The 178,497-nt window shown below is 70.5% G+C and carries 160 protein-coding genes, 5 tRNA genes, 6 pseudogenes and 1 riboswitch; of the genes and pseudogenes, 92 read left to right on the top strand and 79 right to left on the bottom strand.

Annotation, left to right across the window (positions count from 1 at the left end; translation table 11 throughout):
* Positions 1–384: 384 nt before the first annotated feature.
* A pseudogene (locus PV419_RS15820) lies at positions 385–807 on the bottom strand (deoxyribodipyrimidine photo-lyase); the annotation flags it as partial.
* A gap of 23 nt (positions 808–830) precedes the next feature.
* The gene (locus tag PV419_RS15815; RefSeq protein ID WP_319689037.1) at positions 831–2,363 is read right to left on the bottom strand and encodes an SDR family oxidoreductase; all 1,533 of its coding nucleotides are present in this window, start codon (positions 2,361–2,363) and stop codon (positions 831–833) included.
* A gap of 160 nt (positions 2,364–2,523) precedes the next feature.
* Here PV419_RS15815 and PV419_RS15810 point away from each other — a divergent pair, with 160 nt between their 5' ends.
* The 4 genes from PV419_RS15810 to PV419_RS15795 all read left to right on the top strand — a co-directional run bounded on the left by PV419_RS15810 (position 2,524) and on the right by PV419_RS15795 (position 4,639).
* Positions 2,524–2,880 carry a PRC-barrel domain-containing protein gene (locus tag PV419_RS15810; protein WP_319689036.1) on the top strand — a complete coding sequence of 119 codons (357 nt, stop codon included), beginning with the start codon at positions 2,524–2,526 and terminating at the stop codon, positions 2,878–2,880.
* A gap of 52 nt (positions 2,881–2,932) precedes the next feature.
* On the top strand, positions 2,933–3,100 hold the full coding sequence (locus PV419_RS15805) for a hypothetical protein (RefSeq protein ID WP_319689035.1): 168 nt from the start codon (positions 2,933–2,935) through the stop codon (positions 3,098–3,100).
* Between the two features lie 464 nt (positions 3,101–3,564).
* A complete protein-coding gene (locus PV419_RS15800) occupies positions 3,565–3,861 on the top strand; it encodes a type II toxin-antitoxin system VapB family antitoxin (RefSeq protein ID WP_003986294.1) in 297 nt (98 codons plus the stop codon).
* 127 nt (positions 3,862–3,988) lie between these two features.
* A complete protein-coding gene (locus PV419_RS15795; RefSeq protein ID WP_319689033.1) occupies positions 3,989–4,639 on the top strand; it encodes a LytR C-terminal domain-containing protein in 651 nt (216 codons plus the stop codon).
* A gap of 80 nt (positions 4,640–4,719) precedes the next feature.
* Here PV419_RS15795 and upp read toward each other — a convergent pair whose 3' ends face one another.
* On the bottom strand, positions 4,720–5,355 hold the full coding sequence (gene upp / locus PV419_RS15790; protein WP_319689032.1) for a uracil phosphoribosyltransferase: 636 nt from the start codon (positions 5,353–5,355) through the stop codon (positions 4,720–4,722).
* 292 nt (positions 5,356–5,647) lie between these two features.
* On the opposite strand from upp, the gene PV419_RS15785 reads away from it, so the two are divergent.
* From PV419_RS15785 to PV419_RS15770, 4 genes are all read left to right on the top strand, one after another.
* A complete protein-coding gene (locus tag PV419_RS15785; RefSeq protein WP_319689030.1) occupies positions 5,648–6,187 on the top strand; it encodes a hypothetical protein in 540 nt (179 codons plus the stop codon).
* A gap of 41 nt (positions 6,188–6,228) precedes the next feature.
* Positions 6,229–6,735: a tRNA adenosine(34) deaminase TadA gene (gene tadA, locus PV419_RS15780; RefSeq protein WP_319689028.1), complete on the top strand. Its 507-nt coding sequence runs from the start codon at positions 6,229–6,231 to the stop codon at positions 6,733–6,735.
* A gap of 42 nt (positions 6,736–6,777) precedes the next feature.
* Positions 6,778–6,864, top strand: a tRNA-Ser gene (locus tag PV419_RS15775).
* Between the two features lie 99 nt (positions 6,865–6,963).
* Positions 6,964–7,671, top strand: coding sequence for an RDD family protein (locus PV419_RS15770; protein WP_319689025.1), 708 nt, complete (start codon positions 6,964–6,966; stop codon positions 7,669–7,671).
* A 47-nt stretch (positions 7,672–7,718) separates the two neighbouring features.
* Here PV419_RS15770 and PV419_RS15765 read toward each other — a convergent pair whose 3' ends face one another.
* The 3 genes from PV419_RS15765 to PV419_RS15755 form a co-directional block, all read right to left on the bottom strand.
* Positions 7,719–7,943 carry a hypothetical protein gene (locus PV419_RS15765; protein ID WP_319689024.1) on the bottom strand — a complete coding sequence of 75 codons (225 nt, stop codon included), beginning with the start codon at positions 7,941–7,943 and terminating at the stop codon, positions 7,719–7,721.
* Between the two features lie 72 nt (positions 7,944–8,015).
* On the bottom strand, positions 8,016–8,291 hold the full coding sequence (locus PV419_RS15760) for a hypothetical protein (RefSeq protein WP_319689023.1): 276 nt from the start codon (positions 8,289–8,291) through the stop codon (positions 8,016–8,018).
* Positions 8,292–8,329: 38 nt separating this feature from the next.
* Complete coding sequence (locus PV419_RS15755) at positions 8,330–8,545, bottom strand: hypothetical protein (RefSeq protein WP_319689021.1); 216 nt, start codon at positions 8,543–8,545, stop codon at positions 8,330–8,332.
* Between the two features lie 80 nt (positions 8,546–8,625).
* Here PV419_RS15755 and PV419_RS15750 point away from each other — a divergent pair, with 80 nt between their 5' ends.
* Complete coding sequence (locus tag PV419_RS15750; protein WP_319689020.1) at positions 8,626–8,799, top strand: hypothetical protein; 174 nt, start codon at positions 8,626–8,628, stop codon at positions 8,797–8,799.
* Complete coding sequence (locus PV419_RS15745; RefSeq protein WP_319689019.1) at positions 8,789–9,385, top strand: MMPL family transporter; 597 nt, start codon at positions 8,789–8,791, stop codon at positions 9,383–9,385. The genes PV419_RS15750 and PV419_RS15745 overlap by 11 nt, the downstream gene beginning before the upstream one ends.
* Here PV419_RS15745 and PV419_RS15740 read toward each other — a convergent pair.
* A complete protein-coding gene (locus tag PV419_RS15740) occupies positions 9,382–10,608 on the bottom strand; it encodes an amidohydrolase family protein (protein ID WP_319689017.1) in 1,227 nt (408 codons plus the stop codon). The two genes, PV419_RS15745 and PV419_RS15740, sit on opposite strands and share 4 nt — an antisense overlap.
* A gap of 261 nt (positions 10,609–10,869) precedes the next feature.
* Between PV419_RS15740 and PV419_RS15735 the strand changes: the two genes are divergently transcribed.
* Positions 10,870–11,823, top strand: a complete 954-nt coding sequence (locus tag PV419_RS15735; protein ID WP_319689016.1) for a universal stress protein — start codon at positions 10,870–10,872, stop codon at positions 11,821–11,823.
* A gap of 96 nt (positions 11,824–11,919) precedes the next feature.
* Here the strand turns inward: PV419_RS15735 and PV419_RS15730 are convergent, their stop codons facing one another.
* The gene (locus PV419_RS15730) at positions 11,920–12,945 is read right to left on the bottom strand and encodes a 6-phosphofructokinase (RefSeq protein WP_319689103.1); all 1,026 of its coding nucleotides are present in this window, start codon (positions 12,943–12,945) and stop codon (positions 11,920–11,922) included.
* A 242-nt stretch (positions 12,946–13,187) separates the two neighbouring features.
* Between PV419_RS15730 and PV419_RS15725 the strand changes: the two genes are divergently transcribed.
* The 4 genes from PV419_RS15725 to PV419_RS15710 all read left to right on the top strand — a co-directional run bounded on the left by PV419_RS15725 (position 13,188) and on the right by PV419_RS15710 (position 16,444).
* Positions 13,188–13,352, top strand: a complete 165-nt coding sequence (locus PV419_RS15725; RefSeq protein WP_014177815.1) for a hypothetical protein — start codon at positions 13,188–13,190, stop codon at positions 13,350–13,352.
* A gap of 256 nt (positions 13,353–13,608) precedes the next feature.
* Entirely contained in the window at positions 13,609–14,442 is an 834-nt protein-coding gene (locus PV419_RS15720) for an RNA polymerase sigma factor SigF (protein ID WP_415925308.1), read from the top strand.
* Between the two features lie 188 nt (positions 14,443–14,630).
* Positions 14,631–15,461: an RNA polymerase sigma factor SigF gene (locus tag PV419_RS15715; protein WP_319689014.1), complete on the top strand. Its 831-nt coding sequence runs from the start codon at positions 14,631–14,633 to the stop codon at positions 15,459–15,461.
* Positions 15,462–15,547: 86 nt separating this feature from the next.
* A complete protein-coding gene (locus PV419_RS15710) occupies positions 15,548–16,444 on the top strand; it encodes a hypothetical protein (protein WP_319689012.1) in 897 nt (298 codons plus the stop codon).
* Here PV419_RS15710 and PV419_RS15705 read toward each other — a convergent pair.
* On the bottom strand, positions 16,441–16,653 hold the full coding sequence (locus PV419_RS15705; protein WP_319689011.1) for a hypothetical protein: 213 nt from the start codon (positions 16,651–16,653) through the stop codon (positions 16,441–16,443). The two genes, PV419_RS15710 and PV419_RS15705, sit on opposite strands and share 4 nt — an antisense overlap.
* A 216-nt stretch (positions 16,654–16,869) precedes the next feature.
* Here PV419_RS15705 and PV419_RS15700 point away from each other — a divergent pair, with 216 nt between their 5' ends.
* The 3 genes from PV419_RS15700 (at position 16,870) to PV419_RS15690 (ending at position 21,450) form a co-directional block, all read left to right on the top strand.
* Positions 16,870–17,355 (top strand): MarR family winged helix-turn-helix transcriptional regulator, encoded by a 486-nt coding sequence (locus PV419_RS15700; RefSeq protein ID WP_319689010.1) that lies wholly within the window; start codon positions 16,870–16,872, stop codon positions 17,353–17,355.
* 7 nt (positions 17,356–17,362) lie between these two features.
* The gene (locus PV419_RS15695) at positions 17,363–20,017 is read left to right on the top strand and encodes an MFS transporter (RefSeq protein WP_319689008.1); all 2,655 of its coding nucleotides are present in this window, start codon (positions 17,363–17,365) and stop codon (positions 20,015–20,017) included.
* A 572-nt stretch (positions 20,018–20,589) separates the two neighbouring features.
* Positions 20,590–21,450: a YceI family protein gene (locus PV419_RS15690; protein ID WP_319689006.1), complete on the top strand. Its 861-nt coding sequence runs from the start codon at positions 20,590–20,592 to the stop codon at positions 21,448–21,450.
* Positions 21,451–21,460: 10 nt separating this feature from the next.
* Here PV419_RS15690 and PV419_RS15685 read toward each other — a convergent pair whose 3' ends face one another.
* The 6 genes from PV419_RS15685 to PV419_RS15660 form a co-directional block, all read right to left on the bottom strand.
* Positions 21,461–22,255: a TetR/AcrR family transcriptional regulator gene (locus PV419_RS15685; protein WP_319689004.1), complete on the bottom strand. Its 795-nt coding sequence runs from the start codon at positions 22,253–22,255 to the stop codon at positions 21,461–21,463.
* Positions 22,256–22,332: 77 nt separating this feature from the next.
* Positions 22,333–23,859 carry an MFS transporter gene (locus PV419_RS15680; RefSeq protein WP_319689002.1) on the bottom strand — a complete coding sequence of 509 codons (1,527 nt, stop codon included), beginning with the start codon at positions 23,857–23,859 and terminating at the stop codon, positions 22,333–22,335.
* Positions 23,860–24,022: 163 nt separating this feature from the next.
* Positions 24,023–26,299 (bottom strand): ArnT family glycosyltransferase, encoded by a 2,277-nt coding sequence (locus tag PV419_RS15675; RefSeq protein ID WP_319689001.1) that lies wholly within the window; start codon positions 26,297–26,299, stop codon positions 24,023–24,025.
* Positions 26,296–27,666 (bottom strand): bifunctional glycosyltransferase family 2/GtrA family protein, encoded by a 1,371-nt coding sequence (locus PV419_RS15670; protein ID WP_319689000.1) that lies wholly within the window; start codon positions 27,664–27,666, stop codon positions 26,296–26,298. Before PV419_RS15670 ends, PV419_RS15675 begins: the two co-directional genes overlap by 4 nt.
* Before the next feature lie 26 nt (positions 27,667–27,692).
* Positions 27,693–29,303 (bottom strand): HAMP domain-containing sensor histidine kinase, encoded by a 1,611-nt coding sequence (locus tag PV419_RS15665; protein WP_319689099.1) that lies wholly within the window; start codon positions 29,301–29,303, stop codon positions 27,693–27,695.
* 204 nt (positions 29,304–29,507) lie between these two features.
* Positions 29,508–30,245 carry a response regulator transcription factor gene (locus PV419_RS15660; RefSeq protein ID WP_311726135.1) on the bottom strand — a complete coding sequence of 246 codons (738 nt, stop codon included), beginning with the start codon at positions 30,243–30,245 and terminating at the stop codon, positions 29,508–29,510.
* Positions 30,246–30,434: 189 nt separating this feature from the next.
* Here PV419_RS15660 and PV419_RS15655 point away from each other — a divergent pair, with 189 nt between their 5' ends.
* Together PV419_RS15655 and PV419_RS15650 are read left to right on the top strand one after the other, a co-directional pair.
* Positions 30,435–31,376, top strand: coding sequence for an LLM class F420-dependent oxidoreductase (locus tag PV419_RS15655; RefSeq protein ID WP_319688997.1), 942 nt, complete (start codon positions 30,435–30,437; stop codon positions 31,374–31,376).
* Between the two features lie 468 nt (positions 31,377–31,844).
* Entirely contained in the window at positions 31,845–32,504 is a 660-nt protein-coding gene (locus tag PV419_RS15650; protein WP_319688996.1) for a hypothetical protein, read from the top strand.
* 43 nt (positions 32,505–32,547) lie between these two features.
* Here the strand turns inward: PV419_RS15650 and PV419_RS15645 are convergent.
* Positions 32,548–32,621, bottom strand: a tRNA-Met gene (locus PV419_RS15645).
* Between the two features lie 226 nt (positions 32,622–32,847).
* Here PV419_RS15645 and PV419_RS15640 point away from each other — a divergent pair.
* The gene (locus PV419_RS15640; RefSeq protein WP_319688995.1) at positions 32,848–33,471 is read left to right on the top strand and encodes a hypothetical protein; all 624 of its coding nucleotides are present in this window, start codon (positions 32,848–32,850) and stop codon (positions 33,469–33,471) included.
* Positions 33,472–33,729: 258 nt separating this feature from the next.
* Positions 33,730–34,305, top strand: coding sequence for a hypothetical protein (locus PV419_RS15635; protein WP_319688993.1), 576 nt, complete (start codon positions 33,730–33,732; stop codon positions 34,303–34,305).
* 195 nt (positions 34,306–34,500) lie between these two features.
* On the opposite strand, the gene PV419_RS15630 is transcribed toward PV419_RS15635, so the two are convergent.
* Positions 34,501–35,259 carry a hypothetical protein gene (locus tag PV419_RS15630; RefSeq protein ID WP_319689097.1) on the bottom strand — a complete coding sequence of 253 codons (759 nt, stop codon included), beginning with the start codon at positions 35,257–35,259 and terminating at the stop codon, positions 34,501–34,503.
* A 329-nt stretch (positions 35,260–35,588) separates the two neighbouring features.
* Here PV419_RS15630 and PV419_RS15625 point away from each other — a divergent pair.
* The 3 genes and pseudogenes from PV419_RS15625 (at position 35,589) to PV419_RS15610 (ending at position 38,165) form a co-directional block, all read left to right on the top strand.
* Positions 35,589–36,220, top strand: a pseudogene (locus tag PV419_RS15625) (DUF1062 domain-containing protein).
* A gap of 835 nt (positions 36,221–37,055) precedes the next feature.
* Positions 37,056–37,298: a hypothetical protein gene (locus PV419_RS15615; protein ID WP_319688990.1), complete on the top strand. Its 243-nt coding sequence runs from the start codon at positions 37,056–37,058 to the stop codon at positions 37,296–37,298.
* A 732-nt stretch (positions 37,299–38,030) separates the two neighbouring features.
* On the top strand, positions 38,031–38,165 hold the full coding sequence (locus tag PV419_RS15610; protein WP_319688988.1) for a hypothetical protein: 135 nt from the start codon (positions 38,031–38,033) through the stop codon (positions 38,163–38,165).
* Positions 38,166–38,256: 91 nt separating this feature from the next.
* On the opposite strand, the gene PV419_RS15605 is transcribed toward PV419_RS15610, so the two are convergent.
* Positions 38,257–38,329: transfer RNA gene (locus PV419_RS15605), tRNA-Arg, on the bottom strand.
* 322 nt (positions 38,330–38,651) lie between these two features.
* Positions 38,652–38,742, bottom strand: a tRNA-Ser gene (locus PV419_RS15600).
* 206 nt (positions 38,743–38,948) lie between these two features.
* Here PV419_RS15600 and PV419_RS15595 point away from each other — a divergent pair.
* The 3 genes and pseudogenes from PV419_RS15595 to PV419_RS15580 form a co-directional block, all read left to right on the top strand.
* Positions 38,949–39,398, top strand: a complete 450-nt coding sequence (locus PV419_RS15595; protein ID WP_319688986.1) for an SSI family serine proteinase inhibitor — start codon at positions 38,949–38,951, stop codon at positions 39,396–39,398.
* A gap of 224 nt (positions 39,399–39,622) precedes the next feature.
* Positions 39,623–44,218, top strand: coding sequence for a PAS domain-containing protein (locus PV419_RS15590; RefSeq protein WP_319688984.1), 4,596 nt, complete (start codon positions 39,623–39,625; stop codon positions 44,216–44,218).
* Between the two features lie 206 nt (positions 44,219–44,424).
* Positions 44,425–45,015 (top strand): annotated as a pseudogene (locus PV419_RS15580) (hypothetical protein); the annotation flags it as partial.
* Between the two features lie 134 nt (positions 45,016–45,149).
* Here PV419_RS15580 and PV419_RS15575 read toward each other — a convergent pair.
* From PV419_RS15575 to PV419_RS15540, 8 genes are all read right to left on the bottom strand, one after another.
* Positions 45,150–46,802, bottom strand: coding sequence for a long-chain fatty acid--CoA ligase (locus tag PV419_RS15575; RefSeq protein ID WP_319688982.1), 1,653 nt, complete (start codon positions 46,800–46,802; stop codon positions 45,150–45,152).
* 139 nt (positions 46,803–46,941) lie between these two features.
* A complete protein-coding gene (locus PV419_RS15570) occupies positions 46,942–47,472 on the bottom strand; it encodes a SigE family RNA polymerase sigma factor (RefSeq protein WP_319688980.1) in 531 nt (176 codons plus the stop codon).
* Between the two features lie 162 nt (positions 47,473–47,634).
* Positions 47,635–48,513: a DUF1906 domain-containing protein gene (locus PV419_RS15565; protein WP_319688978.1), complete on the bottom strand. Its 879-nt coding sequence runs from the start codon at positions 48,511–48,513 to the stop codon at positions 47,635–47,637.
* 52 nt (positions 48,514–48,565) lie between these two features.
* Positions 48,566–49,732 carry a lipid-transfer protein gene (locus PV419_RS15560; RefSeq protein ID WP_319688976.1) on the bottom strand — a complete coding sequence of 389 codons (1,167 nt, stop codon included), beginning with the start codon at positions 49,730–49,732 and terminating at the stop codon, positions 48,566–48,568.
* A complete protein-coding gene (locus tag PV419_RS15555) occupies positions 49,729–50,166 on the bottom strand; it encodes a MaoC family dehydratase (RefSeq protein ID WP_319688975.1) in 438 nt (145 codons plus the stop codon). The genes PV419_RS15560 and PV419_RS15555 overlap by 4 nt, the downstream gene beginning before the upstream one ends.
* Positions 50,163–51,320 carry an acyl-CoA dehydrogenase family protein gene (locus PV419_RS15550; RefSeq protein ID WP_319688973.1) on the bottom strand — a complete coding sequence of 386 codons (1,158 nt, stop codon included), beginning with the start codon at positions 51,318–51,320 and terminating at the stop codon, positions 50,163–50,165. The genes PV419_RS15555 and PV419_RS15550 overlap by 4 nt, the downstream gene beginning before the upstream one ends.
* On the bottom strand, positions 51,320–52,279 hold the full coding sequence (locus tag PV419_RS15545) for a bifunctional MaoC family dehydratase N-terminal/OB-fold nucleic acid binding domain-containing protein (RefSeq protein ID WP_319689095.1): 960 nt from the start codon (positions 52,277–52,279) through the stop codon (positions 51,320–51,322). Before PV419_RS15545 ends, PV419_RS15550 begins: the two co-directional genes overlap by 1 nt.
* A 26-nt stretch (positions 52,280–52,305) precedes the next feature.
* On the bottom strand, positions 52,306–53,475 hold the full coding sequence (locus tag PV419_RS15540; protein ID WP_319688971.1) for an acyl-CoA dehydrogenase family protein: 1,170 nt from the start codon (positions 53,473–53,475) through the stop codon (positions 52,306–52,308).
* A 564-nt stretch (positions 53,476–54,039) separates the two neighbouring features.
* Between PV419_RS15540 and PV419_RS15535 the strand changes: the two genes are divergently transcribed.
* Positions 54,040–54,789, top strand: a complete 750-nt coding sequence (locus PV419_RS15535) for a hypothetical protein (RefSeq protein ID WP_319688969.1) — start codon at positions 54,040–54,042, stop codon at positions 54,787–54,789.
* Between the two features lie 19 nt (positions 54,790–54,808).
* Here PV419_RS15535 and PV419_RS15530 read toward each other — a convergent pair whose 3' ends face one another.
* The gene (locus PV419_RS15530; protein WP_319688967.1) at positions 54,809–55,135 is read right to left on the bottom strand and encodes a helix-turn-helix transcriptional regulator; all 327 of its coding nucleotides are present in this window, start codon (positions 55,133–55,135) and stop codon (positions 54,809–54,811) included.
* 341 nt (positions 55,136–55,476) lie between these two features.
* Between PV419_RS15530 and PV419_RS15525 the strand changes: the two genes are divergently transcribed.
* The 3 genes from PV419_RS15525 (at position 55,477) to PV419_RS15515 (ending at position 58,659) form a co-directional block, all read left to right on the top strand.
* Positions 55,477–55,884 (top strand): RNA polymerase sigma factor, encoded by a 408-nt coding sequence (locus tag PV419_RS15525; protein ID WP_319688965.1) that lies wholly within the window; start codon positions 55,477–55,479, stop codon positions 55,882–55,884.
* Between the two features lie 752 nt (positions 55,885–56,636).
* Complete coding sequence (locus tag PV419_RS15520) at positions 56,637–57,539, top strand: carbon-nitrogen hydrolase family protein (protein ID WP_319688963.1); 903 nt, start codon at positions 56,637–56,639, stop codon at positions 57,537–57,539.
* 367 nt (positions 57,540–57,906) lie between these two features.
* On the top strand, positions 57,907–58,659 hold the full coding sequence (locus PV419_RS15515; protein WP_319688962.1) for a hypothetical protein: 753 nt from the start codon (positions 57,907–57,909) through the stop codon (positions 58,657–58,659).
* 107 nt (positions 58,660–58,766) lie between these two features.
* Here PV419_RS15515 and PV419_RS15510 read toward each other — a convergent pair whose 3' ends face one another.
* Complete coding sequence (locus tag PV419_RS15510; protein WP_319688960.1) at positions 58,767–59,240, bottom strand: ArsI/CadI family heavy metal resistance metalloenzyme; 474 nt, start codon at positions 59,238–59,240, stop codon at positions 58,767–58,769.
* Positions 59,241–59,319: 79 nt separating this feature from the next.
* Here PV419_RS15510 and PV419_RS15505 point away from each other — a divergent pair, with 79 nt between their 5' ends.
* The 4 genes and pseudogenes from PV419_RS15505 (at position 59,320) to PV419_RS15490 (ending at position 61,765) form a co-directional block, all read left to right on the top strand.
* Positions 59,320–59,724 carry a metalloregulator ArsR/SmtB family transcription factor gene (locus tag PV419_RS15505; protein ID WP_319688959.1) on the top strand — a complete coding sequence of 135 codons (405 nt, stop codon included), beginning with the start codon at positions 59,320–59,322 and terminating at the stop codon, positions 59,722–59,724.
* Positions 59,721–60,845: an ACR3 family arsenite efflux transporter gene (gene arsB / locus PV419_RS15500; protein WP_319688958.1), complete on the top strand. Its 1,125-nt coding sequence runs from the start codon at positions 59,721–59,723 to the stop codon at positions 60,843–60,845. Before PV419_RS15505 ends, arsB begins: the two co-directional genes overlap by 4 nt.
* Positions 60,838–61,257: an arsenate reductase ArsC gene (locus tag PV419_RS15495; protein WP_319688957.1), complete on the top strand. Its 420-nt coding sequence runs from the start codon at positions 60,838–60,840 to the stop codon at positions 61,255–61,257. The genes arsB and PV419_RS15495 overlap by 8 nt, the downstream gene beginning before the upstream one ends.
* Positions 61,254–61,765: pseudogene (locus tag PV419_RS15490) on the top strand (GNAT family N-acetyltransferase). The gene PV419_RS15495 and the pseudogene PV419_RS15490 overlap by 4 nt, the downstream one beginning before the upstream one ends.
* Before the next feature lie 185 nt (positions 61,766–61,950).
* Here PV419_RS15490 and PV419_RS15485 read toward each other — a convergent pair.
* Both PV419_RS15485 and PV419_RS15480 read right to left on the bottom strand, forming a co-directional pair.
* Positions 61,951–62,037: transfer RNA gene (locus PV419_RS15485), tRNA-Ser, on the bottom strand.
* 45 nt (positions 62,038–62,082) lie between these two features.
* Complete coding sequence (locus PV419_RS15480; protein WP_319688956.1) at positions 62,083–63,690, bottom strand: S1C family serine protease; 1,608 nt, start codon at positions 63,688–63,690, stop codon at positions 62,083–62,085.
* A gap of 215 nt (positions 63,691–63,905) precedes the next feature.
* On the opposite strand from PV419_RS15480, the gene PV419_RS15475 reads away from it, so the two are divergent.
* From PV419_RS15475 to PV419_RS15465, 3 genes are all read left to right on the top strand, one after another.
* Positions 63,906–64,739, top strand: coding sequence for a glycerophosphodiester phosphodiesterase (locus PV419_RS15475; RefSeq protein ID WP_319688955.1), 834 nt, complete (start codon positions 63,906–63,908; stop codon positions 64,737–64,739).
* A 65-nt stretch (positions 64,740–64,804) separates the two neighbouring features.
* Complete coding sequence (locus PV419_RS15470) at positions 64,805–65,461, top strand: ATP-binding protein (RefSeq protein ID WP_319688954.1); 657 nt, start codon at positions 64,805–64,807, stop codon at positions 65,459–65,461.
* A gap of 168 nt (positions 65,462–65,629) precedes the next feature.
* On the top strand, positions 65,630–66,598 hold the full coding sequence (locus PV419_RS15465) for a DUF5926 family protein (protein ID WP_319688953.1): 969 nt from the start codon (positions 65,630–65,632) through the stop codon (positions 66,596–66,598).
* 559 nt (positions 66,599–67,157) lie between these two features.
* Here PV419_RS15465 and PV419_RS15460 read toward each other — a convergent pair.
* A complete protein-coding gene (locus PV419_RS15460) occupies positions 67,158–67,832 on the bottom strand; it encodes a bifunctional DNA primase/polymerase (RefSeq protein WP_319688952.1) in 675 nt (224 codons plus the stop codon).
* Positions 67,833–68,405: 573 nt separating this feature from the next.
* On the opposite strand from PV419_RS15460, the gene PV419_RS15455 reads away from it, so the two are divergent.
* From PV419_RS15455 to PV419_RS15445, 3 genes are all read left to right on the top strand, one after another.
* Positions 68,406–69,881 (top strand): PP2C family protein-serine/threonine phosphatase, encoded by a 1,476-nt coding sequence (locus tag PV419_RS15455; protein ID WP_319688951.1) that lies wholly within the window; start codon positions 68,406–68,408, stop codon positions 69,879–69,881.
* A gap of 344 nt (positions 69,882–70,225) precedes the next feature.
* On the top strand, positions 70,226–71,722 hold the full coding sequence (locus PV419_RS15450) for an aminopeptidase P family protein (protein WP_319688950.1): 1,497 nt from the start codon (positions 70,226–70,228) through the stop codon (positions 71,720–71,722).
* Between the two features lie 93 nt (positions 71,723–71,815).
* Positions 71,816–73,474, top strand: a complete 1,659-nt coding sequence (locus tag PV419_RS15445; protein ID WP_319688949.1) for a PLP-dependent aminotransferase family protein — start codon at positions 71,816–71,818, stop codon at positions 73,472–73,474.
* Here the strand turns inward: PV419_RS15445 and PV419_RS15440 are convergent.
* Positions 73,440–73,928, bottom strand: coding sequence for an ATP-binding protein (locus PV419_RS15440; protein ID WP_319688948.1), 489 nt, complete (start codon positions 73,926–73,928; stop codon positions 73,440–73,442). The genes PV419_RS15445 and PV419_RS15440 overlap by 35 nt on opposite strands.
* 201 nt (positions 73,929–74,129) lie before the next feature.
* On the opposite strand from PV419_RS15440, the gene PV419_RS15435 reads away from it, so the two are divergent.
* The 9 genes from PV419_RS15435 (at position 74,130) to PV419_RS15395 (ending at position 83,810) form a co-directional block, all read left to right on the top strand.
* Positions 74,130–74,942: a hypothetical protein gene (locus PV419_RS15435; protein ID WP_319688946.1), complete on the top strand. Its 813-nt coding sequence runs from the start codon at positions 74,130–74,132 to the stop codon at positions 74,940–74,942.
* 101 nt (positions 74,943–75,043) lie between these two features.
* A complete protein-coding gene (locus PV419_RS15430; RefSeq protein ID WP_319688943.1) occupies positions 75,044–75,802 on the top strand; it encodes a YcnI family protein in 759 nt (252 codons plus the stop codon).
* A gap of 104 nt (positions 75,803–75,906) precedes the next feature.
* Positions 75,907–76,563, top strand: coding sequence for an SCO family protein (locus tag PV419_RS15425; protein WP_319688941.1), 657 nt, complete (start codon positions 75,907–75,909; stop codon positions 76,561–76,563).
* Entirely contained in the window at positions 76,563–77,045 is a 483-nt protein-coding gene (locus tag PV419_RS15420) for a copper chaperone PCu(A)C (protein WP_319688939.1), read from the top strand. Before PV419_RS15425 ends, PV419_RS15420 begins: the two co-directional genes overlap by 1 nt.
* Positions 77,046–77,051: 6 nt before the next feature.
* The gene (locus PV419_RS15415) at positions 77,052–78,977 is read left to right on the top strand and encodes a copper resistance CopC/CopD family protein (protein ID WP_319688937.1); all 1,926 of its coding nucleotides are present in this window, start codon (positions 77,052–77,054) and stop codon (positions 78,975–78,977) included.
* Positions 78,974–80,236: an iron uptake transporter deferrochelatase/peroxidase subunit gene (gene efeB / locus PV419_RS15410; protein ID WP_319688935.1), complete on the top strand. Its 1,263-nt coding sequence runs from the start codon at positions 78,974–78,976 to the stop codon at positions 80,234–80,236. Before PV419_RS15415 ends, efeB begins: the two co-directional genes overlap by 4 nt.
* Positions 80,237–80,304: 68 nt before the next feature.
* On the top strand, positions 80,305–81,240 hold the full coding sequence (pheA, locus tag PV419_RS15405; RefSeq protein ID WP_319688933.1) for a prephenate dehydratase: 936 nt from the start codon (positions 80,305–80,307) through the stop codon (positions 81,238–81,240).
* 468 nt (positions 81,241–81,708) lie between these two features.
* Entirely contained in the window at positions 81,709–82,986 is a 1,278-nt protein-coding gene (gene serS / locus PV419_RS15400; protein WP_319688931.1) for a serine--tRNA ligase, read from the top strand.
* The gene (locus PV419_RS15395; RefSeq protein ID WP_319688930.1) at positions 82,983–83,810 is read left to right on the top strand and encodes a Cof-type HAD-IIB family hydrolase; all 828 of its coding nucleotides are present in this window, start codon (positions 82,983–82,985) and stop codon (positions 83,808–83,810) included. The genes serS and PV419_RS15395 overlap by 4 nt, the downstream gene beginning before the upstream one ends.
* Here PV419_RS15395 and PV419_RS15390 read toward each other — a convergent pair.
* Together PV419_RS15390 and PV419_RS15385 are read right to left on the bottom strand one after the other, a co-directional pair.
* Positions 83,794–84,243 (bottom strand): phospholipase, encoded by a 450-nt coding sequence (locus PV419_RS15390; protein ID WP_089507339.1) that lies wholly within the window; start codon positions 84,241–84,243, stop codon positions 83,794–83,796. The two genes, PV419_RS15395 and PV419_RS15390, sit on opposite strands and share 17 nt — an antisense overlap.
* A 214-nt stretch (positions 84,244–84,457) precedes the next feature.
* Positions 84,458–85,456: an Lrp/AsnC family transcriptional regulator gene (locus tag PV419_RS15385; RefSeq protein WP_319688926.1), complete on the bottom strand. Its 999-nt coding sequence runs from the start codon at positions 85,454–85,456 to the stop codon at positions 84,458–84,460.
* Positions 85,457–85,592: 136 nt separating this feature from the next.
* Here PV419_RS15385 and PV419_RS15380 point away from each other — a divergent pair, with 136 nt between their 5' ends.
* The gene (locus PV419_RS15380) at positions 85,593–87,143 is read left to right on the top strand and encodes an MFS transporter (protein WP_319688924.1); all 1,551 of its coding nucleotides are present in this window, start codon (positions 85,593–85,595) and stop codon (positions 87,141–87,143) included.
* Between the two features lie 107 nt (positions 87,144–87,250).
* Positions 87,251–87,493 carry a hypothetical protein gene (locus tag PV419_RS15375; RefSeq protein WP_319688922.1) on the top strand — a complete coding sequence of 81 codons (243 nt, stop codon included), beginning with the start codon at positions 87,251–87,253 and terminating at the stop codon, positions 87,491–87,493.
* Between the two features lie 42 nt (positions 87,494–87,535).
* On the opposite strand, the gene PV419_RS15370 is transcribed toward PV419_RS15375, so the two are convergent.
* From PV419_RS15370 to PV419_RS15355, 4 genes are read right to left on the bottom strand one after another with little or no spacing between them, the layout of a single operon-like run.
* A complete protein-coding gene (locus tag PV419_RS15370) occupies positions 87,536–88,264 on the bottom strand; it encodes an ABC transporter permease (RefSeq protein WP_319688920.1) in 729 nt (242 codons plus the stop codon).
* A gap of 24 nt (positions 88,265–88,288) precedes the next feature.
* The gene (locus tag PV419_RS15365) at positions 88,289–89,215 is read right to left on the bottom strand and encodes an ABC transporter ATP-binding protein (protein ID WP_319688918.1); all 927 of its coding nucleotides are present in this window, start codon (positions 89,213–89,215) and stop codon (positions 88,289–88,291) included.
* Entirely contained in the window at positions 89,212–90,111 is a 900-nt protein-coding gene (locus tag PV419_RS15360; protein ID WP_319688916.1) for an ABC transporter permease subunit, read from the bottom strand. Before PV419_RS15360 ends, PV419_RS15365 begins: the two co-directional genes overlap by 4 nt.
* Positions 90,101–91,162, bottom strand: a complete 1,062-nt coding sequence (locus tag PV419_RS15355; RefSeq protein ID WP_415925307.1) for an ABC transporter ATP-binding protein — start codon at positions 91,160–91,162, stop codon at positions 90,101–90,103. The genes PV419_RS15360 and PV419_RS15355 overlap by 11 nt, the downstream gene beginning before the upstream one ends.
* Before the next feature lie 180 nt (positions 91,163–91,342).
* Between PV419_RS15355 and PV419_RS15350 the strand changes: the two genes are divergently transcribed.
* From PV419_RS15350 to PV419_RS53275, 6 genes and pseudogenes are all read left to right on the top strand, one after another.
* Complete coding sequence (locus PV419_RS15350; protein WP_319688914.1) at positions 91,343–91,762, top strand: SseB family protein; 420 nt, start codon at positions 91,343–91,345, stop codon at positions 91,760–91,762.
* Complete coding sequence (locus PV419_RS15345) at positions 91,749–92,270, top strand: hypothetical protein (protein ID WP_319688912.1); 522 nt, start codon at positions 91,749–91,751, stop codon at positions 92,268–92,270. The genes PV419_RS15350 and PV419_RS15345 overlap by 14 nt, the downstream gene beginning before the upstream one ends.
* The gene (locus PV419_RS15340) at positions 92,270–96,703 is read left to right on the top strand and encodes a putative T7SS-secreted protein (protein ID WP_319688910.1); all 4,434 of its coding nucleotides are present in this window, start codon (positions 92,270–92,272) and stop codon (positions 96,701–96,703) included. Before PV419_RS15345 ends, PV419_RS15340 begins: the two co-directional genes overlap by 1 nt.
* A 1-nt stretch (position 96,704) precedes the next feature.
* Positions 96,705–97,025 carry a hypothetical protein gene (locus PV419_RS15335; protein ID WP_319688908.1) on the top strand — a complete coding sequence of 107 codons (321 nt, stop codon included), beginning with the start codon at positions 96,705–96,707 and terminating at the stop codon, positions 97,023–97,025.
* Between the two features lie 332 nt (positions 97,026–97,357).
* Positions 97,358–97,561 (top strand): hypothetical protein, encoded by a 204-nt coding sequence (locus PV419_RS15330; protein ID WP_319688907.1) that lies wholly within the window; start codon positions 97,358–97,360, stop codon positions 97,559–97,561.
* Positions 97,536–97,848, top strand: a pseudogene (locus PV419_RS53275) (PmbA/TldA family metallopeptidase); the annotation flags it as partial. The gene PV419_RS15330 and the pseudogene PV419_RS53275, both read left to right, overlap by 26 nt.
* A 90-nt stretch (positions 97,849–97,938) precedes the next feature.
* Here PV419_RS53275 and PV419_RS15325 read toward each other — a convergent pair.
* Complete coding sequence (locus tag PV419_RS15325) at positions 97,939–98,196, bottom strand: hypothetical protein (protein ID WP_319688906.1); 258 nt, start codon at positions 98,194–98,196, stop codon at positions 97,939–97,941.
* Positions 98,193–98,363: a hypothetical protein gene (locus tag PV419_RS15320; protein WP_319688904.1), complete on the bottom strand. Its 171-nt coding sequence runs from the start codon at positions 98,361–98,363 to the stop codon at positions 98,193–98,195. The genes PV419_RS15325 and PV419_RS15320 overlap by 4 nt, the downstream gene beginning before the upstream one ends.
* 692 nt (positions 98,364–99,055) lie before the next feature.
* Between PV419_RS15320 and PV419_RS15315 the strand changes: the two genes are divergently transcribed.
* Both PV419_RS15315 and PV419_RS15310 read left to right on the top strand, forming a co-directional pair.
* Positions 99,056–99,886 carry a helix-turn-helix transcriptional regulator gene (locus PV419_RS15315; RefSeq protein WP_319688902.1) on the top strand — a complete coding sequence of 277 codons (831 nt, stop codon included), beginning with the start codon at positions 99,056–99,058 and terminating at the stop codon, positions 99,884–99,886.
* Positions 99,883–100,095, top strand: a complete 213-nt coding sequence (locus PV419_RS15310; protein ID WP_319688900.1) for a DUF397 domain-containing protein — start codon at positions 99,883–99,885, stop codon at positions 100,093–100,095. The genes PV419_RS15315 and PV419_RS15310 overlap by 4 nt, the downstream gene beginning before the upstream one ends.
* Before the next feature lie 30 nt (positions 100,096–100,125).
* Here the strand turns inward: PV419_RS15310 and pspAB (PV419_RS15305) are convergent.
* A pseudogene (gene pspAB, locus PV419_RS15305) lies at positions 100,126–100,517 on the bottom strand (PspA-associated protein PspAB); the annotation flags it as partial.
* A gap of 30 nt (positions 100,518–100,547) precedes the next feature.
* A complete protein-coding gene (locus tag PV419_RS15300) occupies positions 100,548–101,408 on the bottom strand; it encodes a hypothetical protein (RefSeq protein WP_319688898.1) in 861 nt (286 codons plus the stop codon).
* A 557-nt stretch (positions 101,409–101,965) separates the two neighbouring features.
* Here PV419_RS15300 and PV419_RS15295 point away from each other — a divergent pair.
* Positions 101,966–102,178, top strand: coding sequence for a DUF397 domain-containing protein (locus tag PV419_RS15295; protein ID WP_319688896.1), 213 nt, complete (start codon positions 101,966–101,968; stop codon positions 102,176–102,178).
* A gap of 30 nt (positions 102,179–102,208) precedes the next feature.
* Here PV419_RS15295 and pspAB (PV419_RS15290) read toward each other — a convergent pair whose 3' ends face one another.
* The 3 genes from pspAB (PV419_RS15290) to PV419_RS15280 form a co-directional block, all read right to left on the bottom strand.
* Positions 102,209–102,799: a PspA-associated protein PspAB gene (gene pspAB / locus PV419_RS15290; RefSeq protein WP_319688894.1), complete on the bottom strand. Its 591-nt coding sequence runs from the start codon at positions 102,797–102,799 to the stop codon at positions 102,209–102,211.
* A 5-nt stretch (positions 102,800–102,804) separates the two neighbouring features.
* The gene (gene htpX / locus PV419_RS15285) at positions 102,805–103,716 is read right to left on the bottom strand and encodes a zinc metalloprotease HtpX (RefSeq protein ID WP_319688892.1); all 912 of its coding nucleotides are present in this window, start codon (positions 103,714–103,716) and stop codon (positions 102,805–102,807) included.
* Between the two features lie 175 nt (positions 103,717–103,891).
* On the bottom strand, positions 103,892–104,800 hold the full coding sequence (locus tag PV419_RS15280; RefSeq protein ID WP_319688890.1) for an LLM class flavin-dependent oxidoreductase: 909 nt from the start codon (positions 104,798–104,800) through the stop codon (positions 103,892–103,894).
* 55 nt (positions 104,801–104,855) lie between these two features.
* Here PV419_RS15280 and PV419_RS15275 point away from each other — a divergent pair, with 55 nt between their 5' ends.
* Complete coding sequence (locus tag PV419_RS15275; RefSeq protein WP_319688888.1) at positions 104,856–105,737, top strand: HAD family hydrolase; 882 nt, start codon at positions 104,856–104,858, stop codon at positions 105,735–105,737.
* A 106-nt stretch (positions 105,738–105,843) separates the two neighbouring features.
* Here PV419_RS15275 and PV419_RS15270 read toward each other — a convergent pair whose 3' ends face one another.
* The 5 genes from PV419_RS15270 to hisC form a co-directional block, all read right to left on the bottom strand.
* Positions 105,844–106,656 (bottom strand): hypothetical protein, encoded by an 813-nt coding sequence (locus PV419_RS15270; RefSeq protein WP_319688886.1) that lies wholly within the window; start codon positions 106,654–106,656, stop codon positions 105,844–105,846.
* A gap of 184 nt (positions 106,657–106,840) precedes the next feature.
* Positions 106,841–110,476 carry a thiol reductant ABC exporter subunit CydD gene (gene cydD / locus PV419_RS15265; protein ID WP_319688884.1) on the bottom strand — a complete coding sequence of 1,212 codons (3,636 nt, stop codon included), beginning with the start codon at positions 110,474–110,476 and terminating at the stop codon, positions 106,841–106,843.
* 22 nt (positions 110,477–110,498) lie between these two features.
* Positions 110,499–111,506 carry a cytochrome d ubiquinol oxidase subunit II gene (cydB, locus tag PV419_RS15260; RefSeq protein ID WP_319689091.1) on the bottom strand — a complete coding sequence of 336 codons (1,008 nt, stop codon included), beginning with the start codon at positions 111,504–111,506 and terminating at the stop codon, positions 110,499–110,501.
* 19 nt (positions 111,507–111,525) lie between these two features.
* Positions 111,526–113,121 carry a cytochrome ubiquinol oxidase subunit I gene (locus tag PV419_RS15255; protein ID WP_319688882.1) on the bottom strand — a complete coding sequence of 532 codons (1,596 nt, stop codon included), beginning with the start codon at positions 113,119–113,121 and terminating at the stop codon, positions 111,526–111,528.
* 235 nt (positions 113,122–113,356) lie between these two features.
* Positions 113,357–114,436 carry a histidinol-phosphate transaminase gene (gene hisC, locus PV419_RS15250; protein WP_319688881.1) on the bottom strand — a complete coding sequence of 360 codons (1,080 nt, stop codon included), beginning with the start codon at positions 114,434–114,436 and terminating at the stop codon, positions 113,357–113,359.
* Between the two features lie 478 nt (positions 114,437–114,914).
* On the opposite strand from hisC, the gene PV419_RS15245 reads away from it, so the two are divergent.
* The 3 genes from PV419_RS15245 to PV419_RS15235 all read left to right on the top strand — a co-directional run bounded on the left by PV419_RS15245 (position 114,915) and on the right by PV419_RS15235 (position 118,682).
* On the top strand, positions 114,915–116,015 hold the full coding sequence (locus PV419_RS15245) for a LacI family DNA-binding transcriptional regulator (protein WP_319688879.1): 1,101 nt from the start codon (positions 114,915–114,917) through the stop codon (positions 116,013–116,015).
* 216 nt (positions 116,016–116,231) lie between these two features.
* On the top strand, positions 116,232–117,491 hold the full coding sequence (locus PV419_RS15240; protein ID WP_415925306.1) for a metallophosphoesterase: 1,260 nt from the start codon (positions 116,232–116,234) through the stop codon (positions 117,489–117,491).
* 192 nt (positions 117,492–117,683) lie between these two features.
* A complete protein-coding gene (locus PV419_RS15235) occupies positions 117,684–118,682 on the top strand; it encodes a hypothetical protein (protein ID WP_319688874.1) in 999 nt (332 codons plus the stop codon).
* On the opposite strand, the gene PV419_RS15230 is transcribed toward PV419_RS15235, so the two are convergent.
* Positions 118,679–119,233 carry a TIGR03086 family metal-binding protein gene (locus tag PV419_RS15230; protein WP_319688872.1) on the bottom strand — a complete coding sequence of 185 codons (555 nt, stop codon included), beginning with the start codon at positions 119,231–119,233 and terminating at the stop codon, positions 118,679–118,681. The two genes, PV419_RS15235 and PV419_RS15230, sit on opposite strands and share 4 nt — an antisense overlap.
* 163 nt (positions 119,234–119,396) lie before the next feature.
* On the opposite strand from PV419_RS15230, the gene PV419_RS15225 reads away from it, so the two are divergent.
* Positions 119,397–120,509 carry a BRO family protein gene (locus tag PV419_RS15225; protein ID WP_319688870.1) on the top strand — a complete coding sequence of 371 codons (1,113 nt, stop codon included), beginning with the start codon at positions 119,397–119,399 and terminating at the stop codon, positions 120,507–120,509.
* A 79-nt stretch (positions 120,510–120,588) separates the two neighbouring features.
* On the opposite strand, the gene thiC is transcribed toward PV419_RS15225, so the two are convergent.
* Positions 120,589–122,349 carry a phosphomethylpyrimidine synthase ThiC gene (gene thiC, locus PV419_RS15220; protein WP_319688868.1) on the bottom strand — a complete coding sequence of 587 codons (1,761 nt, stop codon included), beginning with the start codon at positions 122,347–122,349 and terminating at the stop codon, positions 120,589–120,591.
* A riboswitch (TPP riboswitch) is annotated at positions 122,343–122,460 on the bottom strand. Its footprint overlaps the gene before it by 7 nt.
* A gap of 69 nt (positions 122,461–122,529) precedes the next feature.
* On the opposite strand from thiC, the gene PV419_RS15215 reads away from it, so the two are divergent.
* Positions 122,530–123,909 carry a YibE/F family protein gene (locus PV419_RS15215; RefSeq protein WP_319688866.1) on the top strand — a complete coding sequence of 460 codons (1,380 nt, stop codon included), beginning with the start codon at positions 122,530–122,532 and terminating at the stop codon, positions 123,907–123,909.
* Between the two features lie 68 nt (positions 123,910–123,977).
* On the opposite strand, the gene PV419_RS15210 is transcribed toward PV419_RS15215, so the two are convergent.
* The 3 genes from PV419_RS15210 to PV419_RS15200 all read right to left on the bottom strand — a co-directional run bounded on the left by PV419_RS15210 (position 123,978) and on the right by PV419_RS15200 (position 125,644).
* The gene (locus tag PV419_RS15210) at positions 123,978–124,415 is read right to left on the bottom strand and encodes an SsgA family sporulation/cell division regulator (RefSeq protein ID WP_319688864.1); all 438 of its coding nucleotides are present in this window, start codon (positions 124,413–124,415) and stop codon (positions 123,978–123,980) included.
* 530 nt (positions 124,416–124,945) lie between these two features.
* Positions 124,946–125,164, bottom strand: coding sequence for a DUF5326 family protein (locus tag PV419_RS15205; protein ID WP_319688862.1), 219 nt, complete (start codon positions 125,162–125,164; stop codon positions 124,946–124,948).
* 162 nt (positions 125,165–125,326) lie between these two features.
* The gene (locus PV419_RS15200; protein WP_319688860.1) at positions 125,327–125,644 is read right to left on the bottom strand and encodes a cupin domain-containing protein; all 318 of its coding nucleotides are present in this window, start codon (positions 125,642–125,644) and stop codon (positions 125,327–125,329) included.
* A 66-nt stretch (positions 125,645–125,710) separates the two neighbouring features.
* Here PV419_RS15200 and PV419_RS15195 point away from each other — a divergent pair, with 66 nt between their 5' ends.
* From PV419_RS15195 to PV419_RS15175, 5 genes are all read left to right on the top strand, one after another.
* Positions 125,711–126,091 (top strand): phage holin family protein, encoded by a 381-nt coding sequence (locus PV419_RS15195; RefSeq protein WP_319688858.1) that lies wholly within the window; start codon positions 125,711–125,713, stop codon positions 126,089–126,091.
* A gap of 25 nt (positions 126,092–126,116) precedes the next feature.
* Positions 126,117–126,698 carry a low molecular weight protein-tyrosine-phosphatase gene (locus PV419_RS15190; protein WP_319688856.1) on the top strand — a complete coding sequence of 194 codons (582 nt, stop codon included), beginning with the start codon at positions 126,117–126,119 and terminating at the stop codon, positions 126,696–126,698.
* The gene (locus tag PV419_RS15185; protein ID WP_319688855.1) at positions 126,695–127,924 is read left to right on the top strand and encodes a cystathionine gamma-lyase; all 1,230 of its coding nucleotides are present in this window, start codon (positions 126,695–126,697) and stop codon (positions 127,922–127,924) included. The genes PV419_RS15190 and PV419_RS15185 overlap by 4 nt, the downstream gene beginning before the upstream one ends.
* 217 nt (positions 127,925–128,141) lie before the next feature.
* Positions 128,142–129,038 (top strand): LysR family transcriptional regulator, encoded by an 897-nt coding sequence (locus PV419_RS15180; protein WP_319688854.1) that lies wholly within the window; start codon positions 128,142–128,144, stop codon positions 129,036–129,038.
* Positions 129,039–129,080: 42 nt separating this feature from the next.
* Positions 129,081–129,566, top strand: a complete 486-nt coding sequence (locus PV419_RS15175; protein ID WP_319688852.1) for an NUDIX hydrolase — start codon at positions 129,081–129,083, stop codon at positions 129,564–129,566.
* Between the two features lie 33 nt (positions 129,567–129,599).
* Here the strand turns inward: PV419_RS15175 and PV419_RS15170 are convergent, their stop codons facing one another.
* The 3 genes from PV419_RS15170 to PV419_RS15160 all read right to left on the bottom strand — a co-directional run bounded on the left by PV419_RS15170 (position 129,600) and on the right by PV419_RS15160 (position 133,210).
* A complete protein-coding gene (locus tag PV419_RS15170; RefSeq protein ID WP_319689089.1) occupies positions 129,600–130,457 on the bottom strand; it encodes a pyridoxamine 5'-phosphate oxidase family protein in 858 nt (285 codons plus the stop codon).
* 217 nt (positions 130,458–130,674) lie between these two features.
* On the bottom strand, positions 130,675–132,243 hold the full coding sequence (locus PV419_RS15165; RefSeq protein ID WP_319688850.1) for a globin domain-containing protein: 1,569 nt from the start codon (positions 132,241–132,243) through the stop codon (positions 130,675–130,677).
* Positions 132,244–132,583: 340 nt separating this feature from the next.
* Positions 132,584–133,210: an HAD-IB family phosphatase gene (locus PV419_RS15160; protein ID WP_319688848.1), complete on the bottom strand. Its 627-nt coding sequence runs from the start codon at positions 133,208–133,210 to the stop codon at positions 132,584–132,586.
* A gap of 141 nt (positions 133,211–133,351) precedes the next feature.
* On the opposite strand from PV419_RS15160, the gene PV419_RS15155 reads away from it, so the two are divergent.
* Entirely contained in the window at positions 133,352–133,936 is a 585-nt protein-coding gene (locus PV419_RS15155) for a DUF2269 family protein (protein WP_319688845.1), read from the top strand.
* 60 nt (positions 133,937–133,996) lie between these two features.
* Here the strand turns inward: PV419_RS15155 and PV419_RS15150 are convergent, their stop codons facing one another.
* Complete coding sequence (locus PV419_RS15150; RefSeq protein WP_319688843.1) at positions 133,997–135,229, bottom strand: MFS transporter; 1,233 nt, start codon at positions 135,227–135,229, stop codon at positions 133,997–133,999.
* Positions 135,230–135,370: 141 nt separating this feature from the next.
* Between PV419_RS15150 and PV419_RS15145 the strand changes: the two genes are divergently transcribed.
* Positions 135,371–135,859, top strand: a complete 489-nt coding sequence (locus tag PV419_RS15145) for a MarR family winged helix-turn-helix transcriptional regulator (protein ID WP_319688841.1) — start codon at positions 135,371–135,373, stop codon at positions 135,857–135,859.
* Between the two features lie 10 nt (positions 135,860–135,869).
* Positions 135,870–136,322 (top strand): GNAT family N-acetyltransferase, encoded by a 453-nt coding sequence (locus PV419_RS15140; protein WP_319688839.1) that lies wholly within the window; start codon positions 135,870–135,872, stop codon positions 136,320–136,322.
* Between the two features lie 41 nt (positions 136,323–136,363).
* On the opposite strand, the gene PV419_RS15135 is transcribed toward PV419_RS15140, so the two are convergent.
* Together PV419_RS15135 and PV419_RS15130 are read right to left on the bottom strand one after the other, a co-directional pair.
* The gene (locus PV419_RS15135; protein ID WP_319688837.1) at positions 136,364–137,632 is read right to left on the bottom strand and encodes an SGNH/GDSL hydrolase family protein; all 1,269 of its coding nucleotides are present in this window, start codon (positions 137,630–137,632) and stop codon (positions 136,364–136,366) included.
* Positions 137,633–137,801: 169 nt separating this feature from the next.
* On the bottom strand, positions 137,802–139,205 hold the full coding sequence (locus PV419_RS15130; protein ID WP_319688835.1) for a serine hydrolase domain-containing protein: 1,404 nt from the start codon (positions 139,203–139,205) through the stop codon (positions 137,802–137,804).
* Positions 139,206–139,515: 310 nt separating this feature from the next.
* Between PV419_RS15130 and PV419_RS15125 the strand changes: the two genes are divergently transcribed.
* A complete protein-coding gene (locus PV419_RS15125) occupies positions 139,516–140,820 on the top strand; it encodes a phosphatase PAP2 family protein (RefSeq protein ID WP_319689087.1) in 1,305 nt (434 codons plus the stop codon).
* A gap of 8 nt (positions 140,821–140,828) precedes the next feature.
* Here PV419_RS15125 and dnaB read toward each other — a convergent pair whose 3' ends face one another.
* Positions 140,829–142,301 carry a replicative DNA helicase gene (gene dnaB / locus PV419_RS15120; RefSeq protein WP_319689085.1) on the bottom strand — a complete coding sequence of 491 codons (1,473 nt, stop codon included), beginning with the start codon at positions 142,299–142,301 and terminating at the stop codon, positions 140,829–140,831.
* Between the two features lie 475 nt (positions 142,302–142,776).
* Between dnaB and PV419_RS15115 the strand changes: the two genes are divergently transcribed.
* Positions 142,777–144,117, top strand: a complete 1,341-nt coding sequence (locus PV419_RS15115; RefSeq protein ID WP_319688833.1) for an MATE family efflux transporter — start codon at positions 142,777–142,779, stop codon at positions 144,115–144,117.
* 81 nt (positions 144,118–144,198) lie between these two features.
* On the opposite strand, the gene rplI is transcribed toward PV419_RS15115, so the two are convergent.
* From rplI to rpsF, 4 genes are all read right to left on the bottom strand, one after another.
* Positions 144,199–144,645 (bottom strand): 50S ribosomal protein L9, encoded by a 447-nt coding sequence (rplI, locus tag PV419_RS15110; protein WP_319688831.1) that lies wholly within the window; start codon positions 144,643–144,645, stop codon positions 144,199–144,201.
* An 18-nt stretch (positions 144,646–144,663) separates the two neighbouring features.
* The gene (rpsR, locus tag PV419_RS15105) at positions 144,664–144,900 is read right to left on the bottom strand and encodes a 30S ribosomal protein S18 (protein ID WP_003978893.1); all 237 of its coding nucleotides are present in this window, start codon (positions 144,898–144,900) and stop codon (positions 144,664–144,666) included.
* 104 nt (positions 144,901–145,004) lie between these two features.
* Positions 145,005–145,601, bottom strand: coding sequence for a single-stranded DNA-binding protein (locus PV419_RS15100; RefSeq protein ID WP_319688828.1), 597 nt, complete (start codon positions 145,599–145,601; stop codon positions 145,005–145,007).
* A gap of 82 nt (positions 145,602–145,683) precedes the next feature.
* A complete protein-coding gene (gene rpsF, locus PV419_RS15095) occupies positions 145,684–145,974 on the bottom strand; it encodes a 30S ribosomal protein S6 (RefSeq protein WP_030827724.1) in 291 nt (96 codons plus the stop codon).
* A 230-nt stretch (positions 145,975–146,204) separates the two neighbouring features.
* Between rpsF and PV419_RS15090 the strand changes: the two genes are divergently transcribed.
* The 3 genes from PV419_RS15090 (at position 146,205) to PV419_RS15080 (ending at position 148,871) form a co-directional block, all read left to right on the top strand.
* Entirely contained in the window at positions 146,205–146,522 is a 318-nt protein-coding gene (locus tag PV419_RS15090; protein ID WP_319688826.1) for a hypothetical protein, read from the top strand.
* Positions 146,523–146,639: 117 nt separating this feature from the next.
* Positions 146,640–147,758: a lipid II:glycine glycyltransferase FemX gene (locus PV419_RS15085; RefSeq protein WP_319688824.1), complete on the top strand. Its 1,119-nt coding sequence runs from the start codon at positions 146,640–146,642 to the stop codon at positions 147,756–147,758.
* An 81-nt stretch (positions 147,759–147,839) separates the two neighbouring features.
* Entirely contained in the window at positions 147,840–148,871 is a 1,032-nt protein-coding gene (locus PV419_RS15080) for an alanine racemase (RefSeq protein WP_319688822.1), read from the top strand.
* A 115-nt stretch (positions 148,872–148,986) separates the two neighbouring features.
* On the opposite strand, the gene PV419_RS15075 is transcribed toward PV419_RS15080, so the two are convergent.
* Together PV419_RS15075 and PV419_RS15070 are read right to left on the bottom strand one after the other, a co-directional pair.
* Positions 148,987–150,471, bottom strand: coding sequence for a glycosyltransferase family 87 protein (locus tag PV419_RS15075; RefSeq protein ID WP_319688820.1), 1,485 nt, complete (start codon positions 150,469–150,471; stop codon positions 148,987–148,989).
* A gap of 234 nt (positions 150,472–150,705) precedes the next feature.
* Positions 150,706–153,402, bottom strand: a complete 2,697-nt coding sequence (locus tag PV419_RS15070; protein WP_319688817.1) for a transglycosylase domain-containing protein — start codon at positions 153,400–153,402, stop codon at positions 150,706–150,708.
* 357 nt (positions 153,403–153,759) lie between these two features.
* Here PV419_RS15070 and PV419_RS15065 point away from each other — a divergent pair, with 357 nt between their 5' ends.
* From PV419_RS15065 to PV419_RS15055, 3 genes are all read left to right on the top strand, one after another.
* Positions 153,760–154,488: a PadR family transcriptional regulator gene (locus tag PV419_RS15065; RefSeq protein ID WP_319688815.1), complete on the top strand. Its 729-nt coding sequence runs from the start codon at positions 153,760–153,762 to the stop codon at positions 154,486–154,488.
* Between the two features lie 50 nt (positions 154,489–154,538).
* The gene (locus PV419_RS15060; RefSeq protein ID WP_319688813.1) at positions 154,539–155,621 is read left to right on the top strand and encodes an inositol-3-phosphate synthase; all 1,083 of its coding nucleotides are present in this window, start codon (positions 154,539–154,541) and stop codon (positions 155,619–155,621) included.
* A gap of 134 nt (positions 155,622–155,755) precedes the next feature.
* Positions 155,756–157,087: an MFS transporter gene (locus tag PV419_RS15055; RefSeq protein ID WP_319688811.1), complete on the top strand. Its 1,332-nt coding sequence runs from the start codon at positions 155,756–155,758 to the stop codon at positions 157,085–157,087.
* A gap of 4 nt (positions 157,088–157,091) precedes the next feature.
* On the opposite strand, the gene PV419_RS15050 is transcribed toward PV419_RS15055, so the two are convergent.
* The gene (locus PV419_RS15050) at positions 157,092–158,582 is read right to left on the bottom strand and encodes a CCA tRNA nucleotidyltransferase (protein ID WP_319688809.1); all 1,491 of its coding nucleotides are present in this window, start codon (positions 158,580–158,582) and stop codon (positions 157,092–157,094) included.
* A 180-nt stretch (positions 158,583–158,762) separates the two neighbouring features.
* Between PV419_RS15050 and PV419_RS15045 the strand changes: the two genes are divergently transcribed.
* The 7 genes from PV419_RS15045 (at position 158,763) to trxA (ending at position 168,632) form a co-directional block, all read left to right on the top strand.
* Positions 158,763–161,138, top strand: coding sequence for a DUF6049 family protein (locus PV419_RS15045; protein WP_319688807.1), 2,376 nt, complete (start codon positions 158,763–158,765; stop codon positions 161,136–161,138).
* Positions 161,139–161,186: 48 nt separating this feature from the next.
* Positions 161,187–163,604, top strand: coding sequence for a murein biosynthesis integral membrane protein MurJ (gene murJ / locus PV419_RS15040; protein ID WP_319688805.1), 2,418 nt, complete (start codon positions 161,187–161,189; stop codon positions 163,602–163,604).
* Positions 163,605–163,714: 110 nt separating this feature from the next.
* Positions 163,715–165,451 (top strand): protein kinase family protein, encoded by a 1,737-nt coding sequence (locus PV419_RS15035; protein ID WP_319688803.1) that lies wholly within the window; start codon positions 163,715–163,717, stop codon positions 165,449–165,451.
* A gap of 28 nt (positions 165,452–165,479) precedes the next feature.
* Positions 165,480–166,169: an RNA polymerase sigma factor SigM gene (gene sigM, locus PV419_RS15030; RefSeq protein WP_319688801.1), complete on the top strand. Its 690-nt coding sequence runs from the start codon at positions 165,480–165,482 to the stop codon at positions 166,167–166,169.
* The gene (locus PV419_RS15025; RefSeq protein ID WP_319688799.1) at positions 166,166–167,146 is read left to right on the top strand and encodes a hypothetical protein; all 981 of its coding nucleotides are present in this window, start codon (positions 166,166–166,168) and stop codon (positions 167,144–167,146) included. The genes sigM and PV419_RS15025 overlap by 4 nt, the downstream gene beginning before the upstream one ends.
* Before the next feature lie 159 nt (positions 167,147–167,305).
* Positions 167,306–168,259: a thioredoxin-disulfide reductase gene (gene trxB / locus PV419_RS15020; protein WP_319688797.1), complete on the top strand. Its 954-nt coding sequence runs from the start codon at positions 167,306–167,308 to the stop codon at positions 168,257–168,259.
* 43 nt (positions 168,260–168,302) lie between these two features.
* Positions 168,303–168,632 (top strand): thioredoxin, encoded by a 330-nt coding sequence (gene trxA, locus PV419_RS15015; protein WP_014177959.1) that lies wholly within the window; start codon positions 168,303–168,305, stop codon positions 168,630–168,632.
* 102 nt (positions 168,633–168,734) lie between these two features.
* Here trxA and PV419_RS15010 read toward each other — a convergent pair whose 3' ends face one another.
* From PV419_RS15010 to rpmH, 9 genes are all read right to left on the bottom strand, one after another.
* The gene (locus PV419_RS15010) at positions 168,735–169,352 is read right to left on the bottom strand and encodes a GNAT family N-acetyltransferase (protein ID WP_319688795.1); all 618 of its coding nucleotides are present in this window, start codon (positions 169,350–169,352) and stop codon (positions 168,735–168,737) included.
* A gap of 308 nt (positions 169,353–169,660) precedes the next feature.
* Positions 169,661–170,791: a ParB/RepB/Spo0J family partition protein gene (locus PV419_RS15005; RefSeq protein ID WP_319688793.1), complete on the bottom strand. Its 1,131-nt coding sequence runs from the start codon at positions 170,789–170,791 to the stop codon at positions 169,661–169,663.
* Positions 170,788–171,873 (bottom strand): ParA family protein, encoded by a 1,086-nt coding sequence (locus tag PV419_RS15000; RefSeq protein ID WP_319689083.1) that lies wholly within the window; start codon positions 171,871–171,873, stop codon positions 170,788–170,790. The genes PV419_RS15005 and PV419_RS15000 overlap by 4 nt, the downstream gene beginning before the upstream one ends.
* A gap of 286 nt (positions 171,874–172,159) precedes the next feature.
* The gene (rsmG, locus tag PV419_RS14995) at positions 172,160–172,873 is read right to left on the bottom strand and encodes a 16S rRNA (guanine(527)-N(7))-methyltransferase RsmG (protein ID WP_319688791.1); all 714 of its coding nucleotides are present in this window, start codon (positions 172,871–172,873) and stop codon (positions 172,160–172,162) included.
* Between the two features lie 129 nt (positions 172,874–173,002).
* Positions 173,003–173,512 (bottom strand): protein jag, encoded by a 510-nt coding sequence (locus PV419_RS14990; protein WP_319688789.1) that lies wholly within the window; start codon positions 173,510–173,512, stop codon positions 173,003–173,005.
* 14 nt (positions 173,513–173,526) lie between these two features.
* Positions 173,527–174,675 (bottom strand): membrane protein insertase YidC, encoded by a 1,149-nt coding sequence (gene yidC, locus PV419_RS14985; protein WP_319688787.1) that lies wholly within the window; start codon positions 174,673–174,675, stop codon positions 173,527–173,529.
* 3 nt (positions 174,676–174,678) lie between these two features.
* Positions 174,679–174,996: a membrane protein insertion efficiency factor YidD gene (gene yidD / locus PV419_RS14980; protein ID WP_014177966.1), complete on the bottom strand. Its 318-nt coding sequence runs from the start codon at positions 174,994–174,996 to the stop codon at positions 174,679–174,681.
* The gene (gene rnpA, locus PV419_RS14975) at positions 174,993–175,376 is read right to left on the bottom strand and encodes a ribonuclease P protein component (protein WP_319688785.1); all 384 of its coding nucleotides are present in this window, start codon (positions 175,374–175,376) and stop codon (positions 174,993–174,995) included. The genes yidD and rnpA overlap by 4 nt, the downstream gene beginning before the upstream one ends.
* A 24-nt stretch (positions 175,377–175,400) precedes the next feature.
* Entirely contained in the window at positions 175,401–175,538 is a 138-nt protein-coding gene (gene rpmH, locus PV419_RS14970; RefSeq protein WP_003956500.1) for a 50S ribosomal protein L34, read from the bottom strand.
* A gap of 455 nt (positions 175,539–175,993) precedes the next feature.
* Here rpmH and dnaA point away from each other — a divergent pair, with 455 nt between their 5' ends.
* On the top strand, positions 175,994–177,877 hold the full coding sequence (gene dnaA / locus PV419_RS14965; protein ID WP_319688783.1) for a chromosomal replication initiator protein DnaA: 1,884 nt from the start codon (positions 175,994–175,996) through the stop codon (positions 177,875–177,877).
* Positions 177,878–178,497 lie beyond the last annotated feature (620 nt).

The raw sequence follows: 178,497 nt of genomic DNA, 5'->3' as shown, positions 1-178,497 counted from the left end.
GGGGGGGGCGGGGCCGGGGGGGGGGGGGGGGGGGGGGGGGGGGGGGGGGGCCGCCGCGCGGGGGGGGGGGGGGGCCGGCCGCCCCCGCCGGGCCCCCCCGCGCCAACGGCGGTAATACGGCGTGAACACCGCGAAGTGGTCCTTGCGACGGCCCCAGCGCGATGTGTCGTGCACTTGGCCTGCGATCCCGTGGCCCGCGCCCGATGTGCCGCCGCCCCCGCCCGCTGTTCCGCCGCCCCTGCCCGACGCATCGTGGCCCGCGCCCGATGTGCCGCTGCCCGACGCGCCACGGTCCGCGCCCCACGTCCCGCGGGCGTCGCCAGACGCGCCACGACCGCTGCCCGATGTGCCCCCGCCCGACATGCCTCTGCCGCTGCCGCGGCCGCTGCCCGAGGGGACGAGCACGCCGGGCGCGACCACCGTCACCGCGCCGTCGTGCACCCGTAGCTCTCGCCGGTCGCGGGCCAGTGCCGCTCGCAGCCGCTCCTCGCGCCGCGCCGCGTACGCGCTCGTCCCGCCCGCGATGTGTACCGCCCCGGCGCCGGTTCGCTCCGCGACCCGGCAGACCTCCTCGACCACCTCGCCGCGGCGGACCACGAGCCGTCCGCCGCGTGCCCGCAGCGCGGCGTCGAGGTCGGCGAGGCAATCGGCGAGAAAGACCGCCCTGTTGGGGACGGCGAAACCGGCATCCCGTATCCCGGAATCGATAACGAACAGCGGCACCACGCTCTCCGCCTCCCGCAGCGCGCCGTGCAGTACCGGGTTGTCGTGCACCCGCAGATCAGCGGTAAACAGGGCGACGCTCATACGCACCGGCGCTCACCACCCGCTCAGCCGGGCACGGCCGCGTGGGTCTCGGCCCTGGCGGCGACGTTCCGGGCCATGCCGTCGAAAACGAAACCGCCACAGGCCGCGCCGGTCCAGCCGCACAGCTGGCCGGTCAGTCCGTGCGGCTCGAAGACGGCGTGCTGCCGGTACACCGCGCCGCCCGCCCCGTCCTCGCCCACCGAGATCTCCAGCCAGGCCGGTCCGGGCAGCGGCAGCTCGGACCGCAGCCGCAGCCGCCGTCGCGGCTCGACCTCGACCTCCTCCACCCGCCAGTAGCGCAGCCGGTCCCCGGCCCGCAGCGGCGCCGCCTCCCGGCGGCCAAGGTGCAGGCCCACCCTGCCGACCACCGTGTCCAGCCAGCCGCGCAGCGCCCAGGCGAGCGGCAGGGACTGCCAGCGGTCCCCGCGCGCGATCCGCTCCACCGCCTGCCAGAGCTCCTCGGGCGCGGCGTCCACCACCCGCTCGCGGTGGTCGACACGGCGGCTGCCGCCCGCCCAGGGCGGGTCCGTCGGCAACGGATCGCTCGGTTCGGGCGGCGCGGCAGGCGACCGCAGTGCCAGCCGCAGCGCCTGGTCCAGGGAGAGCGGGCCGTCCGGCGGGCCGTACAGGGGGCCGTCCCGGGGCGTCGGCACGTGGCGGGCGATGTCCCCCTCCCGGCAGACCACTTCATGCCGCAGCGACTCCACCAACGGGCGGGCGAGGGCGCCCGGCACGGGCGTGACCAGGCCGACCCACAGGCTGGAGAGCCGTGGGGTGAGCACCGGCACGGGGATCACCAGCCGCCGCGGCAGCCGGGCGACGGCCGCGTACCGCCGCATCATGTCGCGGTAGGTGACCACGTCCGGCCCGCCGATGTCGAAGGCGCGGTTCACCTCGTACGGCAGCCGGGCGCAGCCCACCAGCAGCCGGAGCACATCGCGGACGGCGATCGGCTGGGTCCGGGTGCGCACCCAGCGCGGGGTGACCATCACCGGGAGCCGTTCGGTCAGATGGCGCAGCATCTCGAACGAAGCCGAACCCGATCCGATGATCACACCGGCCCGCAGTACGGCGGTGGGCACCCCCGACGCCAGCAGAACGCGGCCCACCTCGGCCCGCGAGCGAAGATGGGGCGACAGGTCGTGCTCGGGCACCCCGGACGGGGTCAGCCCGCCGAGGTAGACGATCCGCCGGACCCCCGCGGCGCGCGCCTGCTCCCCGAAGGTCCGGGCCGCCCGGCGGTCGGTCTCCTCGAAGCCGCGGCCGGTCCCCAGCGAGTGCACCAGGTAGTACGCGACGTCCACGCCCTCCATGGCCGCCCGCACGGACCGCGCGTCCATGACATCCCCGCGCGCCTGCCCCACCCGCGCCGCCCAGGGGTGCCGGCGCAGCTTGTCGGGCGAGCGGGCCAGGCAGCGCACCGTATGCCCGGCCGCCAGCAGTTCGGGCACCAGCCTGCTGCCGATGTAGCCGGTCGCTCCGGCGACCAGACAGCGCGGCAGCGGGGACGACGGGGACGATGACTGGGACGGGTCGAGGTTGCGGCGATCTGCCATGCCGGACTCCGTGACTGGGCGACTACACGGGACTCCGTGTCTGTGACCTCCCCTTGCCATGCTCCGGGCCTCCGCCGGGCGGCGCAACCGCCGGGCGCGTGGAGTGGCCGCCCGCCGAAGGCCGTCGCAGGATGAGAGCAAGCGATGTTTGGAGGGCACGGTGTTCGAGGCCGACGACATCCGGAAATGGCGCGACCACGACGTGGTGGACAGCGCCGGCCGCAAGATCGGCGCGCTGGAGTCCATCTATGTGGACACCGCCACCGACAAACCCGCCTTCGCGACGGTCACGGTCGGCATCCCGACCCGGCGGCGGCTGGTGTTCGTGCCGCTCGAGGGCTCGAAGGTGGGCCCGGGCTATCTGAAGGTCACCTATCCCAAGAACCTGGTGCGGGACGCTCCGTCCATCGGGACCGACGACGTGCTGCCCGCCACGGAGGAAGAGGCGGTCTTCAAGCACTACGAGCTGAGCTATCAGCCGGGCACCGGCGGCGAGCGGCGGCTGGCCCGCCCCTGAGCACCCCCGAGCAGTCCGACCACGCCGAGCACGGCCGAGCACGAGAGACGAGATGGCACTGTTCCTGCTGCTGCTCCTGGTGGCCGCCGCGCTGGGGATCACCGGCGCGGTCGCCAACGGGCTGCTCTACCTGCTGATCATCGGCGTGGTCGTCTTCCTCGCCGACATGGTCTTCCTCGGCTTGCGGCTGCGGCACGGCGGCAGGCGCCCGGTCCGCTGACCCGTCCGAATCCGGAACAGGACAAAACCTGCGAGGTGGGCTCCCTTCGCCGGCATTGTCCGGATCAGGTTGTGGAGGTCGCCTTCCGGTCTCCCCGACCTTCTGGCCTCTCAGCCCGACCATCTAGGACGCGTCCTCTCCGGAGCCCCAGCCAACGTCCTCCGTTCCGAAGAACCGAAGTCCTTCTTCCTGGAGAACCTGAGTTCTCTTTCCTGAACGTGTCTCCGGTCGAGCTCCCTCGCTCGCCCCGCAGGCTGTTATTTACGTTACTCCCGCACCTTCTGTGCGACTAGTCCCGCTCAAAGATTTTTTCCTGATTTGCCCATTTTTTCGCTTCTGCCCCCTCCGGGGATCCTCGGAACGGGCCCGGAGCGCAGGCGGAGTGGGCCCGGAGTGGACAACAGTCGCGCGGCACTCCCGCGCCTTGGCTGCGCCGGGTGCCGCTTGCCCGGTAGGCTTTCCGTGTGATCTTCAAGCGCATCGGAAACGGTCGGCCGTACCCCGACCACGGCCGGGAAAGCACCCGCCAGTGGGCGGATGTCGCCCCACGCCCGGTACGTCTTGACCAGCTCGTCACCACGAAGCAGCAACTCGACCTCGAGACGCTGCTCGCGGAGGACTCGACGTTCTATGGGGACCTCTTCGCCCACGTCGTGAAGTGGCAGGGCGACCTGTATCTGGAGGACGGGCTGCACCGCGCCGTGCGCGCCGCGCTCCAGCAGCGCCAGGTGCTGCACGCGCGCGTCCTGGAGCTCGGCTGACCAGCCGGCCGCACCACCGCTCGCTGCCCGCCTCCCCGACGGGCTCGTTGGCCCTTTCGGGTTGGGCTGCGCGGCAACCATTGATCATTTAGTAGGCATCGCCACTGAGCCGCACTACGCTGCGCCTATGAGCATGCTCACCCCTCCCGGCATGGGCGGAAAGTACCGCATCACGGGCAACCGATACCCGCGTATGCGCCGACCCCGAGGCCGCCGCCGACTCGTGTTCGCCGCGATGGGTACGGTCGTCGCCCTCGGCCTGGTCGGCTGGGGAACGCTCCAGCTCATCGACGTGTTCTCGGGCGGCGACGACAAGACGGTGCGCGCGGCGCGGGGCACGGCGGACTGCAAGCGCGAGCTGGCCAAGGACCACGACAAGGCCGCGCGTACGGCCCCGAAGGCACTGCCGAAGCCCGCCGAGATCACCGTCAACGTCTACAACGCCACCTCGCGCACAGGGCTGGCCAAGGACACCGCCGACGAGCTGCGGAAGCGCGGCTTCAAGATCGGAAAGGTGGGCAACGCGCCGACCGCGTACGACAAGAAGGTCAAGGCCCCTGGCATACTGCTCGGCGCCCCGGCGGCCACCAACGGGCCCTTCGACGTACTCGCCACGCAGCTCACCGGCGCCCAGGCCAAGAACGACGGGCGCTCGGGCAAGGACGTCGACCTGATCATCGGGGCCGGCTTCAAGGACCTGGTCAAGAAGAAGGACGCCGCCAAGGCACTGGCCGCCCTGGCCACACCGAAGCCGTCGTCCTCCACCCCGACCTGCTGAAGCCCCCGACCTGCTGAAGCGCACGGCCCGACCTGCTCAACGCCCCAGGCCCGCGCCGGTCAGGCCACCCGGTCCGCCGCTCAGCCGGCCGTCCCGTACATCCGGTCCCCCGCGTCGCCGAGCCCGGGGACGATGTACCCGTTCTCGTTCAGCCGCTCGTCGACCGACGCGGTGACCACCGTGACGGGCGCGCCCGCCAGCTCGCGCTCCATGGTCTCCACGCCCTCGGGCGCGGCCAGCAGACACAGGGCGGTGACATCGTCGGCGCCCCGCGCTATCAGCTCCCTGATCGCCGCGACGAGCGTCCCGCCGGTCGCCAGCATCGGGTCCAGCACATACACCTGACGGCCGGAGAGGTCCTCCGGCATCCGCGTCGCGTACGTCGACGCCTGCAGCGTCTCCTCGTCGCGGATCATGCCCAGGAAACCGACCTCCGCGGTCGGCAGCAGCCGCACCATGCCGTCCAGCATCCCCAGGCCCGCCCGCAGGATCGGCACCACCATGGGACGCGGGTGGGACAGCCGCACCCCGGTCGTCGCCGTCACCGGAGTCTCGATGTCGACCTGCTCGGTGCGCACGTCCCGGGTCGCCTCGTACGCGAGCAGGGTGACCAGCTCGTCGGCGAGCCGCCGGAAGGTGGGGGAGTCGGTGCGCCTGTCGCGCAGCGTGGTGAGTTTGTGCGCCACCAGCGGGTGGTCGACGACATGGATCCGCATGGCATCGACAGTAACCGAGCGCCGTGACACCCACGCCGCCCGGCCGCCGTTCCGGCTCCTTCCGGCCCCTGCCGGCGGTACGCCGGGGGCGGCCCGGATGCACCGGGCGGCGCCTGCGGACGTTCCGCTGGTGGGGCCCGCGGCCCGCCCGCTACCGGTCCGTTTCGGTCCGCGTGAGTTACATCTCTTTGGACAGGTGCACGACGCAGCGCGGAAGACCTCTCGCGAAGCGAAGGTTTCTGCCACGATGCCGATTGGGGCGGGGCACTGTCCCGCCCGCCCCGGCACGCCTATGACCAGTGGGAGAGTCACGGTGTACTTCGCCGCATTGCTCGCGCGCACCGCAGAAGGGTGGGAAGCGAGCGACACAGAGCTCGATGACGTGGAGACCCTGACGGATCTGATCGAACTGGCCCGTGAAGCCTCGGACGACGACACGGTGCTGGCCTTCATCGAGCACGAAGACGCGTGGTTCGGCGTCGTCCGTGTGGACGGCGAGGAGGACCCGCACATCTATGTATCGGACGCCGCCGCGGCCGCCCGCACCTCGTACGGCCAGATGCTCACCGACGAGCTGCTCGGCCGGGGCCCCGACGAGGACCTGGACAGCCTCGTCGACCTGGACGGCACCGAGGACGGTGAGCCCGACGCGAACGACGACGAGGACGCCGACCCGGACGCGCCGGTCCCGGCGGGCCCGCTCGGCGACGCCGACATCCTCGCCGACCTCGGCATGGACGAGAAGGAGCTGAAGGCCCTCGACGGGGACGCGCTCGAATCCATCGCCGACATGCTGGGCTGCAGCATGGAGGGGCTGGAGGCGGTGCGCTGACGTCTGTCGGCCCAAGCCGCGCCGTCGCCCACACTGGTGCCATGACCGATCCGCTGTCCGGCCTCGTCTCCGGTCCCGTCCCCGACCCCCTCCGCGACCCGTGGCGCGCACCGATGCGCCTGGCACTGGAAGAGGCGGCGCGGGCACCGGAGACGGGCGACGTGCCGGTCGGCGCCGTCGTGCTGGGCCCGGACGGCTCCCCCCTCGGCCACGGCCGCAACGAGCGCGAGGCCCACGGCGACCCCACTGCTCACGCCGAGATCCTCGCGCTCCGCGACGCCGCCCGCCGCCTCGGCGGCTGGCGCCTCACCGGCTGCACGCTCCTGGTCACCCTCGAGCCCTGCACGATGTGCGCGGGCGCGATCGTCCTGTCCCGCCTGGACCGCGTGGTCTACGGCGCCACCGACGACAAGGCCGGCGCCGTCGGCTCCCTCTGGGACGTGGTCCGCGACCGCCGCCTCAACCACCGCCCCGAGGTCGTCCCCGGCGTCCTCGCCGACCAGTGCGCCGCCCTCCTCACCACCTTCTTCCGCACCCCCCGCCCATAACCGATTTCGGAGCACGGCCGCCCGTCCGCTAAGCTCTCTCTCGGTAGCGTGTCCGAGCGGCCTAAGGAGCACGCCTCGAAAGCGTGTGAGGGGGCAACTCCTCCGTGGGTTCAAATCCCACCGCTACCGCTGTCAAGACGAGGGCCCCGATCTGTTCAGATCGGGGCCCTCGTCGCGCTCCGTATCAGTACACTGGGTCACCGCTACATCACGCATCTGGGGGGACCGATGTTCCGACAAACGGTTCAGACGGCCGGGGTACCTGACGAGGGGGCGGCGCCGGCCGGCGCCCCACGGACGCGCCGGCTGTGCGCCTGGGCGTTCGATTTCGCCGTCATCGTGGCCGTGGCCGTGCTGCTCGGCTGGGGCACCTTCCATCGGATCAGCGCCGAAGTGACCGACGTGACGAGCCTTGCCGGGACGAGCGCTTGGGAGGTCATCACCTCCGACGGCGACTTGGCGGGGGCGGGTCAGAGCGCCGGGGAGACGCTGTGGCGGCATGCGGTGAGGGACGTCCAACAGGCCTTCGCGGCGCTGGTCGTGTTCACCTTCGCCTACCACTTCCTCTCGCTGGCCGTGATGAGCCGCACCCCAGGGCAGGCACTGACGGCCCTGTGCGTCGTGCGGCGCCGTGGCGGCGGGCGGCCCGGGGGGAGCCGGGCCGCGGCGCGCGCCGCCGCGACCACGCTGGTCGATGTCGGCTGGTACGCGCTGGCCTGCTGCCTGCTGGTCGGAAACGCGATCGGGCTCTCGGTGCTGTGCTGGGTCGTCGCCGTGGCCTTCTTCGCCCTCAACGCGTGGCTGGCGCTGGTGGGCTCCCGGAGGTCGCTGGCCGACCGCCTGGGTGGCGTCACGGTCACCAGCACATGGCGCGTCCGCGCCGCGCTCGCCCGGATCGGCGGTGCGGTGCGGCGGCGCGGCCAGCCGGAGTATTAAACGCCGCCCCAGGAAAACCGCCGTCCCGGGAAAGGCGCGGCGTTTCCCTACGCCGCGGGCCAGTCGTCGGGGCCTCCGCCGTGCCACTCGATGAGCTGCGGGTCGTCGATGCGGGCGTCCTCCGCCATCAGGCCCGCGCGGCTCAGTACGCCGCGCAGTTCGTCGGCGCTGACGACGACCCCGACGTCCTCGCCGTCGATCACAACGCGGCGGCGCCCGTCTAGCGGCTCGTCCACCACCACGCGGGGCCGGTCCCTGGTCTTGTCCTCCATAGGTCCAGCGTCGCCATGACCGGCGCCGCTCGCACCTCGGGCCCGGCGGGCGGGTGGTCCGGGGGGTGAGGATCAGCCGTGTGGCTCAGCCTGGGGGGCCGGGTCGAAGAGTCCGGCCGAGTGGTGGACCGGGGCCAGGCGGCGGAGCGCGACGAGGAGGGCGTCGCCGAGGATGTTGCCGAGGACCACGGCTCCGGCCATGCCGTCGATGTCGGGGCGGCGGCGGACGAGGTCCAGGTCGGTCGCGGCGATGGCGTCGGCGGCGCGGGCGTAGTCGTCGAGCCGGTCGGCGAAGTCGTGCAGGCCCAGTTGGCGCTGGGCGTCCCGCTCCGTGATCAATGTGATCACCATCCTGGGCCTGGGGCTCGCGATCGACTACGCCCTGTTCAGTACGCGGCGGTCGCGGTCGTGATCTTCGCCGTCATCGGTTCGCTGACGCTGCTGCCCGCCCTGCTGCGGTTCGCCGGGCACCGCATCGACGCCGGACGGCTGCCCCTCCCGCGCCGCCTGCGCCGTACGCCCCGGACGTACGGGCCGGGCAGCGACGAGCGGGGACGCTGGTACCGGCTGGCCCACAGGGTCATGCGCCGCCCGCTGCTCACCACCGCCCTCCTCACCCTCTCCCTGCTGGGGCTCGCCGGACCGGCGCTCGGCGTCGACTGGGCGCGCCCCCTCGGACTGTGTGCTGCCCGCCGGCGCCGACGCCCGCCAGGTCACCCGGCAGTTGGCCAACCGCTTCGACCACGACCCCACCAAGGTCGTCACCGCCGTCGTCGACCTGCCGGGCGGCGCGGCGGGCCGCTCCGGACAGCTGGCCGGATACGCAGAGCGGCTCGGCGCGCCCGATGTCCCGTGAGGCCCGCGCCATGGTGGAGGAGCTGCGCGCGCAGACCCCGCCCCCGGGCGCCGAGGCGCGGTTCACCGGGATGCCCGCCTCGCGGGTGGACATCGTCGACATGATCGGCGAGCGGGCCCTGTGGATGGGGCTGCTCGTGGCCGTCGTCTCGGCCCTCGTCCTGTTCCTGGCGTTCCGCTCCCTGGCCGTCCCCCTCATCACGGTGGCCACGAGGGCCCTGTCGCTGCTCGCCGCCTTCGGAGTGATCACCTTGATCTTCCAGTACGGGGTGGGAGCCGGGCCGCTCGGCTTCGAGACGGTCGGCGCCGTGGACGCGAACTTCCCCGTGCTCATCGTCGCCATCGCCTTCGGACTGGCCATGGACTACCAGGTCTTCCTGCTCTCCCGGGTCCGCGAACGCTATCTGGCCACCGGCGACCCGGCCGAGCCCACCGCCACCGCCCTGCAGCGCACCGCCGGGACCATCACCAGCGCCGGGCTGCTGCTCGCCGTCCTCGGCCTGCTCGGCCACCGCGCCTGGCGCCGGCCGGCCCCGTCACGCGATGATCAGCAGGCCGTGGCCTCCCTCGAACCCCAGGGGCGTTAACCCACCCGGTCCTTGTCGAAGTCCAGGTCGAGCATCCGGATCGCGTTGCCCCGGAGGATCTTGTAGACGGTCTCCGGCGGCAACCCGGTCACATGCTCGGCCGCGACCCGCTTGGTATGCGGCCAGGTCGAGTCGACGTGCGGGTAGTCGGTCTCGAAGGTCGCGTTGTCCACGCCGACGGTGTCCAGCGAGGCGACGCCGTGTTTGTCGCGGAAGAAGCAGCAGAAGATCTGCCGGTAGTAGTACGTGGACGGCGGCTCCGGGATCAGGTCGCGCACCCCGCCCCAGGCCCGGTGCTCCTCCCAGACGTCGTCCGCGCGCTCCAGGGCGTACGGAATCCACCCCATCTGGCCCTCGGCGTATGCGAGCTTCAGCCGCGGGAAGCGCACCAGGACGCCGCTGAACAGGAAGTCCATCATCGACGCCATGGCGTTGTTGAAGCTCAGCGCCGCCTGGACGGCCGGCGGGGCGTCCGGGGAGGCGGCGGGCATCTGGGAGGACGAGCCGATGTGCATGCACACGACCGTGCCCGTGGCCTCGCACTCGGCGAAGAACGGGTCCCAGTAGCCGCTGTGGATGCTCGGCAGCCCCAGATACGTGGGAATCTCGCTGAACGTCACGGCGCGCACGCCACGGCCTGCGTTCCGGCGGATCTCCTGGACCGCCAGCTCCACGTCCCACAGCGGGATCAGGCACAGCGGGATCAGCCGCCCGCCGCTGTCCCCGCACCACTCCTCCACCATCCAGTCGTTGTACGCCCGGACGCACGCCAGGCCGACCTCCTTGTCCTCGGCCTCGGCGAAGGTCTGGCCGCAGAAGCGCGGGAAGGTCGGGAAGCACAGTGAGGCCTCGACATGGTTCATCTCCATGTCCGCGAGCCTGGCCTTGGGATCCCAGCAGCCGCGGCGCATCTGGTCGCGGGTGATGCCTTCGAGGGTCATCTCGTCGCGCGAGAAACCGACGGCCGCGATGATCCGCTTGTACGGGAAGAGAAGCCCCTCGTACTGCCACCAGTCGGTCGGCGGGCCGTCCGGGTCGGTGGTGATCCGGTACTTGCCGCCGACATAGGCCAGCTCGCCGATTCCGGCGGTCAGGGGCTTGGGGCCGCGGTCCCGGTACTTGGCGGGGAGCCAGGTGTCGAAGAGATGCGCGGGCTCGATCACGTGGTCGTCCACGCTGATGACCATGGGCAGCTCGGTCGCGCCATTCGTCTCGCCAGTCATGCCGTCCTCTCCCCTGGTGTCCGGCGGTCGGACCGGACATCCCACTCATCTGACGGTCCGTCAGCTGGAGAGTACGGAGTCAGGCGTCAACCAGCAAGAGAAACCCGGTCACCTTCCCTTCTCGGCCCACCATGAGCAACATGTGCCTCATATCTGGATTAAATGAGGCATCAGTCATGTGGCCCGCCCTCGGTCCGCAGCGACGGGCCCCAGCCCGCGGCGGCGGGAAGGCGACGGAAGACAACAGGAAGGAGCCCCGCGATGAACGGCGGCCCCGTAGTGGCCGGAGTCGACGGTTCCGAGCACAGTCTCGCGGCGGCGGACCGGGCCGCCCGGGAAGCGCTGGACCGGGCGGTTCCGCTGCTGCTCCTGCACGCCTCCCCACCGCTTCCGCCCCGGATCTCCCCGGTACCGGGCGCGGACGCCTGGGGACACGTCGGCGAGCAGATGATCCGGCGGGCCGCGGCGGACCTCGCCGACCGCCATCCGGGTCTGGAGGTGACCGGCGAGCATGTCGCGGCGGCCGCGGACGAGGCCCTGCTCACGGCGGCGGGGACCGCCGGGCTCATGGTCGTGGGGGCGCGCGGCTGGGGCGGCTTCGACGGGCTGGCGGTGGGGTCCGTGGCGCTGCGGGTGACGACGGCCGCCGACTGCCCCGTGCTGACGGTCCCCGAGAGGCCCGAGGCCGGGCAGGACGCGGGAGGGGAGGCCACGGGACGGGAGGCCGCGGTGGGCGAGGGAGCCGAGGCTACGGGACGGGAGGCCGCGGTGGGCGAGGGAGCCGAGGTCGTGGCCGCCCTCGACGCGCACGGCCACCTGACCGAAACCGCCGAGTTCGCCTTCCGCGCCGCCCTGGCGCACCAGGCCCGGCTGCGCGTGGTGCACGCGTGGGAGCTGCCCGCCGCGGCTCCCTCCGCGTGGATGATCGGCGTCCTCGAGGAGGACCGCGGCATGTGGGAGGACCAGGAGGGCCAGGCGGTGTCCGACGCCCTGCGGCCCTGGCGCCGGCGATATCCGCAGGTCGAGGTCCTCCCGGATGTCGTTCTGCTCAACCCCGCGCAGGCGCTGGTCAGCTCCTCCGCGCGGGCGCTGCTGCTGGTCGTCGGCCGCCGTACGGCCGACCGGGTCGCCGAGCGGCATCTGGGGCCGGTCGCCCACGCCGTACTGCACCACGCCCACTGTCCGGTCGCGGTGGTGCCGCACCCCCTCTTTTGAGGCTCGGTTCGCCTCCGGGGCGCTACAGCCCCTGTCGACGGTCGACCGTGCTCGGCCCTTCGGCTCGCTCGCCAAGGGACTGACCCAACGCCGGCATCAGCCGAAGAAGACGCCGAACTCCGCGTAGAGGGCCGGATCCACGCCCTTGGTCCCCACCGTGACCTCGGACAGCGGTACGCGCACGATGTCCGTGCCGCGCAGCGCGACCATCGTGCCGAAGTCCCGCTCGTACACCGCGTCCACCGCGCGCAGCCCGAACCGTGTCGCCAGCCAGCGGTCGAAGGCGCTGGGGGTGCCGCCGCGCTGGATGTGCCCGAGGACCGTGGTGCGGGCCTCCTTGCCGGTGCGGCCGGAGATCTCCCGCGCCAGCCACTCCCCGATGCCGGACAGCCGCACATGGCCGAACTCGTCGAGCGAGGAGTCCTTCACCACCATCTGCCCCTCCTTCGGGACCGCGCCCTCGGCCACCACGACGATCGGGGCGTACCGGATCTTGAAGCGGTTCTCCACCCATTCGCAGACCTGGTCCACGTCGAACGGCTGCTCGGGGATGAGGATGACGTTGGCGCCGCCCGCGATGCCCGAGTGCAGGGCGATCCAGCCCGCGTGCCGGCCCATGACCTCGACGACCAGCGTCCGAGTGTGCGACTCGGCGGTGGTGTGCAGGCGGTCGATGGCTTCGGTCGCGATGTTGACCGCGGTGTCGAAGCCGAAGGTGTAGTCGGTGCCGGTGACGTCGTTGTCGATGGTCTTGGGCACGCCGACGACATCGATCCCCTCGTCCGCCAGCGCCGCGCCGACCCCGAGCGTGTCCTCGCCGCCGATCGCGATGAGCGCGTCCACCCCGTGCGCCTCCAGGGTCTCCCGCACTCGGGCCACCCCGTCCTCGCTCTTGATCGGATTGGTCCGGGAGGAGCCGAGAATGGTCCCGCCGCGCGGGAGGATGCCGCGTACGGCGGGGATGTCCAGCGGCACGATCCCGCCCTCCAGGGCGCCGCGCCAGCCGTCCCGCACGCCGACGAACTCCAGGCCGCACTCCTGTACGCCCTTGCGGACGATCGCGCGGATCGCCGCATTGAGGCCCGGGCAGTCGCCACCGCCGGTCAGCACACCGACTCGCATCTGAGCCCCACGCATCTGAGCCCCTTCCGACCGCTCGCCCGATCGATGCCCTCCCTTTCCAGAATCCACCTTGATGTGCCGCTATGACCACCGTGCCCCGCGGTGCCCTCGTACGGGTACGGGGAGGGGGCAAGGCGCAGATGGAGACACGAATCGATTCGTAGGACTGATGAGACCACTGCGCCAAACGTGTGGATAGACTCACGCGACTGCACAGGGGACCGCAGGGGAGGCAGCACGGGATGGCACAGGCGAAGAAAGTCGCGCTCTACATGCTCATCGTCTTCGTGCTGTACACGATCATCAACAGCCCGGCGCGCGCGGCTGACCTGGTCCAGGTGGGTTTTGAGGGGATATCGGACGCCGCCAAGAGCGTCGGCGAGTTCATGACAGAACTGATCAACTGACCGACGGGCCCGCCCGGACACAGGCCCGCCCCGGCAGCCTCACCGGACCCGACAGCAGCAACCAGGCCCCCGGCCCACCCCGCCGGGGTCGTCGCATGCCCGCGCACGCTCCGGCGCGCACCCCTTCACTCACCCCGCCCTTCGAACACCCGGCAACCCTGCCACCAACACGTAGTAATGCGGTGCTTGCACACAGTGCACATGTCTTGTGATGCTATGACCGCTTTGCCGGGTGAGTACATCGTGAAGGGGTGGCGTGACCGTGTCAGCCCGTACCGCGCCCAGAACGCCGCCCCAGGGCGACGGCGGCAGCGACAGCGGCAGAAGCCGCGGGGCGGACGCCAGGGCGCTCACCCAGGTGCTGTTCGCCGAGCTCTCCCACCTGACGCCCGGCACCCCCGAACACACGCGGGTGCGGGACGCCCTGATCGAGGCCAATCTGCCACTCGTGCGCTACGCCGCGGCCCGGTTCCGCAGCCGCAACGAGCCGATGGAGGACGTGGTCCAGGTCGGGACGATCGGCCTGATCAACGCGATCGATCGGTTCGACCCGGAGCGCGGCGTGCAGTTCCCGACCTTCGCCATGCCGACCGTGGTCGGCGAGATCAAGCGCTACTTCCGGGACAACGTCCGCACCGTCCATGTGCCGCGCCGGCTGCATGAGCTGTGGGTGCAGGTCAACGGCGCGACCGAGGACCTGACGGTGCTGCACGGCCGGTCCCCCACCACGGCCGAGATCGCCGAACGGCTCGGGCTCGGCGAGGACGAGGTACTGGCCTGCATCGAGGCCGGGCGCTCGTACCACGCGACCTCACTGGAGGCCGCCCAGGAGGGCGACGGGCTGCCGGGGCTGGTCGACCGGCTCGGCTACGAGGATCCGGCGCTCGCCGGAGTCGAGCACCGCGATCTGGTGCGGCACCTCCTCGTCCAACTGCCCGAGCGCGAGCAGCGCATCCTTTTGCTCCGTTACTACAGCAATCTGACTCAATCTCAGATCAGCGCCGAGCTCGGCGTCTCGCAGATGCATGTCTCCCGGCTGCTCTCCCGCAGCTTCGCCAGGCTCAGATCCGCAAACCGGATCGAGTCCTAACCGGGACGAGGGACCCTTCCCTCACTCCTTCCGGGCAGTAATGTCGACATGGCGCTACAGCGTGTTGCCGACATGTGACATTCTGCTTGAACCGCGTTTGCCGCGGCCCGACCTCCGGTATTCAGGGGGAGGCTGCGTTCGACGCGACGAGCGCAGCTGGGATCCGTCCGCGACCCAAAGGGGGTGGCATGTCCGTAGAACTGGGCAGCTCGAAGGTGCTCACCAACGACGCACCGCACGTGCTCGACGACGGCGACGCCATCGACACCCGCACCCTCTCCCGCTCCCTGTTCCTGCGGCTCGCCGCGCTCGACCGGGACGGCGTGGAGCGCACCTATGTCCGTGACACCCTCATTGAGCTGAACCTCCCGCTGGTGCGCTATGCGGCGGCCCGCTTCCGCAGCCGCAACGAGCCGATGGAGGACATCGTCCAGGTCGGCACGATCGGCCTGATCAAGGCGATCGACCGGTTCGACTGCGAGCGGGGCGTGGAGTTCCCGACCTTCGCCATGCCGACCGTCGTGGGCGAGATCAAGCGCTTCTTCCGCGACACCAGTTGGTCGGTGCGGGTGCCGCGGCGGCTCCAGGAGCTGCGCCTCGCCCTCACCAAGGCCAGCGACGAGCTGTCCCAGAAGCTCGACCGCTCCCCGACGGTCCCCGAGCTCGCCACCGCGCTCGGCGTCTCGGAGGAGGACGTGGTCGACGGGCTGGCGGTGGGCAACGCCTACACCGCTTCCTCGCTTGACTCCCCGTCCCCCGAGGACGACGGCGGCGAGGGGTCGCTGGCGGACCGGCTCGGCTACGAGGACAGCGCCCTCGAGGGCGTGGAGTACCGGGAGTCGCTCAAGCCGCTGCTGGCCAAACTCCCGCCGCGCGAGCGCCAGATCATCATGCTCCGCTTCTTCGCCAACATGACGCAGTCGCAAATCGGCGAAGAGGTCGGGATCTCCCAGATGCATGTCTCGCGGCTGCTGACGCGGACTCTGGCGCAGCTGCGGGAAGGGCTCATCGCCGACTGACGCACCACTGACGCGCCGCCATCGGGCCAGTGCCCGGCTGCCGCACGACCCTGTACACCTGACGGGTCGTCAGCCACACTGGCCCGATGCGATACGCGTGGAGCCGGACAACGGGCCACCGGGGCACGGCGATCGCCTCCTCGGCGGCCGCGCTGTGCCTGGGCGCGCTGCTCAGCGGCTGCGCCGGCGGCGACGACGGATACCTCGCGGCCGAAGCGGCCGGCCCCGACGGGCCGCGGGCCACGTCCGCGCCGCCCGAGGGCGGCGTGAAGCTGGTGCCGCTCGACGGCGACGGCACGGGAGAGAACTCCGGCCGGGACGGGAAGCGGCGCCCCTCCGGGCCCGGGGGTACGGAGGCGTCCGGCGCGCCGGACGCCTCGCCCGGGCGGGACGGAACCGCCGCGCCGGGCAAGCCCGGACAGTCGCCGGAGAAGACGCCAGGGCAGGGAGGCGCCGACGACGGCGACCGGACCGGCGGGGCCCATGACGGCACCCACGGCTCAGGCGGCTCGGACGGCTCCGGGCCCGACGACGGCTCGGGCGGATCGGGCAGTACGGACGGCGGCTCGGGCGGCTCGGGCGATGGCTCGGCGCCACCTCAGTCCACGCCCGACTCGCCTTCCACCCCGAGCGGCCCCGCCGAGCTGACGGTCGGCGACCTGGTGCGCGCGGCGGCCGAAGACCGCTGGTGCGAGAAAGTGACCGTCGAGTTCCGGAACACCGGGGGCGCCCCCGTGACCTCGGGGACGATCACCTTCGCGACCCACATCATCGACGCCCTCGGCATCGACTGGGCGACGATCGCGTCGAAGCGCGACCTGCCGGCGCCGATCGAGGCGGGCGGGAAGAAGGAGAAGACCTGGGAGGTGTGCGTGGACGACTGGCGGGTACCGCTGGGCATGCACATCGAGACCCAGGATGCCTCCGTGACCTGGCCCGGGGGCCAGGCCGAGGGCCACGCCAGGGATCAGGCCGGGGGTTAGGCCAGGGCCAGCCAGGCGACCCCGGCGACGACCGCGATCGCGACGATCACGCCGACGATCACACCGATACGCGGGCCGCCGGAGGAACCGGAGGAAGCGGGAGCGGCCGCCCGCTGCTGCTGTCCGCCGTCATCGACGAAGGCCCGGAACATCTGGGTCGAGCCGGCCGGGTCGTAGTTGCCCTCAGGACCTTGGGGGTTGTTCGCCATGGCCCACGACCCTAGCGAATGAGCGCATTCCCGCACACCCCCGGGCCTCACCGTCCCACAGGCCCCACACACACCACCGGCACCACCATCCGGCCGCTTGACCGCCCCCTGGGTGAGCCTTTGCGGGCAATTTACTCAGCGCAGCCCGATTTCATTTGCCTGCAGCAACTAACTTACCTATGGTTGCCCTAAGCAACCGATAGTTCTGGAGGGGCCATGGCCGCACCGAGTCAGTACGAGGAGCTGGCACGGCAACTCAGCGCCATCGGCACCGTCAAGCGAGGACTGTCGCGCGCCCTCCCCCCCGACTGCGCGGCCGGTTCGGCCATCGTCCTGATGCTGCTCAGCCGCTACGGCGAAATGCGCATGAGCAAACTGGCCGAACTGCTCGACATCGACATGTCGGTCACGAGCCGGCATGTCGCGCACGTCGCCGAACGCGGCTGGATCGACCGGAACCCGGATCCGCAGGACCGGCGGTCGCGGCTGCTGAGCATCAACGCCAGCGGCGAGAAGCTGCTCAGCACGGTGTCCGAGCGCTATACGCAGGCACTCGCCGCCCGTCTGAGCGACTGGTCCGAGGACGACGTCGGCCGCCTCAACGAACTGCTCGCCCGGCTGCGCACGAGCTTCGGTGACACCAGGTCCCGGGTTCCCCAGCTCCTGGACGAGAGCACCACCCGTACACCAACGCAACGATAGGAACTCCATGGCAACGACCACACCGGACGACGGTGTGCGGGGACCCGCGGGGCACCCCGCCCACGCCAAGCACGGCGGCGGAGGCCACCGCGGTCACCACGGCCACGGCTCCGACTCGACGGCTCCGATGACCCACCGGCAGATCATGGAGGCGCTGTCCGGGCTGCTGCTCGGCATGTTCGTCGCGATCCTCTCCTCGACGATCGTCTCGAACGCCCTCCCGGAGATCATCGCCGACCTCCACGGCAGCCAGTCCTCGTACACCTGGGTGGTCACCGCCGCCCTGCTGTCGATGACCGCCACCACCCCGCTGTGGGGCAAGCTCTCCGACCTGTTCAGCAAGAAGCTCCTGGTCCAGATATCGCTGGTCATCTATGTGGCCGGCTCGGTGGTGGCCGGACTCTCGCAGAGCGCGGGCATGCTGATCGCCTGCCGCGTGGTGCAGGGCATCGGAGTGGGCGGTCTGTCGGCCCTCGCCCAGATCGTGATGGCCGCGATGATCTCCCCGCGCGAGCGCGGCCGCTACAGCGGCTACCTCGGCGCGACCTTCGCGGTGGCGACCGTCGGCGGCCCGCTGCTGGGTGGCGTGATCACCGACACCTCCTGGCTCGGCTGGCGCTGGTGCTTCTACGTCGGCGTGCCGTTCGCCGTCATCGCGCTGATCGTGCTGCAGAAGACCCTGAAGCTGCCGGTCGTGAAGCGTGAGGTCAAGGTCGACTGGTCCGGCGCCTTCTTCATCAGCGCCGCGGTCTCGCTGCTGCTGATCTGGGTGACCTTCGCGGGTGACAAGTACGACTGGCTCTCCTGGCAGACCTACGCGATGGTCGGCGGCTCGATCGCCCTCGGACTGATCTTCATCCTGATCGAGAGCAAGGCCAGCGAGCCGATCATCCCGCTGCGGCTGTTCCGCAACAAGACCATCGCCCTCGCGTCGTTCGCCTCGCTGTTCGTCGGTGTCGCGATGTTCGTCGGAACCGTCTTCTTCAGCCAGTACTTCCAGCTGGCGCGGGACAAGACGCCGACCATGTCCGGCGTCATGACCATCCCGATGATCGGCGGCCTGTTCGTCTCCTCGACCGTCTCGGGCCAGGTCATCACCAAGACCGGCCGCTGGAAGGCCTGGCTGGTCACCGGCGGTGTGCTGGTCACCGCGGGCCTGGGGCTGCTGGGTACCATGCGGTACGACACGCCCTACTGGCACCTGGCCATCTTCATGGCGCTCATGGGCCTGGGCATCGGCATGATGATGCAGAACCTGGTGCTGGCCACCCAGAACCAGGTGGCCCCGCAGGACCTGGGCGCGGCCAGCGCCGTCGTCACCTTCTTCCGCTCCCTGGGCGGTGCGGTCGGCGTCTCGGCGCTCGGCGCGGTGCTCGGCAACCGCGTCACCGACTACGTCAAGGACGGCCTGACCGAACTCGGCCCCAAGGGCAAGGCGCTGGCCCAGAGCGGCGCGGGCGGTGGCGGGATCCCCGACCCGGACAAGCTCCCGGAGCCGCTGCGCACCATCATGGAGAGCGCCTACGGGCACGGCATCGCGGACGTCTTCATGTACGCCTCGGGGGCCGCGCTGCTGGCCTTCCTCATCACGGTGTTCATCAAGGAGGTCCCGCTGAAGACCCGGTCGGGTACCCAGGCAGCCGCTGCCTCGGATTCCTCTGGTTCCTCCGATTCCTCCGACGAGGCGGCCGAAGCCGCCCAGACCGCGGCCCCGGCGGACCAGGACCTGGTCCCGGCCTCCGCGGCCGCCATGGAGCAGCTCGAGCCCGCGCTCGTGGGCGCGCCGGCCGTCGACTCGTCCGACACCGCGTCGGGGTACGCCCTGGCGGACGCGGCCGCCACACAGCGGCTCGCCGCCTACGCCTCCGCCGGAGACGGCGGCGCGGACTACCGCCACCGGCAGGGTGTGCACGGTTTCGTACGGAACGCCGACCGCAGCGCGGTGCCGCGCGCCGCGGTCACGCTGATCTCGCTGAACGGGCGGCAGCTGGGCCGTTCGGTGGCGCACGTGGACGGCTCGTACGCCCTGGACGCGCCGGGCTCCGGCACCTACGTCCTGATAGCGGCCGCCGACGGCCACCAGCCGCAGGCGTCCACCGTCGTGGTCGGCGATGAACCGCTCGCCTTCGACGTCGTACTGACGGCGACCAGCGGCCTGGCGGGCACCGTACGCGGCGCCGCCGACGGGCAGCCGGTCGAGGCGGCGATGGTCGTGGTCACCGACGTCCGCGGCGAGGTGCTGGCCACCGGGAAAACCGGTCAGCACGGCGACTTCAGCTTCGAGGAGCTGGTCCCCGGGACCTTCACGGTCGCGGTGAACGCCGCCGGCTTCCGGCCCGCCGCGCTGCCCGTCGAGGTCGGCGCCCAGGGCCTGACCCGGGTCGAGATCGCGCTGCAGGCCGGTGCGCGGGTGCAGGGCGTGGTGCGGGCCGGGGCCGACCGGCGGCCGCTGCCGGACGCGCGGGTCACGCTGGTGGACGCGGCCGGGAACGTGGTGGCCACCGCGACGACCGGGGAGGACGGGGCGTACGCCTTCACCGACCTGGACGCGGGCGACTACACGGTCATCGCGAGCGGCTACCCGCCGGTCGCGGGCGCGCTGGCGGTCCAGGGACAGGGGGTCGACGGACACGACGTCGAGCTCGCCCACCCCGCCGACTGAGGGGCCTGACGGGCCCGACGGACCCCGGGGCCGGGACGGCGCCGAAGCGTCGGGCCCGAAACCCGGATCCTGGCGGACGGTGTATAGCAGGTGGAGAGCGAGCGTCTCGGATGAGCTCAGGTTTTCCTGGGCGGGTCTGAGTTTGCAGGTCTGCCCGAAAAGCGTCCTGTGGTGCGGTGCAGGGGGTTGGACTCCTGCGGGGGCCGTGTCCGGTCGCCGCTGGATGCGGCGGCGGTGCTCATCGTCTGCGGTGCCTGCCGCCTGTGGCGCCCCTGGCTGGGGCGATTCGGTGGCTGGAGCAGCCGCCCCGCCGGACGCTTGCCGCCCGGTGTGGACCCGGGCGGGGCGGGGACCCCGCGTCGCTGCCTGGGCACGGGGCGGATTCTCCATGGCCCGCCTCCCTGCGGCGGACCGTTCTCCCCATACAACGAGGACCTGGGGGCCAGGACACGGCCGAACTCCCGATCATCGGATCAGAGGGCACACAGCCAAAAACGCACAGCACAATCCCACACAGCACAGACGAGACAGCCCCGACAGAAACGGGAGCGGGAGCGAGAGCGAGAGGCGGCATGACGACCACTGCAGCAGGAACAGGCGGGAGCGCGGGCGGAGGGCTGCGCGCCCTGATCCGTACGCGCGACGGCTGGGCGGTGCAGCACGCCGTCCTGACGGTTACGGATATGACGGGCGCTCAGGTGCTGCGCGCCCAGGCCGACGAGGACGGTGCGGTGCGCACCCATGAGCCGCTCGCGCCCGGGCCGTACACGGTCATCGCCATTGCCGTGGGCTATGCCCCCGCCGCCTCGACCGCGATCGTCACGGCCTCGGGGCGCGCCGAGGTCGGGACGGTGGTGCTGGCGCGGCAGGGCGGGGTGGAGCTGCCGCCGCCCGGCGCGTGGACGATCGACCCGGCGCACTCGACGGTGGGGGCCGTCGCGCAGCACCTGGGCATCTCCAGCGTCCATGGCCGGTTCACGGAGTTCAGCGGGCGCATCGACATCGCCGAGGACATCGAGAAGTCCAGCGTCGAGGCGGTCATACAGGCCGCGAGCATCGACACGGGAAACGGCATGCGGGACGGCCATCTGAAGTCGGCCGACTTCCTGGACGTGGAGCGCTTCCCGGTCCTGACGTACCAGAGCACGGGGCTGTCCCCGGCCGGTGCCGACCGCTGGACGGTGCACGGCAAGCTGTCCCTGCACGGCGTGGTCCGGGAGGTCGACCTGGACCTGACGTATCTGGGGACGGGCCCCGACCCGTGGGGCGGGGTGCGGGCCGCCTTCCGGGCGACGGCGCAGCTGCGGCGCGAGGACTTCGCGATGAACTACAACCAGGTGGTCGCGGCGGGCATCGCCGCCATCGGCACGACCTTGCGGGTGGAGCTGGCCGTACAAGCAATTCAAGGGGGCCAGGCTGTACAGGGCGCCTGAGACCGCATATTCACCCCTCGCGGCCTCTGTCGCGGAGGGCCTCGATGCCGGCGATCGCACAGTCCAGGGCGAAGGCGAAGTCCCGCTCGCGCATCTCCTGGACGGTGCTGCCGCCCCGGGCCTCCATGATCGCGCGCGATTCGTCGAACTCCGGGCGGTCCTCGATGGTGGCCATCATCTCGCCGAAGAACTCGTCCTGGCTGACGCCCGCGGCCCGGCAGCGGGCGGCGAAGCGGCCCTCGATGGTGCCGAAGCCGTAGACGAACTGGAAGACGAGGGCCAGCGCGCCCGGCAGCTGTGCCGCGGGCAGACCGCTGTCGCGCAGCACGCGCTGCACGGCGGTGGAGAAGGCCATGGCGTTCGGCCCGATGTTCATGTACTCGCCGACCAGCGGGGGCAGCCAGGCGTGGGCGACCAGCAGCCTGCGGAATTCGGAGGCGATCTGACGCAGCTGATCGCGCCAGTCCTGCTTCTCGGTCTCCAGGTGCTCATAGCCCTCGACGGGGCCCAGGCTCCCCGCGGGGAGCGACATCTCGCCCATCGCCGCGTCGAGGGCGAGTTCGAGGAGCTGGTCCTTGGTCTCGACGTACCAGTAGACCGACATGGCGGTGACTCCCAGCTCGGCCGCCAGCCGGCGCATCGAGAATCCGGCCAGCCCCTCGGCGTCCAGCAATCGGACCGTGGCAGCGACGATCTTCACATGGTCGAGCCCGGCCGGCTGCTGATCCGTCCTGCGCTTCGTGGCCTTGCGCTCGGAGAGCCAGATGCTGGTCCGCGGACGGATGACACGGCTGCCTGCTGCCATGGCGCGCTCTCCTTCTTCCATGCGCCGGGGCCGCGCGGCTGGGGACACGTGGCCGGTGGCGTCGTACGTACCCGATGCTATGCCGCTGCAGTCTCCTGTGAAGATCGTTCGGCCCGGCGCAGCAGCACCGCCGTCAGCACACCGCCCGCCAGCACGGCCGCCGAGCCGACCAGCTGGCTGGTCTGCACGCCGGAGGCGAAGGCGTCCGTGACAGCGGCCCGGTCCTCGTCGGTGTGCGCCGCGGCGTAGGCGGCCGGGAGCGAGCCGGCCCCGGCGGCGGCCGCGGGCAGCAGCGCGCCGAACCGGGAGTTGAGGACCGCGCCGAGGACGGCCACCCCCAAGCCGTTGCCGAACTCGGCGAGCGTGCCGTTGACGCCCGCGCCCACCCCCGCTTTCTCCGGCGGGATCGCCGACATGATGGCCGTCGCCATCGCGGGCATGGCGACCGCGATGCCCGCTCCCATCACGAGCAGCCCGAGGAGCATCCCGCCGTAGCCGTCGGCGCCGAGCGTCGCGATGAGGGTCAGTCCCAGCGCCAGCAGGCCCATTCCGCAGAGGATGGTGGCCGGGGTGCCGAGCTTGGCCAGCAGCCGGGCGCCGACGCCCGAGAGGTTCAGCACCACGATCATCAACGCCAGCGGCGCGGTGCGCAGGCCCGCGCCCAACGGGTCGTATCCGAGCACGAACTGCAGATGCTGGGTGAGCAGGAAGAGTGAGCCGCTCATGCCGAAGGCGACGAGGATGCCGCCCGCGACGGCACCCACGAAGCGGCGGTCGCGGAAGAAGTGCATGTCCAGCATCGGGTAGGGGATCCGGCGCTCCCACAGCGCGAAGCCGGTCAGCACCGCCACGCCCACGAAGGCCGACAGCAGCACCCGCTGGGACGTCCAGCCGTGCCCGGGACCGGAGATGATCGCGAATACGACGCCGGTCATGCCGATCGTGGACAGCACCGCGCCGACCACGTCGGGCCGGTCGCCGGTGGGGTTCTTCGACTCCGGCACCAGCCAGACGACGGCGGCGAGGCCGAGCAGCGCGACCGGGAGGTTGATCAGGAAGATCGAGCCCCACCAGAAGTGTTCGAGGAGCGAGCCGCCGATCAGCGGGCCCGCGGCGAACCCGAGCGAACTGACCGCGCCCCACAGCCCGATGGCCTTGGGGCGTTCGCCCTCCTCGAAGATCTGTACGACCACGGCGAGGGTGGTGGTCATCAGCAGCGCCCCGCCGATCCCCATGCCCGCGCGGGCGGCGATCAGCTGGCCCGGTCCCTGCGCCAGCGAGGCGGCCAGCGAGCCGATCCCGAACAGGGCGAGCCCCGCGACGAGCATCTTCTTCCGGCCGTAGCGGTCGGCGGCGTTGCCCGCGGTGAGCAGCAACCCTGACTGGACGAGCGAGTAGGCGTTGATCATCCACTGGACGTCGGCCGTGGAGGCGTGCATCTCCTCGGTGAGGGAGGGGATCGCGACGTTGAGGATGGTGTTGTCGAGCAGCACGGTGAGCTGGGCGAGGCAGATGACGCCGAGAATCAGCCAGCGCTGGGGGTGCCCGCCCGCATGGTGGCCGGGCGGGGTATCGGACGTGGGGTCGGCGGTCTGCGCCGTCATGAACACTCCTCGCGCGCTTATACGGTGTATGGGTCCGGCTGGCGTCGTACACCGTACAAGGACTCCCTTACGCCGTACAGGAAATTATTGGGGCGAGGAACGCGTACGGGCCGGTGACCGAGGGAGGGGGAATCCCTCGGTCACCGGCCCGTGGACCGGTGCGTCAGCTGGAGGTCTTCGACGACTCCGAAGCCTTCTGGGTCAGGTCGTAGAGGGTGGTGCCGTCGACCGTGACCTTCTTGAAGTTGGCCTGGACCCACGAGCTGATCTGGGACGAGGTGCCGTTCCCGCCACCGGGACCGCCGCCCATGCCGCCCGAGCTGATGAAGTAGTAGATCTTGCCCTGCTTCACATAGGCCTTGAACTGCGCGAGGGTCGGGGACGGGTCGCTGCCGTTGAAGCCGCCGATGGCCATCACCGGGTCCTCGGTGGCGAGTTGGTAACCCGCGGCGTTCTGCGAGCCGATCGCCGCGGCGACCCAGGTGTAGTCGCCGGCGTTCTTCTCCAGCGCGGCCTTGACCTTGGAGCTGACGCTCGGGCCGTCCAGCAGACCGCCCATGCCGCCGCCCCGCCGGCCGCCTTCGCCCATGCCGCCGGGCATCTGGCCCTGGCCGTTCTGCCCCTGGCCGTTCTGCCCCTGGCCGTTGCCGTTCTGCTGGGGCCGGCCGCCACCCGGGAAGCCACCGTTCTGGCCGCCCAGCTGGCCGCCGGGGACCATGCCCCCGCCCGGCCCGCCGTTCTGGCCCTGACCGTTCTGGCCCTGACCGTTCTGCCCCAGACCGTTCTGGCCGTTCTGGCCGTTCTGGCCCTGAGCGTTGCCGTTCCGCATCCCCGGCGGGCCGCCGTTGCCCCCGTCCGGGAAGCCGCGGCCGCCTCTGGGGCCGCCCATGCCGCCCGACACCGCCGGACCAGCCGTGATAATCGAGCCGCGGTGCGGGGTGTCGACCGTGTTGAGCGTGTACGCGATGGGCCCGGCCAGCGACGCCGCGAGGCCGAGGCCCGCCACGCCCAGCGCCAGCCGTCCGCCCAGCCGCGCCGCGGCCAGCAGCCCGGCCGCCGCCGCGAGCCCGGCGATCAGCACCGCCCAGCGCAGCCAGGGGTGCCAGTCGGAGGAGCGGTTCAGCAGTACGTACGACCAGATGGCCGTCACCGCGACCGCGGCGGCGAGCACCATCGAGGCCGCGGCGGTGGACCGCCGCTCCCACAGCAGCGCCGCGCCCATGCCCACGATCGCCGCGATGTACGGCGCGAGCGCGATGTTGTAGTACTGGTGGAAGATCCCGGACATGAAGCTGAAGGTGGCGAAGGTCATCAGCATCGCCCCGCCCCACACCAGGAACGCCGCGCGCTGGGTGTCCGTGCGCCCCGCCCGCCACGTCAGCCAGATCCCCGCGAGCAGCAGGATGAAGGCCGCGGGCAGCAGCCAGGCGATCTGGCCGCCCATGTCGGAGCTGAAGAGCCGGTCGATGCCGGTCTCGCCCCACTGGCCGCCGCCGTTCCCGCCACCACCACCGCCGCCGACGCTGCCGGTCTCGTTGCCGTTGATCCGGCCCAGGCCGTTGTAGCCGAAGGTCAGCTCCAGGAAGCTGTTGTTCTGCGAGCCGCCGATGTACGGGCGTGAGGACTTCGGCCACAGTTCGACGATCGCGACCCACCAGCCGCCGGCGACGACCATCGCGAGCCCCGCGAACAGCAGTTGGCGGATCCGCTTGCCGAGCTTCGCGGGCGCGCACACCGCGTACACCAGCGCCAGCGGCGGCAGGATCAGCCACGCCTGCAGCGTCTTGGTCAGAAACCCGAACCCGAAGCAGACCCCCGCCAGCACCAGCCACTTGGTGCGGGCGTCCTCCAGCGCGCGCAGCACGCAGTAGACCGCCGCGACCATCAGCAGGCACAGCAGCGCGTCGGGGTTGTTGAACCGGAACATCAGCGCCGCGACCGGGGTCACCGCCAGCGTCGCCGCCGCGATGAGACCGGCGGCCGCGCTGAACCGGCGTCGCACCGCCGCGTAGAGCACACCGACCGTCGCCACGCCCATCAGCGCCTCGGGGACCAGGATCGCCCAGGAGCTCAGGCCGAACACCCGCACCGACAGGGCCATCGGCCACAGGGCGGCCGGGGGCTTGTCGACGGTGATGGAGTTCCCGGCGTCGGAGGAGCCGAAGAAGAACGCCTTCCAGCTCTCGCTGCCCGCCTGCACGGCGGCCGAGTAGAACTGGTTCGCGTAGCCGGACGCGCCCAGGCTCCACAGGTAGAGCACGGTGGTGACGGCCAGCAGACCCCACAGGGCGGGCCGCGCCCAGCGCGGGTCCTCGGGCCGGCCCCGCCACGCCCGGGCCAGGCGCGAGCCCTCCGGGGCCTCCGGCCGCGCGGGGGGTGCGGCCGGGGGAGTCGGGGGCGGCGGCCCCGCCGCACGGAAGCCCTGGTCGTACGTCGTCATCGGGTGTTCCTAGAGTCGTGGTCGGTCAGGTGGTGGTCGATGGCGATCCCGCTGTCCAGGCTGATCGGGCTGATCACGCTGTCCGGGCTGATCAAGCTGTCCGGGCTGTCCGAGGGGAAGACCCAGGCCCGGAAGAGCAGGAAGCGCAGGACGGTCGCGGCGAGGTTGGCCGCGATCAGGACGGCGAGTTCGGTGCTGTGCGCCGGGGTGCCGGAGGCGGCGGCGTCCAGGGCGGCCAGGGAGCCGCTGGTCAGGGCGAGGCCGATGCCGAACACCACCAGCCCTTGAGCCTGGTGCCGCATCGCCCGGTCCCGGCCGCGTACGCCGAAGGTGAGCCTCCGGTTGGCCGCGGTGTTGCCGAGCGCCGACAGCAGCAGGGCCAGCGCGTTGGCGATCTGCGGGCCCATGCCCAGCCGGAAGAGGGAGTAGAGCAGCAGGTAGACGAGCGTGCTGAGCGCGCCCACCACGCAGAAGCCGACCAACTGCCGGGCCAGCCCGCCCGGGACCCCGTTCAGCCCGCGGTCGCGCGGGTCGTCGCCGAAGGGGCGGCGCAGCCGGTCCAGCGGCAGCGCGCCGGTGGCCAGCGCGCGGCCCACCCGCCAGACGCCCTTGAGGTCATCGGTGGCCGTCTTCACGATGTGGACCGTGCTGTTGGGGTCGTCGACCCAGTCCACCGGCACCTCGTGGATGCGCAGCCCCGCCCGCTCGGCCAGTACCAGCATCTCCGTGTCGAAGAACCATCCGGTGTCCTCGACCAGCGGCAGCAGCCGCTCGGCGACGTCCTTGCGGATCGCCTTGAAGCCGCACTGGGCGTCGGAGAAGCGGGCGGCCAGGCTGCCCCGCAGGATGAGGTTGTACACGCGCGAGATGAACTCCCGCTTGGGACCCCGCACCACACGCGAGCTGCGCGCCAGCCGCGACCCGATCGCCAGGTCGGAGTGGCCGGAGATGAGCGGGGCCACCAGCGGCAGCAGCGCGTTCAGATCGGTGGACAGATCGACGTCCATGTACGCCAGCACCGGCGCCTGCGACATCGACCAGACCGTGCGCAGGGCCCGTCCGCGCCCCTTCTGCTCCAGCCGGACCGCGGTGACCTCGTCGATGGCGTCGTCGAGGTAGGCGGAGATCTCGGGGGTGCGGTCCGTGCTGGCGTTGTCCGCGATGGTGATGCGGAAGGCGTACGGGAAGGTGCGGGCCAGGTGGTCGTGCAGCCGCCTCACGCACCGCTCGAGGTCGGCCTCCTCGTTGTACACGGGGACCACGACGTCGAGCACCGGCTGGCTCCGGCCGACCGTCACATGCGCGCGTGCGGGCAACGTCTGCAGGGGTGTCTCGGGCGGTGCCTCGAGAGGTGTGTGAGTTCGCATGTGACCGACATTCGCGAGCGGCGCTGTCATGGCTGTGTGGTCAGCCTGTGCCGTGGCTGTGAGTGGGTTACGGACTGGTGAACGGGGAGCTGTACGGGCAGGTGGACGCCGAAGACGGTGCGGCCCGGAACGCTGTCCACCGTCACCTGACCGCCGTGCGCCGTGACCACGGCGTGCACGATGGCGAGGCCGAGCCCCGTGCTCCCGGCGGCGCGTGAGCGCGAGGCGTCGCCGCGGGCGAAGCGTTCGAAGACATGCGGCAGGAGGTCGGGCGGGATGCCCTGCCCGTCGTCCTCGACCTCCAGGGACACACAGGGCGCGGGATACGGGGATGGATGCGCAGTTGGGCACGGGGCGGGATACGGGGTGGGGTACGCGGCCGGGTACGGCGCCCCATGCCCGGCCCCGTACGCACCGCGCCACAGCACGCGTGCGGTGACCGTCGTCCCGGGGGGCGTGTGGGTACGGGCGTTGGCGAGCAGGTTGACCAGGACCTGGCGCAGCCTGGCGTCGTCGCCGTATACGGCCGCGGGGTCGTCCGGCAGCTCCAGGCGCCACTTGTGGTCCGGCCCGGCCGCCCGGGCGTCGCTGACCGCGTCGACCACCAGGGGTGACAGATCCACCTCCGCGCGCTCGACGGGACGGCCCGCGTCGAGGCGCGCCAGCAGCAGCAGGTCCTCGACCAGGCCGGTCATCCGCGCCGCCTCGGACTCGACCCGGCCGAGAGCGTGGCGGGTGTCGGGCCCGATCTCCTCGCGGCCGCGTCTGGTCAGCTCGGCGTAGCCGCGGATCGAGGCGAGCGGGGTGCGCAGCTCATGGCTGGCGTCGGCGACGAACTGGCGTACCCGCGTCTCGCTCTCCTGGCGGGCCGCGAGCGCCGACTCCACATGCCCGAGCATGCGGTTCAGGGCCGCTCCGACCTGGCCGACCTCGGTGCGCGGGTCGGCCTCGGACGGCGGCACCCGCTCGCTCAGGGCCACCTCGCCGCTGTGCAGCGGGAGTTCGGAGACGCGGGTGGCGGTGGCCGCCACCCGGCGCAGCGGGCGCAGCGAGATGCCGACCATGGCGGCGCCGGCGATCCCGGCGGCGACCAGCCCCGCGGCGGTGACGGAGACCTCGGCGAGGATGAGGGTGTCGATGGTGTTCTGCGCCTCGGCCGTCGAAATGCCGACGAGGAAGTCGCCGTGGCCCCCGGTGACGTACTTGACGCGGTACTCGCCCTTGCCGGGGATGTCGACGGTGTGCTCGGCCCTGTCCCGCGGGACTTCCCTCAGCGCCTTTCGCTGAGCGTCGGTCAGATCACTGCCGGAGATATTGGGCTCACCCGTGCTCGACTCGTGCTGGGAGCTGATCGCGCCGTCGCCGAGCGCGCTGCCCTCGACTTTTACGGCGACGGTCCCCACCGGCTGGCCCGGCCCGGCGACGACGTCGCGGATGTCGTCCTTCCACTGGCCCCCGGACCGCGGGTCCTTGCCGATGTCGAAGGGCGGGCCGGCGACGCGCATCGAGACGCCGGAGAGCTGCTTGTCCACCTGGTCGTACAGATAGGTGTGGAGGGCGATCGTGGTGACCGTGCCGATGACGGCACAGACGACGGCGATCAGCCCGACCGCGGAGAAGACGAGCCGGGTGCGCAGCGACCACGGCCTGCGGCGGCGGCGCGCGGACCGCCTGCCGGGCGGCGCAGACGCGGAGGCCGGCCGAGAACCGGAGGCCGGCTGGGATGCGGGAAACGGCTGGGGTGCGGGAAACGGCTGAGGCCCGGCGGCCGGCTGAGGTCCGGACGGCTGGGGCACGGCGGGCACACCGGCGGCAGGGGAGAACGCCACGATCCGGCTCGCCTACTCGCCCGGCTTGATCAGATACCCCGCACCGCGCCGGGTGTGGATCATCGGACTGCGCCCCACGTCGATCTTTCGACGCAGATAGGAGATATACAGCTCGACGACGTTGGCCTGGCCACCGAAGTCATAGCTCCACACCCGGTCGAGGATCTGGGCCTTGCTGAGCACGCGGCGCGGATTGCGCATCAGATAGCGCAGCAGCTCGAACTCGGTCGCGGTCAGATGGATCTCCTGACCGGCCCGCGAGACCTCGTGGCTGTCCTCGTCCAGGACCAGGTCGCCGACGGTCAGCAGCGACTCGCTGCGCGCCGCCGCGGCCCCCGACCTGCGCAGCAGGCCGCGCAGCCGGGCGACGACCTCCTCCAGGCTGAAGGGCTTGGTGACGTAGTCGTCGCCGCCCGCGGTCAGCCCGGCGATCCGGTCCTCGACCGCGTCTTTCGCGGTCAGGAAGAGGACCGGCACCTCGGGAAGCTCGTTGCGAACCCGCCCCAGCAGCGTGAGCCCGTCCATGTCGGGCAGCATGATGTCCAGGATGACGGCGTCCGGGCGCAGCTCGCGGGTGATCCGCTGCGCCTCCGCGCCGTTGCCGGCCGTCCGCACCTCCCAGCCCTCGTAGCGCAGCGCCATCGAGAGCAGGTCGGCGAGGGCCGACTCATCGTCCACAACCAGCACCCGGACGGGGCTCCCGTCGGGTCGGAGCAGTTCGGAACGCCCATGGGGCGAGGTCGCCTTCATGGTTCTCACCTTCGGGCGGCCGTCTGAGAGCCTGCTTTCGGCTTTCTGTGAATAGCCTGAGAATCCTGTGCGGTCCCCGTATGGCCGGTGTGGCCGCATCGGACCCGCTCAGGTGAGAATCCCGCGCCGAATCGTCGTACGGCCGCGCGGCGAGGAACAACCGGATGCCACCTCCGGTTGAATGCCCCTATGGCCTCTCACGACACACAAGGCAAGACGCCCGGGACGACGTCCGGCACGACGCCCGGCAGGGCACTCGCCACCACGCTGGGCAGGACGGGCATCTGGACCGGTGCCCTCCGCACGACCGACCCCGCGGACCACGGAGCGATCAGGGACGCCGCGGCCGAGGTGGACGAGCTGGGGTACGGAGCGCTGTGGCTCGGCGGCAGCCCCGCGCCGGACCAGGCCGCCTTGCTCCTGGAGGCGACCTCCCGGACCACGGTCGCGACCGGCATCCTCAGCATCTGGAACCACGAGGCGGCCTATGTGGCCGAGCGCCACGCCGCCCTCGACGCGGCTCACGGCGGCCGCTTCCTGCTCGGCCTCGGGGTGAGCCACGGTCACATGGTCAAGCAGTACGCCCGCCCGTACACGGCGATGCGGGAGTACCTGGACGGCCTCGACGCCGCGCCGACCCCGGTCCCCGCCTCCCGCCGGGTGCTGGCCGCCCTCGGCCCGAAGATGCTGGGGCTGTCCCGCGACCGCGCGGCCGGCGCCCATCCGTACCTGGTCACGCCCGAGTTCACCGCCGAGGCCCGGGAAATCCTGGGCGCCGGCCCTCTCCTCGCCCCGGATCTCAAGGTCGTCCTCGAACCGGACCTCGACCGCGCCCGCGCCACCGCCCGTGGCTATCTCTCCTTCTACCTCTCGATGGCCAACTACACCAATAACCTCCTTAGGTTGGGCTTCTCCGAGGACGACTTCCGCGACGGCGGAAGCGACCACCTCGTCTCGTCCGTCTTCGCCCTCGGCGACGCCGAGGCGATCCGCCGCCGCGTCGACGAGTTCCTGGCGGCGGGTGCGGACCACCTGGCGGTCCAGGTCGTGACCGACGATCCCCTGAACGACATCCCGCTGGCCCAGTGGCGCACTCTGGCCGAGGCCCTGCCGCTCGGCCACGACGGCTGAGCCCGGCCCGATCCCGCGCGGACCGCACCCGCACCAGACCCGTCGGCCTTCCGCTCCGCTCACGGCTCACGGCTGGGGCGGGCCCACCCCCGTCGGGCCCGCCCCAGCCGCCGCCGGGTCAGCCGGAGGCCACGGCCCCGGCCCGCTCATGGGCGTACGCCCGCTCCGCCTTCGCCACATGCACGCCGTACGCGTCGTACCGCTCCGCGCGGCCACGGCGCCGCACCGGCATGTCCTCCCCTCCTCGGGGACGGTGACGACCACTGCCCAAGCAGCATGGCACCCCCCACTGACAATCGCCCTGACCTGGTGATTCGCCGTTCTCTGAGCGCGCGGGCGGCGGAAACCCCCGGGCTCCCGGCGGCGCGTCACGACCCCGTCCCAGGCCGGCTGCGAGTTGGTATCGGCCTCCGCGAGGTCTTTTGTCACGACCATGATGATCTGCAGTACAAGATCACCGCGCTCTTCATGACGACGCGACGGCCGGCAACCGACCACCGCAAAGGGACCGACCACGTGCTCAACCGCTCCGCCCGCACCCGTACCACCGCCCTCGCCTGCGCGGCCGGCCTCGCCCTGCTCGTCGCCACCGGCTGCGAGGAGGACGCCGCCTCCGGAAAGCCGGGGGATGGCAAGGGACCAGCGGCCTCGGCGGGCGGGGCGCTCGACGGCGGCAGGCCCCTCGCTCTCGGCAAGGCCGCCGCGATCACGTACAAGGGCGGCTCGGACAACGCCCGGGGCACCCTGAAGGTCGCGGCACAGAGCGTGGTGAAGGGCTCCCGGGCGGATCTGCCCAAGTCCTCGCTCCAGGCCGCGGACCGGAAACTGCAGCCGTACTACGTCACCATGACCTTCAAGAACATCGGCGACGCCTCCATCCACTACCCCTTCCTGAACACCCCCACCAGCCTGGAGGACAGCGGCGGCACGCCCCAGGAGGTCCTGATCACCGCGGACGAGGGGGTGAAGCGGTGCCCTGGCAAGGACCCGGACGACTTCGGGACGGGCGACACCGCCACGCTCTGCAAGGTCTTCCTGCTGCCGAAGGGCGCCACCCCGGCCACCGTCACCTACGCCACGGGGGACGGCACCGAGAGCCCCGTGTCCTGGAAGGTCCCGATGGAGTGAACGGCCGAGGGCCCGGCACTGGTGTGCCGGGCCCTCGTACGAGTAGCGGGGACAGGATTTGAACCTGCGACCTCTGGGTTATGAGCCCAGCGAGCTACCGAGCTGCTCCACCCCGCGTCGGTAGTTGGAACTCTACGTCATTCCGAGCGTCCAGGGAAATCCGTTCCCTCCCCCAGTTACTTTGCAACGACGCGGTCTCAGCCTCGCTTCGAGTGGATCATCGCCTCTGGCCTGGGGCTTTGTCACAGTCATGATGTGTGCACGGCACAACCACGGGCCAGCGCATCCGGCCCGGCCACGACGACATCAGCTCAGACGAAATCAACTCAACGGGGACCGATTCATGCGTATCCGATCCACGCGTAACCGCACCGCCGTCGCCGTCCTGTGTGCCGCCGGCTTCGCCCTCGTCGCGACCGGCTGCAACGACAACCTTGCCCAGGACGGCGGCAGCGAAACGCCCTCCAAGGCCCCGAAGAAGCCGTCCGCCTCCGCCAGCAAGGCGGTCGACTCCGACGCGGGCAAGACCCTCGCCCTGGGCGAGACCACCCCGATCACCTACAAGCGCTCGGACAAGACGGGCACGCTGAGGATCGCGGCGAAGAGCGTGGTGAAGGGCGCCCAGTCCGACCTGGACAAGGTGGCCCTCAAGGCCGAGGAGCGGAAGCTTCAGCCGTACTACGTCACGATGAGCTTCGAGAACATCGGCAAGAACTCGATCAAATACCCCTTCCTGAGCTCCCCCACCAACCTGCGTGACAGCCGCGGCGAGGACGGCAAGTCCCTCATCACCCTGGACGGCGATGTCGCCAAGTGCCCCGGCGAGGACCCGGACGACTTCAACAAGGGCAACACCGCCACGCTCTGCAAGGTCTTCCTGTTGCCCTCGGGCGAGACCCCGTCGGTCGTCTCGTACACGGGTGACTTCGACAAGGAGCCGGTGTTCTGGAAGGTGGGGGAGAACTGACGGGCGACCGACAGGCGAGAGGACTGACAGGCGACGGGAGACCGACGCTGTCTCCCCCTCCACCCCGCCGGGAGGGCGGTTCCGGACACCGGAGCCGCCCTCCCGGCGTATCACGGCACCCACAGGATGGCCCGGCCGCCGTCCGACCGGGTGACGCTTTGCGCAAACGGGTGATTCAGGTGGTTTTCCTGTTGTCAGGTGGAAGGAAAAAAGCGGCATTCATGCGCGAACAAGACGCATGAGCACCAGGGAGGAAAGATGCCGATACACGCGAGCGCGCTTGTGCGCGGCGGCGCCGTACTGGCCACCGCCGCGGCGACCGTCGCCATGCTGGCCACCCCCGCCCAAACCACCGAAGCCCGAGCCCACGCCGGGGGGACGGGCGGTGGGAAGGAAGCCGAGACCAGGCAGATCGCGTCCTCGATCCTGGACGCGGACGAGAACGTCAAGTTCACTCTGACCGCCATCCGGTCCACCGCCGACCCGCTGAGAGCCACCGTCCGTCTGAAGGCCTTCGCTCGCCAGCACGGCCGATTCGTACTGTCGGACCAGGTACGGGTCGGTGCGGTGGACAGCTGGTTCTGGTTCCCGGTCACCGGGCGGGGCGCGATCTGCGAGTTCTCGACGGCGAGCACCAACCCCGCCCCTGTCGCCGTAAGCCTGCTGATCACCCCCGCGATCGGCTGCTCGCCGCCTGAGCGCTTCGAGCTACGAGACGGGAAGTTCGAAGCCGACAGCCCCACCGCGCGGTCACCACACGGCGGAGTGAGCACCGGCGGTGGCGGCATGGCCGCCGCACGGACCGCCGCCCGGGAGGCGCCGGCCGACGCGTAGGGCCTGGGGTCCGTGCCCCGGAGCCAAGGCCGTTGAACCGAGATCCGGCTCGGTAGCTTCGCCACCGAGCCGGATCCGGTGAGGTCAGGGCTCGACCGTGGAACCGGACAGGACGCGTGGGCAGGTGGGGGTCACGTCTCTCTCATGCCCGCCTGAACGCAGCCGGTACTCGGGAGGACGGCGCGGTGAGTCGGCTCAGTAGCGGTGGTTGGGCCAGTGCGGGTCTTCCCAGCGAGCAGGACCAGTGACTCCTATCAGCCGTATTTGGTGCAGCAGCTCCGCGGGGACGTTCCGCGTTCGCAGCCGTGCAGGGGCGTGACGGACCAGCCAGGCCGCGAGCTCGGTGCGCAGGACATCCGCGTTCTCCCGCGTGTCCCATGGAAGTTGGTCGCCCAGCAAGTCGTACTCCCAGTGAGCAGCCGCTTCGGCCAGGTGCCGGTCGGCAACGGGGTGATCGAGTGCCTCCCAGGTGCTGAGCCACGGGCCGAGCGTGGCCGATGCCTCGGCGCACAGCGCGAGGACCTCATACACGGGGACAGCGGGATCCGTCTCGGTGAGGCTGTGACCCCACCAGGCGTGCAGGGACTCCCACACCGCCGCTCTCTGGCTCCCGGGCCACTGCTGCCAGTGGCCACGAGCGAACGTATGCCCGACCTCCTCCATGCCGAACATGGGCTCCGCGAGGCCGCTGACCAGCGCCCTGGCGAATTGAGGCAGGATCCGGCGCAGCACCGCCCCGTGGTCGTTCCAGTCCGGGGCACTCCAGGTGCGGTGCAGAAGGTCCGGGGTGAGTTCCACCTCCGCGACCTTCAAGAGCGCAAGCTCTTCTTCGCTGCCCCAGTGGCAGTCACACTGGGTCTCGTCGCTGCGGGCGGTCATACCTCGAAAGGTGACGTCCAAGCAGTCCAGAGCGCGGTCGAGTCGGCGTCGTGTGGAAGTAGCGTCGAGGGTCATCGTTGTCGGCACAGCCCTAGGAGACTCCGGGCGGCTTCCACCAACCGAAGATCCCAACCCTACCCACGCCCCCAGCCGACTGATGTCACCGCATATCCGGTGGGCCGAGGGTGGTACGGGCGCCCGCCGCCAAGCATCGCCACCCGGCCCGAAAACCAGTGGAGCCGCACTCCCGTATGCCGTTACCGTGCTTTTGCCCATAGTCACCCTGTCAAGGACGTGCCGTTGTACACCAAGTGAGACCCCCCAAGCGCTGATCCGTCGCGCGTCGCACATGTGCGCCGTGCCCCTTTTCGCTGCGGTCTTCTCACTGGAACCGGTGTAACTCTGTGTCCAAAAACTGGGCGGTCGTGCCCACCTTCCTGCCGATCGTTCTCCCCCGTTGCCACAAGTGCGCCTCCGGGCGCTTCCGGGCGAACGGAAAAGTCCGGGTCAATGCGAACCACAAGCTCCTCAACGCCTGGCTCCTCGCGCTGTGCACCGGGTGCGGAGACACCACCAAGCTCACTGTCCTGGAGCGGATGAATGTGCGTTCCGTACAACCCGAGCTCCTGAACCTGCTGCACGACAACGACCCCGACCTGGTAGCCGAACTGCTCCAGGACCCAGGCGTACGGCGCCGCGACGTGGGCGGCTCGGGTCGAACCGAGCGGCCGGCCTGGCAGTCGCCGTACGGTCCGCCGCCGCGCCGGGCACACCGCGGCCGGTGGGCGCCTGTGCCGGTGTTGGCCAGGTCTCGGTCCGCTTCGCGGCGTGGATACCTGTGCGGCCGGTGCGACTGATCGCCGAAGGCTTCGGCTGTTCGCGATCCGAGGTCGAGAGACTGCCGGCCGAGGGGAAGCTCGTGTCGACAGTCCGCCTGAGCGGCAAGCTCTCGGGCGACTTCACCTTCATGCTCAAGCGCTGGGTCCTTCCGGCCCCGGGCCTGTCCGGCAGTATCCGATCGCCGGACAGGACCTAGCGTTTCGACCATGGCATAGGCCGCCCAGACGTACGCGTACCTCCGCCCCTCCGCCGCCCACCACACCACCGAGGGCGGCGCACTCAGCCTCCGGACCTCCAGCGGCACCACATCGGCGGGCCGGAAAGCCCAGCCGCGTTTCCTGCCCGGTTTCCTGACGCACGCCCAGGTCGTCGCGCGGGTCCGCTGTGCATCGCGGACGCGCGTAGGCCCGGCCGCTCTCTGCTTGGAGGTCGGGCCCGGCGACCTTGCCGTCGACCGCCAGCCCGTGCAGCCGACCGTCGGTGCGGCCCAGCTGCCGCCGTATTGTTGTTTCCCTTCGGCGGGCAGGTGAACAGATTATGCATGGATTATGTCACCTAATGACAAGTCAGTCCTGTTAACCTCGCAGTGATGGCCCCCTCGGGCGATGTCGGCCTTTGAGTTTCCACCCGACGCATGGCGGCAGCACAAGGAGCTAGCCGGACAATGTCCCGAATCAAGAAGCCCCTCACTGCAGGGATGCAACTGCAATCCGAACCGCTAACGGCAACTTCATGCGCAAGAACTCCAAGCGTGCGCGCACAGCGGGAAGATCATCCCGTCGGGCTCTTTGGGTTTTTCTACCACTAATTGACGAGAGCGTGAGTTGGCTTGAATGACCAGGCCACTAGAGCTCAGCGCAAGTCGACTTCTGATCTGGATAGATACCCTCGGAAGGGCGAGAACCCGCTTTCCGATGGAGCCGATCGCGCATTATCTGCACCTTCCATGAATGTCCCGTTCAGCCCGATCGGGCGATCTCGCGGTAATTCCGGAATATCTGACCTCAGACATCGAAAAGAGCGGAGAGAAAGTGAACCCCGTTTCCCGTAAGGCCACGCTTGTCGTCGGCACCATAGCAGCGGCCGTGGGCCTGTCCATGTTCGGCGCCGGGACGGCGTCGGCCAGTCCGCTCCTGCCGTACGAGGGGACCGTGTACAGCAGCCTGGGCAAGTGCCTGACCAAGGGGAACACTCTGGCCCAGCAGGGTGCGATAACCACGTTCACCTGTGAGCCGCGTTCGGGCGGCCGCTACGCCTTCTACTACACGACCTGAGCGGCGGTACCGGTCAGACCTGAGCACGACGTACGAAGGCACGTACGAAGGGGCGGTGCCACCCGTATCGGTTCGTGCACCGCTCCTTCGCGCGTTCTGGCCTCTTCTGCCTTCACTCACCCGCTCCACCGCCGACCCGCCGCGATCGAAGTCCTCCTGCGCGAAGGCCTGTTCGAGGTGCTGTTCGGCGATGCCGATGAGAGTCTGACGCTGTCGGTTGGTGGCCGTGTTGCTCCAGGAGATCACCGAGGTGAATCGGCGGCGTTCGGGAAAGCGCGCTCTGGCATGGCTGGTCTCTCGACGAACGTGGTCCCGGCCGGGTCTGGGGCAAGGAGGCCGGCACCGCCGCGGCGGCCCGCACCTTCGCCGCCACATCCGCCGGGCTGTACTGGTAGGTCCGCGTAACCTTCGACCCTCGCGAACACGTGCCTCCAGTCATGCGGCCGAGGCCACCACTCCATACGGCCGGCCTTATGGGCTCTTGACCTTCCGAGCGACACCCACAGCCTGGATAGACCCTCCTGAAGTCGTGGCGCGTCAAGGCGCCGCCCTGCGGGCCGCGGAACACCGGTTCTACCAGCACCAGGTTGTACGGGTCCTTGCCGATCGGCGCGACCGTCCTCGGCGGCCGCCACCGATCGACCATCGTGCGGGCCGCGTCGGCCGCCTGTGGAGTGAGCGGCACACCTGCGCGTCGCTGCCGCATGAGAAGGCGGCCGGGCCGATGCCCGGATGATCATGGACATTTACACCTTCCTCCGGCTCGGCTCGCAGCGCTCGGCCTTCGATCGCCTGGGCGATGCTCTGCGTGACGGCAACGGTCCGGACGACGATGACGGCGCGGGCGGCGCCTTGGTCGCCGTCTGATTGAGGCGCACGGCGGTTGCCGTCAACGACCGCCGTCAACCGGTAACGCCAGAGGCCCCTTCCATCACTGGAAGGGGCCTCTGAGCTGGGGCGCGCTCGGCAGGATTCGAACCTGCAACCTCTTGATCCGTAGTCAAGTGCTCTATCCGTTAAGCTACGAGCGCTTGGCTTCCCGGCGATCTTTCTTGCCGGTCGGCGTTGCGGGGACAACATTACATGACCTGCGGCGTCAGGTGAAATCCGTTTCCCACACCCCCTCTGAGCTGGGGAAACACGCTTTTGGCGGCCATCCTGAAGATCGGCGGGGCGGAGAGTGTCGGCGCGTACGGCGAGGGGAAGCGTTGACGCTCACGGGAGGGGGTGCCCGGTGATCACCACAGCGGGGCCGGGTGGGCCGCGACGAGGGCCACGGGGCGGGTGGGGGTGATGTGAGGGCGGGGGAAACGCGGCGGAGCCCCGGCCGTGGGGCCGGGGCTCCGGTGAGTGCGGAGGCTGAGGGATTTGAACCCTCGATGGGCTTTAAGGCCCAAACCGCATTAGCAGTGCGGCGCCATAGACCAGACTAGGCGAAGCCTCCATGCACACCGACGCATATTCGCGCGAGCGCGATGCGGTGTGTGCAGATGATGTCACAGCCCAGGGGGATGTCACCAATCGCCGCCTACGGTACTCGGCTGGCGGGGCGCATCGCAAAGCCCTTATGGCGGCGCAACGCGCACGACGGCGGCGCGTTAGAGGGGCAGGGGCAGCGCGCCCCGCCGCGATCACACCTGGAGCGCCCCGATGCCCCTGCTGCACCGCCTTGCCGTCGCCGTCGTCACGGCGGCCGCCTCCGTCACCGCGATGAGCGCCACCGCTTGGGCCGCGCCCGTGCCGCTGCCTCTGCCGCATGACGAGGGGAGCACCGATCACCTGATCGTGACCGTGTCGCGGAGCGGCGGTGCCGCGGACTCCGTCACGTACACGCTGGCGTGCCATCCCGCGGGAGGGACACACCCGGCCGCGCAGCGGGCGTGCGATCAGCTGGACTCGGCGACGGTGTGGGGCAGGGATCCGTTCGCGCCCGTGCCTCCCGGGGCGATGTGCACGGGGCAGTACGGAGGGCCGGCCACCGCGCAGCTGCGCGGCCATTGGGCGGGGCGGCCGGTGGACGCGCGGTTCTCGCGGGTCAATGGGTGCGAGATCGCCCGGTGGGACAGATTTTCCGTTGTTTTGCGCCTTCCTGGGAGCTGACCTGCGGATTAGCCAGGACTGGGACGGAACGGCCCGAAGAACTGCGTAGGAGGTTTGTCCGGGCGTGCGCCGAGACGCGTACGTCGTGCTGCGACCTCCCTCTCATCTACCGTCGCGTCCGCCCTCGCTGCCCGTAGACTCCCTTGAGGACACTCCACGGACGCGGCGGCACAATGACCGCGAGTGTCGGGCAAGGTGCGGTACATCAGGGAGGAAGCGTCGTCGTGAGCAGCAGGCCATCCCGAGGCGCTGCTCGCCTCGCAGCCATACTCGACGCCCTCCCCGACGCCCTGTTGCTGGTCAACTGCAACGGCACGGTCGTCAACGCCAACCACATCGCGCTCGAGACCTTCGAGGTGCCGGGAACGGCGCTGGTCGGCCGTGGTCTGCTGGATCTTCTCCCCTCCTTCGACTCCAATCGCATTCCGGGCTCAATGCGCCGCCGCGACGACCAGGAGGGCGGCCGCACCAGGCCGACGCGGATGATCGCGCGGCGCACCGACGGCATGCAGTTCCCCGTCGAGGTCACCAGCGCCAATCTGGAGGACGGCCGGACCCCTTACGCCGACCAGTACAGCTACACCGGCGACGAACTGCTGATGATCGTCGTGCGTGACCTGACCGGGACGCTCGACACCGAGGCCGAGCTCGCCCGCCAGCAGCGCCAGACCGAGATGATCCTGCGCGCGGCGGCGGAGGGTGTGGTCGGCGTGGACACCGAGGGCAAGGTGGTCCTCGTCAACCCGTCCGCGGCGCAGATCCTCGGCTACCGGGCCAGTGACCTGGGCGGTCAGGAGCTTCATCCTCTTGTACACCACTCGCGCCCGGACGGTTCCCCTCTCCCATACGAGGAGTCCCCGCTCACCGAGACCCTGCGCTCCGGCCGTAAACACCGGGTACGTGGCCAGGTGCTGTGGGCGAAGGACGGCAGCCCGGTCCCGGTCGACCTGACGACCGCGCCCGTGCGGGACGGGGAGCAGCTCGTCGGCGCGGTGATGACCTTCACCGACCGGCGGCCCGAGGAAACCCTCGTGTCGAAGCACGCGGAGGAGGTCAAGAGCCTCACGGCCAAGCACGCGAAGGAGCTGGAGAAGCTCACCGCGCGGCACACGGAGGAGCGGGAGAAGCTTTCGGGGCAGCTGGCCAAGGAGCGGAAGGAGCTCACCGCGCAGCTCGCCCGGGAGCGGGAAGCGCACGTCGAGCGGTACGACGCGCTGGCCGCCCGCAACGCCCAGCTGCTCGCCGTCCTCGAGCAGTCGCTGCGCGGCCCGCTGCTGGAGCTGCGCGGTGAGCTCGGCGTGCTCGCCGACGACCCGGCCGGGCAGCTGTGGCCCGAGGCCAACCAGATCCTGCACCACCTCGCCGCCGGGTACACCCGGATGACCACGCTGGTGGACAACGTCCTGAGCTACCAGCGACTCGACTCGGGCGGCGAGGAATTCACCCGGCACGCGGTCTCGATGGACGAGGTCGTCGCGGCCGGCGTCGAGGGCGCGGTCGAGCTGATCGGCCCCGGGCGGGCGCAGTTCGCCGTGCACGCGCCGCCGATCGAGGCCGAGGTGGACGCGGAGCGGTTGGCGCAGGCGCTGGCGCACCTGATCGCGGACGTGGCCGGGGTCGACTCCACCGGCAAGGCGGCCGCGGGCCCGGGCGGCGCGACGGGCGACTCGACCATCGTGGTCGCGGCGGCGCAGCGCGGCGATGTCGTACGGATCGAGGTGCGCGGGCCGTACGCGGGCGGCGATCCCGTACACGAGCCGATCGTTCGCGGGATCGTACGGCGGCACGGAGGCGTGCTGCAGACGCATGAGATGCCGGGCATGGGCGGGCACGCCTACGTCCTCGAGGTGCCGATCTCCGCGGCCGCCGCCGACCAGGCGGGCGAGGCCGAGAGCGCCGCCGCGGCGTCGGGGCGTACGTCCGGCCGGGGCACCGGCGCCGGGAACACCGGCGCGGGCTCCGCGGCCGGCCAGGCCGGGACGAACGGCACGGGCACCGGCCAGACACCGACAGGGCCGACGGGACGGCGCGCGCGGCGCGGCCCGGCCGGCGGAGCCGGAAACGGAACCAACGGGGCCGGTACGAACGGGGCTGATACGAGCGGTGCCGGTACGAGCGGTGCCGGTACGAGCGGCGCCAGTCCCCACGGAAGCGGTACCAACGGGGGCACGGACGGTCGGCCCCCCGCGCGCGGCGCCGACCCGCGCACGCCCAGCACCCAGGGCGCCGGTCACCGCGGCGCGCGCGCCGGTTCCGCGCCCCCGGCGTCCGCGGCGCCCGCGCCCGACGGCGACGACACCGCCGCGGGGCAGTCGGCCGAGGGCGAGCAGCCGCGGCCGACCGGACGCCGGCGCGCCCGCCGCCACCCCGACGAGGAGCAGCAGCCGACGGCCGCGAGCGCGAACGCCGATACGGACGGCCAGGGTTCGGGGGCCCATCGCCATGCCCACGGCGCCGCGCCGCAAGCCGGCCCGCAAGCCAATCCGCAAGCCGGTCCCCAAGCCGGTCCGCAGCCCCCCGCGATGGGTCCGGTGCCGCCCCAGGGCGTGGCCGGGCAGCCGTCGCCCCCGGCCGGGCGGCGCGCCCGCCGCGGGGCCCCGGCCGAGGCCGGACAGGGGCGGTCCGCCCTCGCGCTGCCGCCCGCGGCGGCCGACGCCGCCCCGCCGACCGGCGGCTGGCCCGCCGCTCCCGGCCCCGACGCACCCCCGGCCGCCCAGGGCGGATCGGCCATGCCCGCCCTCCCCGCCGCCCGCACCCCCGAACAGCAGCAGAACGACTGGAACCAACCCCAGAGCGGCGCGAACGCGGGCCCCGGCCCGCTGCCCCCTGCTCTGCCCGCCGCCCAGCCCGCCGGACGGCGGCGGGCCCGGCGCGCGCTCGCCGAAGCGCCCGGGCGGGCCGAGGCCGACGAGGCGCAGCCGCAACCCCAGCCCCAGTCACAGCCCGCGAGCGACCCCGTGGGCGGCCGGTCCCCGTTCGCGCTGCCGCCCGCGGCGGCCGACCGGGACCCGCAGTCCGCGCTGCCCCCGGAGCTCGGGCCCGTGGGGCTTGTCCCCGCGCAGCACGGCGCACGGGACCCACGCGGAGGCGCCGCCCCAGGCGCCCAAGGCGGGCACGGCGCCCAAGGCGCGCACGGCACTCAGGCCGCCCAAGGCGGCGCGCCCGTACCGAGCAGGGGCGGCGGTCTCGCCGTACGAGGCGGACCCGTACCGCCCAACGCCGGGTTGCGGTCCGGCGGATGGCCGGCCGCTCCCGGCCCCGACGCACCCCCGGCCGCCCAGGGCGGATCGGCCATGCCCGCCCTCCCCGCCGCCCGCACCCCCGAACAGCAGCAGAACGACTGGAACCAACCCCAGAGCGGCCAAGCCGCGCCCGACGGCCCGTACGACGCGGACGAGGGTCCGTACGACGCGTACAACGCGGACGACACGGACGACGCCCCGCAGCCGACCGGGCGGCGCCGGGCCCGGCGGCCGTTGGCCGACGAGGAGCCGGGGCCCGGCGGGATGCCCGCCTTGGAAGAGGGCGCACCGCAGCCGGGTCCCTGGCCGGGCGGCCCCGTACAGCCCCAGCCCCAGCCCCAGCGCCGGCCGCAGCAGTTGCCCGCCGCCGAGCCCGCGCCGGGCCCCGAAGCCTCGCAGGGGCGCGCGATCAGCGTGCGGACCCTGGGGCAGGGCGTGCCGTTCGCGCAGCAGGCCTCGGAGCACCACCCGCAGCACCCGCAGGCTCAGCCCCAGACGCCGTCCGGCGGCACGGCCACGGCCGGGGCCGGCAGGCGGCGCAAGCTGGCGGCCCGGCCCGACCCCGCGAACCAGGCCGCCTCGGCCGAGCTCGAGCCGGCCGGCCGCGCGCAGCCGCCGCATCCCGGAGGCCAACCGCACCCTGGAGCCCCCGGCGCCCCCGGCGCCCAGCCGCGCCCCCAGCCGGGGCCGGGATCGGGGCCGGGGCCGCACCGCCCCGCCTCGCCCCAGAGCGCGGGCCGCGCCTTCGCGATCGGCGCGCCCGACGAGGGCGCCGAGGGCCCGGAGCCGTTGGACGGGCCGAACGGCGCCATCGAGGTCGTCGACGACCACACCCCGCCGCCCGACGACGAACTGCCGCCCGAGCCCCTGGACAACCCGCGCCGCCTGCTCGTCTGGCCCGCGCCGGACATGTCCACGCAGCAGGCGCTCAGCGACCGCGGCTACCGGCCGGTGATCGTGCACTCGCGCGAGGAGGTGGACGCGCAGATCGCGGCGTACCCGGCCGCGCTGTTCGTCGACCCGCTGACCGGGCCGATCACCCGTACCGCGCTGCAGTCGCTGCGTACCGCGGCGGTCGCCGCCGAGGTGCCGGTACTGGTGACGTCGGGGCTCGGCCAGGCGTCGCGCGAGGCGGCGTACGGCGCCGACCCGGCCGTCCTGTTCAAGGCGCTCGCCCCGCGCGACAGCGAGCAGCACCCGCCGCGGGTCCTGCTGATCGAGGAGCACCAGCCGATCTCCGAGGCGCTGACGGCGACGCTGGAGCGGCGCGGCATGCAGGTCGCGAGGGCGGCTACGGACGCGGACGCGGTGACGCTCGCCGCGCAGATGCGGCCGAACCTGGTGGTGATGGACCTGATGCAGGTGCGCCGCCGCCGGGCCGGGATCGTGGACTGGCTGCGCGGGAACGGGCTGCTCAACCGCACCCCGCTGGTCGTCTACACCTCCGCTGACATCGATCCGGCCAACCTGTCACGGCTGAGCTCGGGCGAGACCGTGCTGTTCCTCGCAGAGCGTTCGACGAGCGCGGAGGTGCAGGGGCGGATCGTGGATCTGCTGGCCAAGATCGGGAACAACTGAGTCCGTGCCGCCGTAGCCGCCGCCCCGGCCTGGCCGGCGGGCGGCGTTATGACCCGTCCGTGCCGGTGAGGCGGCGGACGGCCGTACGGAGCGATTCGCGCAGCTGTGCCGCGTCCTCCTCCGTCTCGCCGACGAGCAGATTGCGGAACTGCGACACGGCGACGGGCCAGCCCGCCAGCGCGCTGACCGGAGCCCGCACCCGCGCCCGGCGCATCGCGCGGGTGCCTCGGGTGCTGGCCGCCTCCTCCGAGTTGCGGAACGCATGCCTGCGGCAGGCCGGGATGTACGGGGCGTGGAGCGCCCTGTGGACGGCACTGGCCTTGCTGCTCACCGGGCCCGGTTACGGGATGTCCACGGGCACGGCCGGGCTGTTCGGCCTCTTCGGACTGACCGCGAGCGCAGTGGGACCGCTGGCCGGCGGGCTGGTGGACCGGTTCGGGGTGTCCCGGGTGGTCGGCTTCGCGTACGTGCTCGCCGCCGTCTCCGTACCGCTGTTCTGGCTCGGCGGCTCGTGGATCTGGGCGCTGTGCGCGGCGGCGGTTCTGCTGCACGCGGGGCTGATGGCGGGACAGGTGGCCAACCAGACCCGGGCCCTGACCGCGACCACCTCCCCGGCCACGGCCAACACCGCTTACATCGTGGCCGCGTTCATCGGCGGAGCGGCCACCTCCGCGCTCGCGGCGCCGGCGTTCGGGCACTGGGGCTGGGGCGGGGTGTGCGCCGTCGCCGCCTGCTGGCTGGGCCTGGGCTGGCTGGGGGCCGCCGGACGCCCCGGCCGGGCCGCCGGTACGCGCTGACCGCTTCGGGCGCACGACGGCTTCCCGGGGGCGCGGCTGGTCGTCCGCGCCCCCGCCGGCCGTCCGAGCTTCGTTACGTTCAGGTCAGGCCAAGCCAGATCAGGTCAGGTCAGGTCAGGCCAGGTCAGGTCAGGTCAGGTCAGCTGTGTCACTTCCAGCTCGCCGTCCGCGTACCGCCTGCGGATGACCTTCTTGTCGAACTTCCCGACGCTCGTCTTCGGCACCTCCTCGATCAGCGCCCAGCGCTCCGGAAGCTGCCAATGCGCGATCCGCTCCGCGAGAAACGCCCGGAGCGCCTCGTAGCCGACGCCGGAGCCGTCCTTGAGCACCACCGTCGCCAGGGGGCGCTCCCCCCACTTCTCGTCCGGCACGGCCACCACCGCCGCCTCGGCGACGTCGGGATGGGCCATCAGGTGGTTCTCCAGCTCCACCGACGAAATCCATTCACCGCCCGACTTGATGACGTCCTTGGCCCGGTCCGTCAGCGTCAGGAAGCCGTCCGCCGTGATGGCGCCGACATCGCCGGTCTTCAGCCAGCCGTCCGCCGTGAACTTGTCCTCCGGGCGGAAGGGCTCGCCCTCCGCCCCGCCGTAGTACGCGCTCGCGATCCACGGGCCGCGTACCTCCAGCTCGCCCACCGACGTGCCGTCGCAGGGCACGATCTCGCCGTCGGCCGAGGTCAGCCGGTACTCCACCGAGGCCGGGAACCGGCCCTGGGACACCCGGTACGGCCACTCCTCCTCCGCCGTGAGACCAGCGGGCGGATGGGCCACGGACCCGAGCGGCGAGAGCTCCGTCATGCCCCAGGCGTGCACGACCCGGATGCCGTGCCGCTCCTCGAACGCCTTCATCAAGGATGGTGGGCAGGCCGCCCCGCCGATGTAGACCTGGCGCAGACTGGACACGTCTCGCGGCTTCGCGTCGAGCTCGGCCAGCAGCCCCTGCCAGATGGTGGGGACGGCGGCGCTGACGGTGGGCCGGACCGCTTCGATCATGTCGGCGAGCGGTGCGGGCTGCAGAAAGCGGTCGGGCATCAGGATGGAGGCGCCCGACATGAAGGCGGCGTGCGCGGCACCCCACGCATTGGCGTGGAACATCGGCACCACGGGCAACACCGTCTCCTTGGCGGACATGCCGAAGCCCTCGACGCTGTTGATCTGCATCGAGTGCAGATAGATCGAACGGTGGCTGTAGGCCACACCCTTGGGGTCGCCGGTCGTGCCGGAGGTGTAGCACAGCGCCGCGGCCCGGCGCTCGTCGGTGACGGGCCAGGGGTAGCGCAGAGGACGGCCCTCGATCAGCTCCTCGTAGTCGTGGACGGTGGCCCGGCAGCCGTCCAGCACGGAGCGGTCTCCCGGCCCGGCGACGACCACGTGCTCGACGGACTTCAGCCCCGGCAGCAGCGGGGCGAGCAGCGGCAGCAGCGAGCCGTTGACGATGATCACGCGGTCGGCGGCGTGATTGACGACCCAGGTCAGCTGGGTGGCGGGCAGGCGCAGATTGAGGGTGTGCAGCACGGCGCCCATCGAGGGCACCGCCAGATACGCCTCCAGGTGTTCACTGTTGTTCCACATGAGCGAGCCCACGACCTGGCCCTCTTCGACGCCAAGCTCGTCGTGCAGGGCGTTCGCGAGCTGGATGGACCGCTGGCCCACGTCGTAGAAGGTACGGCGCTGCGGCTCACCGTCACCTGTCCAGGTGATGACCTGAGCCTTGCCGTGCGCGAGCGTCCCATGGACAAGGATGCGGGTCACGGTCAGCGGTACGTCCTGCATCGTGCTGAGCACCGGGGCCTCCAAGGGTTCCGGTTACGCGCGGGTCAAGGTGTCCGCCGATTGTGCAGCTGACCGGGCGGTATGTCACTACCCGGTGGTCACCACACAGGACTCGCTCCCCTGACTCAGACAGGCGGCTCAGGCAGGCGGCTCAGGCAGCCCGGGTGAGGGCCGGGTCCTCGCGCAGTTTGCCGAGGGCGCGCGAGACGGCGCTCTTGACCGTGCCCACGGACACACCCAGCACCTCGGCCGTCTGAGCCTCACTCAGGTCCTCGTAATACCTGAGGACGACCATGGCCCGCTGCCGGTCCGGCAGCCGCAGCACCGCGCGCCACATCGCGTCCCGCAACACCTGCTGCTCGGCGGGGTCCGGAACGGGGACCGGATCCGGCTCGGGCAGCTCCTCGCACATGAACTCGTCAACCTTGCGCTTACGCCACTGCGAGGTCCGCGTGTTCACCAGCGCCCGGCGGACATACCCGTCCAACGCGTTGTGGTCCTCTATCCGCTCCCACGCCAGATACGTCTTGGTCAGCGCGGTCTGTAGCAGGTCCTCCGCGTCCCAGGCGTTCGCGCTCAGCGCGCGGGCGGTGCGCAGCAGCACCGGCCCCCGCGCCCGCACATACGACGCGAAGCACGGGAACGCGGCGGTGGACGCGCCGTTGCACACACTCGTGGTCATACCTCCCACGCTAGGAGCGGGCCGCGGGCCGGGGATCGGCCGTAAGTGCCGAAGCCGCCTCAGCCTCAGGTTGTAGGGGTAGGGCCGGCACCACCTCCTGCGGGCGGAGGGGTGGCGGAGAAGACATCAGGGTTGTGCCCCAGGGGTGGTGGGGCCGAGGAGTCAGTCGATGATCGCCACAGGTGCGTCGACCTTGTTGCGGTCGATGTGCAGGGTCCGGCCGCCGTGCTTCTCGGTGACATTGCCCACGTACTGGTGGATACGGCGGTGCGGATGCCAGGCGCTCTTGGGCAGGACCGGTTCACCGGACAGCGACGCCTTCCCGCTCCACCGCGCGAACCACATCACGGAGGGGAGGTCGTGCTTGCCGGCCTCGCGGGCCTTCTCCACATGCAGCACCCCCGACTCCGCGCTGCTGTAGAAGCCCGGGAAATAGCCGTGCGAGCGCACTTCGCGGCACCAGCTACGGATGAAGGAGAGGGTGGTCTTGGCACAGCTGGTGCGCGTCTGGTCGTACGCCTCCATGTCGAGATAGAGCGCGCTGCGCTTCTTGATGGCCAGCGCCTTGGCGCGCTTGACCGCGTCCTTGCCTTCCGTGCGCCCCTGCGACGAGGGCTTGCCGCCGATGGTGACGTGCTTCTTGTTCGTGTTGCGGACGCAGGGGGACTGGGAGCCGACGTAGATGGGCAGCACCCGCCAGCCGATGTCGCGGGTCCCCCGCATCCAGGAGACGGTGAGGTTCGGCTGGCTCGGGCAGGCCCGGCCACGGCCGCCGTAGTAGACGCCGACCGCGCGGTACCGGGAGCCGCTCCAGGCGCGCAGGGTTTCGAGCGAGGGGGCATGACAGGTGTCGAGGGCCCAGCCCTGGAAGACCTTGGCGCCCAGCGGCCGGGGGTCGGGGAGGGCTGCCGAGGAGGAGGCGGGGGCCGCCGCCGAGGAAGAGGCGGCGGAAGGGGCGCCGACGATCAGCGTGGCCAGCGTCGCGGACAGGCCGATCGCACATCCGACGATCTTCCATCTGATCTTCTTTCTTCGGTCCATATGAGGAGTCAAAGTGCCGGTGGGGGACCGGGCCCGCAGACACGCGCGCGGTTCAGCCGTCTGCCCCGATGAGCAGCCCGGATGTGGGTACCCCGGTGCCGGCCGTGACCAGGACGCGGGCCGCGTGCGGGACCTGGTTGACGGAGGTGCCGCGTATCTGGCGGACCGCTTCGGCTATCCCGTTCATACCGTGCAGATACGCCTCCCCGAGCTGGCCGCCGTGGGTGTTGAGCGGCAGTGCGCTGTCGGCGACGAAGCCGGGGGCCTCGCCCGGCCCGCAGAAGCCGAACTCCTCCAGCTGCATCAGCACAAACGGGGTGAAGTGGTCGTAGAGGATGCCCACGTCGATGTCGTCGGGGGTCAGCCCGCTGCTCCGCCACAGCTGACGCGCGACCACTCCCATCTCGGGCAGCCCGATCAGATCGTCCCGGTAGAAGCTCGTCATCTGCTCCTGCCCGCGGCCCGCGCCCTGCGCCGCGGCGGTGATCACGGCGGGCGGACGCGGCAGATCGCGTGCCCGCTCGACGCTGGTGACCACGAGAGCCTGGCCCCCGTCCGTCTCCTGGCAGCAGTCCAGCAGCCGCAGCGGTTCGACGATCCAGCGGGAGGCGGCGTGGTCGGCGAGGGTGATCGGCTTGCCGTAGAAGTACGCGGCCGGGTTGGTGGCGGCGTGGCGGCGGTCCATGACGGCCACATGGCCGAAGACGTCCGGAGCCAAGCCGTAAGTGTGCACATAGCGCTGCGCGGCCATGGCGACCCAGGAGGCGGGGGTCAGCAGGCCGAAGGGCAGCGACCAGCCGAGCGCGGTGCCTTCGGCGGACGGCTCGCGGTGCAGCACCCCGGACCCGAAGCGGCGGCCGGAGCGCTCATTGAACGCGCGGTAACAGACCACGACGTCGGCGACGCCCGTGGCCACGGCGAGCGCGGCCTGCTGGACGGTGGCGCAGGCGGCTCCCCCGCCGTAGTGGACGCGGGAGAAGAACGAGAGCTCGCCCATGCCGCACGCCTGCGCCACGGTGATCTCAGGGCTGGTGTCCATGGTGAAGGTGACCAGCCCGTCGACGTCGGCGGGGGTGAGCCCGGCATCGTCCAGGGCGGCCTGCACGGCCTCGACCGCCAGTTTCAGCTCGCTGCGGCCGGAGTCCTTGGAGAACTCGGTGGCCCCGATCCCCACGACGGCCACCCGGCCGCCGAGCGTGTCTGCTCCGCGGACGCTCATCGGGCCTCCCTCTGCGGGGAGTCCGCCTCGCCATGTGCTGCGAAATCCGGGGACAACCGCACGGTGACCTTGCCCATCACATGGTTCCCGATGCCGTTGCGCCCGGTCACCGAGACCTCCGCGGCGCCGTCGGTGACCGCCGTGACCCGCCCTGTCAGCACCATCTCGTCACCCGGGTAGTTGGGTGCGCCGAGCCGGATCGCGACCTTCTGGAGCCGGACGTGCGGCCCGAAGTGATCCGTGATGTACCGGCCGACCAGACCGTTGGTGGTCAGGATGTTCATAAAGATGTCCGGGGAGCCCTTCTCCTTGGCCGCCTCGGCGTCGTGGTGAACATCTTGGTAGTCGCGGGAGGCGATCGCGCCGGAGACAATAAGGGTCCGGGTGATCGGAATGCGCAGCGGCGGCAGCTCGTCGCCGGCCCGGACCGTCATCCGGCCACCTCCGTCAGCTCATCGCCCAGCTCGGCCAAGAGCCCGGGCGCCGGTCCGAGATACGCGTCCAGCTGTCGGCCCCACAGAAAATGCCGGTGGACCGGGTGCTCCACATCGGCGCCGACACCGCCGTGCAGATGCTGACCCGAGTGCACCACCCGTTTGCCCGCCTCACAGGCCCACCAGGCGGTGGTGAGCGCATGGGCGGCGGCGGGCAGGGCCTGGTCGTAGCGCCAGGCCGCCTCGTACGCCGTGACCCGGATGGCCTCCGTGTCCATATGGGCGTCCGCCGCGCGCATCAGCACGCCCTGATGGGTGGAGAGCGGGCGACCGAACTGCTCGCGGACCGAGGTGTGGTGGACCACCCGGTCGAGCGAGCCCCGGCAGACCCCGGCCTGCAGTCCGGCGAACGCGGTGCGGGCCCGGCCGAGCACATCGGCATAGGCCCCCTCACCGCCGAGCGGGTCGGCGGGCACGCCATCCACGGTCAGCCGACCCGCCGCCCACGGCGCGGTGGTCTCGACGGCCTCGATCCGGGCGGCTTTGGCCCCGTCCGCCTCGGTGCTGCCGGCCTGAACCTCGACCAGGAAGCAGCGCGGCTCCGCTCGTGACCCCACAGGGGCCGCGCGGCCCGCCCCCGCCTCACGGCCCGCCTCCGCGCCATGGGCCGCCTCCGGCTCCTGGCCCGGCACCGAGACGTGAGCCGGCACGAGGACGTGGGTCGCCGCCAGGAGCCAGGGCACGGCCGGGAAGGTGCCGCTCAGCCGCCATCCGTCCGCCGTCCGGCGAGCGGTGGCCGCCCCCGAGCCGAACGCGCCCGTCGCGACCGCGGTGCCCTCCCGCAGGGCGGGCAGCAGCCGGGCTCGCTGCTCCACCGTGCCATGGACGGCCACCGGCAGCACTCCGTACGCGCATGTCACCGCGAGGGGCACCTGGGCGGTGGTCCTGCCCTGCTCCTCCAGCAGCAGAACGAGCCCGACCAGGCCGATCTCCTCCACGGCGGCCGGCAGCCCCGCGGCGCACAGCGCCTTCCACAGCTCGGCGTCCATGCCGGTGCCAAGGGCGGACAGCCGCTCGTGGGTGGACAGATCGCCGAAGATCTCCGCCGCCAGCTCGCGCGCGGCTTGCTGCTCCACCGTGGGTGCGAAGTCCATCAGGCCACCGCCCCTCGGAAGACGGGAAGCTCCAAGTCGGCGTCCACACGCAGGAACTCCAACTCGACGGGCATGCCGACGCGGACCTTGTCGTACGGCACCCCCGTGATGTTGCTGATCATCCGCACCCCTTCCGCGAGCTCGATCAGGCCTACGGCATACGGAGGGTCGAAGGCCGGGAACGGCGGGTGGTGCATGACGACATAGCTGAACACCGTCCCGGCGCCGGACGCCTCGACCGTCTCCCACTCCTGGCAGCCGCACGCACCGCACCCGGGGAGCCAGGGGAAGCGGAGCGTCCCGCAGTCCGTGCAGCGCTGGATGAGCAGTCTGTGTTCGGCGACCCCCGCCCAGAAGCCGGCGTTGTCACGGTTGATCACGGGCCGCGGGCGCCGCGCCTCCTTCACCTCCGCTGTCCGCTCCCTCACCTCCGCTGTCCGCTTCTTCGCCTCCGGTGCGCGCCGCGCCGGGGCGTACTTGAGGATGCGGAAGCGGTGTCTGCCGACCAGCTCCCCGCCCGCCCGGATGTCCATGCGCGTCGTGACGAAGTGGCCGGAGCCCAGCTTGGTGGTCTTGCGCGGCGAGACCGACTCGATCACCGCGTCGAAGGTGACCCGATCGCCCGGCCGCAAGGGGCGCAGATACTCCTGCTCGCAGTCCGTGGCGACAACCGAGGTGCAGCCCGCCCCGTCGAGGAGGGCCAGCAACTCGTCGTACGCCTCGGACCGGGCCGAGCCGCCCGCATGGCCGGACAGCCCGCCCATCGTCCACACCTGCAGCATCGTCGGCGGTGCGATGGCCGGATAGTCGGGGTTGGTGTCGCCCATCGCCTCGCACCAGTGCCTGATCATCGGCTCGTTGACCGGGTCCTTGCCCTCGCCCCCGGCCGCGGCCGCCCGGCCCTCGTACGCCCTGAGTCGCCCGTAAAAGTCGTCGGCGGCGGAGCCGCCATCAGCCATCTGCTCGCCGACCGTCCGCTCACCGGTCATCGCTGCCCCCGCCGCATGCCGAGCCGCATCGTGGCCACGATTTCCCGCTGTACCTCACTCGCACCGCCCCCGAAGGTGTTGATCTGCGCGGCCCGGTTCATCCGCTCGAGCCCGCCGTCGCCGAACGCGCCCGGCGATCCCGCCCGGATCAGCCCCGCTTCCCCCACAATCTCCTGACACATCCTGTACACCTCGACGGCGCTTTCGGTTCCCGCGAACTTGACCCCGCTCGCATCGCCCGGGCTCAGCGTCCCCGCCCCCACGTCCCCCACCAGCCGCCAGTTGAGCAGCCGGGTGGCCGCCAGCCGGGCATGCGCCTCCGCGAGCCGGGACCGTACCCAGGGCCGGTCGGCGGGGCGTACGCCGGTCTGCGGATCCGGCGTGCGGGCGTGGGCGAGCGCCGCCTCGTAGAAGTCCTCGGCCTGCATGCCGATGGCGGCGAGCGCGACCCGCTCGTGGTTGAGCTGGTTGGTGATCAGTCCCCAGCCGCCGTTCTCCTCGCCGACGAGATGGTCTGCCGGGACGCGGACCGAGTCGTAGTACGTCGCCGTGGTGGTCAGCCCCGCCACCGTCTCGATCGGCGTCCAGGAGAAACCGGGGGTGTCGGTCGGCACCAGGATGATGGAGATGCCCTCGTGTTTGCGGGCCGCCGGGTCGGTGCGGCAGGCCAGCCAGATCCAGTCGGCGTTGTGCGCGTTGCTGGTGAAGGTCTTGGAGCCGTCGATCAGCCAGTCGTCGCCGTCCCGCACGGCTCTGGTGCGCAGGGAGGCGAGGTCCGTGCCGGCCTCCGGTTCGGAGTAGCCGATGGCGAAGACGACTTCGCCGCTGAGGATGCGCGGCAGAAAGGCCCGTTTCTGCTCCTCGGTGCCGTATTTCATCAGGGTCGGGCCGACGGTGTTGAGCGTGACCATGGAGACCGGCGCGCCCGCCCGGTATGCCTCGTCGAAGAAGACGAACTGCTCGTCGGGGCCGCGCCCTTGACCGCCGTATTCGACAGGCCAGCCGAGCCCCAGCAGGCCGTCGGCGCCGATGCGCCGCAGCAGCTGCCGCTGTCGGGCCGGGTCATCCGGCAGCGCGGCACGCGTCTCGGGGGTGATCAGATCGCGGAAGTAGCCGCGGAGTTCCTCGCGCAGCCGCCGCTGGCGGGGGGTGGGGGCGAGGTGCATGGGCAGCGGTCTCCCCTTCGCTCGACGGCGTCGCACGTCCGGGCCGGAAGCTTTCTGACTATCCGTCAGCTACTTTGGCGCTGTCAAGGTCGTGTGGCCGCGAGCAAGGCCGTGCGGCGGCACTCCAGTACCGCCGCACGGCCGCATGACCTCACACACCCGTCCCCTGAAATCAATGAAGATTGAGGCGCGTGGGCGCGGAGTGAGGGCGCGCGGAGCGTTTTTTGAACAGACGGACGAGCGGAGAGCAGAACAGAGACCCGTTTCCACTCACTTTCGGCCACCATCGGCTGCGACACGGCCGCCACGATCCAAGGTTGTACAGAAAGTGACCTGTGCGCTACGCGATTCAATGGCACTATCGTGAGGCGCGACGAGACGCTCCGTGAGGGGATGGCACGGCCACTGGTCGGCGCTTCCGCACCCAGGCGGACAGTGAATCCGGTTTCCCGCTCTCCCCTGACCGGACGCTCGGTGTCCGGGACAGCAGCATCGCGGCGGGACCAGGGGGGAGCAGTGCACGAGCTCTACGCACAGGGGTGGTTCGCACACTTCGTGTTACCCATGGGGCTCTGCGCACTGGTCACCTGGATCTCGCTGGTGTACCGGTTCGCCGAGAAGGGCCGATTGCTGGGGACCGCGCGGTCGATGGCTCTGTGCGGCACGATCATGGCCTGCACCTGCGCAGCAGCGCTGATCACCATCACGCTCCTGCTGCCCCACGCCGCCGACGTACCGCCCGCCGTGGCCGCGGCCGCCGCCGGGGGCGCACTGGCCCCGCGGGTCCGCCAGCAGCAGAACCAGCAGTCCACCCCTCCCTTCGTCGCCGTGATCACCCTGGGGATCGCCGTGCTGCTCGGCCACCTGGAGCGGCGGCTGGTCCACGACATGTACTGCCGCTGCCACCGGATGGTCAGGGACTTCGAGGATGTGGCGCAGCTGCGCATGTTCGCCTTCGACGCCCGCGCACACCTGCGCGGCTGTGCCCTGCAGGCCAAGGACAAGGCGGCCATCGACGGGCTGTACGAAAACGTGGAAGAGCTACTGGACGAGGCCGCGAAAACCGAGGCCGACGTCGAGGCGCGCCGACGGCAGCGAGAGCTGCAGGACTTTCCCAAAGAGCTGCACAGCCGGACGAAAGAGGAAGCGGAGGACTGCCGGCAGGCCCTGGCCAAGGCCAAGGAAGCCTGCGTGCAGCTGCTCGAATTCGGCTACAAGCACGGGAAGCGCAGCGGCGACAGGGACCTCATGCGGATCCGTCAGACGGCGATGGCCGTCGAACCGCTCGCCGAGGCCCCTGCGCCACATCCGTGACGCGCCCGGCTGCCCCTCTTCAATGGGTATAGACGAACTCGTCGGAACCGCCGTGCCGCAGCGTGGTCGCGTCCTGCGGGACGGTCTTGGGCTCGACGAAGCTGATTCTCACGTCGAGTTCAAGCGCCTCTGCCACGGCGGCGAGGCTGCGCAGCGTCAGATTCTCATCGCCTGAAAGGATCTGGCTCACCCGGCCCGGGCTCACGTCCATCAGCCTGGCGAGGTCAGCCCGGCTCATGTCCCGCTTGCCCAACACCCCGGCCACCTCCACGGTGGCCTGCCGGGCCAGTCGCGCACCGGCGGCATCGGTGGCCTCCGCCCTCACGCCTTTGCTCTTCCACGGCAAGCTGCATCCCTCCAAACTGCGCGGGTTGGCATCGTGGCTTCACTCCTCACTTCACCATGTCAGGATCCCACCTTTAGCTTCAGCTAAAAGCCCACTTTCGGCTGAATCTCGCGAGCAGCCGACGGATGCGCCCCATTTCGCGGCTGTGACCTGCGACGACGGCAGGAACCGTACGTTTTCGGCCAGATCGCGGGGAGGGGGGTGTCCGGAGCCCCGGCCCTCCCCGCATGGCCCGCCCTCCCCTTGAAGTTGGGCACCTTGGGGCCGAAAGCCGGCCGGGCACTGATGAAACGGTTGGCCGCCGCCCGGCCAAGTAGCGAGTGAAGGGACCACCGACCACCTTGGAGGAACGGGGGCCCTTAATACCCGAACGGGCCGCAGCGCCCGAACGACGCACGAGCCGGGCCGCGCCGCCGCGGCCGGACGCCGCCGGGTTCGCGGCGTTCTACGAGGAGAACTTCGACGCCGTCCTCGGCTTCGTGACCCGGCGCACGGCCTGCCCCCAGGTGGCCGCGGACCTCACCGCCGACATCTTCGTCGCCGCGCTGGAGGCCTCCGGCCAGTACGACCCCAGGCGTGGGGCGCCCACCGCCTGGTTGTACGGCCTCACCCCGCACGAGGCCGCCCAGGCCCTCGGGCTCAACCAGGCGACGGTGCGGGTCCGCCTGCACCGCGCGAAGCGCGCGCTGCGCGCCGGACGTCCGTCCATCACCAAGCACGCAGAACGCACTTTGGAGGTTGCTTCATGAAAAGCCACAGACCCGGGCCAGCCGGCGCAAGGGTCAGGTTGACCGTGTCGCCGCTGTTCACGCCTTGGGGCCATGCGGAGAGACGGCGATCACCGAGCCCGGCTTGCAGCCCGTGCCGGATGCCAGGTGGACTGGAAAGCTGGTCCACACGCGCTGGTCAACGGTGGGATCGGGCGGTCGGAGTGAGATACCGCCAACGCAGAAGGGGCGCCCCCTCGCCGGAGCCGCCGGCGTCCTCGGCCTGGTCGCCGCCGCCATCGCGGTCTCGACTACGCCGTCCGCCCGGAGCGGGCAAGTCCACCTATGCCCGCCTTCACTTCCCGACCGGTCGCCTGTGCCTGGACGACTGCCGGGAGATGGCGACGGACGGCTCCTCTGTCAAGTGCAGCGTGTTGAGCTGAGGTGTTCCTCTCCAGCAGCCGGCCATTCGACGGTGCGCTGGACGTGTTGAAGGATGTTGACGGAGCCTGCGAGCGACGGCATGATGACCGACTGCGTGGCCTACGCCAAACCTCCCGCGACCGTCCCCAGCACGGTCTCCCATCGGAGGCAAAGGGACCAGCGTCTCAGGTCGTTATCGCAGCCCGATCGCCTCGGGCGAGGTTGCTGGGGAGCCGTCGCTCAAGGCGTGGAAGGCCGCGATGACAGCCCGTAGGAACTTCAAGCGCCAGGTGCGTGCCCGCGCCGCCAAGACTGGCGAGTCCTACACGTCCGCCCTCCGGCACTTCCGTCCGACTCCATCAGGAGAGGTCATGTCGGAAGCAAGGAATCCCAAGAGCGTGCGTCTCGCCGTAGCGCAGACCCCCGTACGCGAAGACCCCCGAGACGTTGAAGCGCTGCGCGAAAGTGGGCGTGAGGTCCGTGCTCTGATGCGCGAGGCCAGTGCTCAGGGAGCGAGGATCGTGCACTTTCCGGAAGGCGCGATCTGCTTTCCCAGCAAGTTCGTCATGTCCGTCGACGGCCCGGGCGCGGTCGGCCCGGCGGACTGGGACCGGTGCCAGTGGCCGGTGCTCCAATCGGAGTTGGCTGCGATCGCCGAGTTGGCCGGCGAGTTGCGGTTGTGGACGGTGATCGCATCGGTACACCGCTTGACCGGCCCGAACCGTCCACACAACAGCCTTTACGTCATCTCCGATCGCGGCGAGGTCGTCACGCGTTATGACGAGCGCCTGATGTCGAAGACGAAGGTCTCGTACATGTACTCGCCGGGCGTCTCACCGGTGACCTTCGATGTCGACGGTGTGCGCTTCGGCTGCCTGCTCGGCATGGAGATCCACTATCCGGAGTTGTTCGCAGAATACGAGAAGCTGGATGTCGACTGCGTCCTGTTCTCTACAAGCGGTACCCCGGGTAACACCGCCGCCCAAGCCCAAGGCCACGCCGCGGTCAACAGCTACTGGGTCAGCTTGTCAGTGCCCACACAGCACAGCGCCACCGCACCGTCCGGAATCGTCGCTCCCAACGGCGACTGGCTTGCGCGGTGCCCCGCGGACGACTCGCCATCGGTAGCCGTCGTGAACCTCGACGACAGTTCCGAGGGCGCCGCCTGGGCAGTGACCTACGCGCGTCCCTGGCGTCGTGAGGCGCGCGCGGGCGTCTACACCGAGCACCAGGTGACCGACCCGCGCAGCGAAGACCGGACAGCGGCCTTCTAGCTCAGAAACAGAAGCCGAGGGGTTCGCGCGTACGGGATGGCTCCCGGCGCCGCGAACCCCTCGGTTTCAGTCTGTCCCGCACCTTGCCGCTACTGAGGGAAAGGCGCCTGCGCCGGGAGCGTGCGAACCACCGAAGCGCGATCCGCCGGCCTCCGCGTGGTGGCGCCGCCGGCGCGGACCTTCTCGTAGAACTCGTTCTTCAAGTCGGTGTGCCACTGGGTGAGTGCGTTGCGCGGGACACCGGCTTCGACGGCGAGGAGCTCATCCTCGCGGGGAGCCGACCCGAGGTCGGCGCCGGGTGGACGGACGACGGGAAGTCGTACGAGTGCGCGGGCTCAAGCGGCGTGCTCGGCGTACGACCCGGCCGGTGCCGATTCCGCCCGGGCTCGTGCAGCTGCTCCGGCGGCATCTGGACGAGTACGGCACCACGCAGGACGGCCGGCTGTTCCGGGCAGTGCGTGACGGCCGCGTGCGGTCCACGGAGTACACCGAGGTCTGGCAGGAAGGTCAGCGTCGGGCGGTCTCGGCGCTGGCGGTACAGGTTCGTCCTCGAAGCCCACCTGGTGCCACCGTCACGGGATGGCCCAAGCTGGCCCGCATGGATTGGTTGCCACTGCTCTCCACCCTGGCCGGGGCCGCGATCGGCATCGTCGCTACTCTCATCGCCGATCGGAATCGGTGGAAGCACGAGGATGTCAAAGAAGCTCTTCGGCTGCGGCTCGACATCTACACGCAGTACACCACCACCGTGAAGGTCCTCGGTGAGACCCTGCGGGCCTTGGCAGAGCGAGAGCACCCTTCCGGCGACGAGCGGGCGCTTGCGCTGCGCGAAGCATTTCGGGATTCAGGCATAGCCATCGCATCAGAACGGATGTGGCTCATCGCGCCCCAACCCGTCGTCGAGGCCTCCAACAGCGTGTTCCACTGCCTGCGACGCATCTGCGACGGCTACATCGACGGCACTGCTGTCAGCAGTCCAGAGAGTCGCGCGCGCTGGGAGGCACGCGGCAAAGCAGCCGCCAAGATGCGCCAGCTCATGCGTGAAGATCTCGGAGTTGGCCCACTCACCGAACGCCACAGCCCGCTTCTCAACGACTACAACAACCCCGGCGCGCAGTGATCGTGACCGTGGCGCCAACGTCATGAGATGGCACAGCTGGGCTGGGGGGAGGCCGCGTGGTCCACGCATGGTCCACAGGTTGCTGTCCCGCCCTTCAGCCCCTGCTGTCAGTCCCCGCAGCAGCCCGTAGCGGCCTTGGGCGCCTCCATGGCGGCGGGCTGGCCCGCGCAACAGGCGTCGGCGGTGTCGAGTGCCGAGCTCTTGCCCATCTGGTCGGTGTCACCCTTGACGATATAGACCTCCCAGGGCTCCTTGCCGGGACCGTGGACCCAAATCTTGTCCTGCAGGGCGTAACAGCACGACGTGTCGTTCTCCTCGAACGTGGCAAGCCCTGCCTCCTTGAGCCGACCGGCGGCGGCCGTGACCTGGTCGGCGGAGGTCACCTCGACCCCGAGGTGATCAAGACGGGTCTCCTGGCCCGCTTCACCTTCGATCAGGACGAGCTTCAGCGGCGGTTCGTTGATCGCGAAGTTGGCGTATCCGGGGCGGCGCTTGGCTGGCTCGATCCCGAAGAGCTTGGAGTAGAACTCCACCGAAGCGTCAAGGTGGGGCACGTTGAGCGCGAGCTGAACGCGAGACATGAGGGGCCTCCCATCGGGCTGAATCGATGTTCTTCAATGCAAGCTTGCGGCTTGGATTGAAGAACGTCAACATAGAAGTATGTCGAAACAAGAGCTCCCGGCGCTCGGTCAGGACGCCGTCGAAGGCTGCTGCCCTGGTCTGCTGACCGCCCCGCTGGACGAGGGACAGGCCGTCGAACTGGCGAAGGTGTTCAAGGCACTGGGCGATCCGATCCGCCTGCGGCTGCTGTCGATGATCGCCTCACGGGCCGGGGGCGAGGTCTGCGTGTGCGACCTGACTCCCGCCTTCGATCTCTCACAGCCGACGATCTCCCATCACCTAAAGCTCCTGCGCCAGGCCGGGCTGATCGACTGCGAGCGCCGTGGCACCTGGGTCTACTACTGGCTGCTGCCAGAGATGACCGACAAGCTGGCGGGAATCCTCACCCGCCCCGCCGGGCAGCCCCTGCCCGAGCCCGCCCGGACGGCGGAAAACGTCTCATGACCGCCGACACCACACCGACGGCAACGGCAGGGCCGGTAGCCGCGCGCCTGTCGTTCGTCGACCGGTTCCTGGCTGTGTGGATCCTCCTCGCGATGGCGGCCGGCCTGGGCCTGGGGCGCCTCGTTCCCGGGCTCGGTGACGCCTTGGCGAAGGTGACCGTGACCGGCGTCTCTCTGCCGATCGCGCTCGGCCTCCTGGTGATGATGTACCCGGTCCTTGCCAAGGTCCGCTACGACCGCCTGGACACAGTCACCCGCGACCGGCGCTTGCTGATCCCCTCGCTCGTGCTGAACTGGCTTCTCGGCCCGGCACTCATGTTCGCGCTCGCCTGGCTCCTCCTGCCGGACCTGCCGGAGTACCGGACCGGCCTGATCATCGTCGGCCTGGCCCGCTGTATCGCCATGGTCATCATCTGGAACGACCTGGCATGCGGCGACCGGGAAGCCGCGGCCGTCCTCGTCGCCCTCAACTCCGTCTTCCAGGTGATCGCCTTCTCGGCGCTCGGCTGGTTCTACCTCACCGTGCTCCCCGGCTGGCTCGGCCTGGAACAAACGGCCCTCGACATCAGCGTGTGGGAGATCGCCCGCAGCGTGCTGATCTTCCTCGGCATCCCGCTGGTCGCCGGGTTCCTCACTCGACGCCTCGGCGAGAAGGCCAAGGGCCGGGCCTGGTACGAGACGAAGTTGATCCCGCGGATCGGCCCCTTCGCCCTCTACGGGCTGCTGTTCACGATCGTCGTGCTCTTCGCTCTCCAGGGGGATGCGATCACCTCGCAACCGGTGGACGTGGCGCGGATCGCCTTGCCGCTGCTGGTGTACTTCGCCGTGATGTGGGCCGGATCCATGGCACTCGGCAAAGCCGTGGGCCTGGACTATCCACGCTCGACAACGCTGGCATTCACCGCTGCGGGCAACAACTTCGAGCTGGCCATCGCCGTCGCCATCGCCACCTTCGGCGCCTCCTCGGGGCAGGCCCTGGCCGGAGTCGTCGGCCCGCTCATCGAGGTCCCGGTACTGATCGGCCTGGTCTACGTGACCCTGACCGCGCGCCGCCACTTCCCCCAACCACCCGCCATGGCCACCGAGCACACGCCCGCCCAGGAGGGTTCCACCCGTGTCTGACACCCACAAGCCGTCCGTGCTGTTCGTCTGCGTCCACAACGCGGGCCGTTCCCAGATGGCCGCCGCCTTCCTCACCCACATCGCGGCCGACCGCATCGAAGTCCGCTCCGCCGGTTCGGTCCCCGCCGAGCACGTCAACCCCGCTGTGGTGGAAGCGATGGCAGAAGTCGGCATCGACATCGCCGCCGAGATCCCAAAGGTTCTGACCACCGAAGCCGTCCAGGCCTCGGACGTCGTCATCACCATGGGCTGCGGTGACGCCTGCCCCTACTTCCCCGGCAAGACCTACCTGGACTGGCAGCTCGCCGATCCCGCCGGGCAGGGTGTTGCAGCGGTACGGCCGATTCGCGACGAGATCCGCACCCGCGTCCAGAACCTCATGGCTGAACTCCTGGCAGGAGACCCCCGGTGAATGTCCGGACGGAGGCGATTCGGATCGCTGACCTGACAGCCGAGCATGCCGATGACGTCCTAGCGATCTACCAGCTCGGAATCGATGAAGGTAACGCCACCTTTGAGACGGCCGCGCCCTGTTGGGAGGCGTTCGACGCCGCCAAGCTCGACGAACACCGACACGTCGCGCTCGACAGCAGCGGGAACGTGCTGGGCTGGATCGCCGCCACGAAAATCTCCGACCGCTGCGCGTACGCCGGTGTCGTCGAGCACTCTGTCTACGTTCACCCTGCCGCCCGCAATCGAGGAGTAGGGCTAGCCCTTCTCAACACGCTGATCGCCTCCACAGAGGCAGCCGGAATCTGGACGATCCAATCCGGCATCTTCCCCGAGAACGCCGCCAGCCTCAGCCTTCATCGACGCGCGGGCTTCCGCGTCATCGGCACTCGCGAACGCATCGGCCGTCACCACGGCGCATGGCGGGACGTGGTCCTCTCATCGAACGCCGCAGCCCGACGGTCATGTGACCGGTGCGGCCGGTGATTCGCCGTGCTCCAGATAGATCGGGTGCCGCGGAATCTGGTCCACAGCTGGTCCACACGCGCTGATCAGCGATGGGATTCAGGCGGCCAAGGTGAGACACCGGCCAATGCAGAAGGGGCGCCCCTCGGATCGGGGCGCCCCTTCTGACCTGGTCGTTCTCTCACCTGCGCGGAGGCTGAGGGATTTGAACCCTCGGTGACATCGCTGCCACGACGGTTTTCAAGACCGTTCCCTTAGGCCGCTCGGGCAAGCCTCCTCGCGCCGGGCCCGGCTGGGGCGACGCGGGGATCAGCCTAGCGCGTCAGCTGTCGCCCTTGCGCTGTCCCAGGGTGACCTGGGTCGTGGACTGTTTGCCGTCGCGCTTGTAGGTGATGGTGACCTTGTCGCCGGGCTTGTGGGTCCAGATCTCGCTGATCAGGGTCGGGCCGCTGTCGATCACCGTGTCGTTCAGTTTGACGATGACGTCGCCGGACTTCAGGCCCGCCTTGTCGGCAGGGCCGCCGGCGACGACGGCTTGGCTGCCGCCGGCGCCGTTGCTCGCGATGGTGGCGCCGTTGCCGGTGTCCTTCATGTTGACCGTGGCCTCGATCACCGGGTAGACCGGCTCGCCGGTCTTGATCAGTTGCTGAGCGACGTGCTTGGCCTGGTTGATGGGGATGGCGAAGCCGAGGCCGATGCTGCCGGACTGCTGGGTCTCGCCGCCGAGGCCGCCCCCGTTGCCCGCGGCCTGGATGGCGGAGTTGATGCCGATGACGCCGCCGTCCCCGTTCAGCAGCGGGCCGCCGGAGTTGCCGGGGTTGATGGAGGCGTCGGTCTGCAGGGCGCTCATGTACGAGGCGTTGCCCCCGCCGCCGTCGCTGGAGGCGACCGGGCGGTTCTTGGCGCTCACGATGCCGGTGGTGACGGTGCCGGAGAGGCCGAAGGGCGCGCCGATGGCGACGGTGGCGTCGCCGACGGCGACCTTGTCGGAGTTGCCGAGCGGGAGCGGGGTGAGCTTGGCGCCCGAGGCGTTCTTCAGCTTGACGACGGCGACGTCGTAGCCCTGGGCCCGGCCGACGACCTCGGCGGCGTACCGCTTGCCGTTGGAGAAGGTGGCGGTGAGCTTGCCGTTGTCGGCGGCGGAGGCGACGACGTGGTTGTTGGTGAGGATGTGGCCCTGCGTGTCGTAGACGAAGCCGGTGCCGGTGCCGCCCTCGCCGTTGCTGCTCTGGGCCTCGATGGTGACCACGCTCGGCAGGGCCTTGCCCGCGATGTCGGACACGGAGCCGGGCGTACGGCTCTCCGACTTCGGGTTGCCGAGGGCCGAGATCGTGGTCGAGTCGCCGCTGTCCCCCTGGTCGGCGGCCCAGTAGCCGATGCCGCCGCCGATGCCGCCGGCGACGAGGACGGCGGCCAGGAGGGCGGCGACGAGCCCGCCGGAGCGCTTGCGTGCCGGGGGTTCGGAGGGCGGGGCGGGAGTGGCCGCCCACGGGCTGTCCGGGCCCCCGGGGGAGCCGTGAGCGCCTTGCGCGCCGTGGGGGTCCTGCGAGCCGTCCTGGGTGGCCTGGCTGCCGCCTTCGGACCACCACGCCGCCGTACCGCCGGAGCCCGCGCCCGGGTCGGGGAGGGGGTGTCCGGCCGCGACGGCCGGAGGCGAGGCGGGCGGAGGCGAGGCCGGCGGGGCCGCGGGTGGGGCCGGCGGGGCGGCCGGGGTGGGGGTCGGCGGCGCGGGCTCCGGCAGTCGGGGTCCCGCCGCCGGCTCTCCCGACGTGCCTATAGGCCCGTCGGGGACGTCCGGGGCCGCGCCGACCGCCGGTTTGAAGTCGGGCGCCGGAGGCACCGCGGGGGCGGGGTCGGGGTGCGGCGCCGGAGGGGCCGGACGCGACCCGGCCTCAGGCGGAACGGCAGCGCCCTCGTTCTCGGTGCTCACAGCTCTCTCCTCATGTGCACGACAGTTTTCTTCGACGGCCCACGCTACGGATGTCCGACGTAAGCTTTTCCCACCGGGCGTCAGACCGCTGTAAGGAGCGGTGACCCCGTGGGCTACCACCCTTTATCCCGGACAAAACGAACCGCCGCCAATCCGCGCGGCGGCGGGCGGGACCTCCCGCGACGCGCCGCGCCGGGCGGTGGCACCATAACGCGGTGACCTATGCGCGCCCGGACCGGGACTTCCGCCCCGGTTCGCACACCCCCTCCGTCGTGGCCCACCGCGGCGCCTCCGAGGACGCTCCCGAGCACACCCTGGCCGCGTACCGCCGGGCCATCGAGGACGGCGCCGACGCGCTCGAATGCGACATCCGGATGACCGCGGACGGGCACCTGGTCTGCGTCCACGACCGCCGCGTCAACCGCACCTCCAACGGCCGGGGCGCCGTCTCCGCGCTCGAGCTGGCCGATCTCGCCGCCCTCGACTTCGGCTCCTGGAAGGGGCAGGCGAGCGACAGGGAGGAGCCGGACCGCGACAGCCGCGACAACACCGCGGTCCTCACCCTGGAACGGCTCCTGGAGCTCGTCGCGGATGCCGGCCGCCGCGTCGAGCTGGCCATCGAGACCAAGCACCCGACCCGCTGGGCCGGCCAGATCGAGCAGCGGCTGATCGCCCTGCTCCGCCGCTACGGCCTTGACTCCCCGCCGCCCGGCGAGCCCTCGCCCGTGCGCGTCATGAGCTTCTCGGCGCGCTCGCTGTACCGGGTGCACGCGGCGGCGCCCGCGGTCCCCACCGTCTATCTGATGCAGTTCGTGCTGCCGCGCCACCGGGACGGCGCGCTCCCGCGCGGGGTGCGCATCGCGGGGCCGAGCATCCGGATCGTACGCAATCACCCCGAGTATGTGGCGCGCCTGCACCGCGCGGGGCACCGAGTGCACGTATGGACCGTCGACAATCCGGCAGATGTCGAGCTGTGCACTCACCTGGGAGTCGACGCGGTGATTACGAACCGCCCCAAACAGGTACTGTCACAACTCGGACGCTCATAATGGGCATTACAAGGCGTGCACCGGCGCGTTCGGTACGTATTCGATCGTGACGAGTGCGTCACCAGATGCCACATGGCCTGTTTCTGCTCCAGCCCGGCGGGGCATCCATCCCCTGGCGTGGGGCTAAGGAGGTCTCGGGGGTGGCGTTGGTGGTGGCACGGCAGGTGCCGACGTCTTCGACCATGGCCGTACCCCATGGTCCTGCGGGCGTAGGTGCGGCACGGCACCGGATGCGTGACGAATTGAGCAGGACTGGGGTATCGGATTCGGTCATAGACGATGCGGTACTGATCCTTTCGGAACTGCTCAGCAACGCATGGCGGCATGGCCGACCACTGGGCTCCGACCATGGCGGCAGTACCGTCCGGGCGGCCTGGCACGTCGACGAGTACGCCCGGCTGACCGTCGAAGTGACCGACGGCGGCGGACCGACCAGGCCGGTTCCGGCCAATCCCTCGATCACTGCGCGTGGCGGCCGCGGGCTCAACATCATCACGTCGCTCGCCGAGGCCTGGGGGGTGCGCGACGACACCGGGGAAGTGACGGTGTGGGCGTCGCTTCCCGCCCGTGACGGCTTCCACGAGGGGTTCAGCAGGCCGGTCACCCTCCTCCCGAGGCTCGATCCCGACCTCGGTCCCGATCTCGCCCCGGACCTCGACCCCGGCCTCGGCCCGGACCTCAGCCCGGACCTCGACTTCGCCGATCTGGACGAGCTCGCCTAGGGCACACGGTCGGCCTCGCCGACGGGGTTCGCCGACTGAGTTCGGCCAAAGGGCTAGGCTCCCGCCCGTACCAGTCGTACGGGCGGTGCGGGACCGACCGCGGCCGTACGAGACGCACGCGGCCGTACGAGGACGCCACGAGCCGCACGATCGGGAGACAGCCACGCCATGGGCAAGAAGCGCCGCCCCCAGACGACGAAGGCCGGACCGCGGGTCACGAGCGCGGAGATCCCCGTGGTGGGGGCGCGCGAGCCCTGCCCGTGCGGCTCGGGCCGCCGCTACAAGGCCTGCCACGGCCGGGAGGCCGCGCACGCCGTCACCGAGCTGGTGCAGCGCCCCTTCGAGGGGCTGCCCGGCGAGTGCGACTGGGTCGCGCTGCGCGAGCTCGTACCCGCGGCGACCGTCGAGCTGAACCTCGCCGAGGGCCTGCCCGAGGACGTCCCGTCCGTGACCCTCGCGACCGTGCTGCCCATGGCCTGGCCGGCGCTGCGCCGCGACAACGGCGCCGTGCTGATCGGCCTGCAGAACGACACCGCCTCCGGCGACATCAGCCGCGACCTGGCCGACACCCTCCAGCGCGCCCTGACCGCCGAGCCGGGGACGCCGGTCGCCGCCGAACGGGTCTCCGGAGAGGGCCCGCGGCTGCAGGATCTGCTCGATCCGAAGGGCGGTTTTTCGCCGACCCTGCACGAGGGGTTCGAGTTCTGGCTCGAGGACGCCGCGAGCGCCACCGGTGAGGTCGCCGCATCCCTCGAACGGGCGAACGCAGCCGCCATCCCGACCGCCCGGCTCGCCAGTGTCGAGGCCGCGTACTGGTGCCGGACGCCGGAGAAGAACCACCTGCGCTGGGTGATGTCACACCCGGAGGAGAAGCTGCTCGACGCCCTCGCGCGGCTGCACGCCGCGGGCGCCTCCTCGCTCGGCGAAGGCACCCGGCTGGTCGGTTCCTTCCGGGCGCACGGCCTCACCGTGCCGGTGTGGGACCTGCCCGGCGCGATGGGCGCGGAGGAGACGGAGAAGCCCGCTGAGGCGTTCGCGGAGCGGCTAGCCGAGGCGCTGACCTCCGACGCCCCGCTGACCGCCGAACAGCGGCGGGCGCGCGGCGGGCTCACCAACCGTCAGGTGACGCTCAGCTGACGGTCATACCGGGCTCAAGTGCGGGGAACCGTACGCGTGACACTGCTCACAACTCACCGCTACGCCCTGCAATTGCGCGTCCGGAAATCCGCGATCGAATTTGCGAACCGCCGATCTCTTGTTACGGTTTTAAAAGCCCGGTCGCTGGTGCATCCCCCGTCGCCAGCGACCGGGCGCTTCCATGTCCGCTCCGCGTCCGCGGCCCGCGCGAGCGCGGAGGGCGGCCAACGCCCCCCGCGGCGCCGTGAGTTGATTCCCGTACCGCGAAGCCCCGGCGGACCGCTCCCGCCGCAACCGCGGACCGCCTCCGTCACCACCGCCGACCGCTCCCGTCGCAACCGCAACCACAACGCGAGGGCACACACGGCCGTCTCCGCGCCGCGGGCCGCCTCGGGGTCACAGGGCCCCGGGGACGGCTCCCGCGGCGCCGCCCGCCGCCTCTCCGGCGTTCTACGGGCCACCGCAGCCCCGACCATCGCGGGGGCCGCGCCGGGACCCCGCGCGTGCACGGAGACCGTGCGCGCAGACGGGGCGGGGTCGGTAAGCGCGCCAGGAGGCGTCAGTAGGCGAGTCGGCTGCCGCCGTCGGGCGCGCTGGTGCTCGCCTCGACCAGCGCCTCCACCACCGTGTCGACCTGGGGCAGCCACGGCCGCCCCCCACGGCGCAGCGGAGCCCGCTCCCAGCGCACCCCGCCCGCGCCGATCTGTGAGGGGGGCAGCACCAGATAGCCGCCCTCGCCGTGGAACCGCAGCGAGCTGGGCACCCAGTCCTGGCGGTACAGCAGATCGCCGAGCTCTTCGAGGGAGTACGGGGCCACCAGCAGCGCCCAGCGGGTGGGGGTGGCGACCACGGGGCCGAGCCGCACGCCGGACCGCTCGAAGGCGTCCAGCGCCCGCATCCCGGCGACCGCGGGCAGGCTCACCGCGCACGGGCCGCGCCCTCCGGTGGCGAGGAGCACGGGTGCGGTCGGGCGGTTCGTCCACCACCAGCGCACCATGCGCGGGTCGGTGGTCGCCGCGAGGAGGACCGGGTCGAAGGGGTGGCCGCCGGGCACCGCGCAGTCCGGCTGGGGGCATCCGCACTGGCGCGGCCGTCCACCGCCGGGCGTCAGGCCCACGCCGGGGAGTACGGGCCACTGCCACTCGGTGGCGCAGGTGAGCGCCGCACGGAGCAGCGGCGATCGCGCACCGCGCCGCAGCGAGAACTTGCGTCGCCTTCCGAGGATCTCGCGCATGAGCGCTCGTTCCTTTCCGTTAACGCCGAGGGCTGTTCCGTCGCACTACATGGCACTTCACATGGCACTACGTGGCACTGTCCGGAGTTGTTCGGCCCGTCACACCACGTGGATCACAAGTCACTGCGCGTACAAGGCAGCGCATCACGCCGCAGACCGAGCGTGGAACGTGGCGAGGGGTGGCGCGCGCATGGCGCTTGCCGTCTTCAGTGGTGCGTTCCCTCGCCACTCGGGGATGGGCGCCGGCCGTTGCCGTCTATGACGCCTGAACCGGCCACGGGGTTCCGGGGCGGTCCAACTGCCCCTGCCCTTCTCCGAATGTGTACCCGCCGCGGCGGAGACGACGCGCTGTCGACTGACGCCAGTCGACCCTAAATAGGCAACGTAACGACCTCTTTTCGGCCAAGTTCAAATTCCGCACAGACACCAACAAGACGACCGGGGCAATGCTGGACATCGCCTCTCGGGTGCGTGTACATCTGGAGACAGTAGCGGCACAGTAGCGGCGCAGCACGACAGGGGGTTTGCGATGCTGTTGAGCAAGCCGGAGGCCGCGTGCGAAGGCAGTGGGCCATGAGCTCGCCCCACCCGCCGAAAGTGGCCGGAATCGATCCTTCCCTCCCCGCTCCCACCCACACTTCGGACCCCGTCACGCCGCCCCCCACCCCCAACCCCGCCCCCGATCCCGCGGTCCAGGACCATCTGGCCGGGTGGGTCTCGGACCTGACCACCCTCCACGAACTCACCGAGCGACTCGCCCTTACGGGCACGCTGGACGACGCGCTGCACGAACTCCTGCGCGCCGGAGCCTCGCTCGTCGGCGCCCGGCGCGGGCTGGTCGCGCTGGAACCGGCCGACGGGCTGGGCCCGGTCACCACCGTCGGCCTCGGCCTGGGGCGCGCCGACCTCGGCCATATCGAGACGATCCCGCGCGGCTCCGCGTCCGCCGGCCACCTCCTGGACGGGCTGCCCGAGCCGGACGGCGAGCCGCGGCCCGGCGTCGCCCACCCCGACATCCCGGGCGAGGCCGAACTCGACCCGCGCCACCGCGAAGTCGCCGCCCGCCTCGGCTACTCCGCGAGCTACGCCGTGGCGCTGGACCCGCTCGCCGACCCAGGCGCGGGTACCGGCACCGGCACCGAAGGCACCGGGGGCGGCCCCGGTGGGGCCATGGGACCCCCGGGGCGGCTCGGCGCGGCGGCGTGGCTGTACGAGGAACCGGCCGAGCCCGTGGAGCGCCAGCGCCACCTCGTGGGCCTGTACTGCCGCTATGCCGCCGCGCACCTCGCCCGGCTGGTCGAGCTCACCCGCGCCCGCGCCACCGTCGCGACCGTCCAGGAGGAGCTGCTGCCCACGCGGCTGCCCCGGATCCCCGGAGTCCGCCTCGCCGTACGCCACCGAGCCGCTCCCGGCGGGGGCGGCGACTGGTACGACGCGCTGCCGCTGCCCGACGGCGCGCTCGGCCTCTCCGTCGGCGGAGTGACCGGATCCGGCCCCAGCGCGGTCGCCGCGATGGGGCGGCTGCGGGCGTCCCTGCGCGCGTACGCCGTGATGGAGGGCGAGGATCCGGTGGCCGTGCTCTCCGACCTCGAACTGCTGCTGCGGCTGACCGAGCCCGCCCGCTCCGCGACCGCGCTCTTCGCCTACTACGAGCCCCTGCCGCGCAGGCTGGTGCTGGCCGGGGCCGGCCACTGCCCGCCGCTGATCACCGGCGAGCGGCGCACCGAGTTCGTGGAGACCGCCCTGTCCGCGCCGCTCGGCATGCTCTCCTGCTGGGAAGCGCCCAGCGTGGAACTCGAGCCGGGCCGGGGAGAAACGCTCCTCTTCTACAGCGACGGGCTGCTCCACCGCACGGGAGAGCCCATGCATCGGGCCTTCGCGCGGCTGCGCTCGGCCGCCGCGAGCGCCCCCAGGGCCGTACGGAGCGATCCGGACGGCTTCGCGGACCATCTGCTGCGCACGGTCCTGCCCGGAGGCGAGGCCGGCCAGGGCGCGAGCACGGACGACAGCATGGAGGACGTCGTCCTGCTCGTCGCCCACTTCGACTGACCACACCGGCCCGCCACCAACCACCTGAAACCGGCCATAGCCCGCGATCGCCGGTACACATCCCGGCTGTCATACCAATCCTGTCCGTGGTCCGGTCCCGAGAGGCCAGTTCCCTCACGACCTGGCCAGAGGGGTACGGCCAGAGGCGACGGGGAGGCCCCGAACCATCACTCCGGTGGAGTGGGGGCCCCGCACGCTGACGCCGTACCCGGCGTCCCGAATCGCAGGACCACCGTAGCCCGAACGGCCCAGGACGCCGCGAGCCCGTAAGCCAACCATCACACGATCGAGTCAAACCGCCCTCGCACGCTCGCCGACGAGCAGTCCGCAACCCCCCACCTACCATGGACACGGTCCAGCTCGAGGAGGATGACGTGACCGAGGAGCCCACTTCCGAGGCCCTGGAGACCCCAGAGGCCGGGGAGCAGCCCATCAAGCAGCGGAAGAACAGCCTTTACGCAGGCGTTTCCGACGAGCTCGCCGAAAACATGAAGTCCGGCTGGGACGACACCGAGCTGCGCGGCCTGGAGCCGATCGAGCAGGCGCCACACACCGCCCGCCGCCGCGCCGCGCTCTCCGCGCGATTCCCCGGGGAGCGCCTGGTCATTCCCGCGGGTAATCTGCGCACCCGCTCCAACGACACCGAGTACGGGTTCCGCGCCGCCACGGAGTACGCGTACCTGACCGGCGACCAGACCCACGACGGCGTGCTGGTTTTGGAGCCGAACGGCGCAGAGGGCCACACCGCGACCGTGTATCTGCTGCCCCGCTCCAACCGTGAGAACGGCGAGTTCTGGCTGGACGGCCAGGGCGAGCTGTGGGTCGGCCGCCGCCACAGCCTCGCCGAGGCCGAGCAGCTGCTGGGCCTGCCGGCCAAGGACGTGCGCGAGCTCGCCGACGAGCTGCGGGCCGCGACCGGCCCGGTGCGCATCGTGCGCGGCCACGACGCCGGTCTCGAGGCGGCGCTGACCGACAAGGTCACCGGCGAGCGCGACGCGGAGCTGCGGGCGTTCCTCAGCGAGCAGCGCCTGGTCAAGGACGAGTTCGAGATCGGCCAGCTGCAGGCGGCCGTCGACTCGACCGTGCGCGGCTTCGAGGACGTGGTCAAGGTCCTCGACAAGGCCGAGGCCACCTCCGAGCGCTATATCGAGGGCACGTTCTTCCTGCGCGCCCGTGTCGAGGGCAACTACGTCGGCTACGCCTCCATCTGCGCCGCGGGCCCCCACGCCACCACGCTCCACTGGGTGCGCAACGACGGCCCGGTCCGCTCCGGGGAGCTGCTCCTCCTGGACGCGGGCGTGGAGACCCCCACCCTCTACACCGCCGATGTGACCCGCACGATGCCCGTCAACGGCCGCTTCACCCCGCTGCAGCGCAAGATCTACGACGCGGTGTACGAGGCGCAGGAGGCGGGCATCGCCGCGGTCAAGCCGGGCGCGAAGTACCTCGACTTCCACGATGCCGCCCAGCGGGTCCTCGCCGCGAAGCTGGTCGAGTGGGGCCTGGTCGAGGGCCCGGTCGAGCGCGTCCTGGAGCTGGGCCTGCAGCGCCGCTGGACGCTGCACGGCACCGGCCACATGCTCGGCATGGACGTCCACGACTGCGCCGCGGCCCGCCGGGAGGCGTACGCGGAGGGCACCCTGGAGTCCGGCATGTGCCTCACGGTCGAGCCCGGCCTGTACTTCCAGGCCGACGACCTGACCGTGCCCGAGGAGTACCGGGGCATCGGCGTCCGCATCGAGGACGACATCCTGGTCACGGAGGACGGCAACCGAAACCTTTCGGCCGCCCTGCCGCGCACCGCGGATGACGTCGAGGCCTGGATGGCCGCTCTCCTGTAGGACTCGGTCTGGTTCGCCTCCGGAGCGGGGATGCGGCCGGACCGCGCCCCGGAGGCGAGGCAGGGCTGGTGACCAGCGGTATCGTCCGGTTCCATGGCGGAAACGAAGGTCAATTCGGCAGCGGGCCTCGGCAGTGACCTCCACCTGGAGCTGGCCAGGGCGGGCAGCCGCCGGGCGGCCCTGATGGGGGCGCTGCGCGACGCCATCAGGAGCGGTCGGCTCGCCCCCGGCACCCGGCTGCCGCCCTACCGCTCCCTCGCCGCCGACCTCGGCCTGGCCCGGAACACCGTCGCCGACGCCTACGCCGAGCTGGTCGCCGAGGGCTGGCTGACCGCCCGCCAGGGCTCCGGCACCCGGGTCGCGCCCCGCGCCGCGCCGCCCCCGCCCAGGCGAACCGGGCGGCAAAAAGAGGGCGGCGCCCGGGGGCGGGGCCGACCGGCCGTGGGTTTCGGCGCGCCGCCCGCCGCCGCCCCGGCCGGAGGCGTGCCCGTACGGCGTGCCCGGAGCGCGCCCGTGCGTCCTCCCGAGCCCGTCCACAATCTGCTGCAGGGCCAGCCCGACGCCGCTTCCTTTCCCCGCGCCGCGTGGCTGGCCTCCGCCCGCCGTGCCCTGACCGCCGCGCCCAACGAGGCCTTCGGCCCCGGAGACCCGCACGGGCGCCCCGAGCTGCGCCGGGCGCTGGCCGACTACCTGGCCCGCGCCCGCGGTGTGCGCACCGACGCCGACCGGATCGTCGTCTGCTCCGGATATGCCCACGCGCTGCGGCTGCTGGCCGGGACGGCGGCGCTGCGCGGCACGGCGGCCGTGGAGGCGTACGGCCTCGGCTTCCACCGTTCGCTGCTCGCCGCCGCCGGGATCCGTACCGTGCCGCTGCCCCTGGACGCGGACGGCGCCCGCACCGAGGAGCTGGCCTCGCACCAGGGCCTACGGGCCGTGCTGCTGACCCCTGCCCACCAGTTCCCCACCGGCGGGCCGCTGCACCCGCGGCGCCGGGCGGCCGCCGTCGACTGGGCCAGGGCCCATGGCGGGCTGGTCCTGGAGGACGACTACGACGGCGAGTTCCGCTACGACCGCAAGCCCGTGGGCGCCGTCCAGGGCCTGGACCCCGGCCACGTCCTGTACGTCGGATCGGTCAGCAAGAGCCTGTCCCCGGCCCTGCGGCTGGGCTGGATGGTGCTGCCCGACCCCCTCGTGGACGAGGTCCTGGCCGCCAAGGGGGAGCGGGAGGCGTGGGTGAGCGCGCTCGACCAGCTGACCCTCGCCGACTTCATCGAATCGGGCGGGTACGACCGGCACATCCGCCGTATGCGCCAGCGCTACCGCCGCCGCCGCGACCAGTTGGTCGCCACCCTCGCCGAGCGCGCCCCCCACGTCCGCGTCAGCGGCGTGGCGGCCGGGCTGCACGCGGTGCTGGAGCTGCCGCCGGGCACCGAGCGGTCCGCCGTGCGGGCCGCCGCCTGGCAGGGCCTCGCCCTTGAGGGCCTGGCCGGCTATCGCCACCCGGACGCCGTGGGTCCGCCCCGCGACGGCCTGGTCGTGGGCTACGCCACCCCGCCCGACCATTCCTTCACGGACGCGCTGGACACGCTGTGCCGCGGGCTCCCGCCCGACCCCGGCAGCTCCACGGCAACCACGACCACGACGACGGCCACGACCCTGAGCACAGCCACGACAAGCGCCACAACCGCCCCCGCTACCGGGGTGGTGGACGCGGCTGTCACACCCCCGTCAGGGTGTCCTCGCGCCACTTGAGGATCTTGTCGAAGCTGACCACCACACCGCCGCGCCCCGGGCGGTCGCGGTAGCGGACCCGGTCGGTCAGCGCCTCGATCAAAAAGAGCCCTCGCCCATGCTCTGCCTGGGCGGGGGCCGGTTGTCTGGCGGTGGGGCGGGCCTGGGGGGTCTTGGCCCAGTCGCCCCGGTCAGGGCGGGAGGGGCGGCGGGGGAAGCCGGGACCGGAGTCGGTGACCTCGATACGGCAGGTGTCGCCCTCGATGAAGGCCGTGACTCTGTAGTCCCCGCCCGCGCCGTCCGCGCCACCGCCGTGCTCGACCGCGTTGGCACAGGCCTCGGAGAGGGCGACCGACAAGTCGTAAGAAATTTCGGGATCCACCCCGGCTGTCTCCATGGTGCCGAGGAGCAGGCGCCGAGCGAGCGGAACGCTCGCCGCCTCACGCGGTAGATGGAGTGACCACCAAATGCTCATACTCCAGCCTCCCGGCCACGGCTCGACATACCGTTACGTATTGCCTGGGTCCATGGTCCGTAAGCGTGTGATTGGCGTGACTCCGCTCATTCGGCGGAAGCGCGAGTTCCGCATAGCGGTGTATGGGGCTGTCCGGGTGTGCGGCGGTACGCCCCACCCGCTGTAGGGGAAATCCGGGCCCAGTGGGATGATGGCGCGGCCATGTCTGCCCCCCACGGCCGCGCCGGAGCCGATCTGCGGATACTGCGGGCCGCGGTCTTCACCGCGGTCTGCGTCGTGCTGTCCGCGGGCGGGCACATGCTCGCCTCCTGCACGACCGTGCCGCTGTGGACGGTGGGCGTGGGCTGCGCGGCGCTGTTCGCCGTGGTGGCGCCGCTGGCCGGGCGGGAGCGGTCGCTGCCGGGCATCACGGCGGTCCTGGGCCTCGGCCAGCTCGCGCTGCACGCGCTCTTCGCGTTCGGGCAGCGCACCACCCCCCAGACACCCATGGCCCCGAGGACCGGCGGCTCCGAGGACGGGGTGACCGCCCTGGCCGGAAGGCTGCTGTGCGGCTCGGGCCCCGTCCGGCTGGACGCCGCCACGGCACACCGGATCGTCAGCCACGCCGGACTCGACCCCGCCGCGGCGCACCTGGCGCCGTCCGGGCCGACCCCCGAGGCCGCGCACCCGGCGACCCTGCTGCCATCGCTGCCGATGGTGCTGGGGCATCTGCTCGCCGCCCTCGCCATCGGCTGGCTGCTGCGGCGCGGCGAGGTGGCCGTGTGGCGGGCGGTGCGGCTGTCGGCGGACGGGGCGCGCGGGGTCGCGGAGGCCGCGCTCGTACGGGCGCTGCGCGCCGCGCTGCGGCTGGTACACGCGCTGCGCGCCGGTCAGCACGAGCCGCACGGTGCTTCCGTGCGCCGGCCGCGCACGCCCGGGCAAGACGATGACGGCGCCGGCGCCGGCGCCAAGACCTTCGAACTCCAGCACAGTGTGATCAGGCGGGGCCCGCCACGCTTCACCCTCGCGGCTTGACCGACGCGGCGCACTCCGGCGGGGCCGGGGGCGTTCGTGCTGTCGCCGCACGCGCGCCACACACCCACCCTGATTCATTCCTGTCCACGGAGTGTCTTGTCATGAACGCCATGCGTCTTCGCCGTCTTCGCCGTCTTCCGATGATGGGCGGCCTCGCAGCGGGAGCCCTGGTAATGCTCGCGGCCACCCCCGCCTTCGCGCACGTCAGCGTGCAGCCGGGCCAGGCCGACCAGGGCAGCTACAGCACCATCGCCTTCAAGGTGCCCAACGAGAAGGACGACGCCTCGACCATCAAGCTCGAGGTAACCCTGCCCGCCGACCACCCGCTGGCCTCGGTGATGGCGCAGCCGGTGCCCGGCTGGGACGTGAAGCTCACCAAGACCAAGCTCGCCAAGCCGGTCGAGGCCCACGGCGAGAAGATCACCGAGGCGGTCACCAAGGTCACCTGGAGCGGCGGCAAGATCGAGCCGGGCACCTTCCAGCAGTTCCCGCTCTCGGTCGGCGAACTGCCCCACGACGCCGACCAACTGGTCTTCAAGGCTCTCCAGACGTACGACGACAAGGAGGTCGTGCGCTGGATCGAGACGCCCAAGGAGGGGCAGCCGGAGCCCGAGAACCCGGCGCCGGTGCTCAAGCTCGTCAAGCCGGCCGAGGGCTCCGACGAGCACGGCTCCGGCACCTCGGGCGACACGGGCAGCGGCGCCGAGAACGCGAAGGCCGAGAAGACCGAGAAGACCGCGTCCGCCTCCAGCGGCGACAGCAGCGACACCACCGCCCGTGTGCTGGGCATCGCGGGCATCGTCGTCGGCGCCGTCGGCGTCGCCTTCGGCGTACTCGCCGGCCGCCGCCGCAACGTCTGAGCCCGCCCGCCCCTGAAAAAGAGGGCCCTGAGGGGTGGTGGGCCCGTGTGCCCGCCACCCCCGCACCACCGAACCATCTTTTGTCTTCTTCGGAGAACGACTCCATGCGCACCAAATCCCTGGGCGCGGCCCTTGCCACCGCCGCCGCGCTCACCCTCACCGCCTGCGGCAGCTCCGGCGACGGCGACAGAACAGAGAAGGCCGCCGATGTCTCCGGCGGCACCAAGCCCGGTCAGGCGATCGTCCTCGACCAGCCCAAGGCCAAGCCCGATCTGGTCCTGACCGACACCGACGGCAAGAAGTACGACCTGCTGAAGGAGACCAAGGGCAAGCCCACCCTGATCTACTTCGGCTACACCTACTGCCCGGACGTCTGCTCCCTGGTCATGAGCAACATCGGCATCGCGGAGAAGAAGCTCCCCAAGGCCGAGCGCGACAAGCTCCAGGTCGTCTTCGTCACCACCGACCCCGGGCGGGACACCCCCAAGCGGATGCGCTCCTGGCTGGACGGCCAGGGCGGTCAGGACTTCGTGGCCCTGACCGGCGACTTCGACACCATCCAGGCCGCCGCGCGGCCGCTGGGCATCCTCGTCGAGAAGCCGAAGAAGGAGAAGGACGGCAGCATCACCGTCAACCACGGCGCCGAGGTGATCGCCTTCTCCCCCAAGGACGACAAGAACCACTGGCTCTACACCACGGAGACCACGGCCGACCAGTACGTCAAGGACCTTCCCAAGATCATCAAGGGGCAGAACCCGTGATGCGGACGGGGAGCGGGACGGCGACCGGCGCGCGGCGGACGGCCGCCGCCGCGCTGGTCCTCGGCCTGTCCGCCGTCCTCGCCGCCTGTGGCGGCCAGGACGGCGGCGGCGACCGCCCGAAGCTGTCCGCCAGCGGCGCATACGTACCCCAGCCGCCGACGCCCGACATGGCCGCGGGCTACGTGACGGTGATCAACAAGGGCGGCGCCGACGACGAGCTGACCTCCGTCACCACCCCGCTGGCCGCCAAGGTCACCATGCACACCACCACCGGCACCCAGATGAAGCAGGTGCGATCGCTGAAGGTCCCGGCGGACGGCGAGCTCAAGCTGGCCACCGGCGGAGATCATCTGATGCTGACAAATCTGACCCACAAGCCGAAGGTCGGTGACAGGGTCAGTTTCACGCTGCATTTCGCCTCCTCCGACCCCATCGAGATCAAGGTCCCGGTCGAGCCGACGACGTACCGCCCCAAGGACTGACGCCCGATGACCTCGCTCACCCCCTCCCTGACCAGGTTGACGACCAGGCGGCTGCTGTCGGTCTGCGGTGCCCTGCTGGCCGCGCTGCTGTGCGCGCTGAGCTTCGGCGCGTCCCCCGCGGCCGCGCACGCCGCGCTCACGGCGACCGACCCGGCCGACGGCGCGGTGGTCAAGACCGCGCCCGCGCAGGTGCGGCTCACCTTCTCGGAGGGGGTGCTGCTGTCCCGCGACTCGGTGCGCGTCCTCGACCCGAAGAGCAACCGGGTGGACACCGGCAGCCCCGCCCATGTGGGCGGCAAGTCGTCGACCGCCGCCGTCTCGCTGCACTCCGGGCTGCCCGACGGCACGTACACGGTGGCGTGGAAGGTGGTCTCGGAGGACAGCCACCCGGTGGCCGGGGCGTTCACCTTCTCCATCGGGGCGCCGTCCAAGACGACGGCGAAGGTCCCCTCGGACGCGGGCGCCGACGGCACGGTCGAGACGCTGTACGACATCGGGCGGTACGCCGCCTACGGCGGCTTCGCCGCGCTCGTCGGCGGCTGCGTCTTCGCCGGGGTGTGCCGCTCCTCGCGGCCGGTCCAGAAGCTCGCCGTCGGCGGCTGGGTGACGCTCTTCTCCGCGACCCTGCTGCTGTTGCTGCTGCGCGGCCCGTACGCGAACGGCGACGGCATCGGCAGGGTCTTCGACCTCGGCGGCCTGGGCGATGTGCTGTCCACCAAGCCGGGCGCGGCGCTGTTGTCGCGGCTGCTGCTGCTCGGCGCGGCGGCGCTCTTCCTGGCCGTTCTCTTCGGCTCGTACGCGCGCCGCGCCGCGGACGAGGACCAGGGGCGACGCCAGGACCTGGCCTTCGGGCTCGCCTTCGGCGGCACCGTCCTCTCCGTGGGCATCGCCGCGACCTGGGCGATGGCCGAGCACGCCTCGGTCGGCATCCAGGCCACGGTCGCGATGCCGGTCGACGTGGTCCACCTGCTCGCCGTGGGGGTGTGGCTGGGCGGCCTGGGGGCGCTCGTGGCCACGCTGCGCGCGGGGGAGCCGATCGGGCGGGCGGCCGTGCGCCGCTTCTCGCGGCTGGCCTTCGTCTCGGTCGTCGTTCTCGTCCTGACCGGCGTCTACCAGTCGTGGCGGCAGGTCGGCTCCTGGGACGCGCTGACCGACACCGAATACGGGCGCTGGCTGCTGATCAAGGTCGGCCTTGTGGCGGTGCTCCTGGCCATCGCCTCCTTCTCGCGCCGCTGGACGGGCCGCCTCGTGGACGGACCTGAGGAGACGGCCGACGAGACGAACAGCGAGAAGATCGCCGACGAGGAAAAGGGCGAAGAGGGCAAGGGCGAGACGGCCGCCGACCCCGTGCGCACCGCCCAGCTCGCCCGCCAGAAGGCCGCGGTCGCCAAGGCCGCCACCCTGCGCGCGCGCTACGGCGACCTCGCGCGCGGCTCGCTGTACCGCTCCGTGCTGGCCGAGACGGTCGTGGCCGTCGTGCTGCTCGCCGTCGCCACCGTGCTCAGCACGACCCAGCCCGGCCGGGCCGCGAGCGCCGTCGCGAGCGCGAAGGCCGGCGGCGCGGCCGTGAGCACCAGCCCCGCCGTCGACCCGATCAGCATCGAGATCCCGTACAACACCGGGCCCAAGAGCGGCCGCGGCAAGGCGATCTTCATGCTGGACCCGGCCCTCCCCGGCGACAACCTGATCCATGTCTTCACCTTCGACCTGGCCGACCGGCCCGTGGACGCGCCGGAGGCAAAGGTGACCCTGACGCTCCCGAGGAAGAACATCGGCCCCCTGTCCGTGCCGCTGGAGCACGTCGCCATCGGCCACTGGAGCGCGAAGAGCTTCCAGCTGCCCATGGGCGGCACCTGGCGGCTCGCCCTGACCGTACGGACCTCCGACATCGACCAGGTGACGGAGACCAGGACCCTGAAGATCGGCCAATGAGCAAGACCCCGAACACCCAGCACACCCAGCCGGAATCACCGTCCCCCATCTCCCGGCGCCGCCTGCTGGGCACGGCCGGCGCCGTCGGCGCGGCCGGGCTCGTCGCGGGCGGCGCGGCCGGCGCGTACGCCACCGAGACGGTGCGCGGCGACCCCGACCCGCTCAGCTCCGTCGGCTCGACCACCGTGCCCTTCCACGGCGCGCGCCAGGCGGGCATCACCACCCCCCTCCAGGCGCGCGGCCACCTCGTCGCCCTCGACCTGGTGCCCGGCGCGGACCGCAAGGCGGTCGCCGCGCTGCTGCGCCGCTGGTCGAAGACGGCCGAGGAGCTGACCGCGGGCAAGGCGCCGGCCGACGACACGGGGATCGCGCTGGACGCGGGCCCGGCGTCGCTGACCGTCACCTTCGGCTTCGGCCGCACCTTCTTCGGCAAGGTGGGGCTGAAGGACCGGCTGCCCGAGGCGCTGGCCCCGCTGCCCGACTTCTCGGCGGATGTGCTGGACCTGAAGCGCAGCAACGGCGACCTGTGGCTGCAGATCGGCGCGGACGACGGGCTGGTCGCCTTTCACGCGCTGCGCGCGCTGCAGCGCGAGGCCCGGGAGGTGGCCCGGGTGCGCTGGCAGATGAACGGCTTCAACCGGACGCCCGGCGCGACCTCCCGCCCCATGACCGCCCGCAATCTCATGGGGCAGATCGACGGCACCAACAACCCCAAGCCCACCGACGACGACTTCGACCAGCGGATCTTCGTCCCGGCGAAGGGGCAGCCGGCCTGGATGGCGGACGGCTCGTACGCGGTGGTGCGGCGGATCCGGATGCTCCTGGACTCCTGGGACCACCTCTCCCTGGAGCGGCAGGAGCGGGTGATAGGCCGCCGCAAGTCGGACGGCGCCCCGCTGTCCGGCGGCACCGAGACCACACCGGTCGAGCTGGCCAAGGTGAACGCGGACGGGTCGCTGGCCATCGCGGGCGACGCGCATGTACGGGTCGCCGCGCCCGCCTCCAACCAGGGCGCGGCGATGCTGCGCCGCCCCTTCTCGTACCACGACGGCTTCCGCGAGGACGGCGCGCCGGACGCCGGGCTGCTGTTCGTCGCCTGGCAGGCCGACCCGATGAAGGGCTTCGTTCCGGTGCAGCGGAAGCTGGACCGGGGGGACGGGCTGTCGCGTTTCCTGCGGCACGAGACGAGCGCGCTCTTCGCGGTGCCGGGCGGCTGTGCCCCGGGGGAGTACGTCGGTCAGGCACTCTTGGAAGCGTGAACCGCGGGCGTCAGGAGTCGGACGCTGGGTATCGTGGCGGTTCTCGTCTGTTCCAGGGAGTCAGCGTGATGTCGGCCAGTGTTTATACCTACCTCGGTCCCGAAGGCACCTTCACGGAGGCCGCGCTGCGATCGCTGCCCGAGGCCGCCACGCGCGAGCTGACCCCCATGGTCTCGGTGCCGACGACGCTGGACGCCGTGCGGTCGGGGGCGGCGGCGGCCGCGCTGGTCCCGATCGAGAACTCGGTGGAGGGCGGCGTGACCGTCACGCTCGACGAGCTCGCCACCGGCGCACCGCTGATGATCTACCGCGAGGTGCTGCTGCCGATCGCCTTCGCGCTGCTGGTGCGGCCGGGCACCGAGCTCACCGACGTGAAGACGGTGACCGGCCATCCGGTGTCCCAGCCGCAGGTCAGGAAGTGGCTGACGGCGAATCTGCCGAACGCCGTATGGGAGTCGGCCGCCTCGAACGCGGACGGGGCCCGGCTGGTACAGGAGGGGCGCTACGACGCGGCGTTCGCCGGTGAGTTCGCGGCGGCGACGTACGGGCTCACTCCCCTGGTGAGCGGCATCCACGACGCGGAGAACGCGACGACCCGCTTTGTGCTGGTCGGCCGCCCGGCGCGGCCCGCGGCCCGCACCGGCGCGGACAAGACGTCCGTGGCGATCTGGCTCGGCGACGACCACCCGGGTGCGCTGCTGGAACTGCTGCAGGAGTTCGCGGCGCGCGGGGTCAACCTGGTGCGCATCGAGTCTCGCCCGACGGGTCAGGGCATCGGCCGCTACTTCTTCTCGGTGGACCTCGAGGGGCATATCACGGACCGGCGGGTCGCCTCTGCCCTGATGGGGCTGAAGCGGATCTGCCCGGGTGTGCGGTTCCTGGGCTCCTACCCGCGGGCGGGGTTCGAGCCGTCGGAGATGTCCCCGCTGCGGCACGGGACCTCGGACGAGGACTTCGCGGCGGCGGAGGAGTGGCTGGCCCGCTGCCAGGACGGCCGGGCCTGACGGGACAGCCGGGCCTGACAGAGTTATCCACAGGCATGGGGCGCGGCTGGGGACAAGTCGACACGCCAACCCGGCGTAATCGACATATCACCCAGCTCGCCTCAACCCACGTACCATCACATCTATCGCTCGCGTCAGCACTTTTCTCGTGGCCGACGCTCCGGTGTGAGCAAATCCCACCCGAAAGAGTGTGTGAACGAGGTTTGGGTGGGGAATTCCTCGCCGAGCACTTCGCGTACCAGATGATCAGCCCGACATCCACAGAACTCACACACAGCCTGTGGATAACTCGGGCCGGATCCACCCCCGCCTGTGGACAACGCGAGGCCAACTTCCCGTTCGCACAAGGAAAGCCAGTCGCCCATCCCCACCTCTACGCCCCTTTGCCCCTTTGCTCCGCCATCCCTTCAGGGAACGCGCGCCCTTTTATCGGCGAGGCACACGGGTGCACACCGGTAACCTGGTGGGGTGATTGACCTTCGCCTGCTCCGTGAGGACCCCGACCGTGTGCGCGCCTCCCAGCGCGCCCGTGGAGAGGACGTCGCCGTCGTCGACGCCCTGCTCTCCGCCGACGAGCGGCGCAGGTCGTCCAGCGTCCGCTTCGACGAGCTGCGCGCCGAGCAGAAGGCGCTCGGCAAGCTCATCCCCAAGGCCTCCGGCGAGGAGAAGGCGGAGCTGCTGAAGAAGGCGGGCGAGCTGTCCGCCGCGGTGAAGGCCGCCGACGCCGAGCAGGATCAGGCCGCGGAGGAGACCCAGCGGCTGCTGCTCCAGCTCGGCAATCTGGTCCACCCGGACGTGCCCGTCGGCGGCGAGGACGACTTCGTCGTCCTGGAGACGGTCGGCACCCCGCGCGACTTCGCGGCCGAGGGCATCACCCCCAAGGACCACCTGGAGCTCGGCGAGCTGCTCGGCGCCATCGACACCGAGCGCGGCGCCAAGGTGTCCGGCTCGCGCTTCTACTACCTGACGGGCGTCGGCGCGCTGCTCGAGTTCGCGCTGGTCAACGCCGCGATCGCGCAGGCCACCGCGGCGGGCTTCACTCCCGTCCTCACCCCCGCCCTGGTCAAGCCCAAGGCCATGGAGGGCACCGGCTTCCTCGGCCAGGCCGCGGAAGACGTCTACCACCTCGACAAGGACGACCTCTTCCTGGTCGGCACCTCCGAGGTGCCGCTGGCCGCGTACCACATGGACGAGATCCTGGACGCGTCCCAGCTGCCGCGCCGCTACGCCGGGTTCTCCTCCTGCTTCCGCCGCGAGGCCGGCTCGTACGGCAAGGACACCCGTGGCATCTTCCGGGTGCACCAGTTCGACAAGGTCGAGATGTTCGTCTACACGACGCCGGAGGAGGCGGAGGCCGAGCACCAGCGGCTGCTGGAGTGGGAGAAGCAGTGGCTGACCTCGCTCGAGCTGCCGTTCCGGGTGATCGACCTGGCCTCCGGCGACCTGGGCGCCTCGGCGACGCGGAAGTTCGACTGCGAGGCGTGGATCCCGACGCAGGGCAAGTACCGCGAGCTGACCTCGACCTCCAACACGACCGAGTTCCAGTCGCGTCGGCTGTCGATCCGGATGCGCGAGGGCAAGCGGGTGCGCCCCCTGGCGACGCTGAACGGCACGCTGTGCGCGGTCACGCGCACCATCGTCGCCCTCCTGGAGAACCACCAGCAGGCCGACGGCTCGGTGCGGGTGCCCGAGGCCTTGCGTCCGTATCTGGGCGGGCGTGAGGTCCTGGAGCCGGTCGCCCGATGAGCGACACCCCCTCGGTGCCCCTGCCCTTTTCGCTCATCGCCACCGACCTCGACGGCACCCTGCTGCGCGGCGACCACACGGTCTCCGCGCGCACCAGGGCGGCGCTCGCCGCGGCCACCGCGGCGGGCGCGGCGCATATCGTGGTCACCGGGCGGACGGTGCCGGTGGCCCGGGGCATCCTCGACGACCTCGACTACCAGGGGCTCGCGGTGTGCGGGCAGGGCGCGCAGGTCTACCACGCGGGCGAGCACCGGCTGCTGACCTCCGTGACGCTGGACCGGCAGCTGGGCGCTCTGGCGCTGGAGAAGATCGAGGCGGAGATCGGCCCGCTGTTCCTGGCCGTGGCCCGCGACGGGCTCGACGGCAAGGTGCTCTTCGGGGCCGGCTATCGGGTGCACCCGGCGGAGCGGGCGGCCCGGTCGCTGGAGGACCGGGCCGACCTGTGGTCCGCCCCCGTCAGCAAGCTCTATATCCAGCACGCGCGGCTGAGCGACGACGAGCTGGCCGAGGCGGCGCGTACGGCCGCGGGCGGCCTGGTGGGGGTGACCGTGGCGGGCGAGGGCCTGGTGGAGCTGTTGCCGCTGGGGCTGACCAAGGCGACGGGCCTGTCGCTGGCCGCCCGCCGCCTCGGGCTCACCGCCGAGGACACCATCGCCTTCGGCGATATGCCCAATGACATAGCGATGCTCCGCTGGGCGGCCCACGGCGTGGCGATGGCGGACGCCCACGAGGAGCTCAAGGCCGTCGCCGACGAGGTCACCGCGTCCAACGAGGAGGACGGTATCGCCCTCGTCCTGGAGCGGCTGTTCAGCCCAGGGCCTTGACCGCCTGGTAGTACGTCCAGGCGGTGCTGTTGCAGGCGGTCTTCGACGCCCCGCTGTAGCCGTTGCACACCCGCTTGAGGTCTTCGTAGAAGGCGCTGTCGATGCGGGCCTTGTTCGCGCTGAAGGTGCCCATGGCCTTGTAGTTGCGGTAGCCGAAGTCATGCCGGGCGCAGGCGGTCTTGTACGGGAAGCCGAAGGGGTTGTCGGGGGACTTGCTGCAGTAGTCGGTCGACCAGTCGAACTGGTACGCGGACCAGGCGCCCTGGTTGTTGCGGGCCGCGAGCCAGGCGTTGTAGCTGCTGGCGCTCGTCTGGGTCCAGCTGGAGAGCACCTGCGGCTTGTCCGCGGGGGCGGCGTGGGCGGGCCCGGAGAGGGCCACGGTGGCAGCCGCGGCGACCGCGGTGGCGGCAAGGCTCGTGGCAAGGCGACGCATCGGTTCCTCCGATGTCTCTGACGGGACTTCAACAAGCCCGTAAGGAAGGGGAGATGGAACGAGTACGAGGAGTTGCGCTGGTGCACGCCAAGGGTTCGACAGGTCCCTGACAATCGTCAAGATTTATTGAGTCGTCTGCTTGAACAGAGTTCAGCGGACAGGAGTTGGGATCTTCCTCCAAGTAACCCTGGTGACCCAGGTTTCAGCGCCCCGGTCAGGAAACGCGCCGCGCCGGGCCGCGCGGTGAGGACGGCAGCGGCCCCGGCCCCTTGACCTGGCGGATCATCGGGGAGGTCTCCATGGACAGCACACCGGGCAGCGCCGCGACCCGCGTGGTCAGGTACTGATACAGGGCTTGGACGTCCCGGCACACCACGACCGCGAGCAAGTTGTGCCGGCCCGTGGTCGCGCAGACGAAGGCCGCCTCCGGGTGCTCCGCCACCGCCTGCCCGGCGGCGGCGAGGTCGGCCGGCAGCACCGACAGCCACAGCACGGTCGTGGAGCCATGGCCGAACCTCCGGGGCTGGTAGTCGACATCGAAGTACAGGACGCCGTCGGCCCGCAGCTCCGCCAGCCGACGGCGTACCGTCGACTGCGACCAGCCCGTGGCCGCCGCCAGCTCGGCAAGACCCGCGCGCCCGTCGCGCGCCAGCACGGCCAGCAGCTGCCGGTCGCCGTCGTCCAGCCGGGCGCGGCCGCCCGAAGGACGTACGGGGACGGCCAGCCGCTCGATCTGCCGGGGCGTCAGCATGCCCGACTTGCTGATCAGCCCCTGCGGTCCGCCGAAGTACTCATGGAGCACACAGTGCGCGACCACGCCCACCACCCGCGGGGTGCTCGGCAGCTTGCGCAGCAGCAGCGCGTCGCTGTCCTCGCCGGACGCCGCGCGGGTGACGGCGACAATCTCGGTGCCGCCGGACATCAGGCTCACCCAAGAGGTGTCAGGGCGGCGGGCCAGCGCCTCGGCCACCGCCACGGCCGCGTCCGGGGCGCACTGCACCCGCAGCAGCCACACCACTTCGCCGAGCGCGGCCCGGTCGGTGAGCCCCAGCACCCGGATGGCTCCGGCCGTGCGCAGCCGGGTGTAGCGGCGCGCCACGGTCTGGTCGGAGACGCCGAGCACCTCGGCGATCCGGCTGAACGGGGCCCGGCCGTCGAGCTGGAGGGCTTCGACCAGCTGTCGGTCCAGCTCGTCGAACACGTCGGAATTCACCGCAGAAGGCTAGCCGTTGTCGGATAGCGCCACAGACGCGGCGCCGGCTGGAGGGCATGCGGGCGGCTGACGGACTTTGGGGTCACGGGGGTACGGCGTCGGGCCGACCCCATTCTCTGTGGAACTCGGAGTAGTCATGCGGAGCAAATGGTGGCCGCTCGCGGCCATCACCCTGGGCAATTTCATGCTCTTGATCGACGTCACGATCGTGAACACGGCGCTGCCGGAGGTGGCGCAGGGCCTGGACGCCTCCTTCACCTCCCTGCAGTGGGTGATGGACATCTACGCGCTGGCGCTCGCCGCCCTGCTCATGGCCGCCGGATCGGCGGCCGACGTCTTCGGCCGGCGGCGGCTGTATCTGCTGGGGCTCACCGTCTTCGCGCTGTCCTCGCTGGCCTGCGGACTGGCTCCGGACAGCGGGGTGCTGATCGCCGCCCGCGCGGTGCAGGGCGTCGGGGCGGCGGCGATGTTCGCCACCAACACCCCGCTGCTGATGGCCACCTACAGCGGACGCGACCGCGGTGTCGCCTTCGGCGTATGGGGCGGCACCAGCGGGGCGGCCGCGGCGGTCGGCCCGATCCTGGGCGGGCTGCTCACCGAGTACGCCGACTGGCGGGCGATCTTCCTGGTCAACCTGCCGCTGACGGCGGTGGCGGTGTGGATCACGGTCCGTACGGTCGAAGAGTCGCGCGGCGCGGCCGGTGCACGGATCGACTGGCCGGGCGCCGCCCTCTTCACGCTGTGCGCCGGCGCGCTGACGTACGGGCTGATGCGGGGCGGCGAGGAAGGCTGGTCCGAGGGCGGCACGATCGCGTCGCTGGTGGTCTCCGCCCTCGCGCTGGCCGTCTTCGTCCTGGTGGAGCGCGGGTTGCGGCGGCCGCTGCTGGATCTGGCGCTGATGCGCCGCCCGACCTTCGTGGTGCTGATGGCGGCGGCCCTGCTGCTGCAGGCGGCGGCCTTCCCGTACCTCACCTACGTGGGGATGTGGCTGCAGTCGGTGCTCGGGCTCAGCCCGGTGCAGGCCGGGCTCGCGGTGACCCCGATGGCGGGGGTGGCGCTGGTCGTGGGAGCGGCGGGCGGACGGGTACTGGAGCGGGTCGCCCCGGGGCGCGCGCTCGGCGGCGGGCTGCTGCTGGTGGGCGCGGGGGCGCTGGTCACCGCCGTGCGGCTGACGCCCGACGCGGACTGGACGGCCTTCGTCCCCGGGCTGATGCTGAGCGGGCTCGGCATCGGTCTGGCCATGCCCGTCCTGGTGTCGGCGGCACTCGGCGCGGCTCCGCCGGAGCGGGCCGGAATGGCCAGCGGCGCCGTGAACACCTTCCGGCAACTGGGCTTCGCCCTCGGGATCGCGGTCCTGGGCACGGTGTTCGCGGCGCGGGTGCGGGACGTCGTCGAGGACAGCGGGGCCGTCCCGGCGCGCGCCGCCGGGCAGGCGGCCGAGGCGATCAGCGGCGGCCACGCCGACGCGGTGATCGCCGCCGCCCCGGCGGGACGTACGACGGCGGCCGAGCAGCTGGTGCGCGAGTCCTTCGCGGCGGGGCTCGACCGCATCTGCGTGATATCCGGGATCACCGCGCTGGCGGCGGGCCTGCTGGTGCTGGCCGTCGTCCGGGGCGGTCCGGGCGCGGCGGTGCGGTCCGGCGCCCCCGCGAAGAGCGCGCCCCCGGCCGAACCGGCCCGCACCTGAGCCCCCGGTTCACAGCTCGTCCGTAGCTGACGCAGGGCCGGTCGACAACTCCGCCCGTCAGGATCGCCTCATCGGCACCGACGAGGATCGGAGGATCGGAGGACGGCATGAGCGGCACGGTGGTTGTGAAGCGTACGTCGGGGTGGGCGCGGAAGCTGCGGGCACCGTGGACGGTGGCCTGTGTGGCGGCGACCGTGATGCTCGGCTCGTCCGCCACGGTGGCCTCGGCCCTGGACCAGGCCAACTCGGCCCCCCGACACGAGGCGATGGCGGTGGCCGCGCCGAGTGCGGCGGCCACCGCCGAGACCGGCGGCCGCTTCACGACCGCCCCGGCCCGCTGGCGTCCGTGAAGCCGTAACGCTCCCAGGCCGTGAGGCGGTGGGCCTGTCAGGTCACTCCTCGCCCGCGAGGGTCAAGGTGCGCAGCTTCCGGCCCGCGTACCAGGTCGCGGCCACCGTCACACCCAGCAGCAGCACCACAGCGGCGGGCAGGCCGACCTCCGAGGAGACCGCTCCGCTGTCGGCGACCTTCTGGGCGAGCGCGAGCGACCACTGCTGGACGCTGAGCTCACGGGCCCCGCCCACCAGGCTGCCGAACAGGGACTCCCACACAAGGGCGTAGACCAGACCCACGATCACCGCGTGCCGGGTGATGGTGCCCAGCAGCAGGAACATCGCGCTGTAGGTGATCGAGGCGACGGTGGCGGCGAGCGCGTAGGCGACCGCCAGCTGCTGGCCGTTCCCGTTGAGGACGTAGCCCGCCAGCAGGGTGGGCAGCGCCGAGAAGACGACCGTGACGCCGGTCGCGACGAGGAACTTGGTGAAGATGATCGTCGGCCGCTTGACGGGCTTGGCCAGCAGATAGACGACCGAGCCGTCGTCGATCTCCGGGCCGATCGCGCCCGTACCGGCGATCACCCCGATCAGCGGGACCATCGTGGCGAGCGCGAAGCCGCCGAGGACGGCGTCGGCGGTCTGGTCGTCGGCACCGGACAGCGCCCGTACGGCCACCGCGATGACCAGCAGCAGCCCGGGCAGGGTGAAGAGGATCAGCGCGCGGCGGCGGCCGAGCAGAGCCCGGTAGGTGAGCCGGGCAACGGTGGGATGGTAAAGGGAGGACATCGCTTCGAGGCTCCTTCCGGCCGCTCAGGCCGCGACGAGGTAGGAGAAGACGCTCTCCAGGGACTCGTCGGAGGGCGAGACCGTGAGGAGCCGGACGCCCAGATCGCGAGCGACCCGGGGCAGCAGTTCGGTGAAGCGGGTGAAGTCGACCGCCTGGATGTGCAGCCCGGCTTCGGGGCCCCCGCTCGCGTCCACCTCGATGCCCGCCGTGGAGTGGTCGGAGATGAGGGCGGCGGCGAGCGCGCGGTCGTCGCTGGAGCGCACCAGATAGCGGTGCGGACGGTCGGTCATCAGGCGGCGGATCTTGCGGAAGTCCCCGGAGGCCGCGTGCCGCCCGGCGACGATCACCTCGATGTGCGCGGCGAGCTGCTCGACCTCTTCCAGGATGTGCGAGGAGAACAGGACGGTACGGCCCTCGTCCCCCATGCGCCGCAGCAGGTCCATGAGTTGCATCCGCTGGCGCGGATCCATGCCGTTGAACGGCTCGTCGAGCAGCAGCACCGACGGCTCATGGACGAGCGCGGAGGCCATCTTCACCCGCTGCCGCATGCCCTTGCTGTAGGTGGCGATACGGCGGGAGCCCGCGAAGTCCATCTCGACCGTCTCCAGCGCCTTGCGGGCGGCGGCGCGGGGGTCGGGCAGGCCGTGCAGCTCGGCGTTGGCGATGACGAACTCGCGGCCGGTGAGGAAGTCGTACATCCCCTCGCGCTCGGGGACGATGCCGATCTGGCGGTAGGCCTGTTCATTGCGCCAGATGGTGTCCCCGTCCAGGGTGACGGAGCCGGTGGAGGGCGCCAGGAAGCCGCCCATCATGCCGATGAGGGTGGACTTGCCCGCGCCGTTGGGGCCGAGGAGGCCGGTGACACCGGGGCCGATGCTCATGGTCACGTCGTTGACGGCGACGACGTTCCCGAACCAGCGGGAGACATTGTCGATGGCGATCGTGGTCACAGCCCGACCTTTCGGTAGCGGCGCAGGAGCAGGCCGTAGGAGCCGGCGATCAGGCCGAAGAGGGCGAGGAGGAAGACGAGTCCGGCCCCGGTGCCGGGCCCGAATCCGCCGGGGTAGGCGGAGGAGGCACCGAGGAAGGCCGTCTGGACGCCGTCGACGATGGTGATCGGCGAGAACAGGCCGATCCAGCTGACCGCGTCGGTGTTGTTCTGGTCCCACGCGATGGCCTGCAGGGTGGACACCGCGCCGTAGGAGATGGTCAGTACGGCGATGACGGCCGCGACCCCGAAGCCCCGGCGCGGGGTGAGCGCGGCGATGACCAGGCTGATGCCGGCGAAGAGGAGCGAGAGCAGAAGCACGGAGACCAGTCCTTGCGCGAAGTCCTTCGTCTGGTCGGCGAAGTCCAGCTTGGCGAGCAGGGCACCCACGTACATGATCACCAGCGGGGCGGCGGTGAGGGCGAAGAGCGCGGAGGCCATGGCGGCGAACTTGGCCGTCACATAGTCCACCGCTTCGATGGGGCGGGAGAAGTAGAGCGGGATGGTCTTGAAGCGCAGGTCCCGGGAGACGGACTGGGGGGCCTGGGCCGCGGCGTACAGGCCGATGACGGCCTGCATGATGATCGCGTAACGCGTGTACTCGACGGGGAGTTTGTTCGCCTTGGTCGTCACGGCCACCGCGACGAGGATGAGGACGGGCACGCACATCACGGCGGCCAGCAGCATCGGCGCGACCTTGGACTTGGCGGAGCGGCCGAGGCCGTAGGCGCCGCGCAGGCTCTGGGCAAACAGCGAGCGGCGGGCGTAGGCGCGGCCCAGGCGCGGGCCGTCGTAGTGGCGGTAGCCGATGTTGTGAATGACATCGGCGCGCTGCGTGGTCGTGGTCTCAGGCGGCATCGGCGGCACCTCCACTTCCCTTCGATGTGCGGCTCCGCCGCGTGGCGTTTCCGTTCCTGTTTCCATCGGGCGCGTCGTCCTCGTCGTCGCGGAAGATCTCGGCGATACGGTGGCGGCGCTGCTCCATGCGGATCAGACCGAGGCCGAGCCCGGCGATGGTGTCCCGGACCGCGTCGTACGTCTCGTCGCCCGCGACGTCCACCAGCAGCACATGCCCGGAGGCGGGCGCGCCGTCACCGGAGCGGCCCGCGGGCTGGACCGTGAGCCCGGCCTCGGCGAGAGCGGCGCTCAGCGCGGCCGTACCGTCCGGGTGGGCGGTGGTGTCGGTCACCTCGATGGCGAGCGAGGCCGTGGCCTGGGTGAAGTCACGGGTGGAGCTGGAGCGCAGCAGCTTGCCGCCGTCGATGACGACGACGTGGTCGCAGGTGCGCTCCAACTCGCCGAGCAGGTGCGAGGTGACCAGGACCGAGATGCCGAAGTCGGTGTGGACCCGGCGGATCAGGCCGAGCATCTCGTCGCGGCCCGCCGGGTCGAGGCCGTTGGTGGGCTCGTCGAGCAGGACCAGCCGCGGGTCGTGGACCAACGCCTGGGCGAGCTTGACGCGCTGCTTCATACCGGTGGAGTAGCCGCCCATGGGGCGGTACCGCTCCTCGTAGAGCCCCACATGGCGCAGGGTGTCGGCGGTCCGCTCGCGGGCGGCGGCGGGCGGCAGCCCGGACATGCGCGCCATATGGACGACGAACTCGGTCGCCGAGACATCGGGCGGCAGGCAGTCGTGCTCGGGCATATAGCCCACCCGCTCGCGAATGGCGCTGCCATCCTTGGCCACATCGAGGCCCAGGACGGTGGCGCGCCCCTCGCTGGCGGGGGACAGCCCCAGCAGGATCTTGATCAAGGTGGACTTACCGGCCCCGTTGGCACCTACCAGGCCGGTGACGCCCGGCGTGATGTCGACGGAGAGCCGGTCGAGCGCGGTGACCCGGGGGAACCGCTTGCTCAGGCTTTCGGTAGCGATCACAGTCACGTATTCGACCGTAGTGGCGTGCGCCACAGCGGGCGTCAGTCCAGACGGCTGGTTTTCCCTAGTTCTCGGGTCTGACGTTCCCGTAAGGGACGGCACTTTCGACAGGGTCGGCCCTCGGGGCCCGCCCGTGGATGTTCCGAGTAACGGTTGCGAAGAGCCGCGTGTCAGTCACCCAAAGTGTCGGTCACTTGTGTGAAGATAGCCCTCATGTTTGGGGGAGGGAACAACAGACCGCCTGGTCAAGGCGGCAATGCAAGCCTGGCCGACCTGGTACGCCAGGAGACCGCCGCGCAGTTGTCGGAGCGGGAGAAGTGGGCTGCGCTGCGGAAGGCGCGGCTGTACTTCCAACGCCCGGAGAACCCGGGATTCCTGGTCTCGGAGACAGCGGAGGCCGGCCCGCTGGTGCCGGTGTTCACCTCGGTCGAGGGCCTTGCGCGCTTCGCGGGTGCGTGCGGATGGGCCTCCACGACGGCGGAGGACCTGGTGGGGCTGTTGCCCGAGGGCGTACGGGCGTTGGTGGACCCGCTGGGCGAGCGCCCGTTCCTGCTGGACGCGCAGACGCTGCGCGACGCGGAGGGCCAGGAGGACGGGGACCAGGAGGAGGGGGCTGGCGATGGCGGATCCTGACGCGAGGAATGTGAACCGGGCCCCCAGCGAGGGCGGTCCGGACGGCAAGTACGGCGGCAATGAAGGTGCTGACGGGTACAAGATCGAGATCGCTGCGGTGAAGGCGCAGATCGTCCCGCTGGAGGAGTCGGTGGTCGCGGCCCGGGCGGTCAAGAACAGCCAAGAGAAGCTGACGGCCTATCTCCAGCACTGCGGCTCCCCCGAACTCCTGGAGTCGGGCAAGGGGTTCGTCAAGGAGTGGGGATTTGGCATGGGTGAGCTGGCGGACCATGCGGATGTGGTGGTGGAGCGGCTGTATGAGGCGGTGGCCGGTTACATGCTGGCGGATCTGATGCGGGTGAAGGACTTCTGGCCGTCGGACGCGAATATGGCCAAGCTGCCGAGCGGCGCGGCGGGTAAGTGGTCCTGGGAGCACGTGGGGGCGCCGGAGATGGAGAAGCGCCCGGGGGACACGGCGTTGGCGAAGTTCGCGCGTCAGGCGCTGGGTGAGTACGAGGACGAGTCCTGATGGCGGACACGGACGCGGGGCGGACCCCGCAGATACGGATACCTGCGGGCGCCAAGCCCAAGGACCTGATCCCCGGCAATCCCGATGACGTCGACGACCTGGTGCTGGAGCTACGCGCGTATGCGGGCGCCTTCCAGGACGGCAAGGACAAGCTGCGGCCGATGGACCTGGAGGACTGGCAGGGCAGGGGCGCGGGTGAGTTCCGGAAGGCGGTTGACCGGCTGCCGAAGGAACTGACCTCGGGGCACGATCAGTTCACGCACGCGGCAAGTGCGTTGGCGGCGTACGCCACGAAGCTGCGGTCGGTGCAGAAGCGCTGTGAGCCGATCATCGAGGACGCGGATGCGGCGCGGGCGGCGTCCAAGGCGCACAACAAGAAGGTCGAGTCCTACAACGACGCGGTGACGCGAGGCGATGAGCAGCTGCCGGAGAAACCTGCGGACACCGACCCGGGTATCGGCGCGATGGAGGACTGTGTCGGTCGGCTGGACAAGCTGATCGAGGAGCTTCAGCTGGTCGTCGACGCGTCGAAGAAGAAGATCGACAAGGCGGCGGAGAAGGCCCCGAACAAGCCGAGCAACTGGGAGAAGTTCGGCGAGGGAGTCAAAGACGGGCTGTGGAAGGCCCACTACGGCATCCTCGGCCTGGCCGAGCTCCCTGCCTCGCTGGTCAAAGGTGACCTCGGCGGCTTCGGCATGCAGTTGGCCGGCGTGGTGGACGGCGCGGCGTATGCGGCGGCGCACCCGAAGGAGTTCGCGAAGGCGGCCCTCAACTGGGAGATGTGGTCCAAGGACCCACTGCGCGCGGCAGGCGAGATCACCCCAGCGCTGCTGCTCGCCGTGGCCACGGGCGGTTCGAGCGTGCTGCGCAAGAAGCTGGACACGGGTGCGAGCGCGGCCGAACGTCTGGCGGCCCGCAAGAAGGCGCTCGGCCGGGACGGCGAGGCGCACGACCGGGCGGACCGTGAGGGCACGCACGACCGGTGCACAGGCGAAAAGTTCTGCGAGACCGACCCGGTCGACGTCGCAACCGGTGAGATGCTCATGTCGGCCACGGATGTGTCCCTGCCCGGGGCGCTGCCGCTGGTCCTGGAGCGCACCTTCGTCTCCGGTCACACCTGCGGCGGCTGGTTCGGCCGCACCTGGTCCGCCACCCTCGACCAGCGGCTGGAGCTGGACGCCGACGGGATCGTGTTCGTAGCGCCCGAGGGCATGGTGCTGCGCTACGGGGTCCCCCATCCCGAGGAGGACACCTACCCGGCGCGGGGCCCGCGCTGGCCGCTGCGCTGGGACGGCACGGCGGGCGGCACGATGCGGATCGAGATCCCCGAGCAGGGCCGCACCCTGTACTTCACACCCTTGGGTGGCGACGGCAACGAGCTCCCCCTCCAGATGATCGAGGACCGTAACGGCCGGTCCATCACCTTCACCTATGACGCGGACGGCACCCCGCTCGAGGTGGTGCACTCCGGCGGCTACCGCATCGCGGTCGACACGGACCCGGAGCTGCTGCGCATCACCGCGCTGCGCCTGCTGGGCGTCGGAGACGCCGAGTTGGGGACGACGCTGGTCTCCTTCGGCTACAACGGCGCGGGCGACCTGACCGAAGTCTTCAACTCCGCCGACGAGCCGATGCGGTTCACCTACGACGACCAGCACCGCATCACGTCATGGACCGACCGCAACGGCACCAGCTTCGGGTACGTCTACGACCACCGTGGCCGCGTGCTGCGCACCATCGGCTCGGACAACATGATGACCGGCCGTTTCCACTACGACGAGGCGTCCCACACCACCGTCTACACCGACTCGCTCGGCCACCGCATCACCTACGTCTTCGACGAGTCATACCGGGCGATAGCCCGCACCGACGCCCTGGGCCACACCACTCGCACCGAATGGGACGTACAGACGGGCCGCCTGCCGCTGTCGGTGACCGACCCACTGGGCCACACCACGCGCTACACGTACGACGACTCCCACAACCTCATACGCGTCGAACGCCCGGACGGCACGGCGGCCACGGCGACGTACAGCACATACGGCCAGCCGCTGGAGGTCCGAGAACCCGACGGCGCGGCCTGGCTCCACGCATACGACGACCGGGGGAACAGGGTCCGAACAACGGACCCCACGGGCGCGGCCACCCACTACACGTACGACGGCGCGGGCAATCTGACTTCCGTCACCGACCCTCTGGGCCACACCACAAGCGTCGTGTGCAACGACGCGGGCCTGCCGGTCGAGGTCACCGACGCCCTGGGCAACACCACCACCGTCCGCCGGGGCACCCACGGCCGCATCACCCGCATCACCGACCCCCTGGGCCACGTCACCCGCCAGGGCTGGACGATCGAGGGCAAGCCCTCCTGGCGCACCCGGCCGGATGGCACCCGCGAGAGCTGGACCTGGGACGCCGAAGGCAACCTCGTCGAACACACCGACGCGGCGGGGAACAGCACCCGCTACACCCACACCCACTTCGACTTGCCCGCGACGCGTACGGACCCGGACGGCGCGGCGTACGCCTTCACCTACGACACCGAGCTACACCTGACGACGGTCACGAACCCCCAGGGCCGGACGTGGATCTACACCTACGACGGGGCAGGCCAGGTCACATCCGAGACGGATTTCAACGGCCGCACCCTCACCTACGCCCACGACGCGGCGGGCCGCCTGATATCCCGGGAGAACGGCGCGGGCGAAACCCTCACCTACACCCGCGACACACTGGGCCGCACGATCGCGACGCGCACGGCGGACGGCACGGAGACGACGTTCGCGTATGACGCCGCGGGCCGCCTGGCGCAAGCGGCGAACCGGGACACGGAGCTGCGCCGCACGTATGACGCGCGGGGCAGGGTCCTGACCGAAACGGTCAACGACAAGACCACGACCTACACCTACGACCAGGCGGGCAACCGCACCGAACGGATCACCCCAAGCGGCCTGCGCGCGGAATGGTCGTACGACGCGACGGGCCGCCCCACAACGCTCACCACGGCGGACAACTCCCTGCACTTCGCCTACGACGCGGCGGGCCGCGAGACATCGCGCACGTTCGGCGACGACGTGGCGCTCTCCCAGACCTGGGACAGCCTGGACCGCCTGACGACCCAGGCCCTCACCTACGGCAATACTTCCACGCTGCTCCAGCACCGGGAGTACGCCTACCGCCCGGACGACCACCTCACCGAAATCCGCGAGCTGACCTCGGGCACCCGCCGCTTCGACCTCGACCCGGTCGGCCGCGTCACGGCAGTCCACGCCCACGGCTGGACCGAGACCTACGCCTACGACAGCGCAGGCAACCTCACCCACGCCACCGCCCCCGGCCACGAAGCCCCCGGCGACCGCCAGTTCACCGGCACGATCCTCCACCGCGTCGGCCGCACCACCTACGAACACGACGCCCAAGGCCGTCTCCTCCGCCGCACCCGCAAACTCCTCAACGGCCAGACCCGCACCTGGACCTACACCTGGAACGCCGAAGACCGCCTCACCCACGCCACCACCCCCAACGGCGAGGAGTGGACCTACACGTACGACCCCCTCGGCCGCCGCACCACCAAACAACGCCTGGCCGAGAAAGGAACAGTCGCCGACCAGATCCACTTCACGTGGGACGGCACCCGCCTGGCCGAACAAACCACGTCAGACGGCGTGGCCACAACCTGGGACTACGCCCCAGGAACCCACCGCCCCATATCCCAAACCGAGCGCCGAACCCCGCTGGATCCAATGGAGGTGGAAGCGTCATCCATCCTCCCCCTGGCCGACACCACCCCCCAAGCGGAGTACGACGCCCGCTTCCACGCCATCATCACCGACCTCGTCGGCACCCCCACCGAACTCGTCACCCCCGACGGCACCCTCGCCTGGCAACACCGCACCACCCTCTGGGGCACCCCCCTCCCCACCCCACCCAGCGCAGTCAACTGCCCCGTCCGCTTTCCCGGCCAATACGCCGACCCCGAAACCGGCCTCCACTACAACTACTTCCGCCACTACGACCCCGAAACCGCCCGCTACACCACCCCCGACCCCCTCGGCCTCGAACCAGCACCGAATCACCATGGGTATGTTGCCAATCCGCTGGAGTGGGCCGATCCTCTGGGGCTGAAGTGCATCAAGGTCACGTCCAGGATCAGCGATGACAAACTGCTGGTAGAAGCCGCCGAAAGGGCTGGGAAGGATCAGAGAGTACAACGCGACCTGGACAGCCTTGTAGCAAAATATAAGGAAGGCAACAAGAACCCTGGGATCGACAACAAGACCCTACCAGGATCGAGCATTCGATATCTTCGCGCACGTAGCGGAGCTCGCGTCTTCTTCCAGGAGACAGCCGACGGAATTGAAATTCTGGGCAAGGCAAGCAAGCAGAACGAGCAGAAAGTAATCAATCGCCTCATGGAACTCTACGGCCATTGACATGTACGAAATCATCGAGAACGGACTGAAGGTCGAGATCGAACTCGGCGGCGACTCGCCAGATACGGTTGAGAATGCCGACGGGTGGGTCGAGCTGCCTAACGGCGAGAAATGGGCTGCGACATTTCTTACATATGCCGCAGTGGGGAAAATTCTCGAGAAGTGGTCACACACCGGTGAGTACCTCAACGGCGGATATTTCGTCTGCTCCGACCTGGTCATTGTTCGGCGTCCCGGCGTCAGAGAAATGTTCAATGCGGTTCGAGACCTGGTGGAAACGGACTCCCACCAAAGCTTTCTGACCAGGGTCGACGACGATTGAGACACAAGCAATACCTGGCGGAGGACAGCACAGCCGCCGACCGGATCCACTTCACATGGGATGGCAGCCGCCTGGCCGAACAAGGACCGGACGCTGCGGTTCCTTTTTGAGATCTCGAATCCGGAGCTGTTCCATGAAATTGACATGCATACGTGTTTCACATGGCTCGCCAGGATGCGCCGAGTGATTACCTGATCTGGGTCATCGCCACGCCTACTATGAGCCTTCTGCAATGATGGCTGGATGACTTGATGCTGTCGCGGCCGGGGCCAGCTCAGCACGTAGGCGCCTGAATGATCTGCGGATGACGAGCAATTTCACAAGGAGGTGAAATGATACGTAACGAGCTGGTCAATCTGGCCGAAAGAGTTATGGCTGCAGAAGGCATGGAAGGCGAGCACGGCGACCTCGCTCGCCTCCTTGAGGAGAACGTCCCACATCCTCGCGTGTTGGACCTGATTTACTATTCGGATCCACCACTCACCGCAGAAGAAGTTGTGGACAAGGCGCTTGCCTACCGACCTATCGAACTGTAAAACCGCTGACGCGCCAGCGGAGGTTGGCCTCGCCGACGCGGCTCCCTCGCGCGCCCAGGCGCTGGGGGGGGCGATCATGCCGACTTCCGGTTTGAGCAGGTGAGGAGCGCGGCCTAGCGGCTGCGGGATGGGAAGCCCGCGGGGGTCGGACACCACGGATCTGGTGTGCGGTGCAGGTGGTTCACGGCGGGATCTGGGGGTTCGCGTCGAGGGTGGACTTCACCATGGCCGCGGCGACGCGGGTGGCCGCGCAGACAGACGTGGCAGGAAGCAGCGTGGGGTCCGAGCCGGGTTGGGAGCCGACCAAAGCGCCTCCGGGCCGCCACCTGTCCGCCCGGTCTCTACGGCTGGACGAGAGAGAGGTCCATACGCCGACGTCACTCCCGCCGTGGCGCGTCGTAGACGTCGGGGCGCTTCTTGGCCTCCTCCGGGAACATGACGTTCCCGGCGTCGGTCATCCACTCCCGTCCACCCTCAGCCGGCCGCAGGAAGGCGACGCGGGGCCCCGGCATCCTGTGGTCGAAGGCGAGATCGTCAACGTGACAGATGTCCTGGAGGACACCGACGCGCCCCGTGGCAGCGTCGTACGCTTCCTGGCCCACCTTCGGGCCCTTGTACGGCGTCGGCCGACTCATGCGGGCACCCCCCAACGGGCCATACGGCTCGGGATTACGTGGGACGGATGACGGCGGCGCAAGATCTCATACGTGGTCGCCTTGCCGAAATCCCCGTCCTGCTTGGCCTTCTCGCGCAACGCGGTGTACTCCTTGCACTTCACACACACTTGGGTCCCAGCGGTCATGCCCCGCCCTCCCGCGCCATCGACGACTTCACCGCCGTGTCCCCCTCTCCAGATGCTTGCGGATCGCCTTGGCCAGAGCCTCCGCGCGCTGCTCCAACTCCTTGAGAGTGGGGCGCGGGCCGGAACCCCCCGGCGTCTCCTGCGGAGGTGTCCCCGCGCTCACCTCGCCACTCCCAACGCGCACTCACGCTCGTACCGGACGACGTACAACCCCACAGGGTCCGCGTCCCAGACAATCGGGAAGTGCTCAGCAGCGGGAGTGCGCGGGAGGCGAAGCGTCGGCGGGTCCTCGTAGAAGACGGAGGAGGACGCGGAGGACTCGACGGCAACGGGCATCGGAGGTGGCGGTACGGCAGGACGGGCGGGGGGAGCCGCCACGTACACCGCGCCATGCCGACCCCGGCCAGTCGCCATGACATGCCGCACGCGCCGCAGCAGTCCCCTGGCTGCGCTTACCGCGTGGCGCTTCACCGACCTCCACCCCGCTCGCAGCGATTCGAACGGCCGAAGTGCGGCCTGCGGCACGGATTCGATGATCTGTTCGGGGGGAACCACCATCAAGGGCCTTCTTTCATCCGGCGCTCCTGCTCGTGACCAGTAGTCACCTTGCATGGTCACAGCCTGTCGCCCCGCGCGTACGATCTGAAGTCATTGATGTTCCAACCGGCCCATCGGGAAATGAGGTTTGCTCGATGCCAGCTCGGCCGCGCGCGCTGACGCCAGATCGATCCGCCCGCCACCTGTTCGGCTCCGAGATGCGCCGGTTACGTGAAGCGGCAGGCATGTCCCTTGAGTCGTTGGCCGCTGTGACCAAGTTCAGCAAGAGCTCTCTGGCGCGGTTCGAGACAGCAGAGGCCATGATCCCGCCGGAGCTGCCTTCCATGCTGGATGCGGCGTTTGGCACGGATGGCATCTTCGAGAAGCTGTACGCCCTCGCTCGCAAGGAGATCCATCCCGACCAGTTCCGCCGCCGCATGGACCTGGAGACACGCGCACGGATCATCCGGGAGTACGCCTGCCAGATCGTGCCGGGCTTGGTGCAGACCGAGGGCTATGCCCGTGCACAGTTCGAGAAGCACAACCCGAAGGCAACGCCGAACGAGATTGATGAGCTGTGGTCGGCTCGCGCGAGTCGGCAAGTACTGCTGCAAGCCAACCCGGCCCCGGACCTGTTCTACATCCTCGATGAGGCAGTGATTCGCCGCCACTTCGGCGACCCGGCGGTCATGCGGGCGCAGCTGGCCCGCCTCATTGAGTTGACGGAAACCCCCACAACCGTCGTGCAGGTTCTACCGTTCGATCACGGCGGGCATGCGTTGGTAGGCGGAACGTTGACGCTGATGACTCTGGACTCCGGTAGTCAGGTTGCCTATGAAGAGAGCATCACAACGGGAACCCTGCTGGAGGACAAGAAGGCTGTCGCCTTCCTCCAGCGGTCCTACGATCTACTCACAGCGCATGCCCTCTCGCCGGGCGATTCAGCCGCGCTCATCCGGTCCACGATGGAGGCATTACCAACATGAGCAGCACCCCCGACCTTTCCCCCGCGAAGTGGGTCAAGTCCAGCTACAGCGGCAACGGAGGCGGCAGCTGCGTTGAGTGGGCGCCGAACATCGCCGCCTCTGGCATGGTCCCGGTACGGGACTCCAAGGCCCCCGACGGCCCGGCGCTCATATTCGAGGCCGCTGCCTGGGCGTCGTTCGTGGCCTTCGCCAAGACCTGCGACATCTGACGCCCGTAGAGGGAAGCCCCCGGGGGGCGCTCAGCCGGCCATGCCCGGCGCGCCCCACACCGGGAACCAGCGGCTCAGGTCCTCCTCGACCCGCAGGTCGTCAGCGAGCAGCCCCCGCACCTGGAGCTCAAGCGCGTTGTCGCGCTTCTCGCCGCGCCCGGGCAGTGGCGCGAAGGGGTAGAACGTGCCGCGCTTGTACAAATACACCAGCGCGAGCGACCGACCCCCGGATCCCGGAAGCCGACCAGGGAGCACAGCAGCTGCGGGCCGAAACCGGCGTCCTGGAGCAGGGTGTTGACCGCGTGCAGATCGCTCACCAGGGCCGCCAGATCGTCCCGCGGCTGCCGTGCCAGCAGCCAGGTGTAGCCGTACTCGTCCCGGCTGAACTCGACGGGCACCCCGCCGCGTTCGGTGTCGGCGTCGCACGCGGTGCCCTCCTGTGCGGCAGCCTGTTACTTGATCTCTACTCGGATCTCGTTCCGCAGGTCAGCCGCGATCCTGGCGCCCTCTTTAAGGGACAACTTCTTCTTCGTGGCATCGACCACGGTCACCAAGCCGACCGTGCTGTGATCGCCCCAGATGCACACGGGGGTGGTATCCGGCTGGCCGGGCTCAGCGTCGGACTTCTGGTACTGACACTTCATGATCCCGTTTTTGAAACCTATTGGTGACTGCTTCTCCTTGCTGCCGATGAGTTCGGAGAACCGCGATCCTCGCCGCATGATGTCAAAGTAGGCGTCCACGGACTTCCCCGGATCGTCCACCTTGCCGTAGAAGCCGACGAAGACAATGCTCTTGTTGTTGTCGAAGTCCGAGTCGGGGTCGATTGTATCGACAGTTGACCAGTTGTTGTTGATGCGTTTCCCGTTACCGATACCGAGCAGGGTCGCCTCGTCGCTCACCGCATCCTGTTCCTGGGCTGAGTCACCCCAGACCTTGTACTGGCCAAGTACGTTGTCCGGCGCGGTGAGTTTGTAGCGCTTTCCGTCGTCGGGCACTCTTTCGGCGCTATCACTGTCACCGCCGAACAGCACGACGCCGCCAACGATCCCGCCGACAACGATCAGCACGCCGACCGCGATGCCGATCGTCTTCTGCTTGCTACTACCGGCTTGCGGAGGGACCGGCGGCGTGGGCGAGGCTGAGTTCGGCGGGTAGGCGAGCTGCTGTGGGTGACTCTGATGCGGCGGGAAGGGGGGATACCCCGGCTGGCTGGAGGGTCTGGGGGCTTGCGGGTAGTCATAGCCATGCTGTCCTGGACCGGCACCGTTGCCCTGGCCGTGCGGTCCCGACGGGGGCTGGCTGTAACTCATAGATGTAATGTCCCAACTGAACCTAGGTCGGACGCGTCATGCGGGCTCTGGTTGCCGTGACTGGACTGCTCTGATTCGGCCGTCGAGTGTCCCAATTGTGCGCACGGGCCGTGCTACCTGCCGCATGTATGGGCTGTGCGCGGCCACCGAGGCGCACCGTGGCCATGCGGTCCGCACCGCCGGTTGCCCGGCGCGGCCGTTATGCCTGCCTACTCGGTCATGTTACTGACGTTGTCCTGCGGCGATCAGCCGTTTCGGACGTTGCGCTTTAGATCCTCGGCGAGCACGTTCGCCAACCGGGGCGCAAGTGAGCCTCCCGCTCCGGTAATGGGCGGCCGTACCCGAGAACAATGTGTCGTCCCACTCCCAGTCGTCGTCGACGGCCATCCATCACTCCTCATGGAGATACGTACGCATCAGGCGCCGGATACGGTCGGCTCAGCGGTCGGTGGACGCGTTCCAGTCGACCAGCGGTCCTACGATCTACTCACAGCGCATGCCCTCTCGCCGGGCGATTCAGCCGCGCTCATCCGGTCCACGATGGAGGCCTTGCCAACATGAGCAGCACTCCCGACCTTCTCTCCGCAAAGTGGGTCAAGTCCAGCTATAGCGGTAACGGCGGCGGCAGCTGCGTTGAGTGGGCGCCGAACATCGCCGCTTCCGGGCTGGTCCCGGTCCGGGACTCCAAGGTCCCCGACGGCCCGGCGCTCATATTCGAGGCCGCTGCCTGGGCGTCGTTCGTGGCCTTCGCCAAGACCTGCGACATCTGACGCCCGTAGAGGGAAGCCCCCGGGGGGCGCTCAGCCGGCCATGCCCGGCGCGCCCCACACCGGGAACCAGCGGCTCAGGTCCTCCTCGACCCGCAGGTCGTCGCCGAGCAGCCCCCGCACCTGGAGCTCAAGCGCGTTGTCGCGCTTCTCACCGCGTCCGGGCAGCGGCGCGAAGGGGTAGAACGTGCCGCGCTTGTAGAGGTACACCAGCGCGAGCGGCCGGCCCTCCGCGTCCCGGAAGCCGACCAGGGAGCACAGCAGCTGCGGGCCGAAACCGGCGTCCTGGAGCAGGGTGTTGACCGCGTGCAGATCGCTCACCAGGGCCGCCAGGTCGTCCGGCGGCTGCCGTGCCAGCAGCCAGGTGTAGCCGTACTCGTCCCGGCTGAACTCGACGGGCACCCCGCCGCGTTCGGTGTCGGCGTCGAGCAGGGCCCGCACCTCCTCCTGGAGCCGGTCGAAGGCGCCGCCCTCGACGCTCGCGAAGCACACCGAGCCAAGACCCGTGGCGGTGAACCCCGCCCCCGCCTCCAGCGTCACCGCGGCCGAGGGCAGCGCGAAGAGCTGGTCGAGATCGGGCCGTACGGGCTTGCTGCGGCCCAGGACGGCGTCCCAGAAACCCATGTCTCTCAGCCCCTCCCCGCCTGGCCGAGCTGGGCGGCGACTCGGGCCAGCTGGTCGAGCCGCCGCTCCAGCGGGGGGTGGGAGGCGAGCAGGCTGCTCAGGCTCTGCCCGCTGAGCGCCGGGGCGAAGTAGAAGGCGTTGAACGGCTCCGCCCGGCGCAGGTCGCGGGTCGGTATTCGGGCGATCTGCCCGGTGACCTTGGTCAGCGCGGCGGCCAGCGCCGAGGGCCGGCCGGTCAGCAGCGCGCCGGCGCGGTCGGCGCTGAGCTCCCGGTAGCGGGACAGCAGCCGGGTGAGCAGGAAGCTGATCACGTAGACGACGGCGCTCACCAGCGGGATGATCAGCACCGCTATGGCGGTGTTGCTGTCCCGGCTGTTGCGGCTGCTCAGGCCGCCCCACAGGGCGACGCGGGTCATGATGCCCGCCAGGACGCCCAGGAACGACGCGATGGTCATGACCGCCACATCGCGGTGGGCGACATGCGACAGCTCGTGCGCGAGCACGCCCTCCAGCTCCTCCGGCTCCAGTCTCCGTAGCAGCCCCGTCGTCGCGCACACCATCGCGTTCCGCTGGTTGCGGCCGGTCGCGAAGGCGTTGGGCACATCGCTGTCGGCGATGGCCACCTTCGGCTTGGGCATATCGGCGAGCGCGCACAGCCGGTCGACCGCGCCGTGCAGCTCGGGCGCCTGCTCGGGGGTGACCTCCCGGGCGCCCATGGAGAACGCCGCGATCCGGTCGCTGAACCAGAACTGCGCCACGAAGAGCCCGCCCGCGATCAGCAGGATCAGCGGCCAGGCCCCGCGCATCAGGGCCAGCAGCACGCCGACGAAGACCACATAGAGCAGACCGATGAGGAACATCGTGGTCACCATGCGGGCGGTCAGCCCCCGGTCGGGGGCGTATCGGGTGCGTGGCATGGGTGCCTCCCAGCAACGGTGGTGGCCGGAATCTCTACACCCGATTCTGCGCCCTATAGCCGTCTTGTCGGAGTAAACGCGCCTCGCCCCGGAAAAACCGGTCACATAGGAGTGAAGGCTTTTGATCCATTCGCCGTATTTGAAGTTGCGGGATCAGGGTTGCGGGATCCCCCGGCTACCCGTCGAGCTGCGCCAGACCGTCCGTGGCGATTTTCTCGAAGACCGCGAGGTCCGCCGCGAAGATCGAGTCGGGGATCGGCCAGTGCAGCACGATCTCGTCGATGCCCAGCCGCGCGTGCTCCCCCGCGAAGTCGACGAACGCGTCGAGGGAGGACAGCGGCCGCGCCTGGTCCGGGGTGAAGCCGGTGAGCAGGACCTTGCCCAGCTCCGCCACGTCCCGCCCGGCCTCGGCACAGGCCTCGCCCAGCCGGTCGATCTGGCGGCCGATCGCGGCCACCGACTCGGCCGGCGTCCCCGTCTCGTAGATCTTCGGGTCGCCCGTGGTCACCCACGCCTGTCCGTACCGCGCCGCGAGCCGCAGCCCGCGCGGGCCGGTGGCGGCGACGGCGAAGGGCAGCCGGGGCCGCTGGACGCAGCCGGGGATGTTGCGCGCCTCCCGCGCACTGTAGTGCCGGCCCTCATAGGTCACCGCGTCCTCGGTCAGCAGCCGGTCGAGCAGCGACACGAACTCACCGAAACGATCGGCCCGCTCACGCGGCGTCCACGCCTCCTCGGCGCCGGAGAGCAGCGCCGTCGCGTCGAAGCCGGAGCCGCCCGCCCCGATGCCCAGGGTGATCCGGCCGCCGGAGACGTCGTCCAGGGAGATCAGCTCCTTGGCCAGCGTGACGGGGTGGCGGAAGTTGGGGGAAGTGACCAGGGTGCCAAGACGCAGCCGGGACGTCGCCGCGGCCGCCGCCGTGAGGGTCGGGATCGCCCCGAACCAGGGACCGTCGCGGAAGCTGCGCCACGACAGGTGGTCATAGGTGTACGCGGCGTGGAAACCCAGCTCCTCGGCGCGCTGCCACACCTCTCGGCCGCCCTCGGACCAGCGGCGCATGGGAAGGATCACGGTGCTCAGTCGCATACCGTCGAGCCTAAGGCCCTGTCTCCCGGCACTCGTGCACGGCATATGCGGGAGGATGGTTGCCGTGACTCCAGCAACCGAGCAGTCCGAGACCCCGGCCGCAGACAGATCCGTTCCCACCACCCCCCGGCCCCGGCTGATCGCCACCGACCTCGACGGCACCCTGTTGCGCAACGACAAAACGGTCTCGGACCGCACCGTCGCCGCCCTCGCCGCGGCGGAGCGGGCGGGCATCGAGGTGTTCTTCGTCACTGGTCGGCCGGCCCGCTGGATGGATGTGGTCAGCGCCCATGTGCACGGCCACGGCCTGGCCATCTGCGCGAACGGCGCGGCCGTCGTCGATCTGCACGACGGCGGCCGGCTGATCGAGGCGCGCCCGCTGCCCGGCGACCGGGCCCTGGCCATCGTGGAGGCGCTGCGCGGCGCGGCCCCCGGCACCTCCTTCGCGGTCGAGCGCACCGGTGGCATCGCCTACGAGCCGGACTACCCGCCCTTCCACCGTGACCCGAGCGCGATCATCGCCGCCGCCGAGAAGCTGCTGCACGAAGACGGCGAGTGCGGCGGCATGCCGGTCATCAAGCTGCTCGCCCACCACCCCGCCCTGGCGCCCGACGCGTTTCTGGAGCTGGGCCGCGCGGTGGCGGGCGCGCACGGCGACTTCACCCGCTCCAGCCCGACCGCCCTGCTGGAGATCAGCGGACTGGGGGTGAGCAAGGCCAGCACCCTGGCCCGGTGCTGCGCCGAGCGCGGCATCGCCCCGGAGGAGGTCGTGGCGTTCGGTGACATGCCCAACGACCTGGACATGCTGGCCTGGGCCGGCACCTCGTACGCGATGGCCAACGCCCACCCGCAGGTGCTGGCGTCGACCACCCACCGCGCTGCCAGCAACGAGGAGGACGGCGTCGCGGCCGTCGTCGAGCGGATCCTGGCGGGCTGAGGCGCCCGGGGGCGGCGCGGGGCGGGCCGCCCCCCGACCGGGTGGCCGGAGGGCGGTTCCGCAAGCCCGGAATCGGTATGACCGAAGCGGTATGACCGAAGCGGTATTACCAGAAGAAGACGACGTATCCGGCGCCCCCGGGGTCGCCCGCCGTGCCGGGCGCACCGGCCGGGCCGCCCAGGCCACCGTCGCCGCCTTCGCCCCTGATCCCAGGCGGATCGACGATGCCGTCGACCTCTTCGCCGCCCCCGTCTCCGGTCGTCCCGCTGTCGCCGACCCGGTTCACACCGCCCGTGGAGCACGAGCCCACGCCGCCGGTGCCGCCCGCACCGTCGGCGCCGTTGGTGGCGCCCAGCCCGGGGCCGCCGCCCGCGCCACCGGCGCCGCCGGTGGCGTTGAGGAGGGTGGCGCTGCTGGGAGCGGTCACGCTCGTGGTGCCCCCACCGCCCCCGTTGCCACCGCCGCCGCCGACGGGCCCGGCGGTACCGGAGGTACCGGCGGCACCCAGGTTCACCGTGTAGCTCTGCACGGCCTGGACCGGGATGACGCACCAGGTGAAGCCGCCGGCGCCACCGCCACCACCGTCGCCGCCGACACCGGTACCGGTACCGGTGGCGCCGCCACCACCGCCACCGCCGCCACCACCAGCGCCCCAGGCCTGGACGTGCACCGAGGTCACGCCCGGGGGAGGCGTGAAGGTCCCGTTCGTGGTGAACTCGCGCACCCCGTGCAGGACGGTGGGGTACTGCGGCGGCTTGGGCGGCCTGGGGCCGCCGCCGCCCATGGGGCTCTCATCCGCGATGGCGGCGGGGGCCGCGGTCAGCAACTGGCTGCTCAGGGCCACTGCCGTCACTGCGGCGGCCAAGACGGCCCGGTAGCGCGTCCGGGATCGTTTGGGGGTTGCGCTCTGGCTGTTCACGTGATGACTTCCTTCCCCGCGTCGGGCCAACAACTGTCGCGGAGTGCGATGGGACGGTGAGAAGACAAGCTGACCAAGCGGCCCGTGAGGCTCATCCCACTGCCCGTCCCAGGGGTCCGCATGCTGACGCGGCGATAGTTGGCCCGCGCAGGTGAGGAGTTGCCCTGACCGGGCTAACTCCCGGCTACCGGCCTCGGTGTCCGGGGCGCTCGTGCCCGGGCGTAAACCTTCTGCCGCGAAAAGTCACCTGGGGGCCAGGAGTGGGGGGGGCCGCCAGCCGACGGCCGTCCTCGGCCTCGCGGTCCAGCATCCGCCGGAACGGACCCTGCTTCGCGGCGAGTTGCGCGTACGGCCCGCGCTGTACGGCTCGGCCCCCTTCGAGTACGACGACCTCGTCGACCGCCTCGAGGCCCGCCAGCCGATGGGTGATCAGCACGGTCGTCCGCCCCCGTGTGGCGGACAGCAGATCGGCCGTCAGCGCGTCGGCCGTCGGCAGATCCAGGTGCTCGGCGGGCTCGTCGAGCACCAGCACCGGGAAGTCCGCGAGCAGCGCGCGGGCCAGGGCGAGCCGCTGGCGCTGTCCGCCGGACAGCCTCGCGCCCGACTCGCCGACCAGCGTGTCCAGGCCGTCGGGCAGCCCGTCCACCCACGCCAGCAGCCGGGCCGCGGCCAGCGCCTCGCGCAGCTCGCCGTCGCTCGCGTCGGTGCGGGCCAGGCGGAGGTTCTCGCGCAGCGAGCTGTCGAAGATGTGTGCGTCCTGGGCGCACAGCCCCACCAACCGCCGTACCGCGTCGGGGTCCATGGCCGCGGTGTCGCGGCCCGCGAGGGTGTACGCGCCCGTCCGCGGGTCCAGGAAGCGGAGCAGCACATGGGCGAGGGTGGTCTTGCCCGAGCCGGACGGGCCGACGACGGCGACCCGGCGGCCCGGGCGCAGTTCCAGGTCGAACCCGTCCAGGGCGGGCTCGGGCCGCCCCGGATAGCGGGCGGAGATCCCGCTCAGCACCAGCGGGTACGTCCCCTGCGGGGTCTGCGTGGCCGCCGGGGCGAGTCGCTCGGGCTGCGCCCCGTCCACCACGTCGTACACCCGCCGCGCGGCCCGCCGCACCCGCTGGCGGTGCTGCACGGCCAGCGGCAGCCCCGCGACCGCCTCGAACGCGGCGAGCGGCATGAGCACCACGACGGCCAGCCACACCCCGTCGAGCCGGCCGTCGGCCACCGCCCGCACGCCCACCCAGGCCGCGGCGGCGACGGTCAGCCCGCAGGCCAGCGCGGACAGCCCGGCGCCCACGCCGGTGGCGGCCGCGGCCCGCCGGGCGATCCGGGTGAGCACGCCGTCGGCGCGGCGCACCTCGTCCAGCCGGCGCGGCAGGGCACCGGCGACGGTCAACTCGGCGGTGCCGGTGAGCAGATCGACGACCTGGGCCGACAGCGCGCCGCGCGCCGGGGCCAGCCGGCGCTCCGCGTGGCGGGCCAGCGCCCCGGAGACGAGGGGCGCCACGATCCCCGCCACCAGAAGTCCGGCCGCCAGCACGGCGCCCGCCTCCGGCAGCAGCCACCAGGTGAAGCCGACGGAGGCCACGCCCACGGCCAGCGCGGCGCCGACGGGCAGCAGCCAGCGCAGGAAGTAGTCCTGCAGGGCGTCCACATCGGCGACCAGCCGGGAGAGCAGATCGCCGCGCCGGGTGTCCTTCAGACCGACCGGCGCCAGCCGCTCCAGCCTGCGGTAGACGGCGACCCGCAGTTCGGCCAGCACCCTCAGCACGGCGTCGTGCGAGACCAGGCGCTCGGCGTAGCGGAAGACGGCCCGGCCGATCCCGAAGGCCCGGGTCGCGGTGACCGCCACCATCAGATAGAGGACGGGGGGCTGCTGTGACGCGCGGGAGATCAGCCATCCGGAGACGGCCATCAGCCCGACGGCGCTGCCCAGCGCGAGCGTTCCGAGCAGCAGCGCGAGCGCGAACCGCCCCCGCCAGGCCCGCCCCGACTCCCGCACCCACGCCAGCGGCGAGCGGCGCCTCCGGGCCTGGTGCGCTCCGTGTGCCGATGGGGCCTCGGGATCCGCCGCCTCATGGTCCGCCGGGTCGGTGGCCCTCGCCGCTTGATGTGTGCGGGGGACGGCGCGCGGGGCCGGAACCCGGGGCGTGGCGGTGGGGCCGGGCAGCCGCACCACGCGGTCGGCGAGGGGCAGCAGGGCCGGGCGGTGGACGACCAGGAGGACCGTGCGGCCCTCGGCCAGCCGCCGTACCGCCAGGGCGACCGCCGCCTCCGTCTCTCCGTCCAGGCTCGCGGTCGGCTCGTCCAGCAGCAGCACCGGCCGGTCGGCCAGGAACGCGCGCGCCAGCGCGATCCGCTGCCGCTGTCCCGCGGACAGGCCCGCGCCCATCTCGCCGAGGCGGGTGTCGGCCCCGTGCGGCAGCGCGTCGACGAAGCCGAGCGCGCCCGCGTCCCGCAGCGCGGTCCGGACGGCGGCGTCATCGGCGTCCGGCCGCGCCAGCCGTACGTTCTCGGCGACCGTCCCGGCGAAGAGATACGGGTGCTGGGGCACCCAGGCGACCTGGCCGCGCCAGCTGTCGAGGTCGAGCGACGCCAGGTCCCGCCCCGCGACCAGCACCCGGCCCGCGGCCGGCTCGGCGAATCCCAGCAGGGCGTTCAGCAGCGTGGTCTTGCCCGCCCCGCTGGGGCCGACGACGGCCACCGTCTCGCCCGGCAGGATCTGGAACGAGGTCTCGGGCAGGGACGGTTCGGCGCGGCCCGGGTGGCGGACCACCAGCCCCTCCACGGTCAGCGCCGCGCCCCGGGCGTCGGGGGCGGGCTCGGCACCGCTAGCCCTCGGCTCGCGTTCGAGGACCGCGAAGACCTCGTCCGCGGCGGTCAGTCCTTCCGCCGCGGCGTGGTACTGCGCGCCCACCTGCCGCAGCGGCAGATATGCCTCGGGGGCGAGGACGAGCACCACCAGGCCCGTGGAGAGGTCCAGCTCGCCGTGGACCAGCCGCATGCCGATGCCGACCGCGACGAGGGCGACCGAGACGGTGGAGAGCAGTTCGAGCGCGAAGGAGGACAGGAAGGCCAGCCGCAGGGTGCGCAGCGTCGCCCGCCGGTAGTCGGCGGTGATGGCGCGGATCGAGGCGGCCTGGGCCTTGGCGCGGCCGAAGACCTTGAGGGTGGGCAGTCCGGCGACGACGTCCAGGAAGTGTCCGGACAGCCGGGACAGCAGCCGCCACTGGCGGTCCATCCGGGACTGGGTGGCCCAGCCGATGAGGATCATGAAGAGCGGGATCAGCGGCAGCGTGGCGGCGATGATGAGGGCCGAGACCCAGTCGGCGGTGACGATGCGGGCGAGCACCGCCACCGGCACCACCACGGCCAGGCCCAGCTGCGGCAGATAGCGGGCGAAGTAGTCGTCCAGGGCGTCGATGCCCCGGGTGGCGAGGGTGGTGAGCTCGCCCGTGCCGCCCCGCGCGTCCAGCCGCTCGGGGCCGAGCCGGTCGGGTGCCATCCGCTCGGGCCCCAGCCGCGCCGCATGGGCGAGCAGCCGCAGCCGCAGCTCGGACTTGACCGCCGCCCCGGCCCGGTGGGCGGCCAGCTCGGTCAGCCAGGCGACCGCGGCGCGGCCGACGGCGACGGCCGCCAGCAGCGCCAGCGGGCGCCCGAGCTCCCCGGGCGCCGTCCCGTGGGCGAAGGCGGCGACCACCACCTCGGCGATCAGCATGGCCTGTGCCACCACAAGCCCCGCCGACACCAGCCCCAACGCCACGGACGCGGCGAGGAACAGACGGGTCGCCCGGGCGTGACGCAGCAGCCGGGGATCGATTGGTTTCACGTGAAACACACCACCCGCGGGGTCAGTGACCGGTCGGCTCGGGGATGTGCTGGGTGCCGATCCGCTTGCGGAACACCCAGTACGTCCATGCCTGATAGGCCATCACCAGCGGGGTCATCACGGCCGCGACCCAGGTCATGATCTTCAGCGTGTACGGGCTGGACGCCGCGTCCGCCGTGGTCAGGCTCCACCTCGGGTCCAGCGAGGACGGCATGACGTCCGGAAAGAGCGCGAGGAAGAGCATCGCGACCGCCGCCGCGATGGTCACCCCGGACAGGGCGAACGCCCAGCCCTCCCGGCCGCGCCGGTTCATCACCAGCGCCACGAGCAGCGCGACCACCGAGACCAGCAGCGCCCCCAGCGACCGCCCGTTGCCGCTGTCGCGCTGCGTCCAGCCGAGGAAGGCCACCGCGAGCACGGCGGCGGCCGGGCCCAGCACCGCCGCGAACCGCCGCGCCCGGGCCCGGATGTCCCCCACCGTCTTGAGTGAGGCGAACACGGCGCCATGGAAGGTGAACAGCACCAGCGTGAGCGCCCCGCCGAGCAGGGCGTACGGGTTGGCCAGGTCGAGGAGGTCGCCGGCGTAGTTCTTGTCCGGCCCGATCGGCACCCCGCGCACCATGTTGGCGAAGATCGCGCCCCACAGGAACGCGGGCAGCAGCGAGCACCAGAAGATCGCGTTCTCCCAGTTGCGCTGCCAGCGCTCCTCGGGGCGCTTGTGCCGGTACTCGAAGGCGACGCCGCGCAGGATCAGGCAGACCAGGATGGCCAGCAGCGGCAGATAGAAGCCGCTGAAGAGCGTCGCGTACCAGTCGGGGAAGGCGGCGAAGGTCGCGCCGCCCGCCGTGATCAGCCAGACCTCGTTGCCGTCCCAGACGGGGCCGATGGTGTTGATGAGCACCCGGCGTTCCGTACGGTTCCGGGCCAGCGGCTTGGTCAGCACGCCGATGCCGAAGTCGAAGCCCTCGAGGAAGAAGTAGCCGGTCCACAGGACGGCGATCAGCACGAACCAGACGTCGTGAAGGTGCAGTGACATGGCTCTCTCCGGCTCAGTACGCGAAGGTCAGCGGCTTGTCGGCGTCGGTGGCGTCGTGCTCCCCAGCCGCCCCGGCGCCCGGTCCGCCGGAGGGCAGCCGCAGCCGGGGGTCCTTGGCCGGCGGCTTCTCGTCGGTGTCCGGCCCGGCCTTGGCGTACTTGGCCAGCAGCCGCACCTCGACCACCGCGAGCACGCCGTACAGCAGCGTGAAGACGCCCAGGGATATGAGGACCTCGGTCCGGCTGACGCCGGGGGAGACCGCGTCGGCGGTCTTCATCAGTCCGTACACCACCCACGGCTGACGCCCCATCTCGGTGAAGATCCAGCCGAAGGAGTTGGCGATCAGCGGGAAGCCCATGGTCAGGATGCCGATCCGCCAGGACCACTTGGTCAGCAGGGGGCTCATCTCGCGGTTCTTGGTGAGCATGAGCCGCGGCACCTCGTCCTCCCCGGTGCGGAAGGCGGGCGACAGCCACTTCTTCCGCCGGGTCGTCCACAGCCCGATGAGCGCGGCGACGAACGAGGTCATACCGAAGCCGATCATCAGCCTGAAGCCCCAGAAGGTCATGAAGATGCTGGGGATGTAGTCCTCGGGCTGCCCTCCGTAGGCGGCGGCCTCCCTCTTGGCCACGTCGTTGATGCCGGGGACGGAGTCGGTGAAGTTGCTGTGCGCGAGGAAGGACAGCACCCCGGGGACCTCCAGCTCGACGCTGTTGTGCCCCTTGCTCACATCGCCCACGGCGAAGACCGAGAAGGGCGCGGGCGCCTGGGTCTCCCAGAGCGCCTCCGCCGCGGCCATCTTCATCGGCTGCTGCTCGAACATGACCTTGCCCAGCTGGTCGCCGCTGATCGCGGTGGACAGGCCCGCGATCACGGCGACGACCAGACCGACGCGCAGCGACGCCCGCATCGCCCCGACCTGCTTCCGCTGCTTCTCGCCGAGCTCCTCGCCCCGGTCCTGCCGGCGCTTGGCCCGCCACAGATGGAAGGAGGCGATGCCGACGACGAAGGCGGCACCGGTGAGGAAGGCGGCGGTGAGGGTGTGGAAGACCACGACCAGGGTGGTGTTCTGGGTCAGCACCGCCCAGATGTCGGTGAGCCGTGCCTTGCCGGTGGCCTTGTCGATGGCGTAGCCGATCGGGTGCTGCATCCAGGAGTTGGCGGCGAGGATGAAGTACGAGGACAGAACGGTGCCCAGCGCGACGATCCAGATGCAGGCGCAGTGGATCTTCTTCGGCAGCTTGTCCCAGCCGAAGATCCACAATCCGATGAAGGTGGACTCGAAGAAGAAGGCCAGCAGCGCCTCCATGGCGAGCGGGGCGCCGAAGACATCACCCACGAAGCGCGAGTAGTCCGACCAGTTCATGCCGAACTGGAACTCCTGGACGAGGCCGGTGACCACGCCCATCGCGATGTTGATCAGGAAGAGCTTTCCCCAGAACTTGGTCGCGTGGAAGTACGTCTCCTTGCCGGTGCGGACCCAGGCGGTCTCCAGACCGGCGGTGATCGCGGCGAGAGAGATCGTGAGCGGGACGAAGAGGAAGTGGTAGACGGTGGTGATGCCGAACTGCCATCGCGCCAGCGTCTCCGGCGCCAGAGCCAGATCCACAGGAATCTCTCCTTACGGTCTTGCCTGCAGGGTTCACCTGCGCCCCCAGGGGGAGCTTGTGAAAGTATTCACATTCACAAGCTATGATACGCACACACTTACGCCCCTTCTCACCGGGGGGTGGAAGGGGCGCAAGCGGAACGTATCGGTAGGATCCCGTGCGGCATGTCTGCCGGATGCGGGGCCGACGCGGCTCAGCAGCTCCCGGCGACGGCCCGCGACGGCCCGCGGCGCGTCACAACGCCTTGCGGAACTCCTCGGCGACGCGCAGGAAGATGTTGTTCCCCTCGCCCTCGCCTATCGTCACCCGCACCCCCTCGCCCGGGAACGGGCGCACCACCACGCCCGCCGCCTCGCACGCCACCGCGAAGTCCACCGTGCGCTCCCCCAGCCGCAGCCATACGAAGTTCGCCTGCGACTCGGGCACCGTCCACCCCTGCCCGACCAGCTCCTCGCTCACCCGCGCCCGCTCCGCGACCAGCGCGTCCACCCGCTCGCGCAGCGCGTCCTCGCTGCGCAGCGAGGCCACCGCCGCGTCCTGCGCCAGCTGGCTGACCCCGAAGGGCACCGCCGTCTTGCGCAGCGCGGCCGCGACCGGCTCATGCGCGATCGCGAAGCCGACGCGCAGCCCCGCCAGGCCGTACGCCTTGGAGAAGGTGCGCAGCACGCACACATTGGGCCGCTCCCGGTACAGCTCTATACCGTTCGGCACCCGCTCGTCCCGGATGAACTCGATGTACGCCTCGTCCAGCACCACCAGCACATCGGTCGGCACCCGGTCCAGGAAGCGGGTGAGACCGTCCCGGCCCACCACCGTGCCCGTCGGGTTGTTGGGGTTGCAGACGAAAATCAGCCGGGTGCGCTCGGTGACCGCGTCCGCCATCGCGTCCAGGTCGTGCACCTCGCCGTCGGTCAGCGGCACCCGCACCGACGTCGCCCCGGAGATCTGCGTGATGATCGGATATGCCTCGAAGGACCGCCAGGCGTACATCACCTCGTCGCCGGGCCCGGCCGTCGACTGCACCAGCTGCTGGGCCACGCCGACCGAGCCGGTGCCGGTGGCCAGATGCTCCCGCGGCACGTCGAAGCGGTCGGCCAGCTCGGCCGTCAGGGCGGTGCAGGCCAGGTCGGGATAGCGGTTGAAGGAGGCGGCGGTGGCCGTCGCGGTCTCCAGCACCCCCGCGAGCGGCGGATAGGGGTTCTCGTTCGAGGACAGCTTGAAGGCCGCCGGGCCGCCCGCCGCGGCCGGCTTGCCGGGCTTGTACGTCGGAATGCCGTCCAGCGCGGCACGCAGCTTGGGGCTCTTCTCAGTCACCGCGGCTCCTCCTCGACCGTCCCGTCCGTGCGCGGCGCCCGCGCACGTCGATACCTCACACTTTATGAGGCATCCTGGGCCCGGCGTACCGGCGAGCGGACCCTGGGGCACGGGCCGCGGGAACCCCGCGCGCGGTACCACGAGAACCCCGGCGCACGGAGTGCGAGGACCGGGCGCACGAGCCGGCCGGCCCCGGCGCGAAATGGCGTACAGCTGAGGGGGAGCGATTCCGCTTCTGCCGCGCGCCGGTGGCGAGCGCCCTGGCGCGCATCACCCGTGCAGGTGAGTTAAGACCTCTTCGAGACAACGACCAATCGACAGGCGTGGATATGCCAGAGGCGACTTCTGACCCACCCAACCGGTCAACTGACTTGATTTCCAAGGGAATTGGGCATAGCGCTCATGCAGAAACGTGCCTTCGACAGGCCGAGCCTACCCCCGCGCGAAGGGGCCACCCTCGCCCTACTATCGGCTCGCCATGACAGCAGCAGGGAAGCACCAGGTGAGCCGGTCGACCGGCCGCCGGCCGGGACGGGCGGGCATCCGGGACGTGGCCGCCGCAGCCGGGGTCTCGATCACGACCGTCTCCGACGCGCTCAACGGCAAGGGCCGGCTCCCGGACGCCACCCGCCGCCATGTCCGCGAGGTCGCCGACCGGCTGGGCTACCGCCCTTCCGCCGCGGCCCGCACCCTCCGTACCGGCAAGTCGGGCCTCATCGGCCTGACCGTGACCACCTACGGGGATGAACCTTTCACCTTCACCGAATTCGCGTACTTCGCGGAGATGGCGCGCGCCGCCACCTCCGCCGCGTTAGCCCGCGGCTACGCCCTCGTCATCCTGCCCGCCACCTCCCGCCACGACGTGTGGTCCAACGTCGCCCTCGACGGCACCATCGTCATCGACCCCTCCGACCACGACCCGGTCGTCACCGAACTGCTGCGCCAGGGCATCCCCGTGGTCAGCGACGGCCGCCCGGCCGGCACCCTCCCCGTCACCGCCTGGGTGGACAACGACCACGAGGCCGCCGTCCTCGGCCTGCTCGACCACCTCGCCGACTCCGGCGCCCGCCGCATCGGACTCCTCACCGGCACCACCACCGACACCTACACCCGGCTGTCCACCACCGCGTATCTGCACTGGTGCGAGCAGGTCGGGCAGGATCCGGTGTACGAGGAGTACCCGGCCCACGACCCGTGTGCCGGAGCCGTCGCCGCCGACCGCCTGCTGGCCCGCCCCGACCGCCCCGACGCCGTCTACGGCCTGTTCGACCCCAACGGCACCGATCTGCTGGCCGCCGCCCGCCGCCACGGTCTGCGCGTCCCCGACGACCTGCTGCTGGTGTGCTGCAGCGAGTCCGCCGTCTACCGCACCACCGAACCGCCCGTCACCACCCTCTCCCTCAAGCCCCGCCGGATCGGCACCGCCGCCGTACAGCTCTTGATCGACGCCATCGAGGTACCAGGCGCCGAGCACCCCCTCGAGCGGGTGATACCCACCGAACTGATCGTGCGGACGTCCTCGCAACGACGTCCGCCACGCACCACGGTCAGCGCGCCGCGCAGCCGTGCCGGGAGTTGACCTGAGGAAGACTTGAGGATGACGCGAGACGCACCCGAGCCCGATCGGCTTCTCCTACCGGGTCAATCCGGGATAAAAGACTGTCGAAGTGGGATCGCACCCCGATTGACGGCCCCCTGGTGCGTCACAAGCCCGTACGGTCATTCCTATGATGGGCGGACGACACCGCGGACCGCCCTCGACCAGGCATGGTCCACACGGTGGCACGGCGGCGCGATGGTGGAGGGGTCGATGACGCAGGGGGCCGGTCTGGGAGCCACGGCACGGACCACGGCGGCAGTCCCGCCCGTATCCGCGTACGGAACGTCCGCCACGCCCGGCCCGCTTCCGGGCGGCGCGGTCCCCCCCGCCCCGAACCCGTACGGCGGGATGCCCTACGGCACGGTCCCGCACGGCCGGGTCCCCCGCGATCCGGCCCAGCCCGCCCCGCACCAGGCCCCCCCGGCCCCCACGGCGCACCCCGCGCCGCAGGCCACGCCGCCCGCCGCGCCCGCCCGGCCCGCGGAGTACACCCCCACCGAGCGCTCCCTGCCGGTCATGGGCCCCGGCCACACCCTCCCGGACACCCCGCTGGTGCCCCCGCAGGACCGCCCGACCGTCGCCCTCACCCCGGTCCCCGACCCCGAGCGCTCCCAGGCGCCCGAGGCCGACGGGCCCGGCCCGCTGTACGTCGTGGGCGATGTACACGGCTACCTCGACGAGCTGCGCGAGGCGCTCGCCGCCCAAGGCCTGATCGACGCCAAGGGCAACTGGTCCGCGGGCAACGCCCGGCTCTGGTTCCTCGGCGACTTCACCGACCGTGGCCCCGACGGCATCGGCGTCATCGACCTGGTCATGCAGCTCTCCGCCGAGGCCGCGGCCGCCGGCGGCTACTGCAAGGCCCTGATGGGCAATCACGAACTGCTGCTCATCGGCGCCAAGCGGTTCGGCGACACCCCCGTCAACTCCGGGGCCGGCACCGCCTCCTTCCAGGCCGCCTGGCTCCTCAACGGCGGCCAGCGCACCGACATGGAGCGGCTCGAGGACCACCACCTGCAGTGGATGTCCCGGCTCGACGCGATGGCCGAGCAGGACGGCCACCTGCTCGTGCACTCCGACACCACCGCCTACCTCGAGTACGGCGACTCCATCGAGGCCGTCAACGACACCGTGACCGAGACGCTGCAGCGCAGCGACGCCGACGAGTGCTGGGACCTCTTCCGCAAGTTCACCAAGCGCTTCGCCTTCCGCGACGAGGACGCCGGCCCGCTGGCCGTCCGCGAACTGCTCGACACCTACGGCGGGCAGCGCATCGTCCACGGCCACAGCCCCATCCCGTATCTGCTCGGGGAGGTCGGCTCCGAGGACGACGAGGACGGCGGCGCGCCGACCGTCGAGGGCCCGCACGTCTACGCGGACAACCTCGCGGTCGCCATGGACGGCGGCGTCACCATGGCCGGAAAGCTATTGGTCGTGCAACTCCCGCTGGGCTCCTGAGCAATCTGGGGATTCATACCACGCCGCACGGGGAAGATAGACAGTTTCACCGACGCGGAGTGAATTCGGGAAATCTACTGTCACCCCACGCCGGATCGGCTCTACCATCGGCTTATCCGTAGCAGGCTCTCCTCCGTTTCCGCCCCACTGCCCGGTGACAGCCGGCACCAAGGCCCTACGGAGCATCGGGGGATGCACATGAACAGCGCTCCGCACCTGCTGATCGAGGACCGCCCGGAGTTCGAGCGGGTTCTCGATGAGGCGCTGCGTACCGCGGACCGTCGCGCGGACCTCAGCGGCATCGGGCAGCGGCTCAACAACGAGCAGCTGCGCACCATGGCGATGAACGCCGCGGCCGCCATCGCGGTCTGCGCGGCCGACGAGTACCACCACTTTCTGGCCGCCCGCGAGAAGCTGCGCCAGCCCGCGCCGACCGCCTGGCCCGACACCGTCGACGACAGCGAGTTCGCGGCCGGAGACACGGCGGGGGACGGCGCGGCGGGCGATGTGACGATCCCGGGCGGAGCGACGACCGCGGGCGAGGTGACGACCCCGGACGGGGTGACAACCGCGGGCGGGTTCGCCGCCACGGTGGGGGACGCGGCGTCCGGCGCGGGGCTCGTCGCCGTGCTCTCCGTCCTGGCCCCGGTCCTGGCCGGCACCGCGGCGGTCATCTTCCTCCTCGCCGGCTATCTGCTGCACCTGCTCCACCCCACGCCGTCGATAGCCCAGCCGATGGTCACCGCGGGCTGGCTGTTCGCCGCGCTCACCGCCGCGGGCCTGCTGATCGCCGCCGTCGGCCTCCTGCTCACCGCGATGCACAACGGCACCGGCGCGATCCGGGGCAGCGCGCGCAGCGCGCAACGGGAAGAGGTGGACCGCGCCAGGGAGGCCTGGCGGCTGGCGCTGCTGGAGCGGGGCGTGGTGCCCTTCCTACGCGACGCGCTGGCCGACCCGGCGGCCGCCGACGGCTCCCACACCTCCCCGGCCCCACCCCCCGCGTCCTCCCCGACGCGCCCCTCCTCGACCTACGCCCCCAACCGGTCCGAGGCCACCGGCCGCACACCCCACCTCGGCTACAGCCGTCCCGGTTTCTCCACGGAAGGCGACACCTCCAAGACCCGCCCGCGCTTCACCAGCCCGGACTTCACCAGCCCGGACTACGGCGGTTCGGAGCACCGGCCGGACTAGGCGGTCGACCGGTCGGCGGGCCGAGCACCCCGCCCGGTGATGGCCAGCACCCGAGCGAAGGCGTCGGCCCTGGGCCCTGGATCGGATGCCTCCCGGAACATGCCCGAGGCCCCGAGGCCCGGACCGAACGGCACCAGCCACTCCAGCGCGGCCTCGGCCAGCCCGGGCTCCGGCGTGAAGTCCACGCCGAGAGCCTGGGCGAGGTCCCAGGTATGCACGCACACGTCCCCCCAGCGGATCATCACGGCGGCGTCCCCGCTCAACTCGCCGAACACCGGATGCCGCACCACCCGCTCCAGCGCCCCCTCCCCCTCCGCCGCCCGCTCCACCCGCGCCACCCACGCCTCAACGGTGTCACCGGGCGCGGCGACGAGCTCCTCCCCTGTCAGGAGGGAGGTCGCCATGACGTGCCCGCCGATCACATGGCGCACCAGGTCGCGGATGGCCCACTCAGTGCAGGGAGTGGGCAGCTCCCAGTCTTCCTCCCTCGCTTTGCCGAGTATGTCGGCGAACTGGGCGTTGACGAGGCGCAGGGCATGACGGTTGTCCATCGGGCTCCTTCAGTTGATCGGCTGCTGGCTCGGCTCGTTCAGGGGGCGATGATCTCGCGCCAGCGGAATGATGCACTCCCCACCTTTTGAGCGAACTCGCCCTTAATCGTGGGACCTTCGCTCATTGGGATGCATAACGTCCGTCACGGAGGTGATGCTCCCCATGAGCACACAGAACACCCCGCCGAACCCGGCGGGCAAGCAGGACGCGATCGACATCAACGACTTTGTCTTCGCTGCGACCGGAGCCCGCGTGCGGCGACTGACGATGCCGGACGGGACCCACTGGTTCCCGGCGGTCGATGTGTGCGCGGAACTCAAGCACTCCAACTCGAGGGCGGCGATCCGTAGGCATGTCCCCGAGCACATGCGATGTGTACTCGAAACCGTAATTTCCCGTTACGGTTTGAGTATTCCCGCAGGTCAGGGACTCAAAAAGTCCATGGTGATGTGTAGCCTCAACGGCCTGATCCGACTCGTCAACGGCTGCGTGAAGCCCGAGTGCGAGCCGTTCAAGAACTGGGTGACCGAGGTCGTGGTCTCCATCCAGCGGCACGGTTCGTACGAGCTCGAGAAAGCCGAAGTGCAGCCGACGGCCCCGGACACCCCCACCGCCTACGCCATGCCGAAGGAGGTCGCCGACGCCATCGTCCGGCTTGAGGAGCACAACCTCGACATGGACGCGCAGATGCTCGCCATGCAGCGCGAGGCCCAGGAACTGCGCCGCGAGAGCATCGAAATGATGCGGAAGTCCGTGGAGGCACAGCGGGAAGCCCTCGAAGCACAGCGGGAAGCGCAGCGCGAGGCGGAGCGCGTCCAGCGCGAGATGATCGAGGCGATCCGCGAGTCCACCGCCGTGCAGCGGGAGTCGATCACCGCCGGGCAGACCGCCGCTCATGCGCTGATGCAGTGCATGGGTGAGACCTTTGTGGCGATCAATCGGCTCGCGGACCGCATCGGAAACCTCGCCGACAGCATTCCACGCCACTGGCGGGACCTGCCCGAGCCGCCCAAGGTGGTGACGCCGGCCTCGGTGATCGCCGAGTGGCGCGAGCACAACCTCGTGGTCACTGCCGACATCTGGGCCGTGGCGGCGTACATCCTGCCCGCGATCATCGAGCACGGCGAATGCCTGTACCCGCTGAGCGCCATCGCGACCGTCACCGGGCTCACCGAGCACCGCGTACATGACGCGCTGCGCATGCTGCAGAAGCGCGGCTGCGTCCGGCAGACCGGGGTGACCCCGGACGGCGCTCCGGTGTACGTCCTGAAGTAGTCCGCCCCCAGCACGGGATGAGGGCCCGAAGTCGCAATCCGAAGTTGCGGCTTCGGGCCCTCGCGCACGTTATCGTCGCTCAGTCCGCGAGCGGCAGATATACGCGATTACCCGCCGCCGCGAACTCCTTCGACTTCTCCGCCATCCCGGCCTCCACCTCGGCCGCGTCCATCGCGCCCCCGTGCTCGCGCCGGATGTCCTGGCTGATCTTCATGGAGCAGAACTTCGGCCCGCACATGGAGCAGAAATGCGCCGTCTTCGCCGGTTCCGCCGGGAGCGTCTCGTCGTGGAAGGCGCGCGCCGTGTCCGGGTCGAGGGCCAGGTTGAACTGGTCCTCCCAGCGGAATTCGAAGCGGGCGTCGGACAGGGCGTCGTCCCACTCCTGGGCGCCGGGGTGGCCCTTGGCGAGGTCGGCCGCGTGGGCGGCGATCTTGTAGGTGATGACGCCGGTCTTGACGTCGTCGCGATCCGGCAGGCCCAGGTGTTCCTTCGGCGTGACGTAGCAGAGCATCGCCGTGCCCCACCAGGCGATCATCGCCGCGCCGATGCCCGAGGTGATGTGGTCGTAGGCAGGGGCGATATCGGTGGTGAGGGGGCCGAGGGTGTAGAAGGGGGCCTCTTCGCAGATCTCCTGCTGGAGGTCGACGTTCTCCTTGATCTTGTGCATCGGGACATGGCCCGGGCCCTCGATCATCGTCTGGACGTTGTGCCGCTTGGCGATCCGGTTGAGCTCACCGAGCGTGCGCAACTCGGCGAACTGCGCCTCGTCGTTGGCGTCGGCGATAGAGCCTGGGCGCAGTCCGTCGCCGAGCGAGTAGGTGACGTCGTACGCGGCGAGGATCTCGCAGAGCTCCTCGAAGTGGGTGTAGAGGAACGACTCCTTGTGGTGGGCCAGGCACCACGCCGCCATGATGGAGCCGCCGCGCGAGACGATGCCGGTCTTGCGGCGGGCGGTCAGCGGGACGTACGGCAGTCGCACGCCCGCGTGCACCGTCATGTAGTCGACGCCTTGCTCGGCCTGTTCGATGACGGTGTCCTTGTAGATCTCCCAGGTCAGCTCCTCGGCCTTGCCGTCGACCTTCTCCAGAGCCTGGTACAGGGGCACCGTGCCGATGGGAACGGGGGAGTTGCGCAGCACCCACTCGCGGGTGGTGTGGATATTGCGGCCGGTGGAGAGGTCCATGACCGTGTCGGCGCCCCAGCGGGTCGCCCAGGTCATCTTCTCGACCTCCTCCTCGATGGAGGACGTGACGGCTGAGTTGCCGATGTTGGCGTTGACCTTCACCAGGAATCGCTTGCCGATGATCATCGGCTCGATCTCCGGGTGGTTGACGTTGGCCGGGAGGACCGCCCGGCCGGCCGCGATCTCCTCGCGGACCACCTCGGGGGAGACGTTCTCGCGGAGCGCGACGTACTCCATCTCCGCGGTGATCTCGCCGCGGCGGGCGTAGGCGAGCTGTGTCACGGCGGCGCCGTCCCGGCCCCGGCGGGGCTGGCGGGGGCGGCCGGGGAAGACCGCGTCGAGGTTGCGCAGCCCCCCGCGCGGCGTGGTGTGCTTGATGCCGTCGTCCTCGGGGCGGACGGGGCGGCCCGCGTACTCTTCGGTGTCGCCGCGGGCGAGGATCCAGTTCTGCCGCAACGGCGCGAGGCCGCGGCGGACATCTGTCTCGATCTGGGGGTCGGTGTACGGGCCGGAGGTGTCGTACAGCGTGACGTCCTGGCCATTGGTGAGGTGCACTCGGCGGACCGGGACCTGGAGGTCCGGACGCGAGCCGGTGACATATCCCTTATGCCAGCCGAACTCGCGCTTTTCGGGCGTGCGTGCATCCTGCAGAGTCATTGAGACCCACTCCCTACGCCGGCATTACCCGGTAACAGGTTCAGCGGTCGGCGCAGCCAAGGAAGTCAGCGCCCTCTCAGCCCGGTGCTCCGAGCTCCCGCGATTGCAAAGGTGTCACCCACGCTAACGGTTCTCCCGCGGCGATGAACAGAGGGCCCTCGCTCTTGCGATGATCTGACGGTGACCTCGACACCGCAGCGGCAGCACCACCCGGATGAGCCCGGCCACACGCCCGGCCACGCTCACGGCCACTCGCACAGCCATGGCCCGGCCACGCCCGTCTCCGCCCACCTGCGCAAGGTCATCGCGGCGGTCCTGATCCCCTTCGCCGCAGCCGTCGTCGCCGGGCTGATCGTGCTGTGGCCGGGCGGCACGCCCGACCACAAGGCCCATGAGCGCAGCGGGCTCGGCTTCGACCAGCAGACCGTGGCCGGGCGGGTGGTGAAGGTCGAGGAGGTCAACTGCGCCGACGTCAACGCCCAGCCGCAGCAGCCCGCCGAGCCGGGCCAGGCGGCCGCGGACCAGGAGAGCGCGGCCGGGGGATCGGGCAAGAAGTCCGTTTGTGAGAAGGCGACCATCGAGGTCACATCAGGGAAGGACAAAGGACGCAGATTTGAGGAAATCGTACAGCCGAACGCGTCCCGTACCTACTCCGCCGGTCAGAAGCTGAAGCTGGCGTACGCGCCCAAGGCGCCGAAGAATCTGCAGTACTCCGTCTCGGACGTCGACCGGACGCTGCCCATGGCGCTGCTCGCCGGGCTGTTCGCGCTCGCGGTCGTGGCCGTCGGGCGGCTGCGCGGCGTCTTCGCGCTGGTGGCGCTGGCGGTCAGCTTCGGGGTGCTGACGCAGTTCATCCTCCCGGCGATCCTGGACGGCTCCAACCCGCTGGTCGTCGCGGTGGTCGGGGGCAGCGCGATCATGCTCATCGCGCTGTACATGTGCCATGGGCTGACGGCTCGTACGTCCGTCGCCGTGCTCGGCACGCTCACCTCACTGCTGCTGATCGGCTTGCTGGGCTCGCTGTTCATCGGCTGGGCGAGCCTGACGGGCAACACCGACGACCAGACGGGGCTGGTCCACGGCCTCTATCCGAACATCGAGATCCGCGGTCTGCTGCTGGCCGGGGTGATCATCGGGTCGTTGGGGGTGCTGGACGACGTGACCGTCACCCAGACCTCCGCGGTGTGGGAGCTCAGGGAGGCGGACCCCACGGCGGGCTGGCGCAAGCTGTACGCGGCCGCGATGCGCATCGGGCGGGACCATATCGCGTCCGTCGTGAACACCCTGGTGCTCGCGTACGCGGGCGCCTCGCTGCCGCTGCTGCTCCTGTTCTCGATCGCGGACAGCGGCGTGGGGACGGTGGCGACGAGCGAGATCGTCGCGCAGGAGATCGTACGGACGCTCGTGGGCAGCATCGGCCTCGTCGCCTCGGTGCCGGTGACCACCGCGCTTGCCGCGCTCGTGGTCTCCGCGGACCGCGCGCCACAGGGCGGCGCGGAGCAGGGGGGCCACGGGGGCCGGGGCGGGCGCGGACGACGACGCCGCGCGCGCGGACGCTGAGTGCGGCCGGGGGCACCTCCCAGCGGTAGCCGGGGGAGAACCGAGCCGCCCCCAAAGAGGTGCCGCCGCTAGCCGGCGTACCGGTCCTCCGCGAGGATCCGGTCGAGTTCCGCGTCCAGGTCGCCGACCGGATCGCAGGCCGCCTGCTCCTGGCCGAACGGAACCACCCGGTCCGTGCGATCCAGGAAGGCCACCAGCGGGGCGGCGCCGGCCCGGAACAGGGCCCGTTCGGCTCCCACTTGGAGTCTGATGAAGACGTCCGAAACCCCCTCCGGTGAGGCCGGGGCGATGCGTACATCGCCCTCGCCCGAGGGTTTGCTCAGCCCGTCCAGTAGCAACTCCCGGGCGAAGGCCCAGCTGACGGGCGCGTCGCCGGGCAGGTGGAAGGTGATCTCGACTGCGTACGGGTCGCTGCTGTCGTAGGACAGCTCGACCGGGATCCGGAAGGAGAGGTCCTGGGAGACCAGGAAGGTCATCGTCACTTCTGCCTGGACTGTGTCGCGCATGTCACGCATCGTTCGCCGCCCCGAGTTGATTGCGAATGGCCAGGTTTGAACGCCCTGGCCTCTTGACGCCATGGTCCGCCTGGCTCCAGCGGGCCACAAGAAGTGAATTTTCAGATATTGATAGGGATTGAGAGGGAGCTGATATCTCGGACGACTCTGGAGCGTAGCGACTCGACTGCGGGGCGGAGTCGGTTTGCCTCATGTGAGGGACTGGAAATGGCCAGAGTTGCCGCGGCTGTCCGCACGGCGGCGATCGAGGAGATCGGCGCGGGCGGGCGGATCCGCGTCCCGGGCCGGGCGGGGCGGCGCCGGCCTATGACGTGGGAGTTCAAAGCCGGTTCACCGGCCGCGGCCATGTTCGCTTTCGTCAACAGGCACCCCCGGGGTGTGTTGCGAGGCAGACGCCCGGAACGGGAGGCGTCGAGCACTCGAACTCTAACCGGAACGGTGCCGTCAAACTGAGGTTTGGAACGCGCGTATCCCCCGCGCGGCGTACCCGGATCCCGCGGCGACGCCTCCGCGCCGCCGGGTCACCAGTCGCCGCGGGACGACGAGGACGAGCTGAACTTCCGTACGAGGTAGATCAGACCGGCGACGAGCGCCACCAGCAGCAGCGCCTTGAAGACCAGATTGACCACGAAGCCGACCACGCTCATGATCAGGCCGCCGAACACGGCCAGCACGAGGATCGGAATCGCGACCCATGTCACCCACCACGGCAAGCCCTGAAGTATGCCCTTCGTCGCCACGTCGATCCCTGCTTTCTTCGCTGAGCCAGTCGGTCCGGGCCGCAGCTGCTATGCCGACCCGGATCCCCCGCCTTCGATGCTAGGACGGCCGCCAAGCGAAAACAGGCCCCACGTCCCCCGTCCTCCCCTGACCGGACCCCTACGGGACGCGGGGCGGGCACATCAGCTCTCAGGGGGAGAGAAGACCACCATGACCCGCAGGTCCTCGGTGATGTGGTGGAACTTGTGCGCCACACCGGCCGGCACGTACACCACGCTGCCGCGCGCCACCTGTGTGGTCTCCATCCCCACCGTGATCGACGCCCGCCCGCTCATCACCAGGTACACCTCGTCCTGGCGGTGCGGCTGCTGTGGGTCGGTCTGCCCCGCGTCCAGCGCGTACAGCCCGACGGACATGTTCCGCTCACGCAGGAACTGCAGGTACGCGCCGTCGTTCGCGGCCCGCTCCGCCTCCAGCTCGTCCAGCCGGAACGCCTTCATTCGCCTCTCCGCCCCTTGCTCCCCGGCCCTGCACAGCGCGGGACCTGTTCTGCGACGATCTCAACCATGAAGAATCTTCTCGTCAAGACGATCGCCAACGCGGGTGCCCTCTGGGTGGCCGTCTGGCTCCTCAAGGACATCACGCTGACCGGCGAAAACGCCGGACGCAAGGCGATCACGCTCATTCTCGTGGCTCTCGTGTTCGGCCTGGTGAACGTCGTGGTCAAGCCAGTGGTCAAACTGCTGGCCTTTCCGCTGTTCATTCTCACTCTCGGGCTGATCACCCTGGTGATCAACGCCCTGATGCTGCTGCTGACCTCCTGGCTGGCCGACAAACTGGACCTGGCCTTCCACGTCGAGGGCTTCGGGACGGCCGTGATAGGCGCGCTGATCATCTCCATCGTCGCCTGGGCCCTGCACGTCGTCCTGCCCGACGACAAGGACTGAGCGCCCGTCGAGGATGATGGGACGCATGAGAGCCCCGTCGCCCTACCGCGTCTGTTTCGTCTGCACCGGCAACATATGCCGCTCTCCGATGGCCGAATCCGTCTTCCGCGCATACGCCGGGGAAGCGGGATTCGACGGCCTCGTCGAGGTGGACAGCGCGGGTACCGGCCCCTGGCACGAGGGCGACGGGGCGGACCGGCGCGCCATCTCCGTACTCACGGCCCACGGCTATGAGCAGAGTCACATCGCGCGGCAGTTCCAGGCCGGGTGGTTCTCCGCCCTCGACCTGGTGATCGCCCTGGACAGCGGTCACCTGCGGGAGCTGCGCGCCCTCGCTCCGACGCCCGAGGACGCGGCGAAGGTGCGGCTGCTGCGCGACTACGACCCACATGCGAACCCGGACGCCCTCGGCGGCCTGGACGTGCCCGACCCGTACTTCGGCGGGACGGACGACTTCGAGGCGTGCCTGGAGATGATCGAGGCGGCGAGCGAGGGGCTGCTGGACGCGGTGAGCGAAGCCCTCGCCACCCGGGGCACCCCCGCACCGGCCGCCTCAGCCGCCCCTGTTACCTCCGTCACACCACCCGCCCCGGAAGAGAACGCATGACGAGCGAGCACATCACTGGCGGGCGCGCGGCAGGCGATGGCACGCGAGCCGTACGGGCCGGGCTGCCCGAGGCCGAGGCATATGAGCCGACCCTGCCGGGCCCGGCCTTCGCCGCCCACTACCACCTGCCCGGCGACGCCGACGTCCGCCAGGGCCCGTACACCTACGGCCGGGACGCCAACCCCACCTGGACCGGGTTGGAGCGGGCCATCAGCGAGCTGGAGTCGCCCGACGCCGACGCCGAGACCGTCGTCTTCGCCTCCGGCATGGGCGCGATCTCCGCGGTGCTGCTGTCCCAGCTGGGGCAGGGCGATGCGGCCGTCCTGCCCTCCGACGGCTATCAGCTCCTGGCCCCGCTCGGCGAGCGGCTGAGGAACTACGGCATCGAGGTGCGCACCGCGCCCACCGGCGGCGACGCCCAGCTGCCCCTCCTGGACGGCGCGCCGGACGCGGGCGGCAGACCCCATAACGAACCGCAGCCCGTGAAGCTGCTGTGGATCGAGTCCCCGGCCAACCCGGGCCTGGACGTATGCGACATCCGCCGGCTGGCCGACGCCGCCCACGAGCGGGGCGCGCTGGTCGCCGTCGACAACACCCTGGCCACCCCGCTCGGCCAGCGCCCCCTCGACCTCGGCGCGGACTTCTCCGTCGCCAGCGGCACCAAGGCGCTCACCGGCCACGGCGACGTCCTGCTCGGCTATGTCACCTGCCGCGACCCGGGCCTGGCCGCCTCCGTACGCGCCTGGCGCAAGATGGCCGGCGGGATCCCCGGCCCCATGGAGGCATGGCTCGCGCACCGCTCCCTGGCCACCCTCCAGCTGCGCGTCGACCGCCAGGCCCGGACCGCGCTCGCCCTGGCCGAGGCGCTGCGCGAGCGCCCCGAGGTCACCGGGGTGCGCCACCCCGGGCTGCCGACCGACCCCGCGCACCGCGTCGCGGCGGCCCAGATGCGCGGCGGGCGCTTCGGCTGTGTGGTCTCCTTCGTCCTCCCCGGCCGGGAGCACGCCGATCGCTTCCTGGCCGCCCTGCGCCTGGTCGACGACGCGACCAGCTTCGGCGGCGTACGGTCCACGGCCGAGCGGCGCGGGCGGTGGGGCGGCGACGCCGTGCCGGACGGCTTCATCCGCTTCTCGGTGGGTGCCGAGGACCCGGACGATCTGATCGCGGATGTGCTGCGGGCACTCGCCGAGGCACAGGGCGCGGCACGGGGCGCGGCACAGGGCTGACGGCGGCCGACCGCGCGCCCCTCGGGATCAGGCCATGCCGGACGGGCGTCTCAAGCCTCCCCCCTCGTGGCTTGAGACGCCCCGGTTCTCTCATGGAGAACCGCTTGAACAAGGCTAGTTGACTCAGCGTCAGTGTCCAATCACAGTAGCGACATGGACCTATCGGCATATTTATAGTTGGCCAGCGGCGGGGGTGCGTCGAGCAGAGGGGAACCGCATGGATCTGGCCCTCTTACGCACATTTGTCATGGTTCACCGGGCCGGGTCCTTCACCCGCGCCGCCATCCTGCTCGGGCTCTCCCAGCCCGCCGTCACCGGCCAGATCCGCACCCTCGAGCGCCAGCTGGGCCGCCCCCTGTTCCTGCGCACCGCGCGCGGGGTCGTGCCCACCAGCGTCGGCGAAGAGCTCGCCCACAAGGCCGCGCCCCATCTCGACGCGCTGCTGGAGATCACCGAGGCCGGGCTCGACGACAGCTCCGCCAACCGCACCCTGCACCTCGCCGGCCCCCCTGAGTTCACCGCGCTGCGCGTCCTGCCCGCCCTCGCCCCGCTCATCAACCAGGGGCTGACGGTGCGGTGCGCCTTCGGCAGCGCCGAGGAGCTGTTCGAGGGGCTGGCCGCCGGCCACCACGACCTGGCCGTCACCACCGCCCGGCCCCGCGGCCGGCCGCTGGCCGCCGCCCCGCTGTGCGACGAGGAGCATGTACTGGTCGCCGCCCCGCGCTGGGCGGCCCGGCTCGGCGGCCCCGCGGTGTTGCAGGTCAAGGGCGTCAGCGCGCTGGAGCGGCTGCCGGTCGTCGAGGTCCATGAGAGCCTGCCGCTGATCACCCGCTACTGGTCGGCCGTCTTCGACACCCCGCCGATCACCGCCGGCACCGTCATCGCCCCCGATCTGCGGGCTGTGCTCACCTGTGTCGTGGAGGGCGTCGGGCTCGGCGTGCTGCCCCGCTATCTGTGCATGGACGCACTGGACGCCGGGGAGGTCGTCGCCCTGCTCAATCCGCCGGTGCCGCCGCTGCGCACCTACTTCCTGGTGATCCGGACGGGTGCGCTCGCCCTGCCGCACATCGCGCGGGCACACGAGTGGCTGCTGCGCGCCGCTGTTGACTGGTGAGTAAAGGGTTTCACCGGGCGACGCATGCGGCAAACCTCCACCATGACCGAACGACCTGTGGTCAAGCGCACCGCCCGCGCCATCCTGCTCGCCGGTGGCCCCGAGCCCCGACTGGTCCTGATCAAGCGGACCAAGCCCGGCGAGGAGCCGTACTGGATCACCCCGGGCGGCGGGATGGAGCCCGAGGACGCCACGGTCGTCGACGCGCTGCACCGCGAGGTCGACGAGGAGCTCGGCGCGAAGGTGACGGACGTGGTGCCCGCCTTCGTCGACACCGTCCCGCACCCCGACGAGAGCTCGCCCGGCGTGAAGGTGCAGCACTTCTTCGTCTGCCGCCTGGGGTCCATGGACCTGTCACGGCGGCACGGCCCGGAGGTGGACGAGCCCTGCGGGGAGTACGAGGTGGTGCGCGTCCCCTTCACCCGCGAGGGGATCGCCTCGGTGGGGGTGGTGCCGCCGTCACTGCGCGCGTATCTCGACGCGAACATCGAAGGCGTGCTGGCGCTGCTCGCCGACGACCTGGGCTGACCCCGCCCCCACCACCGCTACCGGAACCAGCGGCTACCGGAACCAGCCGCTGAACGGCTGCCCGGCACCCTCCGGCGCCCGCTCCCGCGCCCTGGCCAGCACGCGCTCGGCCTCCCGCTGCCACTCCTCGGAGCGCGCGGGTTCCGAGTCCTGGTCCCCCTCCGGCTCCCGGCCGACCACGGGTGTGCGCCGGCCCTCGCGTACGTCGGCGGCCGCGCCGAAGAAGTCGCCGCCCTTGCGCTTGACGTCGTCCGTACCCCAGTCGCGGTCCCGGTCGGGGGCGCCGTCGGCTCTGGCGCCGACCCCGCTGCCGACCCCAGTGCCGACGCCGGCGCCGACACCAGCGCTGTGCCGCCGCTGGGCGGGCGCCTTCTGCAGATGCGGGATGTGCTTGGCGCAGTGGATGTACGCCTCCTCGACCGTCACCTCGACCCACACCACGGCCCGCCGCCCCGGCACCGGGTCGACCGGCAGCCCGGGGTGGACGGCGCGCATCTCGGCGTCCTCCACGACCCGCGCCCGGCCATTGATGTGCAGACCGATCCGGTCGCGCAGGAAGTCGATCAGGAGAATGCCGAGATGGGGGTTCTCCTCGATGTTCCCAAGGCTGGCCAGGACGCCGTTGCCCCGGTATTCGGGGTAGGCCAGGGTCCGGTCGTCGAACACCCGTAGAAATCCGGGCGGCCCGGCCCGGAAAGTGCTGTCGCACTCGCCCTGCCGGTCGGACGTCGCCAGGAAGAACATCTCCTGGCGGCCCACGAACTCGCGCATCCGGTCGTTGAGCCGGTCCAGCACCTGCTCGTCGTAGAAGCGGTCGGCGCGATCGCCCGTGCCCAGGCGCCGCTGCAGCAGGTGTTCGCCATCGCTGCCCGGACGTCTCGTACGGTCCATGTCGCCCGTGGGGGCAACGGCCGGCGCGGTCCATGCCGTCGCCGCCATCGCCGTCGTCTCCGTCGTCGCCCTCTCGTGCTCGACGTCGTCCACGCTCACTTGTCCCTCATCCTGCGATCGCTCGAGTCAGTGAAACACTGCTCTCCCGGCCCCCCAGTCCCCTGCTCCTCACTGCTCACTACTGCGTCGCGGCCCCCCGCCGTGTTGCAGTCGCCCGCTAGTCCCCCGCCGCGACGAGCTCTTCGAGGGAGTCATGTCGTATGCGGTGGGACGGGATCCCGATGCCTCTCAGGGTGTCCACACCGCTGCGGATCATCCCGGGCGGCCCGGACAGGTACGCGTCGAAGGTATTCCACGGGCCGTACTGGCGGACGGCGTCCGGGAGCCGGCCGCTGATCCCGTTCGTCGGGCTGTCGGAGACGACCGGGCGGACCGAGAGCCAGTGGTGCGTCTGCGCCAGCCGCAGCATGGTGTCGATGTCGTAGAGGTCGTGGTCGCTGCGGGCGCCGTAGAAGACCTCGACCGGGCGGTTGCGGCCGCGCTCGGCGACGTCCTCGATCAGGGCCTTGATCGGCGCGATGCCGGTGCCGCCGCCCAGGCAGAGCAGACCGTTGTCGGTGGAGTGGTCGACCGTCATCGAGCCGGCCGGAGGGCCGAGGCGGATCACATCGCCGGGGCGGGCGCGGTGCACCAGCGCCGAGGACACCCAGCCGGCCGGCACCGCCTTGACGTGGAAGGACAGCAGACCGTCCGGGCGGGGCGCCGAGGCGAAGGAGTAGTGCCGCCACACCCGGGGCCACCAGGGGGTCTCCAGGGATGTGTACTGCCCGGCGAGGAAGGGGTACGGCTGGTCGGGGCGCACGGTGACGACGGCGATGTCCTGGGTGCGCAGCTCATGGCCGACGACCTCGGCCTGCCACCACGCGGGCGCGCGCAGCTCGTCCTCGGCGGCCGCGTCGATCATGATCTGCGAGATGGCGGTGTACGCCCGGACCCAGGCGCCCTCGGCCTCATCGCTCCAGGTCCCGGTCGCATAGCGGGTGAGCGCGCCGATCAGGCACTCGCCGACGGCCGGGTAGTGCTCCGGCTGGGTGCCGTACTTGCGGTGGCCGCGGCCGAGCCCCGAGAGGTACTCGGTGAGGATGTCCGGATCGTCCACCAGCTTGGCGGCGGTCAGCAGGGCCCTGAAGAGCCGGTCCCGCTGGGTGTCCATCGCGGCGGGAAACAGGGGCCGCAGGTAGGGGTGCTGGACGAAGAGCAGCGCGTAGAAGTACGAGGTGACCTTGTCCGCGACGGGCTCGATCTCGGCCATCGTGCGGCGGATGAGGATCGCGTCGGGCGAGGCGGTGGGGTCTTCGGAGAACGCGGACGCCGGCCGTACGTCCTGCGCGCCGGGCGCCTCGTCGGGGCGCTGGTGCTCCTCGCGCTCCGGTACGGCGGCGGGCCGGGCCTCGGCGAGCGGGGCGTGGTCCCGGCGCGCGGGCCTGTTCCACTCGTCGGAGGCCGGCGGCGTCCCGGCCCCGGGAGGGGCCGGGGCGGGCGGCGCGGTCTGCGCGGGCGGCGCCGGGGCGGGGGGCGGGGTACGGCGGTCGACGCCCGTGCCGACCGGGCGTATCGGGCTCACCGGACGGCTGGGCGGCCGCCGGTCGGCCTCCTGGTCCGGGCCCGGGGACTCGTCCTCGTCCCGCCTCCTGCTCGGGGTGAACCAGCCCCAGTCGCCACTGCTTCCGCCGGTGCCGCCGGTACCGTCGTTGCCGGCCGACGACGTGGTGGTCGGAGCGTCCATGGTTGCCTCGCCTCGAACATCTTTCTGTCGGTCTTCGCACTTCCGAAGCCGGAATGTGCCCGCAATTCCCCGCTCTGTTCCACCGGTTCAGGTGAGATTGGTCCGGACGGCCCGCCCCGTGCTTCTCCATGGGCAGCATGCCATGCTTGTTCGCCGGACAGGACACATAGCCGGAACTCCAGGTAACGGCACCTGTGTTCCGTTAGGCTGGATTGCCCCGATGTAGCCCTTGCGACACAGCCGCCGCGCAGAACCCGGACCCGACCCTACCGGGCTCGGATGAATTAACAAGCCCCAAGTCCAGCGGCTCCGTTACACCGGGGAACCATCGTAATTACCGTTAGTTACCAGCCAATTCGTAGGCCTCCCGCAGATCGCGGCCGGTATAGCCGCACGATGCGATTTCGCTCACATGATGGTCGGCGTTGACCGCGATCGAGAGCGGCACCACGGCGAACAGCTCCGCATCCGACATCGAATCGCCGTAAGCGACACAGTCCTCCCTGCTCAGGCCGAACTTCGCACAGAGTTCATCGGCGATTCGCACCTTCGCCGCCGGGGTGAGGATGCCCTCCGGATCCAACGGCTCGCGGAACGGCACGGCCGGCCAGCGCGACCCGTGCGCGGCGTCCGCGCCCCATTCCAGCAGCCGCTCCACAAAGAAGCCGGGCGAGAGCGAAATCACCGCGCAGCGCTCGCCTCGCTCCCGGATGTCCGCCCACACCTCACGGATCCCCACCAGCCACGGCGCCCCCTCGAACGCCTCCGCCACATGCCGATCCGTCAGCTCCCCCCACAGCGCGCAGGCCCGCTGCGCGAACTGGGCGGTGCTCAGCCCCCCGGCCGCGAATGCCCGCTCCAGCTCGTCGATCTCCCGCTCCACCCCCAGCTGACGGGATATCTCGACGGCCGCGGCCGAGCCGTGGATGAGCGTCCCGTCCAGATCGAACAGATGCAGTCTGGTCATGGAAGCTGAGCCTAGGGCTTGTCCACGGCCCGGCTTGCGCCCGGTGGGCGGGAGTGCCGCGGGCGCGGAGTACGGCGGGAGTACGGGCGGATACTCCCGCCGTCAGACGCGGTACGGCGCGCCGCGCACGACCGTGGAGGAATGCAGCCGAACCTTTCGCGCCCCGCCCGCAGGGCCCTTCTGGTCGTCCATGTCGTCGTCTCCGTCGGTTGGCTCGGGCTCACCCTCTGTCTGCTCGCGCTCGGCATCGCGGGGGCGGCCTCCGGATCGGCGGACACCGCCGAGGCCGCCTACCGCGCCATGAAGATCTTCGGCGACTGGCTGATCGCGCCGATCAGCCTGGCGTCCCTGCTGAGCGGGGTGGCGCTGTCGCTCGGCACGCCCTGGGGGCTGGCCCGGTACCGCTGGGTGTACACCAAGTTCTGGCTGACGGTGCCCGCGGTCGGCGCCTCCGTCTTCGCGCTGCGGGCCGAGATCGCCTCGGCTGCGGCCGACGCCTCGGCGGGCCGGGCCGTGCCCTCCGCGGCCGATCTCGTCATCGCGCCCTCGGTGGCGCTGGGCGTCTATCTGTTCCTCACCGCCATCTCGGTCCTCAAGCCGTGGGGGCTGACGGCGCGCGGCCGTCGGCTGCGGGCCGGCAGCCGTCCCTCCGGCGCCGGGTCCGGGTCCGGAGCGCGGTCCGGCCGCCGCGTGGCCGCCCGCTCGCAGGTCCGCTCACAGGCGTGACGGAGGCGTGGCGGGAGGGCCTGCGGCGGCCGGATACCGGGGCGGGCGAGGGCGGTCGGGTCAGCGTACGGCTGCCGCGCCCGCCCTCGTCTCGTCGGTGGCAGAGGCGGCGGGGACGCCGCCCGCGGCGACGACCCGCCCGGCGCGCGCGGTGCGCCGTTCGAGCCTGGCCGAAAGGACGGCGGTGGCGAGCGCCGCGAAGGCCATGAGCGCGCCGACCCAGTTGGGCGCGGTGTAGCCCATCCCCGCGGAGATGACGAGCCCGCCGAGCCAGGCGGCCAGGGCGTTGCCCAGGTTGAAGGCACCGATGTTGGCCGCCGAGGCGAGCGTCGGCGCGTTCGGAGCCTGGTCCATGACCCGCTTCTGCAGCGGCGCCACGGTCGCGAAGCCGAAGGCTCCGACCAGCACGATGGTGACGGCGGCCGCGATCTTGCTGTGGGCGGTGAAGCTGAACGCGGCCAGGACGACGCCGAGCCCGCCGAGGGTGAGGTACAGCATCCGCATCAGGGCCCGGTCGGCGTAGCGCCCGCCGATGAGGTTGCCGCCGACCAGGCCGAGGCCGAAGAGGACGAGCAGCCAGGTCACGGAGGAGTCGGCGTAGCCCGCCACGTCCACCATCATCGGCGTGATGTAGGTGATGGCGGCGAAGACCCCGCCGAAGCCGAGCACGGTCGTGGTCATCGCCAGCCACACCTGCGGGTTGCGGAAGGCCGCGAGCTCCTGGCCGAGGCGGGCGGTGGCCGGGCCGGGTCGGCGGGGGACGAGGGCGGCGATGCCGGCCAGGCCGAGCACGCCGAGCCCGGCGACGGCGAGGAAGGCGGCGCGCCAGCCGAGGGTCTGGCCGATCCAGGTGCCCATGGGCACGCCGACGACGTTGGCGACGGTCAGGCCGGTGAACATGGTGGCGATGGCCTGGGCCCGCTTGTGGGGGGCGACCAGGTCGGCGGCGACCACCGCGCCGATGCCGAAGAAGGCGCCGTGCGCGAACGAGGCGAGCACCCGCCCGGCGAGCAGCAGCACGAAGGCGGGGGCGAGCGCGGAGAGCAGATTGCCCGCGATGAACAGCCCCATCAGCGTCATCAGCATCCGCTTACGGGTCAGCCGGGTGCCGAGCAGGGTCAGCAGCGGGGCGCCGACGACGACACCGATGGCGTAGCCGGTGGTCGCGTATCCGGCGGTGGGGATGGAGACATGGAACTCGTCCGCCACCTCGGGCAGCAGTCCCATGATCACGAATTCGGTGGTGCCGATGCCGAAGGCGCCGATGGCAAGCGCCAGCAGGGCGAGAGGCATGTCAGGGTCCTCAGAACGATCGCACGATTGCATGGAGGCTTTGAACGCGTTGACAATAATTGCAGACGCGCTTTATTTGCAAGCGCTGTCTTTTTCGTCAAGTGGACTACCCTGGGGGCACCACACCCAAGGAGGGGTCCCATGCCGGACGCGCTGACCGACGAGCCGCTGCCCGGCGGCCCGCTGCCCGGCGGGCGGGCCCTCGCCCAGGGCTGGTGCGCCCTGTCCGCCCTGCACGGCCGCATCGAGACGCACGTCGAGCGCGCGCTGCAGGCCCGGCACGGGCTGAGCGTCCGCGAGTTCTCAGTACTGAACGTGCTCAGCGAGCAGCACGACGGCGAGGGCGGCCATCTGCAGATGCGCCAGCTCGCCGAGTCCGTCGTCCTCAGCCAGAGCGCCACCACCCGCCTGGTCAGCCGCCTGGAGGACCGCGGGCTGCTGTCCCGCTACATCTGCCCGGACGACCGCCGCGGCATCTACACCGAGGTCACGGCGGCGGGCCGGGAACTGCTCGACCAGGCCCGCCCGACCAACGACGCCGCGCTGCGCGAAGCACTCCAGGACGCCGCCGCACGGCCCGAGCTGGCCCCGCTGGTCGCGGCCGTCGAAGGGCTGTGGGCCCCCGCGTAGGCTGCCCGCCATGAGCGACGTCGACATCCGCCGCGCGACCGCCGACGACATACCCGCCATCGTGGCCATGCTGGCCGACGATCCGCTCGGCGCCCGGCGCGAGTCTCCGGACGACCTGGCCCCCTACCGGGCGGCGTTCGAGCGGATCGCCCGCGACCCGGGCCAGCACCTCGTCGTCGCCGTACGGGACGGCCGCACCGTCGGCACCCTCCAACTCACCGTCATCCCCGGCCTCTCCCGGCGCGGCGCCACCCGTTCGATCATCGAGAGCGTCCGCATCCACGCCGACGAGCGCGGCGGCGGGCTCGGCACGCAGCTGATCCAGTGGGCCATCGACGCGTCGCGCCGCGAGGGCTGTGTACTGGTGCAGCTCACCTCGGACGCGACCCGTACCGACGCCCACCGCTTCTACGAGCGCCTCGGCTTCGAGGCCTCGCACGTGGGGTTCAAGCTCGCGCTCTGAGCCCTCCCTTTTTTGAGGCTCGGTTCGCCTTCGGGGCGGCCTCAGAGCGCGTCGAGGTCGATCGCCTCGGCCATGCGCCGGTAGCCCGCGTCGTTGGGGTGCTTGTGGTCCCCACTGTCGTACGCCGGGTCGAGCGCCAGCGGATCCGACGGCGAGGCCATGACCTCGGCGAAGTCGGCGACCGCGTCGAACTCCCCGGAGGTGCGGGTCCATTCGTTGATCGCTGCGCGCTTCGCCTCGGAGCGCGCCGTGTGGTACTCGGCGCCCTTGAACGGCAGGATCGTCGCTCCCACGACCCTGATGCCCCGGGCGTGGGCCCGAGCGATCAGCTCGCGGTAGCCGGCGATCACCTGCTCGGCGGAGACCTGCGGATTGGGCTTGTAGGTGGGCAGATCCACCTCGCTGAACCCGATGTCGTTGAGCCCCTGCAGCAGGATCACCGACCTGACGCCCGGCTTGTCCAGCACATCGCGCCGGAACCGGGCGCCCGCCCGGTCCCCGTACCAGGGCGAGTCGTGCAGCAGCAGGTTGCCGCCGATCCCGGAGTTGAGGACCGGGCGCGGGGTGCCGGCGGCCGCCAGGCGCTCCGCCAGCAGGTCCGGCCAGCGGCTGTTGGCGTCGTAGGAGGAGCCGAAGCCGTCGGTGATGGAGTCGCCGAAGGCGACCACGGAGCCGCGCCGTCCGGTGCCGCCGGTCACCTCCACGTCCGAGAGGTAGTACCAGGAGTGGGTGCCCGCGGTGAACGCCGCGCCCGTGCGGTCGGCGCCGTGGTCGCCCTCCGCGCGGTAGCTCTTCGCGTACGCCTGGGCGTGGAACGTGGCCGGACCGGTCGGCTCGGCGAAGTACAGCGTCACCGTCAGCGACTCGAAGGGCGCCACGCGCACCGGCGCCGCGTCGCTGGCCGCCTCGCCGCCCGCCGGGACCGTCACCGCCCCCCGGTGCCCGAAGGTCAGCCTGCGCAGGCTCCCGGCCTCGACCGACGCGCCGCTCGCGGTCCGGGCGATGGTCGCGCCCGCGATGCGCAGCGGCTCGGTGCCGTACAGGTTCGACAGCCTGATCCGGGCCGCGGTGCCACCGCCGGTCACCCGCACGACCTGGCGCACGGTCTGGTCGGCGAAGCCCGTGGAGGCCCAGTTCTCCTCGAAGCCCTCACTGGGGCGCTGGACCGGGGCGGCCCACCCGGCCGCCCAGGTGGTCCCGGGCCGGGCGGCGGTCCCCGGCCGGGCAGTTGCGGAGGCGGAGGCGGAGGCGGCTGTGACTGCGGTCAGGGCGAGCAGGGACGCACCGACGCGGAGCGCGGAAGGGCGCACGGCGGATCTCCTTCAGACGTGGCGGACGCGGGCCCGCCGGACGTGAGTTGGTGAGATCAGCCTGCGACGGCACGCCGGGGCCACCCAGCCCCCGCCGCTTCGTACCACCGCCAGGGTCAGGCACGCGGGGATTCAGACATGCGGGGGTCAGGCACGCGGGACCGCGCTCTCACGCCCCCGGACGCCACCCCTTCGGGTCCACCCCGCCCGGCACCGCGCCATCCGCCTCGTACGGCTCCCGCGTGAAGACGAAGGTCCCCAGGTCGAGATGGACGCTGTCGCCGCCGTACGAACCGCCGCCCGCGCCCCGCACCACGCGCAGCGTCTCGCCCGCGTAATACCCGTCGAGCCCGGTCCAGGTGCCGTCCGGCTCCGCCCGGAACCGCGAGCCGCGCCCCTTACCGTTCAGCGGGCGCAGCTCAAGACCCCGCTCGGGGCGCAGATGCAGCAGGAAGGGGGTGGGGCCCCAGTACCAGGGCCCGGTCAGGGCCACCAGCTCCGGATCGGCCTCGGGCAGCGGGCGCCAGGGCGCGGGTACGGGAGGCTCGTGCTCGGCCGCGATCCGTACGAGGTCGGCGGCGACGGCGCCGACCGCGAGCCCGGAGGTGGCGTTGGCCAGCGCGATCCCGGCCAGCCCGTCCTCCGGACTCGCCCACAGGGTGGCCAGGAAGCCCGGCATGGAGCCGGTGTGGCCCATGAGGAGGCGGCCGTCGCGGCGGGTCAGCTGGATGCCGAACCCGTATCCGCCGTCCCAGTCGTCGCCCTCGGGTGCGGCCGCCGGGGCCCGCATCTCGGCCAGCGTCCGGGGGTCCAGCACCCGCTCGTCCCCATCCATCAGGAAGGCGGCGAACCGGGCCAGGTCGGCGGCCGTCGACCACAGCTGCCCGGCCGGCGCCATCCGGCCGGTGTCCACGGCGGGTTCGGGCAGCAGCACATCCGCCCAGGGGTGCACCGCCCAGCCCTCGGCGTGCGGGGCCTGGGGCATGGGCGAGGTGCGCGCCATCCCCAGCGGCTCCAGCACCTCACGCCGCAGCACCTCGTCCCAGGGCGCGCCGCGCAGCCGCTCGACGAGCGCGCCCAGCAGCGCGAAGCCGGGGTTGGAGTAGTGGTGGCGGCGGCCTGCGGGGTGCCGCAGCGGACGCTCCCCGAAGATGTCGGCCGTCTTGGGGCGCAGTTCGCCCGGCGTCCGCTCCCACCATGGGCCGCGGGGCTCCGCTGCCAGGCCCGAGGTGTGGGAGAGCAGTTGGGCGATGGTCGCGTCCCCGGCCTCCGGCACGTCCAGGTGGCGGGAGAGCGGGTCGCCGAGATACAGCAGCCCCTCGTCGCGCAGCCGCATCACCAGCACCGCCACAAAGGTCTTGGTGAGCGACCCGATGCGGTACTGGGTGTCAGTGTCGGGCGCCTGCCGGCCCACCTCACCGCGCGCGCCCGCCCACCACAGCCGTCCGTCCCGCACCACGGCCCCCACCAGCGACGGGACGCGGCCCTCGGTCTGGCCGACGGCGATCCGGCGGAGCAGGGCGCGGCGGGTGGCGGGCAGTGGCTGTGCGGTCTCTTCCCAGGTCGCGGTCATGCCCGCACCCTACGTCTGACAGGTCAACTCCACGGGCCAGTCGGGCCAGCCCGCTCCACCAGGGCCGATGACCTTCGCACCACCCGTTACCAACGAACCCCGCCCTGACCGCTCCGATAGCATGCTCGAACTCACGACGAGCGCCCTCATTGCCCATCCTTCACCGGAAAACCATGCCATCCAGCCCGATGAGTAACCTATTTAGCCAACATCGACCAAATCGGCCAAACAGTTGATACCTATAGCATCGCGGGTGTTTTCGCGAATAAACCGCAGAATCACGTTCGCCGCGTGGCGTCAACCACGGGCAATACTGTGGGCCGTGGCGGGTGTGGTGACCCTCGGATTCTTCATCACACTGGAGATCGCCGCACGTCACTACGGCCTACCGGGGCCGATGACCAGCCAGGTGCAAGAGGTGATATTCGCCCCCAAATCGGGGTTTCTGCTCTACGCCAGTATGGCGCTGATGATGGTGGTGCTCACCTGGCGGCAACGGTTCATCGCGGCTGGTGTCGCGATCGGCATCGACGTCATCTTCTTGCTGGTGCGGTGGGCGGTCGACGCCAAGTTGAGTTTCGGCAACGGCGCGTTGTGGGTGATTCTGGGCTATGCGGTCATCGCTGTCACGCGCCGCACCGGCCAGGAACGGGCCCTGCTGCTGAAGGGCGTCGGGCTGGGCCTGCTGCTGGTGGCCGGCCGCAAGACCGGCGACACCTGGCTGCTCATCACATCCAAGGCCCGCCCGGCGGTGCTCGACCCGTACCTGGCAGCCGCCGATCATGCGCTGGGCAACCCGTCGTGGCTGGCAGGCCGGATCGTCAGGGCCACCGGCCCGATCGGCACCCATCTTCTCGACTCCGTCTACGCTCAGCTTGCGGTGGCCGCGGTCGTCGTCTCGATGTACCAGCTGCGTAAGGTGGCGGTCGAGCGCCGCTTCCCGCGCCATCATCTGGTGCGCAGCTTTCTGGTGATCGGCCTCCTCGGGCCGGCCATCTACATGATCTTCCCGGTGGTCGGGCCGGTCTTCGCCTACGGCACCGGCGCCTTCGGCACCGGCGGCGAGCACTGGGCGATAGCCAACCTGTGGCCGGACACGCCACCGCCGATCAACGCCCTGCACCCGGTGACATACGACGACATCACCCCCCGTAACTGCATGCCCAGCCTGCACACAGCATGGGCTACCGCGATCTTCATCCATTCCCGCAAGGGCCCACGCATTCTGCGATTCGCCGGCACCTTCTGGCTGATCGCCACGCTCAGCGCAACCCTGGGCTTCGGCTACCACTACGGCGTGGATCTCATCGCCGGCGTCGTGTTCGCGCTCACGGTCGAGGCAGCGCTGCGCTCGCTCGACCGCGGCTGGGACCGGTCGGGAATCCAGCTGGTCGCTTACGGCACAGTGGTCTTCGCCGCGCTCTTGGTGTCATATCGCTATCTGCCGAGGGAGATGGCCGAACATCCGTGGGCGTTCGGACCACTTCTCATACTGGCGATGGCCTCAGTGGTCTACGGCTACGTACGGACCACCAAACTGTGGGAACCGAACGCCGCACCAGCGCGGCAACCGGAACCGGAACCGCAACCCGAACTGGGGCTCTCGCGGCCCTGAACGCTCGATCAGGTCTGGGCCATGTCCACAAAGCGCGAGTAATGCCCCTGGAAGGCGACCGTGATCGTGGCCGTCGGGCCATTACGGTGCTTGGCCACGATCAGGTCCGCCTCGCCCGCGCGCGGCGACTCCTTCTCGTACGCGTCCTCTCGGTGCAGCAGGATGACCATGTCGGCGTCCTGCTCGATGGAACCACTCTCACGCAGGTCGGAGACCATGGGCTTCTTGTCCGTGCGCTGCTCGGGTCCGCGGTTGAGCTGCGAGAGCGCGATGACCGGGACTTCCAGCTCCTTGGCCAGCAGCTTGAGGTTTCGCGACATGTCCGAGACCTCCTGCTGGCGGCTCTCCGGACGCCGCGCGCCGCCGGACTGCATCAGCTGCAGATAGTCGATGACCACCAGCTGCAGATCGCTGCGCTGCTTGAGACGGCGGCACTTGGCCCGGATCTCCATCATCGACAGGTTCGGGGAGTCGTCGATGTAGAGGGGAGCGGCGGACACATCGGGCATACGGCGGGCGAGCCGCGTCCAGTCCTCGTCCGTCATGCTCCCGGACCGCATGTGGTGCAGCGCCACCCGGGCCTCGGCGGACAGCAGTCGCATGGCGATCTCATTGCGCCCCATCTCCAGGGAGAAGATGACGCTGGGCAGGTTGTTCTTGATGGAGCAGGCGCGCGCGAAGTCCAGGGCGAGGGTGGACTTGCCCATCGCGGGCCGGGCGGCGATGACGATCATCTGGCCGGGGTGCAGCCCGTTCGTCAGCGCGTCCAGGTCGGTGAAGCCGGTGGGCACGCCGGACATCTGGCCGCTACGGGAGCCGATGGCCTCGATCTCGTCGAGCGCGCCCTCCATGATGTCGCCGAGCGGCAGATAGTCCTCGCTGGTGCGCTGCTCGGTGACGGCGTAGATCTCCGCCTGGGCGTTGTTGACGATCTCATCCACATCGCCGTCCGCCGCGTATCCCATCTGGGTGATGCGGGTGCCGGCCTCGACCAGGCGGCGCAGCACCGCGCGCTCATGGACGATCTCGGCGTAGTACTCGGCGTTGGCAGCGGTGGGGACCGACTGGACGAGGGTGTGGAGATACGAGGCGCCGCCGACGCGGGCGATCTCGCCGCGCTTGGTGAGCTCGGCGGCGACCGTGATCGGGTCGGCCGGCTCCCCCTTGGCGTAGAGGTCGAGGATGGCCTGGTAGACCGTCTCGTGGGCGGGGCGGTAGAAGTCGTTGCCCTTGAGGACTTCGACGACGTCGGCGATGGCGTCCTTGGACAGCAGCATGCCGCCCAGGACCGACTGCTCGGCGTCCAGGTCCTGCGGCGGAACGCGCTCGAAGCCCGCCCCCTCCCAGGCACCCGACTCCCGGCCGCGCTCATGCTGCTCGTCACGGCCGCGGCCGCCTTCGCCGCGGCCGCCCTCGCCGCGGCGGAACCGGGGGGAAGGGAACCGCTCGACCGGGCCGGAGTCCGCCCAGGGGTCGTCCATGGGCTCGGGCATGCTCACCCGGCCACCTCCTCCCGTCCGCGGTGCGGACCTCACCGCGCGTCTCTTTCTTACGCCACGGCTATGACAAACAGGGCGCCCGACTTCCGGTTCCGACGCATCGGGTTCGGAGGAATCGAGGCCGGAACAGGCGGCGGGCGCCGGACCACGGTAGGCCCGTCTCCCCCCTCAGCCAACTTGGTTATCCACAGGGCATGTGGATGATGGGGGCCATCCTGTGGAGAAGTCCCGCGATCCTGTGCACGGGGCAGGGGACAGTGCTGTGGACAAACACACAATCACCTCAGGCCTACACCCCTGACCTGCAGTTTCTTCGCCCAGGGGCTGTGTAGGAGAAAAACTTCGGCGCCCGGATCAAGATCACGACAAACGGCGCAGAGAAGAGCGTCCCACGCCCTCGCATGTAAGGGATGCCCTGCGGTTGTGTCTCTTACCTGTGGAAGATTAGATTGCCCTCATGACTCTGGCCCCCGTGACCGAGCGGAAGACCGCCCGGCGACACGATCGCGAGATCGTCGCGCTCGCCCTCCCCGCCTTCGCCGCGCTGGTGGCGGAGCCCCTCTTCGTGATGGCCGACAGCGCCGTCGTCGGCCACCTCGGCACCCCGCAGCTCGCCGGACTCGGCGTTGCCGCCGCCCTTCTCACCACCGCCGTCAACATCTTCGTCTTCCTCGCCTATGCCACCACGGCTGCCGTGGCCCGCCGCGTCGGCGCCGGCGATCCGGCCGGAGCGCTCCGCCAGGGACTGGACGGCATCTGGCTCGCCCTTCTCATCGGCGGCACCGTCATCGCCGTCACCCTGCCCACCGCCCCGGACCTCGTCGGCCTCTTCGGCGCCTCGGGCACCGCGACCCCCCATGCCGTCACCTATCTGCGCATCAGCGCGCTCGGCATCCCCGCGATGCTGGTCGTGCTCGCCGCCACGGGTGTGCTCCGTGGTCTCCAGGACACCCGCACCCCGCTGTACGTCGCCATCGGCGGTTTCACGGCCAACGCCGCCCTGAACGCCGCCCTGGTCTACGGCGCCGGACTCGGCATCGCGGGCTCAGCCTGGGGCACGGTGATCGCCCAGTGCGCCATGGCCGGTGTCTATCTCACCGTGGTCGTACGAGGCGCCAGGCGCCATGGCGCCTCGCTGCGTCCGGACCTGGCCGGGATACGGGCCTGTGCCCACGCGGGGGTGCCGCTGCTGGTCCGTACGCTGGCCCTGCGCGCCGTCATGGTGATCGTGACCGCGATGGCCGCCCGCCTCGGCGACGACGAGATCGCCGCCCACCAGGTCGTCCTGTCCCTGTGGACCCTGCTGGCGTTCGCCCTGGACGCCATCGCGATCGCGGGCCAGGCGATCATCGCGCGTTACCTGGGGGCGGGCGACGCCGAGGGAGCGCGCGTCGCCTGTCGCCGGATGGTCCAGTGGGGCATCGCGTCCGGGGTGGTGCTCGGGCTGATGGTCATCGCGGCCCGCCCGCTGTTCATCCCTCTGTTCACCTCGGATCCGGCGGTGCGGGACACCCTGCTGCCCGCCCTGCTGGTAACGGCCGTCATCCAGCCGGTGGCCGGGGTCGTCTTCGTCCTGGACGGGGTGCTGATGGGTGCGGGAGACGGCGGTTATCTGGCCTGGGCGATGATCGTCACGCTGGCCGTCTTCGCCCCGGTCGCGCTACTGGTGCCCGCTCTCGGCGGTGGCCTCACGGCCCTGTGGTGGACCATGGCGCTGATGATGTCGGTCCGGCTGGTCACCCTGTGGCTGCGCGCCCGCTCGGGCCGCTGGATCATCACCGGCGCGGTGCGTGACTGAGCCCGATAAGCCCGAGGGCCGCGACCCCGGCGTGGGTCGCGGCCCTCAATCATGCTGTGCCGAACACAGCCGAAACATCGGTCAGGCGGCGATGACCTCGACGCCCACCTTGGCGGCAACCTCGGCGTGCAGACGGACCGACACCTGGTGCGCGCCCAGGGTCTTGATCGGGGCGCCCACCTCGATCCGGCGCTTGTCCACGTCGGGGCCACCCGCGTCCTTGATCGCCGAAGCGATGTCGGCCGGGGTGACGGAGCCGAACAGACGGCCCGCGTCACCGGCGCGCGTCTTCAGACGCACCTTGACGCCCTCAAGCCGCGCCTTGACCTCGTTGGCCTGCTCGATCGTGGCGATCTCGCGGATGCGACGACCGCGGCGGATCTGCTCGACGTCCTTCTCGCCGCCCTTGGTCCAGCGGATCGCCAGACCACGCGGAACCAGGTAGTTACGGGCGTAACCGTCCTTGACGTCCACGACGTCACCGGCGGTGCCGAGGCCGGAGACCTCGTGGGTGAGGATGATCTTCATGACTCGGTCACCCTTCCCTTATCGCGCGGTGGAGGTGTAGGGCAGCAGCGCCATCTCACGGCTGTTCTTCACGGCCGTGGCGACGTCACGCTGGTGCTGGGTGCAGTTGCCGGTGACCCGGCGGGCACGGATCTTGCCGCGGTCGGAGATGAACTTCCGCAGCAGGTTCGTGTCCTTGTAGTCGACGTAGGAGATCTTCTCCTTGCAGAACACGCAAACCTTCTTCTTAGGCTTGCGAGCAGGCGGCTTCGCCATTGTCTCTCTCCAGTGTGATCAAGAAGTTTGTGCTGGTCGCCCTGACCAGACCGGGCGCTGTTTCACGTGAAACAGCGGTTTCACGTGAAACAGCGCATACGGGCCTAGAAGGGCGGCTCGTCCGAGTAGCCGCCGCCGGAGTTGCCGGAGCTGCCGCCCCAGCCACCACCACCGCCGCCGCCCTGACCGCCGGCCGGGGCGCTGGTCGCCCACGGGTCGTCGGCCGGAGCGCCGCCGCCCTGCTGGCCGCCGCCGCCGGGGCCGCCGCCCCAGCCACCGCCGCCACCCTGGCCGCCGCCACCCTGGCCACCGCCGTATCCGCCCTGGCCGCCACGGCCGGTGGTCTTGGTGACCTTCGCCGTGGCATTGCGCAGACTGGCGCCGACCTCGTCGACGTCCAGCTCATAGACCGTGCGCTTGACCCCCTCACGGTCCTCGTAGGACCGCTGCTTCAGCCGACCCTGCACGATGACGCGCATGCCGCGCTGGAGCGACTCGGCGACGTTCTCCGCGGCCTGTCGCCACACCGAGCAGGTGAGGAAGAGGCTCTCGCCGTCCTTCCACTCGTTGGTCTGCCGGTCGAAGGTACGGGGAGTGGACGCGACACGGAACTTCGCGACCGCCGCACCGGACGGGGTGAAGCGCAGCTCGGGGTCGTCGACGAGATTGCCGACGACCGTGATGACGGTCTCGCCTGCCATTGGGGGAACCTCTCGGCGGGTACTGCTGGGCTGCTTGCTACTCGTTGCGATACGGCCCGATGACCGCTGAGCGCTTACGCGGTCAGTGAGTCTCGGGACGGAGGACCTTGGTCCGGAGGACCGACTCGTTCAGGTTCAGCTGGCGGTCGAGCTCCTTGACGACCGCGGGCTCGGCCTGCAGGTCGATGACCGAGTAGATGCCCTCGGGCTTCTTCTTGATCTCGTACGAGAGACGACGACGGCCCCAGGTGTCGACCTTCTCCACCTTGCCGTTGCCCTCACGGACGACGGAAAGGAAGTTCTCGATCAGCGGGGAGACAGCGCGCTCCTCGAGATCGGGGTCGAGGATGACCATCACCTCGTAGTGACGCATGTGGAACCCACCTCCTCTGGACTCAGCGGCCACGGTCGATCCGTGGCAGGAGGGTCGTGATGCGTATCCGCATCGGCGTCTGTGCAGACACCACTGCGGACGGTACAGACTACCCGCCGACTACCGCCGGGTTGAAATCCGGCCGCCTCCGGCCGCAATCTGTACACATCGGGTGTGAGCGGCGTTACAGTTTCGCCGCTTTGCCATATGCGCCTATACGGAGGTGCCCCATGGCACAGGCAGCACGACCGCACCGCGGCCTCCTCTCCTTCCTCGACACTGACGGCAAGCCGCATCCCGTCGAGAACTCCTTCGCCGCGGCGACCCTGCTGATCGGCGTGATCGCGTTCATCACCGCTCATTTCCCCCATCTCCACCTGCTCAGCTCGTGGGCGGGCCTGATCGGGATCGCCACCGGCCTGTGGGGACAGCTGATCTCCGCGACCACCGGTGAGCGCTTCCTGCTGATCATCGGGCTCGGCGCATCCGCCGTCGGTTTCTATCTCGGCATGGCGCACGGAGGCCTCTTCGGCGGCCTCATGGGCTGAGCTCCGGCCCGGTCCGTTGCCCCCGGGCCCAAACGGGGCGCTCCCTTGTCGCAGTAGGCTTCGGCGCGAGAGCCGGAGCCCCGACCATGGGGACAAACCTGCCGAGGAGCGCCCCGCATGAGCCTGACCCTGAGGACGATCAGCCGAGAGCAGCATCTGGCATACATCCAGAGCCTGCCCGCGGCCAGCCACATGCAGGTCCCGGCATGGGCGGACGTCAAGAAGGAGTGGCGCTCGGAGAACCTCGGCTGGTTCGACACCGCCGGCCAGTTGGTCGGCGTCGGCCTCGTCCTCTACCGGCAGCTGCCCAAGATCAAGCGCTATCTCGCCTATCTGCCCGAGGGCCCGGTCATCAACTGGTACTCGCCCCACCTCGAGGACTGGCTGCGCCCGATGCTCGCGCACCTCAAGCAGCAGGGCGCCTTCTCCGTGAAGATGGGCCCGCCCGTCATCATCCGCCGCTGGGACGCCGCCGCGATCAAGGCCGGCATTCAGAGCCCTGATGTGAAGCGACTGCGCGACATCGAGGCCACATTCATCGAGCCGCGCGCCTTCGAGGTCTCCGACCGGCTGCGCCGCATGGGCTGGCAGCAGGGCGAGGACGGCGGGGCCGGCTTCGGTGACGTCCAGCCGCGGTACGTCTTCCAGGTGCCCCTGGAGAACCGCTCCCTGGAAGATGTCCACAAGGGCTTCAACCAGCTGTGGCGGCGCAACATCAAGAAGGCCGAGAAGGCCGGCGTCGAGGTCGTCCAGGGCAACTTCGAGCACCTGGCGGAGTGGCAGCGGCTCTACGAGATCACCGCGGAGCGCGACCACTTCCGCCCCCGCCCGCTCAGCTACTTCCAGCGCATGTGGCAGGCCCTCAACGCCGAGGATCCCAACCGCATGCGGCTGTACTTCGCCATTCACGAGGGCGAGGCCGTCGCCGCCGCCACCATGCTGATCGTCGGCGGCCACGTCTGGTACTCCTACGGCGCCTCCGCCAACCACAAGCGCGAGGTCCGGCCCTCGAACGCGATGCAGTGGCGCATGCTGCGCGACGCCTACGCGCTGGGCGCCACCGTCTATGACCTGCGGGGCATCAGCGACTCGCTGGACGAGAACGACCACCTCTTCGGCCTCATCCAGTTCAAGGTGGGCACCGGCGGACAGGCGGCCGAATACCTCGGCGAGTGGGACTTCCCCCTGAACAAGCTGCTGCACAAGGCGCTGGACATCTACATGTCGCGCCGCTGACTTCCCCGAATTCTTGACTCTCCACCTACGCTGCATACCTCCAATACACCGCGGCAACGAGAAAGGTTCCGGGACCGGCCAATGGCGCTCACCCTCTACGTCGACACCGCGCGCTGGCGGGCGCACCAGCAGTTGGTGATCCAGCAGTTCCCCGGCATAGTCCCGGTCTGCAAGGGCAACGGGTACGGCTTCGGCCATGAGCGGCTGGCCGAGGAGGCCAGCCGGATCGGCTCCGACATCCTCGCGGTGGGAACCGCGTACGAGGCCGCCCGGATGAAGGACTACTTCAGCGGTGACCTGCTGGTGCTCACTCCCTTCCGCCGGGGCGAGGAGCCCGTGCCGCTGCCCGATCGGGTGATCCGCTCGGTCTCGTCGGTCGACGGTGTGTACGGCCTGGTGAACGCGCGCGTGGTCATCGAGGTCATGAGCAGCATGAAGCGCCATGGCGTCTCGGAGGAGGACCTTCCCAAGCTGCACGCCGCGATAGAGAACGTCCGGCTGGAGGGCTTCGCCATCCACCTCCCCCTGGACCGCACGGACGGACTCGACGCGGTCGAGGAGGTCATCGCCTGGATGGACCGGCTGCGCGCCGCCCGGCTGCCGCTGCACACCATGTTTGTCAGCCACCTCAAGGCCGAGGAGCTGGCCCGCCTGCAGCAGCAGTTCCCGCAGACCCGGTTCCGCGCCCGCATCGGCACCCGGCTGTGGCTCGGCGACCACGACTCGACCCAGTACCGCGGCGCGGTGCTCGACGTCACCCGGGTCTCCAAGGGGGACCGCTTCGGCTACCGTCAGCAGAAGACGGCCTCCGACGGCTATCTGGTGGTCGTGGCGGGCGGCACGTCCCACGGCGTCGGTCTGGAGGCCCCCAAGGCCCTGCACGGCATGATGCCGCGGGCCAAGGGCGTCGCCCGCGCCGGGCTCGCGACTGTCAACCGCAACCTCTCGCCGTTCGTGTGGGCGGGCAAGCAGCGGTGGTTCGCCGAGCCGCCGCATATGCAGGTGTCCATCCTGTTCGTACCGGGCGACGTCGCGCCCCCGCAGGTGGGCGACGAACTGGTGGCCCACCTGCGGCACACCACGACACAGTTCGACCGGCTGGTCGACCGCTGAGCCACCCGGGGCGGCGCCCCTTATAAAAAACACAGGTCACAACGGTCAGGGCCCGAAGCCACGCGACGACATCGCGGCTTTGGGCCCTTCGCGGTTCACATCCCGCCCCGGGAGCTCATTCGCGTCTGACGCCCCACTCCACCCGCGCCGGCCCTTCGTACGCCGCCGCGCGCCGCGCCTCCCCCAGGACGAACGCGTCCGGGGCCCGGTCCAGCACGCCGCCCGACGGGTCGTCCGACCCGTCCCGGCGCACCACGTCCCGCTCGGGCACCAGCACATCCCGTACGACCAAAGCGCACAGGTACAGGGTCCCCAGCACATGGACGATCACCGCCAGCTGGTACCCCTCCGGCGGCAGCCCCCGGTGCTGGTCGCCGCTGCCCGTGTACGCGAGGTACATCCAGATCCCGAGGAAATACATCACCTCGCACGCCTGCCACACCAGGAAGTCGCGCCATCGCGGCCGGGCCAGGGCCGCCAGCGGGATCAGCCACAGCACGTACTGCGGCGAGTAGACCTTGTTGGTGATCACGAAGGCGGCGACGAGGAGGAAAGCGATCTGCGCCAGGCGCGGACGCCGCGGCGCGCACAGAGCGAGCGCGGCGATGCCGGAGCAGGCCAGCACCATCAGCAGCGTGGCGTACACGTTGACGTTGTCGAGGGGGTCCCCGCTGCGCTGGGAGACGACCAGCCAGATGGAGCCGAAGTCGACCGGCCGGTCCCGGCTGAAGGTGTAGAAGGTGAGCCAGCCCTCGCGGATGTGGAGGCCCCCGCGGCTGCTGATCATCACCGGTACGTTCACCACGAGCCAGGCGCCCAGCGCCCCACCAAGCGCCGTCCCGAAGGCGCGCAGCCGGCCGGCCCGCAGGCACAGCACCAGCAGCGCCCCGAGCAGCAGCAGCGGATAGAACTTCGCGGCCGTCGCCAGCCCCAGCAGGATGCCCGCCGCCAGGGGACGGCTGCGCGACCACATCAGTATCCCGGCGGATGTGAGCGCGACCGCGAAGAGATCCCAGTTGACGGTCGCGGTGAGCGCGAAGGCGGGGGCGAGGGCGACCAGCAGGGCGTCCCAGGGGCGGCGGCGGTGCGTACGCGAGACGCAGACGGCGACGGCCGCGGCGCAGACCATGAGCATGCCCGCGTTGACCATCCAGTAGATCTGCTCCTGGTGCTGGATGGATCCGCTGTGCGGGGTGAGCCGGGCGGCGACCTCCATGAAGAGGCCGGTGAGGACCGGATACTCCAGGTAGTTCATCCCGTCCGCGGCGCCCGGTATGCGGTCGAAGTACGGAACGACGTTCTCCGCGAAGCCGCGGCCCGCGTACAGGTGTGGCATGTCGGAGTAGCAGGCGTGGGTGTACTGGGTGGTGGCGCCGTAGAACCAGCCGCCGTTGTAGCAGGGCAGCTTCTGCACCATGCCGAGGGCGAACATGCCGATGGCGACGAGCGCGATGATCCGCACGGGCGTCCACCAGCTGACCCCGAGCAGCGCCCGCCGCCCGGCCGGCCCGCCGATCAGCTCGCTGCCGGCCGCCGCCACCGCGTCTTCGGCGGTCGGCCGTACGGGCTCGGCCCCCGGGTCCCTGCGCACGCTCGTCATGGCCCCATCCTGCCGTACGAGCCGGGTGAGGGCCGTGAGGCCCGCCCCAGGGCCCCGGACAGCGAAAAGGGCCAGGAATGCCGGGGGAGGGCCGGGAGACCCGTGAGACGGCCCGTGCGGGCCCGGAGCCCGGAGAACAACGGCGGCGGCCGCCCCGGAGCGGGTGACGCTCCGGCGCGGCCGCCGGTGGTGAGGGGCGAGGGTCGCCCCCCGGGGGGGGCTGTGCCGCCTGCGTCAGCCGCCTCCGCCGAACCAGCCGCCGTTGTCGCCACCCGGGGGCTCCGTGGTCGGCGTAGTGGTACTGCCGCCCGTGTCGCCTCCGCTGTCGTTACCGCCGTTGCCGCCGTTGCCGTTGCCTCCGTTGCCGTTACCGCCGCCGTTGTTGTTGCACTCGAAGTCCAGCGGGTCGCAGGTATCCGTCGGGGACGGGCTGGTGGACGGGGTCTCCGTGGACGGGGTCCCGGACGGGGTCGGGGTAGGCGTCTTGGACGGGGTCTTCGGGGGAGCCGTTGTGGAGGGCGGCGCGGTCGGGCTCGCTCCGTCGCCGAAGATCTTCTTGCCGATCGGCTCGGGCTCCGGGAAGTTCACGACCTTCTTGTCCTTCATCGCCTCGCGCATGTAGTCGGCCCAGATCTCGGCCGGGTACGAGGCGCCGTGGATCGACTCATTCGGTCGGCCGGTGCCCACGCCGCGCATGGAGAGGAACTCCTGCTTCTTGGCCTTGTCGTTCACCCGCCACATGCCGATCGCGGTAGACAACTGCGGGGTGTAGCCGGAGAACCAGGCCGACTTGTTCTCGTCGGTGGTGCCGGTCTTGCCCGCGGCGGGACGGCCAATCTGCGCCGACGTGCCGGTGCCGTGCTCGACGACGTTCTCAAGAACGTCGGTGACATTGTCGGCCACGTTCGCGTCGAACGCCGTCGTGAGCTTGTAGTCGTCCTTGTGGTTGTAGACCTCCCCCTTCTTGTCCTCGACCGACTCGACCGAGTACGGATCGGCCTGCTTGCCGCTGGCCGCGAAGGTCGCGTACGCACCGGCGAGCCGGATGGCGCTGGGGGCCGAGGTGCCCAGGGAGAACGTCGGGGTGATCGAGGCCATCTGATCCTGGCTGAGACCCGCGGCGATCGCCGCGTCCCGCACCTTGTCGGTGCCGACGTCCATGCCGAGCTGGATGTAGGGGGTGTTCACCGACCACTGCATCGCGGTGCGCAGGGTGATCTTGCCCCGGTCCTCGTCACCGTCGTTTCTCTGGTGCCACTCCTTGCCGTCCTTGTCGTGCCAGATCGTCCCGTTGTAGTCCCGCAGCTTCAGCTTGTTGTCGCCGTCGTAGACGCTCTTGGGGGAGACCGGGGTACGCATCGAGTCGGGCTGGTCGCGCGGACCGCTCTTGTCGCGGACGCCGTCCTTCATGGCTGCGGCCAGCACGAAGGGTTTGAAGGTGGACCCCACCTGGACGCCGGTTTCGTCGGCGTTGTTCCTGAAGTGCTCCAGGGCGTTCTTGCCGCCGTAGATGGCGACGATCTTGCCCGTCTTGGGTTCCACCGAGGCCCCGCCGAACTGCACGTACTTGTCATACTCAGGCCGCAGCTTCGGGTTGATGTTCTCCTTGGACACCTTCTTGACGGCCGTCTCGAGCTGGTTCATCTTCTTGCGGTCGAAGGTGGTGTGGATCTGGTAGCCACCCTGGTCCAGCTTCGTCTTGGTGATATGGGTGTGCGCGACGATGTAGTTGTCGGCGAGGTCGGTGAGATAACCGATCTGGCCTTCCTTGTTCGTCGCGATCTTCGGCTCCCGGGGCATCGGGAACCCCTTGTCGATCAGCTCCTGGCTATCGGCCTTATTCATCCTCCCCACCTCGACCTCGCGCTTGAGGATCCACTCCCAGCGCGCCTGGGCCCGCTTGGTGTTCGCGTCCTTGCTCGCGTTGGCGCCGTAGCCGCCGGCCGGGTCGTAGAGGTTGGGGCCGTTGAGAGTCGCGGCAAGGAAAGCGCTCTGGCTCGGATCCAGGTCCTTGCAGTCCTTGTCGTAGTACGCACGGGCCGCCGCCTGGCAGCCATAGGCGCCGCGTCCGTAGTACGCGGTGTTCAGATAGCCGGCGAGGATGTCGTCCTTGTCCATGGTCGCGCCGACCTTTATGGAGATGAACAGCTCCCTGGCCTTGCGCGTGAGCGTCTGCGACTGATCCAGGTAGGTGTTCTTCACGAACTGCTGGGTGATAGTGGAGCCACTCTGTGTCTCCCCACCCTTGGCCATGTTGACCACAGCTCGCGCGATACCCATCGGGTCGACGCCGGCGTCGTCGTAGAAGCTGGCGTTCTCCGCGGAGATCACCGCGTTCTGCAGGGACTCGTCGATCTCGCTCAGCGGCACGATCTGGCGGTTGAAGTCACCACCGCCCGAGACCACCATCTGTTTGCCGTCCGCCCAGTAGTAGACGTTCTTCTCGACCTTGGACGCGGCCTGCGCGGTGGGCACCTCCACCAGCCACAGCCCGATGCCGACGGCGCCGACGAGCATGGCGAAGAAGAAGAGGAAGGTCCCGGTCACCAGCTTCCAGGACGGGACCCAGTGCCGGAAACCGTCCTTGCCCGCGCGCGGGTAATCGATGAAGCGCTTTTTGACGGGGCGTCCATCGCCGCCTCCGCGCCCTCGGCCGCCCCGGCCACCGTCGGCGGCACGCCGGCCACCGCCGTGGCCCGCGCCCCCGGCATCGGGATCGGCTCCTCGTCTGCGGCTGCCGCCGCGCTGTGCGGCGCGCCGGGCTTCGGCCCGGCCGCCATAAGGACGCTCCTCCCCATGCGGGGCGGATTCCGACCCGGTGGCGCTGTGCGGTTGGGCCGCGCGGCGGCCTGAAGACTGCTGCGCGGCGCGCCGGGCCGCTGCTCGTCCGCCGCCCTGTGGCTGCGGCGGCTTGCGACGGTGCTCGCTCATGGAACGACTACTCCTCGGGCAGGCGCTATCGCCTGAAAGCGGCAGGTGGCTTCCGGTCCCCCCGATGTGCGCTCCGGCCGCCACCGGCAACCGGGCGCACTGCATCCAGGACGAAGACGCCCGCGGGCGTCCCTTGGTTCCCGGTGCTGTGCATGGCGAACAGAGTACGCACGGTCAAAACCAGCCGAGGCGTGATCTTCACTCCATAACAGGCAGTTCGCGTCGCACGAATTGGTGATGTGACGCCGTTCACCATGGTTCCCCTTGTTCCACCAGGATCGCGGTTCTATCGTCTGGATGTATCGAGCCGATACATCAGCTCGGCATAAAGGACCCAGGGAGACAGGAGAGGCGGGAATGGGCAGACGCTCGGGCATCCTTGAGTTCGCCGTCCTCGGCCTGCTCCGTGAGTCCCCGATGCACGGGTATGAGCTGCGGAAACGACTCAACACCTCACTTGGGGTGTTCCGTGCGTTCAGCTACGGCAGCCTCTATCCCTGCCTCAAGACGCTGGTCGCCAACGGCTGGCTGATCGAGGAGCCCGGCAGCGCGCCCGAGGAAGCTCTCGCGGCGACGCTCGCCGGCCGCCGCGCGAAAATCGTCTACAGGTTGACGGCGGAGGGGAAGGAGCACTTCGAGGAGTTGCTCGCCCACACCGGCCCGGACGCGTGGGAGGACGAGCACTTCGGCGTCCGCTTCGCCTTCTTCGGGCAGACGTCGCGGGATGTGCGGATGCGGGTCCTGGAGGGGCGGCGCAGCCGCCTCGAGGAGCGCCTGGAGAAGATGCGCGCTTCCCTTGCCCGTACCCGTGAGCGGCTCGACGACTACACGCTCGAGCTGCAGCGGCATGGCATGGAGTCGGTGGAGCGTGAAGTCCGCTGGCTGAACGAGCTGATTGAGAGCGAGCGGGCCGGGCGCGACCAGCGCGGCGGCCCCGCGGGCCAGGACCGGTCCCAGGAACAGGAACCGGGCCGGTCACCCGAGCTGGACCCGTCAGGAGAGCAGGACCAGTCAGAAGATACGGGCGGCCTGCCCCGGTACCGGGGTGGTTCCCGGCCGGATCCGTCCGATGACACCGCCAAGTGAGGCCCCGCATCCCGCAGGGCTTCGTCGAGTACACACAGGGAGCAACCGGAATGGGTTCGGTTCGTGTAGCCATCGTCGGCGTGGGCAACTGCGCCGCCTCGCTGGTGCAGGGCGTCGAGTACTACAAGGACGCCGACCCGGACACCCGCGTGCCGGGTTTGATGCACGTGCAGTTCGGCGACTACCACGTGCGTGACGTGGAGTTCGTGGCCGCGTTCGACGTGGACGCGAAGAAGGTCGGCCTCGACCTCGCCGACGCCATCGGCGCCAGCGAGAACAACACCATCAAGATCTGCGACGTGCCCTCGACCGGCGTCACCGTCCAGCGCGGCCACACCCTCGACGGCCTGGGCAAGTACTACCGCCAGACGATCGACGAGTCCGAGGACACCCCCGTCGACATCGTCCAGATCCTCAAGGACAAGCAGGTCGACGTCCTGGTCTGCTACCTCCCGGTGGGGTCCGAGGACGCCGCGAAGTTCTACGCCCAGTGCGCCATCGACGCCAAGGTCGCCTTCGTCAACGCGCTTCCGGTCTTCATCGCCGGCACCAAGGAGTGGGCGGACAAGTTCACCGAGGCGGGCGTGCCGATCGTCGGGGACGACATCAAGTCACAGGTCGGTGCCACGATCACGCACCGGGTGCTGACCAAGCTGTTCGAGGACCGCGGCGTGGTCCTGGAGCGCACCATGCAGCTGAACGTCGGCGGCAACATGGACTTCAAGAACATGCTGGAGCGTGAGCGCCTGGAGTCCAAGAAGATTTCCAAGACACAGGCCGTCACCTCCCAGATCACGGACCGCGAGCTGGGCGCGGACAACGTCCACATCGGCCCGTCCGACTTCGTGGCCTGGCTGGACGACCGCAAGTGGGCCTATGTCCGGCTGGAGGGCCGCGCCTTCGGCGACGTTCCGCTGAACCTGGAGTACAAGCTCGAGGTGTGGGACTCCCCGAACTCCGCGGGCGTCATCATCGACGCGGTGCGTGCCGCGAAGATCGCCAAGGACCGCGGCATCGGCGGCCCGATCCTCTCGGCCTCCTCGTACTTCATGAAGTCGCCGCCGGTGCAGTACTTCGACGACCAGGCGCGGGAGAACGTCGAGAAGTTCATCAAGGGTGACGTCGAGCGTTAAGCGAGACATAGCGCTGCGCGTTAAGCGAGACATAGCGCTGCGCGCCGGCAAGACGTAGCGCTGCGCGTCAGCGAGACATAGCGGGCCTCCGGGTAATCCACCCGGAGGCCCGTGCGGTGTGTGAGGCTGGCGTCATGCCCGTTGTGCGTGATCTCCGCGTACTGCTCCAACTGCGCGACTTCCGGCGTCTTCTGGCCGTTCGCCTGCTGTCACAAACGGCCGACGGCGTCTACCAGGTCGCACTGGCCGCGCATGTGGTCTTCTCTCCCGAGAAGGAGACCTCGGCCGCGGCGATCGCCTCCGCCATGGCGGTCCTCCTCCTCCCCTATTCCCTGCTGGGCCCCTTCGCCGGCGTCCTGCTGGACCGGTGGCGCCGCCGCCAGGTCCTTCTCCATGGCAACGCCCTGCGCTCCGGGCTGGCCGCCGGAACGGCCGTTCTGGTTCTCGCGCAGGTTCCCGACTGGCTCTTCTACGTCTCCGCCTTGTCGGTCACGGGCGTCAACCGTTTCGTGCTGGCCGGGCTCTCCGCCTCGCTGCCGCGAGTCGTCGACAGCCAGGAGCGCTTGGTCATGGCCAACTCCCTGTCCCCGACCGCGGGAACGCTCGCGGCGACCATCGGTGGCGCCCTGGCCCTCGTGGTGAGTATCGCGGTCCCGGACGGCCCGTCGTCGGACGCCGTTGTGGTCCTGATGGGCGCAGCGCTCTATCTCAGCGCCGCGATCGCGGCGCTGAGGATGGCGCCCGGACTACTGGGGCCCGACCCATCGGCGCTCCAGCCGCGCCTGCGCGCGGCTCTGGTGAGCACCGTGCGCGGCCTGGTCGCCGGTGTGCGCCACCTCTTGGAGCGCCGGGATCCCACGGTGGCCCTGGCCGGGATGACAGCGATGCGTTTTTGCTACGGCGCGCTGACGGTGATGGTGTTGATGCTCTGCCGGTACGCATGGGCCCGGACCGAGTCGGAGGGCCTCGCACTCCTGGGACTCGCCGTGGCCGTCTCGGGCGCGGGTTTCTTCGCGGCGGCGGTGGTCACGCCCGGGGCGGTGGCCCGGCTGAGTCCCGCCTCCCGCTCGGACGGCCGACTGCGCTGGATGGTGGTGTGCGCGGCGGCCGCGGCCGTGCTGGTGCCGGGGCTGGGGCTCCCCTTCGAGCCGGCTCCGATGCTGGCCGCCGCCTTCGTCCTCGGCCTCATCACCCAGGGCGCCAAGATCGCCACCGACACCGTGGTGCAGTCCTCGATCGCCGACGACTTCCGCGGCCGGATCTTCTCCCTGTACGACGTGCTCTTCAACGCGGCCTTCGTCGGGGGAGCGGCGATCGCCGCACTGGCGCTGCCTCCCGACGGACGCTCGGCCGTCCTGGTGGCCCTGGTGGCCGTGCTTTACGCGGCGACCGCAGTCGTCGTCATGTTTCACGTGAAACATGACGAGCGCGAGGCCGCGCGGCCCGATGTTTCACGTGAAACCTGATGCGTCACCCCTGAGGTCGAGCCGCCCACCAGTCCTGCAGCGCCGTGACGGCGGCGTCCCGATCCATGGGGCCGTGTTCCAGCCGCAGCTCCAACAGGTGCTTGTACGCCTTGCCGACCTGGGGGCCCGGCCCGATCCCGAGAATCTTCATGATCTCGTTTCCGTCCAGGTCCGGCCGGATGGCATCCAGCTGCTCCTGCTTCTGCAGCAGCGCGATGCGCTCCTCCAGCCCGTCGTACGCGCGCGACAGAGCGCTGGCCTTCCGCTTATTACGCGTGGTGCAGTCCGAGCGGGTCAGCTTGTGCAACCGCTCCAGCAGCGGCCCCGCGTCCCGTACATAGCGTCGTACCGCCGAGTCCGTCCACTCGCCGGTGCCATAGCCGTGGAAGCGCAGATGCAGCTCGACCAGGTGGGAGACGTCCTTCACCAGATCGTTGGAGTACTTGAGCTTGGTCATCCGCGACTTGGTCATCTTGGCGCCCACCACCTCATGGTGATGGAAGGAGACCCGGCCGTCCTTCTCGAAGCGGCGCGTCCTGGGCTTCCCGATGTCATGCAGGAGAGCCGCCAGCCGCAGCACCAGATCGGGCCCGTCCTTCTCCAGGGCGATGGCCTGCTCCAGCACGGTCAGCGTGTGCTCGTACACATCCTTGTGACGGTGGTGCTCATCACGCTCCAGGCGCAGCGCCGGAAGCTCCGGGAGGACGTAGTCGGCGAGCCCGGTGTCGACGAGGAGTCGCAGTCCCTTGACGGGGTGGGCGGCCAGGATCAGCTTGTTCAGCTCGTCACGCACCCGCTCCGCCGAGACGATCTCGATCCGCCCGGCCATCGCCTTCATCGCGGCGATCACCTCGGGCGCCACATCGAAGTCGAGCTGGGCCGCGAAGCGCGCGGCGCGCATCATCCGCAGCGGGTCATCGGAGAAGGACTCCTCAGGGGTGCCGGGTGTGCGCAGCGCCCTCGCGGCGAGGTCTTCCAGGCCGCTGTGCGGGTCGATGAATTCCTTCCGCGGGAGCGCGACGGCCATCGCGTTGACCGTGAAGTCCCGACGGACCAGGTCTTCGTCGATGGAGTCGCCGTACGAGACCTCGGGCTTCCTCGACGTACGGTCGTACGCTTCTGATCGATAAGTCGTGATTTCAATCTGGAAGCTCTGACTCGACCCGTTTCCGTTCCCGCCCTCCTTGCGGCAGCCGACCGTGCCGAAGGCGATGCCGACCTCCCAGACCGCGTCGGCCCACGGACGGACGATCTTCAGCACGTCCTCCGGACGCGCGTCCGTGGTGAAGTCCAGATCGTTGCCGAGACGGCCCAGCAGCGCGTCCCGTACCGATCCGCCGACCAGGGCAAGTCCGAACCCGGCCGCCTCGAAGCGGCGGGCGAGGTCGTCGGCTACGGGAGACACCCGCAGGAGCTCGCCCACGGCGCGGCGCTGCACCTGGCTGAGCTCATTGCTCGACTGCGGGTAGTGGCTGTCAGTGTTGGCGTTCGGCACAACAGAACAGGGTACGTGGCCGCACGCCCCGGAGCCTCCTCATCGATCGGACGCATCGAACCGGTGACGATCTTGTGGAGCCCTCCACAGCACTTCGTCACAGCGGGCATCGTTACCATTCCGGGGACGCATTTTACGGTGACGACTGACGACGACTGACGACGAGGGACGGGCGAGCGCGTGGCCGAGCCGGCAGAGCTCCAGGGGACAACTTCCGCTCGCGCCCGTCGATGGCTGCGGCGCACGGCGGCACTACTCACCGCGGCGCCCGTGCTCGCGGGTGTGCTGCAGATCCCGGCGGCTCCCGGTGCCCACGCCCAGACCGTCCCGGCTCGGACCGCCCCGGCCCAGGCCAAGGCCAGCGGCTCGCGCACCGTCGATGTCTCCATCGACTCGCTCACCCCCACCACGCCATCGAAGAGCGACACGCTCACCGTCAGCGGCACCGTCACCAACCACGGCAACTCGACGATCAACACCTCCTACGTCGGCCTCCGGGTCGGCCCGACCATGGACGGTCGCAACGCGATCGACACGGCCGCCAAGCGGAAGGACTATGAGGCCGGCCTCGACGGCATCGAGGTCGCCGACAAGTACGAGCAGAAGATCGGCAAGCTCCCCGTCGGCATCAGCCGTGATTTCACCCTCTCCATACCGGTGAAGGAGCTGTCCCTCGGCGAGAACGGCGTTTATCAACTCGGTGTCACCCTCACCGGCCAGACGCGGAGCCAGCCCTGGCCGCAGGTCAAGGGCATCGAGCGGACGTTCCTGCCCTGGCAGCAGACCGCCGCCCCCAAGAAGAGCAACCTCACCTTTCTGTGGCCGCTCATCTCCTCCACCCACCTGACCGCCCGGACCGGTGCCGATGAGCAGCAGACGCCGATCTTCCAGAACGACGACCTCATGGCGGAGCTCGCCCCCGGCGGACGGCTGCAGCAGCTCGTGTCCCTGGGCAAGAACCTGCCCGTCACCTGGGTGATCGACCCGGACCTGCTCGCCACGGTCGACGCGATGACCAAGCCGTACGAGGTCCAGAGCCAGACGGAGGACGAGACGACGGACGGCCGGGGACAGGCCGTGGCCAAGCAGTGGCTCAACGAACTGGAGCAGGCTGTCGAGGGGCACCAGGTGGTGGCCCTGCCCTTCGCCGACCCCGATCTCGCCTCGCTCGCGCACCGCGGCAAGAACATGGGCGCCCTCAGCCACCTCCAGACAGCCACCACGCTCGCCTCGACGACCGTGGACACCGTTCTGCACGTGAAGCCGCGCACCGACTTCGCCTGGCCGGTGAACGGCGCCATCGACTCCTCGATCGTGGACGTCGCCACCTCCGCCGGCGCCCACAACATCATCGCCCGCAGCGACAGCCTGCGCGAGACCCGCGGCCTGCAGTACACCCCCACCGCGGCCCGCCAGATCGGCGGAGGCAATACGGCGGTGGTCGCGGACGCGCGGCTGTCCACCGCCTTCATGGGCGACATGACGCGGGCGGAGAACGCCACGCTGGCCGTCCAGCGGTTCCTCGCCCAGACCCAGATGCTCACCCTGCAGGCGCCGGACAAACAGCGCAGTGTCGTCGTGGCCCCCCAGCGGATGCCCACCGCCAGCCAGGCGCAGGCCATGGCGGCGGCCCTGGGCGGCCTGTCCGGGCGCTGGACGCAGCCGCTCAGCCTGGGGCAGGCCGCCAAGGCCCAGCCCGACCCGGGGGCCACCCAGCGGGTGCCCGCCGCCCGCTCGTACCCGGCCGCGCTGCGCCGCCAGGAACTGCCCACCGGCGGATTCCTGAAGATTCAGCAGACCCAGGCCACCCTCGACAAGTTCGAGACGATCCTCACCGCCAAGGACCGCGTGGTCACCCCGTTCGGCACCGCGATCACGCGGGAGATCTCCACCTCGTGGCGGACCGACCCGCGGGGCGCGACCGGCTTCCGCGACTCCGTCCAGGCGTACCTCCAGGGCCTCACCGAGAAGGTGCGCCTCATCAAGAAGACGAACATGACCCTGTCCGGGCGCAGCGCCACGATTCCGGTGACCGTCCAGAACAACCTTCTGCAACCCGTCGAGCTGCGGCTGGTCCTCAGGTCCCAGCAGGGCAACCGCCTGGCGGTCAGCGACCCTCAGGTGGTCACGGTGCAGGGTGGGCACAGCCAGTCGGTGAAGTTCGGCACCACGGCCAACGCGAACGGACGCGCCTGGGTGACGGCCCAGCTGTACACCGCGGACAACCAGACCTACGGCCCCAAGATGACATTCAAGGTGAATGTCACCGAAATCACGTCCACGGTCATTCTGGTGATCGCGGGCGGTGTGCTGCTGCTCGTTCTCGCCGGGATCCGGATCTACCTCCAGCGCAAGCGGGCCGCCGCCGGGAGTGATGAAGACGCTGCGGGGAACGGCGAGAAGCAGGACGGCGAAGCGGCGGGGGACGAGCGGACCGAGCCCGGCGAGGGCGAGCGTCCGCGCGCCCGGGTGCCCGGGCAGGCGAGTGACCCGGCACCGGACACCGGATCGCAAAGCGCTGGCCCATCCGGCTCAGGTGAGAAAGTGGAGCATTGAGCAATGGCGCGGCCGCCCGGCCGCAGCGGACGATGAGGTGGGGTAGCGATGAACGCGCCGTATGACGGTGATCGCGGCCATGGCGCGGGCGATGACCCGGCCGGCCGGGTACCGCCGCCCCAGAGCGGCCCGTACGCCCACCAGAACCCTTACGGACCGGAGCCGCACCAACAGGATCCGTATCTGGGGGACCCGCGCGACATCTCATACAGCCAGCTGCCGTACGTACAGGATCCCTATATGCAGGATCCGTACGTCACCGGTTCGTTCACGCCCTACCCCTACGCGGCGCAGGACCCCTACGCGGCACGGCAGGGCTCCTACGCCCACGACCCGCTGACCGACCCACTGACGGATCCGCTGACCGATCCTCTGTACGACCAGGGCCAGGGTCAGAGCGCCTACCACGCGCCTCAGGCCGGCGGCTACCAGCAGCCCTACCAGGAGCCGCCCGTTTCCCCACAGGGGCACGATCCGCGCCTTTGGTCGGCCGAGGCCGCCGCCCCCGAGGGCCCCGCCCACCAGCCGTACGGCGGCGATGTCGAGGCCACGCAGTTTCTGGGCACCGGTCCGCAGGCCGGCTACGACGCCGGGGAACAGCAGCAGCCCGACGCCTTCGCCCACCTCTTCCGCGACCAGCAGCCCTACGAGCCCCAGCGCCCCCAGCAGCCCCCGGCCGGGTATCCGCCCGCGGGGCACCCGCAGGGGCAGGCGCCGGTGTCCGAACCACCCAGCCCCGTTCCCGCCCAGCCGGCCGCCCCCGCGGGGGCGGCCGCGGCCGTGGCCGATCCGGAGACCGCCGAGCCCGAGAAGAAGCGCTCGGGGGGCGGCCGTGCGGCAAACCTGCTGAAGTCCAGCGCGGTGATGGCGGCCGGAACGCTGGTCTCCCGGCTGACCGGTTTCGTCCGCCAGCTGGTGATCGTCGCCGCCATCGGCGCGGGCTTCCTCGGCGACACCTACGCCGTCGCCTACCAGCTGCCCGCGATGATCTACTTCCTCACCGTGGGCGGCGGCCTCAACTCCGTCTTCGTCCCGCAGCTCGTCCGCTCCATGAAGGAGGACGAGGACGGCGGCGACGCCTATGCCAACCGCCTGCTGACCCTGGTGATGGTCGTCCTCGCGGCCCTCGTCGCGGTGTCCGTGTTCGCGGCTCCCACGCTGATCCGCACGCTCTCGCCGTCCATCGCGGGCAACCCCAACGCCAACGAGGTGGCGGTCGCCTTCGCCCGCTACTGCCTGCCCACCATCTTCTTCATGGGCGTGCACGTCGTGGTGGGCCAGATCCTCAACGCCCGGGGCAGCTTCGGCGCCATGATGTGGACCCCGGTCCTCAACAACATCGTCGTCATCGCCAGCTTCGGCCTGTTCATCTGGGTGTTCGGCACCTTCAGCTCCCCCGAGATGGGCGTCACCACCATCACCCCCGAAGGGGTCCGGCTGCTGGGGGTCGGCACCCTTCTCGGCCTCACCGTCCAGGCGCTGGCGATGTTCCCCTATCTTCGGGCAGCCGGCTTCCGCTTCCGGCCCCGCTTCGACTGGCGCGGCCACGGCCTCGGCAAGGCAGCCAAGCTCGCCAAGTGGACCATCCTGTTCGTGCTCGCCAACCAGGCCGGCAACGTCGTGGTCACCCGGCTCGCCACCGCGGCCGGAGCGAAGGCCGAAAGCCAACACTTCCTTGGCACGGGCCTCATCGGCTACCAGAGCGCCCAGCTCATCTGGGGCATGCCACAGGCGATCATCACCGTCTCCGTCATGGCCGCCCTGCTGCCCCGGATCTCCCGCGCGGCCCACGACGGGGACACCGGCGCGGTCCGCGACGACATCTCGCAGGGCCTGCGCACCTCCGCCGTCGCCATCGTCCCGCTCGCCCTTGGGTTCGTCGCGCTCGGCATCCCCATGTGCACCCTGCTGTTCGGCTCCTCCGGCACCGATCAGGCCCGCTCCATGGGCTACATCCTCATGGCGTTCGGCCTCGGACTCATCCCGTTCTCGGTGCAGTACGTCGTCCTGCGCGGCTTCTACGCCTACGAGGACACCCGCACCCCCTTCTACAACACGGTGATCGTCGCCGCCGTCAACGCCGCCGCCTCCGGACTCTGCTACCTCATCCTCCCTGCCCGCTGGGCCGTGGCCGGCATGGCCGCCTCCTACGGCCTGGCCTACGCAGTCGGCGTAGGCGTGGCCTGGAAGCGCCTCCGCAAGCAGCTGGGCGGCGATCTGGACGGGCGGCACGTCGTCCGCACCTACACCCGTCTGGTGGGAGCCGGCATCCCCGCCGCCCTCATCGGCGGAGCGGCCGCCTACGTCATCACCGGGGCCCTGGGCGCCGGCCTGACCGGCTCTCTAGCGGCTCTGGCCGGTGGCGGTCTCGTTCTTGTCGCGGTCTTCTACATTGCGGCGAAACGGATGCGCATCGAGGAGCTGACCGCCATGGTCGGTATGGTCCGCGGACGACTTGGTCGCTGATCGTTCAGCACAACCATCGTCTGCCACCGTGTGTCGTGCATAGCGGCGGACTGTGGGCACAATTGTCTTGGCTCGGAGTAGGCGCAATGGATGGGGAGGCAGGAACGACGGTGGCGGAACGGAGCACGGCTGCCGTCGACGTGGCCGACAACAGCGGAGATGAGTCGCTGACCGCCGAGGCGGGCAAGGCCACGTCCGACGGGGTGGGAACCGAAACGAAAGCCAATACGGAAGCGAAGGCCGCGGGCACCGACACAAAGGGCGCCGCGGCCGACACGAGCGCCCCCGAGCTGCACAGCGGCCACAAGCTCGCCAGACGCTACCGCCTGGAGGAATGCGTCACCCGTCTGGACGGATTCAGCAGCTGGCGTGCCGTGGACGAGAAACTCCGCCGCGCCGTCGGAGTCCATGTGCTTCCGGCCGATCACCCGCGGGCCCGCCCGGTGCTGGCCGCCGCCCGTTCGGCGGCGCTGCTCGGCGACCCCCGCTTCGTCCAAGTCCTCGACGCCGTCGAGGAGAACGACCTCGTCTACGTGGTCCACGAGTGGCTCCCCGACGCCACCGAACTCACCACCGTCCTCGCCTCCGGGCCGCTCGAGCCGCATGACGCCTACCAGCTCGTCAGCCAGGTATCCCAGGCCATGGCCGCCGCCCATCGCGAAGGCCTCGCACATCTGCGGCTCAACCCCGGCTCCGTGCTGCGCACCGAATCGGGCCAGTACCGCATCCGCGGCCTCGCCGTCATGGCCGCCCTGCGCGGCATCAGCTCCGACCAGCCGCAGCGCACCGACACCGAAGCCATCGGCGCGCTGCTGTACGCGGCCTTGACCCAGCGCTGGCCGTACGAGAGGGACGCCTACGGCCTGTCCGGGCTGCCCAAGGGCGTCGGCCTGATCGCGCCCGACCAGGTCCGGGCGGGGGTCCACCGCGGCCTGTCCGAGCTGGCGATGCGCGCGCTCGTCAATGACGGCGCCACCGCCTCCCGGCAGGACCAGCCCTGCACCACTCCTGAGGAGCTCTCCAAGGCCGTCGCCGCCATGCCGCGGATCCGCCCGCCGGAGCCCGTCTTCACGGCGCCCGAGGCCTTCCAGCGCACCACATACCAACAGGGCGCGTACGGTCAGCCGCCCCACCGCGGCCGCCAGTCCCTCGTCGCCGGCCCGCCCGCCCCCGTGCCACCCCCGCCCCCGCTGCAGAGCCGCACCGGCAAGGCCCTCAAGTGGACCGTCTCAGCCCTGCTGATCGCGGCCCTCGGCCTCGGCAGCTGGCAGCTCGCGGACACCCTCCTCAAGGAGGAGAAGAAGTCCCCGCCCAGTAGGTCACAGCCGAAGGGGAATGACGACAAGCCCACGAAGCCGGTCAGCAAGCCAATCAAGATCGTCAACGCCCAGGAGTTCGCCCCCGACGGTGAGCCACAGAAACCCGCTGCGGCCGATCTCACCCACGACGGGGACGCCTCGACGATCTGGCGCACCAAAAGCTATGTCGAGGGTCCGCCATTCGCCCCGAGCTTCAAGAAGGGCGTGGGGATCATCTACGACCTCGGCTCCGAGCAGAGGCTGAGCGGCGCCTCCATCGGGCTGCACTACGGAGGCTCGTACACGGAGGTCTCGCTGTACGCCACGGGTTCCCTCTCCCCCTCCGTCTCGCCGTCCGACCCCGTCGCTTCGTTCAAAAAGATTGACTCGGTCAAGACCACGAGCAAGTCCGCCGAGCTGAAGAACAAGAGCAAGGTGAAGGCCCGCTACGTCCTTGTCTGGTTCACGGCGCTTCCCTACTCCGCCCCGGAGCCGAACTACGAAAACCACTACAAGCAAGCGATCACGGACGTGAAGTTCACCGGCTGAGCCGGCCGGGCGGGGAGGGGGCTCCAGGGTGGACAACGCCAGATTCGGCGACACGAGCGACAGCGAGCTGCTCAAGCTCCATGTCGCCGGCGACCCGGACGCCTTCGGTGAACTCGTGCGACGCCACCGCGACAGACTCTGGGCGGTGGCGCTGCGCACGCTCGGCGACCGTGAGGAGGCCGCCGACGCGGTCCAGGACGCGCTCGTGTCCGCCTACCGAGCCGCTCACACCTTCCGGGGCCAGTCGGCCGTCACGACCTGGCTCCACCGCATCACCGTGAACGCCTGCCTGGACCGGGCCCGCAAGGCCGCCTCCCGCCGTACCTCCCCGCTCGCCGAGACCGAGCGGCTCGAGCAGCTCCTCGAACCCCACGAATCGGCCGCCGCTCCCGCGGAGCGCGAAGATCTCCACCGCGAGCTGCTCCGCGCGCTCCGCACCCTGCCCCCCGAGCAGCGGGCAGCCCTCGTACTCGTCGATATGCAGGGCTATCCCGTGGCCGAAGCCGCGAAAATCCTGGAGATCCCCACCGGCACGGTCAAGAGCCGCTGCGCCCGGGGACGCGCACGCCTGCTGCCCATGCTGACCCATCTCCATCCGAACGGGAGGGGTAGCGACTCGCCGAGCGGGGCAAGGAACCGGACGCAGGGGACATCCGTCCCACCGGCGGCAGGACCGAACGACGCAGATGCCGTGAAGGGCGGAGGTGGCCGAGCGTGACATCGTCGACCGACACGGATGAGCATCCGGAGGTCACGGAGATTTCCGCACTCACCGAGGGGCTGCTCCCCCCGGACCGCACCACCCATGTGCGCGGCCACCTCGCCGCCTGTGAGCTGTGCGCCGAGGTGCGAGCCTCCCTGGACGAGATCCGGTCGCTGCTGGGGACCCTCCCCGGTCCGGTGCAGATGCCCGCCGATATCGCGGGGCGCATCGACGCGGCGCTCGCCGCCGAAGCCCTCCTTGACGCCACCATCCCGGATCACTGCGTCGATGTTTCACGTGAAACGTCGACTCTCCACGCCTCGGCCGAATCATCTGCGGGCGTTTCACGTGAAACATCGGAGTTGGCCCGCCCCCGGAAGACGATCGGCGAAGCGGCGCCGATCTCGTCCGGCGCTGCCGAGCGGCCGACGAGGCGCCCGCGAGCCGCCACCGGACCGGGCCGCGGGAAGTCCCGGCCCGACACCCGGCGCCGGCAGGTCCGGCGCTGGCCCAGGACCGTCCTCGGCACCGCCTGCGCGGCTGCCGTGATCGGCCTCGGCTCCTTCCTCGTCCAGTCGGGCTCCACCCACGGCAACGACTCGACCGGCACACAGACAGCGAAGAAGCAGCCCTCGTCCGATACGGAAGCGCTCTCCGCAGCGACTCTCAAGGCACGGGTGCATGCCCTCCTGGCCGGCAAGAAGCCGTCCACCGCCTCCGGTGAGGTGCACGCGCAGGACACCCCGGACATGCCGCTGCGCGCCGAGGACCCACCGGTGCCCAACTGTGTACAGGCCGGCACCGGCCGCTCGGAGGTCCCGCTTGCCGCGCAGGAGGACACCTACGCCGGCAAGGACGTCTATCTTGTGGTGCTGCCGCACCGTGCCGACAGCAAGCTTGTCGACGTCTTCGTGATCGACTCGGCGTGCGCCGCGCAGTCACCGTCGACCGCCGGCACTCGCCTTGTGGCCCGTACCTATCCGCGAGACTGAGGCGGACGGCACACGGCACACGGCGGACCGCCTGACGCCACCCGGGAATGCGGGCCCCGTAGGATCCGTTGGGTGGGATGGCAGCGGTTTTCCGGGGAACTCCGGACGTCGTCGCCCTCAGTCAGCAGTCGGCACTCGGCAGAGACAAGGAAGACATCCGTGAGCGACGTCCGCAACGTGATCATCATCGGTTCCGGGCCCGCGGGCTATACGGCCGCGCTCTACACCGCCCGGGCTTCCTTGAAGCCGCTGGTCTTCGAAGGCTCCGTGACCGCCGGTGGTGCCCTGATGAACACCACCGACGTGGAGAACTTCCCCGGCTTCCGTGACGGGATCATGGGCCCCGACCTGATGGACAACATGCGGGCGCAGGCGGAGCGCTTCGGCGCCGAGCTGATCCCGGACGACGTTGCCTCGGTCGACCTCAGCGAGGACATCAAGACCGTCACCGACTCCTCCGGTACGGTCCACCGGGCCAAGGCGGTCATCGTCAGCACCGGCTCGCAGCACCGCAAGCTGGGCCTGCCCCACGAGGACGAGCTCTCCGGCCGTGGCGTCTCCTGGTGTGCCACCTGCGACGGGTTCTTCTTCAAGGACCAGGACATCGCCGTCATCGGCGGTGGTGACACCGCGATGGAGGAGGCGACCTTCCTCTCCCGCTTCGCCAAGTCGGTCACCGTGGTCCACCGCCGTGACACGCTGCGTGCCAGCAAGGCGATGCAGGAGCGCGCCTTCGCCGACCCGAAGATCTCCTTCATCTGGGACAGCGAGGTCACCGAGATCCACGGGGACAACAAGCTCTCCGGGCTGACCCTGCGGGACGTCAAGACCGGGGAGACCTCCGAGCTGCCAGTCACCGGACTGTTCATCGCCATCGGTCACGACCCGCGCACCGAGCTCTTCAAGGGTCAGCTCGACCTGGACGACGAGGGCTACCTGAAGGTCGCGTCGCCCTCGACCCGGACGAACCTGCCCGGTGTCTTCGCCGCAGGTGATGTCGTGGACCACACTTACCGTCAGGCGATCACCGCGGCCGGTACGGGCTGCTCTTCCGCCCTGGACGCCGAGCGGTACCTCGCCGCTCTCGCCGACAGCGCGAACGCCACCGCCTGACCCCGCCTACCCCCCTGCACCAAACCGATAAAGGAGATGAACCATGGCCGGTGCCACGGTGACCGTCACAGACGCCGACTTCGAGGAGACCGTCCTCAAGAGCGACAAGCCCGTGCTCGTCGACTTCTGGGCCGCGTGGTGCGGTCCGTGCCGCCAGATCGCTCCGTCCCTGGAGGCCATCGCGGCTGAGCACGGCGACAAGATCATCATCGCTAAGCTCAACATCGACGAGAACCCCACGACCGCCGCGAAGTACGGCGTGATGTCGATCCCGACGCTGAACGTCTACCAGGGCGGCGAGGTGGCCAAGACCATCGTCGGCGCCAAGCCGAAGGCTGCCATCGAGCGCGACCTGGCCGACTTCATCGGCTGACCCTGTCAGCCGTCGCTCCACCACGAAGGGGCTGCCCCGCTTGGGGCAGCCCCTTCGTGTTTCACGTGAAACCGCGGCCGACAAGCACCGGCCCCGCCTGTCCTACAGCGGCCGGAGCGCCGGCTCCTTCTGGACCGCACCGAGCAGCCGGTCCAGAGCCAGCTCGACGTCCTCCTTCCAGGAGATCGTCGTCCTCAGCTCCAGCCTCAGCCGCGGATACCGCGGATGCGGCCGCACCGTCTTGAAGCCCACGGCGAGCAGATGATCCGCGGGCAGCACACAGGCCGGTTCCTTCCACGCGGCGTCCCCGAAGGCCTCGATCGCCTTGAACCCGCGCCGTATCAGATCCTTGGCCACCGTCTGCACCATCACCCGGCCCAGCCCCTGCCCCTGGTACCCGGGCATCAGCCAGGCCGTCATCAGCTGCACCGCGTCCGCCGCGACGGGGCTCGTCGGAAAGGCCGTGGATCGAGGCACATACGCCGGGGGCGCGTAGAGCACAAAGCCCACCGGCACATCGTCCACATAGACCACCCGGCCGCAGGAGCCCCACTCCAGCAGCACGGCCGAGATCCAGGCTTCCTTCTCCAGCTCCGGACGTCCGGCCCTTACCGCGGCCTCGCCGCTGACCGGGTCGAGCTCCCAGAAGACGCAGGCGCGGCAGCGCTTGGGGATGTCCGGAAGGTTGTCCAGCGTGAGCGGTACGAGCCGACGCCCCATGAAGCCAGTCCCTCACTTCCGTCGTCGGCCGCGCTCCGAGCGGCCGACAGCGCACTACGCTCCCTGAGCAGACTGCCGACGAATCCGCCGACGGCTCCCAGGCCCAATCCCGTTGCCAGCAGCCCCGTGCGGCTCACCGACCGCATGGCCTTGCCCTCCACATAAGACGCCTCCACATGGATCCGCCCTACCTGATCGCATCGTATCCGTGCCGAGATTGCACCGATACCGCCCTTGAGCAAAGAGCGGGTCGTGTTCCGACCATGCCGGAAAGACGACCCGCCCCGCTCTGCCGTAAGGCTGGTGTCCTACTCTTCCTCTTCCGCCGCTTCCGAGAGCCGCTGCTCCAGAACCGGGCCCTCGTCCGGGGCGAGCGTGCCGAGGATGCGCTCCAGATCCTCTATCGAGGCGAACTCGACGACGATCTTCCCTTTCTTCTGACCGAGGTCCACCTTCACCCGGGTCTCGAAACGGTCGGAGAGCCTGGAGGCGAGATCCGTGAGGGCTGGGGAGATCTTCGTGCCCGCGCGCGGCCCCTTCGCCTTCGATGCGCTGCCCGACCGCGAGCCCATCAGGGTCACGATCTCTTCGACTGAACGCACCGAGAGCCCCTCGGCGACAATCCGGTACGCCAGCCGGTCCTGCTCCTCCGGGTCATCGACGCCGAGCAACGCACGGGCGTGGCCCGCGGAGAGGACCCCCGCAGCCACCCGGCTCTGCACCTTGGGGGACAGCTTCAACAGCCGGAGCGTATTGGAGACCTGGGGGCGCGAACGCCCGATACGGTCCGCCAGCTCGTCGTGTGTGCAGTCGAAGTCTTTCAGCAACTGGTCGTAGGCGAACGCCTCTTCCAACGGGTTGAGCTGTGCGCGATGCAGATTTTCCAGCAGGGCGTCCAGCAGAAGCTTCTCGTCCTCGGTCGCCCTGACGATGGCCGGAATCTTCTCCAGCCCTGCCTCCCGGCAAGCCCGCCAGCGACGCTCGCCCATGATGAGCTCATAGCGCTCGGGAGCCAACTGCCTGACGACGATGGGCTGGAGAAGCCCGACTTCCTGGATCGAGGTGACCAGCTCGGCAAGAGCGTCCTCGTCGAACACCTCACGCGGCTGCCGCGGATTGGGGGTGATGTAGTCCAGCGGCAGCTCGGCGAAGTGCGCTCCGGCCACCTCGTCCACGACAGGCGGGAGTACTTCCTCCTCCTGCTGCTGCTGCACAGTCTCGGTCTCCGGTGGAAGGCCATGGGAGGGCAGCGAGGCTACCTTGGCCGCGGCCACACCACGCTCCTGTGTCAGCACCGGGACCGCTGACGGCGAGGTGGAGACCCCCATCGCCGTGACCGTTCCCGCCGCCGTCGCGGGCCCGGAGCCATCCGTCCCCTTCGGCGCGGGAGGGATCAGGGCCCCGAGCCCACGGCCCAGCCCTCTGCGTCGCTCACTCACTGAATCCCCTCCTGCATGCTGTGCTGGTCGTGCGGGCTGATCTCTGGGACGGTATGCGCCCGCTGGGCGTCATAGCGGACGTTGACCCCTCTGAGCGCGATCTCCCGAGCCGCTTCGAGATAGGAGAGCGCTCCGCTGGACCCGGGGTCATAGGTGAGGACCGTCTGCCCATAGCTGGGAGCCTCGGAGATGCGCACCGATCTCGGGATGCTCGTCCGCAGCACCTCATGGCCGAAGTGGCTGCGGACCTCATCGGCGACCTGCGAGGCCAACCGGGTCCGGCCGTCGTACATCGTGAGCAGGATCGTCGAGACATGGAGCTTGGGGTTGAGATGCCCCCGCACCAGATCGACATTGCGCAGCAGCTGCCCCAGACCCTCCAGGGCGTAGTACTCGCACTGGATCGGGATCAGGACCTCGGCCCCGGCGACGAGTGCGTTGACCGTCAGCAGGCCCAGGGACGGGGGACAGTCGATGAGGATGTAGTCCAACGGCTGCTCATAGGCCTGGATGGCCCGCTCCAGCCGACTCTCCCGCGCCACCAGCGAGACCAGCTCGATCTCCGCACCCGCCAGATCGATCGTGGCCGGGGCGCAGAACAGCCCCTCCACATCAGGAACGGGCTGCACCACGTCGGACAGGGGCTTGCTGTCCACCAGCACGTCATAGATCGACGGAACCTCGGCGTGATGATCGATACCCAGCGCCGTCGAGGCATTGCCCTGCGGATCGAGATCGATGACCAGCACCCGGGCACCATGGAGGGCCAGGGAAGCAGCCAGATTGACCGTGGTGGTGGTCTTACCGACCCCGCCCTTCTGATTGGCGACCACAATCACCCGGGTCTGCTCGGGCCTGGGCAGTCCCTCGCCCGCGCGTCCCAGGGCTTGGACCGCCAGTTCAGCGGCACGGCCAATGGGGGTGTCGTCCATCGGGGGCGGTGTTTCACGTGAAACATCCTCCCCCGCCGATTCGGTACGGGGGCCGGGGACCGGGTCGGTCATCGGCCCCGCGATGTTGGCGTCGGACCGCAAGGATTCACTCTCCTCGACATCAGGCTCGCGATGAACAGAGCCTGCCATGCTTTTGGGGTTGTGAACCAGCGAGGTCCGTTCTCCTGTGGATGAATCCACATCCCGTCGGGGCCGACGGTCGCGCGGCAATGCTGCCGCGCGCCCACGACTGATGATTCCATGCAGCAAGGAGCGACGTTTCACGTGAAACACGATGCACGGACAGCCTCACCGATTCGTCGCGACACTCCGGTATGCGTAGTTTTGGCAGCTTGTATGGAGCAGCCGAGCCCGCCCTATGGAGCAACATCGACTCCAGGGCGACCAAAAAGATCACGGACCAGCCCACGGCCACTCAGCGGCGGCGCCGAGGACCCTTCCGGGCCGCCTTGGCCCGCTTGGCAGCGAAACGCACACCGCCGGGGCTCTCCCCGACCTCGACCCGCACCACAGTGGAGAGCGGGTCGACGATCCCCTCCCCGACATGAAGGACCGAGGTCCCGACCACCCCGAGCTTGCTCAGCGCGGCACGGGCGTGCTTCAGCTCCTCCTCCGCCGTATCCCCCTTGAGCAGCAGCATCTCCCCGTACGGGCGCAGCAGCGGAACCCCCCAGCCGGCCAGCCGGTCCAGCGGAGCCACGGCGCGCGCCGTCACCACATGCATCGGGGGCAGCTTCCCCAGGACCTCCTCAGCCCGGCCCCGCACCACCGTCACATGGTCCAGCCCCAGGAGCTCGACCACTTCCTGAAGGAAGTTCGTGCGGCGCAGCAGCGGCTCCAGCAGCGTGATCCGCAGATCCGGACGGGTCAGGGCGAGCGGAATGCCGGGCAGCCCGGCGCCCGAGCCCACATCGCACACGGTGACTCCCTCGGGGACCACCTCGGAGAGCACCGCGCAGTTGAGCAGATGGCGCTCCCATAGCCGCGGCACCTCGCGGGGCCCGATCAGCCCGCGGGTCACCCCGACGTCGGCGAGTAGTTCGGCGTACCGGACGGCCTCCAAGAAGCGCTCACCGAATACCTCCCGCGCCTCCTCGGGCGCCGGGGGGAGCTCCGCTGCTTCCGTCACGGGGACCGTCCTTCCATACCGAACACTGTGGTGAACGCTGATGCGAGGCTGACAGCTGATGCAAGGCTGACAAGATTCGGCCCCGCCTGCGAGCAGACGGGGCCGTGTGGATCATGAGGCTGGACCGGTTCAGGCCGGAAGCACGACCACGCGACGCTGGGGCTCCTCGCCCTCCGATTCGCTGCGCAGTCCTGCGGCCGCCACCGCGTCGTGCACGACCTTCCGCTCGAACGGCGTCATCGGCTTCAGCTTCACCGGCTCACCGGTGCCCTTGGCCTCCTGCGCGGCCTTGGTGCCCAGCTCGGTGAGCTCGGCACGCTTACGAGCCCGGTACCCGGCGATGTCGAGCATCAGCCGACTGCGATCACCGGTCTCCCGGTGCACCGCGAGCCGGGTCAGCTCCTGGAGCGCCTCCAGCACCTCACCGTCCCGACCCACCAGCTTCTGCAGGTCACGGCTGGTCGATTCACTGATGATCGACACCGCGGCACGGTCGGCCTCGACGTCCATGTCGATGTCGCCGTCGAGGTCCGCGATGTCCAGCAGCCCCTCGAGGTAGTCGGCCGCGATCTCCCCTTCCTGCTCGAGGCGGGTCAGGGTGTCGACACCCTCGGCAGCCGGGGTGGTGCCTTCCGTCACGGATGGACTCCTTCTTACTTCTTGGACGGGTGCTTGGGGCGCTGCTGGCCCTTGCGCTGCCCGGACTTGGCGGTGCGGGAGGAGCCGGAAGCCGAGCCGCCGGCCGGCTTACCGCCCTGCGCTCCCTTCTTCTCCGCCACGCTGGGCTGCTGCTTCTCCGAGGGGGACTTGTCCAGCGAGGTCTTTTCGACCTTCTGCGGGGACTGCGCCGTGGCCCTGGCGTGGCCCGAGACGCCCGACTGACGCTGCGACTTGCTCTGCCGCTTGGGCTGCTGCCGGTTCGCACGAGCCGTCTCGGCGGCCTTCTTGGCCTCGACCTCGGCCGGCTCCTCCTTGAGCTTGCCCTGGGCCCGCAGCCGCTCCTGGCGGGCCTTGAAGGCGACGCTGCCGGGGGTCGGGTTACGGCGGATGACGAACATCTGCTGACCCATGGTCCACACGTTGGTGGTCAGCCAGTAGACGAGGACACCGACGGGGAAGTTGATGCCGAAGACGGCGAACATCACCGGGAAGACGTACATCAGCATCTTCTGCTGCTGCATGAACGGCGTCTTCACCGTCAGGTCGACGTTCTTGGTCATCAGCTGGCGCTGGGTGAAGAACTGCGACGCCGACATCAGGACGATCATGACGACCGTCACGACCCGGACGTCCGTCAGCGTGGCGCCGAGGGACTCGACCTGCGAGGCGGACGACATGAACTTCACGGACAGCGGGGCGCCGAAGATGTGCGCCTGACGGGCGCTGTCCAGCAGCGACTGGTCGATGAAACCGACCGTGCGGTTGTTCGCGATGTGGTTCAGGACCTGGTACAGCGAGATGAAGAACGGCGACTGGGCCAGGATCGGGAGACAGCTCGAGAGCGGGTTGGTACCCGTCTCCTTGTAGAGCTTCATCATCTCTTCGGACTGGCGCTGCCGGTCGCTCTTGTAGCGCTCCTGGATCGCCTTCATCTTCGGCTGGAGCGCCTGCATGTTCCGTGTCGCCTTGATCTGCTTCACGAAGAGCGGGATCAGGCAGATACGGATCAGTACCACCAGCGAAACGATGGACAGACCCCACGCCCAGCCACTGTTCCTGTCGAAGATGAGGCTGTAGAACGCGTGGAACTGGACGATGATCCAGGAAACTACGTCATAAAGAGGACCGAGGATCGTGTCCACGAATCAGGCTCCTTGGGCGTTGGGCTGGGTCTCGGGCTGTGCGGCAGGCTCCCCGGCGGAGTGCCCGCCGAGGCGGTTGCGCAGCCGCTGGTGCCAGACCGGACGCTTCCGGGGAGGAACGTGGTCGACGCCACCGAGCGACCACGGATTGCAGCGCAGGATGCGCCACGCCGTCAGCGCCGTTCCTTTCACCGCGCCGTGCCGGTCAATGGCCGTATAGCCGTAGTGCGAGCACGACGGGTAGTACTTGCAGACCGGTCCCAGCATCGGGCTGATGGTCCACTGGTACAGCTTGATCAACCACAGCAGCGGGTACTTCATTGCGGCACCCCTCCCAGTAGCCGCCGCACTGCGGTGTCGAGATCGCGGGCCAGCTGGTCGTGGCCCGCCTCACCCGCACCCGGCAGCGCCCGTACGACCACAAGGCTACCTGCGGGAAAAAGTTCGAGACGGTCGCGCATGAGATGGCGCAGTCTCCGCTTCACCAGGTTGCGCACGACGGCACCGCCGACCGCCTTGCTCACGACGAAACCCGCACGCGCGGGGGGAGCACTCTCCCCAGGTGCGTGCGGGTCCGTTTCACCGCTGGCAAGGCCGCTGCGATAGTGCACGACGAGGAGCGGGCGTCCGGCCCTGCGCCCTCGGCGTACCGCGGCCGCAAAGTCCTCGCGCCGCCTCAGCCGTTTTTCGGTAGGCAGCACGTCATGGACCTTGGGTCAGGCTGCTCAGGCCGACAGACGGGCGCGACCCTTGCTACGGCGGGACGCGAGAATCGCGCGGCCGGCACGGGTGCGCATACGCAGCCGGAAGCCGTGGGTCTTCGCGCGGCGGCGGTTGTTCGGCTGGAAGGTGCGCTTGCTCACTCGGGGGCTCCAGAAATGAATCGTGTGGTGGCGGGACATCGCCTGGCTGTCACCGTGCGCCCACGAGTAGCTCGCAATACGCCCGAGTGCACCGCTTCTTGATCATCGGACCTGGGGTCCGCGACCCTTGCCCATCGGAGGCAGGCGGCAGCAGCCATCGACAACTCGACCTGGTTACGGTACGCGGGATTACGCCATCCGGTCAAACCGGCAGCGCCCGGCGGCGTGGCCGGACGGCCCCCGCGGAAGATCGGACCCCCTGTGTCCGGGGGCAAGGGAACGCGGGGCGACATCGCATGGCACATTTGTACACACCCTGTGGACAACGACTTGAACCGCGCACCCCGGCCTGACTACCGTGGCTGGGCTCCGATTCCTTCCCGCCCGTCCCGAGAACCGCACATTCGTGGGACCTGTCGGCGTCCCCCCACCCAGCGAGTGAGAGAGCGTGCCCTGTGGCTGACGTACCTGCCGATCTTGCCGCAGTGTGGCCACGTGTGCTCGAGCGGCTGCTCGGAGAGGGCGCGGGCCAGGGCGGACAAGGCGTCGAGGCCAAGGACGAACACTGGATCAAGCGGTGCCAGCCGCTCGCCCTCGTCGCCGACACCGCGCTGCTGGCCGTACCCAATGAATTCGCCAAGGGCGTGCTGGAGGGTCGGCTGGCCCCGATCGTCAGTGAAACGCTCAGCCGCGAATGCGGCCGCCCGATCCGGATCGCGATCACCGTCGACGACTCCGCCGCCGAGCCGATGGTCCCGCAGCAGCCCCAGCGCGACACCTATGACAGCCGCGACACCTATGAAAGTCGCGACACCTACGAGAGCCGCGACGCTTACGAGGGTTACGACAACCGCGACGGCTACGACGGCCGGGACGGATACGGCCGTCCGGCGGGCGATGAGCTGCCGACGGCCCGCCCCGCCTACCCCGGCTATGAGCAGCACCGTCCCGAGCCCGGCGCCTGGCCCCGGCCCCGGGACGACTACGGCTGGCAGCAGCCCCGGCTCGGCGGGTTCCCCGAGGGGGACCCGTACGCCGGTCAGCGCCCCCAGCACGGCTATGACCAGCAGCGCTTCGACCAGCAGCCGCACTCCGACTACCGGGGCCCGGGCGCCGAGCGGCCCGGCCCCGGACCTGGCTCGGGTGTCGGCCCGGGGCACGACCGGTCGCCCTACGAGCAGCCGCGCCGGGAGCTCCCCGACCCACTCGACCGTCCCCGCGGCGGCCCGCCCCTGCTGCCCTCGCAGACCGGCGCCCCCGGGCCGCTCGCCGCACAGCCCGCGCCCGCGCCCGGCCCCGGTGAGCCGACGGCGCGCCTGAACCCGAAGTACCTCTTCGACACCTTCGTCATCGGCGCGTCCAACCGCTTCGCGCACGCCGCGGCGGTCGCGGTCGCCGAGGCGCCCGCCAAGGCGTACAACCCCTTGTTCATCTACGGGGAATCCGGGCTCGGCAAGACCCACCTGCTGCATGCGATCGGGCACTACGCCCGCAGCCTCTACCCGGGAACGCGCGTGCGCTATGTGAGCTCGGAGGAGTTCACCAACGAGTTCATCAACTCCATCCGCGACGGCAAGGCGGACGCGTTCCGCAAGCGCTACCGCGACATGGACATCCTTCTTGTCGACGACATCCAGTTCCTCGCGAGCAAGGAGTCGACGCAGGAGGAGTTCTTCCACACCTTCAATACGCTCCACAACGCCAACAAGCAGATCGTGCTGTCCTCCGACCGGCCGCCCAAGCAGCTGGTGACCCTGGAGGACCGGCTCCGCAACCGCTTCGAGTGGGGCCTGATCACCGATGTGCAGCCGCCTGAGCTGGAGACGCGCATCGCGATCCTGCGCAAGAAGGCGGTGCAGGAGCAGCTGAACGCGCCGCCGGAGGTGTTGGAGTTCATCGCCTCCCGCATCTCGCGCAACATCCGCGAGCTGGAGGGGGCGCTGATCCGGGTCACGGCCTTCGCCAGCCTGAACCGCCAGCCGGTGGACCTCGGCCTCACCGAGATCGTGCTGAAGGACCTGATCCCCGGCGGCGAGGACGCGTCCCCGGAGATCACCGCCACCGCGATCATGGCCGCGACCGCCGACTACTTCGGGCATACCGTCGACGACCTGTGCGGCGCCTCGCGCAGCCGGGTGCTGGTCACCGCGCGGCAGATCGCCATGTATCTGTGCCGTGAGCTGACCGATCTGTCACTGCCCAAGATCGGGGCGCAGTTCGGCGGCCGGGACCATACGACGGTCATGCACGCAGACCGCAAGATCCGGGCGCTGATGGCCGAGCGACGCTCCATCTACAACCAGGTGACCGAGCTGACCAACCGCATCAAGAACGGCTGACGCGGCGCGCGGCGCGGCTGACGCGCCGGATTCCGCCCAGGGCGCTTCGGGAGAACGGCTCCCGCAAGCGCCCTTTGTCGTTCCTTGCCCGCTCCGACCGGGCTCCGCTCCGCCCGCCGGCCGCCTCGACCCGGCGGACCCTCGCCCCGACGTCGCGGCGTCGACGCGGGCGGCCTGTTCGATTCCACGCCCTCTGATCCCGCTTCTCCACAGATCTGTGGCCGATCCACCGTCCACACCCTGGGGATGCGCCGGTTGTCCCGACTGTGTCCACAGGGGCGGCCGCCGGAGCTACATCAGAGGAGGTCAGCCGGGTGTGGAATTGTGACAATCAACGGTCCACAGACTGTGGACGACCGAGTTACCCACAGAGCGGGTTCCGCGTTGTCCACCGCCCGCCCACAGCCAAGGCCCCGTCACCCACAGCTTCTCCACACCCTCATCCACTGTTCGGCAAGGAAACGGGCGTGGTCACCGGGATGAGTGAAAGGCGTCACATCAACGAGCCGGGTTGGGCTGTGGGGAAGGTGGGTAAAACTGGGGACACAGCTGGGGAGAACCGGGGCTCGCCTGTGCATCGGGTGTGCAGAACTCGGCGGCATCCACAGCAAAGCCGGTTT

It is taken from the genome of Streptomyces sp. ME19-01-6 (assembly GCF_033793745.1).
GTDB lineage: Bacteria > Actinomycetota > Actinomycetes > Streptomycetales > Streptomycetaceae > Streptomyces.
This window is presented reverse-complemented; position numbering and strand designations above follow the sequence as displayed.

Excerpts from the sequence above, each read along its gene's own strand:
- PV419_RS15815 (WP_319689037.1), bottom strand. The coding sequence starts at position 2,363 with ATGGCAGATCGCCGCAACCTCGACCCGTCCCAGTCATCGTCCCCGTCG.
- PV419_RS15805 (WP_319689035.1), top strand. The coding sequence starts at position 2,933 with ATGGCACTGTTCCTGCTGCTGCTCCTGGTGGCCGCCGCGCTGGGGATC.
- PV419_RS15795 (WP_319689033.1), top strand. The coding sequence starts at position 3,989 with ATGAGCATGCTCACCCCTCCCGGCATGGGCGGAAAGTACCGCATCACG.
- upp (WP_319689032.1), bottom strand. The coding sequence starts at position 5,355 with ATGCGGATCCATGTCGTCGACCACCCGCTGGTGGCGCACAAACTCACC.
- PV419_RS15785 (WP_319689030.1), top strand. The coding sequence starts at position 5,648 with ATGACCAGTGGGAGAGTCACGGTGTACTTCGCCGCATTGCTCGCGCGC.
- tadA (WP_319689028.1), top strand. The coding sequence starts at position 6,229 with ATGACCGATCCGCTGTCCGGCCTCGTCTCCGGTCCCGTCCCCGACCCC.
- PV419_RS15770 (WP_319689025.1), top strand. The coding sequence starts at position 6,964 with ATGTTCCGACAAACGGTTCAGACGGCCGGGGTACCTGACGAGGGGGCG.
- PV419_RS15765 (WP_319689024.1), bottom strand. The coding sequence starts at position 7,943 with ATGGAGGACAAGACCAGGGACCGGCCCCGCGTGGTGGTGGACGAGCCG.
- PV419_RS15745 (WP_319689019.1), top strand. The coding sequence starts at position 8,789 with ATGTCCCGTGAGGCCCGCGCCATGGTGGAGGAGCTGCGCGCGCAGACC.
- PV419_RS15740 (WP_319689017.1), bottom strand. The coding sequence starts at position 10,608 with ATGACTGGCGAGACGAATGGCGCGACCGAGCTGCCCATGGTCATCAGC.
- PV419_RS15735 (WP_319689016.1), top strand. The coding sequence starts at position 10,870 with ATGAACGGCGGCCCCGTAGTGGCCGGAGTCGACGGTTCCGAGCACAGT.
- PV419_RS15730 (WP_319689103.1), bottom strand. The coding sequence starts at position 12,945 with ATGCGAGTCGGTGTGCTGACCGGCGGTGGCGACTGCCCGGGCCTCAAT.
- PV419_RS15725 (WP_014177815.1), top strand. The coding sequence starts at position 13,188 with ATGGCACAGGCGAAGAAAGTCGCGCTCTACATGCTCATCGTCTTCGTG.
- PV419_RS15715 (WP_319689014.1), top strand. The coding sequence starts at position 14,631 with ATGTCCGTAGAACTGGGCAGCTCGAAGGTGCTCACCAACGACGCACCG.
- PV419_RS15710 (WP_319689012.1), top strand. The coding sequence starts at position 15,548 with ATGCGATACGCGTGGAGCCGGACAACGGGCCACCGGGGCACGGCGATC.
- PV419_RS15705 (WP_319689011.1), bottom strand. The coding sequence starts at position 16,653 with ATGGCGAACAACCCCCAAGGTCCTGAGGGCAACTACGACCCGGCCGGC.
- PV419_RS15700 (WP_319689010.1), top strand. The coding sequence starts at position 16,870 with ATGGCCGCACCGAGTCAGTACGAGGAGCTGGCACGGCAACTCAGCGCC.
- PV419_RS15695 (WP_319689008.1), top strand. The coding sequence starts at position 17,363 with ATGGCAACGACCACACCGGACGACGGTGTGCGGGGACCCGCGGGGCAC.
- PV419_RS15690 (WP_319689006.1), top strand. The coding sequence starts at position 20,590 with ATGACGACCACTGCAGCAGGAACAGGCGGGAGCGCGGGCGGAGGGCTG.
- PV419_RS15685 (WP_319689004.1), bottom strand. The coding sequence starts at position 22,255 with ATGGCAGCAGGCAGCCGTGTCATCCGTCCGCGGACCAGCATCTGGCTC.
- PV419_RS15680 (WP_319689002.1), bottom strand. The coding sequence starts at position 23,859 with ATGACGGCGCAGACCGCCGACCCCACGTCCGATACCCCGCCCGGCCAC.
- PV419_RS15675 (WP_319689001.1), bottom strand. The coding sequence starts at position 26,299 with ATGACGACGTACGACCAGGGCTTCCGTGCGGCGGGGCCGCCGCCCCCG.
- PV419_RS15670 (WP_319689000.1), bottom strand. The coding sequence starts at position 27,666 with ATGCGAACTCACACACCTCTCGAGGCACCGCCCGAGACACCCCTGCAG.
- PV419_RS15660 (WP_311726135.1), bottom strand. The coding sequence starts at position 30,245 with ATGAAGGCGACCTCGCCCCATGGGCGTTCCGAACTGCTCCGACCCGAC.
- PV419_RS15655 (WP_319688997.1), top strand. The coding sequence starts at position 30,435 with ATGGCCTCTCACGACACACAAGGCAAGACGCCCGGGACGACGTCCGGC.
- PV419_RS15650 (WP_319688996.1), top strand. The coding sequence starts at position 31,845 with ATGACGACGCGACGGCCGGCAACCGACCACCGCAAAGGGACCGACCAC.
- PV419_RS15640 (WP_319688995.1), top strand. The coding sequence starts at position 32,848 with ATGCGTATCCGATCCACGCGTAACCGCACCGCCGTCGCCGTCCTGTGT.
- PV419_RS15635 (WP_319688993.1), top strand. The coding sequence starts at position 33,730 with ATGCCGATACACGCGAGCGCGCTTGTGCGCGGCGGCGCCGTACTGGCC.
- PV419_RS15630 (WP_319689097.1), bottom strand. The coding sequence starts at position 35,259 with ATGACCCTCGACGCTACTTCCACACGACGCCGACTCGACCGCGCTCTG.
- PV419_RS15610 (WP_319688988.1), top strand. The coding sequence starts at position 38,031 with ATGATCATGGACATTTACACCTTCCTCCGGCTCGGCTCGCAGCGCTCG.
- PV419_RS15595 (WP_319688986.1), top strand. The coding sequence starts at position 38,949 with ATGCCCCTGCTGCACCGCCTTGCCGTCGCCGTCGTCACGGCGGCCGCC.
- PV419_RS15570 (WP_319688980.1), bottom strand. The coding sequence starts at position 47,472 with ATGACCACGAGTGTGTGCAACGGCGCGTCCACCGCCGCGTTCCCGTGC.
- PV419_RS15565 (WP_319688978.1), bottom strand. The coding sequence starts at position 48,513 with ATGGACCGAAGAAAGAAGATCAGATGGAAGATCGTCGGATGTGCGATC.
- PV419_RS15560 (WP_319688976.1), bottom strand. The coding sequence starts at position 49,732 with ATGAGCGTCCGCGGAGCAGACACGCTCGGCGGCCGGGTGGCCGTCGTG.
- PV419_RS15555 (WP_319688975.1), bottom strand. The coding sequence starts at position 50,166 with ATGACGGTCCGGGCCGGCGACGAGCTGCCGCCGCTGCGCATTCCGATC.
- PV419_RS15550 (WP_319688973.1), bottom strand. The coding sequence starts at position 51,320 with ATGGACTTCGCACCCACGGTGGAGCAGCAAGCCGCGCGCGAGCTGGCG.
- PV419_RS15545 (WP_319689095.1), bottom strand. The coding sequence starts at position 52,279 with ATGGCTGATGGCGGCTCCGCCGCCGACGACTTTTACGGGCGACTCAGG.
- PV419_RS15540 (WP_319688971.1), bottom strand. The coding sequence starts at position 53,475 with ATGCACCTCGCCCCCACCCCCCGCCAGCGGCGGCTGCGCGAGGAACTC.
- PV419_RS15535 (WP_319688969.1), top strand. The coding sequence starts at position 54,040 with ATGGGGCTCTGCGCACTGGTCACCTGGATCTCGCTGGTGTACCGGTTC.
- PV419_RS15520 (WP_319688963.1), top strand. The coding sequence starts at position 56,637 with ATGTCGGAAGCAAGGAATCCCAAGAGCGTGCGTCTCGCCGTAGCGCAG.
- PV419_RS15510 (WP_319688960.1), bottom strand. The coding sequence starts at position 59,240 with ATGTCTCGCGTTCAGCTCGCGCTCAACGTGCCCCACCTTGACGCTTCG.
- PV419_RS15505 (WP_319688959.1), top strand. The coding sequence starts at position 59,320 with ATGTCGAAACAAGAGCTCCCGGCGCTCGGTCAGGACGCCGTCGAAGGC.
- arsB (WP_319688958.1), top strand. The coding sequence starts at position 59,721 with ATGACCGCCGACACCACACCGACGGCAACGGCAGGGCCGGTAGCCGCG.
- PV419_RS15470 (WP_319688954.1), top strand. The coding sequence starts at position 64,805 with ATGCCACATGGCCTGTTTCTGCTCCAGCCCGGCGGGGCATCCATCCCC.
- PV419_RS15465 (WP_319688953.1), top strand. The coding sequence starts at position 65,630 with ATGGGCAAGAAGCGCCGCCCCCAGACGACGAAGGCCGGACCGCGGGTC.
- PV419_RS15460 (WP_319688952.1), bottom strand. The coding sequence starts at position 67,832 with ATGCGCGAGATCCTCGGAAGGCGACGCAAGTTCTCGCTGCGGCGCGGT.
- PV419_RS15455 (WP_319688951.1), top strand. The coding sequence starts at position 68,406 with ATGAGCTCGCCCCACCCGCCGAAAGTGGCCGGAATCGATCCTTCCCTC.
- PV419_RS15450 (WP_319688950.1), top strand. The coding sequence starts at position 70,226 with ATGGACACGGTCCAGCTCGAGGAGGATGACGTGACCGAGGAGCCCACT.
- PV419_RS15445 (WP_319688949.1), top strand. The coding sequence starts at position 71,816 with ATGGCGGAAACGAAGGTCAATTCGGCAGCGGGCCTCGGCAGTGACCTC.
- PV419_RS15440 (WP_319688948.1), bottom strand. The coding sequence starts at position 73,928 with ATGAGCATTTGGTGGTCACTCCATCTACCGCGTGAGGCGGCGAGCGTT.
- PV419_RS15435 (WP_319688946.1), top strand. The coding sequence starts at position 74,130 with ATGTCTGCCCCCCACGGCCGCGCCGGAGCCGATCTGCGGATACTGCGG.
- PV419_RS15430 (WP_319688943.1), top strand. The coding sequence starts at position 75,044 with ATGAACGCCATGCGTCTTCGCCGTCTTCGCCGTCTTCCGATGATGGGC.
- PV419_RS15425 (WP_319688941.1), top strand. The coding sequence starts at position 75,907 with ATGCGCACCAAATCCCTGGGCGCGGCCCTTGCCACCGCCGCCGCGCTC.
- PV419_RS15420 (WP_319688939.1), top strand. The coding sequence starts at position 76,563 with ATGCGGACGGGGAGCGGGACGGCGACCGGCGCGCGGCGGACGGCCGCC.
- PV419_RS15415 (WP_319688937.1), top strand. The coding sequence starts at position 77,052 with ATGACCTCGCTCACCCCCTCCCTGACCAGGTTGACGACCAGGCGGCTG.
- efeB (WP_319688935.1), top strand. The coding sequence starts at position 78,974 with ATGAGCAAGACCCCGAACACCCAGCACACCCAGCCGGAATCACCGTCC.
- pheA (WP_319688933.1), top strand. The coding sequence starts at position 80,305 with ATGTCGGCCAGTGTTTATACCTACCTCGGTCCCGAAGGCACCTTCACG.
- PV419_RS15395 (WP_319688930.1), top strand. The coding sequence starts at position 82,983 with ATGAGCGACACCCCCTCGGTGCCCCTGCCCTTTTCGCTCATCGCCACC.
- PV419_RS15390 (WP_089507339.1), bottom strand. The coding sequence starts at position 84,243 with ATGCGTCGCCTTGCCACGAGCCTTGCCGCCACCGCGGTCGCCGCGGCT.
- PV419_RS15380 (WP_319688924.1), top strand. The coding sequence starts at position 85,593 with ATGCGGAGCAAATGGTGGCCGCTCGCGGCCATCACCCTGGGCAATTTC.
- PV419_RS15375 (WP_319688922.1), top strand. The coding sequence starts at position 87,251 with ATGAGCGGCACGGTGGTTGTGAAGCGTACGTCGGGGTGGGCGCGGAAG.
- PV419_RS15370 (WP_319688920.1), bottom strand. The coding sequence starts at position 88,264 with ATGTCCTCCCTTTACCATCCCACCGTTGCCCGGCTCACCTACCGGGCT.
- PV419_RS15360 (WP_319688916.1), bottom strand. The coding sequence starts at position 90,111 with ATGCCGCCTGAGACCACGACCACGCAGCGCGCCGATGTCATTCACAAC.
- PV419_RS15350 (WP_319688914.1), top strand. The coding sequence starts at position 91,343 with ATGTTTGGGGGAGGGAACAACAGACCGCCTGGTCAAGGCGGCAATGCA.
- PV419_RS15345 (WP_319688912.1), top strand. The coding sequence starts at position 91,749 with ATGGCGGATCCTGACGCGAGGAATGTGAACCGGGCCCCCAGCGAGGGC.
- PV419_RS15340 (WP_319688910.1), top strand. The coding sequence starts at position 92,270 with ATGGCGGACACGGACGCGGGGCGGACCCCGCAGATACGGATACCTGCG.
- PV419_RS15335 (WP_319688908.1), top strand. The coding sequence starts at position 96,705 with ATGTACGAAATCATCGAGAACGGACTGAAGGTCGAGATCGAACTCGGC.
- PV419_RS15330 (WP_319688907.1), top strand. The coding sequence starts at position 97,358 with ATGATACGTAACGAGCTGGTCAATCTGGCCGAAAGAGTTATGGCTGCA.
- PV419_RS15325 (WP_319688906.1), bottom strand. The coding sequence starts at position 98,196 with ATGAGTCGGCCGACGCCGTACAAGGGCCCGAAGGTGGGCCAGGAAGCG.
- PV419_RS15320 (WP_319688904.1), bottom strand. The coding sequence starts at position 98,363 with ATGACCGCTGGGACCCAAGTGTGTGTGAAGTGCAAGGAGTACACCGCG.
- PV419_RS15315 (WP_319688902.1), top strand. The coding sequence starts at position 99,056 with ATGCCAGCTCGGCCGCGCGCGCTGACGCCAGATCGATCCGCCCGCCAC.
- PV419_RS15310 (WP_319688900.1), top strand. The coding sequence starts at position 99,883 with ATGAGCAGCACCCCCGACCTTTCCCCCGCGAAGTGGGTCAAGTCCAGC.
- PV419_RS15300 (WP_319688898.1), bottom strand. The coding sequence starts at position 101,408 with ATGAGTTACAGCCAGCCCCCGTCGGGACCGCACGGCCAGGGCAACGGT.
- PV419_RS15295 (WP_319688896.1), top strand. The coding sequence starts at position 101,966 with ATGAGCAGCACTCCCGACCTTCTCTCCGCAAAGTGGGTCAAGTCCAGC.
- pspAB (WP_319688894.1), bottom strand. The coding sequence starts at position 102,799 with ATGGGTTTCTGGGACGCCGTCCTGGGCCGCAGCAAGCCCGTACGGCCC.
- htpX (WP_319688892.1), bottom strand. The coding sequence starts at position 103,716 with ATGCCACGCACCCGATACGCCCCCGACCGGGGGCTGACCGCCCGCATG.
- PV419_RS15280 (WP_319688890.1), bottom strand. The coding sequence starts at position 104,800 with ATGCGACTGAGCACCGTGATCCTTCCCATGCGCCGCTGGTCCGAGGGC.
- PV419_RS15275 (WP_319688888.1), top strand. The coding sequence starts at position 104,856 with ATGGTTGCCGTGACTCCAGCAACCGAGCAGTCCGAGACCCCGGCCGCA.
- PV419_RS15245 (WP_319688879.1), top strand. The coding sequence starts at position 114,915 with ATGACAGCAGCAGGGAAGCACCAGGTGAGCCGGTCGACCGGCCGCCGG.
- PV419_RS15240 (WP_415925306.1), top strand. The coding sequence starts at position 116,232 with ATGGTGGAGGGGTCGATGACGCAGGGGGCCGGTCTGGGAGCCACGGCA.
- PV419_RS15235 (WP_319688874.1), top strand. The coding sequence starts at position 117,684 with ATGCACATGAACAGCGCTCCGCACCTGCTGATCGAGGACCGCCCGGAG.
- PV419_RS15230 (WP_319688872.1), bottom strand. The coding sequence starts at position 119,233 with ATGGACAACCGTCATGCCCTGCGCCTCGTCAACGCCCAGTTCGCCGAC.
- PV419_RS15225 (WP_319688870.1), top strand. The coding sequence starts at position 119,397 with ATGAGCACACAGAACACCCCGCCGAACCCGGCGGGCAAGCAGGACGCG.
- thiC (WP_319688868.1), bottom strand. The coding sequence starts at position 122,349 with ATGACTCTGCAGGATGCACGCACGCCCGAAAAGCGCGAGTTCGGCTGG.
- PV419_RS15210 (WP_319688864.1), bottom strand. The coding sequence starts at position 124,415 with ATGCGCGACACAGTCCAGGCAGAAGTGACGATGACCTTCCTGGTCTCC.
- PV419_RS15200 (WP_319688860.1), bottom strand. The coding sequence starts at position 125,644 with ATGAAGGCGTTCCGGCTGGACGAGCTGGAGGCGGAGCGGGCCGCGAAC.
- PV419_RS15195 (WP_319688858.1), top strand. The coding sequence starts at position 125,711 with ATGAAGAATCTTCTCGTCAAGACGATCGCCAACGCGGGTGCCCTCTGG.
- PV419_RS15190 (WP_319688856.1), top strand. The coding sequence starts at position 126,117 with ATGAGAGCCCCGTCGCCCTACCGCGTCTGTTTCGTCTGCACCGGCAAC.
- PV419_RS15185 (WP_319688855.1), top strand. The coding sequence starts at position 126,695 with ATGACGAGCGAGCACATCACTGGCGGGCGCGCGGCAGGCGATGGCACG.
- PV419_RS15180 (WP_319688854.1), top strand. The coding sequence starts at position 128,142 with ATGGATCTGGCCCTCTTACGCACATTTGTCATGGTTCACCGGGCCGGG.
- PV419_RS15175 (WP_319688852.1), top strand. The coding sequence starts at position 129,081 with ATGACCGAACGACCTGTGGTCAAGCGCACCGCCCGCGCCATCCTGCTC.
- PV419_RS15170 (WP_319689089.1), bottom strand. The coding sequence starts at position 130,457 with ATGGACCGTACGAGACGTCCGGGCAGCGATGGCGAACACCTGCTGCAG.
- PV419_RS15165 (WP_319688850.1), bottom strand. The coding sequence starts at position 132,243 with ATGGACGCTCCGACCACCACGTCGTCGGCCGGCAACGACGGTACCGGC.
- PV419_RS15160 (WP_319688848.1), bottom strand. The coding sequence starts at position 133,210 with ATGACCAGACTGCATCTGTTCGATCTGGACGGGACGCTCATCCACGGC.
- PV419_RS15155 (WP_319688845.1), top strand. The coding sequence starts at position 133,352 with ATGCAGCCGAACCTTTCGCGCCCCGCCCGCAGGGCCCTTCTGGTCGTC.
- PV419_RS15150 (WP_319688843.1), bottom strand. The coding sequence starts at position 135,229 with ATGCCTCTCGCCCTGCTGGCGCTTGCCATCGGCGCCTTCGGCATCGGC.
- PV419_RS15145 (WP_319688841.1), top strand. The coding sequence starts at position 135,371 with ATGCCGGACGCGCTGACCGACGAGCCGCTGCCCGGCGGCCCGCTGCCC.
- PV419_RS15140 (WP_319688839.1), top strand. The coding sequence starts at position 135,870 with ATGAGCGACGTCGACATCCGCCGCGCGACCGCCGACGACATACCCGCC.
- PV419_RS15130 (WP_319688835.1), bottom strand. The coding sequence starts at position 139,205 with ATGACCGCGACCTGGGAAGAGACCGCACAGCCACTGCCCGCCACCCGC.
- dnaB (WP_319689085.1), bottom strand. The coding sequence starts at position 142,301 with ATGGACGACCCCTGGGCGGACTCCGGCCCGGTCGAGCGGTTCCCTTCC.
- PV419_RS15115 (WP_319688833.1), top strand. The coding sequence starts at position 142,777 with ATGACTCTGGCCCCCGTGACCGAGCGGAAGACCGCCCGGCGACACGAT.
- rplI (WP_319688831.1), bottom strand. The coding sequence starts at position 144,645 with ATGAAGATCATCCTCACCCACGAGGTCTCCGGCCTCGGCACCGCCGGT.
- rpsR (WP_003978893.1), bottom strand. The coding sequence starts at position 144,900 with ATGGCGAAGCCGCCTGCTCGCAAGCCTAAGAAGAAGGTTTGCGTGTTC.
- PV419_RS15100 (WP_319688828.1), bottom strand. The coding sequence starts at position 145,601 with ATGGCAGGCGAGACCGTCATCACGGTCGTCGGCAATCTCGTCGACGAC.
- rpsF (WP_030827724.1), bottom strand. The coding sequence starts at position 145,974 with ATGCGTCACTACGAGGTGATGGTCATCCTCGACCCCGATCTCGAGGAG.
- PV419_RS15090 (WP_319688826.1), top strand. The coding sequence starts at position 146,205 with ATGGCACAGGCAGCACGACCGCACCGCGGCCTCCTCTCCTTCCTCGAC.
- PV419_RS15085 (WP_319688824.1), top strand. The coding sequence starts at position 146,640 with ATGAGCCTGACCCTGAGGACGATCAGCCGAGAGCAGCATCTGGCATAC.
- PV419_RS15080 (WP_319688822.1), top strand. The coding sequence starts at position 147,840 with ATGGCGCTCACCCTCTACGTCGACACCGCGCGCTGGCGGGCGCACCAG.
- PV419_RS15075 (WP_319688820.1), bottom strand. The coding sequence starts at position 150,471 with ATGACGAGCGTGCGCAGGGACCCGGGGGCCGAGCCCGTACGGCCGACC.
- PV419_RS15070 (WP_319688817.1), bottom strand. The coding sequence starts at position 153,402 with ATGAGCGAGCACCGTCGCAAGCCGCCGCAGCCACAGGGCGGCGGACGA.
- PV419_RS15065 (WP_319688815.1), top strand. The coding sequence starts at position 153,760 with ATGGGCAGACGCTCGGGCATCCTTGAGTTCGCCGTCCTCGGCCTGCTC.
- PV419_RS15060 (WP_319688813.1), top strand. The coding sequence starts at position 154,539 with ATGGGTTCGGTTCGTGTAGCCATCGTCGGCGTGGGCAACTGCGCCGCC.
- PV419_RS15055 (WP_319688811.1), top strand. The coding sequence starts at position 155,756 with ATGCCCGTTGTGCGTGATCTCCGCGTACTGCTCCAACTGCGCGACTTC.
- murJ (WP_319688805.1), top strand. The coding sequence starts at position 161,187 with ATGAACGCGCCGTATGACGGTGATCGCGGCCATGGCGCGGGCGATGAC.
- trxA (WP_014177959.1), top strand. The coding sequence starts at position 168,303 with ATGGCCGGTGCCACGGTGACCGTCACAGACGCCGACTTCGAGGAGACC.
- PV419_RS15010 (WP_319688795.1), bottom strand. The coding sequence starts at position 169,352 with ATGGGGCGTCGGCTCGTACCGCTCACGCTGGACAACCTTCCGGACATC.
- PV419_RS15000 (WP_319689083.1), bottom strand. The coding sequence starts at position 171,873 with ATGGCAGGCTCTGTTCATCGCGAGCCTGATGTCGAGGAGAGTGAATCC.
- yidD (WP_014177966.1), bottom strand. The coding sequence starts at position 174,996 with ATGAAGTACCCGCTGCTGTGGTTGATCAAGCTGTACCAGTGGACCATC.